This is a genomic window from Amorphoplanes friuliensis DSM 7358 (genome assembly GCF_000494755.1).
In the GTDB taxonomy this organism is placed as follows: Bacteria; Actinomycetota; Actinomycetes; order Mycobacteriales; family Micromonosporaceae; genus Actinoplanes; species Actinoplanes friuliensis.
Genome location: NC_022657.1, coordinates 1650001 through 1880686, shown reverse-complemented (window position 1 = coordinate 1880686; position 230686 = coordinate 1650001). Strand labels below are relative to the sequence as shown.

The following is a 230686-nucleotide window of genomic DNA, read 5'->3' as shown; positions in this document are numbered from 1 at the left end:
AGACCCACCACCTCCGGACCGACTCGGACGCCTTCGTCGAGGAGATCCGCACCCTCGCCGCCGCCGGCCACGGTGCCAAGATCCGGGCCGAGATCGCCGGGCTCGACCAGTCGTTCCCGCAGGACGGCTGGGGCACGACCGAGAAGCGTCTCGTGGACGCGGGCGTCTTCGAGAGCTGAGCACCACCTCTGCGCACAAGGCGCTCCCCGGGCGATGATCGTCCCGGGGAGCGCCTTTGTGCAGCTGATGAAGATCACGACAACTTGATCAGGTGGAGCGGACGGGCTCAGGTGAGCAGCTCGACCAGACCGGTGTCGAGGTCGTAGACGGCGCCGGCCACGGCGACCTCACCGGAGGCCACGGCCGCGGGGACACCCGTCACGTCACGCATCCGCCGCACCGTCCGCGCCACGTGCGCGCGCATGGCCTTGGCGTTGACCTCCGGGTCGTCCAGACCGACGGAGTTGACGGCGGGGGCGATCTCGTCGACCAGGTAGCCCACGTCACCCTCGGGGCGCTCCCCGTCGCGCAGCGCCTTGACGGTCGCGTCGACCGCGCCGCAGCGCACGTGCCCCAGCACCATGATCAGCGGCACCCGGAGCGCCTCGACGGCAAAACCCACCGATCCGAGCACTGCACGGTCGACGACGTGCCCACCCGAGCGGACCACGCAGATCGAGCCGAAGGTCTGGTCGAAGATCGCCTCGAGCGGCACACGGGAGTCGATGCAGCCCAGCACCACGGCGTGCGGCACCTGGCCGCCCGACGCCGCGGCGGCCGCCGAGACCTCGTGACCGTGCTCGGGAAGGCCGCTGACAAAGCGGCGGTTGCCCGCGATCAATTCCGCCAGCGCGTCGGCCGGCCGCGCGATCCGGGCCGGAGCCGTCGTCGTTCCGGCCTGGTCAGCAGGTGAAGAGCCCGTCATGAGACTGATTCTCTACGAGCGGCGGGACCTGAACAGAGGGTGCGAGCTACATCACCTCGGCCGTCCGTCGGCGCTGAACGACCGTTCAGCGCAAGATCGGTGTGACGGATGGCATATTCGGCCGGTACGCGTGATGCTTATTACCCGTGGGTACAACGGGGGCCGTGCGACTCACGGAGGTGCCCATGTCCGACCGTTCGGAGGTCACGCTTCCCGACGGCGTCCGGCTGCACGTCGAGACCAGCGGGCCGGCGGACGCGCCGGTGACCGTGGTGCTCCTGCACGGCTGGTGCCTCGACCGCCGCACCTGGCACTACCAGCGGCAGGCGCTCGAGGGCGCCGATGCGCGGGTGATCGCGTACGACGCCCGGGGTCACGGGCGCTCGTCGGCGACACGGCTGCGCTCGGCCACGCTGGGCCAGCTCGGCGACGACCTGGCCGAAGTCATCCGCGAGTGCGCCCCCGCGGGCCCGGTCGTGCTGGTCGGCCACTCCCTGGGCGGCATGACGATCATGGAGTACGCCGACTCGCACCCAGAGGAGTTCGCCGACCGCGTCGCCGGCCTGGTCTTCGTGTCGACGACGGCCGAGGGCGCCTCGCACACCTGTTACGGGCTGCCCAGCGCGCTCACCCCGATCCTGCGGACGGCCGAGCAGGCGGGTGCCGGCCTGCTCGCCCGGCTCGGAGCGTGGCGCCCGCACGCGGCCCTGCTGCCCGCCTTGCGCCCGACCGTGCGCTGGCTGCTCTTCGGTGACTCGTACCGCGCCGGTGACCTCGAGACGACGATGTCGGCGTTCGGCCGCGCGTCGCTGCGCTCGATCGGTGGCTTCCGCGCCTCGGTCGGCGCCCAGCAGCGGCTGGAGACGCTGGCCGCGCTGGGTGACGTGCCGGCCGCCGCCCTGGTCGGTGACCGGGACAGGCTGACACCGCCGCCGTGCGCGGAGTCGATCGCCGACGCTCTTCCGGGCACCAAGCTGACGATCTTCGAGGACGCCGGTCACATGCTGATGATGGAACGCGCCGACGAGGTCTCCGCCGCGGTGCTGGCCGTGACGGAACGTGCCGTGCAGGACATGTCCGGCCGCCGGCGGGCCCGCGCGCGTCGCACCGGTTACGACCAGGCCGCCTGAAACCGCTGGTCGGGCCGCTCCGGGCGTGCCGACGTCGACGGGGACACCGGAACAGGAGTAGGTTCGATTGCCCCCTGGCGACGGTGCCGGGGCGGCGTCAGCAGTGACAGCACCAGCGGGGAGCACACCGGACTTGAGCGACGCCACCGTCCTGCAGCAGGAGATCGCGGTCGAGCAGGAGCACGTCGACCGGGTCTACGCCCGGCTCGCCGACCTCCGCCAGGACGCGTCCCGGGCCGAGAAGGAGGGCTACCAGCTGGCCGGGGTGGGCACCTTCGGTGCCCTCGTCGAGCGTGACGCGATGGTCTACCACCGCGCCCGGCGCCGCCATGCCCTCGACGCCGAATACGAGGGCCTGGTCTTCGGCCGCCTCGACCTGAACACCGGCGCGGTCCACTACGTCGGCCGCATGGGCATCCGGGACGAGAATTCCCAGTCGCTCGTCGTGGACTGGCGGGCGCCCGCCGCGGCCGCGTTCTACCGGGCGACCCCGGCCGACCCGCTGGGGGTGATCCGGCGCCGGATGATCCAGTCGGCCCGTGAGCGGGTCACCAACATCGAGGACGACCTGCTCGACCCCGAGGCCGCGCCCGACGACATGCGGGTGGTCGGCGACGGTGCGCTGCTGGCCAGCCTGTCCAAGGCCACCGGCACCGGCATGCGCGACATCGTGGCGACCATCCAGCGCGAGCAGGACGACGCGATCCGCTCCCCCGCCTCGGGCGTGACGATCGTGACCGGCGGTCCCGGCACCGGCAAGACCGCGGTGGCGCTGCACCGGGCGGCGTACCTGCTCTATGCCGACCGCAGCCGGTTCGCCGGTGGCGGCATCCTGGTGGTCGGCCCGTCGGGGGTGTTCGTCAACTACATCGCGACGGTGCTGCCGTCGCTGGGCGAGGACACCGCGACGCTGCGCTCCCTCGGCTCGCTGGTCGTGGGCTACGACGCCGTCCGGACCGACCCGACCGACGTGGCGGCGCTCAAGGGCTCGCTGCGGATCCGCCGGGTGCTCGAGCGGGCCTCGCACGACGCCGTGCCGGGCGGCCCGACCGAGCTGAAGCTGCTCTACCGCGGTGCCCTGCTGCGCCTGGACAACAACGAGCTCGAGCGGGTCCGGCGCAAGGCCCTGCAGCGCGGCGCCCGGCGCAACGAGGTCCGCGGTGTCGGCTTCGACCGGCTCTTCGACGCGCTCTGGGCCCAGGCCAAGGGCTCGGTCCGCAACCTGCCCGAGAAGCGCGAGTTCGAGGCCGAGCTGGCCGACCGCACCGACTTCCGCGACTTCCTGCGCGCCTGGTGGCCCCGGCTCACCCCGATGCGGGTGCTGCGCTGGATGGCCGAGCCGGCACGGCTGCGGGCGTACGCGAACGGTCTGCTCTCGCGCGACGAGATCGCGCTGTTGCAGGGGTCTTTCGACGACCTGGCCGAGCACGGCCCGACGATCGCCGACGTGGCGCTGCTCGACGAGCTGGACGAGCTGCTGGGCCGGCCCCGGCAGGCGCAGAAGAAGTCGGGCAACCCGTTCCACGTCCGCGACGGGGTGCAGGAGGTCAGCACCTTCTCCGACCGGCAGGCCGCGACGCGCGCGCAGGTCGTCCGCGAGGAGGACTACCGCGACTACGCCCACGTGGTCGTCGACGAGGCGCAGGACGTGACACCCATGCAGTGGCGGATGATCGGCCGCCGCGGGCAGTACGCGTCCTGGACCGTGGTCGGTGACCCGGCACAGACGGCCTGGTCCGGGGACGTGGACGAGCTGGACCGCTCGCGGGACCGCGCGCTGGGCTCGCGGCGCCGCAACACCTATTCGCTGACCACCAACTACCGGAACTCGTCGGAGATCTTCGCGGTGGCCGCGCGGGTCATCCGGACGATCATGCCGGACCTGCCGCTGCCGTCGGCCGTGCGCAGCACCGGTGTCGAGCCGGTCGACCTGGTCGTCGGCGCCGCGCAGCTGCCCGACGCGGTGCGCGAGTCCGCCGAGAAGCACCTCTCCGACGTCGACGGCACGATCGGTGTGATCACGCCGGTGGAACGCCGCGACGAGATGGCGCAGTGGGTGGCCGGGCTCCCCGAGCGGGTCCAGGTCGTCACCGCGCTGCAGGCCAAGGGCATGGAGTACGACGCGGTCGTCCTGGTCGAGCCGGCCGAGATCGCGACGGACGCCAGCGGCACCCGCACGCTGTACGTGGCCCTGTCGCGGGCCACCCAGCGCCTCACGACGGTGGGGACCCGCGACTGGACCAACCGCTAGGGCCGCGCCACGGCGACTGCCGTGTAGGGCGTGGTCGGGGTCGGCGTCGTGGTGAAGCGGGCGTTCGGCAGGTAGAAACGCTTGCCGTACTCCGCGATGGTGGTCGGCACGTCGAAACGCGGGTCGGTCGTCCGGCTGACGACCGTGCCCTTGGTGGCGTGCTTGTCGAGCTGGATCCGGGCGATCACGTTGAGGCGGTTCTGCACGACGTAGAGGGTGCTGCCGCGCAGCCACAGGCCGTCGCCGTTGAGCACGTTCTCGCCGCCGAGGTCGATCTCGGTGGTCACGCCGGAGTAGGAGCTCTTGAAGAGCTTGCCGGTGTTGGACTGCACGATGATCAGGCCTCGGCCGTCGGGCGTGGCCGTGATGCCGTTGGCGTTGTTGCCGGTCTGGTAGGTGATGGCGCCGGTCAGCGGCACCCGGGTCGCCTCGGCGGGCAGCTTGCCGTGGCGGCCCAGCGGCAGCTTGAAGAGCACCGGGTTCGCCGAGTCGGTGTACCAGGCGGCGCCGCCGGTGAGGATCACGTCGTTGATGAACGCCGTACCGGTCTGCAGGGTGTAGGACTTCAGCACCTTGCCGCTGCCGGCGTCGAGCACCCGGGCGTCGCCGCCGTTGCCACCGGCGACGAAGAGCCGGCCGCGGTTGTCGAGCTTGAGGCCCAGCGACGGGGTGCCGGGGCCCTGGCTGATCACCTTGCCGCGGCCGCTGCCGAGGCTGACGCGGTAGATGTCACCGTCGACGCGGGAGCCGAAGTACGCGTACGGGGCCTTGCCGATCGCGATGCCCTCGGGCTGGAAGCCGTCGGGCAGCTGGATCGTGGTCGGTGCGGGAGCGCGGTGCGAGGCCTCGGCCGGGGCCGCACCCACGACGACCGCAAGAGCGGTCGCGGTGACGATCGCGAGAGTACGTCTGGACACAGGTGTTTCCTTCCAGGCGGGTTCGGTTGTCGCCTCTCTGTACCCCGGTAATGGCATTCGAGTTCAAGTTGCATACATAGCGATGTGAACATACATTGGCCAAGGCTTGGCGCGGCGACGGAAGGTAGGGCTCATGGGAGCCGGGCACGACCACGGAGGCCAGGCGCTGCGCGCGGGCGAGCGACACCGGTCCCGCCTCTGGTGGGCACTGGGGCTGCTGGCCGCGTTCATGCTGGTCGAGGCGGTCGCCGCCCTCATGACCGGGTCGCTGGCGCTGCTCTCCGACGCGGGGCACATGTTCACCGACGTGCTGGGCATCGGGATGGCCCTCGCCGCGATCACCGCGGCCGGGCGGGCCGCCACCGACTCGCAGCGCACCTTCGGGCTCTACCGCCTCGAAGTGCTCGCAGCGCTCGGCAACGCCCTGCTTCTCACCGGTGTCGCGATCTACGTGCTCATCGAGGCGCTGCGCCGCTTCTCCGATCCCCCGGACGTCCCGGCCGGCGCGATGCTGGTCGTCGCCGTCGGTGGCCTGATCGTCAACATCGTCGCGTTCCTGATGCTGCGCTCGGGCGCCAAGGAGAGCATCAACGTGCGCGGCGCGTACCTCGAAGTGGTCGGTGACCTGCTCGGCTCGGTCGGCGTCATCATCGCGGCGGGCATCATCGCGGTCACCGGCTGGTCGTACGCCGACCCGATCGTCGCCGTGATCGTGGCGCTGATGATCCTGCCGCGCACCTTCGCCCTCGGGCGTTCGGCGGTGCGGATCCTGGTCCAGGCCGCCCCGAAGCACCTCGACGTGGCGGTGGTGCGCGACCGGCTCGCCGCCGTGCCGGGTGTCTGCGACGTCCACGACCTGCACGTCTGGACGCTCACCTCGGGCATGGACGTCGCCTCGGCGCACCTGAGCCTGGAGCCCGCCGCCGAGCTCGGCGCGGTGCTGGCCACGGCCCGCGAGACCCTGCACGAGGAGTTCGACATCGACCACGCGACACTCCAGGTCGAACCCGTCACAGCCGGCGGATCCTGCACCCCGGCAGGCTGGTAGCAACCCGCGCGAAGCCCCACGGGCACGGCTTTGAGCTGCCTAGACTCGCGTTCATGGCAGCCGTCATCCATCAGCCCAAGATCGCCTTCGACGGGGCGCGCGCCTTTGTCCGCGCCGCCGGCACCCCGGCCTACGACGCCCTCGCCACCCAGATGCTCAGCCGGCTCGGCACCGACTGGTACGGCGAACTCGCGAACACCCGTCAGCGCCTGCTCACCGCCTCGGTCGAGAGCAGCGACAACGACCGGTTCACGGCCGACACCGAGACGAGCAAGTGGCGCGTACGCCTCGAGGACCTCCTGCGCCGCCGCCCGGACCTGGCGACGGCCGTCCGGGAGCTGACCGAGGCGGTTTCCGCCCGGTAGGTCCATTTGCGAAGATCGACGGATGTTGACGCCGACGCCCCTCATGGATCTTGTCACCGGCTTCTGGAGCTTCAAGACGTTCGCCGCGGCGGTCGAGCTGGATCTCTTCAGCCGGCTCGCGGACGGCCGCGCGTTGACCGTTGCCGAGGCCGAACAGGAGCTGGGACTTCCGGAACGACCCGCCGACCTGTTGCTGACCGCCTGCGCATCACTGGGGCTCCTGGAACGCGCCGGTGACGGCTACCGCAACTCCGCCCTGGCCGAGGAGTTCCTGGTCCGGGGGCGGCCCTACTACTTCGGCGGCCAGGTCAGCTACTGCGACCAGCGCACCTACCTGCCGTGGCACCGCGTCGGCGAGGCGCTGCGCACCGACCGGCCACTGACCTGGGACCCGGCGACCCAGGAGTCCATGTTCACCACCGCGGACCCGCAACTGCTGGCGACGTTCTGGGAGGCGATGTACTCCACGTCGATCTTCACCGCGCGGGCGCTGGCGGGTGCGGTCGACCTGGGCGCACACCGGCGACTGCTCGACGTGGGTGGCGGCTCAGGGGCGTACCCGATCGAACTCTGCCGGTTGAACCCCGGCCTGACGGCGACGGTCCTGGATCTCCCCCACGTCTGCGAGATCGCCGCAGGCAAGATCGAGCTGGCCGGGCTCGGCGACCGGATCACGGCAACACCGGGGAACTTCCTCACCGACGCGGCCCTGCCCGGGGGTCACGACGTGCTGCTGTTCAGCATGATCCTGCACGACTGGGACGAACCGACCAACCGCGAGCTGCTGGCCAAGGCTTACGCGGCTCTGCCGGCCGGCGGCCTGGTGATCATCTCGGAGCTGCTGCTCGACGCCGACCGCACCGGACCGGCGCCGGCCGCCCTGATGGGCATGAACATGCTGGTGGAGACGGTCGGCGGCCGCAACTACTCCGACGCGGAATACGCCGGCTGGCTCACCGGCGCCGGCTTCACGCAGATCCGGACGGTCCGCTTCGACGCACCCGGCGCCAACGGCGTGGTGCTGGGCATCAAGCAGTAAGGATCGTCTCGAAGACGAGGGCGAAGAACGCCTCGACGGACTCCCCCGACCGGCTCGCGCGGGCGCCGAGCAACGTCCCCTCCCAGGCGTTCAGGATGAACCGCGCGGTCCGGCCGGGGTCCAGCCCGGCCCGGACGGTGCCGTCGCGCTGGGCCTCGGTGATCGCCGCCGCGAGCCCCGCCGCCCACCGGTCGAAACCCGTGTCCACCTCGGCCCGGACCAGCTCGCTGTGGTCGGCGATCTCGGCGGCGAAGTTGCCGTAGAGGCAGCCCCGCGTGAAACCCCGTGCCGTCTGCTGCGTGGCGACGAACTCGAAGTGCGCCCGCACCCGGGCCACCGGCGGCACGGAGGTGTCCGCGAGCAGTTCGAAGCCCTGCGTCGCGGCATAACGGTGGAGGGCCTCGACCGCCATGGCCTCCTTGCTGGGGAAATGATTGTAAAAAGACCCCTTCGGTACGCCCGCAGCGTCGGTGATGTCCTTGACCCCGGCCGCGCTGTAACCCCGGGTGTGGAAGCGCTCGAGTGCCGCGTCGCCGATCTCTTCCCGCATGCTCCGCCTACCCATACCCGGGAATATGGTCGGTCGTCTTGCCGTCGTCAACGTGACGTGGCCGACGTTGTCCGCGCTTGAGACGACCGGTCATATTCAACGCATGACGACGTACCGAGCCATCGAAGTCACCGGAGCACGCCGGTTTGCCCTCGTCGACCGGGAGCTCCGCGAACCCGGCCCCGGCCACGTCCGGATCCGAGCCGAAGCGTGCGGGGTCTGCCACACCGACGTCCTCGCCGTCGAGGGCCTGCGCGCCGACCCGTCCACCCCGATCGTGCCGGGCCACGAGGTCGTCGGCGTGATCGACGCTGTCGGCCCCGGCGTCACCCACTGGCGGCCCGGCGAGCGCGTCGGTGTGGGCTTCCTCGGCGGCCAGTGCGGCGAGTGCGACCGCTGCCGGCGCGGCGACTTCGTCAACTGCACGGATCAACCCCGGACCGGGACCACGGTCGACGGTGGTTACGCCGAGATCGTGTACGCCCGGACGAGCGGCCTGGTCCGCGTACCGGAGGGGTTGACGTCCACGGAGGCCGCGCCGCTGCTCTGCGCCGGACTGACCACCCTGCAGGCGCTGCGCCGGATCGACGCCCGCCCGGGTGCCCGCGTGGCGATCCAGGGCATCGGCGGGCTCGGCCACCTGGCGCTGCAGTACGCGGCACGGCTCGGCTACCGCGTCGTGGCCGTCGCCCGCGGCACGGAGAAGGAAGCGCTCGCCCGCCGGCTCGGTGCCGACGAGTACGTGGACAGCTCGGCGCAGGACGTGGCGGCGGCGCTGCAGGCGCTCGGCGGGGCGGACGCGATCGTCGCCACCGCGGCGAACGGCGCGTCGATGAGCGCGCTGGTCCCCGGGCTGGCACCACGCGGAGTCATGGTCGTGGTCGGCGCGGCCACCGACCCGATCGAGATCGACACCAACGACCTGATCTTCGGCACGCGGACGGTGACGGGCAGCCTGACCGGCTCGTCGATCGACAACGAGGACACCCTGGCGTTCAGCGTGCGGCAGGGTGTCCGGCCGATGATCGAGGTGCTGCCGCTGGGCGAGGCGGCCAGGGCCTACGAGCGAATGATGGCGGGCGCCGCCCGCTTCCGCCTGGTCCTCGACCTGACCGCCTGACCCGCTCGGACGCCCTCCCGGACCCGGCCGCCCGACCTGGATGCGCCGCGCGGACCCCCTCCTGGACTCAGCTGTCCGACCCGGATACGCCGCGCGGACCCCCTCCTGGACCCAGCTGTCCGACCTGGATACGCCGCGCGGACCCCCTCCTGGACTCAGCCGTCCGACCCGGATACGCCGCGCGGACCCCCTCCTGGACCCAGCCGCCCGACCCGGATACGCCGCGCGGACCCCCTCCTGGACCCAGCCGTCCGACCCGGATACGCCGCTTGGCCGCCTTTTCCTCAACCCGGCCGGGCGATCCGGATGCGCCGGACCGGGCCGGATCCGGCGCGGTCCGGTCCGGCCGACCTGGCCGCACCCGACGCGGCCGGGTTCGGCGGCTACGACGTCCGTAGTGGTGGTCGAGCCGCGGTGATGCCGTCCACCACGGTGGTCAGGTTGTGCTCGAAGGTCTCCCCGGCGTCGAGGTGGGCGCCTTCGAGGACCAGACGGGCGACGGTCGGATAGCGGCCGGTCTCCAGCATGCGGGTGAGGTAGGGGCCGAGGCCGGCCTGCCAGGCGGCCTCGTCCGTGCCGGTCGAGCGTGCGGTGCGCCGCTCGGTGATCTCCCGGCGGACCGCGCCGACGATAAAGGCGTTGAGGGCGCCCAGGGCCCGCTGGAGGTCCTCGAGGTCGCGCACACCGGAGGCCTGGCTCAACGCCGCCGCGGTTGTCTCACCGACGGCGAGCGCGTGGGGTCCCAGGTGCGGCCGCCCCCCGAGCACGTCGGCGAACCATTCATGATCGAGGGCGGCTTCCCGGGTGGCATGGGCGACGGCCAGCACCGTGGCCCGCCAGTCCGGGTGCCGGTCCGCCTCGGCGATCCGGGCGTAGACGACGTCGACCATCAGGTCGAGCAGCTCGGACCGGTTGCCCACGTAGTCGTAGAGCCGCATCGGGCCGACACCCAGCTCCTTGGCGATCTTGCGGATCGACAGGCCGTCGAGGCCGTGCGCGTCGGCCAGTCGGATCGCCGCGGCGGCTATCTTCTCGCGGCTCAACGGCACGGGTGCCGCCCGCGGCTGTGGCTCGGGTCGCTCCCAGACGTTACCGTACGGTGTATCCACCAATACATCGTACGGTAAGGAGCCGGGGAATGAGAATCGCGATCGTGGGTGGCGGTCTCGGCGGGCTGACGCTGGCCCGGGTCCTGCACCGGCACGGCCTCGAGGCGATGGTCTACGAGCGGGAGGCGAGCCGGTCCGCGCGGTCGCAGGGAGGCACGCTGGACCTGCATCCGGAGTCCGGGCAGCACGCCCTGGCCGAGGCGGGTCTCACGGCCCGGTTCCGGTCGCAGGCCCGTCCCGAGGGCGAGGAACATCGCATCCTCGATCCCGCCGGGCGGATGCTGGTGCACCACCGGCCGGAGCCCGGCACCTTCACCGGACGTCCGGAGATCGATCGCAGCGCTCTGCGTGACCTTCTGCTCGACGCGCTGCCCGGCGGCGCGGTGGCCTGGGGACACCAGGTCGTGGCGGCGACACCCCGGGCCAGCGGAGGCTGGGAGCTGACGTTCGAAGGGGGCCGCCGAGCCGGTTGCGACCTGCTCGTCGGGGCGGACGGCGCGCGTTCGGTCGTCCGGTCGCTGCTGACCGGCACGGCGCCGTCCCCCGTGGCCACCCTCGTCGAGCTGATCGTCAGCGACGTCGACCGGCGGCACCCCGAGCTGGCGCGGCTGGTCGGGCCCGGGAACCTGTGGTGTGTCGGCGTGAACCAGATCCTGGCTGCTCAGCGGGCCGGCGACGGCAGCCTCCGGGTCGGGATCTCCCTGCCCGCAGAGGACCACCGCGAGCTCTCCGAGCTGTTCGAGGGCTGGGACCCGGGCGTCACCGCACTCGTCACCGCCGCGGACGGCCCGGCGACCGTCCGCCGGATCGAAGCGCTGCCCATCGGCGCACGCTGGGACCACCGGCCGGGCATCACCCTCGTCGGGGATGCCGCGCACCTGATGCCACCGGTCGGCGAGGGTGCCAACCAGGCCATGCTCGACGGTGCCGAACTCGCCAACCACCTCGCCGCCGGGATCGCGGACCCGGATGCGGCGGTCCGGGCGTACGAGGAGGGGATGTTTGCCCGGATCGGTCCGGTCGCCGAGATGTCCGCGCGGGTCCAGGCGATGATGCTGTCGCCGACCGCGGCCGAGGACATCGTCCGCTTCTTCACACCGGCCACCACTTGATCCGGATCTCGCGGATCCGGCCCGGGGGCGGCGAAGCGTCCGTAAGACTGTGATCATGAGCCACAAAGGCGTCATGGTGTTCGTGCCCGCGCCCCAGCTGACCGTGACGATCGAGCAGCAGAACGACAAGGCCGAACTGCACGTGCACCCCGGCGGCCAGGGCGTCTGGCAGGCCCGGATGATCACGCTGCTGGGCGCGCAGGTCACCCTCTGCGCGGCGGCCGGCGGCGAGGTCGGGCGGGTCCTGGAGCCGCTGCTGAAGTTCCACGGCGTGACGCTGAAGACGATAAAGCGCGAGTCCGGGACCGGCTGGTACGTCCACGACCGGCGCAGCGGTAAACGCGAGGAGCTCGCCGAGGACCCCGGCCAGCCGCTCTCCCGGCACGAGATGGACGAGCTCTACAGCCTCGCCCTGGCCGAAGGGCTGCGCGCCGGGATCGCCGTGCTCAGCGGGCCCGCGCACCCGTCGGTGGTGCCGGCCGAGGTGTACAGGCGGCTCGCCACCGACCTCGGCGCCAACGGCTGCCGGGTCATCGTCGACCTGTCCGCCGCACACCTGGCGGCCGCGCTCGAGGCGCGCCCGCACGTGGTCAAGGTCAGCCACGAGGAGCTGATCCGGGACGGCATGGTGCCCGACGGGTCCACCGAGGCGCTCACCCGGGCCCTCTACAAGCTGCACGAGGACGGCGCCCAGATGGCCCTGGTGTCACGGGCCGACGAGGGTGCGCTCGCCCTGATCGAGGACCAGGTCTACGAGGTCGAGATGCCGAAGATGGTCGCCGCCGAGTCGCGGGGGGCGGGTGACTCGATGACCGCGGGAGTGGCAGCGGTCTTGGCCCAGGGCGGCACGCTGTGTGACGCTGTGCGTACGGGTGCTGCGGCCGGCGCCCTCAACGTGACCCGCCACGGGCTCGGCACCGGACGGATCGACGCCGTCCAGGTGCTGACTGAGCGGGTGAAACTGACGCCCGTCGACACGAAGGTGCCGGTATGACGCCACGGATCCTGATCACCAATGACGACGGCATCGACGCGCCCGGGATCCGGCATCTGACCCGGGCCGCCGCACGCCAGGGCCTCGACGTGGTGGTCGCCGCGCCGCTGACCGAGGCCAGCGGCACCAGCGCCGCCATGACGGCCGTGGAGAAGAACGGCAAGATCGTCGTCCAGCAGCGGGAGCTGGCGGGTGCCCGGAACGTCCCCGCGTACGGGGTGGCGGCCTCTCCCGCCTTCATCGTGCTGCTGGCGTTGCGTGAGGCGTTCGGCCCGCCGCCAACGATCGTGCTGTCGGGCATCAACCGCGGTGCGAACGCCGGTGCGGCCGTCGTGCACTCGGGCACCGTCGGCGCCACGCTGACGGCCTCGCACGCCGGCCTGCACGGGCTCGCGGTCTCCCTGGACGTGCTCTCCCCCGCCAACGGCACCGCGTCCAGCGGCGGCCAGGCCATCGCCGATCTGGACAAGGCCGACGACGAGAAACGCCACTGGGACAGCGCGGCCGGTCTGGCGATGAAACTGCTGCCCACGCTGACCCACACCCCGCCGGGCACGGTGCTCAACCTCAACGTGCCCGACCTGCACGTCGACGGCATCCGTGGGCTGCGGCGGGGCAGCCTCGCCAAGTTCGGCCAGGTGCAGATGAGCATCGCCGAGGCCGGTGAGGGTTTTGTGCGTACGGCGGTGCAGGCCGCCGACGAGGCGCTGGAGCCCGGCACGGACCTGGCCTATCTCGCCGAGGGGTTTGCGGTCGTGACACCGATCCGGTCACCGGGTGAGGCGACGGACGTGCAGTTCAACATCGAGTCGATCGTGGTGCAGACGCCCGCGATCTAGTTGACGCTGGGCACCGGGAAGCGGCGGCTGTCCAGGGTCTTCCACAGGGACAGCGCGACGTCGGCGCTGCGGGGACGGTCCTCGGGGCGCTTGGCCATGCAGGCGCGGACCAGGTCCCGGAGTTCCGCAGGCAGGCCCGGGACAGTCAGCACCGGTGTCGGCGCCAGGTGGGCGACCCGGCCGGCGGCGACGATCATGGCCGCGACGGCCGGCGGGTACGGCGACCGCCCGGTCAGCATCTCGTAGAGCAGCACACCCAGCGTGTACACGTCGTCGGACGGTCGGGCGAAGGCCGTCTTGGGATGCGAGGGCAGCTTGCGGTTGTCGCCGCGGACGATGATCGGGTGCGCGCCCGACTCGGCGGTGCGCAGGGCGGCCGTCGCCAGGCCGAAGTCGATGATCTTGACGTCGGCCGCGCTGACCATCACGTTGCGGGCGGTCAGATCGCGGTGGACCACACCCCGGCGGTGGGCCACGGCCAGCACGTCCGCGGCGGTGGCGGCGATCCTCACGGCCTCGGGCCAGTCGAGGCGGCCGCCGGCCAGTCGCTCGGTCAGCGGCACACCGGCGAGCAGCTCGAAGACGACATACGGGACTACTGTGCCGTCCGGGAGGGGCGCCTCGCCGTACTCGAAGACCCGGGGCACGCTCGGGTGCCGGAGCCGGTCGGTGATGAGAGCCTCGCGCCGGACGTTCTCACGGGCCTGCGGGTCGTCCGCCAGGCTCGGGGCCAGCACCTTGATGGCAAGTTTGCGGCCGCGACGGGCGTCGACGGCGGAATAGACGGTCGAAACACCGCCCTGGCCGATCGCGCCGATCAGCACATATCGCCGGAGGATGGCGGTGCCCATCGGAAGTCGCGCCACGAACGGGCACTATTCCCTACTTCCGAGGGCACCGACAAGCTGTCCCGGCCGGTCGCCGGGCGCTGATCACTCCCGGTCAGGGACGCGACACGAGGGGCTCACGGGACGGCTCCGGACAGTCCGTGCACGGCTCCGGAGCGCCGAACAGACCCAGCAGGCCCGTCACCCACAGCTGACGATGGGCAAAACGGCTGGGACGGGTGACAACCAGCTTCACACCGCTGACACTCGCGAGCTGGAAGGCCGCGACCAGGGCACTGATGCCCACGGAGTCGATGAAAGCCACGGCGTGCATGTCGAGCTCGATGCGCTGGGGGCGACCGTTGGCGAGTTTTTCCGCCACGGCCTCCTTGATCTCGTACGCGTTCTCGACGTCGATCTCACCCATCGGTGAGATCTCCACCACCCCACCGGGCAGTGTCGACGTCGTTATCGACAGCGTCACGCCTAAACCTCCACCCACCCGGGGTGCCCCGGGCGTCTTCTCCTCGATACGGGGGTGGAAACCACACCCGTCGGGTCCGGTGAAACTGCTCCGAACCGTAGTGCTCGAACCTGGCAACCGGCTGTGTGCGCCGTGTGAACCGCAGCAAGCGTACCCAGCGAAGTCCACCGTTTTATGCGACGTGATGCTGTCCACATCCGACTGTCCCGCTGTGTTGGCGGCACGTTTGTTTTTCGGACGGGTGGGGGAAGGATGACTGCGATACCCACCGCCGGACCGGCGATCGCAGGAGGTAACGAGAAGATGTTCTCTCGAAAGAACACTGCCGAGCGCACTGCCGCCCAGGCCTGGGACTACCTGTCGTCAGCGATGACGACCGCGGCCGAGAGCACCAAGGACGCCGGCAAGCACACCGCCGACCTGGCGAGCGCCAAGGCCGCGGTGGCCAGTTCCAAGGCCGCGAAGCTCGCCGACGAGGCGAGCCGGCGCAGTTCGAAGCTGGCCACGCAGGCCGGCAAGCGGGGCTCGAAGTTCGCCGACCGGGCGAGCAAGCGCAGCAGCAAGCTCGCGGACCGGGCCGGCAAGAAGAGCGGGAAGCTCGCCGACAAGGCGACCACCAAGCTCAACGCCGCCAGCGACGAGGCCTGGGCGCGGGCCAACCTGGCCGCGAACGCCCTGGCCGGGCGCAAGCCGGGCCTGCCGTGGGGCCTGATCGTCGGCGCGACCCTGGTCGGGGTGGCGCTGGGCTGGGCCGCCGCGTCGACGGCGCGGGCCGCGCTCGAGCGCCAGGCCGAGAACGAGGAGCTGGAGCTGGCGGAGACGGCCATCGTCGTCACGCCGACCTACGACAACTGACGATCGGGCAGCAGCGACCGCCGGACGGCGCCCTTCACCGCCCGGCGGTCGCTGTTGCGTGTCGTACCCCCCACCTAGGCTGCGTCGGCAGGCGACCATCGCGCCCGATCCGCAACCGACCGACCTCGCCGGGGAGCCTCGTGAATCTGTACAGTTGTGCCCGGCTCCTGATCCGTCCGTCGTGTCACCCGAGTAGATAGGTCCAGCTGGTGCTCAGTTCGGGAAGTCTCCTGGACAACCGCTACCGGTTGGACGAGCGCATCGCCACCGGTGGCATGGGTGACGTGTGGCGGGGCACCGACGTGGTGCTCGGCCGGACGATCGCCGTCAAGGTGCTGCGCACCGCGATGCTCTCCGACCCGGAGTTCGCCGCCCGCTTCTACGGCGAGGCGCGGATGATGGCCGCCTTCCGGCACCCCGGTGTCGTCGAGGTCTACGACTACAGCGCCGGTGACGCCAACGACGAGGACAACTGCGCCTATCTCGTCATGGCGTTCGTCGACGGCGAGCCGCTCTCCGCCCGGCTCAAGGACCAGGGCCGTCTCGGTGTCGCCGAGACCATGTCGATCGTGGCGCAGGCGGCCGACGCCCTGCACGCCGCCCACGAGAACGGCACGGTGCACCGCGACGTCAAGCCCGGCAACCTGATCGTCAAGCCCAACGGCACGGTGATCCTGGTCGACTTCGGCGTGGCCCGCTCGGCCGCCGTGACCAGCGTGACCGGCCTCAACGCGATCGTCGGCACCGCCCTCTACATGGCGCCCGAGCAGGTCGCGAAGGGCAACGTCACCCCGGCCACCGACGTCTACGCCCTCGGCGCGGTCGCCTACCACTGCATCGCCGGTCACCCGCCGTTCGACGGTGACAACGCCCTGCAGGTGGCGCTGCGCCACCTCGAGGACGACCCCGAACCGCTGCCGGCCAACACCGTGCCGCCCGCCGTCCACGAGCTGATCAGCCGTGCGATGGCCAAGAACCCCGACGACCGGTTCGCCAACGCCGCCGAGTTCGCCGAGGCCGCGCTGGCCGCGTCCGGCGCCCTCGACTGGCGGTCACAGACCGGCACGTCCATGACCGGGACGGCCCTGCGCCGCCCCACGATGACCGGCACCACGCTGGGCGCCTCGACCCTGGGTGGCGCCGCCACCAGCGGCACGTCGCTGAGCGGAACGTCGCTGACCCGGCCGATGAGCCCGGCCGGCCCCAACCGCGTTCTCCCCGGTCAGCGCAACCTGCTCGAGGCCGCACCGGCCGCGAGGCCGCTGCCCGCCAGGAAGGGTCGCACCCGCAACGAGCTGGTGGTCCTCTTCACGGTCATCGGGCTGTTCGTGCTGGCCGGCGGTCTGGCCCTGGCGATCGCGATGCGGGGCAACGAAGCCGACGCCGGTCAGAACAACGAGCCCGGCGTCGCACCGGCGGCGTCGAGTGCGGCTCCCGAGGAGTCCGACGAGCCCGTCGAGCCGACCGAGACGCCGACGCGCACCAGTCGTCCCAACCAGCCCAACGGCACGGCCCCGAGCAAGTCCGCCTCGGCCAGCCCGAGCAAGTCCGCCTCGGCGTCGGCCTCCGCCTCGAAGTCCCCCACTCCCACGGCGACCACGACGACACCGCCGGCGACCGAGCCGACCACCACGCCGACCGAGGACCCGCCGACCACCGAGCCGACCGACCCGGGCGAGGAAGGCGGCGGCAACGGGGGGACAGGCGCCGGCAACTGAACGCTTGACTCTCACACGGTGTCAGACCCGACGGTGAGGGGACCATGTTCAGTATCGGAGACTTCGCCGCCCTGGGCCGCGTGTCGGTGCGCATGCTGCGCCATTACGACTCGATCGGCCTGATCCGCCCCGCCCGTGTCGACCAGTTCAGCGGCTACCGGTTCTACACCGCCGCGCAGCTGACCCTGCTCAACCGGGTGCTCGCGCTCAAGGACCTCGGCTTCACGCTGCAGCAGGTCCAGACGCTGATCGACGAGAAGGTCGACGTCGGTGAGCTGCGCGGCATGCTGCGCCTGCGCCGGGCCCAGCTCGCCGAGGAGATGGCCGCCGGCACCGCACGGCTGGCCCTGGTCGACGCGCGTCTCCGCATGATCGAGACAGAGGGACACATGAACACCGGAGACGTCATCCTCAAGACCGTCCCGCCGGTCCGCGTCGCGGAGCTGTCGGCGCCCGCCTCCAGTTACGACGGGCCGGACATCAGCGAGGCGCTGACCCCGCTCTACCCGCAGCTGATCGAGCGGATGGAGAGCCAGGGCGTGACGATGACCGGGCCGCCGATGGCGTACTACCTGCCCGCGCCGAAGGGTCCGGGCGACGAGTCGATCACCGTGCACGCCGCGTTCCCGATCACCGGCGAGGTGCCGGCCGACCCGGGCTTCGCCGTGGTCGACCTGCCAGGGATCGAACGGGCCGCCACCCTGCTGCACCACGGCCCGATGTCGGAGGCGTTCCGCACCGGGCAGGCGATCGCCCGCTGGATCGACGACAGCGGCTACCAGACGGTCGGCACCGGGTTCGCCCGCGAGATCTACCTGGACTGCCCCATGGACGACCTCAGCAAGTGGATCACCGAGATGCAGGTGGCGGTGACGCCCGGCACCTGACGTTTTCCTGATCTCGTCCCCGGTCCGGCCGACAGTAGGCCGCAGCCGGCCGGACCAGGGGAGATCTTCGTGGCGTCGTTCGCCAACGGTCTCGGCCCGTGGAACGCGACGGTGAACGCATCGCTGACGTACCGCTTCAGTGTCACGGTGCAGAACGTCGCCGGTGCGCAGAACGGGACCGCGTCGGCGGTGTTCAACTGGGAGGCCCAGGCGTCGTGACCGGCTGGGCCACGGTGTCCCGCACGCTGATCGTCGCGGCCCTGACCACGGTGCTGACCCTGACGGCCTGGGTGCTGCTGCCGTTGTCGTGGGGCTGGGACGCGTACACGGTGACCTCGGGCTCGATGGCGCCGCTCGTGCGTCCCGGAGACGTGGTGATCGCGTCTCCCGGCGCCGGGAGCGGGCCGCGGCCCGGCACCGTGGTGGTCCTGGCGCCGGCGGTCAGCGGCGGCGAGCCGGTCACCCACCGGGTGGTCGAGCGGCTGCCGGACGGCCGCTACCGCACTCAGGGTGACGCTAACGCGCAGCCCGACTCCCGCCTGGTCACCAAGGCGCAGCTGCTGGGCGTCGGCCGGATCGTGGTCCCGCTCGCCGGCACGGTCCGGCTGCACGCCGGCCGGGCCGCACCCGTCGCCGGCCTCGTCCTGATCGCGCTCAGCCTGGCGATCCCCCAGGTCCGGCGCCGTTTCCGGTACGCGGGCAGACACCGTCTCGTGGCCGTCGCCGCCACCGGGGTCCTCGCCGCAGCCGCAGCCCTGCCGGGCACGGGCGCGGTTTACACGGCCACGTCAGCGACCGCCACGAACAGCTGGAAGGCCTCGTACTTCTACACCGCGGCGGTGAAGGCTTCCGGCCCGGTGAGCTACTGGCGGATGGGCGGGACGAGCCCGTCGCCCGTCGCCGACGAGACGGGTACCACCCCGCTCACCCTCTACAACAGCCCCACGACCGGGGTGGCCGGGGCGGTCCGTGCCGACCCGAACACCGCCACGCGGTTCAAGAACGGGACCGGCCCGTCGTACGCGGCGGTGACCGCACCGGCGCACTCGATCACCGGCCCGCTGACGGTCGCCGCCTGGACCGACGCCGTGGCCACCACGAACTGGCGGCTCGTCTTCAAGGGCAGCCCGAACGCCGGAATGATCAATTACCTGCTGTCCTGGAGCAGCGACGGCAGGGACATGCGGTTCATCGTCGACTTCGGCACCACGCGGCAGACCGCCCTCGGCCGCTGGCCCACCGGTGGCGGATACCACTTCGCGGTCGGCGTTTACGACGGCTCGGCGCTGCGGCTCTACCTCGACGGTGTGCAGGTGGCGGCCCAGCCGGTTACCGGGACGATCACCGGGTACCCGGCGCTTCCCCTGACCGTCTCGGAGAACAGCGCCACGACGGGCCTGACCGGGTCCGTGGACGAGGTCGCGATCTGGAACAAAGCCCTGACCGCAACCCAGATCAGCACCCTGTACGCGCTGGCCAGACAGTAGTTCTCAACTCACGCAGGGGCAGGCCGATGGGGTTGACCTCTGGCACGGCAATGCTCCCGAGCCGCCACCGGAAAGGCCCCCGCATGAGCACGGAGTACCCCCAGTTCGCCACCGGATACGCGCAGTACCCGCCGGCCCAGGACCAGTACGCGGCGCCGGTGTCGGCTCCACCCGTGACCGATCAGGGTGAGGCGTTCCCGCCTGTGGCGTACCCGCAGGAGGGTGCGGCCGACTATCCCGAGCCGGTGGCTTATCCGCAGCTCACCGTGCCGGCGGGCTACCCCGGGGAGGTCCCGGAGGCCAGCGGGCTGCCGCAGGCCGGTGCCTACCCGCCGCCGTCGGCCTATCCGACGGCACCACCGTGGGCGGCGGCATCCCCGGAGCCGGAACCGGCCCCGTCGTACCCGGGCCAGGCGGTGACCGGGCACGGTGGGCTGCTGGTGCCGTTCCCCGACGAGATGCAGCACGCCTCGCGGGCCCAGCCGCCGGCGGTGTGGCCGGTCGCGATCTTCACGCTCTTCTTCGGGATCCTCGGGGCGTTCTCGGCGAGCCGCCGGGCCGGAGCCGCCCGCCGCGGCCGCAACAGCACCGCGCCCTACTGGATCACGTACCTGGTCACCCTGGCCGCGGCCGGTTTTGTGTGGTTCGTGATGTCCGCTGTCGTCATCCTCCCGCTGGTCGACAGCATCCAGGAGAGCTCACGACTGTCCGCGGTGCAGGACGCCGTCGTCAACGACGGGCAGCTCAAGGGAGCCAACATCGACGTGACCTCGGCCCAGTGCCGGGCCATCTCCGACCGCAACGCCGCCGGGATGCGGGAGTACCTGTGCCGCCTCACTCTCGGTGACGGGCACACCGGCTCGCTCATGCTGACGGCGGACACGGACGGCCACTGGACGTCACCGCCGGGCGCCTAGACCTACTGGGGTGGGCGGGTGGCCGTCGTGGTGCTCCGCGGAGCACCACGACGGCACCTGCCGTTGATCAGAAGACCGGGACGCCCGCCCGGACCAGCTGCCAGTTCGGGACGAAGAAGTCCGCCGGGTTGATCTCACCCTCGGCCTGCGCCCAGTCGATCAGGAGCTGCCGGATCTCCTGCTGCGCGTTGTAGACCTGCGTCTTCACGATGCCCGGGAAGTTGCCACCACCACTGCGCCGGTAGTTGTTGACCGCGACGACGAACCGCGCGTCCGCCGCGACCGCCACACCCGCGATCTCCAGGCGGGTGATCCGGTCACCGACCGGGCGGCTGATGTCGATGTCGTAATCGACACCCGAGAACACGTCGTAGTTGTAGTCCGGCACGGCCGGGTCGCTGATCGTCGCCGGGTCCGGCGTCGCCCCCACCGGCAGGGTCACGAAGAACTTCGCCGAGAACTCCAGGTACGCCTTCACCTCGGCGCCGGTCAGCACGACCGCCTCGAGCGTGTTGTCGTAGATGTAGAGCCCGGCCACGTCCTTGATCTTGACGTCACCCTGCGGGAACACCGCCGTACGGCTGAACGGCGCCGCGATCGACAGGACGGGCAGCGACGCGTACTCGGTGCCGGCCAGGGCCGCGGTGACCGTGTCCGTCTGCACCTTGTTGATGTAGTCCAGGATCGGCGTGTCCTTGTACCGGGACTCCGCCGCGGACAGCTCCTCGGTGGACGTCGCCACGACCTGGTTGACGTACGCGACCGTCTTGGCGTGCTGCGACCGCACCGCCGCCAGCACCTTCGGGTCCTCGGCCACCGTGTTGGTGTTCAGCAGGTCCGACTTCTTCGCGGTGATCGTCCACCGGCCACGGTCGCGGGTGAGCGTGAAGTCCATCCGCGCGAGCCGCTGTCCCCACTTCGACGGCTCCGACAGCAGCACCTGCGCACCGGTCTTCGTGTTGGTCACGAACCGCTGCGGCACGTTGGCGTGCGCGTGCCCGAAGAGAATGGCGTCGATCCCGGGCACCTGCTCGGCGATGAGCGCGCTCGGGTTCTCGTTCGGCAGCTCCGGCCCGTAACTCGACGTGCCGCTGTCACCACCGTGCGCGGAGATCAGCACGATGTCCGCGCCCCGCGCCCGCATGACGGGCACCCACTTGGCCGCGGTCGCCACCATGTCCTCGAAGTCGAGCTTGCCCTCGACATTGGCCCTGTCCCAGATGGCCACACCCGGGTTGGTCAGACCCAGGATCCCGACCCGCAGCGTCGGTGCGCCGTGACCGAGCGAGACCTTCTTGATCACGTACGGGGTGAAGGCCGGCCGCCCCGACTTCGCATCGACGGCGTTGGCCGCCAGCGCGGGGAAACCCAGCTGCCGGATCCACAGGTTGAGCAGCGGCAGCCCGTAGTTGAACTCGTGGTTCCCCAGCGTGATCGCGTCGTAGTGCAACACGTTCATCGCCCGTGCCATCGGGTGCTTCTCACCGGTCGTGGTGATCGGCTCCTGCTTGGCGTAGTAGGTCGCCAGCGGCGTCCCCTGGATCGTGTCACCGGCGTCGAGCACCAGCGTGGCCTTGCCCCGCCGCTCCGCCCGGATCTGGTTGACCAGCGCCGCCAGCTTCGCCACCCCGACATCGTTGTGCGCGCTGTCGTCGTACTCGAGATCCTTGTAGTAATCCCAGTTGTACACATTGCCGTGCGTGTCCGACGTACCGAGCACCGTCAGGTCATAGGTCTTGGGAGCGTGCCCATGCCCGTGGCCGTGCGAGGGCGCAGCCTGCGCCGCCTCGCCGAGCACCAGGGGAACGGCAACACCGGCAGCGGCGGCACCGAGCACACCACGCCGCGAAACGCCTGCAGGAAGGGTCATCACGAACCTCTCGAAGAAAAACCACCAGGACACCTCGTGAGCGCCCACGAGGCACCATAACCGCCGATGCATCGACAGGCGAGACGATGGACGCGGCGGGCATCTCGTAGGATCGCCGCCATGCCTGCGCAGGCGGATCTGCCGCTGCGTCCGATGACGCTCGGTGAGTTGCTGGATGCCGCCATGGCGTTGTTGCGGGCGCGGGCCGTGCCGCTCATCGGGACCGCCGCTGTGCTGGCGCTGCTGGAGCAGGCGCTGCTGGTCCCGTTGCGGACCGCTGCTTTTGCGACGCCGCCCTACTACGGACCGGCGCGGACGCATTTCGGGGTCTGGTGGAGTGTCACGTCGGTCGGGTTCGCCACCGAGGCGTTTGTTCTCACCCTGGTCGGGGCGCTGGCCGCGGCGGCCGCCGGGCCGGCGTTGATCGGGCGGGCCGTGCCGCACCGGGAGTTGTGGTTGCGGACGCGTCCGCTCGCGACGATCTGCATCGCCGTGCTGCTCGGGGTGGCCGGCGGGGCCGGGTTCTTCTTCGGGGTCGTGCCCTGGCTGATCTGCTACGGGCTGTTCGGGCTGACCGCGGCGGTGCTGATCATCGACCGGTCCGCGAACCCGTTCACCGCGCTGGTCCGGTCGGCGAAGCTGGCCGCGCGTGGGGGGCTGCGGGGGTTCTGGACGTTGCTGGCGGCGTACATCACCTGGTTTGCGATCCGGTTTGCGCTGGGCAGTGGGTGGGTGTCGTTGCTGAAGCTGATCAGCGGCGGGGATCCGCGGTGGCTGGCCTGGATCACACCGGCGGCGTACACGCTGGCGAACGCCGTTGCCTACGCCGCGCTGGCATGTGTGGCCGCCGTGCTGCTGCTCGAGACGCGGATCCGGACCGAGGGGCTCGACCTGGCGATCAGCCGGGCGCGGGCGCGCGGTGAGGACGACGCCGACCCGCTGGTGTACGCACGATGACCCGCGTCTGGGACGAGTTCGTGGCGACGGTCTTCGACGTGATCGCCCCGCAGACGCTGCTGCTTCTGCTCCTGCTGCTGGCCGGGATCAGTGGCGCGCTCTGGTACTGGTTCCCCGCCTGGGTGCCACGGCGCTGGCCGCGACTTCCCCGCCTGCGGATGCCTAAGTTGAGGTGGCCGCGCTTCCGGCGTACCAGGAAACCGAAGGCCGCCAGGAAGGGGAGGAAGTCGAAGCCGGAGCCGGTCTTCGCGCCGACCGTCGTGCTTGCCGACGGCACCCTGCTGGCCGACCGGCTGGCCGCCGAGGGGCGTTATGCCGAGGCCGTCCGGCAGCGCCTGCGGGACGTGGTGGGTGACCTGGCCGCCGCCGGGGTCGTCACGCCGCTGCCGGGCACGACCGCCGCCGAGGTCGCGGCCGTCGTCGCGACGAACCGCCCGGCGATGGCCGGTTCGCTGGGCCGGGCCACCGATCTGTTCTCCGAGATCTGGTACGGCAACCGCCCCGCCCAGCACACCCACGACGAACGCATGCGCGCGCTGACCGGCGACGTCCGCAACCGGATGCGGGAGGGTACGCCGTGAAGTCGCGCCGCTGGATGAGGTTCGCGCTGCCGTTCGTGGTCGTCGCCGGTCTGGCCACGCTGACCGGGATCGTGCACGCGGTGGAGCAGAGCGACCCGACCGACGCCTCGTTCCTCTCCCCCACCAGTGACGAGGGGGAAGGTGCCCGGCGGCTGGCCGACAGCCTGGCCCGTGACGGTGTCGACATCGATGTCCGCAGCAGCACCGCCGATGCGCTGACCGCTGCGGGTGCGGGCGGGCCGGCGACCGTCTTCGTGACGACGCCGGGCCTGGTCAATCCGTCCTACCTGGACCAGTTCCAGTCGCTGCCGCCGGAGGTTCGTGTGGTCCTCGTGGCGCCCGGCGCGGAGCAGGTGCGTCGGGCGGGCCTCACCATCCCGGTCGGCGGCCCGCGGTGGACCGCCGCGGCGCCGCAGCCCGGGTGCTCGACGGACTACGCGACCGCGGCCGGGCCCGCCGCGGCGCTGCGCCTGGCCTACGATCCGGGCGGCTACCGGGCGGTGCGGTGCTACCAGGACGGGCTGGTCGAGATCCAGACACCGCGGGCCCGGATGACGCTGATCGGGGCTTCCGACCCGTTCCGGAACGACCGGGCGGACGAGCACGGCAACCACACGCTGGCCGTCGGTCTGCTGGGCCGGGCACCCCGGGTGATCTGGCTCGACCTGCACGAGCGGGAGTCCGATCCGGCGCCCACCGCCACGCCGCCGCCTGCTCCGACCCGGGACGACCAGTCCGGCACGGACGAGTCCGAGCCGCGGGAAGGCGAGGAGGACGAGGCGGGCGAGCCCACCGACGGACCGTCCGGGGAGCCGGAGGACGGCCAGGCGGCGGAGAACGGCGGCGGCAACGCGGTCACCGGAAGCCCCCTGGCCCAGGCCTTCCCGCCGGCTGTCTGGGCCACCCTGGCGCTGCTCGCCCTGGCCGCCCTGGCCCTGGCCGCCGCGTCGGCCCGGCGCCTGGGCGCGCCGGTCGCCGAGCCGCTGCCCGTGCGGGTCCGGGCCGCTGAGACGGTACGCGGCCTGGGCGGCCTGTACCGGCGGGCCGGCGCACGCAGCACCTCGCTGGCCACCGTGCAGAACGCCGCCCGCCTGCGGCTCACCGAGCATTTCGGGATGCCGCCGGACTCACCGGTGGACGAGGTGGCCGAGCGGGTGGCCGCCGTGACCCGGCAGCCGGTCGCCGAGGTACGCCACGTGCTCGGCGCCGGGGTCGAGGACAGCGACGAGGAGCTGGCGCGGGCCGCGACTACCGTGCAGAACCTGGTCCGCTACGTGACCGGGCAGCAGAACTGGCAGCAGGGACCTGACGAGGGGAAAGTGACGTGACGTCTTCCGTATCCGTGGAGGCCATCGCGGCCCGGGACGCGCTCCAGCGTCTGCGGAACGAGGTCGCCAAGGCGGTCATCGGCCAGGACGCGGTGGTCGGCGGTGTGGTCATCGCGCTGCTCTGCGGCGGCCACGTGCTGCTCGAGGGTGTGCCCGGTGTGGCCAAGACGCTGCTGGTCCGCGCCCTGGCGGCGGCGCTGGACGTCGACACCAAACGGGTGCAGTTCACCCCCGACCTGATGCCCGGCGACGTGACCGGCTCGCTGGTCTACGACGCCCGCAGCGCCGCCTTCAACTTCCGGCCCGGGCCCATCTTCACCAACCTCCTGCTCGCCGACGAGATCAACCGGACGCCGCCGAAGACCCAGGCGGCGCTGCTGGAGGCCATGGAGGAACGCACGGTCAGCACCGACGGCGACACCCGCCGCCTGCCCGAGCCGTTCATCGTGGTCGCCACCCAGAACCCCATCGAGTACGAGGGCACCTATCCGCTGCCCGAGGCTCAGCTGGACCGGTTCCTGCTCAAACTCACCGTGCCGCTGCCGCAGCGCGAGGAGGAGCTGGGTGTCCTCCGGGCGCACCACAACGGCTTCGACCCGCGGGACCTCAAGGCCGCCGGTGTCGGACCCGTCGCCACCGCCGCCGACCTGGCCGCGGGACGCCAGGCCGCCCGCCGCGTCGCGGTCGCCGAACCCGTCCTCGAGTACGTCGTCGACCTGTGCCGGGCCACCCGGGTCTCGCCGGCGCTGGAGCTGGGTGCGTCCCCGCGGGGCACCACCGCCCTGCTCGCCGTGGCCAAGGCGCGGGCCTGGCTCAGCGGCCGCGACTACGTGCTGCCCGACGACGTGAAGGCGTTTGCGATCCCCGTGCTGAGGCACCGCGTACGCCTGCGGGCCGAGGCGGAACTCGACGGCATCTCGACCGACTCGGTGCTGCGGACCGTGCTGGGCGCCGTGCCCGCGCCCCGCTGAGCCGACCGTGGTCACCAGGCGCTTCGCGCTGCTGCTGGCGCTGGGCGTACCCCTGCCGGCGCTGCTCCCGTCACCGTGGCTGCTGACGCTGGCCGTGCTCGGCCTGGCCGCCGTGGCGGCGCTGCTGGATGTGCTGGTCGCGGCGCCGCTGACCGGTGTGACACTGCGCCGCGAAGCCGACGCGACGGTGTGGCTGGGTGAGACGGCTACCGCCGTGCTCACCGTCGGCAACGCGGCGCGGCGGCCGATGTGGCTGCGGCTGCGCGACCGCTGGGTGCCGTCGGCCGGCGCGGACAACACCGAGCACCGGCTCAACCTGCTGCCCGGCGAACAGCAGGAGATCATCACCACCCTCACCCCGACACGGCACGGCGACCGGCCCGCGGTCCGGGTGACACTGCGCTCGTACGGGCCGCTCGGGCTCGCGTACCGGCAGCGGCGCCAGCGGTGGAACGACGCCGTCACGCCGGGGTCGACGCTGCGGGTCCTGCCGCGCTTCCCGTCGCGGCGGCTGCTCCCGGAAAAGCTGGCCAAGCTGCGGATCTTCGACGGCGCCGTGGTCACCCGCGGACGCGGCCAGGGCACCGAGTTCGACGTCCTCCGCGAGTACGTCATCGGCGACGACGTCCGCTCGATCGACTGGCGGGCCAGCGCGCGTACGCACGACGTGGTGGTCCGGACCTGGCGCCCCGAGCGCGACCGCCGGGTGATCTGCGTGCTGGACACCGGCCGTACGTCGGCGGCGCGGATCGGCGACGAACCCCGCCTGGACGCCGCGATCGACGCCGCGCTGCTCCTGGCGGTCCTCGCCTCCAAGGCTGACGACCGGGTGGACCTGCTGGCGGTCGACACCGCCGTCCGCGCCAAGGTGGAGGGCGGCGGCCACCGCACCAAACTCCCCCGCCTGATCAGCTCGATGGCCTCCCTGGAACCCGCCCTCGTCGAGACGGACTTCGGCCTGGCCGTCGCCGACCTGCTCCGCCGCGACCACAAACGCTCCCTCGTGGTCATCTTCTCGGCGCTCGACGCCGCGCCGATCGTCGAGGGCCTGCTGCCGATGCTCACGCGGCTGACAACCCGGCACCGCGTGGTCCTGGCCAGCGTCCGCGACCCGGAGACCGCCCAGCTGGCCCAGCTCCCGGTCCAGGGCGCCACCGCCGACGACGTCCACGTGGCCGCAGCCGCCGAACTCGCCCTGGCCGAACGTGGCCGCGTCCGCACCATCCTCGAACAACAGGGCGTGATGGTCGTCGACGAACTCCGCGACAACTTCGCCTCGAAGGTCGCCGACGTCTACCTGAAGCTCAAAGCAGCAGGCCGGCTCTGAGGCCTCAGACCCAGCGGATGATCTCGTCCGGAGCGGGCCGCCCGGCCGGGCGGAAATCCGTGCCCTTCGTGTACGCCACCGGCGTGAGCACCGCCTGCGCGAGCGTCTCGTAGTCGAGCCCCAGGATCTCGGCCACGTCCCGCTCGCGGGCGAGGTGCATCGACGTCCACGCGGTGCCGAGCCCGCGGGCCCGGGCGGCCAGCATGAAGCTCCACGTGGCCGGGATGACGTTGCCCATGCCGGCCACCGCCCACTGCCGGTTGGGGCCCTCGTTGCAGGCCAGGACCAGCACCGGCGCATCGCCCATGTGCTCGCCCAGGTAGTCGGCGGAGCTCGCCACCCGTCGCTGCACCGCGTCGCGGGCGTCGTCACCGGTGGGCTTGCCGGCGTACCCGGGTGAGGCCTTGTAGCCGGCGTACACCTCGCGGTAGATGTCGCCGACCGCCCGGCGCTTCGCCTCGTCGCGGACCACGACGAACCGCATGGTCACGTTGTTCGACCCCGACGGTGCCTGCAGGGCCATCGCCACGCACTCGCGGATCGTGTCGTCGGGCACCGGCCGGGTGAAGTCGAGGCGTTTGCGGACCGCCCGCGTGGTGGAGAGCAACTGGTCCGGGTCGAGATCAAGCAGAGTCATTCCCCTGACCCTAGGACAGGTTCTAAGCGGTCGGGACCGGGGTCTCGGTGTGTTCGGGGGCGAGGTCGCCGGTTTCGCCGCGGTGGTGGGCCGCCGCGCCGAGCACCAGGGCGTACGCCAGGAAGAGCAGCCAGACCGCGGCGCCGATGCCGATGCGGATCGAGGTGGGCAAGGCGGACGGTGTCACGTAGGCCTCGAGGACGCCGGAGACGGCGAGCATGGCGACCAGGCCGAGGGCGACCAGCATGCCGCCGCGGGCGTGGGCGGTGAGGGCCTGGCCGCGGGTGCGGTGCGGGCCGGGGGCGATCCAGGCCCAGCCGATGCGGAGGCCGACGCCGGCGGCGACGAAGATCGAGGTCAGCTCGAGGAAGCCGTGCGGGAGGATGAAGCTGAAGAACGTGTCGCCGTGGCCGGCGTAGATCATCACGCCGCCGATCATGCCGATGGCGAAGAGGTTCTGGCCGAGGATGTAGAGGACCGGCAGGATCAGGACGCCCGAGGCCAGGCACTGGGCGGCGATCAGGGCGTTGTGCGACCAGACGCTGGCGGCGAAGTTCTGGGCCTGGAACTCGCTGTAGTAGCCGACGAAGTCCTTCTCGACGTACTGCTGGAGCTCCTGGCCGGTGCCGAAGCTGCTGATGATGTCGGGATTGGTCGAGAAATACCACATCAGGGCCCAGCCGAGGAGCACGTTGATCACCATGACGCCGAGCCACCAGTGGCGGGTGCGGTAGAGCTCGGCCGGGAACGACGAGGTGAAAAACCGGCCCACGGGACGCCAGGAGAAACGCCGCCCGCCGGTGACCGCCGACCGGCCCGCGATCACCAGCTGCGACAGCGAGGCGAGCAGGATCGGGTCGGGCGAGTGGCTGCGGACCACCGACAGGTGGGTGGCCGCACGCTGGTAGAGCAGGACCAGCTCGTCGGCCTCGTCCGGTGACAGCCGGCGGCGGCGGGCCAGCACCTCGAGCCTGTTCCACTCCCCGCGGCGCTCGGCGACGTACGCGTCCAGGTCCACCGGCGCAGCGTAGCCAACGCCGATCGGGTTAACTACCCGCATGACTGTGGCGGTGACGACCCCCGGTGGCCGCGACGAGCCGCTCGTCAACGGCGAGGCTGTCCAGGTCGACGTGCGCCCGGCCCGGGTCGGCTCGCGCGGGCTGGCCCTGATCATCGACATCGCCGTGCAGCTGCTCTTCGCGTTGCTGCTGATCATGGTGATCGGGATCGTGTCGCAGGCGCTGCCGCCGGGCGTGGCCGACCAGGCGTTCATCCAGGCGTCGACCACCATCGCGACGATCGTCGTGTTCATCGCGTACCCGACGATCGCCGAGACCATGACCAACGGCCGCAGCCCCGGCAAGCGCGCCATGGGGCTGCGGGTGGTGCGGGCCGACGGCGGGCCGATCCGGTTGCGGCACGCGCTCACCCGTACGCTGGTCGGCGCGGCCGTGGAGTGGCCCGGGCTGCTCTTCCCCCCGCTGACCTGGGCGGTTGCGCTGACCACGATGCTCGCCTCGCCGCAGGGCCGGCGCCTCGGCGACCAGGCCGCGGGCACCTTTGTCATCCACGAACGCTCGCCCGCACCGTGGGGCTGGGTGCCGTCGATGCCGCCGCAGCTGGCCGGCTGGGCGGCGGCGCTGGACCTGAGCGGGCTCGACGACCAGCTCGCCCTGGCCGCCCGGCACTACCTGGCCCGGTCGGCCGAGATCCGGCAGCCGCAGAACGGCCGGTTCGCGCGCGAGCTGGCGCAGGAGATCGCGGAGAAGATCGCCCAGCAGCCGCCGCCCGGCACACCGGACTGGGCGTTCCTCAGCGCCGTCCTCGCCGAACGCCGCCGCCGGGCCGGCGACCGGGTGCACACCACCCGGGCGCTGACCCAGCGGATCTGGCCCGGCTTCGGGCGGCTCTCCTGGGCGCAGCCGGTCACCGCCGACCCGACGTGGGATCCGGCCGGCAGCAACCGGCCGATCCTCGGTGTTGTCATGGAGGAGGGCGTCACATCCGCGCAGGCGTGGCAATCCCCAGCAGGTCAAGACCACGCCGGAGGGTCCGGGCGGTGAGAGCACACAGGGCGAGACGGCTTTCGCGTACGCCCGCAGGGGCTTTGAGCACCGGGCACTGCTGGTAGAAGACGCTGAACGCCTGAGCCACGGCGTACAGGTGACCGGTGAGCCGGTGGAACTCCAGCGAGCGGCCGACCCCGGTCACCACCGGCGCGAAGGCGAGCAGCTCCAGGACCAGCGCCCGTTCGGCGGGCTCGACGACGTCGATGCGCCCCTCGAACGGTCCCGCCCGGTCGAAGATCGCCTGGATCCGGGCGTACGCGTACTGCTGGTACGGCCCGGTGCTGCCGGTGAGCGCCAGCATCCTGTCCCAGTCGAAGGTGTAGTCGGAGAGCCGGTCGCCGGACAGGTCGGCGTACTTGAGGGCACCGATGCCGGTGGCCCGGGCGACCTCCGGGTTGGCGGCCAGTTCGGCGGCGCGGCTGATCGCCTCGTCGATGACCGCGGCCAGCTTCACCGACTCACCGGTCCGGCTCCGGAACATCTTGCCGTCGGTGCCGAGGATCGAGCCGAAGCCGACGTGCTCCGCCACGACCCCGTCGGGCAGCCAGCCCGCGGCGGCGCCCACGGCGAAGACCATCTGGAAGTGGACACGCTGGGGCGTACCCACGAAGTAGAGCAGCCGGGTCGCACCCAGTTCCTCCACCCTGTACCTGAGTGCGGCGAGATCCGTTGCGGCGTACCCGAAACCGCCGTCGCTCTTGCGGACGATCAGCGGGAGCGGCTCGCCGTCACGGCCGGTGAAACCGGGCGGGAACGCGCAGAGCGCACCGCCGCTCTCGACCAGCAGATCCTTCGCGGCGAGGTCGTCCACGACGGATTCCAGCCGGTCGTTGTAGAAGCTCTCGCCGAGGAAGTCGTCCGGCCCGAGCGTGACACCGAGCCGTTCGTACGCGGCCAGCAGGTACCGCTTCGACCTCTCGACCAGCTGCCGCCACTGCGCGAGGGTCGCCTCGTCGCCGGCCTGCAGCGCGACCACCCGTAGCCGGGACCGTGTCCTGAACTCCTCGTCGGTGTCGAACCGCACCCGGGCCGCCTGGTAGAACGCCGTCAGGTCGTCGATCCCGGCCGCGTCGTCCGCGCCCAGGTGCTCGATCAGCAGGCCGAACGCCGTGCCCCAGTCGCCGAGGTGGTTGGCCCGCACGACGTCGTGGCCGAGCCACTCGAGAACCCGCACCGCGGCGTCACCGATCACCGTGGACCGCAGGTGCCCGATCGTCAGCTCCTTGGCCACGTTCGGCGAGGAGTAGTCGACGACGACACGTTCCGGGTGGCCGGCCAGGGGCACACCGAGGCGCGGGTCGGCGGCGACGTCGTTCGCGGCGGTGGTGACGAAGGTGTCGTCCAGCCGCAGGTTGAGGAACCCGGGGCCGGAGATCTCACCGGTCGCGACGCCGGTGAGGTCGGCCGCCGCGAGCACGTCGGCCGCGATGTCGCGCGGCGCACGGCCGAGCTCCCGGGCCAGCGGCAGGGCCGCGCCGGACTGGAAGTCGGCGTGTTGCGAGCGCCGCACGGCCGGATCGACGGTCACACCGGCGACCTGGGAGAACGCGGCGGCGAGCCGCGCGGAGAGCAGAGCTTCGAGATTCATGGGTCACCCATCGACAAGGCAGGTCGATCGGGGCCGTCAGGGGCGCCGGCGGGATCGACCCGCCGGCTGAAGGCACGTGCTAGCTCAACCGGAAGGTGATGATCCGGCGTCGCAGGCTGCTGATGCTGTGCACGACGACGATGATAGCGGGCCGAAGAGCGTCGGGGGGAGGAGAATGATCCGCGTGAAGAAGCTCATCAATGCCGCTGATGATGTTGTCGCCGAGGCCCTGGACGGACTCACTCTCACCTCCGCGGGCATCGCCCGCCTGGCCGGTTCGACCACCGCACTGCGGGCGGACCTCGACGCCGTCCGCGAGGCCGGGCACGTCACCCTGCTCTCCGGTGGCGGCGCGGGACACGAACCCGCCCACGCCGGTTATGTCGGCGCGGGCCTGCTGAGCGGCGCGGTCGCGGGTGAGGTGTTCACCTCGCCGTCCGTCGACGCCGTGCTGGAAGCGATCCGGGCCGTCGCCTCCCCCGCCGGTGTGCTCCTGATCGTGAAGAACTACACCGGTGACCGGCTCAACTTCGGGCTGGCCGCGGAGCTGGCGCGGGCCGAGGGCATCGAGGTGGCCACCGTGGTGGTCGCGGACGACGTCGCGCTGGCCGCCGACGCGGGTGCCGGCCGGCGCGGCCTCGCCGGCACCGTGCTCGTGCACAAGGTCGCCGGCGCGGCGGCCGCGGCGGGACTGCCGCTGGCCGAGGTCGTCCGGCGGGCCCAGCGGGTGGCCGACACGGTCGGGACGATGGGTCTCGCGCTCAGCGCGTGCACCGTGCCCGCCGCCGGGCAGCCCGGCTTCCTGCTCGATCAGGACGAGGCCGAGTGGGGTCTGGGCATCCACGGCGAGCCCGGTGTCGAACGTGCGGCCCTGCCGCCGGCCCGCGACGTGGCCCAGCGGCTGGTCGCGGCCATCGCCGACGACCGCGCGATCACCTCGGGTCAGCGGGTCGTGGTGCTGGTCAACGGTCTCGGAGCGACCCCGCCGATGGAGCTCTCCATCATGGCGGACGCGACAGCCCGGGAGCTGCGCAAACGCGGCATCACCGTGGAGCGGCTGTGGGCGGGCAGCTTTCTCACCGCCCTCGACATGGCGGGTGTCTCGCTGAGCCTGCTGCCGGTCGACGACGAGCTGCTCGCCGGCCTGGACGCGCCCACCACGGCCCCGGCCTGGCCGCAGACGGTCACCGCCCCGGAAGGCGCCATCGTCCCGGCCCCCGCCCCTGCCGCGAGCGGCACCGGCACCCTCACCGCCGATGATCCGGTACGCCGGGCGCTGGAGGCGGTCGCCGAGACACTCATCTCGCACCGTGACGAGCTCACCGAGCTGGACCGTGAGGTCGGCGACGGCGACCTGGGGATCAGCCTGGCCAGGGGCGCCGCGGCGGTCCTCGCGGAGTCCCCGGACTATCCCGGCGAGGACGGCCCGGCCGCAGTGCTGCGGGCGGTGTCGGCCAGTGTCCGGCGCAGCGTGGGCGGCACGTCCGGCCCGCTGTACGCGATCCTGCTGCTGCGGGCCGCCTCCGCACTGGAGGCGGCCGGCCCGGACGATCCGGGCCGGGGCTGGGCGGCGGCACTGCGGGCGGGCGCCGACGGCATCCGCGAGGTCGGCGGCGCGGAGGTCGGTGACCGCACGATGATCGACGCCCTGGTCCCGGCCGCGGAGACCCTGCAGACGCAGCTCGCGAGCGGTGCGCCGGCCTCCACAGCGCTGGCCGCGGCGATCGAGGCCGCTCGTGCCGGCGTCGAGAGCACGATGTCGATCACGGCGCGTCGCGGCCGGTCGAGCTACCTCGGCGACCGGGTCATCGGCCACCCGGACCCCGGCGCGTACGCCGTGGTGCTCTGGCTCTCGTCGATCGCCTCCACCCTCGCGCCGGCATGACCTGGCCGGCCGACGGACCGGGTGTGGTCACGCTGCCGTCCGGACGCCTGGTGCGGGGGCGAGGGCTGCGGCGGCCGCTGCCGTCCGGACCCGAACCGGAGCTGGGCGTCTACCTGCTCGGCTCCGAACCGGCCCCGACGACGTGGGAGGCAAGGTGGGTGCGCTGGCCGGACTTCCGCCTGCCGTCCGACCGTGCGCAGGCGGCCGCGGTGCTGGGCGAGGCCTGGCGTCGCGCCGCCACCGAGCGGGTCGAGGTCGCCTGCTGGGGCGGGCGCGGGCGTACGGGCACGGCGCTGGCCTGCCTGGCCGTGCTGGACGGTGTCGACCCGGCCGACGCGGTGGAGTGGGTCCGCGAGCACTACCACCGGGGTGCGGTCGAGACGCCGTGGCAGCGCCGCTTCGTCCGCCGGTTCCTATGAGACCTCGACGGAGGCGTCGGCGACCAGGTTGCTGACGTAGCGGTCGACCCGTTCGGCCGTACCGTTGTCAGCGATCATGAATTGCAGGCCCGCCTCGTCGTGCTCTTCTCCCGTGCCGAGGCTGACCACCCGGGCCTGGACCCGGATCGGGTCGCCGGCCGGGCCGAGGTCGTCGATCTCGACGGCGTCGCCGACGTTGAGCCGTGTGCCGGGTTGCAGCTGGACGCGGACACCGCCGCGGCTGAGGTTGATCAGCGTGGGCGTGAGCACTTCGTTGCCGCGGCGTACCCGGATCGAGCCGGTCACCGTGACGCGGTCGGCCTCGCGTCGTTCGAGCTGCGCGGAGAGGCCGGACATCTCCTCGACCCGGCCGATGGTCTGGCCCATCTGGTCGGCGAGCCGGCCCACCACCGTGCCCTGGTCGGCGGCGACCGCACGCAGTGACGTGGCAGCCTCGCCCACGCCGGCGATCCCGGAGACCATCTCGGCGATCGTGGCGGCCATCTGGGCGGTGTCCCGCTCCAGCTCCGCGATCGTGGCGGCGATCTGCTCGGTGGACGTCGACGTGCTGGTCGCCAGCTCCTTGACCTCGTCGGCGACCACGGTGAAGCCCAGGCCCAGCTCACCCGCGCGGGCGGCCTCGATGGTGGCGTTCAGGGCCAGCAGCCGGGTCTGACCGGCGATGCCCTTGACCAGGGTGGCCGTGTCGGCGACCCGGCGCAGGCTCTGCTCGAGCGAAGTGATCACGTTCTCCGCCCGGCGGGCGTGCGCAACGACGGCCTCGGTGGCGGCGTCGGTGGCCGAGATGCCGCTGTCGATGGTGTCGGCGGCTTCCCGGACGTCGCCGACCTGCGAGGTGACCAGGCGCAACTCCTCGGCGATCACCGAGGTCGACTCGTCGATGATCGTCTGGGCGCGGTCGCGGAGGCGCATCTCGGCCTGACGCTGGTGCTGGAAGCTGACCCGCAGCTGCTCCTCGCGGACCGCCTGCGACTTGGCGATCTCCTCCTCCTGGGCCAGGATCCGGGACCGGGTGCTGGTCAGTGCCTGACCGAGATCACCGAGCTCGTCCCGGCCGGCGGGCAGCGGCCGGGGTTCCAGGTCGCCGTCCGCGATGGCGGTCACGCCCTGCACGGCCAGCGCGACGTCGTGCCGCGTCCGCCACAGCACACCCGCCGCGAACCAGGCCGCGAGCACAAACCCGCCGATGGTGACGAGCAGGACGATCAGTCGTTCGTTGGCAAAACCGGTCACGCGGATCTCGAGGAGGTCGTCGAGCACCTCCACCAGCGGGCCGACCGCCGCGGCCAGAGCGGTGGCGAGCGGGCCGACGTCGGCCGGACCGGGCCGTTCCAGGGACCTGGTGAGCTGCGCGGCCAGCCCGGAGGCGGCGTCCGCAGCACGGCCGACGGGTTCCAGCCGGGCGGCGAGCCCGGCCAGCTTCGTGTTGGCGTCCGCCGTGTCCACGTCGTAGGTCAGGCTCGAGGCCGCCCCGGCCAGCTCACCGGCCCGCACCGCCTGCTCCGCAACCGCGCTGTTGCCGCTGGTCACCTCGGCCGCGGCAATCTTGGCCGCGGCCAGCAGCGCCTTCGGCAACTGCACGATCTGGGCGTCCATCACGTAGAAGGAGTCCAGGTCCGGGTCGAGGATGAGGTTCGAGTTGTTGCCGGCGTCGGTGATGAGCCCGGCCAGAGCGGTCGCGAGCGCAAACCGCTGGACCGGCGTGGACGGGAGACCCTGCGGCACAGCCCGCAGCGAGTCCTCCAGCCGCAGCTCCGGGTTCCGGCCGACAGCGTCACGAACCGCCGCCAGATCCGGCTCCTTCGCGGCGACGGTGCTCGCCATGGCCAGCAGGGCCGGGCGGACCACCTCGAGACCGTCCCGCTCGGCCGCGCTGAACGCGATCTTGGAGCGGGCCTGAAGGACATAACCGCAGGTGGCGACGATGCCCGGAATCATCAGCACCAGGATCAGGACACCCAGGCGCATGCTGGTACGCATCCGGTCAGCCAGCGGCAGGACCGGGCGCAGCAACGCCGGCGGCGCGGCGGAGGTGAGCGACATCGACGCCTACAGCCGGCCCGCGCCGGCCGGACCGGTCCGGGCGCCCAGAGTCATCCGCATCTCCCGATTGCATCACGCATCTGGGCTTTCATCAGGCGAAACAGCCGCAGAGCGCGGTCCCGCCGCGAGCGACCAGAACTGACCGATCGACGGAGGTTCCCTGTCCAAACCGGACTGACGGGACCGGTTGTGACCTGTTTCACTGAGGGTGCCGGTATCGGCTCGGGGAACGGGGACTCCGCAGATGACCAGCACCAGAACACGCCCGGCGACGGTCACCGTCGCCACCGCCCTCATGGCCTTCACCGCCACCGGATATCTCATCACCGCGATCGCACTCTTCGGCCAGGTCGGCCACACCCGGACCTGGGCCGGCGACAAGTTCCGGGACTTCGGCGGCGACACCGGGACAGCGCTCGTTTTTGCCGAATCCACCACCGTGATCGTCGCGGTGCTGACCATCGTCGCGGCGCTGACCCTGCTGGCCTCGGCCGCCTCGGTGCGGGCCGGGAGTCAGCCCGGCCGGATCTTCGCCTTCACCATGATGGCGATCCTGCTGCTCTGCGGCATCAGCGCCGCCACCCGCGGCGGCACGCCGGATTTCGGCAACAACGTCACGATGAGCACGTCACGGTCGAACGGAACCGTCACCAGGACGACCGTCAGCGCGCTGCCCGAGTCCTACGGCTCGGCGTACCGGATCGGCAGCGGGGTGTTCGCGGGCCTGGCGATGCTCGCCATGATCGCCGCCATCATCCTGCTCACCCGCCCCTCGGCGAACCGCTGGTTCCGGCCCGAGCCCCTGCCCGCCGGGCCGCCGGCCGGTTACCGCCCGTACGCCGCACAGCCGTCCCCGCCTCCGGGGCATTTCGGCGCACCGCCGCCACCCGCGCAGTTTGCGGGGCCGCCGCCCGCGGGGACGTTCGCCGGACCGCCGCCGCCGGGCGCTTACGGAGGACCGCCGCCGCCGGAGACGTTCGTGCCCGTGGCCGTGCCGCCGCAGCCCCCGCAGTGGCACGCCGGACCCGCCCCGGCGGCCGACTCCGAGATCGCCGTCCTCACCCGGCGGCACCAGCGCGGTGAGCTCACCGACGCCGAATACGCCGCCGGGCTCAACCGCCTGCGAGGTCGCTGACCGGGGCGGCCGGAGAAAGAGGGGCGGCGGAGATCATCGGCGATTAGGGTGGAAGCGCTCTGCCGGACCCTCGAGGGGAAGCCGATGATCACGATCTCCCGCACGTTCACCGTTGCCGCGCCGGCCGACGCCGTGCTCGCGTACCTGAAGGATTTCGGCAACACCAACGAGTGGGACCCGGCCACGCAGAAGACCGTCCGGACCGGCAACGGCCCGCTCGACGTCGGCGCGACCTGGCACAACACTTCGAAGGTCCTCGGCGTCACGACCGAGATGACCTACACGCTGCAGGCCGTCGAGAGCGATCGGCTTGTTTTTGCCGGTCGCAACGAGGGTGCCACCTCGACCGACACGATCACCGTGCGCCCGGCCGCGGGTGGCAGCGAGGTCAGCTACCACCTCGAGCTCGAAATGCACGGCCTGGCCAAGCTGGCCACCCCGGTCATGAAGTTCGAGTTCGAAAAACTGGGCACCGAGACCGCGGCCCGGCTGACCGACGTCCTGAACCGCCTGACGTCGGCCGCCTGACCGCCTGACTCACACCCGCGTGGCCAGCACCTCGACGTACGCGGACGGGATCTTCGCGGTCCCGTCCGTCGCCACGTTGTAGCGGGTGGCCAGGTCGACCAGGTCCGCGTGGAGCAGCTTGCCGTTGTCGTCGTCGAGCGCCTCGAAGGCCTTCAGTGTCGGCCCGTAGTGGACCCGGAAGTAGTCGGCGAAGTCGTCCGGGGACCCGAACCGGAAGACGAAGTCGCGGCGGGTCACCCGCAGGTCGCGGACGCGGTCGCCGAACAGCTCCCGCAGGCGCGGTTCGCTGCCCCACTCCACGGGCGCACGGACACCGGGCGGGGGCGGCACGCGGCGGCCCACCGTACGGAAAAGCTCGCCGATGAAACCGTCCGGTGCCCAGTTGGCCATCCCGATCGTCCCGCCGGAGCGGACCACACGGGTCAGCTCGGCGGCGGATTTCTCCTGGTCGGGGGCGAACATGATGCCGACGACCGAGAACGCCGCGTCGTACTCGCCGTCGCGGCAGGGCAGGGCCTCCGCGTCACCCTCCACGAAGGTGACCGGCAGGTGTTCGGCCTGCGCCCGTGCCCGGCCTCGTTCGAGCAGCTCGGGCACGTAGTCCACACCTGTCACGTCGCACAGGCACCGGGCCGCGGCGATCGCGGCGTTGCCCGTACCGGTGGCGATGTCGACGACGCGCGACCCCGCGGTGAGATCGGCGGCCTGCACGAGGCTCTCCGACATCGGGTGGATGAGCGCGGCCACCGCGCCGTAGTCGCCGCTGGCCCAGGTCTTCTGCTGACGTGCCTTGATGCCGTCCAGTCCCAGTGAGCTTGTCATGGGAAGGACGCTAGGAGCGGGGACCGGGTGTGCGCGTGGGGAGTTCTCCCCATGTTGGCGGCAGCCGGCGGGCCGCCGCGGCGGCCTGGCCCCGGGACGGCACACCGAGCTTGCCGAGCACCGCCGACACGTGGTGATCGACGGTCTTGGCGGACAGCGTGAGCCGTCCGGCGATCTCGGCGTTGCTCAGCCCTTCCACCAGCAGGGTCAGCACCTCGCGCTGCCGGGCGGTCAGGCCGTGGGGATGCGCCGCGGTCGACGGACGTGGCCCGCGCGGCACCCGGGCGCCACGATCACGCAGCTCGGCGCGCACACGCCGGGCCGCGGCGGCCGCACCGAGCCCGTCCAGGATGTGCAGGGCCTCCGCCGTCGCCTCGTTGTCACCGCAGGCCAGCACCTCGGCCCGCGCGTAGGAACAGCCCCTCCGGGCCCACTCCGCGGCGGCGGCCCGCCAGTCACCCTCGATGACCAGCCGGTACGGCAGACCGATCAGCTCCGGCACCGCCACCGGTTCACCGCCGCGCCATTGCCAGTACGCCAGCTGGCCGATGAACCACGGCTGACCGACCTCCAGCGCCAGCGCGTAGCCCCGCCGTGCCTCGGCCGCCGCCCGCCCGGGCTCACCCGCGATCCAGTAGTGCTCGGCGAGCCCGGCAGCGACCGGGCCGACGAACTGCAACTCGTTCGCGGCGTACGCCTCCTCGGCGGCCTCGTGCAGGATCTCGGCGGCACCGGGCTCGCCGAGCCGCGACCGCAGCCGCCCCAGCGAGACGTGCGCCGGGCCCCGGCACGGTCCCGGCATCCGCGGCCCGGCGATCGCCGCCTCAGCGTCGGCGCGTGCCCCGGCCCAGTCACCCCGGGCCAGCAGTGTCGTCGCCCGGTAGCCCAGCAGATGCCGCACGTAGCCGCTGAGATCACGGGCCTCGGCGAAGGTCACCGCCGGGTCGAGGATCTCCGCGGCGACGTCGAAGTCGCACCACTCGACCGCGTGACTGGCCAGGTTGACCAGGGCCCGGGTGGCGTGGTCGTCCAGCCCGGCCGCGGCGGCCAGCACGTGGGCGCGTTCCAGCTCGTGGCCACCGGCGTCGATGCCCAGCTCGAGCCGCGCCGACGCGACGTTGACCATGGCGTGCAGCTCGATGTCGAGGTCACCGAACCGGCGCGCGAGGGTGATCGCCCGCTCACCCCACTCGATGGCGGTCGCCTCGCCGGCCAGCATGTGCAGCTGGGACAGATTGCTGTAGGCCATCGCGAGCGCCGGGCCGGGCGCGACGGACTCCAGCACCCGGACCGCCTGCTCCCCGGCGACCCGCGCCTCCCTGGTGTGGCCGTTCCACCAGCTGAGGCGGGACAGCCAGCGCAGATTTTCGCCGACACCGACCGTGTCACCCCCGGCCTCCCGCAGAGCGAGGGCCTGCCGGCGCGCGTCGAGGGCCTCGGCAGTGCCCCCGGACAGGTACGCCGCGGTCGCGTACGCCTCCAGCAGCGTCGCCCGCTCGCCCACGGACGCACCGGCAACGTGCCGCAACGCCAGGGCGTAGTGCGCGGTGGCCTGCTTGTTGGCCCCCACCTCGGCCGCACGACGGGCCGCAACCGGCGCCCATCGCAGCACAGCACCGGCATCACCGGCGTGGTGTGCATGGTGCACCAGCCGGGCCGGGTCGACACCCGGCCGCTCGGCCAGCGCGGCGAGAACGTCGGCATGCAGGGCGGCCCGGCGCACCGGCGACAGCGACTCCTCGACCGCACGCCGCAACAACTCGTGCCGGAACGCGACACCCTCGGCGGAAGCGCTCAGCACACCCCCGGCCAGGCACTCCTCGACACCGGCGGCGCGCGGGCCGAGGAGCGCCGGTTCGGCCTGCGACGGCACGACCGACACGAACCCGGCCGCGTCCCTGGCCGCCGGGGTGAGCGCGGCCAGCCGGGACAGCACCAGATCACTGACGGTGGCCGGAACACCCTCGTCCGCCGCGGCCAGCACTTCGGTCACGAGCAGGGGGTTGCCGCCTGTCACGGCGTACACGGAGGAGGAAGCCCGCCCCGCACGGCGGGCGAGCTCACCGACGGCCTCGGCCGACAGCGGGGCCAGCGGGAACCGCCGCACCAGAGGCCGCGGCAGTCCGGCCAGGACGGTCCGCAACTGATGCTCGGGCCCGACCTCGTCATCACGGTAGGTGAGCACGAGCAGCACCCGGCACAGCGCGAGACGCCGCCCCAGGAACGCCACGAGGTCGAGCGTCGCCTCGTCGGCCCAGTGCAGATCCTCCATGACCACCACCGGCCGGCGCAGCTGCCGCGGCCCGTCGAGCGCATCGAGCAGCGCGTCGAAGACCGCACCCCGCTCCCCCGCCGCGATCTGCTCCCGCAACGCCCCACCGACCTGCCGCGCAATGTCGTGCAACGGCCCGAGCGCCCGCGGCGTCAGCAGCGGATCACAGGCGCCCCAGAGAACGCGGGCGGTGCCGCCGGCGGCTTCGGCAAAAGCGGTGGCAAGACTGGACTTCCCGGCCCCGGCCTCCCCGGAGATGACCGCGATCCGCCCGCCCCCGGCCGTGTCGGCCAGCAGCCTGCCCAGATCGCCCAGCGCACCCCCGCGCTCCAAAAGCTCCATCCCGACCGAGCCTAGTGACGCCAACCCCCTCCGCACTGACGACAACCGGACAGTTTCCCCAGGTCAATCAGGCAATCTGTCGCAGATCGTTGCCGTAGTCGAAGATGATGCGCATCCGCTCTCCGGCCTCCAGATCACCGTTCTCGATCTGGCTGACCCGGCCGGGGTCACGCCCATCAGATCGGCGACCTCACGCTGAGTGAGGCCAGACGCTTGCGCTCCTCGGCAAGGTGGAAACCGGAAACCCAGGCTTCCGTTCGAGCCCACTCCACAACAAGGGCTTCATCGTCACCGTCATGCAGCTCGGCACGGACGTCATCCCAATCGTGAAAGTCGGTCATCACGCCCCCTCCGTTCCTCCGCTTCGCTCACCGCGACCAAGTGCCATATGTGCTCCAGGCCGCGACCGCGTCAAGTTTTTTCGCGCCTGGGCCCGGTCGGGAAAGCACGGACCTGGCAGGGTGCGGTCGCCCGGTCATGAGCCGCCAGGCGATTGGGTGGCCGCGCCCGGTCTCGGCGTGAGCGACGGTCAGAGCCATGCAACCAGGCACGACATGCCCTGGATCTTGGTCTACTTATGCGGGATCGCGAGGCACGCCCTGGATCTTGGTCTACTTATGCCGGATCGCGAGGCACGCCCTGGATCTTGGTTTATCTGAGCCGGGTCGCGGAGGTTCGGAGGGCGACGAGGTTGTCTTCGACCCAGCCTTCGGTGAGGGATTCGGTGCCGCGGATGGCCGGTTTGGCGTAGAGGTGGAAGTGCAGGTAGTCGACGCGGAGCAGGACGTCGAGCCACGGCAGAACCGCGACGTCGGAGTCCAGGAACGGGCGGACCGTGCGGTACCCGGCCAGGAACGCGGGCCATTGCGGGGTGGCCGAGACCGGGCTCAGGTCCGTGGCGCGGATGCCGTGAGCCGCGCGGTCGAGGTCGTAGAAAACGAGGTCGTCGCCGTCGAGGTGGATGTTGTCGAGGGTGACGTCGCCGTGGCAGATGCCGCGTTCGAGGTTGGGGTCGGCGGCGCGGCGGCCGGCTTCGGTGGCCAGGCCGGCGATCAGGGCGCGGTCCGAGGCGGCGGGGATGCGGGCCAGGACGTCGTCGAGCAGTGTGAGCACGTCGAGGGCCGGTGGGCCCGGGAAACCCGTGCTGGCCTCGTGGAACGCTGCCGTCGCCGCACCGAAGCGGTGGTAGAGCTCGTCGGTGCGGGGGCGGCCCGGTTTGGCGCCGGGCGCCCATTCCCACAGCGTGAAGGCTCGCGGCCCCTCGGCTGCCTGCACCGCTCCGGCCATGCGGCCGTCCTGCAGGGCGACACCCTGGGTCAACCCCGTCCCCACGTACGCGGCCAGCGACGTCTCCCACTCGGCTGAGTTGTGGCCCGTGCGGTAGAGCTTGAACGCGTACGGGCCGGACGGGGTGTCGATGCGGTAGACGTCGTTGACCAGGGAGCGCAGCAGGACGCAGCCGGTGACCTCGAGGGCGTACTCGCGGGCCACGAGGGCGGCGAGGTACTCAGGGTCCACTATGGAGCGCAGGGCCGGGGCGGTGTCCATGTCAGGCGAGGCGGCGCTGGCGGGCGGCTTCGTAGAGGGCGACGCTGCCGGCCGCGGCCGCGTTGAGGGAGCTCGCGGCGCCGGTGATCGGGATGCGGACCGTCTGGTCGCAGCTGTCGCGCCAGGCGTTGCTGAGGCCGTGGGTCTCGTTGCCGATCACGAGCAGGGTGGGGCCGGTGAGGTCCTGTTCGGCGATCTCCACCGGGCCGCGTTCGTCGGTGCCGACGACCTGCACGGCCACGCCGTCGTCGCGCACCTCGGCGACCCAGTCGAGGACCTCGGCGTGGCTCGGCACGCGGATCACCGGCAGGGCGAAGAGGGAGCCGGTGCTGGCGCGGACCGCCTTCGGGTCGTACGGGTCGGCGGCGTGACCGGTGACGATCACGGCGGCGGCGCCGAACGCGTCCGCCGAGCGGATCAGGGTGCCGACGTTGCCCGGTGTGGTGGGCCGGTCGAAGACCACCGCGAGCAGGGACGGGCCGGTGGCGACGCGGGCGAGGTCGTCGCCGGGCATGGCCACGACGGCCAGCAGCTCGGGGGCGTCCTCGTCCTTGCCGCCGAGCTCACGCATCAGCTCGGCGGCGACGACCGCCCGTGGCGCGTCCGCGGTGTCGACGATGTCGCGGCCCCAGCGGGACAGGCCCGGGCCGTCGGTGACGAGCATCGCCCGGATCTCCCAGCCGCGTTCGACGGCCAGGGAGATCGGGCGGACGCCCTGGACCAGGAACTCACCGGCGCGCTGCCGTTTGGTCCGGTTGGTGAGCAGCGCCTGCCACTGCTGGAAGGTCGCGTTGCGGGTGCTGATCCTCAGGGTCCTGGCCACGGGACCCAGTCTGGTGCATCCGCGGCACTCACATCCCGGGCGGGTAGCTGCTGTAGTCGGGGAAGTTGCCGTAGAGCCGTTCGCCTGGCTCGCCGATCGTGACCGCGTGCACGAGCAGGTCGCCGCCGACAAAGGCGCCCTTCCACGAGGCGCCGCGGCCGCCGAAACACTCGTCGCGGTCGCCGCGGGAGCGCGGGCGGTTGATGCCGACCTTGAACGCGTGCACGTCCTGGGCCAGCTTCGCCCCGAGTTCCTCGTCGTCGACGGCGAGACTCGCGACCAGGGCGCCGTTGCTGGCGTTCATCGCGGACAGCAGCTCGTCCTGGGTGTCGACCACGATGATCGTGTCGACCGGTCCGAACGGCTCGGCGTGCATCAGCCGCGACCGTCCGGGTGGGGCGAGGAGCGCGGTCGGTGCCACGTACGCGCTGGTGTCCTGACCCTCCAGGAACCGGCCCGCCGAGCCGGACCCGCGGTGCAACGGGATCGCTCCGCCGCGGACCGCCTCGTCGACCTTGCGGCGCAGCTCGCCGGCCTTGGCCGCGCTGATCAGCGGCCCGAGGTCGAGCTCCGGCAACGGGTCCCCAGCTGTTTCGACGGCGAGCGGATGCCCGAAGCGGACCGCCTTGACCACCGGCAGGTAGACGTCGAGGAACGCGTCGACCAGGTCCCGCTGGACCACAAAACGCGGGTACGCGGTGCAGCGCTGCTTGCCGTACTCGAAGCCTTTGCGCAGGTGGCCCGCGAGCAGGTCCCATTGCGAGAAGTCCCAGATGCCCCAGGCATTGAGGCCTTCCTGCTCGATGAAGTGCCGCTTGTCGGAGTCGAGCAGCGCGGCGGCGACCTTGCCGCCGTTGGAGCGCCCGCCGACAAACGCGACCGCGCCGATCTCGGGTGCGCGGACGAGCACCTCGGACAGTTCCTCACCGCTGCCGGAGAGCAGCGTGACGGGCAGACCGGCCCGGGCCATCAGGGCGTGCGCGAGGGTGAGGCAGACCGCGCCACCCTGCGACGGCGTCTTCGCGATGACGGCGTTGCCGGCCAGCAGCTGCACCAGCTCGGCGTGCACGAGGACGCTCATCGGGTAGTTCCAGGAGGCGATGTTGCTGACCGGTCCCGGCAGCGGCTCCCGCCCGGCGGTCTGACGGTCGATCTGCTCGGCGTACCAGCGGACACCGTCGAGGGCGCGGTCGACGTCGGCGCAGGCGAGCCGCCAGGGCTTGCCGATCTCCCACACCAGCGTCAGGGCGAGCAGATCGCGGTGCAGCGTCAGGGCTTCGACGGCCGCGGCGACCCGGGCCTTGCGGTCGGCCAGCGGGGTGCCGGCCCAGAGGAGGTGCGCGGCCGTCGCGGCCCGGACGGCTTCGGCGGCGGTGGACGCGTCGACCTTGGCCAGGCTGGTGAGCAGCGTGCCGTCGACCGGCGTCCGCAGGGGTGCGGGTGTGCCGCCGTCGTGCCAGCGTCCGGCGTACAGATTGCGCAGCCGGTCGGCCGCTACGGCCTCGGGCGCGGCGGCCGCGACCCGGGCGAGGACATCGTTCCAGGCGGTTCCAGGGGCGAGGGTCAGGCTCATGCCCCACTGTGCGAAGCCGCGGCTCATGAGCACCAGCAGGGTGTGACGTCGCGAGCGGCGCTTCTTGCGGCCCGCGGAAATACGGCGGAACTTCCCGCCCGCCGGCGTACCGGCGGGCGGGAATCTTTCAGTCCTGCAGCGCCTCGGGGAGCTCGGTCTCCTCCGGCAGCGAGTTGTCCCGCAGGTGGCGGTTGTGCCGCGGCTCCTGCTTGGTCTTCGCGTCGTTGAGCTTGCGGCGCAGGTCGTCACGGACGTCGTTGAGCGCCGCGTGCAGATCGTCCTCCAGCGAGGTCGTGACGACCTTCTGCCGGCCCGCGATCCAGCACTCGAGCGTGACCTTCTGACCCCGCGCGGCGCGGTCCTTCACCGAGACCTCGAGCTCGGTCGTGTCCGCGTGGAAAGCGGCCAGCCGGGCGTCCAGGGTGGCGAACTGCTCGGCGATCCAGTTCCGGTCACCCTGGGTGAACCCGGCACCGACCCGCAGGCAGTCCTCGACGGTGGCGGGGTTCGCAACCGCGCTCATCGCTGCACCTCCCGCTCGTCGGCAACAGACCAGGCGTTACGCAGAGTTACGGTCACCATCAGCGCTGACCCTTCGGCTCGTGGGATGTTCCTGATCAACCCCTACCCACGAGGAAGGGCTCGGGAAACGGACTTCAGCTCCCGTACCGGAAAAGGACCTCCGAGCCGTCGGCGCTGCGGATGGTGACCGGCAGGCGGCCACGGGCCGCCGTCCGCCCGGTGAGCACGTCGGCGAGGGCCGTCACCGAGGGCGGCTGATACCCGTACGCGGCCAGATACGTCGTCACCCCCGGGAGGTACGCGATGTCGTAGGGCCCGCCCGCCGCCGCCACCACCACCGGCTTCCCCGTGGTGAGCAACGCGGCGACCAACGCCTGCTGCGTCCCGTCCCCCCACGCGTTGTACGTGGTCACCACCGTCACGTCCGCCTCCCGCGCCGCCGCGACGGCCTGTGCGATGACCGCCGCACTCGGAGACCCGGTGTAGAAGCGTGTGGTGTCCATCCCCCGCGCCACGAGCCCGGCCGTCAGGTTGGTGGTTGTGCTCGCACCCCACCCCGTCACGAGCACTTTCCGCCCGGCGCTCAGCGGAAGCTCGGTGTTCCGCAGCTGCGTGATCGACCGTCCGGCCACGTCGGCCATGACGCTGAGATGTTCCGGGGTCCCGACCACCGGCGCGGGCACGTACGGGTCGCGGAACAGCCCGAGGCCGCTCTTCATCCGCAGGATCCGCCGCACGGACCGGTCGATGCGGGCCTCGCTGATCGTCCCGTCGGCCACCGCGTCCAGCAGCGTCCGGACGGCGCCCTGCACGTCCCGTGGCATCAGCAACTGGTCGACACCGGCGTCGACGGCGTCGAGCACGATCTGCTCGTCGGGAATGTCCGCGAGGGCTGCCGCGTCGAGCGCGTCGGTGATCACCACACCGTCGAAGTGCAGCCGGTCGCGCAGCAGTCCGGTCACGACAGGCTTCGACAGACTCGCGGGCCGCCCGGACGGGTCCAGCGCCGGCGCGACGATGTGCGCCGCCATGACACTCTGCGCACCGGCGGCGAGCGCGGCCCGGAACGGCGGCACGTGCGTGGCCAGGATCTGCTCCCGCGTCTCGTCGGTCACCGCCACCCCGTTGTCGGTGTTGACGGTCGTGTCCCCCAGCCCCGGGAAATGCTTGGCCTGGGTGCCGATGCCGGCGGCACGATAACCCGCGACCGCGGAGGCCCCGAAGACCGAGACCTGACGCGTACGGTCGCCGAACGCCCGCGGACCGTCGGCACTGTTGCGCGGGTTGGTGTTGACGTCCACGACCGGTGCGTCGACCACGTTGATGCCGAGCGCCCGCAACTCGGTCCCGCTGACCCGCGCCGCCCGGAACGCGTCGCCGGGCCGGAAGGTCGCCCCGATGGCCATGTTGCCCGGCGAGATCGCCAGCGGCGTACCGATCCGGTTGACCACGCCGCCCTCCTGGTCGGTGCTGACCTGCAGAGGGATGCCGGAGTCAGCCGCCGCGGCCCGCTGGAGACCGTTCGACAGGCCCGCGATCTGCGCCGGATCGACGAGGTTGCCGCTCCAGGTGAAGTAGATGACCCCGCCGAGGTGGAACTTGGCGACGGCTTCCGCGCCCGTTCGCACCCCGGCGCCGAACATCGTCTCGTTCGCCGCGGACGGCGTGGTGGCATCCGCGCCGTACACGTAGGAGACGACCATCTGGCCGACCTTCTCGGGCAGGGTCAGGCCCGCCATGATCTCGGCGATCGGATCCCGGGCCCGGGCCGGACCGGCCGGCAGGACGGCGAGGAGCAACACGGACCCGATCGTCACGATGCGGCGCAGCATCACCCCATCAGAGTCCTACCGATCGACGACTGTCAAACCCCGGGGCGCGGCACGCGGCGAATCGAGCTGACCTTGGACGTGGGCTCCTCGGTGGTGGCCACGCGCAGGCCGTTGAGGTAACCGTCGGTCTCGCGCTGCTCGCCGTACTCGGTGGTCAGCTCGGTGATGCGCTCCTCGAGCAGCTGCCGTTCGCGGTCGCGGTCCGCGGCGAGCTGGGACCGGAACTCGGCGAACATGTCATCCAGCTCGTGGACCGGGGCCGGCTCGTGCCTGACCTCGCGGAGGCGTTCGAGGATCTGGTCACGCGAGAAGACCACGAGGACCGCGAGCCAGGACAGTACGAACAGCCCGGTCACGATGGAGACCGCAGCGAGGCCCGACAGGTTCGGCGGGGGCGGCGGCATGCCGTTGGGGCCGGGTGGCGGAGGCGGTGGGTGGGGAATCCCGACGGCGATCGTGATGATGAGAGCGCCGGTTGCCGCCGTGGCCGCCACGAGGGCGATCAGCAGCAACTTGCTCATCTGGATGTGTAGTCCGCCCACGATGGACCCATGATCGGCGCGGGCCCGCTCAGTCATGGTCCGAGATTACGTAACTTTCGGTCGTGGCGCGACATCGGTCAGGCCGATCTGCGCCGCCGCACCACTTTCCGGTACGGCTCGAACATCCGGTCGAGCACGGTCTCCAGCGCGGCGCGGTCGGCTGCGGAGATCGGCGAGTCCTCGCCGAGGATCCGGCCGAGCTCGCTGACCAGCGGATGGACGGCCGGGGTGACCGGCGCCGGGCCACCGAGCCGGTCCGGGTACGCCGCGACGACCAGCTCGTTGATCGTCCGTCCGAGCACCGGGGCGATCCGCTCGATCGATCTGATGGTGGGCCGCTGTTCCTCGCTGAGCCACCGCAGCACGACGGACGGGTCTGTCCCGACGGTCCGCGCGAAGTGCGTCGGCGTCGGGAATCCCGCGGCGTGGATCGCCTCCCGCAGGTAATCACCGAAGCCGGCCGGCGGCGGGGAAGGGCTCATGCGCACCAGGATAGGCGTTCCCCGACCGCCCGGGCGATTGGTTGAAGGTCTGCGTACTGCTACCGTCATTGGCTAGATAACCAATGGCTCGGGCGTGGAGCGAGAGGTCGTGGCGACGTGGTGCAAACGACGGTTGTGGTCAGCATCCTGTTGATCTGCTTCGGCGCAGTTGCGTATGTCCACTTCCGGCCCCGTACGGCCGGCCGGCCCGACGACCTGGGCGGCGCTCCGGCGACGGTCATTGCCCCGGCCCCGGCTCCGGCCCCGCAGTCGCTCGTGGTCCCTCCGCCGGCCCCGGCACCCGTGATCGTGCGGCCCGAGGCGGCGCGGACCGTGCCGCAGGAACGACCCGCCGAGGTCGTCCGGACGCGGGTGGCACCGCCGGCGCCGGTGGCGGCCGCGCCGGCGGTGCGGCGCGGCCGGGCCAACAGCGGCTTCAACCGTTTTGCGGGCGCACCGGCTCAGGCGCGGGTCAGCGCGTCGAGGTCCCGCTCGGCGTAGAGGCGGTGCTGCCACTCCTCGTTGAGGACGGTCAGCAGGCATTCCCGGACGGGATAACGGTCGGCTTCGGGCCAGCCGGGACCGTCGACGGGTTCGGTGCGGGAGTCGAGCTGTTCCTCGGTGAGACCGTCGAGGACCTGACGCACCGTTTCCCACCGGTCCGCACGCAGGGCGAGCACCACGTCGAGCGACGGTCGTGCCGTCCGGTCACGCGGCACACCCGGCGCGTCCGGGATCTGGTCGAAGGGCAGGTCGAGCGGGTCGAACGGGCTGGGGTCACCGAGCATCACCCGCCGGATCCAGATGTCGGTGGCATAAACGAGATGACGCAGCGTCTCGGTGAACGACCACTCACCGTCGACCGACGCGTGCAGCAGTCCGGGGTCCAGTCCCCGGGCCCGGGTCACCGTCCCGTCCCACAGCCGTTCCAGGATCTGCCAGGCCTCCCGGAAACCCTCGGGGCCGTCCGGCCGCATCTTCGCCCGGTCGGGATGACGCCGGTCGAGCTCCGCCTCGACCAGGGGGCCGATGGAGACGCCGTTGACGGTGACGTTCTCGAGCTCCCCGCTGATGTCGACGTTGCTCATCCAGACGCCGCGCATGACCACGTCCTTCATGAACACATGGTCGAACCGTGCACCGGTCAGGTCGGACTGGTCGAAGGTCTTTCCCCGGAGGTCGTCGCGTGGTTCTGCCATGCCGCCACGATAGGTGAGCCCGATCGAGGACGGATGCCCCGGAGCAGCAGGTAGCCGACCATCCAGAACTCCCCCACGGACGCGGGCACGGTGAGGAGGTCGGCCACGACGCCGGCCTGCGGGACGAGGTAACCGACCAGCGGGCTCAGCACATATCCGGCGCCGCCTCCGATGAGGAGCAGGCCGAGCGGCCGGGGCATCCAGCCCGAACGCAGCACACACCAGCCCATCGGGATCAGCCACAACCCGAAGAAGAGCGCCCCGCCCGTCCACAGGTGCCCGCTGATCAGATAGAGGAGCTGGACGGTCGCGGCCGAGTCCCCGAGCGGGTGCAGGGCGATCTCGCTCGCGGTGGCCAGCAGGGCGGCGCTGCTCAGGATCGCGACGCCGTTGACCAGCCCGAAAGCCGCGATGCACCCGGCGGCGAAGGCGTCGACCGTCCGGAACAGCCGGTAGAACCAGACCGCCGTGAGCGCCTGGGTCAGAACCACCAGGAGCTCGAGGGCGACCCCGGCCCGCGCCAGCCCGTCCCGCTCGATCAGGTGGGCGAGTGTCGCACCCGGGTCGCCGGCCACGAAGAGCTGCGACCGGATCAGCAGAAAACCGAGCCCTCCGGTGAGGGCCAGGCCGAGGTAGAGCAGTCCGGTGACACGAGCAGTACGGATCATCGACGAGCCCTCCGTGGCGAGTTACCTTACAACGTAAGGTAACCATACGCCGTACTGTAAAGGCCATGGAAGCGAAGGCCGTCCGCGAGCCGCTGAGCCGCGAACGCGCACTGGCAGCCGCGGTCACCCTGGTCGACGCGGAAGGCCTGAAGGCCCTCACCATGCGCCGCCTCGCCGCCGACCTGGGCGTGGAAGCCATGTCGCTCTACTACCACCTGCCGGGCAAGAACGGCCTGCTCGACGGGCTGGCCGACACCGTCATCGACGAGATCACCACTGCGGTCGCTGCCACCGCGGTGCCGGACGCGGACTGGCGCACCAGCCTGCGGCAGCGTTTCCTGGCCGCCCGCGAGGTCATGCTCCGCCACCCGTGGGCGCCCGGACTCCTCGGCTCCCGGCCGACGATCCCGTCCGGCCTGTTCGCCTACTACGACGCCATCCTCGCGACCCTGGTCGGCGGCGGACTCTCCTACCGCCTGGCCCATCGGGCGCTGCACGCGTTCGGGAGCCTGGCCCTGGGGTTTGCCCAGGAGGTCTTCAGCCCCGCACCGGCGGGAGGCAGCATGGACGTCGGCGCCACCGAGGCGGACCTGTCCGCGCTGGCCGCGACCCTCCCGCACCTGACCGCGATGGTGGAGGCCGAGGTCCACGCCGTCGAGGACCCGACGCTCGGCTGGTGCGACAGCCAGGTCGAGTTCACCTTCACCGTCGACCTGCTCCTCGACGGTCTGGCCCGCGCCCAGGAAAGGCAACCATGACCACCATTCCCCGCTTCCACCTGGCCGTCCCCGTCGACGACCTGGCCGCCGCCCGCCACTTCTACGGCGAGGTGCTCGGCCTGTCCCAGGGCCGCAGCTCGGACACCTGGGTCGACTGGAACCTCCACGGCCACCAGTTCGTCACGCACCTGGCGCCGGCCCGCCCGCAGCAGATCCACAACCCGGTGGACGGTCACGACGTCCCGGTCCCCCACTTCGGCCTGATCCTCGACGTCGCGGTCTTCCACGAGCTCGCCGGCCGTCTCCGCGCGGCCGGTACGCCTTTTGTGATCGAGCCCTACGTCCGTTTCGAGGGCCTGCCCGGCGAACAATGGACGATGTTCCTGCTCGACCCGGCCGGGAACGCCCTCGAATTCAAGGCGTTCGCCGACGACTCCCAGGTTTTTGCCACCTGACCGTCCTTATTGATCATTGGCCGGGAGGGTGAATCCACCGAACGGGCAGGATTGCATTGCCATTCCGCGGTGGCATCCGCGAACGCCTCTTCCGTAGTCTGTTCCGGTTACGTCCGGAGACGGCTTCAGGAGGGTTGATAACGCTGGCTGTCGCATCCCGGTCGGATTGTGCGAAAACCATTCGCCCTCCCGGTGATCCCGGGCAAGAGCTCGACAAATGACCTTGGGCAGTCAACTGGCCCGCCTCGCGAGCGACCGGGCCATCGCCATTCAGGGGGCCGAGCTCGGCACCATCGCCCTCACCCTGGCCGAGGACACCACCGCGCCGGCCGCGGTCGTGGCCCGCGCCGAGGCGCCGAGTGCAACGCCGCGTGACTTCGTTGCCGGCGCGCTGGAGGATCTCGAACGCGTCGCCGTCGAGCTGCTGCCCGCCTGGCTGCCGGATTCCTCGGCGATCGGCCGGCCGGACGTGGGCGGGGTGGCGGCGATCCGGATGGCCGCGACGGCCCACGCCCGGCACGCCCACTACTCCCCGGCCTTCCTGGCCGACCTCGCGGTCCTGGCCGTGACCGGCCACCGGAACAGGCAGCCCGGGCTGCCCGTCGGTGTCCGTGCTGCTCAGCTCGCCCGGCTGATCGCCGCCGCCTTCGGCCGTCCCCGGGCCGCTCTCCTGGTTCCGGTCGCCGCCGGCCTCAGCCCCCGCGACCAGGACGTGATCGTCGCCGGCGCCGGCTGGCTCGTCCACAACGCCAGGATGGCGGTCTGGCTGATCGGCACCCTCCCGGCCGGCGGAGAGCAGATCCCCTCGGTACGCGTGACAGAAGCGCCCGCCCGGCGCCTCGCGACGATCGGCCGGCCCCACCCGAACAGTGCCGTCGAGAGCGCCCTCGAGGCTGCCCTGGCCGCGGAGACGTGGGCGGACGGACGGCAGTGGAACCAGCCGTACAGGTCGACGCCGCTGAGCACCCCGGTGCGGCTGGACCTGCTCTGGCCGGCGGAAAGGTGTGTCGTGGAGATCGACGGTCCCGAACACTGCCACCCGGTGCATTTCGAGGAAGACCGCCGGCGCGACGTGCAGTTGCAACTCGACGGTTATGCGGTCCTGCGATTCACCAATGCACGAATCATTCACGACGTCGGCGCGGTGGTGCACCAGATCGGCACCTACCTCCGCCGCCGGCGTGGCGACACAGCGGAAGGAAACACCCCATGGCCGGCGACGACCTGACCCCCTCCGAGAACGCGACCTTGATCGTGCTGATGGCCGAGGCCCGCGAGGTGCTCAATACCGATCTCAAAAAACTGTACGGCCTCGACGTCACCAAGAAGAGCCGTGACAAGTTCGCCCGCAGACGGTACGTGAGCAGCCGCAAGAGCGGGCCGACCTTTGCACTCCAGCTCGACGACGACGGCTGGGCGCAGGTGCAGAACGAGCTGGAGTTCAGGTCCCGGGGCGCCACCGCGCACGCCGCCGCTCTCACCGCGCTGCTGGCGAGCCTGCGCGACCGCGTGCTGGACCGCAGCGGCTGCAAGTCGTACGCCGAGTTGTTCGCTCTCAACGACCTGCGGGGTCCCCACTCGGCCGGCGACCAGGAGCAGATCCTGCGGACCCGGATCGTCAACGCGTACGAGGCGCTGGCGGCGGAGCCGGGCGGATGGGTCAGCCTGACGCGCTTGCGGCTCTTCTTCGGCGACGTGCCGCGGGCCGCCGTCGACGAGGCGTTGCGCAAGCTCAGCCGTGAGCCGGGCGTCAACATCGTGCCCGCGTCCAACCAGAAGATGCTGACCGAGGCGGATGCCGCGGCGGCCCTGCACCTCGGCGGCCAGGAGAAGCACTCCCTCGCGATCGGTGTGTGATGAACGAGTCGGAGCGTGCCGCGCTGGCGGCCCTGAGGTTCAACTGGGCTCCCGTCCCGGACGACGTGTGGCGGCCCTTGCCGTTCCACGTCGACGGTCTGCATCCGACCGTGGTCCGGGAGGTGCTCGACGGTGTGGCCGATGCCCGGGCCAGCACCGGCGGCAGCCCGATCGGCCTCGTGCTGCAGGGGCAGCGCGGCTCCGGCAAGACCCACCTGCTCGGCTGGACCCGCAAACAGGTGCAGGAGCAGGGCGGCTACTTCTTCCTGGTCGGCCTGCTCGACGCGGCGGGCTTCTGGGACAGCGTCCTGGCCGCCATGCTCGACGGACTCTCCCGTCCGGTCCCCGGCAGCGACGAGACACAGCTGGTCGTGCTGTTACGACGGCTGTCGGCGATGGTCGGCGCCCCGCGGACAGCCCGGCGGGCCGTCATGGGCGAGAAGACCCTGACCCGGCCCGCCCTGGACGCGTTCATCGAGGGTCTCGGTGAGTTCGACCGCCACGTGGCACGGGCCAGTCAGGAGACCGCCCGGGCACTCGCGCTGAGCGCGTCCGACGACGTCGCGCATCGTGACCTGGCCGAGAACTACTTCATCTCCGGTGAGGAGTCCGAGCCCGGCGAACGCCATGCCTGGGGCATGCGCCGGGCACCGCGGCACGCCCAGCAGATCGTGCAGGACCTGTCGTGGCTGCTCGCGCTCACCGGTCCCTCGGTCATCGCCATCGATCAGGTCGACACGCTCATCGCACAGTCGGCCCTGCAGGACGATCCGCAGCTCCCGAGGACGGCTCTGGTCGATCCGGAGCAGGCGCTCATGCTGGCCCGGATAGCCGAGGGCCTGATGTCGCTGCGCCAGGTGACCCGCCGGACGCTGACCGTCGTGGCGTGCATCCCGACGTCCTGGACGATCATCAAAACGTCGGCGGCCGACACCGTCAGCGACCGGTTCCGGCTGGCGCCCCAACTGGTCAAGATCAATGACGACGACCTCGGCCGGGCCATCATCGAGAAGCGTTTTGCCGTGCGCTACCAGGAGATCGGCTTCACCCCGCCGTACCCGTCGTGGCCCGTTCTGCCGCAAGCCTTCGCCGCCGCCGGGGACTTCACCCCGCGGCAACTCCTCATCGAGATCGACAAGCACATCCGGACCTGCATCGCCGACGACGAGGTTCGCGAGCTCGACCACCTGGGCGAGCCACCCGCCACCGAACCGCGGGCACCGCGCCCGGCCGTCGTTCCGGTGCCGGTCGCCGAGTTCGATCGGCTCGACGCCCGGTTCGCCGAGCTCAGGAAGAACGCCGACGTCACCGCACCACTCGACCGGGCGTCGGAGGATGCGATGGTGCCGCCGCTGCTCACGGCCGGTCTGACCGCGTGGATCGTCGAGCGCGGCGACGGTGGTGAGGCGTTCAGTGTCGACCCGCCGCCCAGCACCAACCCGCCGCTGCACGGCGGGCTGCGCCTCACCCTGAACGAGCACAACGAGGACCAGCTGCACTGGTTCTTCCGGGCGATCAGCGACGGGCACCACGGTGTCGCGGCGCTGTCCCGGCTCCGGAAGGCGTGCATGGCCGCCGGCCTCGATCAGCGGGTGGCCAAACGCCGGTTGTTCCTGCTCCGCAACGGCCAGTGGTCCGGCAAGAAGACCCTGGAGGCCGTGGCGGCGTTCGAGGCGGCCGGTGGCCGGACCCTGCCGTTCGAGGCCGAGGATCTGCGGGTGCTGTCCGCGCTGCAGATCATGCTGGCCGAGGAGACCATCGACCTGCAGAGCTGGCTGGCCGAACGCCGGCCGGCCCACGGTCTGGCCCTGCTCCAGCAGGCCCTGTCCGACGTCAGCGAGCCGGCCCCCGAGGCCACGCCGAGCGAGCCGCTCCCGATGGCCGAAGGTTCGGAGCCGGCCTTCACCATCGGCTACGGGTACGACAGCGGCACACCCGCGCGCCTTCCACTGGAGGCGCTGCGGAAGCACACGACGATCTTCGCGGGCTCCGGCTCCGGCAAGACCGTGCTGATCCGCCGCATCGTCGAGGAATGCGCCCTGCAGGGGGTGTCCGCGATCGTCCTCGACCCCAACAACGACCTCGCGCGGCTCGGCGAGGCCTGGCCGGAAGCACCCTCGTCCTGGCGACCGGGTGACGAGGTCCAGGCCGCGGACTACCTGGCGAACACCGACGTTGTCGTGTGGACACCACGCCGGGCCTCGGGGCGGCCGCTCAGTTTCCAGCCGCTCCCGGACTTCCGCAGCGTGCGCGACGACCCCGACGAGTTCAACGAGGCCGTCGAGGCCGCCGTGGCCTCACTCGCACCCCGGGCGATGGTGGCCGGTCGCGCCGTCAAGGCCCACCTCGGTCTGGCCGTGCTGCGCAAAGCGGTCGAGCACTACGGCCGGCGTGGGGGTACACGACTGAAGGGTTTGATCGACACCCTCGCCGGCCTCCCCGACGGCATCATCGACCTCGACGGCGCGGACAAGATCGGGCTGAGTCTCGCCCAGACCCTCACCGCGGCCATGGTCAACGACCCACTGTTCGGCGGCGACGGCACCCCGATGGACCCCGGCATGCTGCTCACACCCGCTCCCGGCAAACGCGCCCGGGTGTCGGTCATCAGCCTGGTCGGGCTGCCCTCGGACGACGTCCGGCAGAGCTTCGTCAACCAGTTGCAGATGGCCCTCTTCGCCTGGATCAAGAAGAACCCGGCCGGTGACCGGCCGTTGCTGGGCCTGCTCATCATGGACGAGGCGCAGACCTTCGCCCCCTCGGGCGCGATGACCGCCTGCACCCAGAGCACCCTGGCGCTGGCGGCGCAGGCCCGCAAGTACGGACTCGGTCTGATCTTCGCCACCCAGTCCCCCAAGGGCCTGCACAACCGGATCCCCGGCAACGCCGCCACCCAGCTCTACGGCCTGCTGAACAGCCCCATCCAGATCGAGGCCGCCCGCGAGATGGCCCGCGCCAAGGGCGGCGACGTCCCGGACATCTCCCGCCTGACCGTCGGCGAGTTCTACCTCGCCGCTGAGGGCGCCGCTCCGCAGAAGATCCGCACACCCCTGTCCCTCACCAACCACCCCCGCAGCCCCCTCACCGTCGAGCAGGTCCTGCACATCGCCGGCGCCCACCACGCCGTGCCAGACTGACCCCGCCCAGGTCAGGGGGTTGGGATGCCGCTGGAGAACGAGGATCGGGCGTCGGACTCGCCCTATGTGCACCGTGTGTGGCGGAGCCGGGCGTCCGGGGTTGCCCGCATGACGTCGATCGCCACGTCGACGTGGGAGCTCGTGTTCTGGGAGCACTGCGGGGAGACCCATGTCGCCGCGCTCGGGCCGGAGACCGCTGCTTCGAGTGCCGAGGTGCCGGACGGGTCGCGGTCCTTCGGGATCACCTTTGCGCACGGGGCGTCGATGGTGCACCTGCCGACCGCCCGGCTCGTGAACACCGCGGTCAAAAGCCCGTGGGCCGGTGACAGGTCGTTTGTGCTGGCCGGGCACGAGTGGGCGATGCCCGGCTTCGACAGTGCGGAACAGTTTGTCGCCCGGCTCGTCCGGGAGGGGATCGTCGTTCGTGATCCGCTCGTCGACGAGGTGGTCGCCGGCGGGGCGGCCGAGGTCGGGACGCGGTCCGTGCAGCGCCGGGTGGCCGCGGCGACCGGGCTGACCCAGGGCGCCATCCGGCAGATCGAGCGGGCGCGGCAGGCAGCGGTCCTGCTCGGTGAGGACGTCCCGCCGGGTGAGGTCGTCCACCGGCTCGGCTATTACGACCAGCCGCATCTGGCGCGGTCCCTCGCGCGGTTCATCGGCCGCACGGCGACCGAGCTGCGGCAGCCGGAGGCGGACGCACAGCCCCTGTCGCTTCTGTACAAGACCGGTGAGCTGGGCGATTCCTAGCCTAGTGGCGCAGCGGCGCACCGCCGCTCGTGACCTGGAGGGTGGTCCCGATGACCGGGGACATCAGCGCGACGGCCGTCTCGGCCGACGGCACAATGATCGCTTTCAGCGCCCGGGGCGCCGGCGAGCCGATCATCATCATCGACGGCGCGACCGCCTATCCCGCGCTCAACCTTGCCGACGAGGAGCTCGGGCGCCTGCTCGGCGAGACCTTCCGGACCTACGCGTACGACCGGCGTGGACGCGGCGGGAGTACGGACACCGCCCCGTACACGATCGGCCGGGAGCTGGAGGATCTTGCCGCCCTGATCGGGGTCGCGGGCGGGCCGGTGACGGTTTTCGGCTGGTCGTCCGGTGCGGTCCTGGCGCTGGACGCCGCGGCGGCCGGGCTGCCGATCAAACGGCTCGTGCTGTTCGAGCCGCCGTTTGTCGTCGACGACAGCCGCCTGCCGCTTCCCGCGGACTACGTGCAGCGCCTCGACGCCGCCGTGGCGGACGGCCGGCCCGGTGATGCCGTGGAGCTGTTCCTGACCGCCGCGGCCGGTCTGCCCGCGGAGGCGGTCGGCGGCATGCGGCAGAGCGACTTCTGGCCGGTGCTGGAGGCGGTCGCGCCGACGATCGCCTACGACGGCCGGATCATGGGCACGACCATGTCGGGCCGCCCGCTCCCCCGCGACCGCTGGGCGGCGATCTCCGTGCCCACGCTGGTGCTGCACGGCACCGGAACGTTCCCGTTCCTGGTCTCAGCCGCCCAGGCCCTCGCCGACCTGCTGCCGACCGCGACGCTCGAGCCCGTCAAGGGTGAGCAGCACAGCGCCCCGGCCGACGTGCTCGCCGGCGCACTCCGCGAGTTTGCCCGGACCGGTCAGCCGACGGCGTAGCGCGTACGGATCACACTGGCCGGCCAGGTCTCGGTTTCCAACAGGCGAAGCTTCGGGATGGCCGGCAGCGGTGTCCCGCCGCCCAGGGCGATCGGCGCGACCAGGAGTTCGACCTCGTCGACCTGGCCCGCGGCGAGCAGGGCACCCATCAGGGCGACACTTCCCCACACGATGGCCGTGCCCTGCAGCTCGCGGACGTGCGCAACAGCGTCGGGCACGATCCGGGCGGGTGCGTGGGTGCCCCAGGGTGCCTCGGTGAGGGTGGTCGTGCAGACAGTCTTGGGGAGGGTGTTGACCAGCTGCGCCATGGGTTCGTCGTGGGCCCCGGGCCAGAACTCCCGGAACGCCTCGTAGGTGCGGCGGCCCAGCAGGACCTCGTCGACGGAGGCCAGCAGGGTGGTGTTGTGGGCTTCCGAGGCCGAGAAGTCGGCGACGGCGGCGAACACATCACCTTCACCGCCGGGTCCCGCGAGGAACCCGTCCACGGACATCCACTGCTGCACGACAACGCGACCCACGATTGTCCCCTTCGAAAACGGCCCGGTCGATGCACCATATCGGTGCACCGGCCGGGCCGGGGAGGATCAGAAGTTGACGTCGACCCCGGTCGTCTTGCAGGCGGCGGTGAGGGCCGCGCCGGACTTCTCGAAGTCGGGGTTGGAGGCGGCTTCAGCCGGGTCGGCAGCCTTGGCGGCCTTGGCCGCCTGCGCGCCGAACTCCTTCAGCGCGGCGACGACCTTGCTGTCGCCGCCGGACTCCGCGAGCGAGCTGACCTCGTTGTTCATGTCGGTGAGGATCTTCTTGAAGACGGCGGGCGACGGCTCCTCACCGGACGAGAGGGCGGTGATGAGACCGGCCTTCATGTCCTCGCCGGCCTTTTTCACCGACTCGCAAATCTCCTTGTCGCCCTTGGAGGCGCCGTCGGCAGCGACCGGCGCGGAGGGCGCCGCGGAGGCGGGTGCGGCCGTCGTGGCCGCGGCGGAAGGGGCGGACCCGGCGGTGGTCGCGGTGTCGTCCCCGCTCCCGCACGCGGCGAGAGTCAGGAGGGAGGCACAGAGCAGGCCGGCAGAGGTGACACCAAAACGCTTCACGGGCGCGCACACTAGTTGATCCAGACCTCCTGGACAAACCGTGTACGCGCCCGCGCCGGTCAGCAGTTCGCCGTCAGCTCCGTGGCCGCGGTGGCGAAGTCGCCGGCCTGGCCGCCGCAGTCACCGGAGTCGGAGCCGGGCTGGCCGTCCAGGCCGTCGGCACCGTTCCCGCCCGACAGGGTGTCGTCGCCGATGCCACCGCTGACGGTGTCACCGCCGTCGTTGCCGTTGACCTCGTCGTTGCCGTCGCCGCCGCTGAGCACGTCGCCGCCGGCTCCGCCGTTCACGAGGTCGTTCTGGGAGCCGCCGGTTGCGATGTCGGCCCCGTCACCACCGCGTACGGTGTCGGCGCACTCGTCACCGTTCAGGGTGTCGTCGTTCTCCTGACCGTTGACCTGGTCCTTGCCGGGCAGCTGGCCCGGGATGCCGTCACCGCGGAGCTGGTCGTTGCCCTGGCCGCCGTTGATGATGTCGTGGCCGCCACCGCCCCGGATCACGTCGGCGAACGGCGTTCCGGTGATGATGTCGTCACCGGGTGTCCCGTTGATGACCAGGCCGGCACCCGCGCCGCTGAAGTCCCAGACGACACCCGGTCCCCCGGATCCGCAGGGAACTTCGTCGGCGTGGGCCGGCGTGGTCAGGGCCGCGCTCGCGGCCAGGGCCAGGACCACGGTGGCCAGCAGTCGGCGGCTCATCAGTTCAGCTCCTCGATCGCCAGGCCCGCGTCCGAGTAGCTGCCGCCGGCGTTCTGCACCTGGAGGATGACGTGGACGTGGGTCGTGTCCGCGGTGCCGGGTGCGGCGAAGTTCACCGACCACGAGTGCAGCGCCCCGTTGGGCGCGCAGACCGTCCCGCCGTTGCGGCTGTTGATGAACGCGTGGTTCGCGTCGTACGACTCGAGGCGCATGCGCGCGCACGTCCCGGCGGCGTTGTTGATGTAGAGGCTGCCGTCGAGCCGTGGTGTGGTCACCCCACCCGCGACGTCCCAGTTGAGGTGGCCGCCGTTGAGCGGTGCTCCGCCGGCCCAGTTCAGGCCGAAGTCCAGCTCCTGGAGGGAGATCTTGGGACGGTCGGTGTCGACCACCACGGCGTGCGCGGGCAGCGCCGTGGCGGCGACGAGCGCTGCCGAGGTGACTAGTCCGGCGGCGACGGTGGTGCCCCAGTTCCTGATCATGTGCTTTTTCCTTCCGGGTACCCGCCGACTGGCTCGGCGGTCACCCCCATGACCCAGGATCGCCGGTACGGATACAGCAGAACGGAGCCGACTTCAGGCCGGCTCCGTTCGGGAAAGCGTGGTTCAGCATTCGGCGGGCAGACCCCGATCGGCCGGCGTGGTGGACCGGCTGTCCATGCTGGACAGAGCCACGGCGACGCCGGAGCCGACCTCGGCCGAGCACGGGCGTCCGGCGTCACGGACCGCCCGCCACGCCTCCAGCGGAGACCCGCTGTGGCGGGCCAGCTCCTCGGCGATCTCCGCTCCTACGAAAGGTGCGGCGAAGGACGTGCCGCTGACTTTTGCGTACCCGTCGATGAGCTCGCCGCCGGGCTCGAAGCGCAGGCCGACGGCGTGGTAGGTCGCCAGATCCACACCCGGTGCCCAGGCGGTGACCCAGTCCCCGTAGTTGGAGAACGACGCGGGCTTCGCCGTGCGCGACTTCGACGTCCACGCATTTCCGTCGTTGTCGGCGGTGGCATCGAGCGCCCCGACGCTGATCACCGACTCGACACCACCCTGAAACGCGGCCGGATAGAACGGCTTGTCGGTACCCCGGTTGCCGGCCGCGGCGACCACCACCGCCTCCTGGTGCCGGTCGACCGCCTCGGCGACCAGTTGCAGCCCCAGCGGGATCAGGTCGACACCCGGGTTCGGGCCACCCTCGTGGCAGACGGCCGTGCCGAACGAGTTGACGATGACCTGCGGCCAGGCGCCCGCCCGGTGCGCCGCCCGCAGGGTCGTGACCATGCGTTTGGCGGCGGAGAACTCGGTGGCCACGCCGTTCGGGCCGGTCACCCGGACGCCCACGACGTCGGCCTCGGGCACGATCGTGGCGAAGATCCCGGCGATGGCCGTGAGATGGACCGCGTAGTACACGTCGGCCAGGTCGTCATCGTTGCGGTCGGGGTCCTCCGCGTCGCCGGCGGTCAGTGCGGACAGCCGCGGCGGCAGCTTGGCCTCGATCGAGGCCGGCACACCGCTGTCGAACAGGGCGACCGTGGTGCCGGCGCCCAGACCGGGTCGCGGAACACCCGGGCTGCCGGTCTTCTCGGGACCGCCGTCGGGCCACACGCCGAGCGGCCCGTTGCTCGGCCCCACCAGATAGTCGGGTGCGGCGGGCAGGTGATCGAGGCGTACCAGCCGGCGGGCGACCCGCAGCACCGGCACGTCCTCCGCGGACACCGACCCGACCGGCACCGAGATCACCTTGCGGAGCGGGGAGTCGTCCAGCCGGGCGGCCGCCGGCTCGTTCCATTCGAGCACTTCGGGCGTACCGATGGTGAAAGTGCCCGCACCCATCTCGGCCTGCAGCGCTGCGGCGAGCCGGGCCAGCGCGGTGGGGGTGGTCATCGTGGCCGGAGGCCGCAGAATGATCCGGTCGGTGCGGTAGGCCACCGGCATCGCCGGGGCGCTCTGACAGTGGGTGTCCTGACTGTCGTCGACAACGGCATCGGACCCGAACGCGGCGACCAGCGCCTGCGAGACAGCCAAAGCTGTCGGCTCCGGGGCCGGCGGACCGGCGAACAGCGTGGGCACCAGAGTCAGCACCGCGGCGGTCCGGACGAGTAGGTCAAGGGTCATGGGTGCTCCTCACAGAAGGAACCAGTCGGTGGCGATCGGACCGGCAGTGGTGCCGATCAACCGCAGCCGGCCGGGTCCGGAACCGGAGTGCTCCAAGGAGAAACGGCCGAGATCGTCGACGGCGCCGGTGGCCACGGTGCCCGCCGGACGTTCCAGGGCCACCTCGGTCAGGTCGCCGAGCAGGACCTGGCCGACGAGCCGCCCGGTCTCCGCCACGACTTCCAGCGCCACCGACCCGTCCGCCGACTCGAACTGCAGCCGCCCGTCGTTGATGCCGCCGCGCATGCCCGCGGGCTCGGCGACCGGGCGGTCGAGCAACTCGGCGACGGCCGCGTCGAGGTCCCGCAGAACGATGAGCTCCTCGACGCGGCCGAGCAGACCGGCGGGGAGCGGATCGGGGCCCAGTGCCCGGCCGAGTGCGTCGAGCAGCCGCGCCTCATCCGCGGGCACCGACTCGTCATCACGCTGGCCGTTCACCTGACGTCCTCCTCTTCACACTGTGCGTACCCATGACCCGCGAACGCCGCGGCAGATACGGCGTTCACGACTCGTATCCCGGTGGAAGCTGATCGCGGAGGCGTTGCAGGCACCGGCGCCGGCTCGGACCCAGCGACCCCCGCGGGCGGTCCAGCGCGGCGGCGATCTCGTCGTAGCTCAGCGGCGGATCGGCCAGCAGCAGTTGCAGCAGCTGACGGCACTCCGGGCCGAGACGGCTGAAGGCGAGCCGCACCGCCCGGTCACGTTCCGCGCGCAGCAGCCGCGCGTCGGGTGCGTCGACCACCGCGGGTCGGTGCTCGATCGGCGCCTCGGCCGGGATCTCGCGGCGGCGTGTGGTCAGCCGGCGGGCCTCGTTGCGCACGATCATGCACAGCCAGGGGCCGACCGCTTGCGGGTCACGCAGCTGATCGGCGCGGCTCAGCAGCCGCAACCAGGCCGTCTGCACCAGGTCCTCGGCCGTCTGGGCGTCGATGGCGAACGAGCGGGCAACGGCCCACATCTTGGGGGAATGCCGCGGGACCAGCATCGACCAGGCCTGCCGGGCGACGTCGCCGCCCGCGCCGAGGGCGGCGATCAGATCCCCGTCGGTCACGCTCTCCGGCACGCCTACTCCCCGAAACAGCCGAGGGACGCGGCGACGAGCGCGGTCGGCTCGCCCCGATCCCAGCCGGCCGACAGCTCGGACAGGGCCTTCCCGGGCAGCACACCTTTGGCGAGCAACCCGTGCAGGTCCGCCATCGTCGCGCCGGTCACCGGCGAGTCGGGGATGGCGCAGCGCGCCGCGATCAGCGACCGGGTTCCGTGTTGAAGCAGCACTGTGGACAGTCCGATCAGTTGGTCGCCGACCCGCACCCCGGCCCCGGTGTCGCAGCCGGACAGCACCACGAGCGACGGCAGGCGGCCGTGGCGCTCCAGGTCGTACAGGTAGAGAGGACCATCAAACAGCTCCAGCGACGACCAGAGGGCATTGTCGTCGCGTATGCGACCGTGACAGGCGATGTGCGCGACACTCGCGCCCGCCATCCCGGCCAGCACCGCGGTGGTCGTCGCGTCCGCGCCGGTCAGCAGGACCGCGTTGTCGTGACGGTCGGCCACCGCCGCGGCTTCGTCGGCAGCTGCCGTCAGCCTCGGTCCCGCGACAACCACAACACGACCCGGCTGCTCTTCCGCCGGCCCCGCTGACAGCCACCAGCCCGCTGACGGTGTCACCGTGACCGGGCGTCCCGACAGCGACGGCAGGAGTTGCCAGGCGGCGCCGTGCAGCGCCGCCGGAACGACCAGCACCACCGGTCCGTCCCCGTCGACCAGCCGCGCGACCAGGGCGTCGAGCGCACCGACCGCCCGCCGCAGCAACGCGAGCCGGGCGTCGCGCCCCCGGCCGGCCGGGCGGGTGAGCAGCGCCCGCAACGCGGCCGACCCCGCCGCCACCGCATCCCGGGGGGCACCGCACGGTCCGAGATCCTTCACCCGGGTACGCCGTGAAGGCCCCACCGTGACACCGATGAGCCGATCGTCGACCTCGGCCAGCGCGATGAGACACCCACCGGCCAACGCCGCGCGCAGCCCTGCGATCGGCACCCGGCTGCTCGCGCGGAACCCGGTGCTCTCCCCCGTCGTTCGCAGCCGGTGCCGGTGGATCAGGTGCTCGAGCTGCCGCTGCCGGCGTACCAGGTCGGCGGTGTCCCGGGCCTCGCCCTCGGCCGTCCGCATCTGCGCCACCACAGCCCGCAGCTCACTCAGCCGCGCGGCCAGGGCAGCGTCATCCGGTGGCAGCGGCGCGGGGCGGGCCGGGCCGGCGTCACGAACCCGTTCCAGACAGTCCAGCACCGCAGCGGCTGAACCACTGCGTACCGCCAGACGCAGGCCGAGGTTGGCGAGCTGCCCGGCGTGGATCGCCACCGCGGTCTGCGCGTCCGTCGCCGCCACCGAGGCGCGGTGCCTGCGCAGATCGGCCAGCCCGATGCGGACCTGACGACGGGCCGACGGGTCGTCGCCCCGGGCCGCCGCGCAGACCGCTGTTGCGTAGCGCGCCTGCATGCGTACCTCAAAAAGGCCGAGCCGGACCGCCCGGCGCAGGCAATCGGCGGACAGGGCGCTCGCCAGCTCGAGATCACCGGCGTCGGCGGCGGCCGCCCCGGCCAGCGCCAGCGCGCTCGCCGCAACCCGGGCGTTGCCGGCCTCGTCCAGCCGGGCGGCAAGTTCGCGCAGCTCAGCGATGTCCGGCGGCTGCACCGCAGACCGGATGACCTCCAGCCGCGCCGCCTGCTCCCACGCCGCCGAACCGTGCTCGGCGAAGATCGTCCGGGCCCGCTCGGCATAACCAGCGGCCGCAACCCGATCACCGTCGAGCAGGTGCGCGCGGGCACACAGCAGCCACGCCTGCGCCACCTGCCAGTTGTTGCCCGCCGCCGCCTGACGCCGCGCGGCCTCGAGCGCGGTCTGCGCGGCCAGCCCGCACAACCCGGCCGCGAGCAGCACCTCACCCCGGTCCACCTCGACCTCCGGCGCCGCGTGGCCCAGCTCGTGGAACCGGTCGGCCGCCCGATCGAGATACCGCAGGGCCGCGGCCAGATCACCCTTCCCCGCGTACGCCCAGCCGAGCCCGTGCCAGGTCTGCGCTGTCGCGTACGTGTTCCCGTCCTCACTGAACAGCCGCTCGGCCTCGCTCAGGTCGGCCACCGCGGCGTCACACTCGCCGAGCTGCGTCCGCAGCACACCACGGTTCATCAGCACCATCGCGATGTCGACCCGGGCGTCGAGCTGCCGCAGCATGGGCAAGGCCTTCTCGTACCCGGCCAGAGCCTCGCGCGGGCGCCCGATCCGCTGCTCCAGGGCGGCACGTTGCAGGTTCGCGTACGCCCGGATCTTCTGCGACCCCAGCCTGTGCACCTGGTCCAGCTCGGACAGTGCCTCGGTCGAACGGCCCGTGAACGCGTACACGCCGGCCGTACCCAGATGCGCGTCGGCGGCCAGCTCGTCATCCCCGGCCTCGCGGGCCGCGGCCAGCGACGCCACGAGGTCGGCCTCGGCCAGCTCCATCGCCCCGAGCGCCCGCCGCGCCCGGCCCAGCACGGCCAGAATGCGGCTCAGCGTGGCCGGATCACGCTCGTCGCGCGCCAGCTTCGACGCCGTCTCAGCGACCCGCTGAGGATCACTGTGCACAGCCGCACGCAACTCGTCGATCCGGTCAGCCTCACCCACAACCGGAGCGTAGTGCCGCCACCACCCCCCGAACTGTCGACAAGTAGCCACCCGCCGCCTTTAGCGGTTCTTCAGGGCGGGCTGCTGCACTGCTCGCATGAGTCTTCGACGGGTTCTGGTGGGTGTGGCCGCGGTTGTCGCGCTCGGATCAGCAGGGTGTTCGGCCTCGGGCACCGACGGGAGTGGGGACGTCAAGGCTGCGGCACCCGCGGCGGCAGCGGCCGACGACTCCGGCGACGGCAAGGACGTTTGTGCGCACCTGAAGAAGGAGCTGCCCCGGATCAAGGCGGTTGGGTCCGAGGTCGGTGCGATGGCGCAGCTGGCCATGAGCCTGGCCGGCTTCTACGAGAATCACGAGAAGCTGGCCGACGGCGAGGCGCTCGACGCGCAGACCGAGAAGGCCTGTCCGGAGGTCCGGGCGGAGATTCTCGAGGCGGCCGGCATCAAGAGCTTCGCCGACCTCTGAGGCCGGTCAGCCGAGCTCGGCGAGCAGCTTCTCGACCCGGGACCTGATCTCGTCGCGGATCGGGCGCACCGACTCGACACCCTTGCCGGCCGGATCCTCGAGTTTCCAGTCCTCGTACCGTTTGCCGGGGAAGATCGGGCAGGCGTCGCCGCAGCCCATGGTGATGATCACGTCGCTGCTCTCGGCGGTTTCCCACTCGAGCTTCTTCGGGGTCTGGCCGGTGATGTCGATACCGACCTCGGCCATGGCCTCGACCGCCGCGGGGTTGATCCGGTCGCCGGGTTCGGAGCCGGCCGAGCGCACCTCGACCCGGTCGCCGGCCAGGTGGCGCAACCACCCGGCCGCCATCTGCGAACGACCGGCGTTGTGCACGCACACGAACAGCACGCTGGGCTTACTCATCGGACGGGACTCCTGTCGGACGACGGGTACAGGACGAGCAGCAACCCGGCGCCGACGACGAGGCCGACGAGTTGCGCGACGATGAAGCCGGGCACCGAGCCGGGCGCGATCCCGGCGAAGGTGTCGGTGAACGCCCGGCCGATCGTCACGGCCGGGTTGGCAAAACTCGTCGAGGACGTGAACCAGTACGCGGCCCCGATGTACGCTCCGACCGCCGCCGGGGCGACCGCGGAACGCCCGGAGCGCGCGAGGGCGAAGATCAGCAGGATCAGTCCGGCGGTGGCGACGACCTCACCCAGCCACAGGTGCCCGGCGGACCGGTCCTTGCCCGAGAAGTCCACTGCGGCCAGATCGAACATCAGGTTGGCCAGCACCGAACCGGCGATCGCCCCGGTGGTCTGGGCCACGGCGTAACCACCGAGCTGGGCGGCGCTCAGACCCGTACCGTCGCGCCGGCCGAGGAACCAGTCGGCCGCGGAGACCACGGGGTTGAAGTGGGCGCCGGAAACCGGTCCGAAGACCAGAATCAGCGCTCCGAGAGCAAACGCCGTGGCGACGGAATTCTCCAGCAGCTGCAGCCCGACGTCGTCCGGCGACAGCGTGGCCGCCATGATCCCGGACCCGACAACGGCGGCCACCAGCAGCGCCGTACCGAGGAATTCGGAAAGCAGTCGCCGCCAGGCGGAGATCCGGGTGTCTATGGGCTGACCGTTTCGTCGATGGCGAGCAGGGTGGCCAGCCGCCGCATCATCTCCGGCCGCGGGCGGTAGTAGACCCAGCTCGCGCGGCGTTCGGCGTCGACCAGCCCGGCCTCACGCAGGACCTTGAGGTGGTGCGAGATCGTCGGCCCGGAGATCTCGAACGCGGGGGTGAGATCACAGACGCAGATCTCGCCACCCTCGGCGGAGGCGATCATCGACATCAGCTGCAGCCTGATCGGGTCGCCGAGCGCCTTGAAGGCCTGCGACAGCGGGACGGCAGACTCCGCCGGAATACGGCTCGTGGCCATCGGCGGGCAGCACGCCACCACCCCTGGTTTTGACATCCTTCGAGGTTGACAGATATCGAATCCACGTGCAACCGTCGGATTCGACAATCATCGAGTTCGACAGCAATCAAAGCGAGGGCAGCATGGTCACTGTTCGCGCCATGAGCGCCGACGACGCCGAACAGGTCATCTCGATCTACCAGGCCGGCCTCGACGCCGGCGACGCCAGCTTCGAAGACACCGCCCCCGGCTGGGAGCGGTTCGATGCCGGCAAACTGCCAGGTCACCGCTTTGTTGCTGTAGACAGCACGGTCCTCGGCTGGATCGCGGCCTCGGCGGTCTCCGCCCGGCCCGTCTACGCCGGTGTCGTCGAGCATTCCGTCTACGTCGACCCGGCAGCACAGCGGCGAGGCGTCGGGCGCGCCCTGCTGGATGCCTTGATCACCTCTACCGAGGCGGCCGGCGTCTGGACCCTCCAAACGGGGATCTTCCCCGAGAACACCGCCAGCCTGGCCCTGCACCACGCCGCCGGCTTCCGCACCGTCGGCGTCCGTGAACGCCTCGGCCGCCACGCGGCCCACAACAACCGCTGGCGCGACGTCATGTTCCTCGAACGCCGCAGCCCGTACGTCATCTGAAAGGAATTTGCGTGAGCACTTCCCTCGACGGCCTGCCCGTTGTTGTCATCGGCGCCGGCCCGGTCGGTCTGGCCGCCGCCGCTCACCTCGCCGAACGCGGCATCACGTTCACGGTCCTGGAAGCCGGCGACACTGCCGCGGCCGCCGTCCGCCAGTGGGCCCACGTGCGGATCTTCTCCCCCTGGCGCTACAACATCGACTCCGCCGCGGCCCGGCTGCTGACCGACGCCGGCTGGGTGCGTCCCGACGACGACAAACTGCCGACCGGGGGTCAACTGGCCACCGACTATCTGCAGCCCTTGGCCGACCTGGCCGCCCTCAAATCCAGCGTGCGGTACAACGCCCGCGTCACCGCCGTGACCCGTCTCGGCCTCGACCGCCTCCGTACCGCCGGTCGCGACACCATGCCGTTCCTGATCCGTCTGGCCGACGGCGAGGAAGTCCTGGCCCGGGCCGTCATCGACGCCTCCGGCACCTGGGACACCCCGAACGTGCTCGGCGCCTCCGGCATCCCCGCCCACGGCGAGACGGCGTCGTCGTCGTTCCTCGAGCACGCCCTGCCCGACGTGCTCGGCGCCGACCGCGACCGCTTCGCGGGCAAGCGCGTACTTGTCATCGGCGCCGGCTACTCCGCCGCCAACACCCTGCTGCTGCTTGCCCAGTCACCCGGCACCGACGTGACCTGGGCGATCCGGGCGGACACCCCGGCGCGGACCTACGGCGGCGGAAGCGCCGACGCCCTGCCCGCCCGCGGCGCTCTGGGGACCGTGCTGCGCGAGCACGTCGAGGCCGGCCGGATCAACCTCGTCACCGGCTTCGCCGTCCAAACCCTGAGCCCACTGCCTGGCGGTGGCGTCGAGGTCTCCGACGGCACCCGTACGATCGCCGCCGACCGCATCGTGTCAGCGACCGGCTTCCGGCCCGACCACACCATCACCACCGAGCTACGCCTCGACCTCGACCCCATCATGGGTGCCGCCCGCACCCTCGCCCCACTCATCGACCCGAACGAGCACTCCTGCGGCACCGTCCCACCCCACGGCGCCGCCGAGCTCACCCACCCCGAGCCGGACTACTACGCCATCGGCGCCAAGTCCTACGGCCGGGCGCCCACGTTCCTGCTCGCCACCGGTTACGAGCAGGCCCGTTCGGTCGTCGCCGCCCTCGCCGGCGACTGGGAAGCAGCCCGCGACGTCCAACTCGACCTCCCGGAAACGGGCGTCTGCAACAGCAACGTCCCGGTGGAAAGCGACAGCATCGACGGCGGCTGCTGCGGGACACCGGCCGCTGTGGAACCTGCCGGGCGCGGCCTGGCGACCGGCGTCGCCGGCGGGCTGTTGTCCACACCGCTGACCCTGGTCAGCGTCTCGACCCCGGCCGAGGGTGAGCAGGCCGGCGGCTGCTGCAGCTGATGCCGCACGGCCGGCGCATCGTCGCGGTCTTCGCCATCACCCAGACCATCGGCTACGGCACCCTGTACTGATGACCTGCGGTTCGCTCGGCGGAGCGGCCATGCTGGTCGCCTGGTCCCAGGTCCACACCACCTGGCAGCTCTACGCCGTCTTCGTCGGCCTCGGCGCCGCCATGGCGATGGCTCTCTACGAACCGGCCACCGCGGTCATCGTCAGCTGGTTCGACGCCACCCGCCGCCCGCGGGCGGTCCTGGCGATGATCGTCGTTGCCGGCTTCGCCAGCACCATCTTCATGCCCCTGACCGGCCTCCTCACCGACCGGTACGGCTGGCGCACCACGCTCCTCCTCTTCGCCACCCTGTACGCCGGGATCGCCGTGCCGCTGCACGCTTTTGTCATCCGCAGACCGCCCCACACGCCCACCGCGAATCCACAAGCGACGTCAACCGGCCGGCGGCTGGCGTTGCGCGACGCCCGGTTCTGGTTCCTGGCCGTCGCTTTTGTCGCCCACGGCGCCGCCATGAGCGCGATGACCGTCCACCTGGTCGGCTTCCTCACCGAGCAGGGACATCCGGCCACCTTCGCCGCCACGATCGCCGGCCTCCTCGGCGTCCCCTCGGTCACCGGTCGCCTCGCGCTGACCGTCGCAAACCACCGCGTACGCCTGCACCGAGTTGTCGCGGCGGTCTTCACCCTCCAGGCCGCGGCCGCCTTGACCATGCCGTTGCTGGCCGGCAGCCGCACCGGTGCGGTCCTGACCGTCACGGCGTTCGGGCTCGGCTTCGGCATTGCAAGCCTCGCCACCCCGCAGCTACTGACCGACCGCTACGGCAGCAACGCGGCACCCTGGCCGCACCCGTCACCCTCGCCGCCCCCGTGCCACCCGCCACGCGTTCATGCCTATCCGAAGTCGACAAACGCATCATGGACCACCACTGATAGTAACCAATGGCGCACGGCACCGTTGTGGTCGGCTTCGCACTAGCCGGCGGTGACAACCGCGCATGATCGACCGACGCCGCTGGAGAGTTGGCACACTTTCTATGCTTACAGAAAGTGATCCCTCCTGACTAACGGCAATACCTCGTTCTACACTGTCGTCCCGCACCATCGGGAGGTTGTGACGTGCCGCTCGATCCTAACCAGACAATTAGCTCTTTCCAGGCGCGCGAGTCGAAGAGCGAAAACAACTGGCGCTGCAGCTCAGCGCCGGACTGGAGGCGGCGGCTGTCACGGTACGGACGGCGGCGGCGGCGGCGGCGGCGGCATGACGATCCGCGTCGACTCCGTAGTGGACTGGCAGATCTGCAAATTAACTCGGCGTCCGACGACCTGTCCCGGGACGAACTGGCGCGGCTTGTACTGGCGACCTCGGAGCATGCTCAGGCGCGACTCGCCGAACAAGTCAGCACCATCATGCCTGGTATGTACAGCGCAAGTTCTAGCACCGCGGTGTTCATCACGGATGCCTATTCGACTCGCTACCCGGCATTGGACGACGGCGAGGAGCAACGCTAATGGGCATCGTCATCCCCACTGACGAGGTACGCAAGCATGCGCGAGAGGTCGACGAGGTGTCCCGGATGCTCGACGAGGCCCGAGGCGCGGTGTCCTTCATCAGGGCATCGAGCAACGCGTACGGGTATCCAGTCGGGCCCTTGTTCACGAGTGCTTACTTGAATCCGCATAGGGACGAAGCGATCGCCTCCTACCGCAGGGCCGTAGTCGGTATGCGACCCCTCGCGGACCTGCTCCGTGCTATGGCCAACGACTTCGACCACAGCGATGAATGCCCTGCCGAGCGGCTACGAGGCACTCGGTGAGTGACGCAGCGGCGATTTCACGACCAAGTCTTATCACCCCGGAAGCCGACACGAAGGGTTACGAGAGCGCCGGCATCCTAGAAGCCGCAATGAGCGTCAAGGACGGCTTCACTGATGGCAACAGCCTGAGCACCCTCCGCAACGGCGCAGTGGTGGGCTCCACGGGCTCGGCGCCATCTTGGACCCATTCCAGGCGATCTTCGGGGCTGGAGTGGGGTGGCTGATGAAACACGTGGACTTTTCGCGTGAGCTGTTGGACTGGCTCGCCGGTGATCCAAAAGAAATCGAGGACACGCGGCGACATGGCGCAACCTGCAAACGGGCTCGTACGAAGCGACCGAGTACTTCGCCGGTCAGGTCGAATCGACCACGTCGCACTGGGGCTCGGACGCGGCCACGGCGTACCGGGGGAAGGCCGCTCAAATGGCCGACGGCGCTCTCGTGTTGGGCGAGGTGGTCGACGCCATGGCCGAGGCGTCGTTGATCGCCGGCAGCATCGTCGGCGTCGTTCGCAACACTGTGCGCGACCTTTTAGCCGAGGTAGTCGGTACGGCCATCTCCAAAGCCCTCCAAGCCCTGTTGGTGGTGGCTATCCCGAAGGTTCTTGCCGAAGTGGCGCTGCTGGTCGCCGAGTGCACGGCGAAGATAGCGAAGGTTCTTGAGCGCCTAAATGATGCCATCCGGCGCTGGGCAGCAAATTCCCCGCTTTTGCGGCGATCTCGGCCCGCGTCGGTAGTTCCATGGACGAAACCATCTCAGAACGACGTAAGGATCGCTCTTCCTGAACTCCATCAAGTGCATCAGGCGGACCACTACCTGGCGGACAGCGAGGGCGTCTCGGGGGCGTACAAGTCCGCGTACCGTGCCTTGGAGCAACCGACGAGGTCGTCTACGGCACGAAGGCCAAGGTTGCAGTCGATGCTCTCTCAAGATGAGAGCTTGCAGAACGGTGGAGCCACCGGAGACGGCCTGCTGAACGATGAGCCGCATCCGCCGGGCGATCGGCCTGCCGATGTGATGCGAACTATCAACGTGAGGTAAGCGATGACCGAGGAGAACCACGCGGCCTACCGCAAGCGTCGCAGGGCCGAACTGCTCGCCGAAGCGGAGGCGGACGTCACCCGGACTCGGGCCGCCAAGCAGGAGCCTGCCGTTGAGGTCAGTCCGGTCGTCGATGCGAGGCGCAACAAGTGGCTGACCAACTTGTTCGGCATCGTCATCCTGCTGGCCTTGTCATTCGTTTTGATTGCCACCGCCACGACGGTCGGACGGTTCACCGGCCACGACTTCGCCGACGCCCGGCGCACCGGCACCACCGCCACCGTCGAAGATTGCGAACGCCGAGGCCCGATCAGTCTCTTCGGTTTCGGATACTACGACCAATGCACGGTGACGATCGCCTGGAACGGTAGCCCTTCCTTGCGCGCGCTTATCGATAAGCCGGGTTTCTTCAACGGCGAAGCCCCAGGCATCACCTTTTGCCACTATTAGCTATCCTCTGCTACCCAAGAGAGAGTCAGAGGAGTTCTTCGCCGCCAGACCAGTATGCAAGTACAAGGATTATCCGATTAGCGAGTGCACGAAATATGACCCACGAGTAACGACACGCCCAGCTCCGCATACCGTTGAGAGGCCACAGTTGACACAGCTATTCATAAGCCACAGCAGCGACGACGGTGCCGCCACGCAAGCGCTGGCCGATAGACTCTCAGCGAACGGGTACCAAAGCATATTTCTTGACTTCGATCCACGGCGGGGCTTAGTCGCTGGCAGATCATGGGAGAACGAGCTGTATACACACCTGCAAAGGTGTGACGCAGTAATCTTCGCCATGACTGAGGCATCCTGCTCATCGAAGTGGTGCTTCGCGGAGCTGGCCCTCGCCCGATCACTACGCAAATCGATCATACCAATAAGACTTGAACCCGGCGTTAAGCACTCTCTATTGGCGGACACCCAACAGGTGGATTTATCTGGCGGGACAGAGAAGGGCTGGGAACATCTGTGGCAATCATTAATGCGGCTCGGGCTCGATCCGCTCGATGATTTCCCCTGGGACCCGCAACGTCCGCCGTATCCTGGCCTATCCGCATTTCAAGAATCTGACAGCGCAGTGTTCTTCGGCCGTACGACAGAAGTCGACAACCTTCTAAACTGCTTCCAGCAGAGGTTATCTCCGAGCCGTCAAGGTGTTGCAATCATCGGCCCATCGGGAAGCGGAAAGTCGTCACTTCTCCGCGCCGGCCTTCTACCGCGGCTTAGGAAAATGTCGACAGAATGGATCATTGTGCCGCCATTCCGGCCCACGGATGGCGAAACACCCCTCTCCGCACTGGCGAGGCGCATCAACGGCCTTGTGCCACCGTCTGACCAGCAAGGCTGGCGAGCAACATCGGATTTGCTTAATGCCGAGCCAACCGCTTTGTTGGAGATCAGCCGCGATCTAATTGACTACAACGGCAAGGCGGATGCCTGCGTCGTAATAGTCATCGATCAGCTGGAGGAGCTGATCACAAGAGCATCGCCGGACCAACGAACCCGATTTGGTGAAGCCATCTTGGCCGCCACATACAGTGGTAGCCCGGTATGGGTGGTGACAACACTACGTTCCGAATTCTTAAGTCGGTTCTTAGAGACGCCCCGCTTTGCCGAAGTCGTGCAACGGCAGATTCTGGTAGGCCCCATGACGAGCGGTCGACTCCAAGAGGTGATCGAAGAGCCGGCACGCAAAACAGGGCTGACGTTCGATGAGGGCCTAAAGGAAAGAATGGTTGAGGACACGACCGGTGGGGATGCGTTGCCCCTGCTCGCGTATACCTTACGTCGGCTCTACGACCAGGTTCAAGGGCGTCAAGTGCGCAGGATCACCGACGCCGACTACATGGCCATCGGGGGGAGGTACGCTCAGGCTGGCGGAGTCATTGGGGTTCTCATGACTTATGCAGACCAGATCGTCGAATCCTTAGGACCTGATGGAACGTTAGTCGTTCCCACCCTTCTGAAGATGGTCAACCTGGATGCTCACAATCAGCCTACTAAGCGAAGAGTGTCTCGCACCGAGTTCCGAAATGGCGAAGAAAGAATCGTTGAGGCCTTCGTCCAACAGCGCTTGCTAACGACTGACAGGGCAGACAACGGCGAAGTGATGGTGGAGGTTGCCCACGAGGCCCTCCTACGTGTGTGGTCGCCGTTGGAAACGGCGATCAATGCTGCTCGCTCCGATCTGCTTGCGCGAAGCGAGCTAGAGCGCGCTGCTCGCGACTGGCATGTCAACAAACGTCGACCTTCTTACGGTCTCCAGGGCGAGCGGCTCGTGGTCGCGGACAGGCTTGTCAGTCGCGGATTGGTAAACCTCGACCACGAAAATCTCCTTGCTGACTTCCTTCGGGCTTCCAGACGCGCAGACGCCGCAACAAGGCAGAGAAATTCTGAGCAACTAGCTGAGCGCGTCCAAGGAAACCTCAATGAAGACCCAGAACTATCAATACTCCTTGCCCTAGCAGCAATCGAGGACTACGGGCCAACCGCGCGCGCAATCCTCGCGCTAAACTCGGCAGTCGACAAGTCTCGCCTTCGCCACTCAATTCACGGCCACGACGGGCCTATGCTCAGTGCACGCTACTCTCCTGATGGAAGTCGGATTGTTACTAGCGGTGAAGACGGGAAGGCGCGGGTCTGGCTATTAGCCGACACATCGGAGCCGGAGACGGTATTTGGCGCTCACACGGGCATCGTTGGCAGCGCGGATTTCTCACCTGACGGCAGAACCGTCGTCAGTGGATCCGAGGACTGCACTGCGCGTGTCTGGTCAGTGGGTACAGGAGCCGAAATATTGCGGCTCACCGGCCACAGTGGTCGTGTGCGTCACGTTGCGTTCTGCCCTTGTTCTGAGCACGTAATTACAGCCTCCGAGGATCACACGGCCAAGGTCTGGAATATGTCCGGCTCTGTCCTAAGTACCTTCGAAGGCCATACAGGAATCGTGCTCGCTACAGACGTCTCTCCGGACGAATCCCTTCTTGTGACCGCCTCATCTGATCACTCTGCACGCGTTTGGGACCTCTGGACCGGGGAACAATTGCGAACCCTGATTGGGCATGAAGACTGGTTGCGCAGCCCACACTTTTCACCGGACGGTGTACGTATCGCAACCGCGTCCGAAGACGGCACAGCCAGGGTTTGGAACGCGAGTGATGGGTCATGTACAGAGGTTCTTAACGGGCACTCAGGACGGGTACGGGCATCGGTATGGTCACCGACCGGCGACAGGCTCCTGACGGGCTCGGGTGACGGAACTGCACGAGTTTGGGACAGCAAAGATTTCTCAGAAAAGGTAGCACTTCGCGGACACAAAAATAGGGTGCGCGACGCCGACTTCTCCCCGGACGGCATCCACGTCGTTACGGCGTCCGAAGATGGCATCGCCCGCGTATGGACTGTAGAAGAAAATCCTGACCAGTTCGTGGTTGCCAGGTACCGGACAAGAGTGCGAAGCGCCTGCTGGTCTCCGTCTGGTTCCTCCCTCGCAATTGCTAAGGAAGACGGATCGGCGGAGGTTGTTGTGCTGGGTGAGCTGGCGCGAAGAATTAAATTGGAGGGACACCGGACTCGCGTTGCAAAATCGATCTTTTCGCCGGACGGTACGACTGTCTTAACGGGCTCGTCCGATGGGACGGCCCGAGTGTGGGACACGGCCAGCGGAGAGTGCCTTATGACTATTGAGGCGCACGCTGATTGGATCAGGGATATCGCGCTATCACACGATGGCGAGCGGCTGGCGACAGCATCCTCTGATAAATCGGTTTCTATGTGGAGTCTCACGACAGGCGAGAAGATTGCTGAGCTGATCGGGCATCAAGCTCCAGTGCTTTCAGTGACTTTCTCACCGGACGGCCTTCACATTCTGACCGCTTCCGCGGATCGAACCGCGAAGATCTGGTCTATAGCTTCATCGATAGAGGTACTGTCGTTGGACGGTCACGGTGACTGGGTGCGATCCGCCAATTACTCGCCTCTTGGTGATCAAGTCGTCACAGCCTCGGAGGATGCGACGGCGCGAGTGTGGGACCCGAGCACCGGCGATTCAATCCTCGTAATGGATGCTCACGAGGACTGGGTGCGATCGGCATCCTTTGCTCCTGACGGAATCCGCATCGTCAGCGCTTCGGGTGACCGCACTGTGCGAGTATGGCGAGCAACAAATGGCGAGCAGTTGCATATATTCCGACAGCACACCGAAATGGTGGGGTCCGCAACGTATGACGCTAGCGGTACAAGAATTGTCACGGCCTCACACGACGGCACCGTGCGAATATTTGAAGACCTATCGCTCGATGGCCTTCTGTCGAAGGCACGTCGGCGAACGTTCCGTAACCTTACACCTGAAGAGCGAGCCGGGTATGGTTTGGAGATAGCGTAGCGTATCCGTTCAGCACGCATTGAATACGTCGTTTGTCTTTTTTCTATGGCTGCCTTTTACTAGGTGAGGTTGTTGTCGAACGACTGCCCCAAGTCACATTAATCCAGCCTTGCACGACGCGGGGTAGAATGAATTGACCGGAAGCAGGCGAAAGTGGCTCTAGTCTTCAGTAGCGACACCACTCTCGGCGGTGGGAGCATCGGTCCGTCTGCTGAGGTGCTTGCTGATACCGCCTGCGTCGAAAGTTGAGCTCTACGCGGCGACCCGCCGGGATGCTCGCGGGCTCGTCCGGCCGGGCGATCAAGATCAAGTATTGGGTGTCGCGGCGGCCGGTCGCCAAGGCGTCGGCGTGGCGGCAGCCGCATAAGCCGCAGCCGGCTCGGCTGTCGAAACTCGACCATTCAAGCCAGTGACCGACGGGATCATCCGCGCGGGCTTGGACCCGCCACGCAAGCAACGACACACGAGCAAACGGATCTTCGACCGGTTGATCACCGGGCACGCGGTGGCCGACGTTCCTATCCGGTAGTGCGCCGCTACGTCCGAGAGCGCACGGCACAGACCAGGGTTAAGACCGGCCGGCCGCCGGTGGAAGCGTTCGTTCCGCAGGCGGACGGCCCCGGCGCCGAGGCAGAAGTCGATTTCGGTGAGGTCGCGGTTCATCTCCGGCGAGCCGGTGACCTGCATGTTTTTCTCCTTCCGGATGTCCTACTCCGGCAAGGCAGTGCACCGGATCTCGACCTCCGGCGGCGAGGAGGCGTGTCTGAAGGCCTCGTGTACGCCCTCGCCGTGCTCGGCGGAGTACCGACCGGCCAAGTCCTGCACGACAGCCTGCGCTCGGCCGTCGCCCGGGTCATGGGTTTCTCACTCCAGCGGGTGGTGACCGCACACTGGACGGCGTTTCGTTCTCACGTCAGCCTGGAGGCTTTCTATTCCCAGACCGGGCCGCGCGGGGCTCACGAGAAAGGCGGCGTGGAAGGCCAGTTCGATTGGTTCCGCCGCAACCACCTGGTTCCGTTTTCCAAACTCGATTCGTTCGAACAGTTCAACGCAGTGGTCGACCCCTGGGACCAGGCCGACCACGCTCGGCGCCTGCTGCGTCACGTTACCTCACCGGACTCGGTGACAAATTGGCAGAGAACGCCTTAGTACTTGACTACGAGCGAATCATCGCTTTGCAGAATGATGCGTGGATGGCGGAGGTCGCGTCGGCAAACGAGGAGGGCAGGCAATAGTTAGAAGTTCGATCTAACAAAATGACACCTTGACACTTAGCTACGTTCGACAACCCCCGACCACACCGTCATGCTTTAGTTAAGTCGCGAAGGCGACCACGACAATAATTAATGCGCTCAAGCGTGCTGTCCATGGCCTCAATGCCCGCGGCAATTGAATTGGCAGCCAAGCTGCTTTTCGCTGCTTCAGCGAGGTACGTCGCTGCATACACCGTACAGGCGAGGTACAGCCTCACGGCAGTCAGCCTGTCATCGGCAGACTCTGCGGAAGATGCTCGCGCTAACGCAATCTCTGATGCCTTGTCGTAATTGCCCGCCGCCAAGGAAAATTGCTGTGCTTGCTCGGCAAGCCTGTCTTTCATCTCGTCGTCGTCGGCGTGTTGAGAGGCCAACAAGAACGCGTAGGTTGCTCCACCAGGGTCAGTGTCCGACATCGCTTGGCCGGCCTGCACATAGTGGTTGACCGCTGCGGATCGGTCGCCGGAGGCGGCTGCCTGGACCGCAGCGGCCAACGATGCATCACTGCTCATTCGTTGTTCCTTCCTATACAGAGCCGTGGTTGCGCCTGGATAAAGGGCGTCGGCGAGGTCGGTAAGTACAACTGGTCGATTGCCGCTATGCGACACCACGCTGACTGTGACGACGACCCTTACTCGGTTCCGTCCCGGAGCCGAGGTAAGGGCATGCGTGCGCAGAAATTGATGGCGTCTGCTTCATCTAAGCGCCGCCGCCACGCCGTCTAGGGCGAGGTCAATAATGCTGCGTACATTTCGGCTTTCGCTTCCCATCTCGACCGCGTACGCAAAGCCCAGTGCAGATATTTCCGGCGAAAACCTTGTACCGTCGGTGAGATTCATGGTTAGTAGCGGGCAGCACATCAGCGCCGCTTTCAGCAAATCCCGCCAGCCCTCGTCAAGCCAGCCACGGCGCTTCAGCTCGACAAGAATAGGAATGAGAACATCCTCTACCTTACTCTCGAAGAACATGCGACGGACTGCAGAGAGTCGGTGGTTATGGTCTACGCTGATGAGCCCATCCCCGATCTTGCACGTTATCTCTAGTCGTTCGCGGATCTCTCGCGGGTAGTACATCCACATAGCGAAAACATTGTGAAATAGCGGCTTTGCAAGGTCAAGCAGCGGGTCGTGGCGCCCGGCAAAGGCGGGATCGAAGTAGACGAGACTAGCTGGCTGCGCACGAAGAAAGACATTACCGTTGTGCGCGTCACCATGACCCACGACAGAGGGACCACTTTTCCCAGGACGCAAAAGAGCGACACTGCGTGACACTATGCCGCTCAAGGTTTCGGTGTAGTCCTGGCCGTTGATCTGCCAACGCATCGAAAATAGATCCGACTTCTGGATGGTTCCACCTGGAAGTATTACTTCGCCGGCATCCGGATAGAACTGCCGGTACCGCTGTCCGTTCAACCGGTGGTAGAAGAGCTGATGGATCGGAGCAACGTTCGATTCCTCGGCATCGATTTCCAGCGTACCGGAATAGATCCGGAGAAGATCGCGGTCGGCTTGACGTTGTGCGACCGCAAGTGGAGCAAGAAGATCCACGTTGCCATTATCGATCTCCCACGCAACGTCAAATACGGTTGGGTCATCAACTACCTCGTAGATCAGTAACTGTCGGCCCGCCTCGGTCGAACTATAAAGCGGCTGGATAACGGGGTATCCAGCCGCCGCCAAGGAACTACTGTTGTAGTACTCGTCGATAGCGGAGTCTTGTTCGATGTGCGTCTTGAAGAAAAGGCGACGCCCATCTGCTAGCCCGACGAAGCCGTTGAAGGAATTGAGGGAGACAGCCAATGGCCGCAGCTCTACCGAAACCACATCGAGTGGAAAGATCCTCCTCAAAAAGCCTAGGAGCATGCTTTCCGCACGCGCTTTGTCTTTGAACTGCTCCTGCTGCACAACGGACAAGAGAGTGGCGTCCACTCGGATCCTTCCAGCTATCGTCGAGAGTTCGAGCGTCTTCCCTACCGGTTGATCCGGTCGAGTACGTATTGAGCCGCCGCGGCGTGCGCCGGAAAGTCTTCGTATTCGGCGAGTGTCACAGCTACTGGCGCGATCGCGGCCGCTCCTTCGTCCGTGACGTATGCGAACCCCGATCGCTTCATGAAGTCGAGGACCCCCACACAGGACTGACTTCTTGCCATCCCAGCGGTTGGCAGGATGGCGTTGACACCAATCACGAAGTTTCCCAGTGGGATTGAAGCGTTACTACCCAGAAGTACCTCGCCAGCGTGCTGGATACGGGGAAGTAGCTCGAACGGACTTTCCGTTATTACCCGGAGGTGCTCCGGAGCCCATTCGTTGACGAAGGCGAGTGATTCTCTCAGCGAAGATGTGTGGACGATACCGCCGTACCCGGCCATTACGCTCTCAACGAAGCCACGCCGCTTCGGTGGCAGCTTGGCGATAAGGCTCGGAATAATCTTCACAACTGCAGCGGCGACTTCATCAGCATGGGTCACCAGCAAGGCGGCAGAGTCCGGGCCGTGTTCCGCCTCGACGATCAATTCCCGCGCGGTCAGCTCGGGATCAGCCGAGCCATCACAAAGGATGATCGATTCACTGGGTCCAGCAGGTGTGCCTGGATCAATCGCACCATACAACAGCCGCTTCGCCGCGGACACGTACTGGTTGCCAGGACCAACGATCTTCTCCACAGGCGTCACGCTTTGCGTCCCGTACGTTAGTGCCGCCACCGCCTGCGCCCCTCCCATCTTGTAGACGGTCTTGACGCCGCACATGCGTGCAGCCACCAATGAAGCGGCGTCAACTGTGCCGTCCGGCCCAGGGGGTGTGCACACAGCAATTTCCGGCACGCCGGCAAGGACCGCCGGCGTACAGAGCATGGCCACGACAGAGGGAAATGATCCCTTACCTCGTGGCACATACAGGCCAACAGACGCGATGGGCGTCCACCGCTCGCCGGCAATGACGCCCGGCCGTACTTCGTGCATCCATGATTCTTGCGGTACTTGGGCGCTGTGGTGCTTTCGGATGTTGGCGATTGCAGTCTCTAGCGCGGCGGCGAGCTTGGGATCAAGTTTCTCTTGTGCCGCGGCAAACTCCTCTTCGGAGACGCGAATACCATTGGCGGTCAGCGCTGCGCCGTCCAACCGTAGCGTGTGCTCAAGCAACGCTTCATCGCCACGTTGTTGAACATCGTCGATGATACCGCGAACCACGCCTTCCACGTTACTGTTATTGGCACGCACGCGACGAATTAATTGTCGCCGCTTTTCGGGTGGCAGCTCTGACAGTACATAGCTGTTGATTTTTAGCTCGGACACGATTTACGCCTCCGCCTTTCTCAAGAATGATAGGCCGTCGAGAACATCAAACACTCGGGTCATTTCTTCTTGCGTTCCCATGCTCATTCGAAACGTTCCCGCGAGCGGCGTTGCCGTTATCGGCCGTACCAGGATACCTGCCGCCTTAAGTTCCACTACGACCGCCTGACAGTTCGAAGGACGAACCAGAACGAAATTGGCCGCCCCTGGCCAAAACGCAACCCCGCGCTCGGAGAAGAAGTTGACGGCAGAGGGCTTGATAGCAAGCATGACCTCATCGACGTAAGCGCGGATTTCGTCCACGTGGGCAAGCTGCGCCTTCGCGGCCACCATAGCAAGCGAATTTACGTCGAACGGATTGCGCATCTTCGCCAATTGTGTGATGACTCCGGGGTGCGCAACAACGTATCCCAACCGCATACCGGCCATTGCAAAGGCTTTCGAGAAGGTCCGGATGACAAGAAGGTTGTCGTATTTCGCAGTCAAAGGCGCGACAGTTCTGCCGGTGAATTCGAAGTACGCTTCGTCCACGATCACTGGAACATCTGGGTGGGTTCGCACTACCTGTTCGATGAAGGCCAAGTCGATGTGCGTACCGGTAGGATTGTTTGGGTTGATAAGCACGATGAGTTTCGGAGTGCGCTCCAGCGCCCTCTCGAAGCGCTCGTATGGGAAGGTAAGGTCATCATTGTAGGGGACTCCCCGCACGACTGCTTCCGCGAGTGCGGCGACATGACCGAAAACTGGAAACTCCGGACGCGCCATTACAACCGTGTCGCCCGGGCCTAGAAATGCGCGCAGGCAAAGGTCAATGGCTTGATCGGAGCCATTCGTCGCGAGTATGTGACCACCCGGGACACCACAATATTGGCCAATTGCGTCCGTCAACCCCTCTCCGTCAGGGTAAGAATGCATGCCACGATCGTGGAGATGGTTTGTGACCGCCTCTATGGCGTGGGGCGACAGAGGGCGAGTGGCCTCATTTCGGTCGAGCCGAACATAGTTGTGTCGATCGAGCCCAAGCCAGTCGGGAACGTAAGGCGCGGCTTCCCTCACGCCTGAACGAATTTTCAAGGGCGCTGCCGCAGCGGTCATCCCAACCTCTTGATTCGCAAGATGCGATGTCGATCGCATTGGTCTATCGCCGTACCGTGAAGTCGTTGTAGCACTGGGTCGCGAAGCCGCTGGCCGCCAGCTCCTCTACAGTATTCGCGCCCGTGCCCACTCCAATCGTATAGCAACCTGCGCTGTGGGCTGATTCGAGTCCGATAATCGAGTCCTCCACCGCCACACAATCGGAGGTGGCAACGCCAAGCCCGTTAGCCGCAGAAACGTATGGGTCTGGCGCAGGCTTGCGTCTCTGCCCAAGTTCATCGTTTCCCGTAACTTGAGTTACGTACCTCAAGAGTTCAGCTGCTTCCAGCATATTTTCGATTTCGCTTCTGGGATTGTTGGACACGACTGCGCACGCTAAGTCAGCACGGCGTGCCGCATCAAGGATTTCTAACACTCCGTCGTGGACGATGGGCTTAGCTTGTCGGCGGACCAGCTCATGCTTGGCAACTAGAAGCTCCACATCTTCATCCGTCAGTACAAGGTTAAGCTCGCCCCCGAGAACTCTCCAAAAGTCGTCAAGCGCTAAAGCGAAGTAGCGCCGGATCAGCGTCCGTGGCACCTGGTCGTGCGATCCGCAGAATGGCGCTAACAACTCGCCGACTACCTCGCAGTCTTGGCTAAGACTGTCGATCAGCACGCCGTCCATATCGAAGAGGATGGCCCGCGTGGCGGCAGGGATGGAAAATCTGTCCGCTAACCACAACGGATCAGACTTTCTCGCGCGAGACGTCATGCGTAGATATCCTTCGGCTTTATGCGGTGGCCGCATCGGCTTCATAACTCGTGTTATCTCGTATGGTCGCTTGCTTAGACGGGAGTAATCTCGTGCTTTTTATGCCGGTCTTCGGACGGTTCGCTCGAATCGGAAGTCGCATCGGTTCGCGTTGGGCTTCTTGCTGGCGTCGTATATGGGAAGCGTCCCGCCCGCTTCCCCAGCACGGTCCAAAGCGGCTTGTGCTGCACAGACCCCATCGGACACCGAGGCAGGACGGTGTGAACGAGCTGGCTGAACCTGGACCACGGAGCTGGCGGCTATCCGAGTGGTTTCGTCCGGAGTCGTACTGATAGTGGCCAACTCTTTTCACGCCGTCGGGTTGAAGACTTGTCACAACCACCTCAAGGCCGCAGAAGTGGCACCGATTGGCGTGCAGGAAACCTGTTGGCATGCAACACGAACTAAAGATCGGCAGGGACAGCGCTGTCACATGGTCGACTTGAGACGCAACACGCCTGGACGCGCATCCGCACGGCATGACTAGGTGCCGGTGCTATGGCTCTCCGCGCCAGACACGGCAAAATGACCGCATCGGCGCGAGATATGGCCGACAACTCGGAAGGCTTGGCTCCGGCCCTGGCTTACTCTAGTCATGACGAGGAAGACAGTAACAAGGGCCAGAGGGAGCGTCAACCGCGTACTTCGCCCTGAATGTCCTGGCCAGCGGCCCGATAGGGCTGGCAGCTACTCGTCGGTAAACGTCCTTACAGCATGGGCGTTCGAGTTGCTGCCTGCTGGCTGGCATACGTCTAGCAAAGCCGGCTACGCGACACAGACCCAGTACGGCGCGCTGCGGTCGCACGCCAGGGCATCCTGCTCGCGAGCTAAGGTCAGCCGGGCCAGCAGCTTGACCTCGCCATCCTCACCCTGACTTTCGAAACCCTCACACATGACGAACTGCGAGCTGCCGCCGACGGTCTGCTGGAACTCGGCCTGGTCGAGCAGATGGCGACCCTGACGGCGAAGCAACCGACTGCATCTGACTAGAGCGGGGATCGATTGCGTCGAACAATTCGATGGCCAGGTTGCCGACTACCGCCGCGTCAGGTGCGCAGCTTCCGGTCCGATCACACATTTCTACGGGCCGTTCACCGGAAATGCTGTCATCGACTCTGCCGGTCCTGTCCACCAGCCTGTGGGTACGGCGCCTGGTACAGCAGAGGCCGCCATTCTTGTGGACGCAGTGATGCAGGCAATTGACGTACTCGGTCTGGACGATCCCGACAATGCGCGTACCCGCCTACACCTGGAATCGACGATCCTTCAGTCCGCCACGCCGAGCCAGGACCGAGCCCGCATGGTGCTCAGGCTCGCGACCGAAGTGCTCGCCACGGCCGAGCCCACAACGCTTCAGATGATCCTGGACGCTGCGGTTAGAGAGATGGCCCAGCGCACCGGCGAAAACTAACCGGACCATTGCGTCGCTGATGTGGCGACTGAGGGTCCGCGCCTGGATCCGCCCGATTATACGGGATCGATCACGTCCACCCCAGCACACGCCCATAGCACTCCTTAGTCGGCACGCGGTTACTCCTTGTCAAGGGCAACCACGCTTACGAACCACTGCGGGGTGGACGAACGGCCGGGATCGGATCACCTGACCAGCCATTTGTCGCCGAAATGTCCCCGCACGGTCCGTGGTAAAGACCTGCATGGATGGAATTTTAACTGCTTAGACATGGTGGGGCGGGCGGGACTCGAACCCGCGACCGAGGGATTATGAGTCCCCTGCTCTAACCCACTGAGCTACCGCCCCCGTACCGGCGGCGATCCTATCCCGCCCCGTCGAGGGCGGGCCAGTGATCTACAGGCCGGCGCCGGTCAGGGCGCCGAGGGAGGACAGGGCCTCGCCTGCTGTGCGCCAGCCGCCGGCCAGGGCGCCCTGGATGGAGGGGCTGTCGCGGTGATCGCCTGCTACGAAGAGACCGTCTCCCAGGGAGACCTGCTTGCGCAAGCGGGATTGGGGGACGTTCGCCGCGGGGAGGGCCTCGGGTATGGAGACGACGCTGAGGAGTTCCCAGTCGTCGGCCGGGGTGCCGTAGATGCGGCTGAGCTCGACGCGGATGACCGCCTCCGAGGCTCCGGAGGGGGCGGAGACGCCCACCGAGGATGCGGCGATGAGGGATTTTCCGGCCGGGGCGTATTCGGGGGCCGCGTTCGACATGACGATGGTGTTCGCGACGATTTCGCGGCGGTCGCCGTCCAGCAGGAGGGTCGGTTCGTCGATGGGGGCCTGGTCGGCGCCGAAGTAGTACGTCGTGAGGCCGCGCATGTCCGGCTTGGGGAGGCGGGGCAGGAGATGAGCCGCCGTGGACGGGTCGGTGGCGACGATGACGGCACGGCAGGTGATCTCGCCGGCGTCGGTGATCACCGTACGGGGTCCGACCTCGAGGGTGCGGCAGCCGATGAGCAGTTGGGGGTACGGGAGAGGGCCGGCGATCGCGGCGGGGAGGGCAGCCATGCCGGCGGCCGGGACGCCGATGCGGCCGCGGGCGAACGAGCGCAGCACCATCGCGAGGACGTGGCTGGAGGTGTCGAGGGCGCGGTCGGCGAAGACGCCGGACAGGAACGGCCGCAGCACTTCCTCGATCATGCGGTGGGAGAGGCCGGCTCGGCGCAGTGCTTCCTGAGTGGTCACCTCGGGGGCGTCCAGGAGGCGGCTCGGGGCGTACGTGGCGCAGCGGGTGGCCAGGGCGGCGAACTTGAGACGGTCGGAGAGTGAGCCGACACCGGAGGTGAGGGTCTGCGCCGCCGTCTTCGGGTCGCGAAGCGGGTTTTCGAGCCGGTGCAGTGACGAGCCGCGGCGGACGAGGACACCCGGGGTGAAGTAGCGCATGTCCAGCGCGTCGATGTCGACGAGGGCGGGGACGCGGGGGTACGCGGTGTTGAGGACCTGGAAGCCGCGGTCCAGCCGCCAGCCGTCGACGACGTCGGTGGCGACGCGGCCGCCGATGCGGTCGGATGCCTCCACCAGCAGCCAGTTGACGCCGGCCCGGTCGAGGCGGCGGGCAGCAGCGAGCCCGGCGAGACCGCCGCCGATGATGACGACGTCCACCGACACGGGATGCGACACGGGCACCTCACAGGGGGACAAACAACGCAGGCCTCAGCCTAACGGTGGACAGCGCCAACGGCAGGAGAAAGAAGGAAGGAGAGAGGGACGGACGGAGGGACAAGCCAAGCCGACCTGCAGGACCGCGCCCACCGCAGAACCGCACCCACCGCAGAACCGCACCCACCGCAGGACCACGCCCACCGCAGACCCGCGCCCACCGCGCGACCGCGCCCACCGCACCGCGGGGTTTCAGGGGGCTCGGCCCCCTGAGCTGGAATGCAAGAAAGGGCCCCGGTCCGCGCATTCCGCGGACATGAGCCCTCAACCGTCTCGCTCCCCCGATTGGACTCGAACCAATAACCTGCCGGTTAACAGCCGGCTGCTCTGCCAATTGAGCTACAGGGGATCGTGCTGCGCCCCGATTTCCCGCTTCCGCGAGTTGTCGTGGCGACCGGAACGACAATACATGACGCGGGGGCCCACGCTCCAGGAGGGTGACCTGACGCGCCGCGGGCGCCGCAACAGGGATGAAACAGGCTTGGGGGGTATGAGCGCGCGGCAGGATGGGTAAGAAGCTCTCAGACGCACAAGCGTCGACGATCGGAAGGAGCCGCCATGCGCGGAAAGCTCATGTTCATCACGGGTCTCGCGGCGGGCTTCGTCCTGGGCAGCCGGGCCGGCCGGGAGAAGTACGAGGAGATCAGCGCCAACGCCAAGAAGGTGTGGGAGCACCCGACGGTGCAGGAGGCCGCGGGCGTCGCCCAGGCGCAGGCCAACAAGCTCTACACCGAGGGCAAGGACAAGCTCAACCAGTCCAAGCTCGGTGAGAAGCTGCACTCCGCGAGCACCAGCTCTTCGGACAGCACCCTGTCGAGCACCGGCGCTTCGACGTCGTCCTCGAACGGGACCGGCACCACGTACTGATCTGCCGCAAGCTCAAGGCCCGGCCCACGATCGTGGGCCGGGCCTTTGCTTGTCCGAAGGGGTCAGGAGGACGAGGAGAAGGCCGCGTCGAAGGCCGCCGAGGGTGCGTCGAACGCCAGCCGGCGGACGAACTGCAGGGCTTCGGGGGCGCCGACCAGGCGGTCCATGCCGGCGTCCTCCCACTCGATCGAGAGCGGGCCGGTGTAGTTGATGGCGTTCAGTGCCCGGAAGCAGTCCTCCCAGGGCACGTCGCCGTGCCCCGTCGAGACGAAGTCCCAGCCCCGGCGCAGGTCGGCCCAGGGCAGGTGGGAGGACATGCGGCCGCGGCGGCCGTCACCGGTACGGACCTTCGCGTCCTTGCAGTCGACGTGGTAGATCCGGTCGGCGAACTCGAGGATGAAGTTGACCGGGTCGAGGTCCTGCCACACGAAGTGCGACGGGTCCCAGTTGAGCCCGAACGCGGGGCGGTTGCCGATGGCCTCGAGGGTGCGGCGGGTCGTCCAATAGTCGTACGCGATCTCGCTGGGGTGGACCTCGTGCGCGAAGCGGACGCCGACCTCGTCGAAGACGTCGAGGATGGGGTTCCAGCGGTCGGCGAAGTCCTGGTAGCCGCGTTCGATCATGGCCGGGGGCACGGGCGGGAACATGGCCACCGTGTGCCAGATCGAGGAGCCGGTGAAGCCGACGACCGTGTCGACGCCGAGTTTGGCGGCGGCGCGGGCGGTGTCCTTCATCCGCTCGGCGGCCCGTCCCCGGACACCTTCGGCGTCACCGTCGCCCCAGATCGAGGGCGGCAGGATGTCCTGGTGCCGCTCGTCGATCGGGTGGTCGCAGACGGCCTGACCGACCAGGTGGTTGGAGATCGCGAAGACCTGCAGGTTGTGCTTGGCGAGCTGCTCGCGCTTGCGGTCGACGTAGTCGTCCTCGGCCAGCGCCCGGTCGACCTCGAAGTGGTCGCCCCAGCAGGCGATCTCCAGGCCGTCGTAGCCCCACTCGGAGGCCAGGCGGCAGACCTCCTCGAAGGGCAGGTCGGCCCACTGGCCGGTGAAGAGCGTGATGGGTCGTGCCATGTCATCTCCCTGTTCGCACTGCTCACGAAAAGGGTTCCGGTGGCCCGGGTGAGGTCCGGACCGGTAGGCACGGTCGCGGGGACGTCACGGCCCGGCCGGGTTTGCGCCTCCCGGCCCGGCCTGCCCGTCGCGGCAGTGCCTGCTCCGACTCTAGAGCCGTGGCCGCGGCCACGGAAGACCCCTGGTCAGTGCACGGCGCAGGCTTCGGCGGGGGGCGACAGGCCGAGCTCACCCAGGGCGCTCTTCGCGTACGCGAGCTGTGCGGCCGCCTCGGTCCCGTGCGCGACGTGGACGTCGACGTAGTCGGTGCCGGGGTGCTCCCCCGCCATCAGATGCCGCAGCGCCGCCCGCCAGACCTCGGTGGTCGCCGTCAGCGGCTCCGGGGGTGAGGTGTGCACCGGTACGGCGTACCGGACGCGCCACGGGCCCGGCAAGGGGTTCTCGAGCGCCTGGGCGAGGTCGTCGGCGTACCCGCCCGCGGGGTTGGTGACGGGATGCCGCCGCCCGGGCCGGACGTACGAGCGGAGGGTCTCGGCGGCCGCGGCCGGATCAGCGGCCTCGAGCGCCGCGGCGACCTTGACGCCGATGACCGAGATGCCGGCGGCGGCGAGGCGGTCGAGGGCGTCGGCGGGGTCCTCCCAGGTGCAGGCGAGGGCGTCGAGGTCGAGCCAGACACCGAGGCGTTCGCGGTCGAGCCGGGCGAAGGCCTCGATGATCGAGGCGGCGTCGTCGAGCAGGAAGCCGGGCTCGGGGGTGAAGCCGACGCGGACCGCGCGGCCGCGGTGCCAGGCGACCTCGGCGAGGCCGGCGGAGAGCCGCGACAGCACCCGGGAGGCCGCTTTCTGGCGGGCGTCGTCCCAGCCTTCGCGGGGGCCGAGACCGGTCGTGGTGACCACACCGCGGACGGCGTCCTCGGGGAGGAGATCGGTGAGCACACGGGCGAGGTCGAGGGTGTATTCGAGCCGCGCCGGGCTGCTCCAGTCGGGAACCTCGGGGTCCTCGTCGCCGCCCTCGGCGTAGGGCGCTCCGCTCAACGTGACGATCTCGAGCCCGCGGGCGTCGAGTTCGGCGCGCAGCCGGGTGCGGGAGCGCCCGTCGATCGCGAGGGCGGCGGCGAGGGTGGGCGGGAGCCACAGGCTCACCCCGAGGGTGTCCACGGCGAGCCGCTCGCGGACGGCGGCGTACGCGTCGAGGTGCTCGACGACACCCGGGAGGTCCCGGGCGGGCCGCTCGTCGGCGCCGTGGCTCAAGTGGACGACCCGGCCCGAGTGGTGGCGCAGACGCATCAGAATCCCTCCTGGAGCGGGGCGTCACCGGTGCATTCGCACGTGCATCGGCGTGTGCAGCGTCCAGTATGGACCACTTGGCCGCGGGCTTCCGACGCTGTCGTGGCGGACCGACGGGATGCCATGACGCCTCCATCCGTGGGTTGTCTGCCCTCGGATACGAGACTCAACCGCCCGACGGATCAGCGCCGTACGCGCCGTGCGACGCCGTGACCGGCGCAGACATGATCCACAAAGGGCGGTCGTATCGGCTCGTACCGATGCGACCGCCCATCATGAGCTGCCCATGTATCCCCTTGACGGCAAGTCGACACACCATCGAAGAGAGCGTTATCTGTGCACTAAATGCACACTTGGACACGCACGGAACGATCACACGTGCGGATGTCCCGCGGCTGCCCGGCACCGATCGGGAACCCGGTCGGTCGATGCCGGACAGCCGCTCCGTCGTACGCCCGCCGGCACGGGGCGCAACCGTGCCGGCCCTCACGACGTACGGCGGAGGTTCTGCTCTAGACCGGTGCCAGCACCGCCTCCACGTCGACCCACGCCGACGCCGCAGCCGAACGCTCGACGGCGTCGAGGACCAACTGCACCTGCAGCGCGTCCGCGAACGACGGCGTCGGGTCCTCCCCGGCCGCGATCGCCGCGATCAGGTCCCGCATCTCGTGGGTGAACGAGTGCTCGTACCCGATCGGGTGGCCCGGCGGCCACCACGCCGCGAGGTACGGGTGCTCCGGCTCGGTCACCAGGATCCGGCTGAAGCCCTGCTCGGTCGTCGGCAGGGTGGCGTCGTAGAACTCGAGCTCGTTCATCCGCTCGAAGTCGAACGCCACCGAGCCGAGCTCGCCGTTCAGCTCCACCCGCAGACCGTTCTTGCGGCCGGTGGCAAAACGGGTCGCCTCGTAGGTGGCGACCGCTCCCCCGTCCAGGCGCGCCAGGAACAGCGCGGCGTCGTCGACCGTGACCTGGCCGAAGCCGGCACTGCCGTTCCCCGCGGCCGACAGTCCGGCGGCCTCGGTGGGCAGAGGCCGCTGACGGACGAACGTCTCGGTCAGCGCGCTGACCTTGGTGATCGACTGGCCGGTGACGAACTGCGTGAGGTCGACGATGTGCGCGCCGATGTCACCCAGGGCCCCCGAGCCGGCCACGTCCTTGCGCAGCCGCCAGACCAGCGGGAAGTTCGGATCGACGATCCAGTCCTGCAGGTACACCGCCCGGACGTGCCGGATCTTGCCGATCCGTCCCGCCGCCACCAGCTGACGCATCAGGGCGACGGCCGGCACCCGGCGATAGTTGAAGCCGCACATCGCGCGTACGCCGTTGGCCTGGGCCTCCGCCGCGGCCGCGGCCATCTCGCGGGCCTCGGCCACCGAGTTGGCCAGGGGTTTCTCGCACAGCACGTGCTTGCCCGCGGCGAGCGCGGCCAGCGCGATCTCCCGGTGGGTGTCACCCGGCGTGCAGATGTCCACCAGGTCGATGTCGTCCCGCTCGACCAGGGCACGCCAGTCGGTGGTGTGCCCCTCCCAGCCGAGCTTTGCCGCCGCGGCCGCGACCTTGTCCTCGTCGCGGCCGCAGACCACCGACATCCGTGCCGACAGCGGCAGGTCGAAAGCGTGGTTGACGGTGCGCCAGGCCTGTGAGTGCGCGGCGCCCATGAACGCGTAGCCGACCATGCCGACCCGCAGCTGCCCCATCTGTTCTCCTTACAACGAAGTGGACGGACCGCTCTAGAAGCCGAGCTTGGCGTACTGGGCCGCGTTCTCCTTGGTGATCGTCTCGGAGGCGAGGGTGATCTCCTTGGGGACCTGCAGCTCGACCAGGTCGGTCATGCCCTTGTTCTGACCGATCAGGCGGGCCAGCGAGATCGCCGACGACGCCATCGACGGGCTGTAGGTGACGGTCGCCTTCAGCACGCTGTTGTCGGCGATGATCGCGTCGATGGCGGCCTTCGAGCCGGCGCCGCCGACCATGAAGAACTCCTTGCGGCCGGCCTGGTTGACCGCCGCGAGAACGCCGATGCCCTGGTCGTCGTCGTGGTTCCAGAGCGCGTCCATCTTCGGGACCGCCTGCAGGAGCTCGGTCGCGGCCCGCTGGCCGGTGTCCGCCGTGAACTCCGCCGGGCGGCGGTTCGCGACCTTGAAACCGAACGTCGCCAGCGCCTCACGGAAGCCCGCGGAACGCTCCTGGGTCAGCTCGAGCGAGTCGATGCCCGGGATCTCACCGATCTGCGGGTTGCTGACGCCCTTGGCCTTGAGCTGCTCGCCGATGTAGTTGCCGGCGGCCAGGCCCATGCCGAAGTTGTCACCCTTGATCTGCAGGCGGTACGCGCCCCGGTCGGGGAACGCCCGGTCCAGGTTGATGACCGGGATGCCGGCCTTCATGGCCTCGAGACCGGCCGAGTTGAGCTCCTTGCCGTCGTGCGGCAGCAGGACGATCACGTTCGGCTTCTGCGCGATCAGGGTGGAGAGCGCGGCGCGCTGGGCAGCCGCGTCGGCGCCGGCCTCGACGCTGCGGAACTCCACGTCGGGGTACGCCTGAGCCTGCGCCTTGGCGTTGTTGGTGATGGCGGCGACCCAGCCGTGGTCCGCGGCCGGAGCCGAGAAACCGATGATCACCTTCGTACCGGGGGCGGCGTTGGCGTTGGAGCCGGAGGCATCGGTCTTGATCTGCGTGTTCTCACCCGGGTCGTTGCTGGTGCACGCGGTGAGCAGGGCGCCGGCGCCGAGGGCGGCGCCGCCGAAGAGGATGCGGCGACGGGACATGTCGTTCATCGGATTTCTCCCAGGAGTGACCGGGCGGCCGTTGCCGGTCGCCTGTATGAGGGGGGCTTGCTCAGGAGGTGGGCTTGCGCCCGAGGAGTTGGGTCAGTGAGCGGTAACGGAACTGCTGGATGAGCACGGCGGCGACGATGATGCCGCCCTTGACCATGTTCTGAACCTCGGTGGAGAGGTTGTTGATCGCAAAGAGGTTGGTGATCGTGGAGAAGACCAGCACCCCGAACAGGGCGCCGATGATGGTGCCGCGGCCGCCGCTGAGCAGCGTGCCACCGATGATCGCCGCGGCGATCGCGTCGAGCTCGTAGAGGTTCGCCATCGCCGCCTGCGCACTGGTCGCCTGCGACGTGAGCATGATCGCGGCGATGCCGCAGCACAGGCCCGAGAGCGCGTAGAGCAGGACGGTGTGCCAGCGGACGTTGATGCCGGCCAGCCGGGCCGCCTCGGGGTTGCCGCCGACCGCGACGGTGCGGCGCCCGAACGTGGTGCGGTTGAGCAGGACCCAGCCCGCCGCGACCACCACCGCCAGGATGATGACGAGCATCGGGATGCCGAGGATCTTCGTACTCGCGATGCTGTTGATCGTCGAGTTCGCGGAGACCTGCGTCTGCTTGCCGGAGATCTGCGCCGCCAGACCGCGGGCCGCGACCATCATGGCCAGCGTCGCGATGAAGGGCACCAGCCGGCCGTACGAGATCAGCGCGCCGTTGACCAGCCCGACCACCACGCCGACGACGATCGCGGTGAAGATCATGCCGAAGGTGCCGTAGCTCTGGGTGGAGAGCGTGGTCGACCAGACACCGGCGATCGCGATGATCGCGCCGACCGACAGGTCGATGCCACCGCCGATGATCACAAAGGTCATGCCGACGGTCACGACACCGATGGCCGAGGCCTGCGTCAGGATCGTGAAGACGTTGTTCTTGACCCAGGTGGCGTCGCCGTAGAGCTCCGGCCGGGTCGCGATCCCGATGATCACCAGGATGACGAGGACACCGACCAGGCCGAGGTTGCGCCGCAACGACTCCGCGCCGTCACCCTTGAGCCAGTTGGCCCGGGACTTGTCCTTGCTGACCGCGGGCGCGACCGGCGGACTCTGCGCCGGCAGGCTCGGCTTCGTGCTCTGATCCGTCACGCCGGCTCTCCTTCCATCAAGGACCCCGCCATCACGAGGTCAAGAACAGTGGCTTCATCGATCTTGTCGGCGAGGGCCTCGTGGATCAGGTGTCCCTCGCGCATGACCAGCACCCGGTCGGCGAGGCCGAGGACCTCGGGAACCTCGCTGGAGACCAGCAGCACGCCCACACCGCGGGCGGCGAGGTCGTGGATGACCTGGTAGAGCTCGGCCCGCGCGCCCACGTCCACGCCCCGGGTCGGCTCGTCGAGCAGGAGCAGCTTCGTGCCGCCGAGCAGCCACCGGCCGACGACGACCTTCTGCTGGTTGCCGCCGGAGAGGGTGCGCACCGCGCGACTCACGTCCCGGGGGCGCAACTCCAGCAGGTCGGCGGTCTGCATGGCCGCGGTCCGCTCCTTGCCGGTGTCCGTGAAACCACCGTGCGCGTACCCGGAGAAGGACGCGAGTGTCATGTTGCGGTAGATCGGCTCGTCGAGCAGCAGGGCCTGGCTCTTGCGTTCCTCGGGAGCCATGCCCATGCCGTGCTTGACCGCGGCGCCGATCGTGGTGATCTTCTTGCCGTTGAGGGTGACGGTGCCGCTGTCGGCCCGCCGCGCCCCGAAGATCGTCTCCAGCAGCTCGGAGCGGCCGGACCCGACCAGCCCGGCGATCCCGACGATCTCGCCGGCGCCGACGGTGAGCGAGGCGTCCGCGAACTCACCCTCGCGGGTGAGCCGGTCGACCACGAGCAGCGGCTCCCGGACCTTCGGCTCGACCCGCGGCGGGAAGACGTACTCGATGGTGCGGCCCGTCATCCGGCTGACCAGCTCGCGGGTCGGTGTTTCGCGTGCGGGGAGGTTCGCGGCCGTGGTGCGGCCGTCCTTGAGCACGGTGACCCGGTCACCGATGTCGCGGATCTCCTCGAGCCGGTGCGAGATGTAGATGACCGCGATGCCCTGAGCGGTCAGCTCGCGGATGATGCGGAAAAGGTTCTCCACCTCGTCATGGGCAAGCACGGCGCTGGGCTCGTCCATGACGATCAGCCGGGCGTCGTGCGAGAGCGCACGCGCCATGCTGACGATCTGCTTGCCGGCCGCGGGCAACGACCGGACCAGGCTGCGCGGCGAGATCTGGGCGTGGCCGAGCCGGCTCAGGATCCCGCGCGTCCGCTGGGCCGTCGAGCGCCGCCGCAGGAATCCGCCGCGGCTCTCCTCGTGACCGAGGAACGCGTTCTCCGCGACCGACAGGTCGTCGACGAGGTCGAGCTCCTGGTAGATCGTGGCGATGCCGGCGCGCATGGCGGCCTGGGGGCTGGCCGGGGCGAACGACTCGCCGAGCCAGGTGACACTGCCCTCGTCCGCGTGGTGCACACCGGCGAGGACCTTGATCAGAGTGGACTTGCCGGCGCCGTTCTGGCCGAGGAGACAGTGGACCTCACCGGCCCGGACCTCGAGCTCGACACCGTCGAGGGCCCGCACACCGGGGAACGTCTTGACGACGCCCTCGAGCTTGAGCACAACCTCGCCGGCCGGCTCGGGCGTCTGGTTCACGGGAGTGGTCATGATGCCTGCTCAAAGGCCGTGTCGCTGGCCAGGACCGCGGCGCCGCTCACTCCGGCGCGCGCGCCGAGCTCGCTCAGCACGACCGGCAGATTGCCGGTCGCGAGCGGGAGCGACCTGCGGTAGACCACGCTGCGGATCTCGGCCAGGAGGATGTGACCGAGCTGGGCGAGCCCGCCCCCGATGACGATCATCGACGGGTTCGCAAAACTCACCAGGGTGGCCAGTGTCGCGCCGACGCGGCGGCCACCGTCACGGATCAGGCGGATGCAGGTCACGTCGCCCTCCGCGGCGCCCTCGGCGACGTCACGGGCGCCGAGCTCGCCGTTGAGGGTGAGGCGTTCCGCCAGGGCGGGCGACTCACCGCTGCGGGCGGCGGCCTGAGCGTCGCGGGCCAGGGCGGCCCCGCTGAAGAGGGCTTCCAGACAGCCGGCGTTGCCGCACGAGCACATCGGACCGTGGGCGTCGACCTGGATGTGGCCGATGTCGCCGGCGCACCCGTCGACTCCCCGGTAGACGTAGCCGGCCAGGTGGATGCCGCAGCCGATACCCGTACCGATCTTGACGAAGAGGAAGTCGTCGACGGAGTGGGCGACACCGCCGTGCCGCTCGCCGATCGCCATGATGTTGACGTCGTTGTCGACCACGGCCGGGCAGCCGTGCTCGCGCGCCAGCAGCTCGCGGACGGGATAACGGTCCCAGCCCGGCATGATCGGCGGCGAGACCGGGACACCGTCGCGGAAGCTGACCGGGCCGGGGACGCCGATGCCGACAGCATCGAGTTTCTCGAAGGCGCCGTCGGTGCGGGCCTTGGCCAGCAGCTCGTTGACCCGGTGGAGGATGGCCTTGGGACCGGACCGGATGTCGGCCGCCTCCCGGTAGTTCGCGACGGGCTCCAGGCGCCCGTTGGTGACCTCGATGTCGATGGAACTCGCGCCGAGATCGACGGCGGCGAAGCGCAACCGCGGCTGCAGCTCGACCAGCGTGGAGCGCCGGCCACCGCGCGAGGCGGCCATGCCGGCCTCCGCTATGTAGCCCGCGGCGACGAGCCTCTCGACCTCGGCGAGCAGTCGGGGACGGGTCAGGTCGAGCCGATCACCCAGCTCGGCGCGGGAGATCGGCCCTTCGTCGCGCAGCAGACGGAGCAGGCGAAGATGGGGCGGATCGACGACTTGCACGGGCACCTCCGGCCGTTCACACCGCCGAAACGGGACGGTGTCACGACCGTCACACTAGGGCCCTTCCGGCAGGCTCGTCCATACCTTCTCGATGATCCCCGCAAACTTTTGTCGACTTATTCAAAAGTCAATACGCCAGGTGGCTACTCGCTCACGAACTTGCTGCCCCGGACAGGCCGACGGCCGCGAACCCTGATCGGGTCCGCGGCCGTCGGTGGCGGGCGGGAGAGCTAGTTGGTGCTCAAGCCCTTCTCGCTGCCCTTCTTGAGCTTGCGGTCGTCCCTGAGCTGCAGGAACGGCTCGTCGGTCGGGTCGTGGCCGGCCGCGATGGCCCGGCCGCGCTCCAGCTCCGCGTCGAGCTCGGCACCGATCATGATCGCGATGTTGGAGATCCAGAGCCAGACCAGGAACGCGATGACACCACCGAGCGTGCCGTACGTCTTGTTGTAGTTGGCGAAGCTGGCCAGGTAGAGCGCAAAGGCGCCGGAAGCGATCAGCCAGAGCACCACGGCGAAGATGCCGCCGGGGCTGACCCAGCGGAAACCACCGGTCTTCGCGTTCGGGGAGGCCCAGTACAGGATGGCGAACATCAGGCTGACGATGATCACCAGGACGGGCCACTTGGCGATGCTCCACGTCGTCACCGCGGCGGAACCGAGGCCGATGGTGTCACCGACCGCCTGCGCGAGATCACCGGTGAAGACGACGATGAAGACCGAGACGATGAGCATCAGGCCGATGACCGCGGTGACGCCGAGCCGGATCGGCAGCGTCTTCCAGATGGGCCGGCCCTCGGGCACGTCGTAGATGGCGTTCGAGGCGCGCATGAAGGCGCCGATGTAACCGGAGGCCGACCAGAAGGCCGCGAGAATACCGACGATCGCGGCGAGCCCGGCCGTGCCGGGGTCGGAGACCTGTGTGAGCACCTGGTCGAGCAGCGTCTGGATCTGGCTCGGGGCGATCTCGGAGACCGTCTGCTGCACCGTCTCCTGGCCGTTGTCGCTGAGCATGCCGAGGATCGACACGAGCACCAGCACACCGGGGAAGATCGACAGCACGCCGTAGTAGGTCAGCGCCGCGGCCCAGTCGGTGACGTTGTCCTCGGAGAACTGCTTGAACGTGCGCTTGAGCGCGCCCATGATGCCCTTGCCCTTGAGCTTCGCCGGGCTCTCCGGTCCGGCGTCGGGGCTGGGCGCGTCGAGATCGGCGGCCTTGTCCTCGGCGGTGCGCGAGGTCGCGGCGGCGTCGAGGTTCTTGTCCTCCCCGGTCCGCGCATCCTTCGCGTGACCCGAGGCGGGTGCCTTTGTGTCATCGGCCGAGTGATCGGCGTTGCGGAGAAGCTTCATTGCGGGGTACCTCCAGGCGCAGCGCGTCTTGGTCATCGCCGCTCCCCGCGCGCCGGCCACCCCCGCAGGCGGCCCGCGTGAAGTGCGGCCTAGCAGGAGGGATGCCCCCTGGCGGGGTGTCCTAACCTTTCGAACCCAGGCGCCTCACAGTCTGCCTTCAGTAACTATTTGCAGAGCAGCTTTTCCATGCGGCGGCCCGCGACGGCCAGACCGAGCGCGAGCAGAGCGAGCAGGTAGACCACGTCGACCAGCTGGATCCAGCCGACCGAGCCCGTGGTGACGGCCCGGATCAGGTCGACCGAGCGGTACAGCGGGGTCACCTCGACCACCCAGCGCAGCACCGCCGGATAGGCCTGAGCGGGGACGAAGGTGCCCGAGAAGAGGAAGAGCGCGAACTGCGCCGAGGACATCAGGTCGAAGTCCTGCCAGCTGCGCATGAAGGTCGACAGCGCCATGCCCACCCCGCCGAAGGCGAAGCCGACCAGGATCGCCGCCCCGAACGCGCCGAGAGCCCGGCCCGGCGTGGTCAGATCCATCACGACCATGATCACGAGGAAGGCAGCGGCGTAGATGTTGCCGCGGATCATCGCCCAGGCGAGCTCACCGGCGGCGATCTCGATCGGCCGCACCGGGGTCGCGAGGATCCCGTCGTACAGCTTCATGAACTTCATCTTCCCGAAGAAGTTGAAGGTGGTCTCCGAGAGCGCACCCGTCATCGCGGACGACGCGAGCATCGCCGGGGCGACGAACGCCGCGTAGTCGATCACCCGGCCGTCGGGCAGCGTCAGATCGCCGACCAGCGCACCGACCCCCACCCCGATCGAGAAGAGGTACAGGACCGGCTCCAGGAAGCCGGACGCCATGACCAGCCAGTACGCCGAGCGCAGGGTGGCGACGTTGCGCTCGACCATCGAGGTGGACCGGCGGGCGGAGCCCTCGAACGAGACGAGGCGGGGCAGGACCAGGGTCAGCATGTCGGGAGTCCTCTCACACCACGAGCCGGCGGGTGAACTGGCGGTGGGCCAGGAGCCAGCCGGCCGCGGCCCACAGGGCCAGGTAGACCACGTGCCCGGTGGCCGACCACGCCGGGGCGACACCCAGCGTGGCGGCCCGGCTGAGGTCGACGGCGTGCCAGAGCGGCAGGACGTAGGCGATCCCGCGGAGCAGGCCCGGCAGCGACTCGATCGGGAAGAAGACGCCGGAGAAGAGCGACATCGGGATCATGCCGAGCCGGAAGAGGATCGCCAGGTAACTGTCGGTGCGGATGGTCGACGCGTACGCGAAGGTCGGGGTGGCCACCGCGAGACCGGCCAGCGCCGCGATCGGCAGGGTGGCGAGGGCCCACCACGAGTGCATGGTGCCGAAGGCGCTCGCGACCAGCAGGAACGCCCCGGCACTGGTGACCGTGCGGAAGACGATGAAGGCCAGGTGGCCGTCGAGGATGTCGGACACCCGCAGCGGCGCGGCCGACTGGCCGTAGTAGATGCGCTGCCACTCGAAGCCACCGAGCACGGGCCAGCTGGAGTCAGCCATCGCGACCTGCACGGCGGTGGAGGCGATCAGCCCCGGCACCAGCCAGTCCAGATAGGGCACTCCCTCGACGCCACCCGTGACGTAGGCACCGACACCGACACCAAAACCGAGCATGGTCAGCAGCGGCAGGACGAACGACGACAGCACACTGCCGCGCCAGACGCGCCGATAGCTGACCAGGTGGTACTCCAGGACATATCGCGTCATCAGTCGACCAGCGTCCGGCCGGTGAGGTGCAGGAACACGTCCTCGAGGCTGCTGCGGCGCACCAGCACACTGGCCGGGCTCAGCAACCGGCGCTGCACCTCGGCCACCGCGGAGTCCCCGTCGGCGACGTAGAGCAGGATGCGGTCGGGCAGCACCTCGAGCCGCTCCCCCACACCGTCGAGCTTGCCGGCGAAGGCGTCCTGCGACTCCGCGTTGAAGCGCAGCTCGACCACCTCGCGTGTCGAATATTGCTCGATCAGGGCGCGTGGCGACCCCTCCGCGACGATCTTGCCGGCGTCCATGACGACGAGGCGGTCGCAGAGCTGCTCGGCCTCGTCCATGTAGTGGGTGGTGAGCACCAGCGTCACACCGCGCTGCTTGAGCCGGAACAACCGCTCCCAGACCAGGTGCCGCGCCTGCGGATCGAGACCGGTGGTCGGCTCGTCGAGCAGCACGATCTCGGGCTCGTTGACCAGGGCGCGGGCGATCGTGAGCCGGCGTTTCATGCCGCCGGAGAGCGGCTCGACCTTGCTGTCGGCCCGCTCGGTCAGCTGCACGAAGTCGAGCAGCTCGGCGGCACGCTCACGGGCCACCTTGCGCGGGATGCCGAAGAAGCGCGCATAGGTGGTGAGATTTTCCCGGACGGTCAGCTCGAGGTCGAGATTGTCGAGCTGCGGGCAGACGCCGAGCTTGGCCCGGATCTTCGGGCCGTCGCGGCGCGGGTCCAGCCCGAGGATGCTCAGCGTGCCGTCGGTCGGCGGGGACACACAGCCGATCATCCGCATCGTCGAGCTCTTGCCGGCGCCGTTGGGACCGAGGAACCCGAACGCCTCACCACGCTGCACGTCGACGTCGATGCCGTCGACCGCGGTGAAGTCGGCGAAGCGTTTGACCAGCCCCCGGGCGTGGATGAGTGTCACCCGGCCGACCCTAGTGACAGGGTCCGACAAAAATCAGGCGGGCGGGGTGGTGGCCTCCCGCGCCGAGGCGACCAGCTGGTCGGTGACCTCGACGACGGGCTCGGCGTCGACGGCGGTCTTCGCGTCGTACCGGACGGCCCAGCTCAGCCCGTCGACACCGCTCACCCGGCGGCCGACCACCCGGACACCGCCGTTGGGCGGCAGCGGGTGGTGCGACGTGTACGCCACCGACCGCGTCACGCGGGTGCGTACCTGGTCGGGCAGCTCCCCCGGCTCGAGCAGCAGGGCACCGAGCACCGGCCCGTCGATCTGCACGGTGTAGCCCTCGCGTTCCTGGGCGACCTCGGCCGGTGTGATCAGCAGCTCGCGGCCCGACCAGGCGACCTTGTGGATCTCGTGCCAGCCGAGCCGCTTGCCGTCCGGCAGCCACAGGCCGCGGTTGGTCGCCACGAGCACGTGCTCACCCGGCTCACCGACGTACGCCCAGGCCAGGACGCGTTCCTCGGCCTCCAGGGCCGGGCTCAGCTGTGCGGGAAGCTTGGGACGCCGACGAAAGAGACTCACAATCCACCTGCCGCCTGGTCGCGCAGTGCGCGAGCGTGCTGTTCGAGAGAGAAGAGCTCCCCGGCCAGGGCCAGGTACTCGTCCTTGTGCGCCACGGGGTTGATCCGCTGCACCTTGGACTTCAGCTCCTTGATCCGGGTGGTGACCGCGCCGACCTGGAGCCGGGCCAGTGTCACCTGGACGTACCGCAGGTCGGCCTCGCCGTCGACGTGCAGCGGCACGACCGCCAGCTCGCCGACCAGCGCCTTGCCGCCGAGATCGTCACACGCGTCGCGGACGGACTCGATCCAGCCGGCGCCGCCCGTCGCCGTGGTGGTGCCCCCGGCGACGGCGATCGCCTTGCGGATGCCCTGGAAGACCTCGTCGCCGTAGGTCTCCGGGCCGAGCGCGTCGAACATCGGACCGGCCAGCACCGGGTGCTGCAGGGCGAGTTTCAGCGCCTCCCGCTCGACCAGCCGCTGCGGGCTGTCGACGGGCCGGCGCGGCGCGGGCGCACCGGACGATTCCGGCGACGACGCGGACGCCACGGCCCGCTGCACGGGTTCGAGATCCATGCCCAGGTCACCGGCGAGCTTGCGGGCGTACTCGGGGCGCTTCTCGCGGTCCTTGATCTTGGCGACCAGGGGCGCGGCGCGGCGCATGGCCTCGACCCGGCCCTCGACGGTGTCCAGATCGAAGCGCGCGAGGGTCTGCCGGAGGGCGAAGTCGACCAGGGGCTCCCGGCTCGCGATCATGTCGCGGACCGCCAGGTCACCCCTGGCCAGCCGCAGCTCGCACGGGTCCATGTTGTCCGGGCTGACCGCGATGAAGGTCCGCCCGACAAAACGCTGGTCCTCCTCGAACGCCCGCAGCGCGGCCTTCTGGCCCGCCGCGTCACCGTCGAAGGTGTAGATGATCTCGCCGGTGAAGCTGTCGCTGTCCATCAGCAGCCGCCGCAGCACGCCGATGTGGTCGATGCCGAACGAGGTGCCGCAGGTCGCGACGGCCGTCGGCTCGCCGGCCTCGTGACAGGCCATCACGTCGGTGTAACCCTCGACGATGACCGCCCGGCCCTGCTTGGCCATCTCCCGCTTGGCGTGGTCGATGCCGTAGAGCACGTGCGACTTCTTGTAGAGCGGCGACTCGGGGGTGTTCAGATATTTCGGGCCGTCGTCGTCGTCGAACAGCTTGCGCGCGCCGAACCCGATGACGTCACCGGTCAGGTCGCGGATCGGCCAGAGCAGCCGGCGCCGGAAACGGTCGATCAGCGAGCCCGACCGCGCCGGTTTGGCCAGGCCACCGGCCGTCAGCTCCTCGGCGGTGAAGCCACGCTGCCGCAGGTGTTTGGTGAGCAGGTCCCAGCCGTCGGGGGCGAACCCGCAGGCGTACCGCTCGGCGGCGTCGCGGCCGAAACCCCGCTGCGCGAGGAACTCGCGAGCCTTGCGCGCACCCGGCGTGGTCAGCTGCTCCTGGTAGAACTCCGCCGCCGCCGCGTGCGCCGCGATGAGCCGCTGCTTCTGACCCGGCTGCTGACGCGGCCCGTCGTTCTTGAAGCCCGACTCGTCGTACCGCAGCTGGATGCCGGCCCGCCCGGCCAGCCGCTCGACCGACTCGATGAACGTCAGGTGCTCGGCGTCCATCAGGAACTTGATGGCATCCCCACCGGCCCCGCACCCGTGGCAGAAGTAGACATTTCGGGCGGGTGACACGGTGAACGACGGGGTCTTCTCGTCGTGGAACGGGCACAGCCCCTTGAGGTTGCCACCACCTGCCGACCGCAGTGTCACGGTCTCGTTGATGATGTCCGCGATCGACGTCCGGTCGCGGACCAGCGCGATGTCCTCGTCCTTGACCCTGCCCGCCACGGCTACATACTGCCTCGCGTCAGTGATCGGCTGCCATCAGGGTCCGGTGCCAGGCCACCGCGGCGGGATCGGTCAGCGAAGCGACCTGGTCGATCACCACGCGCAACCGTGCGGTGTCGGTGCCCGCGGCCTTCCACATCTCCGCGAACATCGGGTCGAGATGGTCCGGTGCCCGCTCGCTGAGCACGCTGACCAGGTCGGTGAGGATCGCGCGCTGCTGTTCGTACCACTGCTCGGCGGCGCGGGCCCGCATGACGTAGCGCAACGCCATGCCCTTCAGCAGCGCGCACTGGTTACGGACCGTACGCGGGACGATGAGGTCGACGTCGTACCGGCGGACCGGCTCGGAGCCGTGGCGGCTGTTGGTCGCGCCGACCGCCGAGGAGACGAAGCGGCCGGTCAGCACGCTGGTCATGCGTTTGAGGGCGACCTGCGAGCGGTGACCGCCGTCGTAGTCCGCTGTGGCGATCACCACGTCGTCGGCCAGGAGCAGGCGCAGGGCCTCGCCGAGCGCCTCCGGGGTCTCCGAGGAGTAGGTGTTCGCCACGTCGGTGCAGAGTTCGGCACGTTCGCCGGCGTCGAGAAGCAGCGGCTTCAGCGACAGGTAACCGCCGTGGATGCCGTCCTCGACGTCGTGCACGGAGTAGGCCACGTCGTCGGCCCAGTCCATGACCTGCGCCTCGAGGCACTGGCGTTCGCCGTCCGGAGCCGTCGCGCGGATCCAGTCGAAGACCGGGCGGTCGTCGTCGTACACGCCGAACTTGCGGACGCCGTCCCGTCGCGGCCACGGATATTTGCAGCTCGCGTCGAGGGAGGCACGGGTCAGGTTGAGGCCGGCGCCGTCGACCTTGGCCTCCAGCCGGGTCAGCACCCGCAGGGTCTGCGCGTTGCCCTCGAAACCGCCGCACGCCTCGGCCGCCAGGTGCAGGGCGGCCTCGCCGTTGTGACCGAAGGGCGGGTGACCGATGTCGTGGGCCAGCCCGGCCACGTCGACGACGTCCGGGTCACACCCGAGCCGGGCGCCCATCTCCCGCGAGATCTGGGCGACCTCGAGCGAGTGCGTCAGACGCGTACGCAGGAAGTCGTCGGACCCGGCGGTGTGCACCTGCGTCTTGGCCGCGAGGCGGCGGAACCCGGCCGAGTGCAGGACACGGGCACGGTCCCGTTCGAACTGCGTGCGGCCGTACCCGCTGTCCTTGACGGGCTCACGCACCCAGCGCGATGCATCGCCGTCCACCATGCCCCCACACTAAGGCGTCGATCGGGGTTGCCGATGCGAATGGTGTGGAGTCCCAGCAGCACGTCCGGTCCCGTCTCACGATCGTCGCCCGCCTGGTGCTGATGGCGGCCATCGGTGTCGCCTCGGTGGCCCTGGTCGGCGCGGCCTCGTCGTGGGCGTCGGAGAACCAGTCCGACGCGACCGACCGGATCGCCGCGATCAGCGACGGCATGAGCAGTCAGTGGAACGCCGACATGATGCACGACGGCCTGCGCGCCGACGTGATGTCGGCTCTCTTCGCCACCACCGCGGCCCAGCGGGAGGCCCTGGCCGTGTCGGAGGTGACCGAGCACGCCACGACGCTGGTGACCAAGTACGACGCCGCTGCGACGGCCGCTCCCACCGCCCTCGGCGACGACTACACACGCGTACGGCCGGCCGTGGTCGCGTACGGGAAGACGGCTGAAGGTCTGGTCGCACTGGCCGCGACGGACCACGCGGCCGCGGAGGCTGAGCTGCCGAATTTTCTGAAGGCCTTCGGCACGCTGGAGGAGGAACTGGGCGCGATCGACGACGCGATGCTGACCGCGGTGCAGGACGCCGGGCGTGAAGGCACCGAGACGGGCCGGACCAGCGGCTGGCTGATCCTCGTGGCCGGGCTGGCCGGGGCGCTGCTGACCGCCGCGGCGGCACTCTTCACCGTCCGGGCGGTCCGCCGCCCGCTGCGCCAGATGGTCGCCGCGCTGCGGGCCGCCGCCGGCCGGGACCTCACCGTCGAGGTGGAGGTGGTCCGCCCCGACGAGCTGGGCGAGATGGCCGTGGCGCTCAACGAGGCGCTCTCCGCGATCCGGACGACCGTGGCGGCCACCGCGGCCAGCGTCGGCACCCTGACGGCCGCCAGCAGCGACCTGCGCGACCTCGCCGGCCGGCTCGACTCGTCGGCCGAGCAGACGTCCGCGCAGGCCCGCAGTGCGGACACGGCGGCGCAGCAGGTGTCGCACTCCGTGACCGACATGATGACCGCGACCGAGGAGCTGTCCGCGTCCATCCGCGAGATCTCCCAGCAGACCACCACCGCCGCGACCACCACGGCCGCGGCGGGTGAGAACGCGGCCGCCACCACCGCGCTGGTGGCCACGCTGAGCGAGGCGAGCCGGGAGATCGGCACGATCGTCCAGCTGATCACGTCCATCGCCGAGCAGACCAACCTGCTCGCCCTGAACGCCACCATCGAGGCCGCCCGCGCCGGTGACGCCGGCAAGGGCTTCGCGGTGGTCGCCTCCGAGGTCAAGGACCTGGCTCAGGAGACCGCGCAGGCGACGAGCGACATCACCGGCCGGATCGCCGCGATCCAGGACATGACCTCACGGACGGCCACCGCGATCGACGCCATCGCCGAGGTCATCACCCGCATCGACGACGGCCAGCGCACGATCGCCGCGGCCGTCGAGGAGCAGTCCACGACAACGGAGCTGATGGCCCGCAACGTCGGTGACATGTCGATCGCCGCCACCGAGATCAGCGGCACTGTCACGCACATCACCACGTCGACCGGTGCGACCGCCGACGGCGCCAACACCACCCGCCGGTCGGCCGAACGGGTCAGCACGGCCGCCGGCGAGATCCAGGTGCTGATCGGTCAGTTCACCTACTGAGCGGGCTTCTTCCGCGAGGACAGCACACAGAACTCGTTGCCCTCGGGATCGGCCAGGACCACCCAGCTCACGTCGTGCTGACCGATGTCGACCGGGCGGGCGCCCATGTCGACGAGCCGCTCGACCTCGGACTCCTGGTCCTCCGGGCGCAGATCGATGTGCAGGCGGTTCTTCACCGTCTTGGGATCCGGCGACATCCCGAACAGCAGGCCGGGCAGGGTCTCCGGGGTACGCCGGATCTCCACCTCGTCCGGCTCCTCGTGCACGATCTGGTAGCCGAGCGCCTCCGCCCACCAGCGGGCCAGCCGGGCCGGATCCTCCGCGTCGACGACGACCTGCTCCCACTGGCTCGGCATGGGCACAACCTCCACGAGACGCCGACGAAAGTGGCGATCATGTTACGCGTACGAGGCGTACGCGCCACGGGAGAAACAACGCACCGCTCGTGCGTCCCCCTCCGCAACGGCGACCGAGACTCAACTGAAAGGTCGATGCCCGTTCCGCCGAGGAGTCGCCATGAACTCACTTCGCCGCCTGCTCAGCAACCTCGCCGAGTCCGGGCGTACCGGGGCGCTGCACATCGACGGCACGCCCGGCGGGGTGGTCTACCTGGTCGCCGGGCGCATCACCCACGCTGAGTCGCCGGACTGCCCCGGCATCGGTGAACGGCTGGTCGCCTGCGGGCGGCTGTCGGAGGGTGCGTGGCTCTCCGCGTACCGGAGGGGGGTCGGTGACCGGGCGGTCGGCCGGATGCTGGTCCGGGACGGCCACCTCGGCCATCACGAACTGGCCTGCCGGGTCGTCGCTACCATCACCGCCGCCACCCATGCGCTGCTGCAGAGCGGCGACGCACCGGCACGCTTCGTCCCCGGCGAACGGCACTGGTTCGGCACGGTCGCACAGGTCGAACTCGGCGGCCTCGGTCACGAGACCGCCAAACGGCTCCTGAACCGTCCGGCGGCGCATCGACCGCGGGCGACGTCGCGGCCCCGCAAGCTCGCCGCCACACCGGGATGAGCATCGAGAACGATGACGCACACCGGGTGCGACCCGGGCCCGCAGCGTGGCCGCAGGATGGCCCATTGTGACGGCGCGCAAGACAAGATCCTTGCGGGCCGGCCAGTGTCACATCCCGGCCGACCGTGGCAACGAAGCCCGGCCGTCCCGCCAGCGGCCGGGCTCGGCGAACGGCGGGAGCATCACTCGGCTGAGGAGAGATGTGCCCGGGGTTGAGAACTGTCTGCAGGAGGCCATGGCGATTCCTGGCGCGGTGGGAGCCAGCATCGTCGACTACACCACCGGTTTCCCGGTCGCCACGTCCGGAGCCGCACCCAACGAGGACCACGAAGCCGCGGCGGCGGGCACGGCCGACGTCGTGCAGGCCGCGCAGAGCCGGTCGCTGTTCGTCTCGGCAGTGCCCCACGACCTGCTCGAGGACCTGATCATCACGACCGCGGGGGGCTACCACCTGCTGCGGCTCGTCCAGACCGATTTTGACAGCCGGCTGGTGCTCTACGTCTGGCTGGACCGGATCCACGGCAACCTCGCCGTGGCCCGGCGCCGCATGCAGACCCTCGCCGACGAACTCGTGGCGAACTGACCCGACGATCCGGTGAGGAGTCAAGGTGAAGCCCTCGAAGACCGCTGCGCCCGGGCGCCTGCTGACGCAGGTCGCCGGCGAGCGGCAGACGGGCGCGCTGGTCGTCGGTGGCCAGCCGGGCGGCACGGTCTATCTGATCGAGGGTCAGGTGACGTACGCGGAATCGGCCGCCGCCCCCGGCGTGGGCGAGCTGCTGACCGCATCCGGCCGGCTGGCACCCCGCACGTGGCAGGCGGCGCTCGACGCCGGCACCTCCCGCGCCCAGGTCGGGCAGCTGCTGCTGGACCAGGGCCACCTCACCCAGGGCGAGCTGGAGTTGTGCGTCCTCGGCGCCACCTACGACGCCGCGTACTTCGCGCTCGCACCGGCCACCGCACCGGTCGACTTCCTGGAGGGCGCGACCCACTGGCTCGGCCCGATCGTCCGCGCCGACCCCGCCGCGGTCACCCGCGAGGCCCGCCGCCGGGCCCGGATCCTGGACGAGATCTACCCGTACCCGGAGATCGACACCGCCGCTGTCATCCCGGTGCCCCGGCCCCCGACCGAACGCGTCACGCTGACGGCCCTGCAGTGGGAGCTCCTGGTCAGCGCCGACGGCCAGCGCACCCCGGCGGACCTGGCGCAGCTGCTCGGCCGCGCCGGTTTCGCGACGATCCAGGAACTGCGCAAGCTCGCGGCCCTCGGCCTCGTCGAACGGCCCCGCCCGCCGGCCGACAACCCCGACTTCGTCCGCCTGCCGCGCGCGCGAGGGACCGCTGTGGACGTACGCCGGCCGCAGGTGGCCGCACCCGCCGTCACCGGGGACCGGCCGGCACCGGCGTCCGGCGATCCACCGGCGGCTCCGGAACCCGGCGTGGTCACCACCAACGGCACGGATCACCACCCCGCCCAGCCCTTCCAGCTGGCCCGGCGCAAACCCGGCGCCAAACTCCCGAAGGACGTCGCGGCCGACACCGGACAGATCCACCCCGGCACCGACGATGTCCTGCTCAAACGCATCCGCACCGCCCTGAGGGCTCTGCGGTGACCCGCGCCCCACCCACCCGCAGACCGGCCCGACCAGGAAGGAGAACTCGAGGATGACGGTGGATCCGGCGGTACTGACGGAACTCGGCAACCTCCGCAACAGGGTGCCCGAACTCTCCGGCAGTGTCCTCGCCACCGCCGACGGCATGGTGGTCGCCCACGACGCCCACGGCATCGAGCCGGACAGTCTCGCCGCCCTCGCCGCCGCCCACCTCGCCCTGGCCCGGCGGTTCGCCCACGCCGTCAACCACGGCGAACTGCGCGAATCGGTGGTCGAGTGCGACGGCGGGTACATCACCTCGTACACCGCCGGCCCCAACGCCCTGCTGACCCTCGTCACCTCCGGCAACGCCAACCTCGCCATGGTCCACCTCGAGGCCCGGCGTGCCGTCCGGCGGCTGGTGAAGATCCTCATCCTCGAGGCCCCGGCGCCGGTCCGCCCGGAGATCCCGACGCAGATGGGCCCGAGCACACCGCTGGCCCGGCGTACGCCGATGGCGACCCTGCAAAGCACGTTCCGCGGCCGGCAAGCCGGCTGAGCCCCACACCCACCATCCCGAAAAATACGGAGGAACCATCCATGACCGACATGGACACCGCGCTCAAAGAGATCATGGACATCGACGGCGCCGTCGGCGTCGCCCTGGTCGACCACACGAGCGGCATGGCCCTCGGCACCGCCGGCGGCGGCAAGGATCTGGACCTGACGGTCGCGGCCGCGGGCAACACCGACGTGATCCGCGCCAAGCTCCGCGCGATGGAAATGCTCAACATCACCGAGAAGATCGAGGACATCCTCATCACCCTCGACACCCAGTACCACCTGATCCGCCCCCTGGCGAGCCGCTCCGGCAAGGGCCTCTTCCTGTACGTCGCCCTCCGCCGCGACCGCTCCAACCTCGCCATGGCCCGCCACCAGCTCAAGCGCATCGAGAACGACCTCGACGTCTGAGCCGTCCGCAGGGCGGGAATCCGGCGGGGAGGGCTACGGCCTTCCCCGCCGGTCGGCTTCAACGAAGCCGGGAGCGGTCGGTCGGGGCGAGGACCAGGTGGGTTTCCGCCGGCGCATCAGCAAGGTGCTCGTCCAGGGCGGCCTGGTCGTCGAAGCGGGTGAAGGTCACGAGGACGTGTTCGTTCTCGCGGACGGGCAGGGCCGGGAAGGTGTTCTGCTCGTACGCGGTCGTGAACGTCGCCGGCGCCGGCTCGGGGTCGAACGGCTGGTCGGCGAAGTGCAGTGTGGCCAGGAAACGCGATGAGGCCGGCTCGGTCGGGCGGGTCGCCGGCAGGACGAAGCCCGGGCCGGCGGGCCGCAGGAGCAGGACGTCGTCGAAGGTGATCATCGTGGCGTTGGCCTGGTCGCTGTGCTCGGCCCAGACCGGGCCGCCGTAGAACGCTTCCAGGGCGGAAGCGCGGGTCTTCATGTCGGGGAAGGCGCGGAGCCAGACGAAGCGGTCCGGGTTGTTCAGGTCGCGGAACTGCCCGAGGACCGTCATGCCGGTCTCTTCCTGGGTCTCCACGAACTCGCGGTCGAAGAGCTCGATCAGCTCGTCGCGCCGGCCCGGGTGGAGGGTGTACTGGCGCAGTTCGACGATCATCCGCCGCTGTTCTCCATCTCCGCACCCTCAGGGACGGTGTCGTCGTCGCGGCTGTCGAGCCAGCCGTACGGGAGGGAGACCTTGCCCGGTGCGTTGATGCGGCCCCGGGGCTGGCCCAGGGACTCGCGGGGGAAGGGCTCGGACGGGTCGAGCTGGGCGAGGAGGTCGTCGAGCTCGGCCAGGGACTTGACCATGGCCAGGGAGCGACGCAGGTCGCCGCCGACCGGGAAGCCCTTCAGGTACCACGCGACGTGCTTGCGGAAGTCGGCGCAGCCGTGGCGTTCGTCGCCGAGCGCGTCGACCAGCAGGTGCGCGTGCCGGGACATGATCTTCACGACCTCGCCCAGGGTGGGCAGCTCCTGGGTGGGCTCCCCCGCGAAGGCGGCCTGCAGGTCCTTGAAGAGCCAGGGCCGGCCGAGGCAACCGCGGCCGACCACGACACCGTCGACACCGGTGTGCTCGACCATGCGGATCGCGTCCGAGGCCTCCCAGATGTCGCCGTTGCCGAGGACCGGGACGTCGAGGGCCTGCTTCAGGCCGGCGATCGCGTCCCAGTCCGCGGTGCCGGAGTAGCGCTGCTCGGCCGTCCGCGCGTGCAGGGCGACGGCCGCGACACCGGCCTCCTGGGCGATCAGACCGGCCTCGATGTACGTCAGGTGGTCGTCGTCGATGCCCTTGCGCATCTTGATCGTCAGCGGGATGCCCGCCGGCGCGGCCGCCTCGACGGCCTGCTTGACGATGCGGCCGAAGAGCTTGCGGCGCCACGGGAGCGCACTGCCGCCGCCGCGACGGGTGACCTTGGGCACCGGGCAGCCGAAGTTCAGGTCGATGTGGTCGGCCCAGCCCTCCTCGGCGACCATCCGCACGGCCCGCGCGGTCACGTCCGGGTCGACGCCGTAGAGCTGCAGGCTGCGGAACTTCTCGTCCGGGCCGAACTCGATCATCTTCAGCGTCTTGGGGATCCGCTCGACCAGCGCCCGCGTCGTGATCATCTCGCAGACGTAGACACCACCACCCTGCTCACGGCAGAGGTTGCGGAAAGCGACGTTGGTGATGCCGGCCATCGGCGCGAGCACGACGGGCGGCCACACCTCGTGCGTGCCCAGAGTCAGCGGAGCGTAGTTCACGCCGTCGAGCATTACACATCTCCGTCTGGCAGAGTCAAAACGTGAACCCCCGCAGGCTGGTTGCCGTGTTTGCTTCGCCCGTGTCCGAGGTTTTGTTGAGGCTGGGGGTGGAGCTCGGGTTCCAGTCGGTGCTGGTCGAGCCGGATCCGACCAAGCTGCTGGGGCCGCCGCGGCCGCACGGCGACACGTTCGTCAGCGATCTCGCGGCGGCGGGTGTCGACGAACACACGGACGTGGTGGTGACCGATCATCACCGGCCGGAGATCGGGCCGCTGCTGAAGGAGGCCCTGGCCGCCGGCCCGCGCTGGGTCGGGATCATGGGCAACCCCCACCACGAGGGGCCACACCTCAAAGCCCTTCAGGACCTCGGTGTACCCGCTGACGAGATCGCCCGCGTGCACCGCCCGATCGGGTTGAACATCGGCAGCCGCACGCCCGCCGAGATCGCCGTGTCGACGCTGGCCGGTCTCCTGGCCGACCGCAACGGCCGGCCAGGAGGCTTCGACTTCTAACAGCCGGGCAGGCGCTCGATCAGGTAGCGCTCGATCTGGTCGAGCGACACGCGTTCCTGCTTCATGGTGTCGCGGTCGCGGACCGTCACCGCGTCGTCCGTCAGCGTGTCGAAGTCGACCGTGACGCAGAACGGTGTGCCGATCTCGTCCTGGCGGCGGTAGCGGCGGCCGATGGCTTGCGAGTCGTCGAACTCGACCATCCAGCGCTTGCGGAGCAGGTCGGCCAGGCCGCGGGCCTTGGGTGACAGCTCCGGGTTGCGCGAGAGGGGCAGCACGGCAACCTTGATCGGCGCGAGGCGCGGGTCGAAACGCATGACCGTGCGCTTGTCGACACCGCCCTTGGTGTTGGGGGCCTCGTCCTCGTCGTACGCCTCGAGGAGGAACGCCAGCACCGCGCGGGTCAGGCCGGCCGCGGGCTCGATGACGTACGGCACCCAGCGTTCCTGCTTCTCCTGGTCGAAGTACGACAGGTCGACGCCGGAGTGCTTCGAGTGGGTGGTCAGGTCGAAGTCCGTACGGTTCGCGATGCCCTCGAGCTCGGCGAAGTCGGTGCCGCCGAACTGGAAGCGGTACTCGATGTCGACGGTCCGCTTCGAGTAGTGCGAGAGCTTCTCCTTGGGGTGCTCGAAGAAGCGCAGGTTGCTCTCGGACAGACCGAGGTCGCGGTACCAGTTCCAGCGCTGCTGCAGCCAGTACTCGTGCCATTCCTCGTCGGAGCCCGGCGGGACGAAGAACTCCATCTCCATCTGCTCGAACTCGCGGGTCCGGAAGATGAAGTTGCCGGGGGTGATCTCGTTGCGGAACGACTTGCCGACCTGCGCGATGCCGAACGGCGGCTTCTTGCGGGAGGCGGTCGCCACGTTGTTGTAGTTGACGAAGATGCCCTGCGCGGTCTCGGGCCGCAGGTAGTGCAGGCCGTCGGCGCTCTCGGTCGGGCCGAGGTAGGTCTTCATCAGGCCGTTGAACATCTTCGGCTCGGTGAAGGTGCCCTTGTTGCCGCAGTTCGGGCAGTTCAGCTCGCTCAGCGAGGCCGGCGCGGAGCCGTGCTTGTGCTCCCACGCCTCCTCGAGGTGATCGGCGCGGAACCGCTTGTGGCACGACTGGCACTCGGTCAGCGGGTCGACGAACGCGTCGAGGTGACCGGAGGCGGCCCACACGTCACGGGCGAGGATGACGGCGGAGTCGAGGCCGACGATGTCGTCACGCTGCTGGACCATGGTGCGCCACCACTGGCGGCGCACGTTCTCCTTCAGCTCGACGCCCAGCGGACCGTAGTCCCACGCCGAGCGCGTCCCTCCGTAGATCTCGCTGGAGGGGAAAACGAGGCCTCGGCGCTTGGCCAGGCTGACGACGGCGTCAATACGATCGGCGGGCATGTTCCTCCTACGCCGGCTGGTTGTCGGCGGGGACACTGGAGTCGGACAAAATCAGGAGATTACTCCTCGACGCTGCACACCTCGAAGCCGCCCGTTTCCCGGTTCTGACCGAGGTACGCCCGGAGTTCGGCGGTGTCGCCGTTCGAGTAGGTGACGTCGACCGGCGCGGAGAGCTGCACGAGCTCGACCTGACCGACGTCGTAATCGGTGATGAGCTCCTCGGCGGAGACCCGGCTGACGAACTCGGCCTCGGTCTCGGAGGTCTTCGCGCGCTGGCAGAGCAGGTCGTAGGCCTGCGCCCACTCGCGGTCCTTCAGCGCGTCGAAGTAGTCACCGACGACCACCTCGGCCTGCTCGTTCAGGGCGCTGCTCATCACCCGGGTGAGACCCACGCCGAGGGCGGCGCCACCCCCGCAGACCAGCAGGAGCACGGCCGCCCCGATGCCGAGGCCGACACCGACACGCCGGCTGCGCCCCTCGACCGGCGGCGCGGGGAACGGCGGGAACACACCCGGCCCCTGCGGCGGTGGCGGAGGCGGCTGCTGCCCGAGGAGGGTCATGGGATCAAGCGTACGGCTCAGCGCCAGGGTTCGGCGGCCCGGTCGCTGGCCTCGACCACGACCTCACCGCCGGGCGACGCGCTGGCGAGGGTCTCGAAGGCGGACGGCTCGTCCAGCGATTCGGACAGCAGCGGAGTGGCATGGACCTTGACGTCGAATCCGCCGAGGGCGCGCCGGTAGGCTCCCACGGACTCCCATTCGGTGACGAGGGTCCAGTAGGCGGGGTCGTCCAGCGCACGCGTGAGCCGGCCCGAGAGGTACCCGGGTCGTTCGGCGAGGGCGGCGAGGGCGGCGTGTGCCCGCCCGGTGAACGAGTCCTGCGTGTCCGGCGGGACGACAAAGCGGTTGAGCACCAGCATGACGTGAGCGTACGCACACCCCGGGAAGGCCGACGTGACCACACCTCCGTCCGAGAACCTGCTGCGCCGGCTGGCGCGGGTGAACCCGACCACGGCGTTCCTGATCGCCCTGGCCCTGTTGCTGGCGGGTCTGTTCCTGCCCGGAATCATCGGCGCCGCGTTGCTGTTCGTGCTGGGTGCGGGGCTGGCCGCGCTCACGTTCACGACCTGGCCGGTGCAGTCGCCGGGGGTCCGGGCGATCCGGGTCACGCTGCTCGTCCTGCTGTTCGCGGCCGTGGTCGCGAAGGTGATCTGACACATGCGCTTTTGACAATCATTACCAATACGACGCAGAGTAGGTGGCATGATGCAGCCCCGCCGCCTGCTCGCGGCCACCGCCATTGCACTGCTGGTCGGTGCGAGCGCGGCCTGCGCTGACGAGGCGAGCGGTTTTGCGGCCGACGGCCGGCTCGACGTGGTGACCGCGTTCTACCCGCTGCAGTTCCTCAGCGAGCGCATCGGTGGTGACGCCGTGGCGGTGACCGAGCTGACCAAACCCGGCGCCGAGCCGCACGACGTCGAGCTCAACCCCCGCCAGGTCGGCGCGATCAGCGACGCGGGACTCGTCGTCTACCTCTCGGGTTTCCAGCCGGCGGTCGACGAGGCCGTCCAGCAGGAAGCGGCGAACAAGGCGTTCGACGCGGGGTCCGTGGTCGAGCTGCTCGCCGCAGCCGACGGCCACGAGCACGCGCCGGGCGAGGAGGAGCACGCCGAGGAGGGCAAGGACCCCCACGTCTGGCTGGACCCGGTGCGGTTCGCCACCATCACGGACAGGCTCGCCGAGCGTTTCGGCCAGGCCGATCCGGCCCGGGCCGCGACCTACACCGAACGCGCGAAGACGCTGCACACCGAGCTGGACGCGCTGAACACCGAGTTCGCGACCGCGCTGAAGACGTGCGAGCGCCGCGAGCTGGTGACCAGCCACACCGCCTTCCGTTATCTGGCCGACCGCTACGACCTGACCGAGGTCGGTATCACCGGCATCTCCCCCGAGTCCGAGCCGTCGCCGAAGCACCTGGCCCACGTGGCCGAGGAGGCGCGGGAGACCGGCACCACCACGATCTTCTTCGAGACGCTGGTGAGCCCGAAGGTCGCCGAGACCATCGCCCGCGAGGTCGGCGCCAAGACCGCCGTCCTCGATCCTCTGGAAGGGCTCACCGAGCCGGATGCGGACTACTTTTCAGTCATGCGCAGCAACCTGACCGCCCTGACCAGCGCCCTGGGGTGCACCTCGTGAGCGCCGTCGCGGTCCGGCACGCGGCCGTCTCGTACGGCGGCCGTGAGGTGCTGCAGGACATCACCCTCGACGTCGCCGCCGGTCAGGTCGTCGCGATCCTGGGCGCCAACGGGTCGGGCAAGTCCACGTTGATCCGCGCGATCCTGGGCCTGGTGCCGCTGCGCTCGGGCTCCATCGAGCTCTTCGGCACACCGCAGCGCCGCTTCCGCCAGTGGGCGCGCATCGGGTACGTGCCGCAGCGGATGGGTGCCGGCAGCGGCGTGCCCGCAACGGTCGGCGAGGTGGTCGCCTCCGGGCGGCTCGCGCGCCGCGGCATCTTCCGCCCGTCCGGTGCCGCCGACCGCGCCGCGGTGCAGGCCGCACTCGAAGACGTCGGTCTGCTCGACCGCATCGGTGACCCGGTGAGCACCCTCTCCGGTGGCCAGCAGCAGCGCACGCTGATCGCCCGCGCGCTGGCCGGTCAGCCCGAGCTGCTCATCCTCGACGAGCCCACGGCCGGTGTCGACGCCGCCAGCCAGGACGCCTTCGCCGGGGCACTGCGCCGCTTCGGCGCCGCCGGCGGCACGATCCTGCTGGTCGCGCACGAGCTGGGCCCGATCGAGCCGCTCATCGACAAGGCCGTCGTGGTCCATCACGGGCGGATCGCGTACGAGGGAGCCGTACCGGAACCGGCCGGGCACCACGGGGACCCGGGCCACGACCACGTCCACCCGCACGCGGAAGCCGAACGCCCGGCCATCTGCGTGGCCCCCACGGATCGGATGCCCACCCGCTGATGCCCATCCGACCACCCCGCCGCCGCCCCTGACAAGACTGAAGGCTCATGGACCTTTTCCAGTACGACTTCATGATCCGGGCGCTCACGGGTGCACTGATCATCGGTCTGGTCGCACCGGCGCTCGGCATCTATCTCGTGCAGCGGCGCTTGTCGCTCATCGGTGACGGCATCGGGCACGTGGCGCTGACCGGTGTCGGTGTCGGGCTGCTGCTGCACCAGTCCCCCGTGATCACCGCCGTCATCGTCTCGGTCATCGGCGCGATCGGTGTGGAGCTGGTCCGCGAGCGTGGCCGTACCTCCGGCGATCTGGCTCTGGCTCTGCTCTTCTACGGCGGGATCGCGGGCGGTGTAGTGCTGGTCGGCCTCTCCGACGACAGCAGCAACGCCAACCTGATGCAGTTCCTCTTCGGCTCGCTGACCACCACGTCACGCCAGGACCTGACGGTGATCGCCGTGCTCGGCGTGGCCGTGCTGGTGGCGATGCTCGGCCTGCGGCAGGCGCTCTTCGCGGTCTGCAACGACGAGGAGTACGCGCGGGTGTCCGGCCTTCCCGTGCGTACCCTCAATCTGCTGATGGCCGTGACCACGGCCGTGACCGTCACGATCGCCATGCGCACCGTCGGATTGTTGCTGGTCAGCGCGTTGATGGTGGTCCCGGTGGCGGCGGCTCAGCAGGTGACCCGCGGGTTCCGGAGCACGATGGTCGCGGCGATGCTGATCGGGGTCGGTGCGGCCGCGGCGGGGATCACCCTGGCCGGCGAGGTCAACACCGCACCGGGCGCGACGATCGTCATCCTGGCCATCGCCGTGTTCGTCGCGATCACCGTCGGTAGTGCGGTCTGGCGGATCCTGCGGCGGCGGGTCGCCGCGGCCCACGATCATTCCGAGCCGCCCGAAGTTGTCCTGCAGCAGGTCGGTTCCCGATGACCGCGGCCGGTTACGAGGCTTACGAGGCGGCCGGGGAGCTGCTGCGGGCGCTGTCGGCGCCGATCCGGGTGGCGATCGTCGCCGAGCTCGGTGGCGGCGAACGCTGCGTGCACGAGCTGGTGGAGACACTGGGTGCGCCTCAGCCGCTGGTCTCGCAGCACCTGCGGGTCCTGCGCGGCGCGGGTGTGGTCAGAGGTGCACGCCGAGGCCGCGAGATCGCATACTCACTCGTGGACGAACACGTAGCGCATATCGTTGCGGACGCCGTCAGCCATGCGAGGGAGGGGTCATGACCGACGAAACAACTGTTGTCAGGAACACGAAGCAGCGTTCGGCGGTGAGTGCGGCCCTCGCCGAGGCGGAGGGCTTCAACAGCGCCCAGGACCTGCACGCAATGCTGCGGGACCGGGGTGAGCGGGTCGGCCTGACCACGGTCTACCGCACCCTGCAGGGCCTTGCGGACGCCGGTGAGATCGACGTCATGCGCCCGCCCGGCGGCGAGCACCTCTACCGCCGGTGCAGCCAGGGCCACCACCACCATCTCGTCTGCCGTTCCTGCGGGCGGGCCGTCGAGGTCGAGGGCCCGGCCGTCGAGACCTGGGCCGAGAAGGTCGCCGGCAAGCACGGTTACGTCGACGTCTCACACACGATGGAGATCTTCGGTACCTGTCCGGAGTGCGCAGCGAAGCGTTCGTGACATTGGCGTGGGACGCTGACGCGCGTGAAGATGTACGCCGATCGGCTGCCCACCGCCGTACGCCAGTTGCTCACCGACCTGCTCGTCGTGTTCTGGGTCTACGCCTGGATCAGGGCGGGGATCTGGGTGAACGACATGGTGGAGAAACTCGGTGTGCCGGGTCAGAAGCTGCAGGAAGCCGGCAGCGGCATCGCCGGCAACATGAGCGACATCGGCGGCAAGGTCGGCCGGGTGCCGCTCGTCGGCGACGAGCTGACCGCGCCGTTCAACAGTGCCGCCGACGCCGCTAACCAGCTCGCCGAGGCCGGGCGTCAGCAGCAGGAGATCGTCGACAACCTGGCGCTGACCATGGCACTGCTGATCATCGCCGTCCCGCTCGGTCTGGTGCTCTTCCTCTGGCTGCCGCTGCGGCTGCGGTGGATGCGCCGCGCCGCCGTGGCCCGCAGGGTGTCGAGCGAGCCGGCCGGCCAGGACCTGCTGGCGTTGCGGGCGCTGGCCACCCGGCCGCTCAATGAACTGTCCAAGCTGGGCCCGGACATCGCCCAGTCGTGGCGCAACGGCGACGCGTCGGCGGTGCAGGCGCTGGCCGCGCTCGAGCTCAAGGACCTGGGGCTCAGGACCGCGAAGCAGCGCTAGCCGGCTCGGCCGCCTCCGCCTCGTACTCCTCGTCCTGCTCTTCCTCGTCCTCGTCCATCCAGTTGCGCCGGACGAACGGGATCGCTGCCCAGAACGTGAGGAACCAGCCGGCGGTGACCGCCGTCAGGATGATCGCCACCCAGATGTTGACCAGGTAGTCGGTGATCAGCAGAACGCTGCTGACCATCGCGATCAGCATGAACGCGAGTCCGCCGGTGGCCATGCGGTGGGCGTACCGGACCAGCTCGGGCTTGCGGCCCTGCCGGAACAGCGCCCGGTGGAAGGCGACCGGCGAAATGATCATCGCGGTGGCGAACGCGGCGGCGATGAGCGCGACGACGTAGGTGTCCTTCTGGAACTGCGTGGTGTCCGGGAATCCGCTGCTGAACGGCAGAGTCAGCAGGAACGCGAAGAGAATCTGCACGCCCGTCTGAGCTACGCGCAACTCCTGCAGCAGGTCCGCGAAGTTGCGGTCCCAGCGCTGCTTCTCCGTCTCGTGCTTCATCCGTCGTTTTTCGGCGGCCATCGAACCTCCCCATCGGTGGCGCTGAAGGTTCCCCGGCGGGGAGAGCGTCAAACGCCGATACGCGCCAGGGTCACGTCGGCCAGAGCCTGCGGCGCCTCCTCGGGCACCCAGTGGCCGATTCCCCGCAGGGTGACAAAGCGGTAGTCGGCCGTCACCCAGGTCGCGGTGGCCAGCGCCGCGGGTCGTCCGACGACCGGGTCACCGTCGCTCCACACGTACGTGGTGGGCACAGTGATCTTGCCGACTGTGCCCAGCTGGTGACCGGTCAGCGCGCGGTACCAGTTGAGGGCGCCGGTGAGCCGGCCCGGCTCGCGCATCGCGACGGCGTACTGGCCGGCGCGCGCACCGAGCGGGCGCAGCATCTGACGCAGCACGGTCTCGTTCCCCGCCAGCAGCAGCCGCTCGGCGACCCGCGACCGGAACACTCCCATGTACGCGAACCGCAGCTTCTGCGACGGCTGGTTGCGCAGCGCAACACCGAGCCCGCGCGGGTGCGGCACCGAGATCGCGGTCAGGGTGCTGACCCGGCCGGGGTGTTTGTCGGCGAGCAGCCACCCGACCTGCGCACCCCAATCGTGCCCGACGACGTGGGCCTTCTCGACGCCCAGGGCATCGAGCACGGCGATCGCGTCGGCCGTCGGCTCGTCCAGGCGGTAGTCCGCGACGGCGGCCGGGCGGGCGCCGCGCGAGTAGCCGCGCTGGTCCAGCGCGTACGTGCGCAGGCCGGCCGCGTGCAGCCGCGGGAGGATCAGATCGAACTCGCGGTGGTCCTGAGGGAAGCCGTGCAGCAGGAGCACCGGCGGGCCATCGGCCGGGCCACCCTCGTGAACATCGAAGGTGAGCCCTCTGGCCTGGATCTGCATGTGACGCCTCCAACGCTGTCCCGTACGCCTGTCCGGTGTTAGCGTCATCGAAACACATGCAATCCGACAGGGGAGCGCACAGCGCTGAGAGTGTGGGGTGACACCCGCAGACCCTCGAACCTGATCTGGGTAATGCCAGCGCAGGGAGCTCGGTCTCTCTTCAGCCGTGCCCTGTCCGGGAGACGTCCCCGGACGGGGCGCCGCGTCTCCTCCCGGTATGAGCTGGGAGGCACACATGACAAAGTACGGCTGGCGCACGATCGACATCGTGATCGCCTCGATCATCGCGGTCACCTTCGGCGTGATCTTCTGGGCTTGGAACATCGTCTGGGGAGCCACCGAGACCGCGTTCGCCTTTTTCCCGCCCGCGCAGACGCTGCTCTACGGCGTCTGGCTGATCCCGGCCGTGCTGGCCGGACTGATCATCCGGAAGCCGGGCGCCGCGCTGTTCACCGAGACGGTGGCGGCCGTGATCTCCGCGCTGCTCGGTGCCAAGTGGGGTGCCACCGTCATCCCGCAGGGCCTGGTGCAGGGGCTCGGCGCCGAGCTGGCGTTCGCGCTGCTGTTCTACCGGTCGTGGAAGCTGCCGGCGGCCCTGCTCGCCGGTCTGCTGACCGGTGTCAGCGCGGCCGTCTTCGACTTCTTCGCCTGGAACGCCGCCACCGACCTGTGGGACTACCGCATCCCGTACGCCCTGCTCACGATCGTCAGCAGCACGATCGTCGCGGGTGTCGGCAGCTGGGCGCTGACCCGGGCCCTGGCCCCGACCGGCGTCCTGGACCGCTTCGCCGCGGGCCGCGACCGAGCCCTGGTCTGACCCATGGCCGAGGTCGTGCTGCGGGGCTTCGGCTGGCGCCACGCCGGGCGCCGGGCCTGGGCCGTCCGCGGCGTCGACCTGACCGTCTCGCACGGTGAGCGGGTGCTCCTGCTGGGTCCTTCCGGGGCCGGCAAGAGCACCCTGCTCGCCGCGCTGGCCGGCCTGCTGCCCGAGGACTCCGGCGAGTCCGAGGGCACGGTCGAGATCGACGGGCTGGAGCCGGTCAAGGCCCGCGAACGGGTCGGCATCGTCTTCCAGGATCCGCAGACGCAGCTCGTGATGGCCCGCAGCGGCGACGACGTCGCGTTCGGGTTGGAGAACAGGGGCGTTCCGGCTGCGGAGATCTGGCCACGGGTGTCCGACGCGCTCGAGCGCGTCGGTTTCCCGTACCCGATCGGCCGGAAGACCGCCGCGCTCTCCGGCGGCGAGCAGCAGAGGCTGGCCCTGGCCGGGGTTCTGGCTCTGCGGCCCGGGCTGCTGCTGCTCGACGAGCCGACCGCCAACCTCGACCCGGCCGGCGGGACCCTGATCCGCGAGGCGGTCATCCGCGCGCACGACCCGGACAGGACGCTGATCCTGGTCGAGCACCGTGTCGCGGAGGCACTCCCCCTGGTCGACCGGGTGGTCGTCCTCGAGCCGGGCGGCGGTGTCCGTGCCGACGGCACGCCCGAGACCGTCTTCGCCGATCTGGGCGACCGGCTCGCGGCCGAGGGCGTCTGGGTGCCGGGCCGCCCCCTGCCCACCCACCGGGCCGTCTCGCCCCCGGCCGATCTCCTGGTACGCGCAGAGTCGATCACCGTCCAGCACCGTCTGTCCGCCGTCAGCCTGTCGGCCCGGGCCGGCGAGGCACTGGCGGTGACCGGCCCGAACGGCGCCGGGAAGTCGACCCTGGCCCTGGTGCTGGGCGGGCTGCTGGCCCCCACCTCCGGCACGGTCACCGCCTTCGACGAACCACGCCCACCGCACAGGTGGCGAGCGGCGGCGCTGACCCAGCGCATCGGCTCGGTCTTCCAGGCACCGGAACACCAGTTCGTGACGTCGCGGGTCAGCGACGAGCTGGCCCTCGGTCCCCGGCAACTCGGCCGCACCGACGTTGCCTCCATCGTGGACGAGCTGCTGGAGCGGCTGCGGTTGACGAAGCTGGCGGGAGCTAACCCGTACACGCTCTCCGGGGGTGAGGCCCGCCGGCTCAGCGTGGCGACGGCCCTGGCCACCGCGCCGCGGCTCCTCGTCCTGGACGAGCCGACCTTCGGCCAGGACCGGCGCACCTGGATCGAGCTGGTCGAGCTGCTGGCGCGGCTCCGCGACGACGGCCACGGCATCGTTGCGGTCACCCACGACGACGACTTCGTGACCGCGCTGGCCGACCGCGTCCAGCACCTGGAGCGATCGTGACCCTGGTCCTCGAACCGGTGGCGGACGCCACGGCCGCGCTGGCCCGGCGCAACCCGGTCGCCAAACTCGGCGCGGCACTGATCTTCTCGCTGCCGCTGGTCGCCACCCTCGACCCGCTGACCCCCGCGATCGCGCTGGTGATCGAGCTGGCGGTGCTGCCGTTCTTCGGGGTCCGATACGGCGTGCTGGCCCGCCGGGCGTGGCCGCTGTCGCTGGCCGCGGCGGGCATCCTGGTCACGATGGTGCTGTTCGCCGCCGATCGCAGCGGCAGCCTGCTGTTCTCCCTCGGCCCGTTCGCCATCACCACCGGCGTTGTCCTGAGCGCCCTCGGTCTGGTGCTGCGGGTCTTCGCGGTCGCGCTCCCCGGCATCATCGTCTTCGCCACGACCGACCCGACCGACCTCGCGGACGCGCTGGTGCAGAACGCCAAGGCGCCGGCCCGCTTCGCCATCGGGGCGCTCGCGGCGTTCCGGCTCATCCCGCTGCTCGGCGAGGAGTGGCAGATGCTCGGCCTGGCCCGCCGCGCCCGGGGCATCGACGCCGGGCGCAACCCGCTCGCCAAGCTCCGCCTCTTCGGCTCGACAGCCTTCGCCCTGCTCGTCGGGGCCCTCCGGCGCGGTGGCCGCCTGGCGGTGGCGATGGACGCGCGCGGCTTCGACTCGGACACCCCCCGCACGTACGCCCGTCGTCAGGTCTTCGGGGCCGCCGACTGGTTGCTGCTGGCCGGGGCCGCCCTGCTGTCGGCCGGTGCCCTGACGGCCAGTGTCCTGACCGGACTCTTCCGGCCGATCATCGGCTGAGCGGACCCGACCGGCCGACCGCCGCGGGGTGAAAAGGGTTTTCGGCCTCCCGCGGTGGCCAAAATCGGGGTGAACGCCGCGTAGCGTCCCCGATCATGACTGAACCCTGGGGCAATCCCGCGCCCCACCCGCCCGCAGTACCACCACCAGCTTCCGGCGCCCGCTCCGAGCGGCGACATCCAGCCGTACGCCGCACACATCCCCGTGCAGTTCGCCCCCCGGCCCGCCTACCTGACCGTCGGCGCCGGCGGGCGACTCGGGGCGGTGCTGCTCGACGGCCTGCTCATCATGGTCACGTTTGGCATCGGCTGGCTCCTCTGGATGCTGGTGACCTGGGCCAACGGTCAGACGCCGGCCAAACAGCTGCTCGGGCACGTGGTCGCCGACGCGAACACCGGCCAGGCGTTCACGTGGGGCGGGATGTTCCTGCGCGAGTTCGTGATCAAGGGCCTGCTGTTCGGTCTGGTCAACACGATCTCGTTCGGCGTCTTCTCCGTCGTCGACGCACTCTTCGTCTTCCGGGCGGACTGCCGCACTCTGCACGACCTGGTCGCCGGCTCGGTCGTCCGGCACCGGTAAGACCTCTGCCTGTTCGCCCGGAGGCCACCCCGCCGAAACCCCGTGTTGCCGCAGCTCCGAGACATTGACGCGGTCATCCTTGTCGATCTTCGGGAGCTACGGGACATGGGTCACGGCCATCACCACGATCACGACCACTCGCACGACGCCGCCGCCGGCACCGACGTACCCGCGGCCCTTGATCTGAACGTCCCCGACAGCGAGCTGTCACCGTCGGACGTCTCGCGCCGCGGCTTCCTGCGCAACGCGGGTCTCCTCGGTGCCGGTGCCGCCGCGTCGGTCCTCGCCACCCCCTCGGCCGCGGCCGCCGCCGGGCTGCCGCACTCGCACGGACCCGTCGGCGGTGGCACCGAGAAGGGTGGCTTCCGCTGGCTCGCCGGCGACCACCACATCCACACCCAGCACAGCTCCGACGGCCTCTACCGGGTCATCGACCAGGCCGGCCACGGACGCGCGTTCGGGCTCGACTGGGTTGTCATCACCGACCACGGCAGCAACGCCCACGCCAAGATCGGTGTGGACAAGGTCAACCCGGACATCCTGGCGACCCGCAAGCAGCTGCCGGACCTCCTGACCTTCCAGGGTCTCGAATGGAACATCCCGGCCGCCGAGCACGCCACCGTCTTCGTGCACCCGGGCCGCAACGAGGTCGCGGTGCTCAAGCAGTTCGAGCAGACCTTCGACGGCTCGCAGCTGCCCGCGACCAACACCGAGGCGCAGAACGAGGCCGCGGCGATCGCCGGCATCAAGTTCCTCGGCGAGCAGGTCAGGCAGCGCAAGGTCGACGGCGCGCTGTTCCTGGCCAACCACCCGTCACGACGCGGCATCGACTCGCCGCACGAGATCCGCAACTGGCGTGACGCCGACCCGACCGTCGCCATCGGCATGGAAGGCGCCCCCGGCCACCAGGCCGCCGGCATCAAGGCCCCGAACGGCCGCGGCGGCGCACGCGGCTACTACGACAACAACCCGTCGGCCGCGTCGTTCGCGGGCTTCCCCCTGGAGACGTACCGGTCCTGGGGCGGCTTCGACTGGATGACCTCGACCGTCGGCGGCCTCTGGGACAGCCTCCTCGCCGAAGGCCGCGCCTGGTGGGTCACGGTCAACTCCGACAGCCACGTCAACTACCTCGACCAGTCCGACCGCGGCCCGGGCAGCGACTTCGAAGCCAACGGCCGTTACAACGACCCCGTCTACACCGGCACGGTCAACACCGGCGCCGGCGACTTCTGGCCCGGCTTCTACGGCCGCACCAGCGTCGGCGCGACGTCGTTCTCGTACAAGGCGGTCATGGACGGCCTGCGCGCCGGCCGCGTCTGGGTCGACCACGGCCGGCTCATCAAAACCCTGGACGCCCGGGTCCGGGTCGCGGGCGACCGCCGCCCCTCCACCGGTACGCCCCTGGGCGGCGTCCTCCACGTGCGCCGCGGCACAGCCACCGAACTGACCCTCGAGATCGACCTCCAGGACATGCCGAACTGGGCCCAGTTCATCCCCGTCCTCTCCCGCGTCGACGTCATCGTCGGCCAGGTCACCGGCCCCGTCGCCGCCCGCGACACCTTCACGGCGCCGACGGCGAAGGTCGTCAAGTCGTACGAGGTCTCCCCCGGCGCCAAACGCCTCACGGTGACGTACTCCCTGGGCCGCCTCGACAAGCCGTTCTACCTCCGCCTCCGCGGCACCGACGGCAAACGCACCCAGCCCGGCCTGATGGGCGCGTCCGTCGACCCGTACGGCCCCCAGCTCGACGTGATCGGCGACGCCGACCCGTGGGGCGACCTGTGGTTCTACACCAACCCGATCTGGGTCCTCCCCAAGTGAACCCGGCTAGCGACCTCGGCAACCTCACGGTTGTCGAGGTCGCCCTCGGCCACCCCGACACAGTCACGGCGGAGCACTGGCTCGGGTCCCTGGCGGTCGCGCCGGTGCTCGCGTGCACCCACCTGGTCCGTACGCCGTCACCCCAGGTGGCACTGACCCTCGGCTTCGACGGCGAACTCCCCGACCTGCCCGGCTCCTCACCGGCAACGCTCTCGCGTTCGTCGGGCCGAGCGGTCCTCTATCCCGGCGTGGAAGCTCTGACCGGAACCCTCACGGTCGCCGACATCCTGACCCTCAGCATCATCGAACACGTCGAGGTCCTCGGCAGCGGTCCTGCTTCTCCCGAGTCGCTGGTCGACACCGACAACTTCGTCCGTCCACAGTGGTGGGCGGGCTCGCTGGTCTTGACCACAACGCCGGCTGCGGGCGGCCTGCTGGTCCCCTTCGAAACCCGCAACCCCACACCCTGCTGCGCCGCCCACTAGCCCGCGGCCCAATCGCTCAGCGCGGGCCGCGCCTCATGCCGGCCCGCCGCCGAACTGCCCGGTCATGCGCCGAGGCATGACCAACTGCCGCCGGCCCGCGTCACGACGCATCCAGCCGAGCAGGCGCACGGACATGCACCTCGACGGCGGGCTGGTGTGATGCCGGTCGTCAGTTGCGGTAGTTGCGTTTGTCCAGCAACTCGTCAAACGCGCCGGCCTCACCCAGAGCCGCAATCCGTTCAAGACCTTGCAAACGCCTCAACTCCGGCGCCGCCTCCCGCAACGCGCTGTCACCCACGTCGCCGGACACCGAATCGCCTTCCGCCATTCCTTCGCCGCCCGGAACGATCAAACCCTCAGCCATTCCTTCGCCCCCGGATCGACCAGACCCTCAGCCACCCCACCCCTCGCACGTCAACATCCTGGTCGATATGTCTCCTGATCGACCGGGTCGACGTCTCCGAAGCGCCCGGCTGTGGTTACGGCTCGCGGACTTTGGCCGCGGGTCGAGGGGTGGCACGCCGGTCGTGGCGCGCAAGCAGTGCCCGCGGATCGCGGGTCGCTGCCAGCCGGTCTCGATCGCCGTCACGAATCTGGGCCCCGAACACCGACCGCGGACTCCAGTCACGAATCGCAAATCCGGATCACTGGTCGCGCGGTCCCAGATCCCGGTCAGTCGTCGCAAGTCACGGGTTCTGGGCGTGGAGCACGCTCGCGGGTCATGGTCGGGTCCGGATCGCGGATCGCGGATCGCGGATCGCGGATCGCGGATCGCGGGGTCACACTCGCAGGTCCTGATCACGGGCTGCGGTCGCAAATGCGGGTCCCCGGTTGGGCCCGGGTCGCAAATCGCGGTCGCAGGTCACGCTCGCAAATCGCGGGGTCACACTCGCAGGTCCTGATCACGGGCCGCGGTCGCGAATTCGGGTCACGGTTGGGCCCGGTCGCAAATCGCGGCCGCAGGTCACGCTGACAAGTCGCGGGTCACACTCGCAGGTCCTGATCACGGACCGCGGTCGCGAACGCAGGCCGAGGTCGGGTCCGGGTCGCAGGGTCACGGTGGCAGGTGACGGCGCCGATCACGGGTCCCGGTCGGGTCTTGGTCGCAGGCCGCGGTCGGATCCGGGTCACAGGCCGCGAGCGCAGGTCAAAGCAGCAAGCCACGACAGCAGATCACGGCTCCACCAATCCCGATCGCGGTCGGAGGTCCCTGCCCAAACACTGACTGCGCATTCCAGTCACGGATCGCAAATTCGGGTCACGGGTCGTGCGGTCCCGGATCCCGGTCGCAGGTCACGGTCGCAGCTCCCGGGTCTGGGCCGGTTCGGGTCGCGGGTCCGGGTCACGGGTCCGGGTCACGGGTCCGGGTCACGGGTCCGGACCGCGAGTCCGGGTCACGGGTCCGGGTCACGGGTCCGGACCGCGAGTCCGGGTCACGGGTCCGGGTCACGGGTCCGGATCGCGAGTCGAGGGTTGTGGCTCGTCGGTGGGGATTGGGATTGAAGAGGGACCGGCGGGTCGCTGGTCGCGGGGTGGGCCCGCGGGGCACGGCCCGCGCGTTGAGGGCCGCGCGGGGGCGGTCGTGGGTCGAGGCTTGAGCCTCGTGGGGTTGGGGAGCACGGAGCTGGCAGGGTGCGGGTGACTGGTCATGAGCCGCCAGGCGATTGGTCGCCCGGGCCCGGTCTCGGCGGGAGCGACGATCAGCGACATGCAACCAGGCACGACATGACCTTGAACTTGATCTGCCGGAACAACAAACGCCGGCACCAAAGATCGGCGTTCTTGGTTCGGGGTCGGAGATCTCTGCCGCCACGGCCGTCGGCAGCAACAACGTGCTGTCAGGATGGGGGGATGTTGGTTGCGTTTTCTGTCACGCCGCTCGGGGCCGGGGATTCGGTCGGGGATCTGGTTGCTGAGGCTGTGCGGGTGGTGCGGGCTTCGGGGTTGCCGAATCGGACTGATGCCATGTTCACCACGATCGAGGGTGAGTGGGATGAGGTCATGGCGGTGGTGAAGCAGGCCGTTGATGTGGTGGCGGCGGGGGCGCCGCGGGTGAGTGTTTCTTTGAAGGCTGATGTCCGGCCTGGGGTTGTTGATGCGTTGCACGCCAAGGTTGAGCATGTCGAGCGGCGGTTGGCGGAGCAGTGAGACGGCTGGTCATGTGGGACATCGACTACACGTTGCTGCGTGGGGGTGGGGTGGCGGCGCAGGCTTGGCGGGCTGCGTTCACCGAGGTGACCGGGGTGGCTTGGCGGGCGATGCCGATTTTGGGTGGGCGGACGGATCTGGACATCTGTGCCGAGGTTTTTGCCACGCACGGGGTCACCGATTGCACGCCTGAGCGGTTCTTTGCCCGGTATGTCGAGGAGGTGCAGGGGTTGCGGCACCTTTTTGTGGAGCAGGGGGCGTTGATGCCGGGGGTGCGGGCCGTGCTCGACGAGCTGGGGCGTCGCGGGGATGTGGTGCAGACGTTGGTCACCGGGAACGTGCCGGAGGTGGCCGCGGCGAAGGTGGCTGCTTTTGAGCTCGATGATGTGTTCGATGCCGAGGTCGGCGGGTACGGCACCGACGACAGCGTGCGGGCGACGCTGGTGCGGCGGAGTTTGGAACGGGCCGAGGCGAAGTACGGTGAGCGTTTTCAGCCCGTGGTCATCGGGGACACGGCTTTTGATGTGACGGCGGCGCTGGCCAATCAGGCGTTGGCGGTCGCGGTGGCGACCGGGTCGACGAGCATGGCCGATCTGGCGCTGGCCGGGGCGCACGCCGTGCTGCCGGATCTTTCCGATGTGGACGCGGCGGTTGCGGTGATCACAGCCTGAGGTGGGGTGGGAAGCCTGTCCAGCGCAGGTCGGCGGGCAGGTGGGACATGTCGTTGAAGAGCATGAGCGTCGGTGGGCGCTCGTCCGTGTAACGGATCACGGTCAGGGCGGCGTTGCAGTTGTTGAGGCCCATCCAGCGGTCCTCGGGGGCGCCCAGCGCGGCGCGGACGAACCAGGCGACCAGGAAGCTGTGGGTGACGACCAGCTCGTGGGTCTCCTCCGGGGCGGGCACGGCGAAGCGGGACAGGGCCTCCTGCGCGAACTTCGGGCCGTCGCGGAGCTCGTCGGGTGTCCAGCCCTCGACCAGCGGTGTGAAGGTGGCCGGGGTGTGGGCCGGCAGGTACGGCGGGTAGTCGCCGACGATCTCCGAGGCGACCGCCGGCACGGGCAGCGCCGCGGCCGTTTCCGCAGCTCGGGGCAGCGGGCTGTGGGTGACCGTGGACAGGGGGACGTCGGCGAGCCGGGCGGCCAGGAGCTCCGCCTGCCGGCGACCGCGGGCGGAGAGATGACCGTTCTCGGCGTCGCCGTGGCGGGCCAGGTAGAGCAACCTCACTTCGGCGCCACCGGGTTGGGGATCGCACCGCCGAAGCGGCGGTCGCGCTGGGCGTAGAGCTCGCACGCATACCAGAGGTGGCGGCGGTCGAAGTCGGGCCAGAGGGTGTCGAGGAAGACCAGCTCGGCATACGCCGACTGCCAGAGCAGGAAGTTGGACGTGCGTTCCTCGCCGGACGGGCGCAGGAACATGTCCACCTCGGGGATCTCCGGGTGGTACAGGTATTTCTGGATCGTCTTCTCGGTGATCTTGTCGGCCTTGAGCTTGCCCGCGACCACGTCCCGGGCGATCGCCGCCGTCGCGTCCGCGATCTCCGCCTGGCCGCCGTAGTTGACGCAGAACTGCAGGGTCAGCGTCTTGTTGTCCTTGGACATCTCCTCGGCGGTCTGCAGCTCGGAGATCACGCTTTTCCACAGGCGCCCGGCGCGGCCCGACCACACGACACGGACGCCGAGGTCGACCAGCTGGTCGCGGCGGCGGCGGATGACGTCGCGGTTGAAGCCCATCAGGAAGCGGACCTCCTCGGGGGACCGCTTCCAGTTCTCCGTGGAGAACGCGTAGGCCGAGAGGTAGGGGATGCCGAGCTCGATGGCGCCCTCGATCGTGTCGAAGAGGGAGTGCTCACCCTGCTCGTGGCCCTTGGTGCGGGACAGGCCGCGCTCCTTGGCCCAGCGGCCGTTGCCGTCCATCACCACCGCGACGTGCTTCGGGATCGCGGCCGCGGGCAACGCGGGCGGCCGGGCACCGGAGATGTGCGGAATGGGTGGACGCGTCACGAAGTGCTCTCCCGTCGGTCGACCAGTGGCAGCGCGCGCAGGTTGCGCTCCATGTGCCACTGCAGATGTGCTGCCACGAGACCGCTGCACTCGCGGCGGGCGGATGGCTCGGTGGAGTCGGCGAGCTGCCAGTCGCCGCTGGTCAGGGCCTGCATCAGGCCGATCGTGGCCGGGGCCGGATGGGCCGCGCCGGGCGGGCGGCAGTCGGGGCAGACCGCGCCGCCGGCGGGCACCGAGAACGCGCCGTGCCGTCCGGGGTCGCCGCAGACCGCGCACTCGCCGAGGGCCGGGGCCCAGCCGGCGAAGTTCATGCCGCGCAGCAGGTAGGCGTCGAGGACCAGGCTGCTCGCGTGCTCCCCCGCCGCCAGGGCCTTGAAGGCGCCCAGGGTGAGCTGGAAGAGCCGCAGCGCCGGCTCGCGCTCGACCGGGGAGAGCCGCTCGGCGGTCTCCGCGATGGCGCTGGCCGCGGTGTATCGCGGGTAGTCCTCGAGGAACCTCTTGCCGAAGAGTGTGAGGGCCTCGACCTGGCTGACCGAGTGCAGGCTGCTGCCCACACCCTCGGGTGAGCCGGCCAGCTGAAGATCGATGTGGCCGAACGGCTCCAGCCGGGCACCGAAGCGTGAGGTCGTGCGGCGCACTCCCCGGGCCACCGCGCGCAGGCGGCCGTGGCGGCGGGTCAGCAGCGTGATGATGCGGTCGCTCTCGCCCAGTTTCTGGACGCGCAGGACCACCGCGTCGTCGCGGTAGAGGTGGCGTCGATATCCGGTGGGCACGGACGTCATTCTGCCCCCTGGGTACGACAGACCCTGACGCGGATCTCAGGGTCTTCTCGGGGATCGCTCAGTGGGAGGACTGATAGCGCCCGGGTACGAACGCCCCCTAGCGTCACAGGCATGACCCCGACTCTCGCCCGGCGCGCCGGCGCCGCCACCCTGATCGCCGCGACCGCCGCTGTCCTGGCCGGCTGCGGCGGCGGGATCGGCGCCCGGCTGACCTACGACGACACCGAGAAGGTGAAGGTCTCCGAGATCGTCCTGACCGGCGGCAGCGGCGACCTGACCGTACGGACGGCTGCGGTCTCGGAGACGCGGATCAAGCGGATCGTCCGCACCGACAGCGCCGCGGACCCGCAGGCCTCGTACCGCCTCGACGGGACGGTGCTGAACATCGACACCAGCTGCGGCGAGAGCTGCCGGGTGTCGTACGAGATCGAGGCACCGACCGGGGTGGCCGTGCGCGGCAAGCTCGGCTCGAGTGACGTCGCCCTCGCCGACGTGGCGACCGTGGACGTCACCGTCGGGTCCGGTGATGTGGTCATCACCGGGGCGACCGGCTCGGTGGCGATCAAGACCGGCTCGGGTGACATCACCGCCAACAACCTCAAGGGTGCGGTGCAGCTGGTCAGCGGCGCGGGTGACGTCAAGGCGGTCGACCTGTCCGGCGGTGCGGCCGTCCGCGCGCAGGCTTCCTCCGGTGACGTCGACGTGCAGATGACCGCGGTCGCCCCGGTGACCGCGCGGACCGGCAGCGGGGACATCACCCTGCTGGTGCCGGACGGCGCGTACCAGATCAAGACCCACACCGGGTCGGGTGACGAGGCCGTGGTCGGGCTGACCAACGACCCGGCGGCGAAGAACCTGCTCGACGTGCAGACCGGCAGCGGCGACGCGACGATCACGGCTCTGCCGGGGAAGTGACCGTCCGGGTGTCGGCCGGGGCACGCTCACGCCGCGAGAGCCAGACGAACGGCAGCGCGAGCGCGGAGAGCCCGGCCGACAGCACGAACGAGAACGGGTACCCCCAGATGTCGGCGGCCCGGCCCAGACCGGGCTGGGCCACGACACCGCCGGTGGAGGTCATCAGCGAGTCGAAGGACAGGATGGTCGCCCGCTGCCGCGACGGGATCATGCCGTTCAGGTACGCCTGACGCACCGGCTGCGCCGCCGACCCGAGCAGCCCCCAGGCGACGATCAGCACCAGCACCACCCAGAAGTTCCGGATCAGGCCGATCAGCAGCACCACCAGCACACTCAGGCCCAGGGTGGCCAGGAGCATCGACGTGCGCCGGATGAAAACCCTCCTCAGGTACGGCGTGACGAGCCCGCCGACGATCTGCGCAGCCGCAAGAAGTGCCGCCGACAGCCCCGCGATGCCGTACGCGGTCTTGTCGCCCCACAGGTCGAGCAGGTGCGGCTGCAACGCGTACCCGACGTAGATCGTGATCCCGCCCGTGAACGGCGCCGCGAGCATCAGCCAGCGCACCGGCCGCACCTTCAGCCCGAACTCCACCGAGTGGCCGGCGATCGTGCGGACCTCGGCGAGGTAGCTCGTCCCGCGGTCCGGGGTGAAGCCGAGGTCGCGCATCAGCACCGCCGCCAGGGCGAACATCAGCACGAGCACACCGGCGCGCAGCAGGTAGGGCGCGCCGAGACCGGCGAACTGGGCCAGGTAACCGCCGCCGCCCGCGCCGAGCAGCATGCCGACGCCCATGAACACCTGGCCCCGGGCGAACACCGTGTCGAGGCTGCCGGCGTACCCGGTGGCCTGCAGAGCGTCGACCAGCCAGGCCTCGGTCGCGCCGGAGAAGAAGGTGAAACCGAGGCCGATCAGCACCGACGACAGCGCCCAGGCCCAGAACGGCCCCTCGATCTGCCACAACCACAGGTAGAGGACCGTGGTCAGGGCCAGGGTCACCGTGCCGAGCAGGTACGACGCCCGGCGCCCCCACGAGTCCGCGACGATCCCGGTCGGCACCTCGAACAGCACCATGCCGGCGGTGAAGAACGCGTTCGCGGTGAAAGCCTCGAAGTTGCTCAGCCCCGCGTCCAGCAGGAACAGCGTGTTCACGCCCCAGATCAGCGACGCGGCCAGCGTGTTGCCGAGGTTGAGGACGTAGTACGTACGCCGGACCCGCGCGGCGGTGGAGGTCATGAGTGCACGGTCTCACCCACCGGTAGCCGGGCCACAGCAGGTGACACCGGCGCGTCGACCGGCCGGCGGGGGCGGCCTCCCGGCACCAGCACCGGACGGCGGCCCGCGGCGAAGTCCTCGACCCAGCCGACCAGCAGCACCGCCACGGCGACCAGGGCGACGATGACCACGAACCGCCACCCGATGCCCACGGCACCGCGGACGGGCAGGCCGTGCCTCTCCCCGATCGTGGTGACGGCCACGATGATCGGCACGTGCCACAGGTAGATCGTCAGCGCGCGGGCGTTGAGCACCGTGATGAGCCGCGAGGACCGCGCCGCGGTCGCCACGGGGGCGAACCCCAGGGCGACCAGGATGAACGCCGCGGACCACAGGGCGTTGCCGAGGGGGATGTCGTTGAGGTCGTACCCGCGGGGTCCGGGGTGGGTGAGGATCCACGCCGCGCCGAGGGTCCCCAGCGCCGCGGCGAGACCGACGAGGTGCCGGCGGGCCAGGCGGCGCAGCATCCCGTCGTGGTGGGCAAAACCGAGCAGCCAGGCCCCGCCGTAGAGGGCCATGTCCCGCACGATCGCGTGCGGTGTCAGCCCCAGGAAGGTGATCACGACCAGGGCCAGGTAGGGCACGGCGATCGACAGCCTGGGGAACCGGCGGAAGACCGGCAGGACGAGCGGGGACAGCAGGACGAACCACAGGAAGTCCCGCAGGTACCAGGTGGCGCTCAGCGCCATCGAACCCCACCCGTTCGCCGGCGGGTCCTGGATCGGGAACGCCCAGTAGAGGACCTTCCAGTCCCAGGCCAGGCCGGTGAGCAGCATCGCGGGCACGGCGATGACCGACATGGCCCACAGCGAGGGCAGCAGCCGGCGCAGGCGGCGCTCGACCGCCAGTGGTCCGCAGCGGTCGAGCGTGGCCGCCATCAGCGAGCCGGCCAGGGCGAACATCACCGACATGGCGGGAAACGCGATGGTCAGGGCGACCCAGCCGGTGGAATGGTAGACAACCACCCGGACGATCGCGATCGCGCGCAACAGGTCCAGGTACCGATTCCGCATAGCGTTAATGGCTATCGAAACAGACCCGACAAAGCAAATCGAAACGGGCATCCCGTGAGATGACCCACAAATCGATTAAAAACCCAATTTGCGTAACTGCTTCGGGTCCCGCTGCCATTCCTTGGCGATCCGCACGTGCAGATCCAAATAGATCTTGCGGCCCAGCAGCTGTTCGATCTCGGCGCGCGCCCGGGTGCCGACGTCCTTGAGCCGGGCGCCCTTGGTGCCGATCACGATCGACTTCTGACTGTCCCGCTCGACGAACAGGTTCGCATAGATCTTGGTGGTCCGGCCCTCGACGAGCATCTCCTCGACGAGCACCGCGATCGAGTGCGGCAACTCGTCCCGCACACCCTCGAGCGCGGCCTCCCGGATCAGCTCACCGATGAGCACCTGCTCGGGCTCCTCGGTCAGCACATCGTCCGGGTAGAGCGGCGGCGACTCGGGCAGATGCTTGACCAGCACGTCGACCAGCGTCTCGACCTGATGCCCGGAAACCGCGCTGACCGGCACGATGTCGGCAAAATCGTAGAGCTTGCTGACGTCCAGCAGCCGCTTGGTCAGCGTCGCCGGGTCGACCAGGTCGACCTTGGTCACGACGGCGATGACGGTGGCCTTGAGCTCGGCCATCTCCGCCGAGATGAACCGGTCACCGGCGCCGACCGGCTCGTCCGCCGGGAAGCAGATCCCGATCACGTCGACCTCGCTCCAGGTCTCCCGGACGAGGTCGTTGAGGCGCTCACCCAGCAACGTCCGCGGCCGGTGCAGACCAGGGGTGTCGACCAGAACGAGCTGCGAATTCTCCTGGTGCAGGATCCCGCGAATGACGTGCCGCGTCGTTTGCGGCTTGTTCGACGTGATCGCGATCTTCTGCCCGATGATCGCGTTTGTCAGCGTCGACTTGCCGGCATTCGGCCTTCCGACAAAACACGCAAATCCGGCACGGTAGGTGGTCGTATCAACCTCAACCGACCGGCTCGCGGCCTTGTGCCGGTGCTTCTTTCTTTCCGTACGGGCCGGAGCCGTAATGCCCGAAGGACGGGGATCTTGGCTCACCGGTGCTGCGGGGGCACTGGTGGCGGTCTGCTTCGGGGCGGGGCGCTTGGTGACGCCTTCGGCGGCACCGCGCTTCGCGGCACCCGGGTCGCTCTGCTCCCGCCGCGCCGCTCGCCGCTCCTGCCGTCGCAGCTCGTTCCGCTCCCCCGCGGTCAACCGCCGCTCACTCCCAGCCGCCTCGAGCGCGCCGACGCCTGCCTGACCCCGGCCGCCTGCGGTTGTTTGGCTCTTACCGCCGCGCGCTGCAGCCGCCCGACCCCGGCCGCCTGCAGCAGTCTCGCCGCCACCGCCTACGGCCGCCTCACGCTTGCCGCCACGCACGGCTACCTGAGCCGTGCCGCTGTCTGTCTGCCGCTCCGACCCCGCGGTCGCGCCGCCGGCCCGGCTGCTGCCCGCGCCCTGTGAGCGCGCGGCGCGCACGGAACGGCCTGCGGTGCTCTCGGCGACCTGCGGCCGGCCCTGACGGCCCTCACCGCTTGCGGCCTGGGAACGTCCGGACCGGGCTTCGCCACCAGCCAGACGTCCGACACGAACGTCACCGGCACCGGCCTCGGACCGCGCGGCCTTGGCCGCCCGTCCTCCGCTGCCCAGCTGTGACCGTCCCTTGCGCGGCGGCAGAGCCTCGCCGTTCTTCCCGACCCGAGCGGGCCGCAGATCAGCCACGGGAGCACGCCCGGCTCGCACCGGCCGACCCTCACCGCTACCGGCCACACTGCCGGCCGACTGCCGACCACCAGCCGCACCCGACCGACTCGCGCCACCAGCCGCACCCGACCGACTCGCGCCTCCGGCCGTCTGAGAACGACCGGTCCGACCTTCGCCGCCCGCCGCCTGCGACCCCGAGGATCGCCCCGCGGCGCCTGCCGCCTGCGAACGTGCAGGTCGGCCCTCCCCGCCGGCCGGAGAACGACCGGTTCCGGTCGAGCGATCGGTTCCGGTTGAGCGATCGGTTCCGGTTGAGCGATCGGTTCCGGTTGAGCGATCGGTGCGCGCCGGGCGTTCGGGCTGGTCCTTGGTGGGGGTCATGCTGTCACCGAGCCGAGCAGCGTGCCCGTCGGCGACGCGACGTGGATCGGGGCGTCGGCGGCCAGGTCGCGGACGGCCGCGTGGCCGGCCCCGTCCAGGGTCGAGGCCTCGGTGACCACCGCGGCGGCTTCGAGCTTGGTGGCGCCGGCGGCGACCGCGGAGGCCACCGCCAGCTGCAACGCGGTGATCGACATGCTGGGGAGGGTGACGTTCGCGGCGGCGTAGGTGCGGCCGTCCTGGTCGCGGACCGAGGCCCCTTCGGCCGCGTTCACGCGGGCCCGGGCGCCGCGGGCGAGGGTCACCAGCTTGGCGTCCTCGGCGGTGAGCTCGGCGTCCACGGATCCGGCGGGGATGGTCTGGTCAGGCATCGGCGTGCTGTCTTTCCTCGGTCTCGGGGGCGTTCTCGGTGTCCTCGGGGCGGTCCGAGGCGGGTTCGGCCCGGCGCACCAGCACCGAGTCGATCCGGTTGCGGCGGCCGGTGGTGCCTTCCGCGATGAGGTGCAGCCCGCCGACGTCGACCGAGGCGCCGGGGATCGGCACCCGGCCCAGGGTCTGGGCGAGCAGGCCGCCGACGGTTTCGACCTCGTCGGCGGGGAGTTCGACGCCGAAGATCTCGCCGAGGTCCTCGATCGGGAGCCGGGCGGTCACCCGCACCGCCCCGTCCTCGAGGTGGTCGACGGGCGGGCGTTCGACGTCGTACTCGTCGGTGATCTCGCCGACGATCTCCTCGAGGATGTCCTCGATGGTGACCAGGCCGGCGGTGCCGCCGTACTCGTCGACGACGATGACCAGGTGGGTGCGGGCCGCCTGCATCTCCGACAGGAGGTCGTCGACGGGCTTGGACTCGGGCACGAACGTGGCCGGGCGCATCAGCTCGGCGACCGGCATGGCGGAGGCCGCCGGGTCGCCGTTCTGGGTGCTGCGGACGACGTCCTTGAGGTAGACCACACCGAGGACGTCGTCGACGCTTTCGCCGATGACCGGGATGCGGGAGAAGCCGGAGCGCAGGAAGAGGTAGAGCGCCTGCTGCAGCGTCTTGGGTGCTTCTATCCACACCATCTCGGTGCGCGGCACCATGACCTCACGGGCGATGGTGTCACCGAGCGCGAAGACCGAGTGGATCATCTCGCGTTCGCCGTGCTCGACAACACCGCGCTGCTCGGCGAGGTCGACGAGCTCGCGCAGCTCGACCTGACTGCCGAACGGTCCCTCGGGGAAGCCCTTGCCGGGTGTGACGGCGTTGCCGATCAGGATCAGCAGGGACGCCAGGGGGTTCAGGGCGCGGCCGAGCCAGCGCACCAGCGGCGCGGTTGCCCGGCCCACGGCGTACGCGTGCTGGCGCCCGACCGTGCGGGGCGCGACACCGACGACCACGAAGCTGACCAGGGTCATCCCGCCGGCGGTGACCAGTGCGGCACGCCAGCCGACACCCCAGCTGTCCACCGCGACCAGCGCGACCAGGGTGGTCGCGGTCAGCTCGCAGAGCAGCCGGAGCAGCAGGAGGAGGTTGAGGTGCCGGACCACGTCACCGGCGACGGCGGCCATCGCGGCAGCACCCCGCTGACCTTCACGGGCCATCTCCGCGGCACGGGCCGTGGAGACGGTGGCGAGCGCGGCGTCGGTCATCGAGGCCAGGCCGGCCAGGAAGACCAGGATCACCGCGTAGATGATCAGTTGCAGGTCGGGCAGGCCGCTGGGCGGGCCTGCCGCGAGTAAGGACGGCTCCACGGAGATCAGCCGGCCCGCCGTCCGGAGCGCCAGCTCTGCAGGAGCCGGGCCTGCAGCGCGAACATCTCGCGCTCCTCCTCGGGCTCGGCGTGGTCGTAGCCGAGCAGGTGCAGCACCCCGTGCACGGTGAGCAGGTGCAGCTCGTCGGCGGGGGTGTGCCCGGCGGCCGCGGCCTGTTTCGCCGCGACCTCGGGGGCGAGCACGATGTCGCCGAGCAGGGCCGGCTCACCGGTCCCGGCCTCGCCGGGACCGTGGTCGACACTGCCCTCGTCCATGGGGAACGCGAGCACGTCGGTGGGGCCGTCGCTGCCCATCCACCGATGGTTGAGCTCGGTCATGTAGTCGATGTCGACCAGCAGGATCGACAGCTCGGCGAGGGGGTTGACCCCCATCTCCTCGAGCGCGTGCCGGGCCACCGCCAGGATCGCGTCGGTGTCGACCTCGACTCCCGACTCGTTGGCGATCTCGATGGACATTCGGTCCTTAACCCCTTATCAGCGCCGGCGGTTGGGTCGGCCACCGCTGGCGGCGCGACCCTGCACGGCATGGACGGACTGCGTGGCCTGCTGCTCCAGATCGGCGTCGTACCTCGCGTACGCGTCGACGATCTCGGCGACCAGCCGGTGCCGGACGACGTCGGAGCTGGTGAGCTCGGAGAAGTGCACGTCGTCGACGCCCTGCAGGATCTCACGGACGATGCGGAGGCCGCTGGTGGTGCCACCCGGCAGGTCGACCTGGGTGACGTCACCGGTCACCACGATCTTGGCTCCGAAGCCGAGCCGGGTGAGGAACATCTTCATCTGCTCGGGAGTCGTGTTCTGCGCCTCGTCGAGGATGATGAACGCGTCGTTGAGCGTGCGTCCCCGCATGTAGGCCAGCGGGGCGACCTCGATCGTGCCCGCCTGCATCAGCCGCGGGATCGACTCGGGGTCGAGCATGTCGTGCAGTGCGTCGTACAGCGGTCGCAGGTAGGGGTCGATCTTCTCGTTGAGCGTGCCGGGCAGGAAGCCCAGCCGCTCGCCGGCCTCGACGGCCGGACGGGTGAGGATGATCCGGTTGACCTGCTTGGCGGTCAGCGCCTGCACGGCCTTGGCCATGGCCAGGTACGTCTTACCCGTACCGGCGGGGCCGATGCCGAACACGATCGTGTTTTCGTCGATGGCGTCGACGTAACGCTTCTGGCCGAGCGTCTTGGGGCGGATGGTCTTGCCGCGCCGGGAGAGGATGTTGAGAGTGAGCACCTCGGCGGGACGCTCGGCAGTGTTTTGCTCGAGCATCGCGACGGTGCGGCGGACGGCGTCGACGCTGAGCGTCTCGCCCTTCTCGATCAGCTCGATGAGCTCCGAGAAGAGACGCTCGGCGGTCGCGTTGTCGGCCGGGGCGCCGGTGAGGGTGATCTCGTTGCCGCGGACGTGCACGTCGCTGGTGAGGGTCCGCTCGATCAGGCGCAGGATCTCGTCCTTGGCGCCGAGCAGGTTCACCATGATCTTCGGGTCGGAGACCGAGATCTTGGTCTGCACCCGAGCGGCAGCGTTGCTGGGGTCGGTGCCGGTCATAGGGGCGGCCGTGAGGCCTACGCCACCTGCTCTCTTTCTCGTCGCCGCATCGGGTGGCACCGCCGGTGGTCGGCGGCCCGCGTAAGGACCGTGCCATCGTATCCGGTCCGTGCCTGCCCCGCCGAGGGCATTATCGGCGGGTTCTTCACGGGCGGTAAGCGGGGTCAGCCGGTGGAGACCGGGATGCCGTCGAAGGTTTCCTGCACGCGGGTGAAGCGGTAGGTCGCCCAGTGCATCCGGACCACCGTTCCGTCGGCGTCGCGGGTCAGGCGGAGCAGCTCGCCGGCCTCGCGGCCCGAGACGGTCCGGAGCAGGTCGGGCTGGTCGGGCAGCGGCCGGAAGATCGACGGTGGCCGGTCCGCGGGCGCGTCGGCCCCGCGGGACTGCAGCGTGCCGTCGTGCCAGCTGAAGACGTGCGCGAAGCCCTCGCTCCACCACGGTCCGAGCACCGACCTGTACGCCTCGGGCGCGGCCCGGCCCGGCGTCCAGGGCCGGATGTCGGCGGGGTCGGCCTCGACCGCGAGCCCGAGCAGCTCGTGCACCAGCTCGTTGATCTCCGTGGCCGTTCCGGAGGAGGCCAGGACGGCCGCGCCGAGCGCGCCGGGGTTGCCTTCGCCGCCGCGGCGGCCGTAGACGCCGGCCAGGAAGCCTGGCATCGCGCCGTCGTGCCCCACGTGCATGATCCGCTTGCCCTGCGGCGCGAGGATCAGGCCGAGGCCGAAGCCGCCGGACCACAGGGTCTCGTCGGTGGTGGTCTGCGGCCAGCGCATCTCGTCGACCGTCTCGGGCGCGAGCACCAGCGCACCCGGGTCGACGATTTCCGGGCTGGCCAGGAACGCGGCCCAGCGGGCCATGTCGGCGGCGGTGCTCCAGATCTGCGCGGCGGGTGACGCGCCACCCATGTCGAGCTGCGGCTCGGGCCGGGCGGCGTCCGAGTAGGTGTCGACGAGGTATCCCACGACGGCGTCGCCGGTGGGCTCGACCGTGGTCGACGTCAGGCCGAGCGGCTCGAGGATCTGCTCGTGCAGGACGGACGCCCAGGTGCCGCCGCGGAGCTTGGCGACCAGCTGGCCGAGCACGGCCAGGCCGAGATTGGAGTAGTGGTAGCGGCGGTTGTTGGGCAGCACCCGCTCGGCCCGGGCCAGGTCGGCGAGCAGGGCGGCGTCGTCGGGTGCGACGAGCACGTCCCACACGTCGCCGTACGGCTCGCGCTGGAAACCGGCCGTGTGCGACAGCAGCCGCCGGATGGTCGCCGTGCCGTGCGCGGGCACGTCGAGGTGCTGGGCGATGGGGTCGTCGAGGTCGAGCAGGCCGTCGTCGCGCGCCTGCATGACCAGGACGGCGGTGAAGGTCTTGGTGACCGAGCCGATCCGGAACCGGCTGTCGGCGTCGAGCGGGTGACCGGGGTTGCCGGAGTCGCCCACGGTGCAGGTCCAGAGGCTGCGGTCGGCACGGTGCAGCGCCACGGAGAGGGCGGGCACCCGGGCGTCGGCCTGGACCCGGCGGACCGCGCGCTCGAGGCGCTCCTGCGCCGTCACCGGGCGACCATGGGGCCGAGGGGCTTGCCGCCGACGACGTGGGCGTGCACGTGGAAGACCTCCTGGCCACCGTTGACACCGCTGTTGAAGATCAGCCGGTAGCCGTCGGCGAGCAGCCCTTCCGCCTCGGCGACCGCTGCGACGGCAGCCAGCAGGTCGGCAGCGGCCTTCGGGTCGGCGGTGGCGATCGCGGCGACGTCCGGATGGTGCGCCTTGGGGATCACCAGGACGTGCACCGGGGCCTTGGGATCGATGTCGCGGAAGGCCAGCGTGGTGTCGGTCTCGTGCACGACGGCAGCGGGGATCTCCCCGGCGGCGATGCGGCAGAACAGGCAGTCGTTGTCCACGCCGAAGATCCTAGAGTGAGCCCATGACAGGACGGGCGATCCTCGTGACCGGTTCCTCCCGCGGCATCGGGCGGGCGATCGCCGCCCGCTTCGCCGCCGGCGGTGACCGCGTCGCCATCCACCATCGGGATTCCGCCGCTCTCGCGGAAAAACTTGCTTCCGAGCTTCCCGGTACGGGACACGTCGTGGTCCAGGGCGATCTCGCCGACCCTGCCGCCGTACGCGCGCTGGTCGACGACGCGGCGGCGCGGCTCGGTGGGCTGGACGTGCTGGTCAACAACGCGGGTGTCTTCGGCACCGTGGACCGGCCGCATCCGGTGTTCGAGACCAGCTACGACGAGTGGCAGGCGAAGTGGCGCGGCACCTTCGACGTGAACCTCTTCGGGGCGGCGAACGCGGCGTGGGCGGCGGCGCAGCACATGCGTGAGCGCGGCGGCCGCATCGTCAACGTCTCGTCGCGGGGCGCGTTCCGCGGTGAACCGGACCAGCCCGCGTACGGCGCGAGCAAGGCGGCGCTGAACTCGATGGCGCAGTCGCTGGCGGTGGCACTGGCCCCGTACGGGATCGGGGTGGCCTGTGTGGCTCCGGGGTTTGTTGAGACGGACATGACGAAGGAGCATCTCGAGGCCGAGCAGGGTGACGCGATCCGGGCGCAGAGCCCGTTCAACCGGGTGGCGCGGCCGGAGGAGATCGCGAGTGCGGTGCACTGGCTGGCGTCGGGCGAGGCGGAGTGGGCGTCGGGGACGATCGTCGACCTGAACGGGGCTTCCTACCTGCGCACGTAAGATCCACCGGAGCCGACTGAATGGGAGCGCTTCCATGGATGACCTGCTGGCCCGGTTGACCCTCGAGGAGAAGGTGTCGCTCTTGGGCGGCCAGGACTTCTGGTCCCTTCCCGCGATTCCGAGGATCGGGCTGCGCTCGCTGGTGATGTCCGACGGCCCGATCGGTGTCCGCGGCACTGGCTGGGCCCCCGAAGACCCGTCGATCGCCCTGCCCAGCCCCACCGCCCTGGCCGCGACCTGGGATCCGTCCCTGGCCCGCACGGCCGGCCGCCTGCTCGGCCAGGAGTCGCGCCGCAAGGGTGTGCACCTGCTGCTGGGTCCGACGGTCAACCTCCAGCGCACGCCGCTGGGTGGCCGGCACTTCGAGTGCTACTCGGAGGATCCCCTGCTCAGCGGGGAGATCGGCGTCGGTTTTGTCGAAGGTGTGCAGGACCACGGCGTCGGCACCACGGTCAAGCATCTGGTGGGCAACGACTTCGAGACCGAGCGGATGACCGTGGACGTCCGCATCGGCGAGCGGGCGCTGCGGGAGATCTATCTGGCGCCCTTCGAACGGGTCGTCGCCGCGGGCGGCTGGGGTGTGATGAGCGCCTACAACGGCGTGAACGGCTCGCCGATGGCCTCCAACGGGCGCCTGCAGTCGGACATCCTCAAGGACGAGTGGGGTTTCGACGGCATCGTGGTCTCGGACTGGCGCGCGGCCCGGTCGACGGTCGGTGCGGCGCTCGGCGGCCTGGACATCGCCATGCCGGCGCTGGAGAACCCGTGGGGCGACAAGCTGGTCGTGGCGGTCCGCGCCGGCGAGGTGCCCGAGGAGGTCGTCGACGACAAGGTACGCCGGGTGCTGCTCCTGGCTGCCCGGGCCGGCCTGCTCGACGGCGTACCGGGAGCGGTCCTGACACCTCCCGCGGACCTGGACGGGGACGCGGTGGCCCACGAGGTCGCGGCCCGGTCCTTCGTCCTGGCCCGCAACGAGAATTTCACGCTGCCGCTGGAGGCCGCGGCCCTGACCCGGCTGGCCCTGATCGGCGCGCTGGCGACCGACGCGCGGGTGCTCGGCGGTGGCAGCGCGCAGGTGACGCCGCCGCACGTGATCTCGCCGCTGGCGGGTCTCGGCCGGGCCCTGCCGGGAGTGGACGTGGCCTACGCCGTCGGCGCCGACCCGCGGCCGTTCCTGCCGGTGCTGCCGCTGCCGGCCTCGGTCGAGCTGCTCGGGGCGGACTTCGAGTTCAGTGTCGACACCGCCGCCGTGCGCTGGATCGGTGACCTGCCCGGCGCCGTCGACCCGGCCGTGGTGACCGGGCTGGAGCTGCGCACCACGTTCACGCCGGACGAGGACGGCGAGCACACGTTCGCGGTGTCCGGCTTCGGGACCTTCGACCTGCGGGTCGGCACCGTGGAGGTGCCGGTGGGCACCCTGCACCCGCCGACGGCCACCCGCGCCGACCTGCTGCTGTCGCCGCGGGAGCACCGGGCGGTCGTGCCGCTGACGGCCGGCGAGCCGGTCGAGATCGTGCTGCGCCAGACCATCAAGCCGGGCATGGCGCACACCGTCAGCGCGACCCTCGGTCACCACGCTCCGGGTGTCTCCGCGGAGAGCATGCTGGACGAGGCCGTCGCGCTGGCCGCCGAGTGTGACGTCGCGGTGGTGGTCGTCGGGACGACCGAGCAGACCGAGTCCGAGGGCTTCGACCGCAAGTCGCTGGCCCTGCCCGGCCGCCAGGACGAGCTGGTCGCCCGCGTGGCCGCGGCGAACCCCCGCACGATCGTGGTCGTCAACGCCGGCTCGCCGGTGCTGCTGCCCTGGGCGGACGACGTGGCCGCGGTGCTGCTGACCTGGTTCCCGGGTCAGGAGGCCGGTGCGGCGCTGGCCGACGTGCTGCTCGGCGTCCTCGAGCCGGGCGGCCGTCTGCCGACGACGTGGCCGCGCCGCGAGCAGGACTGCCCGATCCTCGAGGTGGTCCCGGAGGACGGTGTCGTCGAATACGACGAGGGCGTCTTCATCGGCTACCGCGCCTGGGAGCGGGCGGGCACCACTCCCCTGTACGCCTTCGGTCACGGCCTGGGCTACACGACGTGGGAGTACGAGACGCTGGCAGCCACGGCCACGGAAGCGGTGGTGACACTGACGAACACCGGCGCTCGCGAGGGCCGGGAGATCGTGCAGGTCTACGTGGCACCGCAGGACCCGCCGGCGGCAGCGGCGCTGGAGCGGCCGGCGCGGTGGCTGGCCGGGTTCGAGGCGGTGTCGGCCCGTGCGGGCGAGACGGTGACCGTCCGCATCCCGTTGCCGCCGCGCACCTGGCAGGTCTGGGACGAGGGCTGGCACACGGTCCCCGGCACGTACGCCGTGACCGCCGCCCACGCCCTCGACGACCCGCGGCTGACCGCCGGGCTGGAGCTGTAGACACACCGGCGGGCCCGACCGAGATGGTCGTGGCCCGCCGGTGGTGATCAGTTGCGGGTGACCGTGAGGTCGAGGCCCTTGTCCGTGTTGTGGGTCCAGGCCACGGAGAAGCCGGGCCAGTCGCCCTGCAGCTGCCCGTCGGCGGCGACCGTGGCGTACATCCGGGAGCTCAGTGCGCCGGGGACCTGCAGCGTGTCGAGCACGCAGGTCATCGCGCTCTCGGAGAGGCCGACCGGGAACTTGTCCCCGGCGCCGTTGATGACCAGTTGCCGGTTGCGGCTCTTGAGTTCGAGACCTTCCTTCTCGGGGTCGCACTTGCTGACCGCGACGAGCAGGGGGTCCTGCTCCGCGGCGGCGACGGGCTGCGCAGCGTCGGCGCTGTCGCTGTTCAGAAGCTTGGGCACGAACACGATGCCGGCGGCAACCAGGAGAACGGCAAAAATCAGCCACGGAAGCGGACTGCGCTTCCGGACGTGCGGTGGTGGTGAAGGATGGCGGGGCTGCGTCATGTGGGTTCCTTCGCGCCAGGGGAGGGGGCGGACGCGCGGTCGAAAGTGTGCGCTACCCCACGCAACAAGACAACGATCATCGGCCGATCTGACTAATCGGACGAGTCGACTTTGGAAATAAGTCTTACCAGACCCCTCAGGTTTCGTTACCCACAGTAATATCCGCCACGCTTGGAAATCATTCAGTCACGCTCAGCGATTCGATAGTGATAGCTGTGCGAGGAGGTGAAGCCGGCCCGGGCGTACAGGGAACGGGCCGCGCGGTTGCCCTCCTCGACCTGGAGGTAGAGCCCGGCAACGCCCTGGGCGACGGCCCAGCGGGCGCCCGCCCGGAGCACGGCCGAGGCCAGACCCTGACGGCGATGGCGCGGATCGGTGGCCATGCAGAAGACCCCGGCCCAGCCGCCGGTCGCGACGAACAGCCCGATCGCCCGGTCACCCACCCGGACGAAGGCCGCCGGCTCCGGAAGGTTCTCCAGCACCGCGATCGCGTCCCCGCTCAGCGTCCGGTAGGCGGCCAGCCATTCCGCAGTGGAATGATCCGTGACGTCAGTGGAGTGATCCGTGACGTCGGTGGCATGACGCGGCGGCTCGGCGACCGCCGGCGCGGTCAGGACAAGCGTGGGCGCCTCCCGGCGATAACCGCGCGCGGCCAGGTGCGCGTCGAGCTGCGCGTGATGCTCGGCCGGGCTGACCTGGATCGTGACCGGCAGCTCGCGGGCCCGGTAGAACGCCTCGACCTCGTCGAGCCCGGCAGGTGCGGGCGGCGGCAGCGCTGAGTTGGACCGCCGGCGCGGAACACCGGGCGTGTGCCGCAGCAGCCACCCACCGGACTTCTCAACCTCCGTGGCAGGCCAGGCCGCCGCGGCGGCAAGCTCGATCGCCCACGCGTCCACGGCCCGACCGCCCGGCTCGTACTCCGACCCGGTCAGCACCGCTCAGCCCTGCGGACCAGGCGCCCGGCCGTCACCGACCCGCGCCCCTGCCACTGCGGCACTTCCTCAACCCTCATGCCCATCCCAACAGCGTACGCATAAAGATACGTATAGCCGAATGGTTATTTCGAGGATCGACCGAGCACCGCCTCGCCCCGCGGCGAGAGGCGATAGCCGACCTCGAGACTCTCGGTCAGGCCCAGCTCCTTGAGCCGGCGCACGTCACGCTTGAACGACGCCAGCTCCGCATAACCGGCGTCCACGAACAGATCACCCGCGCGCACCGCGGGCCGCGACCCGATCAGGCGCAGCACCGGACGCGTCCACGCCCCGCGCCTGCTCCCCCGGTCGATCCGGTCGAGCGCCGCCAGCACCTCGTCCACACCCGCCTCGTCGGTACGCAGGGCGATGCGGGGGTCCTCTCCGGCGTACGCGACCTCGATGCGGAAAAGCGGATGGGCCGGATCCCCGGGCAGATCGGCTCGCAACGCCGCCACATCGGGGTAGCCGGCCGCGGTCGCGTCGGCGGGCTCGACGCCGGGCACCTCCGCGACCGACCGGACCTCGACCAGGCCGATCATCGTGCGCAAGCGGGTGCCCGCGCGGACGCGGGCCCGGCGCCAGTGGCGGAAGACCACTGACACCCGGCCCTCGCGGATGCGGTTCAGAGCTTCTTCGCGGAAGAGCACCCCATCAGGATCACACCGCGACGAGGGCGGGGGCGGTCTTGCGGGTGATGACGGAGTCGAGGATCTCGCCGACGCGGATCGCGGTGTTGGACAGCAGGGCCGAGGTGATGCCGTGGGTGTGCTCGGTGCCGCCCTGCAGGTAGATGCCGACGCGCAGCCGGGGGTCGGTCGCCGCGCGGTAGTCGCGTTCGACCTTCGGACGGCCCTGGTCGTCGCGGAGGCACAGGTCGCCGAGCTCGCCGAGGATCGCGTACGGGTCGGCCACGTGGTAACCCGTCGCGCACACGATGACGTCCGCGGTCAGGCTGGTCGTCTCGCCGGTGACCAGGGACCGGATGCCCGCGACGACCTGGTCGGGGCCGTCGGTCACGTGGGTCATGCGGGACACGTTCAGCATGCGCAGACGCTCGCGGCCCAGGACCTTCTCCTGGTACGCCCGGCGGTACAGGTCGTCGATGAGGTCGATGTCCACCACGGAGTAGTTCGTGTTGGCGTGGTAGCCCATCAGCTGCTGCTTCACGTCCTCGGGCGCCAGGTAGAAGTCGTCGACGGCGTCGGGGTCGAAGATGCGGTTCGCAAAACTGCTGTCGTCGGCGGGCGAGTAGCCGTACCGGGAGAAGACCGCGCAGATCTCGGTCTCGGGGAACTCGCGGTGCATCGTGGCGACGGCCTCCGCGGCGCTCTGCCCCGCGCCCACCACGATGATGCGCCGCGGCTGGGTGCCCTTGAGCTTGGGCATGTTGTGCAGCAGGTCGCTGGTGTGCCAGACGCGGTCCGACGCGGTGACACCCTCGGGCAGGCGCGGGCGCAGACCCGTACCGATGATGAGGTTGCGGGCCCGGTGGGTGCTCAGGCGGCCGCCGTTGCGGGACAGGACGTCGGCCGCGACCACGTCGCCGGCGGCGTCGGTCACGGGGGTCACCGAGAGCACCTCGGTGTCGTAGGTGACCTGGTCACCGACCTGTGCGGCCGCCCAGGAGAAGTAGTCGTGGAACTCCACCCGCAGCGGGAACAGGCTCTTGTGGTTGATGAAGTCGATGAGCCGGCCCTGGCTGTGGAGGTAGCGCAGGAAGCTGAACTCGCTCGTCGGGTTCCGCAGCGTCACCAGGTCCTTGAGGAAGGAGACCTGCATGGTGGCGTCGTCGAGCAACATGCCGCGATGCCACCCGAAACCGGCCTGGCGTTCGAGGAACCGCGTGGTGACCCGCGCGTCCGGACCGCCCGCGTCGTTGTGTTCCGACACGGCGATGGCCATGGCCAGATTGGACGGGCCGAAGCCGATCCCCACGACATCGAGTTCAGGTTCAGACATGTCCGTCCCCTCAATGGCGGGGCCGACCTGACCCCGGATTTCGGTTAGCCTAACCTAAGCCTGCGCGGGGTGGCCCGCAGTGTCGAGTGAGGGAGAGCTATTCATGCGCGTCGTCATGTTCGGTTTCCAGACCTGGGGTCATCGGACCCTGCAGGCCCTGCTGGACTCGGAGCACGACGTGGTCATGGTGGTGACCCATCCGGCCGGTGAGGGCGCCTACGAGAAGGTCTGGTCCGACTCGGTCGCCGAGCTGGCCGAATCCCACGGTGTGCCCGTGCTGCTGCGCGAACGCCCCGATGACGAAGAGCTGTACGAGGCCCTCAAGCAGGTGGCACCCGACGTCATCGTCGCTACCAACTGGCGGACGTGGATCCCGCCGCGCATCTTCACCCTGCCCGTCTTCGGAACGCTCAACGTGCACGATGCGCTGCTCCCGGCGTACGCGGGATTTTCGCCCCTGATCTGGGCTCTGCTCAACAACGAGCCCGAGGTCGGCGTCACCGCTCACATGATGGACGACACCCTGGACGCGGGTCCGATCGTGCTGCAGCGGGCCGTCCCGGTCGGTCCGGCCGACACCACGACGGATCTGTTCGACAAGACGCTGGAGCTCTTCGGGCCGATCACCGTCGATGGCCTCGCGGAGATCGCCTCCGGGCGTCGCGACTTCGTGCCGCAGGACCGGAGCAAGGCGAGCTTCTTCCACAAGCGGTCGGAGGAGGACATCCGGATCGACTGGACGTGGACCGCCGAGGAGCTCGAGCGGCTGGTCCGGGCCCAGTCGGCGCCCTATCCGCAGGCGTTCTGCTTCCACAAGGGACGACGCCTGGAGATCATCACCGCGGCCGTCTCCGAGGCGGTCTACGGCGGCACCCCCGGACGCATCTTCTACCGCGAGGGTGACGGCGTGGCGATCGTGGCCGGCGCGGAGGCCCGGCGCGGCCGCAGCAAGGCGCTGCTGATCCGTTCGGTACGCACCGACGAGGGTGTCGAGCTCCCCGCGCACGACTACTTCAGGACCATGGGCGGATATCTGACCAGCCACCCCGACCGCTGATCAGCGGTAGACCAGGCCGGCCCCGACCTCGACGACCTGGCCGGTCATCGCCGACGCGCCGTCGGAGACCAGGAAACGCACGGCGGCGACCAGGTCCTCCGGGACCAGCCGCCGCGGCACCGCCTGTCTGGCCAGGATCTCGGCATGCGGGTCACCACCCGCCAGCTCGACCTCCCGCTCGGTCAGGATCGCGCCCGGCGAGAGGGCGTTCACCGTCACCCCGGACGGGCCGAGCCCGTGGGCCAGGGAGCGGGTGAGGCCGACCAGTGCGGCCTTGCTGGCGACGTAGGACGGCCCGGACGGACCCCCGAGGCGGACGGTCGCCGAGGTGACGTTGACGATCCGGCCCCAGCCGCGTGCGGCCATCCCGGCGCTGAGCGCCTGCGCCAGCAGCATGGGCGCGGTGACGTTGACGGTGAACGTCTCCTGCCACTCGGCCAGCGACAGGTCACCGAGGTCGACGTTCGAGGCGCGGGAGGCGTTGTTGACGAGGATGTCGACCGGGCCGGCCTCCTCCGCGAGGCGCCGCACAGCATCGGGGTCGGCCAGGTCGGCGTCGAGAAGCTCGGCGTCGGCGCCGAGCTCGCGGCACTGCCGGGCGACCTCCGCGGCCTCGCCGGCCGCCGTCAGATGGTGCAGCAGCAGTGTCCGGCCCGGCTCGGCCAGCCCCACCGCCACGGCGGCCCCGATCCCCCGCCGCGCACCGGTGACAAGAATGCGTCTGCCCACGTCAGGAGCCTAGTCGGCGAACTGATCAATGAGGCGGACCCGCTCTGTCAGCCCGCGCCGGACGTTGACGGCCCGCTGGAGGTCCAGGGGCGGGACGCGGATGTCGTGGTCGCGCCAGCGCACCTTGTCCAGCCGCGCAGCGGCGTGCGGACCGAAATCGGTGATCTCCGGCTGATCCGCCGCCGGGCCGACACCACCGGCCCACTCCACGCGGGCGCCGAACATGGCCCGCCCGAACCAGTCGCAGAACCAGTCGACCGCGGCAACCGGCTCGACCAGCCCGTCGAGCAGCAGCTCCCCGGCCCGGTGGGAGTCTGCGCCGGACACGACCAGATCGAGGTCGCCGGGCGTGATCGCCATGCCTCGCGCGGCCAGGGCGGCACTACCGGTCAGCCACCAGTCGATGCCCTCCAGCCGCCGGCAGACCAGGTCGAGGGTCTCCTCCCAGAGCACCGGCTCGAGCCCCGCGAGCTGACGCAGCCACGGCTCGGCCAGCCGCTGAAAATTGACCCAGGCGTCGTCGACGTGCGGGGTGCCGGCCGGACAGCTCCTGACCCAGCAGCCGTCCCGCTCGGTGAAGGCGGACCGTTGCAGCGCCGGCACCAACTCGTCCGGTGCGGCGACGACCCGGAACTCGGTGACCTCGGCGTCGTCGTACCGCTCGTATCGCATCCCCATGCCGGTCATCCCAGCACGGGGATACGACAGTTCGTCAGTGGAATCCTCAGTGCACGAGCGCCCGGCCGGAGATCTGGTCGTCAGCGCCCGGCACCGGCGCCGACGGGTCCGAGCCGATCTCCACGAGTTCGTTGCGCTCGTTGACGTGTGCGACCCGGGGCGCGTAATCGGCGCGTTCACGCTCGTCGACCTGCTTGAACGACATGATGATGATCAGATCGCCGACCGCCACCAGCCGGGCGGCCGCGCCGTTGATGCCGATCACGCCGGAGCCCGCCGCGCCCTCGATGACGTAGGTCACGAGCCGGGCGCCGTTGGTGATGTCGACAACCTGGACCTGCTCGCCCTCGACGAGGTCGGCCGCGTCCATCAGCGTCTTGTCGATCGTGATCGAGCCCACGTAGTGCAGGTCTGCCTGGGTCACGGTGGCGCGATGGATCTTGCCGCCGAGCAGGGTCCGCTGCATGTGTGTCGTCCTCCTTGAAGTGCCACGACCAGGCCCTGGGCCCGCCGTCGAAGCAAAGGTAGCCTAACCTAACCTCTCACCGAGACACCTGATCCCGATCGAGGAGCCAGACAAATGTACCGACGCCCGCTCGGATGGCGCCGTGCGCTGACCGTCGTTGCCGCCGGCCTTCTTGCCGCCACCACCGTCACCGCCTGTGCAGCCGACGAGGACGAGGCGGCGGCCCCCGCGGCCTCCGGTTCGGCCGCGGCCGCGTTCCCGGTGAGCATCGAGCACAAGTTCGGCTCCACAACCATCGAGGAGCAGCCGGAACGGGTCGTCACCGTCGGCTGGAACGACCAGGACCCGGTGCTGGCGCTCGGCGTCGTCCCGGTCAGCACCCGCGAATGGTTCACCGAATACCCCGCCTACCCGTGGGTCAAGGACGCCCTGGGCGGCAAGCAGCTGACGACGTTCTCGGCGGAGCTCAACTTCGAGGCGATCATCAAGCAGCAGCCCGACCTGATCCTCGCGATCTACGAGACGATCAACAAGGAGACCTACGACAAGCTGTCGCAGATCGCCCCGACCGTCATCCAGTCCTCGGCGTACGCGGACGAGCAGACCCCGTGGGACGTGCAGACGCTGACGACGGGCAAGGCGCTGGGCAAGTCGGCCGAGGCGCAGGCGCTGGTCGACAAGGTCAACACGAAGATCACCGAGGCGAAGACGGCCAACCCGCAGTTCGCCGGCAAGACCCTCGTCGTCGACTTCGGCCCGGAGAAGGGTCAGCACTGGCTGATCCCGGCCAAGGACCCGCGCCGCGCCCTCTTCGACGCCCTGGGCTTCGCCGCCCAGAAGGAGTCCGAGGACGTCAGCGAGGAGCGGCTCGACCTGCTCGACGAGGATGTCCTCTTCGTGAACGGCGCCACGAAGAAGGACATGCTGACGTCACCGGCGTTCAACCGCCTGAAGGTGGTCACCGAGGACCGCGCGCTCTACACGTCGTTCTCCACCCCGCTGGGTGGCGCGCTGGCCTACAGCGGGCCGAACGCGCTGCTCTACGCGCTGGACATGCTGGTGCCCGAGCTGAAGAACGCCACGGACGGCGACAAGACGACAGCGGTCACCGACCTGTCCGACGCCGCCTGACGACCGCGGGGACGGTTCCGGCAGTCCCCGTGTCCGGTCGTTGCTTCCGGCTGGGACCATCACGCTTGTGACGGGTGACGCGGTGGTGCAGCAGGTCGGCGGACGGCCGAAGGTCTCGTGGTGGCAGGTGCTGCGGGTCGTGCTGGTGCTCGGCTGGGTCGCCTGGGCCGGCCTCACCTGGTGGACAGCCCCGCGCGAGGGGAGCGTCTCGCAGGCCCGCGCCGACCTGGACGCGGGGCGCGTCACGTCGTACGAGTGGGGTGACAGCTGGGAGAACACCGGCGGCCTGCTCAACCCGGCCGGCGCGGAACTCGACACCGCCGACGAGTACGGCCCGATCTTCCTCTGGAACACCCGCGACGACCGGACGCACTACACCTACACCAACAGCACGCTGGGCAGCGACGGCAAACCGGTCGACGCGGAGAGCAAGGCGCTCGGTGCCGCGATGGAGCACTGGTACGCCGGCGGGCCGTACGCCGGCACCGCCGTGCTGAAGACCGTCCTCTCCGGACTCGCGATCACCGGCGTCCTGCTCGTCCTCTGGGCGCTGACGTCGGCGCCGGACCCGGTGACCGGTACCAAATGGTTCTGGTTCTGGATCCTCTACTGGACGCCGCTCGGACTGGGTCTGCTCGTCTGGCTGCTCCGGGAACGCCCCTGGTCGTCACGGGCCGCACCGCGCGAGAAGCGCTACCGCTGGTACGCCGGCATGGGCTTCGCCTTCCTCGGCGGGCTCCTGCTCAGCGTTGTCGTCTGGGGCCTGCACAGCCTGTTCGGTGACCAGCTCGTCCCCTCGCTCGGCGCGTAGGCCCCGGGTTTCAGGCCACTCGTTCTTTTGTGGCCCGGGACTCCCACGCGGTCCACAGTTCGGCGTACCGGCCACCCGCGGCGACCAGGTCGGCGTGCGGTCCCGACTCGACCACCGCGCCGTGCTCGAGCACGACGACCCGGTCCGCCGACGCCGCCTGCGTCAGCCGGTGCGCCACGATCAGCACGGTCCGGCCCCTCGTCGCGGCTGCCGCGGCCTCCTCGAGGGCGCGGGCACCGGCGCTGCCCGCCTCGGCGGTGGCTTCATCCAGTACGGCCACAGCCGGGTCCAGCAGCACCAGGCGGGCCAGCGCCAGCTGCTGCGCCTGCGCCGGGGTGAGGTCGTGGCCGCCGTCGCCGACCAGCGTGTCGAGGCCCTCGGGCAGCGCCTGCGCCCACTGCAACGCGCCGACCGTCTCCAGGGCCGCCTCCACGGCGGCGACGGCTGTCCCCGGCCGGGCGAGACGCAGGTCCTCGATCAGCGGGCCCGCGAAGACGTGGGTCTCCTGACTGATGATCGCGACCGTCTCGGGTGGCAGCTCGTGCACGGGCACACCGCCGACACGGGCCGACCCCTCGTCGGGGCGCAGCAGACCCGCCGCGATCGAAGCGACCGTGGTCTTGCCGGCGCCGGTCGAGCCGACCAGGGCCACCCGCTCACCGGGCTCGAGACGCAGACTCACCCGCTGCAGCACCGGCGTACGACCGTCGTAGCTGAAACTGACGTCGTCCAGCGTCAGCGACGAGTCCGCCGGCCGGTGGCCCTCCGTACGCCGCTCGACCGGCATCGTCTCGACGCCGACCAGCCGGGACAGGCTCGCCCCGGCCGACTGGATCTCGTCGAAGGTGAACAGCAGCATCGACACCGGGTTGAACAGCCGGTGGAAGAGCAGGGCGGCCGCGGAGGCTTGACCGACCGAGACGGAACCGTTGCGGACCAGCCAGAAGCCGGTCGCGAGCAGCACCGCGAGCCCGACGAACTCGGCGCGGTTGATCCGGCCCACGAACCGCGTGAAGAGCGTGAAGACCCCGACGTCGATGTCCCGCGCCTTGGCCGACGCCCGGTCGATCGCGGCCAGATGCCGGTCCTCCAACCTGTACGCGTGGACGGTGCGCAGCCCCTGCATGCTCTCCACGAGCAGCTGGGACCGTTCGGCGACGGCCTTGCGCTCTTCGGCGTACCGGGGTGCGGAGCGGGGCAGATACCAGCGCAGGGCGATCGCGTAGAACGGGACCGTCACGGCACCGGCGAGGCCGAGCCGCCAGTCGATGCCGGCCATCGCCACCAGGCTCAGCACGCCCAGCAGCAGGGCCGAGATCACGTTGGGCAGCACGTCGGAGACGGCCTTGCCGATCGCGGCGATGTCGGCGCCGACCCGCGACAGCAGGTCACCGCGGCCCGCCCGGTCGAGCACCAGCGCGGGCAGGCGCAGCGCGGTCGCCACGGTGCTCTCGCGCAGATCCGCCAGCATCCGCGAGCCGAGCCGGCCGATCAGGTAGGTGGACAGCCCGATCGCAGCACCGCCGACCAGTGCGGCCGTGACGATGACGATCGAGATCGAGACGATCGCCGAGGTGCCGGCGTCGGCGCGGACACGGTCGACCAGCAGGCCGAGGGCGTACACGGGGACGATGGCCGCCGCGGCCGCGAGGATGCCGGCCAGCAGCGTCCCGGCCACCTCGCCGCGGCGGGTGCGCAGCTCCGACCAGAGCCAGGCCCGGGTCTGCCGGCCGGTCGCGATGGGCAGGATCTCGCTCATCGCAGCACCAGCCGGCGGTAGGTCTCGTCGTTCTCGCCCAGCACCGCGTGCTCCCCTTCGGCTGTCACGGCGCCGTCGCCGAGCACGATCACCCGGTCGGTGGCGGCGAGCAGGGCCGGGCTGCTGGTGATCACGACGGTGGCGAAGCCGGCGCCGGGGCCGTGCCGCAGCGCTCGGATGCCCTGCGCGATGGCGTGCTCGGTGACCGCGTCGACGGCGGTGGTCGGATCGTGCAAAACCAGCACGGGCGGCCGGGCGAGCAGGGCGCGGGCCAGCGCGATCCGCTGCCGCTGACCACCCGAGAGGCTCGCGCCGCGCTCGGCGACCACCGCATCGAGCCCGTCGGGCCGGGTGGCCAGCACCTCGTCGGCGGCCGCGGCGCTCAGCGCCTCGGCCAGGAGACCCTCCGCCGCTTCGGCGTGCACCGCCACGTTGGCCGCGATCGTGCCGGTGAACAGATCGGGATGGTGGGGCTCGACCAGCAGAAGCCGGCGGGCGTGCGAACGCTCGACCTCCTCGAGCGGCGATCCGCCCAGCAGCACGCGGCCCCGATGACCGGCCGGGACGGAGAGCAGCTTGACCAGCGCGTCGGCGTCACCGGACCGGCGGGCGACCACACCGACGAACTCACCCGGGCGGACGTGCAGGTCCAGCCCGTCGAGCGGACCGTGGCTCACCCCGGCCAGGCGCAGGTCGCACGGGTGCTCGGCCGGCTCGGCGACACCCTGGGGCAGGACCAGACCGGCGTCGGTGATCAGGGCGACCCGATCGGCGGACGCCCGCGCCTCGGCGATCCAGCTCGGCACGACCGCCAGCGTCCCGAACGGCTCGATCAGGAACTGCGCCAGACCGATGACCGTGATGAACTCGCCGACGCTGATCCGGCCGGTCAGCGCGAACCAGCCCGCCAGGATGGCGATGCCGCAGGCCAGCAGCGTGCTCAGCGTGGTCGACGCGGCCAGGTAACCACCCTGGGTCCGCGAGGCCCGCAGCGTGGCGCGCAGCGACCGGCGGCTGACCTCGCGGTAACGATCGGCGGCCGCGTCCTGGGCGCCGATGCCCCGCAGCGGGCGCAGCCCGGTGACCAGGTCGGTGGCGAGCGAGGTCGCCCGGCCGGCCTGTTCCTGCTGGTCGGCGACACGCTTGGTGATCAGTGGCGAGCTGATCTGCAGCAGCACCAGCACGACCGGTGTGGCGATCAGGACGACCAGGCCCAGCGGCACCGAGATCAGGAACAGCGCCACGGCACTGATCACGGTGGCGACGACGGCACCGGCGACCCGCGGGATGTAGTCCAGCAGGTACGACGTGTTGTCGGCATCACTCGTCGACACCGTCAGCAGGTCACCCGCCCGCAGGTCGGTGCGTACGCCCCGCGGGTGCAGGATCTTCGCCGACACCTCCAGCCGCAGCTGATGGCCCTCCTCGGCGATCGCGCTCATCAGCCGCCGCGCGCCGAACCTGTACGCCGTGGTCAGCACCGTGAACTGCACCGCCAGCACACCGATCCAGAGCAGCAGCTGGCCGCCGTCGCCGGGCATGACGGCCCGGTCCACGATGACGCCGATCATGATCGGGACGAACGTCTCACAGGCCTGGTGGACCGCGATGAGAGCCGTACCCGTCCAGAGCCGGCGGGCGTTCCGGGTGGTGCTGCGAAGCAGGATGCGAGCGCCGGAGCGGCTCACCGGGCCCTCACTGCGCTGAGCTTTCGCGCAGCGACCGGGGACGCAGATCCGTCCAGTTGGCGTCGACGTAGGCGACGGCCTCCGCGCGCGGTGCGGGCCCGAAGACGCTGCGCCAGCCCGCCGGGACGTCCTTGAACGACGGCCAGAGCGAGTGCTGCTCCTCGTCGTTCACCAGGACGTGGAAGGTGCCGTTCTCGTCATCGAACGGGTTGCTGGACACGACGTCTCCCCAGAGGTCTGCACACGAGTAAGGCCAGGCTAACTTACGCGCTGGGTCACCGAGGAGCGCGGGATGACCAGCGGGGTGTGCGTCTCCGGATCGTCGATGATGCGGCAGCCCAGCCCGAAGACGTCCTCGACCAGCGCGGCCGTCATGACCTTCCGCGGGTCACCCTGCGCGACGATGGCCCCGGCCTTCATCACCACCAGGTGGTCCGCGTACCGGGCGGCCTGGTTGAGGTCGTGCAGCACCGCGACCATCGTGGTGCCCTGCTCGCGGTTGAGGCGTACGCAGAGTTCGAGCAACTCGATCTGGTGGGCGATGTCGAGGAACGTGGTCGGCTCGTCGAGCAGCACGATCGGCGTCTGCTGGGCCAGCACCATCGCCACCCAGACCCGCTGCCGCTGCCCGCCGGAAAGGGTGTCGACCAGCTCACCCGAGAGTTCGGTCACACCGGTGGCGGCCAGGGCGGCGACCACCGCGGCCTCGTCGTCCGGCGACCACTGCCGGATCAGCTTCTGATGCGGGAACCGTCCCCGCGCCACCAGCTCGGCGACCGTGATCCCGTCGGGCGCGATCGACGACTGCGGCAGCAGCCCCAGCCGCCGCGCGACCTCCTTGGCCGGCCGCGAGTGGATGTCCCGCCCGTCCAGCAGCACCTCGCCCGCGGTCGGCTTGAGCAGCCGCGACAGCGCCCGCAGCAGCGTCGACTTGCCACAGGCGTTGGGGCCGATGATCGCGGTGAAGCGACTCTCGGGCACGTCGAGGTCGAGGCGCTCGCTGATCGTCTTCTTGTCGTACCCGATGGTGATGCCCTTGGCCGCCAGACTCATCGCACTCCCCTAGCGCCGGGCCTGGCGTGCGAGCAGCCAGACGAAGTAGATGCCGCCCACGGAGACGGTCACGATGCCGACCGGCAGCTGGGTCGGCGCGAACGCCCACTGCGCGAGCCAGTCGCTGAGCATCAGCAGGAACGCGCCCATCGCCGCCGAGGGCACCAGCGCGATGCCCGGCGTGCGGGTCAGCCGCTGGGCCAGCTGCGGTGCCGCGAGCGCCACGAAGGAGATCGGTCCGGCGGCCGCTGTCGCGACCGCGGTCAAGGCCGCCCCGATGATCAGGTACGCAAGCCGGGTCGCTTCCACGCGTACGCCCAGAGCGGCGGCCGCGTCCTCGCCCATCTCCAGCAGGGCGAGGCGGTGCCCGTACCCGAGGAGCGCCACGCAGAGCGCCCCGACGGTGACCGCGACCGGGGTCACCTGCGCCCAGCCGAGGCCGTTGAGCGTGCCCTGCTCCCAGATGGCGGCCTTGAACGCCGCCTGGAGGTCGACCTTGATGATGAACCACTGGTTGGCCGACGCCAGCATGGCGCTGATCGCGATACCCACGATGATCAGCCGGAAGCCCTGCACACCCCGCTTGAACGCGAACAGGTAGACGACCAGCGCGGTGACCAGCCCGCCGACCAGCGCCCCGCCCGCGATCAGGTAGTAACCGTTGCCGACGAACACGGTGACGACCAGCACACCGGTGTAGGCGCCGACGTTGAGGCCGATGATGTCCGGGCTGCCCAGCGGGTTGCGCGTCAGCGCCTGAAAGACCGCCCCGGCCAGCCCCAGCGCCGCCCCGATGATCAGCGCGAGCAGGACCCGCGGCAGCCGCCACTCGACCACCACGAGCCGGGCGGCCCGCGTCCCCTCACCGGCGAGCGCCTCGACCACCTGCGACGGACTCAGCGTGAACTCGCCCGTCCCCAGCGCAACCACCGCAACGGCCAGCGTGGTGATCGCTATCGTCGCGGTGACCAGGGCGGGCCGGAGGGCAAAACGCGCGGAGGCGCGGCGATGCGGTCGCAGCACCAGGACCTTCCGGCCGAAGTCGACGCTCACAGCCCGCTCACCCGGCTCCGGCGCACGAGCCAGATCAGCACGGGCGCACCCACGAACGCCGTGACCACACCCACCCGCAACTCACCCGGGCGGACGACCAGCCGCCCGGTGATGTCGGCCAGCAGCAACAGGATCGGCCCGCAGACGATCGTGTAGACGAAGATCCAGCGCTGGTCCGGGCCGACGAACCACCGCACGACATGCGGCACCATCAGCCCGACAAAACCGATCGGACCGACCGCGGCGGTCGCAGCCCCGGCCAGCACCATCACGGACACGGTCGCCAGCACCCGGGTACGCCCGATGTTCGCACCGAGCGTACGGGCCAGATCGTCACCCAGCGCCACGGCGTTGAGCGACCGCGCGACGATCAACGCCAGCACCACCCCCGCGGCGACAAAGGGCAGGATCGTCGTGGCGACATCGACCGGCCGCCCCGCCAGCGACCCGATGTCCCAGAACCGCAGATAGTCGAACGCCCGCGGCCGGACCAGCCGGATGCCACCGGAGATGCCGTCCATCACCGCGCCGAGAGCAACCCCGGCGAGCGTCAGGCGTACGGGGGTGGCGCCGGCCCGGCCCGCGGAACCCAGCGCGTAGACCAGCGTCAGGGCGACCGCAACACCGGCGAAGGCGAACCACATGTACTGCGACAGGCTGGTCAGGCCGAGCACACCGACCGCGAACACGACAAAAAGCCCGGCACCGGCGTTGATCCCGAGAATCTGCGTGTCGGCGAGCGGGTTCCGCGTGACCGCCTGAATGACCGCCCCGGAAAGTCCGAACGCGACACCCGCGAGCAACCCCAGAATCGTCCGCGGGACCCGCAGGTCGCGCACGATCGACTGATCGTCGGTGTCGGCGTAGTTCACAAACGCGTCCCAGACCGTCGAAAGGGCGACGTTCCGGGTGCCGAGGGCGATGCTGAGCACGCAGACCACTGCCAGCACACCGAGGCAGACGAGCAGACCTGTCGCTCTCCTGGCCTGAGACGCCGCCACACCAGCCTGAGCCCGCTCGGGCGCCGGCGTACGCGTCAGGACCATGCAGGGAAGCTTAGGTTACCCTTCCATCACCAACGTTCCAGCCTGGCTGACAGCACGGCCAGCGCGGCCATCCCGGCCGTCGAGGTGCGCAGCACCGAGTCGCCGAGCCGCACCGGATGGGCCCCGGCGGCGACAAAAGCACCGAGCTCCTGATCGCTGATCCCACCCTCGGGCCCGACCACCAGCATGATCTCCCCGGTCGCCGGCAACTTCGCACCGGTGAGCCGGTCAGTGGCCTCCTCGTGCAGCACAAACGCACCCGCCACCTCGGACAGCCGCGCGGCGACCTTCTTGGTGCTGACATCCGGACTCCCGGAAACCACCGGAAGCCACGAACGCCGGGCCTGCTTGGCCGCCTCCCTCGCCGTGGCCACCCACTTCTCGCGGGCCCGCTCCCCACGATCACCCCGCCACTGCGCCACCGACCGCGAAGCCGCCCACGGCACGATCTCGTCGACGCCGATCTCGGTCATGGCCTGGACCGCAAGCTCACCCCGGTCGCCCTTGGCGATCCCCTGCACGACCACCAGTCGCGGGTCGGGGGCGGCCTGAAACGCCCGATCCCGCACCTCAACATCAACACTGCCGCGCCCGACGCCGGTCACCTCGGCGGTCACGGTGCCCCCGCGGCCGTCCCCGAGCACGAGGACCTCACCGGCCTTCAAGCGCTGCACGGTGGCAGCGTGATGCCCCTCGGGGCCGGCCAGCGTAAAACGCTTCCCGCCAGGCAAGTCATCAACCAAGAACAAAGGAGCGGACACGACCACACGCTACCCAACCCCCGCCCCCACCCGGTCCGCCCTGTCCCGCCGCCGCCACAGCGAGCCAGACCCCACGGCCGCCGCCGGCAACGGGCCGCGCCCGGAAGGCACCACCTGCGCCGCAGCCGGGCCGACCAACTTGATAGGAGCCACCCCACGAAGCCCTCGGATAGCCCGCCTCCACGGAAGTTGGGCCTACGAGGCGCCAGTACCGGCCCAACTTCATGGAAGTTGGGCCTTCGAAGCGCCGATACAGGCCCAACTTCAAGGAAATTAGGCCAGAGCGCCGAGGCGTCCGAACTTCTTGGAAGTCGGCCCTTCAAAGCGCCCACATAGGCCCGACTTCATGAAAGTAGGGCCCACCAAACGCCAGGACAGCCCAACTTCACGGAAGTTGGGCCTACGAGCCACAAGGTTGGCCTGATTTCACAGAAGTTCGCCCGCAAGCGCCCGGGGCACGCCCAACCTCATGCAAGTCGGACCCACCAGACGCCAGGCCAGGCCCAACATCACGGAAGTTGGTCCTACGAGCGCGGGGGTAGGCCCAACTTCATGGAAGTCGGTCCTACAAACGCCGGGGTAAGCCCAACATCACGGAAGTCGGTCCTACGAGCGCCGGGGTAGGCCCAACATCACGGAAGTCGGTCCTACAAACGCCCGGGTAAGCCCAACATCACGGAAGTCGGCCCTACAAACGCCCGGGTAAGCCCAACATCACGGAAGTTGGGCCTACTAGACGTCGAGCCGAGCCCACTTCACGGAAGTTGGTCATCCGAGCCGCCTGGTTGGCCGGACTTCACGGAAGTTGGGCCTACGAGACGCCCGGGTAGGCCCGACTTCAAGGAAGTTGCGGTGACACCCGACGCGGCACGCCGCTGGGTGCGTGTGCTCGGGGTGGGGTTTGGGGAGCACGGAGCTGGCAGGGTGTGGGTGGCCGTTCATGAGCCGCCAGGCGATTGGTCACCCGCGCCCGGTCTCGGCGGGAGCGACGATCAGTGCCATGCAACCAGGCACGACATGCCCCAGATCTTGATCTCGGCCCCGCCCGTGATCCGACCAACCCGTGATCAGACCGACCCCCAATCCCTGACCGGTCGCCGACCCTGACCGACCCCTAACCCCGGACCGGCCGCTGACCCCCGACCGGCCGCTGACCCTGACCGACCCCTAACCCCGGACCGGCCTCTAACCCCTGACCGGTCGCTGACCCTGACCGGCTCCCATCGCAAACCCCGCTCAGTGGCCGTTGAATGCGTCTCTCATGCGGGAGAAGAATCCCCCCTGCTTGCTCAGCTCGGCGATGTCTTCGCCGCGGGTTTTGGCGAAGTCGCGGAGCATGCGTTCCTGGTCGGCGGTGAGTTTGGTCGGGGTTTTGACGTCGAGGTGGACGAAGAGCTCGCCGCGACCCTGGCCGCGCAGGTGCGGCACGCCCTTGCCGCGGATGCGCAAGGTCGAGGCCGGTTGGGTGCCCGGTTTGACCTCGATGTTCTCTTCGCTGTCCAGGGTTTTGATCGTGAGGCGGGTGCCGAGGGCCGCCGCGGTCATCGGGAGCGTGACGCGGCAGTGGAGGTCGTCGCCCTTGCGGGAGTAGACGTCGTGGGGGCGCTCGTGGATCTCCACGTAGAGGTCGCCGGCTGTGCCGCCGCCAGGACCGACTTCGCCCTGCTGGGCCAGGCGGATGCGCATGCCGTCCTCGACACCGGCCGGGATCTTGACCGTGAGGGAGCGGCGGGTGCGGATGCGGCCGTCGCCGGCGCAGGTGGGGCAGGGGGTGGGGATGATCGTGCCGTGGCCCTGGCAGACCTGGCAGGGGCGGGAGGAGACGACCTGGCCGAGGAAGGTGCGCTGGACCGACTGGACCTCGCCGCGGCCGCCGCAGGTTTCGCAGGTGGCGAGGTGGGTGCCGGGGGCGGTGCCCGCGCCGGAGCACTGGGTGCAGAGGACTGCGGTGTCGACGGTGATCGGGGCTTCGACGCCGAAGGCTGTTTCGACCAGGTCGAGTTCGAGGCGGAGGATCGCGTCGGCGCCCGGGCGGGTGCGGGGGCGCGGGCCGCGGGAGCCGCCGCCGGCCGCTGTGCCGAAGAAGGCGTCCATGATGTCCTGGAAGCCCACAAAGGGGCCGGCGCCGCCGGGTGCTCCGCCGCCACCGCCTCCGGGGGCGAGGGGGTCGCCGCCGAGGTCGACTATCTGGCGCTTCTGGTCGTCGGAGAGGACCTCGTACGCAGCGTTGATGTCCTTGAACTTCTCGTGCGCTTCGGGGTCCGGGTTGACGTCCGGGTGGAATTGACGGGCCAGCTTGCGGTAGGCGCGCTTGATCTCGTCGTCGGTGGCTTCGCGGCTGATGCCGAGAATTCCGTAGTAGTCCTTGGCCACAGGGTTTCGAGTCCTCATGTCTGCCCCGCGCTGAGCGCTGGAGACCTTCGTCGCGGTTGCGTCAGTTTTGTGCCAGCAAATCGCCAACGTAGCGTGCCACGGCACGCACGGTTGCGATCGTGCCGGGGTAGTCCATCCTTGTGGGTCCGAGGACGCCGAGCCCACCAACGATCGTCGTGCCCGGTCCGTAACCCGTGCTCACCACGGACGCCGCCCGCAGGTTGTCGATCTCGTTCTCGTCGCCGATGCGGACCCGGGTGGTGCTGGGCTCGACCTCGCCGATCAGTTTCAGGAGGATGACCTCCTCCTCGAGCGCTTCCAGAACCGGCCGGAGCGTCCCCTGGAAGTCCAGCACGCCGCCGCGGGTGAGGTTCGCGGTGCCCGCGAGGGCGAGGCGTTCCTCACTGCGTTCGACGAGCGTCTCGAGCAGTACCGATGCCACACAGGCCATCGTGGTGCGCTTCTCAGGGTCGCACTCGTCGACCAGTGCCTGCACCAGCGGCGGGGTGTCGGAGAGCTTCTCGCCGTTGAGCTTGGCGTTTATCTTGCGGCGCATGTCGAGCACGTCGTCGGTCGCGGTGACGCCGGGCAGCTCGACCAGACGCTGCTCGACCCGGCCGGTGTCGGCGATCATGACGAGCATCAGCCGGGTCGTGGAGATCGGCACGAGCTCGAGGTGGCGCACCGACGAGCGGGCCAGGCTCGGATATTGCACGACGGCGACCTGCCGGGTGAGCTGGGCGAGCAGGCGCACCGTGCGGTGCACCACGTCGTCCAGGTCGACCGCGCCGACCAGGAAACGCTCGATCGCGCGCCGCTCGGCCGGGCTGAGCGCCTTGACGCGGGACAGCCGGTCGACGAAGAGCCGGTAACCGGCGTCGGTGGGCACCCGGCCGGCACTGGTGTGCGGCTGCCGGATGTAGCCCTCCTCCTCCAGCACCGCCATGTCGTTGCGGACGGTCGCCGGGGAAACCCCCAGCTGGTGCCGCTCGACCAGCGACTTGCTGCCCACGGGCTCCTGGGTCGCCACGTAGTCCTCGACGATGGCGCGGAGCACTTCCAGCTTGCGGTCATCGAGACTCATGTCGACCCTCCCCGCTCTCTGGCACTCCTTGAAGTCGAGTGCCAGTCTACGTCGCCGCCGCCCCGCGCGCGATGATCGGCCGTGAGTGCCTGCGCCACTTAGCCGACTGTCTATTCTCCGACCTCACTCGGGTGTTGCTCTCGCCTCGGTCGACCTGCGGTCCTACCGTGTGCGACATGACTGAACCGCCGCGCCCGCCCGGTGAGGGGAACCCCTCGGACCCCACCGCGCCCCTCAACCCCTATCCGGGTAACGATCCGGCTCCCGGATCGGCCCCGCCGCCGCCCCCGGCCTACGGCTCGCCGCAGCCGCCGACCTACGGCACCCCTCCGCCCACGTACGGCTCACCGCCGCCCAGCTCGGGCGCTGGTGGCTACGGCCCGCCGCCGTCGTCCGGCGCCGGTGGCTACGGCCCGCCGCCGTCGTCCGGTGCGGGTGGCTACGGTCCCCCGCCGTCGTCCGGCGCGGGTGGCTACGGCCCGCCGCCATCGTCCGGTGCGGGCGGCTACGGTCCCCCGCCCGGCGGCACCCCGTACGGCGCTCCGGGCGCCTACGGTCAGCAGCCCGGTGGCTACCCGCCGCAGGGTTACGCGCCGACCAACGACGACAAGACCTGGATCCTCGTCGCGCACTTCGGCGGCGCGGCCGGCGCCTTCCTCGGTGGTGGCTGCTCGGGCTGGATCGCGCCGCTCGTGGCGCTGCTGGCCAAGGGCAACCAGTCGCCGGCCGTGCGTGCCGAGGCGGTCAAGGCGCTGAACTTCCAGATCCTGTGGTCGATCATCGCGATCGTCGGCTGGGTCCTGACCTGCGCCCTGGTCGGTTTCATCATCGGCCCGGCGGCCTGGGCGATCGGTACGATCTTCGGCATCGTGGCGGGCGTCAAGGCGAACAACAACGAGCCGTACAACTACCCGATGACAGTTTCGATGATCAAGTAAAGACTCTCGGTCATGACGCCGGGCCGGACGTGGCCCGGCGTCAAGGCCGGAAGATCACGGCAGCAGGTCCCGGATCACCGCGTCGGCGAGCAGACGACCCCGCAGGGTCAGCACGACCTGACCGGATTCGTAGGCCGCCGGGTCCAGCAGACCGTCCGCCAGTGCCTTCGCGGCGCCGGTCAGCCCGGTCGCGTCCAGCGTGGCCAGCGGCAGACCGTCCCGCAGACGCACCCGCAGCATCACGTCCTCGACGTGGCGGTCCTCGTCGGTCAGGATCTCCCGCTCCAGCCCGGGCGAGACCCCCTCTTCAACCCTTTTTGCGTACGCGGAAGGGTGCTTGACGTTCCACCACCGCACCCCGCCGACGTGGCTGTGCGCACCGGGGCCGAGCCCCCACCAGTCGCCGCCGGTCCAATAGAGCATGTTGTGCCGGCATCGGGCATCGGGTGTGGTCGCCCAGTTGGACACCTCGTACCAGGAGAAGCCCGCACCGCTCAGGGCCTGCTCCGCCGCCAGGTAGCGGTCTGCCGCGACGTCGTCCTCCGGGTACGGGAGTTCGCCGCGCCGCATCCGGGCGGCCATCCGCGTCCCGTCCTCGACGATCAGCGAGTACGCGCTGACGTGGTCCACTCCGGCGTCGATCACGGTCCGCAGCGAGGCGTCGAAGTCCTCGGGCCGCTCCCCCGGCGTTCCGTAGATCAGGTCGAGGTTGACGTGGTCGAAGCCCGCCTCACGCGCCTCGATCGCCGCCTGGGGTGCACGTCCGGCGGTGTGCTTGCGGTCGAGGATCGCCAGCACGGCCGGGGCGGCGGACTGCATGCCCAGCGAGATCCGCGTGAAGCCGGCCTTGCGCAACGCCTGCAGCGACCGCGGCGTGACCGATTCCGGGTTGGCTTCGGTGGTGACCTCGGCGTTCGCGGTCAGGCCCCAAGTCTTGTCGATGCCTTCGAGGATGCGGCCGAGGTCGTCCGGGTCGAGCAGCGTCGGTGTGCCGCCGCCGACAAAAACGGTGTCGACCGGCGCGCCCGTGACGGTGGCGGCCAGCTTCAGCTCGGCGAGGACCGCGTCGGCGTAACCCTCCCGGCTGGTGCCGCCGCCGAGCTCACTCGCCGTGTACGTGTTGAAGTCGCAGTACCCGCAGCGGCTCGCGCAGAACGGGACGTGGACATAAACCCCGAACCCTCGCCGGCCGACCGCACCCAGCGCGCTTTCGGGCAGGGAACCGTCGCTGGGGACGGGCTCACCGTCGGGCAGAGGACCAGGCATCCGTCAAGTGTGCACGTCCACCGTTAGGGTTCCGGCATGGAGCTGGTCCGCACCGCCACCGACGCCGGGGTGACCACCGTGACCCTGGACAGCCCGGCGAACCGTAATGCCCTTTCCACCCCGTTGATGCGCGAGCTGCTCGACGCGCTCGGCGCCGCGGTCACCAACACCTCGGTCCGCGCGGTGGTGATCTCGCACACGGGTCCGGTCTTCTGCTCGGGCGCCGATCTGAAGGAGACCGCCGAGGCCCGCGAGACCGGCCGCATACCGGCTGAGCTGCTCGGCGACGTGCTCGCCGCGATCTGGGAGTTCCCCAAACCCGTCCTGGCCCGGGTGGCCGGTCCCGCCCGTGCCGGCGGCCTCGGCCTCATCGCCGCCGCCGACCTCGCCCTCTGTACGCGGGAAGCCACGTTCGCCTTCTCGGAGGTGCGCCTCGGGGTGATCCCGGCTGTGATCAGTGCCACCGTCCTGCCCCGGCTGGCACCCCGCGCCGCGGCTGAGCTCTATCTCACCGGCAACGTCTTCGACGGCGTACGCGCGGCCGAGATCGGGCTCGTCACCGCGGCTGTGGAGGCCGGCGAGCTGGATGCGGCTGTCACGGCGTACACGGAAGCTCTGGTCCGTGGGGGTCCGCTGGCGCTGGCCGGCACCAAGCAGTTGCTGCGCCGGAGGCCGGCCGAGACGATCCGCGCCGACCTCGCCGAGCTGGCCGAACGCTCGGCCGGCTACTTCCGGTCGGCCGAGGGACGCGAGGGTGTGACGGCCTTCCGGGAGAAGCGCCCGGCATCGTGGGTGCCGGTCACGCCGGAGTAGAGCACTCGTTGTTTACGCTTGTCACCTGACGGAGGGAGTGTGCGTGCGGAGAAAGCCTGTTGTCCTGGTGGCTCTGCTCGCGCTCGTCGGCGCCCTCGGCGTGTTCGTGGCCGTCAACTCGGTCGGCGGGAAGCTGACCCTGCCGCACCTCGGCCCGGAGTGCACCGTGCGCGCCGACGGTGAGGTCACCCTCGACCTGGTGCAGATGGCCAACGCCGCGACCATCACCGCGGTCGGCGTGCGGCGCAAGATGCCCGAACGCGCCGTGGTGGTCGCGCTGGCCACCGCGTTCCAGGAGTCGAAGCTCGAGAACCTCGAGGACGGCGACCGGGACTCCCTCGGCCTCTTCCAGCAGCGGCCCAGCCAGGGGTGGGGCACCCCGGAGAAGATCCAGGACCCCCGGTACGCGGCGGGCAAGTTCTACTCGTCGCTCAAGAAGGTCAAGGGCTGGCAGAAGATGCGGGTCACCGACGCGGCGCAGAAGGTGCAGCGCTCGGCCTACCCGAACGCGTACGAGAAGTGGGCCGACGAGTCCGAGGTGCTCGCCAAGGCGCTGACCGGCGGCGCCACCAGCGCGGTCGAGTGCACGATCAGCGGCGAGCCCGTCCTGCGGGGCGCCGCCGCGGCGACCGCCCTCGCCGACGGCATGCGGCTCGACTGGGGCAAGAGCCTCGACTCGGTCGAGTCCGCGACCGACGGCGGCCTGTCCGTCCCGGTCAAGGACGTCAAGACCGGCTGGCGGTACGCACACTGGCTCGTCGCGCACGCCGGGACCACAGGTCTCGAACGGGTACGTTTCGCCAGTTCGGAGTGGACCGCCTCCGACGGCAGGTGGCAGCCCGTAACCGGCGACCAGCCCGCGGACAGCACCACCGTGGTGGCCGAAGTTTTCCGCTGACCAGCTCATCGATGGGCGTGAGCAGGTAAACCCGTGATTTGTTTTCGCATTCATCTTTATTCACGTTGCTCACTGTGGTGACGGAAATGTTCCCAGGTCATAGCGCTGCGTATACATCGACATGGACAGGCAAGACCACGACTGGTACTAGTTAGTCGTGCTCCAAGCCATCGAATGGATCCTTCTGGGAGCCGCGAGCATCACCGCCGTCGTTCTCGGGATCAGCCGTCACAGGCCCGCCCGGATCGGCCCGTGGTTGCTGCTCGCCGCCGCTGTCGCCTCGCTCGCCATCGGTGACGTCTTCTACGCCCTCGACCGCATGGCCGTCGCCGACGTCTCGTACCTGTCGATGTTCGGCTTTGTCGTGCTGGCCCTGCTGCAGCTCACTCGCGTCGGCGCGATCCTGATGAACCGCACCCGCCTCATCGACCTGAGCGCCCTGGCCTGCGCCACGCTGCTGGTCATCTGGGTCTTCGTGATCGGCGACAGCGGTCAGTTCGGCAACATCTCGGCGGCCGACGTCATCGGTGGTGTGCTCCTGGTCGGCGTGGCCGTGCGCCTGATCGTGGCGGCCTGGTTCAACTGGTCCGCGGTCCTGCTCGGCGTCGGCGCCCTCGGCATGCTGGCCAGCGACATCCTCTACCCGCTGGCGCCCGGCAGCGTGACCGAGGCCGGATACATCGTGCTCTACCTGGCCTGGGGCGGCGCGGCACTGCACCCGTCGATGGCGCGGCTCACGAGCCCCACGCCCGCGCAGCCGCCCCCGTGGCAGGGCCGCTGGGCGGCGCTGCTCGGCCTCTCCGTGGCGACACCACCGCTGGTCCTGCTGATCGAAGCCGTGTCCGGCCAGGTCCGCGACGGCGTGGTGATCGCCCTGGCCGGTGGTCTCACCCTGGTCCTGACGTTCACCCGCCTCGCCGACTCCGTCACCCAGACCAGTCAGGCCCTCACCCGCGAACGCGCCCTCCGCGAGGCCAGCGCCGTCCTGGTCGCCGCCACCGACGACGCCTCCGTCGACGAGGCCGTCCGCGCCGCAGTGGCCCAGCTCCTGCCACCCCACGAGGTGAAACGCGTCGTCTTCGCCACCGACGACCGCCAGCTCACCCTGGAAGCACTCCCCGCCGCCCCCACCGGCCCCCGCGCGCGAAGCTGGTGGCTGGACGAAAAAACCGCGTCCTCCGACGACGCCACCCTGGTCTGTCCCCTGTGGCTGGAACCCCTGGCGGTCGCCCGCCCGAACGGCGGCGCCCTGGTCCTCTCCGGCCGCAAAGACATGCTCACCGCCACCCGCGACGCCCTGGAGGTCCTCGCCGGCCAGGCCGCCCTGGCCCTGGACCGCATCTCCCTGGTCGAAGCCGTCGGCCGCCGCGACAGCGACCTCTACCTGCGCGCGGTCATCCGCAACACCGCCGACGTCATGCTGGTCATCGACGAGGACCAGCAGATCCGGTACGCCAGCCCCGCCCTCCGCGAACTCCTCGGCGTCGAAGAACTCCCCCCGTTCGCCACCCTCCACGATCTGGTTCACCCCGACGACCGCGGCCAGGTCCGCCGAGCCCTCCGCGACCAGGGCGACGGGGTGGTCTACTGCGCCCTCCAACGCCCGGACGAACGCCAGGTCCTGGTCGAAGCCACCTACCGCGACCTCCGCGAAGACCGCCTCGTCCAGGGCTACGTGGTGACAATGCGCGACGTGACCCGCTCCCACGACCCGGTCGAGCAGGTGCCCCACCTGGAGCACGTGGACGAACTCCCGGCCTGGGTCAACCGCCGCAGCGCCCAGCACAAATTCCGCTACTGACGGGACCGCAGCGTCCCTGGCGCTCGGGCCGGCTTGAGAGTTCCGGGTCCTAGTTCCCAGGCCTGACCCTCGGAGTTCGAGGCCTGACGTCGTCCGCGGGCGGAATGCCGACGGTCTCGTCCAGCGGCATGAGCGCCGCCCGTGCCGGAGATTCGAAGCCGCGAAGCTGGAGTTCGAGGCCCGAAGCTGGAGTCGAGATCGAGCCCCGAGGTTAGGTCCGAGATCGAGATCGAGATCCGAAGTCCGAGATCCAGGTTCGCGGTTCGCGGTTCGCGGTTCGGGGTTCGCGGTTCGCGGTTCGCGGTTCGCGGTTCGCGGTTCGCGGTTCGCGGTTCGCGGTTCGCGGTTCGCGGTTCGCGGTTCGCGGTTCGCGGTTCGCGGTTCGGACCCGGGTTCGGGTTCGGGCCGAGTCGAGGTCAGAGGCTTTATTCGAGGCCCAGGCCGGGGATCCGAGGGCCAGGGGTCCGAGGGCCGAGGTGTGACGCCGGGGCAGCGTGCACAAACTGGCCATCCACCGGCTGCGGCTTTGTCCGAGGCGAAAGCCTAGAGCCGGAGGCTCGGGGCCGGGGTCGGCGGCGCGGCCTGAGTCCGAATCGAGGCCAGATCTGAGACCCAAGCGGGGGCCGAGATCCCGAACGGCGGGGGAAAGGACCGTGCCCGCCACTGCGACCGCGACCGGCCTGAACCAAAGGCAGGAAGCTCGACCAAAGTTAGGCCTGACGCCCTAACGAGGCCGAGGTCCCGGCCCGACGCCCGGATCAGAGCTGTGAGGCCTCAGATCCACGACCCGGAGTCCTTAGCCGAGATTCGAGGCCCGAGAACTTGGCATGATCAACACAACATCAGCGATGTTGGGCCATCACGGGGTCCGAACCTGGAGAAAAGGTTCGGAGGCCAAAGCCGATTCGCGCGGGCTCGAGATCCGCGGTTCGGTTCGGTTCGGTTCGGTTCGGTTCGGTTCGGAGCCGAAGCCCGAGACCTGACGCCCAAGACCCAGGCCCAACACCCAGGCCCGAGACCCAAAGCTAAGCCCCAAGACCCAAAACCGAGGCCCGAGGCCCGAGTTCTTAGATCTGAAGTTGGGGTTCGGGTGTGGGAGCACGGAGCTGGCAGGGCCCGGGCTTCCGTTCATGAGCCGCCAGGCGATTGGATGCTCGGGCCCGTTCTCGGCGGGAGCGGCGGTCAGCACCATGCACGGACCTACGAAATCATTCGAAGTGCTACCTGTCGGCGTTACCTGGCGCTGCGTCTCGCCGGCCGCAGAGAATGTAATTGCACAGCAAAACCCCGGACCCTCTTGGCGAGGATCCGGGGTTCTGGGTGGTGCGAGTTAGCGGACGCTGCGACGACGACGGCCAGCCGTGCCGGCGACCAGGGCGACGCCGATGGCGGCGAGGACGACCTGGAAGGCCAGCTCGATCCAGTCGATGCCGCCGGTCTTGTCGACGCCGATGGCGCGGGCCAGGACCGTGCCGAGCAGGGCCGCTACGACGCCGATGACCATCGTGAGCCAGATCGGGATGTTCTGCTTGCCGGGCACGACCAGGCGGCCCAGGGCGCCGATGATCAGGCCGACGACGAGTGCGACGAGAATGCTGGTGACGGTCATGGGGAGTCTCCTCGGGGGTAGAACAGTTGTTGCGTTCGTCTGACCCCAGTGTTCCCGGACTCCCCGAAAACCAAACCGCCCTATTTTTTGGTTTTGTTGTCGCCTGAGTCGGACGTCGACAGTGCGGCGATGAAGGCCTCCTGCGGGACCTCCACACGGCCGACCATCTTCATGCGCTTCTTGCCTTCCTTCTGCTTCTCGAGCAGCTTGCGCTTCCGGCTGATGTCACCGCCGTAGCACTTGGCAAGGACGTCCTTGCGGATGGCGCGGATGGTTTCGCGGGCGATGATGCGGCTGCCGATGGCGGCCTGGATCGGCACCTCGAACTGCTGCCGCGGGATGAGTTTTTGCAGCTTGGAGGCGATGGTGACGCCGTAGTTGTACGCCTTGTCCTTGTGGACGATCGCGCTGAACGCGTCGACGGGCTCGCCGTGCAGCAGGATGTCGACCTTGACCAGGTCGGCGACCTGCTCGCCGGAGGGCTCGTAGTCCAGGGACGCGTAGCCCTTCGTCTTGCTCTTGAGCTGGTCGAAGAAGTCGAAGATGATCTCGCCGAGGGGTAGGGTGTAGCGGAGTTCCACCCGTTCGGTGGACAGGTACTCCATGCCGAGCAGCTGGCCGCGGCGGCTCTGGCACAGCTCCATGACCGCGCCGACGAACTCGTTCGGGACCAGGACGGTTGCCCGGACCACCGGTTCGTGGATCTCGGCGATCTTTCCGTCGGGGAACTCGCTCGGGTTGGTGACGACGTGCTCGGTGGCGTCCTCGGTGAAGAGCCGGTAGACGACGTTCGGCGCGGTGGAGATCAGGTCCAGGTTGAACTCGCGTTCGAGCCGCTCGCCGATGATCTCGAGGTGGAGCAGCCCCAGGAAGCCGCAGCGGAACCCGAAACCGAGTGCGGCGCTGGTCTCCGGCTCGTAGGTGAGCGAGGCGTCGTTGAGCTGCAGCTTGTCGAGCGCGTCACGCAGCGCAGGGTAGTCGGAGCCGTCGATCGGGTAGAGGCCGGAGTAGACCATCGGCCGCGGGTCGGAGTAACCGCCGAGGGCCTCCTTGGCCGGCCGCTGGTTGTTGGTGACCGTGTCGCCGACCCGGGACTGGCGGACGTCCTTCACACCGGTGATCAGGTAGCCGACCTCGCCGACACCGAGAGCGCCGGCCTTCTCCATCTCGGGAGAGACGACGCCGATCTCGAGCAGCTCGTGCACGGTGCCGTTGGACATCATCTTGATCTTGTCGCGGGCCTCGATGCGGCCGTCGATGACGCGGACGTAGGTGACCACGCCGCGGTAGACGTCGTACACCGAGTCGAAGATCATGGCGCGGGCCGGGGCGGTGGCGTCACCGACCGGCGGCTGGAACTGCCGGACAACCTCGTCGAGCAGGTGCGCGACACCCTCACCGGTCTTGCCGGAGACCCGCAGCACGTCGTCGGGCTCGCAGCCGATCAGCTTGGCGAGCTCCTCGGCGTACTTCTCGGGCTGCGCGGCCGGCAGGTCGATCTTGTTGAGCACCGGGATGATGTGGAGGTCGTTCTCCATCGCCAGGTACAGGTTGGCGAGAGTCTGCGCCTCGATGCCCTGCGCGGCGTCCACGAGCAGGACAGCGCCCTCACAGGCGGCCAGGCTCCGCGAGACCTCGTAGGTGAAGTCGACGTGGCCCGGCGTGTCGATCATGTTCAGAACGGCGGTGTCGCCCTGCCGGCCGCCCTCACGGACCACCCAGGGCATCCGCACGGCCTGGCTCTTGATCGTGATGCCACGCTCGCGCTCGATGTCCATCCGGTCGAGATACTGCGCACGCATCTGCCGCGGGTCGACCACCCCGGTGATCTGCAACATGCGGTCGGCCAGGGTCGACTTCCCGTGGTCGATGTGCGCGATGATGCAGAAGTTGCGGATGCGACGAGGATCGGTCGCTCCGATGATGTTCACGCCGGGGTCGAGCGGTCCAGGCACGATCGTCCGTTCTTCTCAAGCGGGCTGGTTCTCCACAGGCGGCCGGCCTTCTCAGCCTGACCACCACCGGCGAGGACGCCGGCCACGTCTATCGTCCCACGTCGCCGGCGAACGCTCGGATCACACCCGGTCGAGCGCCACGTGCGGGCCCGGAGGCAGGTCGACGGTGATCGCATCCCCGGGCCGGATGGTGCCTCCCCGCAGAACCACGGCCATGACGCCGGCCTTGCGCACGATGCGGCCGTCCGGGCTTCGTCCGAGCACCTGTTTGAGCAGGCCCGGCTGGTAGCGATCGATCTGCACACAGGGGTTCCGCAGCCCCGCGATGATCACCGCCGGTCCCTGGCTCTCGCCGTCGGCCCGGTCTCCGGGCTGTTCTTCGGTGGCCCCGCTCTGGTCGGCGGCTTCGATGCGGGCGGCCAGAATTGCCACCGCTGGGGCGATGTGGGGTTCGAGGGTGGCCTTTGCGGCGGCCTCGAGGACAACCGCCGCGCCTCCGGGCGGCCCTTCGACCTCGAACAGCCCGTCCGCGACGAATCGAGGGGCGGCCGGCGCTGCGGGAACGGAGGTGGTCACGGACCCCGCGGGTGGGTCGAAGTGCAGGATCGTGCCGACCGGGAGACCGAGGAGGTCGATCCCGGTGGTGGTGACGTTCTCACCCAGGCCACCCGCCGGCACCTCGTGACCCTCCGGCCGGACCTCGTCGTGCAGCTCCGCGTGGATGAGGTGAACCTGGCGCAGATTGGGCTGCTGCGGGTCCGTGGCGACCCGGCTCCGGTGGCGAACCGTCACCCCCGCGTGCACGTCGCCGACAACGCCGAGACCCGCGACCAGAGTGATCTCGCCACGCGTCGGCTTGGTGAACGAATAGACGTCGTTGCAGCTCACTGCTGCGACAGCACCCTGCATGCCCGGCTCTCCCTCGTGACCATCCATGCGCCCGATTCTGCTGACGCGCCGACGCCCGCTCGACCCGATTTCCCGCCAGGTGGCGGGGCGCTCAGTCCGGCGGCTCCAGAAAGAGTGCGGAGAGGCGGGGCAGGCGTTTCTGCATCTCCTCCTCGTTGTCGAAATCCCACAGCATCGCCGCGTCGGGGCGGTTGGGTGCCGTCTCCTTCGAGGGGAGCTCGGTGCCGGTGGCCTGCTGGTAAGCCTCGCCCGCGATGGTCAGGACCTCTTCGGCCTCAAAAACTGCACCGGTCGAGGCGGCGGCCTGGACTGCAGGGAGATCGGCCAGCGAGTCGGGGTCGGGAACCGCGCGCGCGACCACGTCCCGGCCGTTGGCGATCAGCCATCCGCGGAAGTTGTCGAAGCCCTCGTCCGACGCGCCGCCGTTGATCAGATAGGCCGCGGCCCAGAGGTCTTCCTTGCCCGAGGCGGCCATGACCTTGTCCAGGTGGCGGCCCCAGGCCTCGATCTCGTCGGGGTCGCGGGTGGCCAGCTCGGCGATGGCACGTTTGGCCACCTCGTCGGGCGAACCCGGCCGGTCGGCGGTCGCCCGGTCGATGACCGCCCAGAAGTCGTCCGTTCTCATGGGCACAGCCTGCCAGCCGGGTACGACAAAAACGGGGAGGCAGGATGGGGGCATGCGTGTGGTCTCCCTGCCCGACGTCGCTTACGGCGCTACGGCCGTACGCCCGGATTGGACCGATCTGCCCGCCGCCGTGCGGGATGCGGTGAGCTCGCGGCTCGGCGGGCCCGTCACGGCCTCGGCCAGCGCGGGCGGTGGCTTCACCAGGGCGTTCGCCGCGCTGGTGACGACGGCGGACGGCGCCCGGGCCTTCGTGAAGGCCGCGCCGCTCAGCGAACCGATCTCCGACTGGTACGCCCGTGAGGCGGCCATCACAGCCGCACTGCCCTCGGAGGTCCCGGCGGCGCGACCGCGGTGGACGCTGCAGGCCGGCGGCTACTACGTGCTGTGTCTCGAAGCCGTCGACGGCCACGTGCCCAACCTGCCGTGGACGCCCGCCGACCTGGCCGCGGCTCTCGAGGCCTGGCGGGTCTCGGCGGAGGCGCTGGCGCGGCCGTCGGCGGAGTTGCTGGGCCTGGGGCTGCCGCCGCTCGGCGCCATCGTGCGGGACGAGTTGTCGTGGTGGTCCGAGATCGCGGCCGGGCGTGCGCCGCTGCCGCCCGTACCGGATTGGGTGCCCGGAAGGCTCGGTGAGCTGGCCGCTCTGGAGCAAGGGCTCCCGGACCTGGTTGCCGGGCCCGGCATGCTGCACGGCGACCTGCGCGTGGACAACGTGCTCCTGGACGCGTACGGGAGAGCCAGGCTCTGTGACTGGACCTGGCCGTGTCTCGGTGCGCAGTGGTTCGACACGGTGACGCTGCTGGTCACGGCGTACGCGAGTGGCCTGGACACCGACGCCGCGCTGGCACCGTGGGACCCGCCGCCGGACGGGGTGGACGGGGCGCTGGCCGCGCTCGGCGGATACTGGCTGACGCGGGCGGCCGGCGGTCCGAGCAGTGCTTCGCCTCACAGTCGCCAGCATCAGCGCTTCAGCGGGAACCAGGCGCTGGCGTGGCTCGCCGAACGTCGCGGTTGGGCCGTCTAGCTGGGCTTTTGCCATCCGCCCGACCTAGCGATTTGGGCGGCGCCGAGCGGGCCTGATACATTGGTTCGTCGCGTGTGGTGACGTTGCTTCCTGCTGTGTCTCCACCGTCCGTGCACATCATCCGAACTAGTCAGGACAAGGCTGTCGCGTGGCGAACATCAAGTCCCAGATCAAGCGCAACCGGCAGAACGAGAAGGCCCGGCTGCGCAACAAGTCGGTCAAGTCGTCGCTGAAGACCGTGATCCGCAAGCTGAACGAGGCGAGCGAGGCCGGCAACAACGAGTCGGCTACCGCGCTGCTGCGTGACGCCTCGCGCCAGCTCGACAAGGCTGTTAGCAAGGGCGTCATTCACAAGAACCAGGCGGCGAACCGGAAGTCGGCCATCGCCAAGCGGGTCGCCTCGCTGTCTGCCTGACCGCAGGCTGGTCATCGACCACACCTCAAGGCACCGCAGGACCTTCGGGTCCAGCGGTGCCTGAGTTGTTTCCAGGGTCGGCCGGCTCGACGTCGCACCACGCGCGACCGAATCGCGGAGGCCGCAAATCCGAGGCCGGCGCAGGAACCGGCTGGTCGGTCGACAGGCCGAGGCTCAGTCAGCAGGCCACGGCTTGGTCACCAGGCGACTCGGTCACCAGGCCGCGGCTCAGTCAGCAGGCCGCGGCTCGGTTCGGCAGGCCGCGGCTCGGTTCGGCAGGCCGCGGCTCGGTTGGCAGCAGCCACCGACCCGGCTCACCGGTCGGTGGGCGCGGCTCGGGGCGTCACTCGTAGCGGCGGGCGGCCGACTGGCGGGCGCGTTGCTGCGGCTCGTCGAGCTGCTCCGCCCGCTGTCGCGCGACCGGCGGGCCGTTCAGTGCATTCGCGTCGATCGCGCCCATCGGCGGTGGTGTCCATTGATCACCGATCGGGCCGCCCGGCACCGCAGCCGTCTGCGGGCGCAGCGCCGCGGGGCGCAGAGCCGGTGCTTCAGCGCGCGCAGCCGCGATCACCGAAGCCGGCAGCCGGACGGTTTTCGACCCTCGAGGCTTGGCCTGGCGTTCGGCGGGCGGCGTGGCCGGGGTGCGGATCAGGGATCCCGCCACCACGTCGTTCAGCTTGACCATGACCGCGACCGTCAGCGGCAGGACGAGCACACCCCACCAGCTGACCAGTTCGGCCAGGGCCAGCAGGATGCCCAGGGCGACGGCCCCCTCGAGGAACACGAAGCAGAGGAAACCACCGGGCGCCAGGTATTGCAGCCCGAGCATGCGGGCGTAGAGCGGCTGCTGACGGGCCTCGTCGCGGGACAGACCGGCGCGGCGGGACCGGGTCATCGGGCACCTCCGGAGTGGCGCGCGGCGGCGACGGCAAAAACGGCCTGCTCCAGGGCGTAGCCGCGGTCCTCGGCGCCACCCTTGACCGCGGCGTTGCAGTCGGCGGCTGCGCGCATCGCGTCGACCAGGGCCTCCGGGGTCCAGCCGCGGCTGCGTTCCTGGGCCTTCTGGATCTTCCAGGCGGGCATGCCGAGGGAGCTGGCCATCTGGTACGGGTTGCCGCGGCCCGCCGAAGCCACCCGCGCCACCGTGCGGACACCGTCGGCGATGGCGTCGGCGATCGGCACCGGGTCGACGCCGACGTGCAGGGCCCAGCGCAACGCTTCGAGGGCGCCGGGCAAGTCGCCGACCATGGCCGCGTCGGCCACGGCGAAACCGCTGACCTCGGCGCGGCCCTTGTAGTAACGCGCGACCACCGCCGGGCTGATCTTGCCGTCGGTGTCGGCGAGCAGCTGTGAGCAGGCCGCCGCGATCTCGCGGAGGTCGGTGCCCACCGCCGCGAGCAGCGCCGCCGCCGACTGCTCGTCGCAGCGGCCTCCGTTGCGCCGGAACTCGTCACGGACAAAGGCGATCCGCTCGCGGTCACCCTTGAGCTTGGCCACGGGCACGACGGTGGCGCCGGCGGTGCGGAGACCGTCCGCAAAGGCCTTGCCCTTGGCACCGCCCGGGTGCGCGACGATCAGCGTGACATCGGGATCGGGATTTTTCGCATAGGCCAGCAGGGCGGCGGCGAGGTCCTTGCGCGCGTCCTGCCCGCTACGGATCACCAGCACCCGCCGGCCGCCGAACAGCGACGGGCTGAGCATCTCGGCGACCTCACCGGCGCTGAGGGCACCCGCCTCGTACTCACGGACGTCGGCGCCGGGCTCCTCCGCCCGCGCCGCGTCGACCGCCGCGGTGATCGCCCGGGCGGCCAGCAGCTCCTCGTCGCCTTGGACGAGCAGTAAGGAGGCGGGAGGCGCGGTGTTCACGTCCGAAATCTTCGCACGAAGGTCTGACGCTTTCGCACGGCTCACTCCTTAGCGCCGGGCTCGAAGCACACAACGCGAAACCCGACATATCGGTGAACCACCATGCGCTCCGGACCGTAATGGTTCTCGATCAGGCTGAATGTCTGCCTTGCGCCGCCGGCCCGCGCCGACGCAGATCCGAACCGATCGCCCGGGGTCGAATCGCACGCTCGGACTAATCCGGGCGTGTCGTCCTACCCACCTTCGGATTGCCACGGTCACTGCATGTCACCAACCGTCGCTCCCGCGGACACCGGGCCCGGGTGTCCAATCGCCTGGCGGCTCATGAACGGACACCCGGACCCTGCCAGGTCCGTGCTCAGAAATCCCGGGGCAGGTCGGACGGCGCGGTCGCCCAGGTCTTGTTCGCGGTGGGGCCGAGCTTGAAGGTCACCGTGCCGCCACGCTGCAGGTAGGACTCCGGCAGCCACGACCGCCGCAGCGCCGACCCGTTGAGCTGGACGCTCTGCACGTACTTGTCGGTGGTGCCGGCGTTGATCGTTAGCTTGACGCCGTTGCTGCGGCCGATCACCACACGGGTGAAGACCGGGCTGCCGAGGAGCAGCTCCGCACGCCCCGGCACCTGCGGGAACATGCCGATCGCCGCGAACACGTACCAGGCGCTCATCGTGCCCAGGTCGTCGTTGCCGGGCAGGCCGCCGGGCCCTGTCCCGTACGCGGTGTCGACGATCTGCCGCACTGTCTCCTGGGTCTTCCAGGGTTGTCCGAGACCGTTGTAGAGCCAGGGCGCGTGGATGCCGGGCTCGTTGGTCGGGTCGTAGCGCAGGGCGTTGCCGCCGAGGACCGCCCAGTTGCCGTTCTCGTCGTGGAAGAAGCCGTCGAGCCGTGTTGCCGCCGCCGGACGGCCGCCCATGAGCGTGGCCAGCCCGGACACGTCCTGCGGCACCATCCACGTGTACGTCGCACTGGAGCCCTGCGCGAAGCCGACGTCCGTGGCCGGGGTGAAGCCGCTCTGCCAGCTCCCGTCCGCCCGCCGCGCCGCCTGGTACCCGACCGCAGGGTTGAACGTGTTCTTCCAGTAGTCACCGCGCGGCAGCAGCTGGCGGTACAGGTCGTTGCGCCCGGTCCGCTGCGCCCACATCGCCAGCGAGAAGTCGGCGAGGGAGTTCTCCAGCGTCTCCGCCGCACCGCCCCAGCAGTGGCAGATGTCGTTCGCCGCGTACTTCAGCGCCAGGTACGTGTTCAGGGTCGGCCGCTGCCCCAGGCACTGTCCCGGGCAGCCAGCGTCGGAGAGCGCGTCCGGGTTCTGCACCGTCGCCTGCTTGACCAGCGACGTGAGCGCGCCGTCGACGTCGAAGTTGCGCGCACCCATCGCGTAGTACGTGGCCAGCGTCGGCGCGGCCGGGTCACCCGTCATGACGTGCGTGGGGGCGCCGAGGTGCAGCCACCGGTCCCAGATGCCGTTGTTCTGCGCGGCGAAGTCGAGCATCGACTGCGCCATGTCACCGGCGACGTCGGGCCGCAGCAGGGCCAGCAGCTGGATCTGCGCACGGTACTGGTCCCAGCCCGAGAAGGTCCCGTACGCCGCTCGCTGCCCGGCCCGGATGCTGTGCACCTGCAGGTCAGCACCGAGGTAGCGGCCGTCGAGGTCGTTCATGGTCTGCGGCTGCATCAGCGAGTGGTAGACCGCGGTGTAGAAGGCACTCGTGCGGGCCTCCGTGCCACCACCGACCTGGATGCGCTTCAGTTCGGTGTTCCACGCGTCCCGGGTGGCAGCCGCGACGGAGTCGACGGTCGCGGCGACAGGCACTTCCGCGTCACGGTTGGCCGCGGCGCCGGCCGCGCTCACGTACGAGATCCCGACCCGCATCCGCACGTCGCCGCCGGTGGCGGTGTCAAAACCGACCCAGCCGCCCGAGCCCTTGCCGGCCCGGTCGGCGCCGGTGAGATAACCCTCTCCCCCGGTCGTGGTGGTCCCGCCCGGCGTGACGGTCGCGTTCTGCCACGTCCCGGTACGCGCGAAGTCGCGATCGAACGCAGCACTGAAGTACAGCCGGTAGTACGACCGCCGGTTCGGGTTGGTGGCCCCGCCACCGTTGCCGCGCCGCCCGCAGAAGCCTCCGGTCAGCACCGACCCGGTCACCGTACGGGTGGCGGCGTCGATGGTGATCTGCGCGTCCTCGCTGCCGTTGAGCGAGTTCGAGGTGCGGAACAACAGATTCGCCGCCGAGCCCGCGGGGAACGCGAAGTTCCCGATGCCCGCCCGCGTGCTCACGGCCAGATCGGTGCGTACGCCGTTGTCCAGCCCGACGGTGTACCGGCCGGGGCTCGCCGACTCGTTGGCGTGCGAGAACGTCGACGCGTACTGCTGGTCGCGGGTGTCCGCGGTCGGCGAGGTCGTCACGTCTCCCACGTACGGCATGATCGGCACGTCGCCGGCCGCTCCCGGGCTGCAGCCGGCGCCGTTGACGTGGGTGAGGCTGAAGCCGCGCAGCTTGGTCACGTTGTAGTCGTAACCGTTCGACGCCGGCGCGGTGGTCTGGTCGCCGGTGGTGTTCGTCGGGCTCCACGCGATCATGCCGAACGGCCGTGTCGCACCGGGCCAGGTGTTGCCGCCGCGTGTGGTCCCGACAAACGGGTCCACATAGCTCGCCGGGTCACCGACCAGCGGCACCGGAGCGGGTGCGGCCACGACCGGCAGCGCGGGGGCGAGCGTCACGACCAGGACCGCCCCCACGGTCCCGGCCAGCACGGCACGTACACGGGACATCGACATGCGTCAGCCTTTCCGAGGTTACGCAGACATTACGACGACCTTGATGATCACCGATACAGCTCAGTCCGGCCACGGCGTGAACGCTGCGCGAACCGTCATCGGCGCCCCTCGCCGAGCCACTGCTCGAAGGTCAGCACGCCCCGGGATCCGGGTCCGGTGGGCAGCAGGCCACCGGAGGCCATCGGTCCCGGCAACCACAGCGGAACGACCGGACGCCGCCGGCTGCCACCGGCCCGGATGAGCCGCCGCGCCATGTCGACCAGCGACTCGACCTGCGGCCCGGCCAGGTCGGGCGCGGCCTTCTGCGGCTCGCCGGCCACGATCTCGACGAGCGCCTCGGCGACCTCCCGGACGGCGATCGGCTGCACGGTCATCCGCGGCACCACCGCCAGCGGGCCACGCACCCGCTCCAGCAACTGCCCGGCGAACTCGTGGAACTGTGTCGCCCGCAGCACCGTCCACGGCACAGGTCCCTCCCGGACGACCTGCTCCTGGTGCAGCTTCCCCTGGTAATAGCCCGTCTTGACCCGGTCGACGCCGACGATCGACAGGGCGACGTGGTGCCGCACCCCGGCGCGGGCGGCGGCGTCGAGCAGGTTGCGCCCGGCCGTGCCGAAGAACCGCATCGCGACGTCACGGTTCATCGTCGTCACGTTGCTCACGTCGATCGTCGCGTCCACCCCGTCGAGCGCGGCGTCCAGCCCCGCGCCGGTCATCAGGTCCGCACCCGCCGACCGGGCCAGCACCACGGGCTCGTGTCCGGCGGCCGTCAGCACCTCGATGACGTGCCGTCCCGTCAGCCCGGTGCCGCCTGCCACTGCGACCTTCATCGCTGCCTCCTTCGTTCATCGTGCTTCCGAGAGCAAGGACGAGCCGCCCCACGACGATGTGACAGCGCAGGTCAGGGCGCCGGCGGGTCCCCCCGGGCGACAACCGCCAGCCCGTCACCCACGCTGACCGCGGCCAGGTCACCCCCTTCATCGGTACGCAGCACACGCGCCCCACCCCGGCTGAGCCGCGCGAGCAGCCCGGCGTTCGGGTGCCCGTAGTCGTTGCCGAGCCCCACGGAGACGAGCGCCACCGCGGGATCGACGGCGTCGACAAACTCCGGCAGCTGGTACGCGCTGCCGTGGTGCGCGACTTTCAGCACGTCGGCGCGTACGGCGGCGGGTCCGAGGTGGTCGAGGAGTTCCTGCTGCTCCTCGGTCTCGGCGTCACCGGGCAGCAGCACCGTCCGCCCACCGACCCGCGCCCGGAGCACCAGCGAGTTGTTGTTCGGGTCCGAGTTAGTGCCCCGCAACGGCTCGTACGGCCCGACCACGGTCACCTCGAGGCCACCCACCGCGTACGACCAGCCGGGCTTGACCGCCAGCACCGGCGTACGCGCACCGGCGGCCTGCGCGGCGACCAGCGCGCGCCCACCGGGCGGCTCGGGCCAGTCGGGTGTGATGACGGCCGACACGGTCCTGTTCCGGAAGACGCCGGCCACCCCACCGATGTGGTCCACATGAAAGTGACTGACCACAAAGAGCACAACGTGCCGCACCCCGAGCCGCCGCAGACAGTGGTCGACCGGTGTCGGCTCCGGCCCGGCGTCCACGACCACAGCCCGTCCCGCCCCCGCAGGCAACACCACGGCGTCCCCCTGCCCCACCGCACAAGCGACGACCAGCCAGCGCGGCGGCGGCCAGCCCGACGCCAGCACGCGTACGGGCAGAGTCCCGAGCATCGCCCCCACCGCCAGCACGGCAACCAGCCGCCGCACCACGGGCCGCCGCGCGGCGAGGAGCAACGCCACCGTGACCACACCCAGCAGCACCGCCCCCAGCACCCCACCGGGCCACGGCAGCGCACCGGCAGGCACCCGCGCGCCGTAGGTCGCAACAACAACCAGCCAGCGGGCGGGCCACTGCCCGACCCACGCGGTGAACTCGGCTCCCGCCGGCCAGATCGGCGACAGCACGGCGGCGGAAACCCCGAGCAGCGTCGCGGGCGCGATCGCCGGAACCACCAGCAGGTTCGCCGGCACCGCGACCAGACTCACCGATCCCGAGATCCCGGCCACGACGGGGCCGCACGCAACCTGCGCGGCGGCGGGCACGGCCAGGGCTTCGGCCGCACCGGGCGGCCATCCACGACTCCGCAACGCGTCGCGCCACTTAGGAGCGAGCAGCAGCAACCCGCTCGTGGCCAGCACGGACAAGGCAAAACCCACATCACCGGCCAGCTCAGGGTCGACAACAATCAGTACGGCGACACCGGCGGCCAGCGCGGGCAATGCCGCCCGAGGACGCCCCGCCGCCAGCCCGAGCAGCCCGATCGCGCCCATCGCCGCAGCCCGCACCACACTCGGCGACGGCCGCGCCAGAATCACAAAGCCGACCAGCGCCACCGCACAGACGACCGCGATGACAACGGGCCCGGCCCGCGTCCACCGCACGGCGAAGAGCACTACACCCAGGATGATTGCCACATTTGCCCCACTTACGGCGTTCAAATGGGTCATCCCGGTCTCGCGAAAGTCTTCCTCCAACGCCGGATCGAGTCGGCTGGTGTCCCCGACGACAAGCCCGGGAAGCAGCCCGCCGACATCGTCGGGCAGCGGCGCGCACGCCCGTTGCAACCCGGCCCGCAGCACACCGGCCGCCCGCTGCGCCCACGACGAACGCCCCTGCAACTCCGGCGGGTCCTTGACCGACAGCACCGCGGCCTTCAGGTCACCACCGCGCGGTGCCATCAACCGGCCCGTGGCCAAAACCCGCTGCCCCGGCAGCAGCACCTTCCAACCAGGATCGGACCCGAGCACCAGCCCACGCGCCTCGAGCCGCACCCGCGGCGCGCCGTCCGGATGCACCGCGGTGAGATCAACCGAAACCAGATAGGTGGGCGGCAACCCCGGCGACCCCCGCAAAGCCCGCGGATCATCCCGCACCACAAGCTCCACCCGTACGCGCGCCTCCTCCTCCACAAGCGCCACCAAAGGCCCCGCCTCCCGCACACTCACCCGCGCCGCGGTCGCAACAGCCCCGCACCCACACCCGAGCAGAGCGGCCACGACCACCCACCTCACCGCCCCCACATCGAGACCAGTGCGCTCGCGGGGTGACTGACCCGGGCCACGACGAAGTCCAGCCAGGACCGTCCCGCCTGCCGCTGCAAGAGCTACGCCGCCGATGACAAGTCCCATGCGGGCGGACAGATACAGCGAGGCAAGCGAAGCAAGCCAGAGAGCAACCGCAAACCCAGCCAGCCGAAGGTCCGGCGGCCGGCGATCCGGCGCACTGAGTTCCGGTGAACGGGGACGGGTGGTCACACCGTCACCAGGTCTTTGAGCTGGTCGAAGCGGCTGGTGCCGATGCCCTGCACCTTGCGGAGATCCGCGACGGCCTTGAAACCACCCTGGGCGTCCCGGGCGTCGAGGATGCGCTGGGCCAGGACGGGGCCGACGCCGGGGAGGGTGTCGAGGTCGGCCAGGGTGGCGGTGTTGAGGTTGACCGGGCCCGCCCCCGGCTGACCGGGTCCGGCCGGGGCGGCCGGTCCGGCGGCACCGGGCGGGAGGGGGACGCCGACCATGATGAGTTCGCCGTCGGTTACTTTGCGGGCCAGGTTCAGGGGTGCGACGTCCACGCCGGGGTTGGCGCCGCCCGCGGCCTTGAGGGCGTCCGCGACGCGGGCTCCGGGCGGTAGCTGCACGAGGCCGGGCTTGCGGACCTTTCCGCCGACGGCCACCACCACCTCGACCGGCCCGGAAGCAGCTGTGGACCCGCTGATGTCGGCAAACGGCGCGTCCGTGGCCACGGAGTCGACCACCGGCGGCACGACTGGGTCGACACGCGGTCGCGCACGCCAGGCCAGGAACGCAGCGACCAGCACCACGATCACCGCAACGGCGGCCAGTGCCCGCGCGCCGCGTTTGCCCGGATCGAAGGCGCCCAGCCGTGATCGCGGCGCAGCGTCGAACGCTCCGGCCCCGGTGAGCGGATCTTCGAAAGCGTCGGAGTCGAGGTCGTCGACGCCGAGAGAAGGTCGGCCGGTCAGAGAGGGGCCGGCGGGAGAAACGCCGGGCGGTGAAAGGTCCGAGGGCTCGCTTCCGTAGGGAGACGGCGGACGGATCTGGCGGCGTGCGCTCGTCTCGGCCGCCGCCCACGCCGGGCGGTAGGCGAGCTCCTCGGGAGTCATCGCACGCGGCGCTGGTGCCGGCGGCTCGTCCGGCCGGCCGGGATCGTCGGGCTCGAGCGTCACGTCGTCGGGCCATCCCGGCAGCAGGTCGTTCCAGGTCAGCGGTGGTCCTCCCGGCTGCGGCCACCCGGAACCAGCAGGCCCTTCGGAAGCAAGCGAAACAGGCGGCACCGAACCGACGGACGCCGCCGACAGCGTTCCCGGCCGCGCCACCGCAGTGGGTGCAGGAAGGCCGGACGAAGCGGAAGGCGCAGGAGCCGCGCGAACAACTCCGGCTTCACGATCAGGTATCGAGCCCGGCGCCCCGGCCCAGGGCGAGCCCGCCGGGTACGACGAGGCGGCACTCTCGCGTACCGGGGAAGGGACCAGGAGGGTCCGCAGTCTGGCGCTCGCATCGGGGTTTCGCACCGGCCGAAGTTAGGACTTCCGGCCTCTCCCCCGCCCACCTCGCTGTGGATAACCCGGCCTTGTGGATAACCGCTGTCCCGCCCGCCTTCCGTGCTATGAGATGGGTCCGTGACTGCTTCCGATCTGACCGATGCCGTCCGGCGGCTCCGGGCCGCCGGCTGTGTTTTTGCCGAGGATGAGGCCGCCGTGCTCGCAGCCGCCGCGCAGGACGCCACGCACCTCGATGCCTTGATCGAGAGGCGGGCGCAGGGTGAGCCTTTGGAGCAGGTTGTCGGCTTCGCGGATTTCTGCGGTGTGCGCGTGAAGCTGCGTCCCGGCGTTTTTGTCCCGCGGGTCCGCAGCGGGCTCCTCGTGCGCACCGCCGCCGCCGAGGCCGGGAAGACCGTTGTCGACCTTTGTTGCGGTTCCGGGGCGCTCGGCCTGGCCTTGCGGCACCAACGACCGGACATCACCCTCTACGCCGCGGACAACGACGAGGCCGCCGTCGAGTGCGCTCGCGACAACCTCGTCGGTGACGTCTTCCTGGGTGACCTTTTCGAGGCGCTGCCGGCAGCGCTCAGGGGGCACGTCGACATCCTGCTGGCCAACGTCCCCTACGTCGCGACCAGGCACATTCCGCTGCTACCGGCCGAGGCGCGGGATCACGAGCCGCACAACGCCCTGGACGGGGGAAACGACGGGCTCGACGTCTTCCGGGCTGTGGTCGCCGGAGCGGCCGCGTGGCTGGCGCCCGGCGGCCTGCTGCTCTCGGAGATCACCGAGGCGCAGATCACCACGGCCGTCGATGTCGTACGGGCGGCCGGGTTGCATCCGGCTCTGGTCGAGGACGATGACCTGGATGCGCGGGCGGTCACCGGCCGGCGGACCGAGGTTCCGGAGGGCGCTGCGCTGCGATAAGGTCGGCCGCCGGTGAGAGGGGGACGGGGCGTGGGCCTGTTCCAGAGAGTCGCCCGGGCACGTCTGGCCAGCCAGGTCATCAGGCGTCTGCGCCGTGCCGGGGTCGCCGACGCCCGCTATCACTCGGCCACGTTCTCCGTGCGGTTCACTCCGGAGGGCGACCCGGTGCCGACCGTGTTGCGGCTCGACGGTCTGCTGGCCCAGCGGGGCCGGGGACGGCGGGCGCGGGTCGACCGTTTTGTCGGCGGTTTCCTGCGGCATCCGGGTCTGCCGGCGACGTGGGAAGAGGCGAAGCCGCTGCTGCGCCCCGTGCTGCGGGGTGCCACCACACCGGCGGACGTCAGTGCGCCGCTGAGCCGGCCCGCCCTGCCGTTTCTCTCCGAGTTCGTGGTGGTGGACCACCCGGACACGATGACCTACGTCGCGGCCGATCACGGCTGGGGTGTGGAGCCCGGTGAGGTGTTCGCGGCGGCCCGGGCCAATCTGTCCGCGGCGACGCTGGTCGGGTCGGCCACCGAGCCGATGGTGGTGCAGTTCGTCGACGACGGGGATGCCTACTGGACGTCGCATCTGCTGCTGGACGGGTGGCTGGCCGGGCTGGCCGGTCAGGTCGGGGGGCGCCCGGTTGCTTTTGCGCCCGAACGCGGTTCGTTGCTGGTCACCGCGGATGGCAGCGACCACCTGCCACGGCTGTTCGCGCAGGCGGAGGCCGCTTACCTGGACTCACCGCGGGCGATCACCCCGATGGCCTACGTCAGCGACGACACCGGCCGCACGGTGCCCTACCAGGCCGGGCGGGGCTCCCCGTACGAGATCTGTGTACGCCGCGCCGAAGCCGTCCTCGCCGCCAAGGAGTACGCCCGGCAGGCCGAGCAGTTGCCCCTGGCCGCCGAGCTGCTGATCGCCGACGACGGCCGCACCCGCGCGCTGTGGCCCAAGGACGAGCCGGCCCTGCTCCCCAAGGCCGACGAGGTGCAGTTCGGCGACACGATCCGTCCGTGGTCGGAGGTCGAGCCCCATCTGACACCGACCCCGCTGACACCACGACGCTGGCACGGGGAAGCCTGGCCGGGTTAAGGGACCCGTCGGTGCACGACCACACCTGCGACGCCGGGGCCGACGTGGGCGGCCACGACCGCCCCGATCTCGGTGATGTAGCAGTCGCGGAGCCGGTCGCCGAGGCGCATCGTCACGGCGTCGGCCAGCGCTCCGGCGCGGTCGTGGGCGCCGAGGTGGTGCACCGCGATGTCGACGTCGCCGTCACCGGACGCTTCGACAGCCAGATCGACGAGCCGGGCGAGGGCACGGCCGGCCGTGCGGACCTTGTCGCGGACGACGATCGAGCCGTCCACCACGTGCAGGATCGGCTTGACGGAAAGTGCGGTGCCGAGCAGGGCCGAGGCCGCGCCGATCCGGCCGCCGCGCCGCAGGAACTCCAGCGTGTCCACGTAGAACAGCGTGCTGACCTGGGCGGAGTGGTCGGCCGCGGCCCGGCGTACCGTGTCGAGGTCCGACCCGCCGCGGGCCGCTGTGGCGGCAGCGAGCGCGGCAAATCCCAGGCCCATGCCGGTTGTCCCGCTGTCGACGACCTGGACCTGCGGTCCGATCTCGGCCGCCGCCAGGGTCGCGGCGTCGAACGTGCCGGAGAGCTGGGACGACAGGTGCACGGAGACGATGCCGTCCGCGCCGGCCTCCAGTAGTTTCCTGTACGCCGCGACGAACTGCGACGGCGCGGGCCGGGAGGTGCTGACGGCGACCCGTCGCTGACCGAGCGCACGGGCGACCTCGGCCGGCGAGATCTCGAGGCCTTCGAGGCCCTCGGCGCCGTTGATGACAACGGTGAGCGGGACGACGGTGAGGTCGTACGTCCCGCTCAGCTCGGACGGCAGGTACGCGGTGGAGTCGGTGACGACCGCGACGGGCATGCGGGCACCGTAGCCGATGAACCTTTAATTCGCGCGGATGGAGCTCACGACGAACGGCGTGCCCTGCTGGCAGGTGGTCATCATGCCCTGGGCGGCACGGCCGGTGACCGTGACGGAGGCGCCGTCCTTGGCGACCGACTTGAGCGCCGCGTCGTCGAAGATCAGCAGGTGGTCGTCGAGGAGGAGGCAGTTGGGCTCGACCCCGGCGGTGATCGTGCCGGAGAGGGTCTTGCTGCCGGTCTCGGTGGGCTTGCCGGCGCTGGGCTCTTCCGTGGGGACGGCGGAAGAGGGGACGGCGGAGGCGGGGGCGGGAGCGCCGGCGGGCTCGGCGGAGTCCGCGGAGCCGTTGGCGCACCCTGCTAGGGCCAGGATCACCAGCAGAGGCAGAGTGAGGCGTCGAATAGTCATGGTGGCTTGGACGCTACCCACCCGCTGGGTCGTTCCCCGCGAGGGGGATCAAACTGGCGGAGGGACCGGGCGGTCGGAGAACGGCCCGACGTTGTAGGTCGCGATCTGCCAGCCCCGCGCGGTGTCGTGGGTGAGCTCCACCCAGTGACAATTCTGCAGGGCGCGCAGGGTGCGCAGCTGCTCCCGCGGCCAGCCGAGCAGGTGACCGACGCCGGAACGCGCGGCCGCACCGTGCGTGGCGACGATGACCGTGCCGTCGGGCCCGACCCCGTCGGCGGCGGCCTGGAGCGCGTCGGCGACCCGTTTGCCCAGGTCTTCGAGCGTCTCCACCTCGCCGCCGATGACGTCGGCGCCGGCGGCCCAGCGGGCGTGCTCCTCCGGCCGGGTCTCGGCGACCTCGGCCATGGTGAGGCCTTGCCAGAGGCCGAAGGAACGCTCGCGGAGCCGCTCGTCGTGGGTCACCGACAGGCCGGTCAGCGCGGCCAGCGCGGCCGCGGTGTCGGCGGCACGGCGCAGGTCGCTCGAGACCAGCGCGTCGGGTCGCATGCGGACGAGAAGCTCGGCGGCGTCGACGGCCTGCTGGCGGCCGAGATCGTTCAGCGGCACGTCGGTCTGGCCCTGGACGCGGTTGCCCGCGTTCCAGTCCGTGTTGCCGTGCCGCCAGACGATGAGCCGAGTGGTCATGCCGCGCCGGTGGAGGCGTCCGCCTCGGCCAGGTCGCGGTCGACGAACTCGATGGTCGGGCAGTCCTTCCAGAGCTTGTCGAGGGCGTAGAACTCGCGCTCCTCGGCATGCTGGATGTGGATCACGATGTCGACGTAGTCGAGGAGCACCCAGCGACCCTGCCGCTCGCCCTCACGGCGCATCGGCTTGGCCTTTTCGGGCAGGCCCAGGAGGGCTTCCTCGATGGCGTCGACGATCGAACCGACCTGCCGCTCGTTGGCCGCCGAGGCGATGACAAACGCATCGGTGATGTAGAGCTGGTCGGCGACGTCGATCAGGACGATGTCCTGCGCCTTTTTGTCGGCCGCGGCCTGCGCGGCGGTCAGCGCGAGCTCGCGGGCGCGTTCGGTGACGGGCACCGGTCTCCCCTCGTTCGGTTTCAGAGTTACCAGCCTCTCATACGGGTATGACATCTCTACCCGGATGATTAGCTCAAAACGGGAGCTTCGGGGCGATAAAGTCCGCGCTTTGCGATGTACTGCACCACACCATCGGGTACGAGATACCAGACCGGCTGCCCTTCGGCGACCCGCGCGCGGCAGGCGCTCGACGAGATGGCCATCGCGGGCACCTCGACGAGCGTGACGGAGTCCGCCGGCAGGTGCTCGTCGGAGAGCTCGAAACCCGGCCGCGTGACCCCGACGAAGTGCGCCAGCGAGAGCATCTCCAGGGCGTCCTTCCACGACAGGATCTTCGCGAGCGCGTCCGCACCGGTGATGAAGAACAGGTCGGTGGCGGGGCCGAAGATCGCGTGCAGGTCGCGCAGGGTGTCGACGGTGTAGGTCGGGCCGTCGCGGTCGACGTCGGCCCGGCTGACCTGGAAACGCGGGTTCGACGCGGTCGCGATCACCGTCATCAGGTACCGGTCCTCGGCCGGGCTGACCGGCCCTTTCTGATAGGGCTGACCGGTCGGGACAAAAACCACCTCGTCCAGGTCGAAGCGGCTCTGCACCTCGCTCGCCGCCACCAGGTGACCGTGGTGGATCGGGTCGAAGGTGCCGCCCATGATGCCGATCCGGCGCCTTTTCTGCACCGGCGAATCCTAGATCAGCCGTCGAGACGCCGCCGGACGGCGCTGAGCAGATCCGCCGCGGTGAACGGCTTCTCCAGCAGGGCCACCCCCGGCTCCAGCGTGCCCTGCGAGGCCAGTACGGGCTGGGCGTACCCGGACATGTAGAGCACCCGGGTGTCCGGGCGCACCACGGTGAGGCGCTCGGCGAGCTCCTTGCCCAGCATCCCGGGCATCACCACGTCACTGACCAGCAGGTCGATCGTGCCCTCGTGCAGGGCGGCCAGTTCGAGAGCCTGGCTGCCACCGTCGGCCGCCAGCACGCGGTAGCCCGCACCGGAGAGGATCCGGCCGGCGACGTCCCGCAGGGCGGCCTCGTCCTCGACCACCAGCAGCGTCTCGCCGTGGCCCGCGGTCAGCACCGGCGCGGGGACGGGTGCCGCCTCCTGCTCGATGGCACCCGCGGGCAGCAGCACGGTCACCGTGGTGCCGAGTCCGGGCTCCGAGGTCAGGCTGACACTGCCACCGGCCTGCGTGACGATGCCGTACACGGTGGCCAGGCCCAGACCGGTGCCCTCGCCGTTCGCCTTGGTGGTGAAGAACGGCTCGAAGGCTCGTTCGACGACGTCGGGCGGCATGCCCTGGCCGGAGTCGGAGATGCGCAGCCGCACGTAGTCGCCGGGTGCAAGATCGGTGTGCTCGCCGGCCTCGAGCCGCGAGCAGGCGGTGTCGATCACCAGGTTGCCGCCCGAGGGCATCGCGTCGCGGGCGTTGACCGCCAGGTTGACCAGCAGCTGTTCGATCTGACCGGGGTCGCAGGTCACCGGGGGCAGCACCTCGGCCGGCCGGGTGATCAGCGTGATGTGCTCGCCGATCGAGTGGCGCAGCAGCTCCTCGACGTCGGTGATGACGCTGTTGAGGTCGAGCACCACGGGCCGGACGACCTCCCGGCGGGCGAACTTCAGCAGCTGGTGCGTCAGGTCCGTGCCACGCTCGCCGGCCCGGATGACCTGGCGGGCGTCGGCGGCGATGGTCTTGAGGTCCGGCTCGGGCGACTCGGCTTCCTCGATCACGAAGTTGGCGTAATTGACGATCACGCCGAGCATGTTGTTGAAGTCGTGCGCGATGCCACCGGCGAGCTGGCCGAGCGCCTCGAGCCGCTGGTTGCGGTGTTCCTGCACCTCACTGCGCTGGAGGTCGGCCTCCGCCTGCAGCTGCTGGCGCTCGGTCATGTCCCGCACGACCGCCACCGCCAGCCGTCCCTGCGGGGTCTGCACCCGCGCCAGGGACGCCTCGGCCGGAAACTCCGTGTTGTCGCGGCGCCGCACCACCACGGAGATGGTGCCCATCAGACCGGGCTCGGGCTCCGGACCGGCCGGATCGCGCCGCATGGAGTCCGGGTAGGAAGCACGTCCCGCCTCGGTGAGCAGCACCTGGGCGTGCTGACCCAGCAGCTCGGCCCGCGGCCAGCCGAACAGCTCGACGGCACGATCGTTGACCAGGACGATGCGTCCCTCGTCCATCACCAGGATCGCGTCCGGTGCGGCTTGCAGCAGACCACTGGACAGTTCCTCGGACCACTCCACCGGCTCACCCCCGTATGCCGAGGCTAACGGCTCCATCGGGGGATAAAGGGCAAAATCATCTATCCTCGGGCACGCAGTGCGCGCCGGACGTCATCGTCACCATCCGTGACCACCCGGCGCAGGATCGACGAAAGGTCCGGCGTGGCCAGCAGCTCGGCGGCGTGCCGCCGCGTTTCCGGCGTCACGACCAGCGACGGATAGGCCTGCGCGGCGATCCGCTCCCCGCTCATCCCGGTCCGTCGGCGCAGCATCCCGGGCATCTCCGCGAAGTACCGCTCGACGTACGGGGTGACCAGGGCGAGCTGCTCCGGCTGCCAGAAGCCGTGCGCGGTGGCCTCCAGGATCCGGTTCGACGAGGTGGTGTCGTTGATGATCAGATCCCAGGCGCGCGCCTTCGCCTCCGGGTCGGGCAGCGCCGCGCGACACCGGGCCGCCTGCTGCTCCCCCGCCGCACTGCGGTCGGCCGCCAGCGTCGCCTCGATGTCCTCCGGACCGGCGGCACCCAGCACCACCAGGCGGTAGAGGATCAGCCAGCGCAGGTCGTCGTCGACGAGCACACCCTCGGGCACACCCTCACCGTCGAGCCAGCCACGCAGGCGTGCGGTGTCGACGCTCGTGCCGACCAGTCCGCGGACACCGGCCAGCCGGCGGGAGCTGCCGGGCTCGGACGCGGCCACCAGCCGGTCGCTGGCCTGCGCCAGGAGCTCCAGTGCGGCGGGCCGGGTCTCGGGTGTGGGGTAACGGTCGACGAGCACGCGGGTCATCCGCAGGACGTCCTCGACCAGGACCACCTCACGCTCGACCGGCAGCGCCGCCAGAACCAGCGTGACCAGCTCGGCGACCGGGCGCTCGCCGTCCTCGACGGCGTCCAGCGTCGCGCTCCAGACCAGCGCCCGGGCCAGCGAGTCGTCCAGCAGGGGCAGGATCATCGGTACGGCGGCAGCCGAGGCCTCGTCGAGCCGCACCTTCGCGTACGTGAGGTCGCCGTCGTTGATCAGCAGCAGGTCCGCCGCGGGCTCGCCGGTCAGCTCGGGCAACGGGGTGCGCCCGCCGTCCACGGCCGGGTCGATGTCGACGTCGAGCCGGCGGCGGCGCACCACGACGCCGTCGGGGCCGCGGTCGTAGAGCCCGACGCCGATGCGGTGCGGGCGCAGGGTCGGGTACTGCTCGGGGGCGGTCTGCACGATCGTGACGTCCGCGTACCGGTCGTCGGCGTCGCGCTGGACCTCGGCCCGCAGGGTGTTGACCTGGGCGCGGCGCAGCCACAGGTCGGCCCAGGCGCTCAGGTCCCGGCCGCTGGCCTTGGAGACGGCTGCGAGCAGGTCGGCCAGGGTGGCGTTCGCGTACGCGTGGGCCGCGAAGTGCTCGTTGAGGCCCGCGAGGAAGGCCTCGTCACCGACCCAGGCGACCAGCTGGCGCAGGACCGCCGCGCCCTTGGCGTAGGAGATGCCGTCGAAGTTGAGCAGGGCCAGGGCGGTGTCGTCGACGTCGCTGGGCGCCACCGGGTGGGTGGACTGCCGCTGGTCGGCGCGCATGCCCCACGCCTTGCGGTGCATCGCGAAAGTCGTCCAGGTCTCGGTGAAGCGGGTGGCCTCGGCGGTGATGCGGGTGCCCAGATATTCGGCGAAGGACTCGTTGAGCCAGAGGTCGTCCCACCAGGCCATGGTGACCAGGTCGCCGAACCACTGATGGGCCATCTCGTGCGCGATGACCATGGCCCGCTGCTCGCGTTCGCCGTCGGTGACCGCCGAGCGGTGGATGAACTCGTCCCGGAAGACGACCAGGCCCGGATTTTCCATGGCGCCGAAGTTGAACTCGGGCACGAACGCCTGCTGGTAGTGACCGAACGGATAGCGCACGTCGAAGATCTGGTGATAGCGGTCGAGGCACTGCTTCGTGATCGTGAAGATCTCGTCGGCCTGCTCGTCGAGGTGCTCGGCCAGCGCCTGGCGGCAGTAGAGCGCCAGCGGGATGCCGTCGTGCTCGTCGGTGCGCGCGTGATAGGGCCCGGCGATCAGCGAGACGAAGTAGGTCGACAGCGGCTTGGTCGGCGCGAACTGCCAGCTGCCACCTGCGGGCTCGGTCGCGGGCTCGCCGTTGGCGGCCACCAGCCAGCCGTCCGGGGCCGTCACGTGCAGCGTGAAGGGCGCCTTGAGGTCGGGCTGGTCGAAGCACGGGAAGATCCGCCGCGCACCGTCCAGGAACATGTGGGCGTAGAGGTAGACGCGGTCGTCGGCGGGGTCGGTGAAACGGTGCAGACCCTCGCCGGTGTTCGAGTAGGTCATCAGAGCTTCGACGACCAGCTCGTTGCTCTGAGCCAGCCCGGTCAGGGCCAGCCGCTCCTCGGCCAGGGCGGAAGCGTCGACCGGCGTGCCGTTGAGCGTCGCCGAGATCAGCTCGGCCGGCTCCAGCTCGACGAACGTCGTCTCGCCGGCCTTCGCGTCGAAACGCAGAACGGTCCGGGACCGGAAGGTGTCACCGGCCGCCGTCAGATCAAGATCGATCTCGTACGCGGTGACGGCAACGGTGGCGGCCCGGGCGATCGCCTCGGCGCGGGTCAGGCTCGGCATCCGCCCATCATGCCGCCCCGGCCCCCGGTACGCAGTCCCGACGCCCGGGCCCGGGAGAAACTCGTCACTGCTCCTCAACGAGGGCTTCCCCGAGCCGACTGGTAGATCGTGCGGGAGAGGAAGGACGACGGCTTCACGATGATCGAGGTCATCGTGTCGTTGGCGTTGATCAGCATGCTGATGGCCTCACTGGGCACCTACTTCGTGTCGTCCCTGCGTACCAGCCGGTATCAGGCCCAGATCCAGACCGCGACGCGCCTCGCGCAGACCGGGATGGAGCAGGCTCGCGGGTTCGGCGGGCCGGCGCTGCTGGTCGGCCGCAAGCAGTGCGGCACCTGCGTGAACGTCAGCGGTTTCGACACCCTCGGTTATCTCGGTGCAACCACCCGCTGGGACGCCAAGGTGACCGGTGCCGCACCCACCGTGCCGATCCCCGAGACCGTCTCGACCGACACCTTCAAGGTCAACGACGTCACCTACTCGCGCTACTGGTTCGTCGGGAAGTGCTGGCAGGCCGCCGCCGGTGGGGCCTGCGGGACCAACAGCGGGCTGCCCGTGGCCATGGTCCGGCTGGTCGTCGGTGTGACGTGGTTGTCGCCCGACTGCAAGTTCACGATCTGCATCCGCGCGTCCTCGTCGCTGTTCAGCGCGAGCGCCGCCGACCCGGTGTTCCCGCAGTGAGGACCCGCTGGTGGCGGCGTCCCTCCGACGACCGCGGCTCGCTGCCCATGGCCATCCTGCTGATCACGATCGGGATGGGTCTGAGCGCGCTGCTCGCGACCACCGTGAACTCCCAGATCGCAGCCACCCGCTCGACGATCCACAGCTCGGAGGCGCTCGACGCCGCCCAGAGCGGTCTCGACAGCGCGCTGGGCCGCATCCGGCTCGCCACCGCCGCCAACGGCACCGGCGACTTCCGCAAGCTGCCCTGCGGGCCGTTCAGCGGCACGGTCAACGGCGGCACCGACCAGACCTACAGCGTCGGCGTCTACTACCTGGCGACCGAGCCACCCGCCGGCGACGTGACGTGGGCGCAGGCCAACAAACTGCCCTGCACCAGCACCTATCTCGCCGCGGGCTCACCCGTCTACGTGCTGCTCTCCTCCACCGGCAAAGCCCTCAACAGCGGCTCCCCGCGTACGGTCACAGCCACGTACACGCTGCACAGCAAGACGCGGGAGAACATCGCCGGCGGGCTGATCCACCTGTACGGGCCGCACAACCCCGATCTCTGCTTCGCCGCACCGGGCACCCGGCCGGTCGCCGGTGATCCCGTCACGATGCAGGTCTGCGACAGCACGTCGGATGCTCAGCTGTTCGCGTACGAGTCGAGCTTGAACCTGGTCCTGGTCTCCTCGCGGGCGGACGGGACGACGGGCATGTGCCTGGACGCCGCGCCCGTCAACCTGGAGCAGGTGGTGTTCAAGGCGTGCTCGGCGACGCCGATCGCCCGCCAGCAGTGGAGCCTCAACGACCGGGCCAACTTCGAGGGCACCACGAACGGCACCGACCTCAACGCGCAGTGCTTCCACCTGGCCACGCCCGGCACGGTGGGCAGCACGATCGTGCTGCATGCCGAGGCCAGTGACCCGGCCGGCGTCTCGCAGTACGACCGCGCCTGTTACAGCGACTACACCGACAGCCGCAGCTTCGCGCCGGACGCCGCAGCGGGCACCGGGCGGGCCGGGCCGGGCACCAACCAGCTGGTCAACTTCCAGCAGTTCGGGCGCTGCCTCGACGTGGCCGGCGACAATGTCGCCGCGGGTTTCCTGGTCATCTGGCCGTGCAAGCAGAAGCCCAGCGGCGCGATCCAGTGGAACCAGGTCTGGCACCTGCCGGACATCGCGACGGGCGCCACCAGCGCCACCGGGCGGATCTGGCTGCACAACGACCGCGACAACCAGGACTACTGCCTGACCAGCCCCGGCTCGACCGCCGCCCGGCAGTACGTGTCCGTGCAGCTGTGCCCGGCCACGATCGGCGCGTCGATGACCTGGACGCGGTACGCCGCCACCGGGGTGTTCGGCACGGCGTACCGGATCGAGTCGGCGTTCCAGGCGCCCGCCGGGACGACCTGGTGCCTGACCGGCACGGACAGCACCGACTTCTGGGCGGGGCACGGTGACGTCAGCAAGGCCGTCATGGCCCCCTGCAGCGGCTCGACCCTCCAGAAGTGGAACGCCAGCCCGATGGTCCTGCAGTCGGCGATGACCAACGTCAGCGAGAAGTGACCGCCACCAGCGACTTCTCGAAGCAGACGCTGAACGGGTTGCCGACGTACTCCCCGAAGACCGGGATCGGCGTGTACCCGGCCGACCGGTACAGGCTGATCGCCGCCGGCAGGTAGGTGCCCGTCTCGAGCCGCAGCACCGGCCGGCCGGCGGCCAGCGCCTCCTCCTCGAGCGCGACGACCAGCTGACGGGCGATGCCGCGGCCACGGAACGCCGGGCGCACGTACATGCGCTTCAGCTCGGCCACACCCGGCCCCAGGGCCTGCCAGGCACCGCACGCGACGGCTCTCCCCTGCACGACGACCACCAGGTAGGCCGCGTCGTCGTGCGTCAGGTAGACCTCGCCGTCCAGCCCTCCGTCGGCCTCGCTCAGCTCCTTTTGCTGCGCGATCAGGAGGGCGGCCAGCTCGGCATCGGACGAGGGTCGCGATTCGATCAGCACGCCCCAGACCCTAAACAACGTCCGTTTCCGCCGGGTTGCCGGGATCTGGACGGCCGGCCTACTTCTTGTCCGTGTCGTCCTCGTCCTCGTCGTGGTCGTCCTCGATGAGGACCGGCCTGGAGGCCATCGAGATCGTGCTGACCGTGCCGTCCTCGGCCATGTGCAGCAGCTCGTCGTCGCCGCGGACACGGCGGGCCTTGCGGGCCGCCAGACGGGACGCCGCGCTGGGCCGGGTGTCGACCTCCTCGAGGCGGATGTCGGTGCCGCGGGGGCCGGAGATGTACTCGCCGGTGTTGGGCTGCCAGTCGAACTCGCGGTCGCCGATGCGGACCGGGTCGCCGGCCTCGGCGCCCTTCTTGGCCAGCGCGGCCTCGACACCGAGACGGTCCAGCCGGTCACCGAGATAACCGATGGCCTCGTCGTTGTCGAAGTTTGTCTGGCGGACCCAGCGCTCGACCTGCGGGCCGCGGACGACAAACACGCCGTCGACGTCGCGCTCGATGGTGAAGCCCTTCTCGTCGACCGCGCGGGGGCGGACGACGGTCCGGGTCGACTCGGGGGCGGGTGCGGCGAGCCGGTTGGCGGCCACGGCGTCGCCCAGGGCGTACATGAGCTCCTTGAGGCCCTCGCGGGTGATCGCGCTGACCTCGAAGACCGGCAGGCCCCGCGCCTCGAGCTCGGGCCGGACCATCTCGGCCAGGTCCTTGCCGTCCGGGATGTCGATCTTGTTGAGCACCACCAGCCGCGGCCGCTCCTCGAGCCCGCCGTACGCGGCCAGCTCGGCCTCGATGGCGTCCAGGTCGGCCAGCGGGTCACGCTCGATCTCGGGCGCCGCCGCGTCCAGCACGTGCACGAGCACCGAGGTGCGCTCGATGTGCCGCAGGAACTCCAGGCCGAGCCCCTTGCCGGTGGCGGCGCCGGGGATCAGGCCGGGCACGTCGGCGACGGTGAAGGTGTGGTCACCGGCCTGCACCACACCGAGGTTCGGGACCAGGGTGGTGAACGGGTAGTCGGCGATCTTCGGCTTCGCGGCCGACATGACCGAGATGAGCGACGACTTGCCGGCCGACGGGAAACCCACCAGGCCGACGTCGGCGACACTCTTGAGCTCGAGCACGACGTCGAGCGCGTCGCCGGGCTCACCCAGCTCGGCAAAGCCGGGAACCTTGCGCCGGGCGTTCGCCAGCGACGCGTTGCCGCGCCCGCCACGACCACCACGGGCCACCTCGAAGGTGGTGCCGGCGCCGATCAGGTCGGCGATGACCTCACCGTCGGGCGTCTGCACGACCGTGCCGTCCGGCACCGACAGGACCAGGTCGCCACCGTTGGCGCCGTCCCTGTTCGCGCCGGCGCCACCCGTGCCGTTCTGAGCCTTGACGTGGGGACGGAAGTGGAAGTCCAGCAGGGTGTGCTGCTGCGGGTCGACCACGAGCGTGATGCCACCGCCGTGACCACCGTTGCCGCCGTCGGGGCCACCGAGGGGCTTGAACTTCTCTCTGCGGACGGAGGCACAGCCGTGCCCGCCGTCACCTGCCTGCAGGTGCAGCACTACCCGGTCGACGAACGTTGCCACTTCTGAACTCCTACCTCAAAAACCAAACAGCGGGCCGCGGACCCGAGAGGTCCGCGGCCCGCTGTGACGTGGATCTACTCCGCGACCGGCACGATGCTGATGGTCTTGCGACCCCGCGTGTGACCGAAGAGCACATTGCCCTTGGCCAGCGCGAACAGCGTGTCGTCGCCACCGCGGCCGACGAGGTCACCCGGGTGGAACTTCGTGCCCCGCTGGCGGATGATGATCTCGCCGGCGTTGACCAGCTGGCCGCCGAACCGCTTGACGCCCAGCCGCTGGGCGGCGGAGTCGCGGCCGTTGCGGGAGCTGGACGCACCCTTTTTGTGAGCCATGGCTGCCCCTACTTCCCGCTCTTGATGCCGGTCACCTTGACCAGAGTCAGCGGCTGGCGGTGCCCCTGGCGCTTGTGGTAGCCGGTCTTGTTCTTGAACTTGTGGATCCGGATCTTCGGACCCTTGGTGTGCTCGGCGATCTCGCCGGACACCGTCACGCTGGCAAGCTTGGCCGCATCGGTCACCAGGTTGTCACCGTCGACGAGGAGCACCGCGGCGAGCGTCAGGGAGTCGCCGGGCACACCCGCGAGCTTCTCGACCTCGATCACGTCGCCCTCGGCAACCTTGTACTGCTTGCCGCCGGTCTTGACGATCGCGTACATCGACGCGGACTCCCTGAGACTTACGCAGCCGGAAGCTGCTTGGCGGATGAAACTGGATCCGGCAGGCGCCCCGGATGGAGCGCGCACGGAACAGGCGCGTGAAAATGCGCCGTCAGAAAGACTACTTCATGAGCGCGGCGGAACCCAAACCGGGGACGGCTCAGTTCTTGCCGCAGGCCTTGCCGAGGGTGTCGTTCAGCTTGGTGAGCTGCGCCGAGTCGAGCTTGGTGACGTCACCCTTCAGGGCCGCGACCTGCTTGCTCATGTCCGCGAGCGTCGCCTTGAGCTTCTTGTCGGTGGTCAGCTCCGACATGTCCTTCAGCGCGAACGAGTAGTTCTCCACGTCGCGGGTGGCCTTCTCCTTGGCCTTGGCCACCTGGTCCTTGTCCTTCGACGACTTGGCGGCCTTCAGGAGCTTCCGGTCCTCGGCGAAGTTCTTGGCGGAGTCACCACCGGTCTTCGCGGCCTGCTGGCAGATCGCGTCGGTGTTGCCCGACAGCGCCGCGTCACCGGCGCCCGCCTGACCCGCACCGGCCGAGGCGGTGACGGCGCCCTCAGCGGGCCCGGCAGCGGCGGAGGCGGCGGACGTGGGGGCCACGGTTGTGGTCTCGGCCGACTTGTCGGTCGAGCAACCGGCGCCGAGCAGAAGGGCGCCACTCACGGCGGTCGCGCACAACAGGCGTCGCATGGGGTTTCGGTACTCCTCGCGGGGGATGTGACTGGGGGATCACGAGGGTAGCCGACATAGATCAGCGGACATGAAACGGGCGGCCCCAGCAGGAACAACCCTGCCGGAACCGCCCGATCGACACACTTACGGGCGGGTACGCCGCCGGGTGCCGCCGCGCCGCGAACGACGCCGGCCACCCGCACCCGCGCCCACGGGCTCGTCGTCGTCGCCCTCGCCGTCCTCGTCGTCCTCGGCCGCGTCCGGATCGTCCGAGCCGGTCAGCTGCAGCGGCTCGGCCGAAGGCCCGGTGCCGTTCGTGCCGTTGGACTCGTACCGGGACAGGTCGTAACCACTGATGTCGTAGTCGTCGTCGGAGGTGCTGCTGGTGGCCGTCGGCGCGGTGCGCGCCACGATCCCCGAACCGGCCGCCGCGACGATGCCCGAACCCTGCGGCGGCAGACCGGCGGTCTCCGCGACCGGGTCCTCGGTGACCCGCTCACGCGGAGCCTCCACGACCTCCGGCGCCTCCGTGACCTCGGCCACGGCGACCTCGGACTCGGCCGGCTGCTCGGCGCCACCGCCGCCACGGCGACGCCGCGACTTGGTGGTGGCCGGCTGCTGCACGGGCGCCTCGGTGCGGGCCGCCGCAGCGACCGCCTTCACCTGGGTGACTGCGGCACCGCCGCCGGCACCGTTACCGCCGACGCGCTTCTCCGGCACCGGCTCGGTGTGGATGATCAGGCCGCGGCCCTTGCAGTGGTCACAGGTCTCGGTGAACGCCTCGAGCAGGCCCGCACCGATCCGCTTACGGGTCATCTGCACCAGGCCGAGCGAGGTGATCTCGGTGACCTGGTGCTTGGTCCGGTCCCGGCCCAGGCACTCGGTCAGCCGGCGCAGCACCAGCTCGCGGTTGCTCTCCAGCACCATGTCGATGAAGTCGATCACGACGATGCCGCCGATGTCGCGCAGCCGGAGCTGCCGCACGATCTCCTCGGCCGCCTCGAGGTTGTTCCGGGTGACGGTCTCCTCGAGGTTACCGCCCGCACCGGTGTACTTACCGGTGTTGACGTCGACAACCGTCATCGCCTCGGTGCGGTCGATGACCAGGTGGCCACCCGAGGGCAGGAAGACCTTGCGGTCCAGGCCCTTGAGGATCTGCTCGTCGATGCGCTTCTCGGCGAAGATGTCGGCGGCGCCGACGTGCCGGTGCAGCCGGTCGAGCAGCTCGGGAGAGACCGACTCGAGATAACTCTCGACCTCGCCGAACGCCTGCTCGCCCTGGATGACCACCTCGCGGAAGTCCTCGTTGAAGAGGTCCCGGACCACGCGGATGACCAGGTCGGGCTCCTCGGAGAGCGCCGCCGGGGCGTGCCCCTCGGCCGCCTTCGCCTGGATGTCCTCCCACTGCGCCTGCAGCCGCTTGACGTCGCGGGCCAGCTCGTCCTCGCTGGCGCCCTCGGCGGCGGTCCGCACGATGACACCGGCGCCGTCCGGCACCAGCTTCTTGAGCACGTCCCGCAGGCGCTTGCGCTCGTTGTCGGGCAGCTTGCGGCTGATCCCGGAGGCGTTGCCGTTGGGGACGTAGACCAGGTGACGGCCGGAGAGCGCGATGTGGCTGCTCAGCCGGGCGCCCTTGTGCCCGATCGGGTCCTTGGTCACCTGGACCAGCACCGAGTCGCCGGAGCGCAGCGCCTGCTCGATCGAGCGGGCCCGGCCCTCGAGCCCGGTGGCGTCCCAGTTGACCTCACCGGCGTAGAGCACGGCGTTGCGGCCCCGGCCGACGTCGACGAACGCCGCCTCCATGCTCGGCAGGACGTTCTGCACCTTGCCCAGGTAGACGTTGCCGACCATGGTGCCGGAGGTCGTGCGCGACACGTAGTGCTCCACGAGGACGCCGTCCTCGAGCACCGCGATCTGGGTGCGGTCGGGCTTCTGCCGGACGACCATCACGCGGTCGACCGCCTCGCGGCGGGCCAGGAACTCCGACTCGCTCAGGATCGGCGGGCGGGTGCGGCGCTGCTCGCGGCCGTCCCGCCGGCGCTGACGCTTGGCCTCGAGACGGGTGGAGCCGGAAACGCCCTGCACCTCGTCGGAACGCTCACGGGTCCGCGGCTCACGGACGCGGACGACGGTGTGCACGCCGTCCTCGATGCCACCGGCCTCGGTGTCACCGGAGCCCTTGCGACGCCGGCGGCGCCGGCGGCGGGTGACCCCGTCACCGTCCTCGGCGTCCTCCTCGTCCTCGCTCTCGGCGTCCGCGGAACCCTCCGCGGAGGCCTCGGGCTCGTCGTCGCCCTCGTCGGACGGGCCCTTGCCGCGGCCACGGCCACGGCGTCCCCGGCGGCGGCGACGGCGGCTGTTGCCGTCCTCGTCCAGCTCGTCCTCGTCCTCGATGTCGTCGGCGGTCTCGTCGGCCTCCTCGAGCACGGGCTGCTCGACGACCTCGGCGACCTCGGCGACCTCCACCGGCTCCTCGGCGGCCGCACCCCGGCGACGCCGGCTGCGGGCCGGGCGCCGGGTGCCCTCGGCGGGCTCCTCCTCGGCGGCAGGCTCCTCCGAGACGGCCTCGACCGGCTCGGTGGCAAAAAGATCGGTGACCGCAGGCTCGGCGGCGACGGGCTCCGTCACCACGGGTGCGGCTGCCGCACCCCGGCGGGTGCGACGGGTGGGTGCCGGCTCCGTCTCGGGCTCCGGCGGCATGAAGAGCACAGCCGGGGGCAGAGCGGCGGCCTTACGGCTCCGCGTCCGCGGTGCCGGCGCCTCCTCGACCAGGTCGTTGTCCAGCGGGAGAACACCGATCAGCGGCGTCTCCACGACTGCGGGCGGCACTTCCTCCGCGACGGCCTCGGGCTCGTCCTCGGCGACAGGCTCCTCCGCCACCGGCTCCGGCGGCGCGGCCGGCGGGACAGCCTTCTTCCGGCGGGCCCGGGTGGCCTTCACCGGCGCGACGGGCTCACCATCGCTGAGCAGGCTCTCCGCGACAGCGGCAGGATCCTCCGCGACAGCGGCGGGCGCGGCGGGCTCCTCCACGGGTGCGGCAGGAGCCGCGGCCTTACGACGCCGGCGTACCGGTGCCGCGGGGGCCTCGGCCGCAGCGGCATCAACGGCGCTCGCCGTCTCGTCCGCGGCGCCCGGCTCGGTGCCGGGTGCGTCCGCTGCCGTGGCGGCAGCGGGCGTTGCCTTGCGCCGGGGCGCACGGGTCCGACGCACGGGCGTCGTGCTTTCGGCGGCATCGACGGGAGGAGTGGTAGCTCCGTCCCGTTCACCGCCCTGTGGCTCGTTATCGAGCATGGGGCGCTCTCCAGTTCTGGCGGCCCCGGGCGCGGGTGAGCGCTGCCACGCAGGGTCGCCGCAAGTTTTTCGGCCCCGACCGAAGCGACGGGCTGCCGAAGTCTGCCAACGCGGACGCCGACCGAACCGGTCAGAGCCCTCCGATGGTGGCGCCCTCGCGATCCGCTTCCAACGGATCGACGATCTCCCCCTGCGGCGTGAGAGTGCCCTGCGCCAGCCGGGTGACCCGTGCGGGCACCGGCGGCTCCAGGCCAGCCACCACACGCAGGCCGGAAAGGACGTCATCGGGTCGGACGGCGGGAGTGACCTGCCGCACGACAAGGTCGATTATCGCACACGGTGCGGCCGTGGCCCCGGAAGGTGCGTCAGACTCGTTCGTCACAGCGAAGACGGTCACTGCCGACCGGGCGTCGAACGACCGCCGGCCCTGCTTCGTCATGCGCTCGACCAGCACTTCCTCGCTCGCCAGGAACGTCTCGACGGCCCTGGCCGCGACCGCCGGCTCGACCTCGGGCAGCTCGATCAGCCACCGCGAGGCGTTGATCCGGTCGGCCAGGCTGCCCTCGCGGGCCACCACGGCGTCGAGGATGTCCAGGCCCGGCGAGAGCGCGGCGTCCAGCGCCACGATCAGTTCCGCCGGGTCGACCTCCGCCTGCAGGCCGATCTCCAGGTATTCCGCCTCGCTGCCGACACCCGTGGGCGCCGCGCTCGCGTACGAGATCTTGGGGTGCGGGCTGAAGCCCTGGGAGAAGGCGATCGGTACGGCGGCGCGGCGCAGGGCGCGCTCGAAGGCCCGGGCGAAGTCCCGGTGCGAGGTGAAGCGCAGCGGTCCGCGCTTCGAGTACCGAAGGCGGATCCGCTGCACGATCGGGGCCTGGCCGCCGACCGGTTGGTTCCTGGCGATGGCTGTATCTCCTGGTCAGTGGTTGTGTGCCGGGACGCGCAGACCGGTGGTCGGTGTCAGCGGCAGCAGCTTCTTGCCGGTGGGGCCGATCTGGATCTCGGTGTCCTGGGACGGGCACACACCGCAGTCGAAGCACGGGGTCCACCGGCAGTCGTCCTGCTCGAACTCGGTCGTCGAGTCCTGCCAGTCCTGCCAGAGCCAGTCCTTGTCGAGGCCGGAGTCCAGGTGGTCCCAGGGCAGGACCTCGAGCTGCTCGCGCTCCCGGGTGGTGAACCAGTCGAGGTCGACACCGAAGGCGGGCAGGATCTCGGCCGCGGACTCGACCCAGCGGGAGTATGAGAAGTGCTCGCTCCAGCCGTCGAAACGCTGGCCTTTGTCCCAGGCGCGCCGGATTACCGCCCCGACCCGCCGGTCACCCCGCGAGAGCAGGCCCTCGATCAGCGACGGCTCGCCGTCGTGATAGCGGTACCCGATGGCCCGGCCGAGCGACCGGTCGCTGTTGATCTCCTGCTTGAGCATCCGCAGACGGTTGTCGATCACCTCGGGACGCTCCATCGCGGCCCACTGGAACGGTGTGTGCGGCTTGGGCACAAACGCGCCGATCGAGACCGTGCACTTGACGTCCTTGGTGCCGGTCGCGATCCGGCCGGCCTTGATGACCTCGTGCGCCATCCGGCCGATCTGCAGCACGTCGTCGTCGGTCTCGGTGGGCAGACCGCACATGAAGTACAGCTTCACGCTGCGCCAGCCGTTCGAATACGCCGTGACGACCGTGTTGATCAGATCCTGCTCGGTCACCATCTTGTTGATGACCTTGCGGATGCGCTCGGAGCCGCCCTCGGGGGCGAAGGTCAGCCCGGTCCGCCGCCCGTTGCGGGACAGCTCCTGGGCCAGGTCGATGTTGAACGCGTCCACCCGGGTCGACGGCAGCGACAGGGAGACGTTGGTGTCGGCGTACTGCTCGGCGAGGCCGGAGCACATGTCGCCGATCTCCGAGTGGTCCGCGCTCGACAGCGAGAGCAGGCCGACCTCGGAGAAGCCGGAGAACTCCAGGCCTTCCTTGACCATCTGCCCGACGGTGGTGATCGACCGCTCCCGGACCGGACGGGTGATCATGCCCGCCTGGCAGAACCGGCAGCCGCGGGTGCAGCCGCGGAAGATCTCGACGGCGTAGCGCTCGTGCACGGTCTCGGCCAGCGGGACCAGCGGCTTCTTCGGGTACGGCCAGGCGTCGAGGTCCATGGTCGTGCGCTTGTGCACGCGGAACGGCACGTCCGGACGGTTCGGCACGACACGCTGGATGCGGCCGTCCGGCAGGTAGTCGACGTCGTAGAAGCGCGGCACGTAGATGCTCTCGGTGCGCGCGAGGCGCAGCAGCATCTCGTCGCGGCCACCGGGACAGCCCTCGGCCTTCCACTGCCGGATGATGCCGGTGATCTCGAGGACGGCCTCCTCGCCGTCACCGAGCACGGCGGCGTCGATGAAGTCGGCGATCGGCTCCGGGTTGAAGCTGGCGTGGCCGCCGGCGAGCACCACCGGGTGGCTCTCGTCGCGGTCCGCGCTGTTCAGCGGGATCTGCGCGAGGTCGAGCGCGGAAAGCATGTTGGTGTAGCCGAGCTCGGTCGCGAACGAGATGCCCAGCACGTCGAAGGCCTTGACGGGGCGGTGCGCGTCGACCGTGAACTGCGGGACGCCGTTCTCCTTCATCAGCGCCTCGAGGTCCGGCCAGACGGCGTACGTCCGCTCGGCGAGCACGTCACTCTGCTCGTTCAGCACCTCGTACAGGATCTGGACGCCCTGGTTGGGCAGCCCCACCTCGTAGGCGTCGGGATACATCAGGGCCCAGCGGACGGTCGTGGCGTCCCAGTCCTTGACGACGGCGCCGAGCTCGCCGCCCACGTACTGGATCGGCTTGCTGACCCGGGGCAGCAGCTGCTCGAGCTGGGGGAAGACGGACTTCACGCTCATGGGGCCTCAGGGTACGCGGGTCAGCGCCCGATATCCTCCGCGGCCCGGTCCAGGTCCGTCGCCAGGAGATCATCTCGGAACGCGCACAGCTGCAGTGTCATCCGTGCCGGACCCGTCTCTCCCACGACCAGCCGGATCGGCGTCCCTTGATCGTCCAGGTCGCCGACGAGGGCGTCGAGGAGGCGCACACCCGCGCTGTCCAGGAACGAGACCGCGGTCAGGTCGATCACCACGGCGCCGGCGCGACCGGTGTGCCGGACGATCTCACGGCCGATCTCGGGGGCGTTGGCCAGATCGATCTCACCGGCCAGGCGGACCAGGTCGGCCGTTCCGATCTTGGCGAAGGTCACCCATTGATCCGTCATCGCGCCTCCCGGCGGGTTCGCCGCATCGTCACCGTGGTTCCCTCGCCCCGATCGAACTCGACGTGATCCATGACCTGGCGGATGAGCTGCATCCCGCGGCCACGGGACACGTCGGCCGCGGTGGCCGGCCAGTTGCCCTGGTCGCGGACGCACACCTCGATGCTCTCCGGCAGGACCCGGGCGACCACCTCGACGATCCCGAACGGGTTGTCGCGGTACCCGTGCTCGATCGCGTTGGCAACCGCCTCCGAGCAGGCCAGCAGGACCGCCTGGGTGCTCTCGTCGTCGATCCCGTGCGAGACCAGCCAGCCGCGGAGGTCCTTGCGCAGCAGGGCGATCTGCACCGGGTCGGCGCCGATCGCGCGTTCCAGTTTCTCCTCGGTGCCGAGCGAGAGGCAGAGCAGGCACACGTCGTCGGCGTGGTCCCGGCCGACGAGGAAGTCCGCCAGGCCCGCGGTCAGACCGGGCAGCGGCGCGTCGCGACGGCCGGCGTACGCCCGGGCCAGCACCTCGAAGCCCGCGTCGATCCGGCGGGTGCGCCGCTCGATGAGGCCGTCGGTGTAGAGCAGCAGGCGGCTGCCGGCCGAGAGCCGAATGCGGTGTTCGAGCCGTGCGTTGCGCCCGGCCCGGGAGCCCAGTGCACCGGAGCGGGCGTCCAGCAGGTAGCGCGGTGAACCACCCGGCTCGGTGAGCAGCGGCGGCAGGTGCCCGGCGCAGGCGTACGTCATCTCGTTGGTGGCCAGGTCGACCTCGGCGTACGCCACGGTCGCCATCCGGGCCGACTCGACCCGCTCGACGAACCGGTCCAGGCGTTCGAGCAGGCGCGCCGGTCCGGCCTCCGCCGTGGCCAGGGCGCGGATGGCGCTGCGCAGCTGCCCCATGGTGGTGGCCGCGTCGATGCCCCGGCCGACCACGTCACCGACCACCACGGCGAGCTTGTCCGGGGTGATCATGAAGGCGTCGAACCAGTCACCGCCGACCTCGAGATCGTGCGCCGCGGCCTGGTAGTGCGTCTCGACCGCGAACCGGGGGTCCGAGGGCATGTCGGCCGCGAGCAGGCTGCGCTGCAGGGTGCGGGCGATGGCCCGTTCCTGCTCGTAGAGGCGGGCGTTCTCGAGGGCGAGCCCGGCCCGGTCGGCCAGATCGGTGAGGAAGACGGTCTCGGCGGACGCCGTGCGCCGCCCCGGAGCCATGCGCAGCGACAGGGTGCCGAGCACCTTGCCGTTCGCGACCAGCGGCAGCACCGCACAGTCGGAGTCGGGACCCTTGTCGGTCAGCTGCGCCTCGCCGCTCGCCACCACCTCGGTGATCCGCTCGGTCAGGCGTTCCGGGTCGGGCGCGGGACCACCGGCGTCGGCGAGCAGCCCGGCCGGGCCGACCTGCAGGCGTACCGAGGCCCACTCGGCGATCTCCGGCACCATCCGCTCGATCAGCCGGCGGGCGCGGGGCGTGAGCCGGGGCAGCACCTCGAGCGACCGGGTCGTCTCGGCCAGGAAGGTCGCCCGGATCTCGCGCCGCCGGGCGTCGTCGTAGAGCCGGGCCCGGTCCAGCGCCTGACCGGCCTGGTGGCCCAGGAGCCGGACGACCCGCAACTCGCTGTCGCTGAGCTCGCGCTGCTCGGTGAAGTCGAACCCGAGGACGCCGAGCACCTCGACGACGGACGGTTCGTCGGCGGACGCCGAGGTCAGCGGGAGCAGCACCATGGTGCCGCGCCGGCTGCGCAGCATCGTCGCCGCCAGCTCCGGGAAGTGTTCCTCGGCCTCCTCGACCGAGCCGATCACGTGCAGGTCACCGCGCCGGGCCACCTCGGCGATCGCCCGGGACGAGTCGCGCGGGATGTCGTCGCGCGTCAGACCCGCGGACTCGGTGCCCGCGATCGCCGTCAGCTGGTCACGGTCCGGGTCCACCAGCCAGACGGTCGCGCTGCTGGCGCCGAAGGCCGGTCCGGGCGCCCGCACGACCGCGTCGGCGACCTCCGCCTCGGTCGGCGCCGCGGCCAGGTCGGCGACTATCTGCTGCAGCACCCGGACACGCCGCTCGGAAGCCTCGGCCGCGCGCCGGGCGGCGAGCAGCTCCTTCTCGTACCCGCGACGCTCGGTGGCGTTGAAGATCGTGGTGCGGATGACTCGCGGCAGGCCGTTCTGGTCCCGCCCGAGGACCGAGTTGACCAGGATGGGCAGACGCCGGCCGTCGGCGCACTCCAGGTCGAAGGCGACCTCGTGCACCTCGTCCTGCATGCTCAGCAGCGGCGCGTAATGGGTCTCGTGGTAGATCTTGTCGCCGGGACCGAGCAGGTCGCGGAACCGCCGGTGACCGACCAGTGAGGTGCGCTCGTACCCGGTCCAGGTCAGGAACGTCGCGTTGACCTTCACGATCGTGCCGTCGGGCAGCGTCGTCAGATAACCGCAGGGCGCGTTCTCGTAGAGGTCACCGGGGTCTTCCTCCCAGGGCACCTTCAGATCCTGCGTCACGTCGGGCCTACCGTCGTTGCTGTCTGTCATCGCTTACAAGAAGGCCCTGATGGCGGCGACTGTCTCGGCGGGTGCACTGAGGTTGGGGCAATGACCGGTCGCGTTCATGGCGACCAGTGTGCTCCCCGCAAGGTGCTCGTGAACATAGTCACCGACCACTGCGGGCGCGATGACGTCGTCGGTGCACTGGAGGATCAGCGAGGGCGTCCGCAGTTTGGGGAGGTCGTCCCGGTTGTCCGCCAGGAACGTCACGCGCGCGAACCTTCGGGCGATCTCCGGATCGGTGGCGCAGAAGCTGTTCTTCAGCTCGGCACCGAGCTCGGGCCGCTCCGGATTGCCCATGATGACCGGCGCCATGGCGCTCGACCAGCCCAGGTAGTTGCTGTCGAGCGAGTCCAGCATCCCGTCGAGGTCGCTCTTGCTGAAGCCGCCCACGTAGTCGCCGTCGTCGATGTATCGCGGGGACGGTCCGATCAGGACCAGCTTGGCAAAACGCCCGGGCTCCCGGATCGCGGCCAAAATCCCGATCATGGCGCTGACCGAGTGGCCGACGAACACGATGTCGTGCAGGTCGAACTCGCGCGCGATCTCCAGCACGTCCGTCGCGTAGCCGTCGAGTGTGGAGTAGCGGTCCTCGTCGTAGGCAGCGAGGTCGGAGCGGCCCGAACCGACGTGGTCGAAGAGCACCACCCGGTGGGTGTCCAGGAACTCGGGCGCGACGAAGCGCCACATGTTCTGATCGCAGCCGTACCCGTGCGCGAACATCATCGGCTGACCGCTCGCCTGTCCCGTCACGGTCACCGCGTTGCGTTGCATCGTGCTCATGTCCGGATCACCACCGGGTCACCATACGACTCCGGACGGTTTCGCACATCGCCCGCGGTGTCCGTCTTTCGCGAACGATCTTCACTGAAGTCCGGTGTCACGCCGTCCGCCCGATCGGTTCGATCACGGCCGGTGAGGGTGGCGCACCGCTTCTAACCTGGCGGAAGGCGTTCGAACCACGACGCGACGCGAGACGGGGAAACCCGTACGGGAGGAGATCGACGGATGGCCGACCAGCAGCCGGAAAATTCGGCGGCCGGGGCACCCGACGAGAGTCCCGCCGCCGGACCGCCCACGCGGCCGGACCCGACCCGCGTCGAGAGCACCCGGCAGACCCCCGACCCGACCCGCATCGAGGGCGGCTCACCGGCGGCCGACGGCACGGCTTCTCAGGCCGACCCCACGGCCGCCGAGACGCCCGGCCGGTGGAGCGGTTCCGCCGTCGTGCCGGCGCACGTCCCCAAGCGAACCTGGTGGGCCCGCCGCCGCGCCGAGGAGGAGGCTCTGCCGGCCGCCGCCGACCCGTGGGCGGACAGCGAGGACTGGTCGGCCACACCTGCCGTGGACCCGTGGGCCGAGCAGGACACCCCGTGGCAGGCCGAGATCCCGTTCCCGGAGGCCATGCCCCCGACCCGCATCGACGCGCCCTCGAGCACGACCCGGCCGGAGACGCAGCTGCCGCAGACCCGGGACGAAGCGCAGCTGCCGCCCACCCGCCACGAAGCGCAGCTGCCGCCGACGCGGCACGAAGCGCAGCTGGCGCCGACCCGCCTCGATCCGCCGTCGCCGCCGGTCACCGCGCCGCAGAGCCGCCCGGCCGCGCCCCTCCCCCAGGCCTACCAGCCACCGGCCGCCCCAAAGCCGGCCGCACCGGCACCGGCACCGGCACCGGCGCAAAAAGCGACACAGCCCGCCACCGGGGAAGTGCCACCCAGGCGCTGGTGGACCCGCAAGGACCGCGTCACCCAGACCCCGGCCAACCGCCTCCCGGTCCAGACCCGCCCGTCCGCCCCTCAGCCACCGGCCCGACCCGCGCCCGCGCCGGCCCAGCCCGCCCGGCCCGTGCCCGCCCGGCCGGCGCCTCCGCCGTGGAAGCCGCCCGCACAGACCCGCCCACCGGCCGGTCAGCGGCCCCTGCCCCCGCCGCGCCGCAAGCGCCGCTGGCCCCGCCGCCTCTTCCTCTTCACCCTCTTCAGCCTGGTGTGCTGCTGCGGCGTACCCGGCTATTTCCTCTGGCCGGCGGCCCAGCAGTACCCGGTCTCGGCCGTCCTGCCGCAGTCGGTCTCCGATCTGAACCTGCGCGACGACGGCGCCAGCCGGCGGGCCGTCGAACGCCTCACCGAGGACCTGCGCAACACCAGCCTGGCCCAGGGTGACGTCTTCGCCGGGGTCTACACCGACGGCAACGGCAAGAAGGTCACCGTCTTCGGGACGACCGGGCTGCGGATGACACCCCAGGACGATGTCGAGGCCGAGATCGCCCATCTGGCCACCGAATACAAGATCAAGGAAGTGCAGACGTACGACCTGGGCGAGACGGGTGTGCACGAGCGCTGCGGTGTCGGGCGGTCCGGGGGCAACGCGGTGGTCGTGTGCGCCTGGGCCGATCACGGCAGCCTGGCCACAGTGATGCTGACCAGGCGTTCCGTCAGTGAAAGTGCGGAACTCACCGGCGTTTTGCGGAGTGTGGTGCTCACGCGCGGGTAGAACTGCGGCATGACCCGGCGGTGGCTCTTCGCGGACCAGCTCGGCCCGCACTTCCTCGACGATCCGGCCCAGCCGGTCCTGCTGATCGAGTCGAAGGCGGTGTTCCGGCGCCGGGTCTTCCACCGGCAGAAGGCGCATCTGGTCCTGTCGGCGCTCCGGCACCGGGCCGCCGAACTGGGCGATCAGGCGGTTTTTGTCCGCGCGGACACCTACGGCGAGGTCGTCCGCGCGCAGGCCGACGATCTCAGCGTCTGCCACCCGACGTCCCGGGGCGCCCGCGAGCTGGTCCAGCGGCTGGGGGTCGAGCTGCTGCCGCCGCGGGGGTTCGTGACCGCGCCGCAGGACTTCACCACCTGGGCGAACGGCCGGCGCGGGCTGCGGATGGAGGACTTCTACCGCGACGCCCGGCAACGGCACGGTGTGCTCATGGACGGCGCCGAACCGGCCGGTGGCCGCTGGAACCTCGACGCCGAGAACCGCCTGCCCCCGCCGCGCGGGGTGACCCGGCTCGACGTCCCCGATCCGCCGGAGATCCACGAGGACGACATCGACGCGGCCGTCCGCGAGGACCTGGACCGCTGGGAACGCGACGACGGTATCAAGTTCCTCGGCCACGACGGCCCCCGGCTCTTCCCCGCGACCCGTGACGAGGCGCTGGCCCGGCTGCGGCACTTCGTCGAGCACCGGCTCCCGCTCTTCGGCCCGTACGAGGACGCGATGCTGGCCGGTGACCCGTTCCTCGCGCACAGCCTGCTCAGCGCCGCGTTCAACCTGGGCCTGCTCGATCCGCTCGAGGCGGTGGAGCTGACCGAGGCGGCGTACCGGGCCGGCGACGTCGAGCTGCCCGGGGCCGAGGGCTTCATCCGGCAGCTGATCGGCTGGCGGGACTTCGTGTGGCACCTGTACTGGTATTTCGAGCCCGGGTACCGCCGCTCCAACGAGCTGCACGCGACCAGGCCCGTACCCAAATGGTTTGCCGAGCTGGACGCCGACGCGGTGGAGGCGCGCTGCCTGTCCGACGTGCTGGCCGGGGTCCGTGACCGGGGCTGGGTGCATCACATCCCGCGGCTGATGGTGCTCGGCAACTACGCGATGCAGCGCGGCTGGCGGCCCGGGGCGATGTCGGACTGGTTCCACCGGGCGTTCGTCGACGGTTACGAGTGGGTCATGACGGCCAACGTCGTGGGCATGAGCCAGTACGCCGACGCCGGCCGGATGAGCACCAAGCCGTACGCGTCGGGCGGCGCCTACATCAACCGGATGAGCGATTACTGCGGCGGCTGCCGGTACGACCCGAAGGTGCGTGTGGGTGACGACGCTTGCCCGTACACGGCGGGGTACTGGGCTTTTCTGGAGCGCAACGAGGAGCACCTGCGCGCCAACCATCGGATGCGTCAGCCGATGCAGGGACTGCATCGGCTGACGGACCTCGACGCCCTGGTGGAGCAGGAGACGGCCCGCGGCTCGCGCGCTCCCTAAGCCTCCGCGGGAGGCGTGGTGCCGCGCGGCGGTGCGTAGCGGGGCACGTACTCCTGGCCGGTGAGTTTCTGGATCTCGGCCATGACCTCGTCGGTGAGCTCGCGCAGCGCGGTCCGGTCCTCGCTGCGGCCCTCGGTCGGGATCGGGGCGCCGAACTTGATCGTGACCTTGCCCTGGCCGAGGCGCGGGAAGCGCTGGCCGATGGGCTGGACCTTCTCGGTGCCGAGCATGCCGACGGGGATGATCGGGACGCCGGCGGCGACGGCGAGCCGGGCCACACCGGTGCGGCCACGGTAGAGCCGGCCGTCCGGCGAGCGGGTGCCCTCGGGGTAGACCGCAACCATGTCACCGGCCTTGAGCACCGGGATCGCACCGTCGAACGCGGCCAGCGCCGCGCGGCCACCACCACGCTCGACCTTGATCGCGCCGAGGCCCTCGAGCACGAACTTGGTGATCGTGCCGCCGAAACCGCCGCCGCGGAAATACTCGGCCTTGGCCCAGAAGGCGATGTGCCGCGGCACGACGGAGCCGAGGAACAGCTCGTCGGCGACGGAGAGGTGGTTGCCGGCGAAGATCGCGCCGCCGGAGGCAGGGATGTGCTCCAGACCTTCGACGTGCGGCCGCCAGCCGAGGTTCATCGCATTACCGACAGTGATTTTGCCGATCGAGTAGAGCAGCGGCAACGTGTTCCTCCGGCGGGGGACTTCCAGAAAATGTGGGGGGCGATGTGAGGTTATCGGAAACCCCCCGGAAAACTCCCGCCGGTCGGCTCGGCATTTGCCGCGTGACGTGGCAAATGCCGAGCCGAGAGGCAAGATTCACACCGCGCGGGTGACCGCCACGGTGACCGTCTCGCCGTCGCCGACCTCACCGCTGAAGCCGGTCGCCGCCGCGTCGAGGCTCAGCGACGTCGCCAGGGTCTCCGCCGCGACGAAGTCCCGGTGCGTCTCGACCGCGGCGGAAACGCCCGGCGCGGCCGCGACCAGCAGCGAGATCCGGTCCGAGACGTCGAGATCGGCGTCGCGGCGGGCCTGCTGCACCACCCGGATCACGTCGCGGGCCAGGCCCTCGGCGGCCAGTTCGGGCGTGACCTCGGTGTCGAGCAGGACCACACCGCGGCCCGCCGGCAGCGGCGCGGAGTTCTCCGCGTCGGCGGCGACGAGCTTCAGCTCGTACTCACCCTCCTGCAGGGTCACGCCGGCCGCGACGGGCAGGCCGTCGACCAGCTCCCAGTCACCGGCCTTGACGGCCTTGATGACCACCTGGACCTGCTTGCCCAGCCGCGGGCCGAGAGCCCGCGGGACCACGGTCAGGACCTGCTGCGAGTACGCCGTGAGATCCGCACTCAACTCGACCGCCTTCACGTTGACCTCGTCGGCCAGCAGATCGGCGAACGGGCGCAGCGCCTCGGCGGCGGGACTGGCCACGGTCAGCTTGGCCAGCGGCAGGCGTACCCGGAGAGCCTTGGCCTTGCGCAGGGAGAGCGCCGCCGACGCGACCTCGCGGATGGCGTCCATGGACGCGACCAGCTCGGGGTCCGCGGGGAACGCGGTCACCTCCGGCCAGTCCGTGAGGTGCACCGACCGCTCACCGGTCAGGCCCCGCCAGATCTCCTCGGCGGTCAGCGGCGCGAGCGGCGCCACCACCCGGCAGAGCGTCTCGAGCACGGTCGCCAGGGTGTCGAACGCGTCCGCGTCGCCGGCCCAGAAGCGGTCCCGGGAGCGGCGCACGTACCAGTTGGTCAGCGCGTCGAGGTAGGCCCGCACCGATCCGGCAGCACCCGAGATGTCGTACTCGTCGAGCTGCCGGGTGGTGTCCGCGACAAGCTCGCTGGTCTTGGCGAGGATGTACCGGTCGAGCAGGTGCGTCGAGTCGGTACGCAGCTTCGCGTCGTGACCGGCGGCGTTGGCGTAGAGGCTGAAGAAGTACCAGACGTTCCACAGCGGCAGCAGCACCTGGCGCACCGAGTCGCGGATCGCCGTCTCGGTGACCGGCATGTCACCGCCGCGCAGGACCGGTGAGGACATGAGCATCCAGCGCATCGCGTCCGAGCCGTACTGGTCGAACACCTCGTAGACGTCCGGGTAGTTGCGCAGGCTCTTGGACATCTTGCGGCCGTCGGCGCCCTGGAGGATGCCGTGGCTCAGGCAGTTGCGGAACGCGGGCCGGTCGAACAGCGCCGTGGCCAGCACGTGCATCGTGTAGAACCAGCCGCGGGTCTGCCCGATGTACTCGACGATGAAGTCACCCGGGTAGTGGTGCTCGAACCAGTCCTTGTTCTCGAACGGGTAGTGCACCTGCGCGAACGGCATCGACCCGGACTCGAACCAGCAGTCGAGCACCTCGGGCACCCGGCGCATGGTCGACTGCCCGGTCGGGTCGTCCGGGTTGGGGCGGGTCAGGTCGTCCACGTAGGGGCGGTGCAGGTCGGTCACGGCCACGCCGAAGTCACGCTCGAGCTCCGCGAGGGAGCCGTACACGTCGACACGCGGGTAGGTCGGGTCGTCGGACTTCCACACCGGGATCGGCGAACCCCAGAAACGGTTCCGCGAGATCGACCAGTCGCGGGCGTTGGCCAGCCACTTGCCGAACGACCCGTCCTTGATGTGCGCGGGCGTCCAGGTGATCTCCTGGTTCAGCTCGACCATCCGGTCCCGGAACTGCGTGACGGCCACGAACCACGACGACACCGCCTTGTAGACAAGCGGGGTGTCGCACCGCCAGCAGTGCGGGTACGAGTGCGTGTAACCCTCGTGCCGCAGCACCACACCGCGGCCCTTGAGCTCCGCGATGATCGGCTTGTTCGCGTCGAAGACCTGCAGCCCCTGGTACGCGGGCACCAGCGCCGTGAAACGCGTGTGCTCGTCCACGGTCACGATCGTCGGGATGCCGGCCGCGTTGCAGACGTTCTGGTCGTCCTCACCGAACGCGGGCGCCTGGTGCACGACACCCGTACCGTCCTCGTCACTGACGTAGTCGGCGGCGAGCACCTGGAACGCGTTCGGGCCGGCCTGCTCGACCAGGAAGTCGAACATCGGGGTGTACCGGCGCCCGGCCAGCTCCCGGCCCAGCACCGTCCCGACCTGCTCGTACCCGTCGAGGTCCTTGGCGTAGGCGGCCACCCGCGACGCCCCGACGATCAACTTCTCGCCGTCCTTCTCGAGGATCGCGTACTCGATGTCCGGCCCGACGGCGAGCGCGAGGTTCGACGGCAGCGTCCACGGCGTGGTCGTCCACACCGCGATCTTCTCGCCGGTCTCGAGCTGGAACGTCACGGTCAGCGCCGGGTCGGTCCGGTCCCGGTAGACGTCGTCCATCCGCGTCTCGGTGTTGGACAGCGGCGTCTCGCACCGGAAGCAGTACGCGAGCACCCGGAAACCCTCGTAGACCAGGCCCTTCTCGTGCAGGGTCTTGAACGCCCACAGCACGGACTCCATGTAGTCCGGGTCGAGGGTCTTGTAGTCGTTGCCGAAGTCGACCCACCGGGCCTGACGCGTGACGTACCGCTCCCAGTCCTTGGTGTAGGCCAGCACGGACGTCCGGCAGGCCTCGTTGAACTTGTCGACACCCAGCTCGAGGATCTGCGCCTTGGTGGTGATCCCGAGCTGCTTCTCCGCCTCGACCTCGGCGGGCAACCCGTGCGTGTCCCACCCGAACCGCCGCTCGACGTGCTTGCCCCGCATCGTCTGATAGCGCGGCACCAGGTCCTTCACGTACCCGGTGAAGAGGTGCCCGTAATGCGGCAGCCCGTTGGCGAACGGCGGCCCGTCGTAGAAGACGTACTCGTTGCTGCCGTCCTGCCCCGCCGGTCGCTGATCGACACTGGCCTCGAACGTCTTGTCGGCGGTCCAGTGCTCCAGCACGGCCCGCTCGACGGCCGGCAGATCAGGACTCGCCGGGACGCCGGTGGCCTCGGTGTGCTTGGGATAGGCCATGGGTGGTCGCTCTCCTCGTGCAGCTCACTCGTCGTGGACTGCGAGGACGAGCCGGAGCCCGCGGTACCACCTCGCTTGGCGACGGTGGTGGTCCGTCGCCCGCTCGTTCAGCGGCTGTTACGGGCCGCGACCGTCCGGTTCTACTGAGACATATGTCTGTTCTTCCGGAAGCTCCCCGGTGATGGCCGGATCAACGCCTGACCGGTCAACAATACCGGCGGCGGTTTCCTTCCTCCGCCGGCCTTCCAAGATCAAGCTCATGTCGTGCCCGGGTGGGTGGCACCGACCGTCGCTCCCGCCGAGAAAAGGCTGCGTGAGCCAAGACCTCAGTTCGGAAAACCCACAGGGTGTGTCCACCTCGGTGACGTGCCCGCTTCATGTCGCGCCGAAAGCCTCCGGACATGACCTTCATCGATCGACGCAGCCTGCTGCGGGCCGGCCTGGCCGGTGGCGTGCTCGGCGCACTGCCGGCCGGCTCTGCTCTGGCCGGTCCCGCTCCCGTCGCGCCCGCTCTGGGCGGCCGGGCGCGCCACCGCCCGGTTCTCACCCACGGGGTTCAGTCCGGGGATGCGACCGCGCACTCCGCCGTTGTCTGGGCACGGGCGGACCGGCCCGGCCGGATGTGGGTCGAGGCGAGCCGCCGCCCCGACCTGCGTGGCGCCCGCCGGGTGCGCGGCCCGATCCTGACCCCCGGCACCGACTTCACGGGCAAGGTACGGCTGCGCGGCCTCCCCGCCGGCGAGAAGATCTACTACCGCGTCCACGTGGAGGGCCTCGACCACCACGCGGGCGAGCCGCTCACCGGGTCGCTCAGCACCGCCCCCGACCGGCGGCAGGACATCTCGTTCGTGTGGACCGGCGACGTCGTCGGGCAGGGCTGGGGCATCGACCCCGCGTACGGCGGCCTCAAGCTTTTCGAGTCCATGCGCGCCCGCCGCCCCGACTTCCTGCTGCACAGCGGCGACACCGTGTACGCCGACGGGCCGCTCGTGCCGTCGGTGACGCTGCCGGACGGCCGGATCTACCGCAACCTGGTGACGGAGGAGAAGTCCAAGGTCGCCGAGACGCTCACCGAGTACCGCGGCCAGTACGCGTACAACCTGCTCGACGACGCGTACCGGGCGTTCGCCGCCGAGGTGCCGCAGATCAACCAGTGGGACGACCACGAGGTGACCAACAACTGGTACCCGGGCGAGATCCTCGACGACGCGCGTTACACCGAGAAGCGCGTCGACGTGCTGGCCGCGCGGGCGCACCGGGCGTACCACGAGTGGGTGCCGATCCCGTCGCAGTCCGGACCGGTCCACCGCAAGATCTCGTACGGCCCGCTGCTGGACGTGTTCGTGCTGGACATGCGCACGTTCAAGGACGTCAACGACGGCAACACGTACGCCGACCCGAACCGTGGCCTCCTCGGCACCGAGCAGCGCGAGTGGCTGATCCGCGGCCTGAAGAACTCGAAGGCCACCTGGAAGGTCATCGCCAACGACCTGCCGCTGGGCATCGTCGTCCCGGACGGCCCGACCGCGCAGGAAGGTGTCGCCCAGGGTGACCCGGGTGCACCCAAGGGCCGCGAGCTGGAGTTCGCACAGGTCCTGCAGTCGGCGCACCGGGCCGGCGTGACCGGCATCGTCTTCCTGACGGCCGACGTGCACTACACGGCGGCACACCACTACGACCCGGCCCGCGCCGCCGTGCAGGACTTCACACCGTTCTGGGAGTTCGTGTCGGGCCCGGCCCACGCCGGCGCCTTCGGCCCGAACGCCCTCGACGCGACCTTCGGCCCGAACACCGCCTTCGTGCACGCGCCACCGGTCGCCAACACGTCCCCGGCCGACGGCTACCAGCACTTCGGCGAGGTCCGCATCGACGGCCGCACCGGCGCCTTCCACGTGGACCTCCGCGACCGCGAAGGCAAGTCCCTCTGGAGCACAACGTTGCCGGCCCCGCACCACGGGTGAGCTGCAATCAGCCGGCAGGGTGCGGAGGGCCGCTCATGAGCCGCCAGGCGATTGGCCGTCCGTGCCCGGTCTCGGCGTGAGCGACGGTCAGCACCCTGCAACCAGGCACGACATGGTCTTGATCCGGGTTCTGTCACGTCCCGGAGCGCGGCGTCGTCCTATGGGCAACCACCCTAGGAGGAGAAATGCCCCGCTTGACCATCGACCGGGTCGCACCCGGCGCCTACCGCGCGGTCTACGGCATGGAGAAGTACTGCCGCGAGAACGTCGACCCCACGCTCTACGAGCTGGTCAAACTCCGTGCCTCGATCGTGAACGGGTGCTCGTTCTGCACCGACATGCACAGCCGCGAGGCGCTGGCGCAGGGTGAGTCGAGCCGCCGGCTCTTTGCGGTCGCGGCCTGGCACGACGCGCCGTTCTTCAGTGAGAAGGAGCGTGCCGCGCTGGCGCTGACCGATGCCGTGACGCGCCTCGGCGAGCACGGCGTCCCGGACGAGGTCTGGGAGCCGGCCGCCAAGGCGTTCACGGAGGAGGAGCTGGGGAACCTGCTCATGGCCATCGCCACGATCAACGTCTGGAACCGGCTGTCGATCGCGACCCGCAACGAGCCGCCCCTGGAGGTCTAGAGCTCCGGGAACCAGAGGGCGAGCTCCCGCTTGGCACTGTCGGCCGAGTCGGAGGCGTGGACCAGGTTTTCCCGGTTCGACAGGGAGAGGTCGCCGCGGATCGTGCCCGCGGCGGCCTTGCGCCCGTCGGTGGCGCCGACGAGGGCGCGGACGACGGCGATGACCTCGTCGCCGGAGAGGACCACGGCGGCGAGCGGCCCGCTGGTCATGAAGTCCTTGAGCGGCGGGTAGAACGCCTTGTCGACGTGCTCGGCGTAGTGCTGGTCGGCGAGCTCCGCATCCATGGTGCGCACGACCAGCGCGTCGATCGTGAGGCCCTTGCGCTCGAACCGTCCGAGGATCTCCCCGAGGAGTCCGCGGCGCAGCGCATCGGGCTTGACGAGCATGAGCGTGCGCTCGGTGGGGGTGGCGGTGGACACCGGAAACTCCTCCTGGTCGGGCATGAGCAAGTCGACACGCCGGTGTTGTCACACCGGGACGTCAGACTATCGGTACCGCCTGCGGCGCGAGCGGCAACCGCCCGGTAGCGCACTTTCCACGGGCCGTGGCGCTACGTAACCTGACGGGTAACCCGGGAGGTCCACAGTGGCGAACCAGAACGGCCGGCCGATCGCGCCTGCCCGAAAACTCGTGGCGGCGGTCGTGGGCACCATCGCGGTGTTCGTGATGCTGTTCGGCCTCGGCATGTCCAGCTGGGCGATCGTCGCCCTGGGCGTGGCCATGCTCGCCCTGGCCATCGGCATCGGCATGGTCAACGTCGTCCGCCGCGGCGCCCGCGCCTGGGTCTCCGGCTCGGCCGAGGTCAGAGCCATCTCGGACCCCCCGGCAACCGCCATCTACGGCCGCGCCGAGCTCCAGATCGTGATCGTCGCCCCGGGCCTCCCGACCTCCGAGGTGACCGTCCGCGACCCCCGCGTCCCCGTCGCGAAGTGGCCCCGCGTGGGTGACACCCTCCCGGTCACGGTCGACGTCGACGACATGCGCCGCGTCCGCATCATCTGGGACGAGGCCGAAACCTACGGCGCGACCACCCAGAACGTCCCGCCGACGTTCTACGAGGAAGACCTCCCCGACGACGACCTCCTGGGCGGCGAACCCGAACCACCCCCGTGGGCCACCCGCGACCGCCAGTGGGGCCGCGGCCCCGACGAACCACCACCCCCGCCCCCGCCGGCCCCCCGCCTGGGCGACCTCGACGACACCATCCCCCCGCCTCCGCCACCCCCGCGCCAGACGGAGCCCGAAGAGGTCATCGTCCGCGACTCCCCCGGCGGCCCCATCCTCGAAGGCCAGCTCGTCGAACCCGACTACGAATACAGCACCCCCCTCCCCCAGCGCGCCCGCACCGCAACAGCAACAACCCCCAGACCCCGACCCAGACCCCACCCCTCCGGTACGCCCGAGACGCCGACAGAAGCAGCACCACCCACTCCGCAAGCGGCTGACGCAGGCAGCGACACGCTCGACCCCCCACTGGCAGAGCAGGCCCCACCCCCACAGCAAGCCCCCGGCTTCCGCTTCACCCCGAACAACCCCGCCCCCCGTTCGCCGGCATCCGACGTCGGACCGACCTCGACGTCCGACGCTGGACCCACCTCGACGTCCTACACAGCGCCCACCTCGACGTTCGATGCTGCGCCAACCTCGACGTCTGAGGCTGGGGCCACCTCGACGGCCTACGCAGCGTCCACCTCGGCGTCCGACGCTGGGCCGACCTCGGCGTCCGACGCTGCGCCCACCTCGGCATCCAGCGCTGAACGCACGTCAGGGTCCGGTGCTGGACCGACCTCGGCGACCTACGCAGCGCCCACCTCGACGTCCGACGCTGGACCGACCTCGACGTTCGATGCTGGGGCCACCTCGACGGCATACGCCGGACGCATTGGGGAGACCGACTCTCGACCCACGGCCGAGACCTATGCCGCGTCGACCACGGCATCCGACACCCGGTCCACGTCAGCGACCCACGCCGAGCCGACGTCGAAGGACGGCACCCGGTCAGCGGCCGACGATCCGCAGATCGACCTGGCCCTGGACGGCGACCCGGAACCACCCCCGGAGTTCCAGCCGCAGGCCCGAGCCGCCATGGCCGATGACGTGATGGCACCGCCGGTCGACGCCGACCCTCCCCGCGCCTCTTCCACCGGGTCCGCACCCGAAAGCTCCGGTGACCGCGCGGGCCGCCTCCTCGACGCCGAAACGCAGGCTCCCAGATCCCGATCCGCCGACGACGACCTGCTGGGCGACCTGGAACCGCCCCCGTGGCAGGTCCGCGAACAGCAATCCGCCCCTGGCGAAGCTGTCCGACCCGAGCCCACCCCGGCCCGGACCGCCGCTGCTGCCGGCACCCGCCCGTCGGACGACGACACCCCGCCCGAAGTTCACCAGCCCGCCCCGCCCGCTCCCGAGAGGCGATCACACCCACGCCCCCGCCCCGCGGCAGACGAGGCCCCACCCCGACCGGCAACCACGGAGCAGCCCCCCGGCGACGACCGGCCGAAGCACCCCGCCGCGTCAGCCGGCCTGGCAGCAGCCGCAGGCGCAGTGGTAGCCGCAGGTGTAACCGCAATTGGCAACGCTTTCCGAGGCCGCAAGCGCGAAGAGCCCGGCAGGTCCCCCGAACCCGCCCAGCGATCCCCGCGCCCCTCCCCGGACCAGACCCGGCGACCGGCAGCCCCCAACCCGGTCCCGCCGCAGTCCGAGCACCGCGCAGCCGCCACCCCGAGCCCGTACGCCAGGCCGGCCCCGACCCCGACCGCCTCAGCCCCGACACCCACACCGACGTCGGCCCCACCCACGGCTCCCGAGCCCACCTCCGGCCCGGTCCCCACCCCGGTCCCCTCCGGCCCGGCCACCCGCCCAACTCCACCCGCCGCCGTACCGGCACCCGCCGACACCGCCGCTCGATCAGCCTCAGGCTCCGCCGCCCCGGCACCGGCGGAAACCGGCACCCGAGCAACTCCAGCCGGAGCCGTCCCCGCACCCACCAAAACCGACTCCCGATCAGCGGCCGGCTCCACCACCGCGGCACACCCCGAAGCCGGGACCCAGGCGGCTTCAGTCGCCGCCTTCCCGGCGCCCACCGAGCCTGGCAATCGACCGAAACCCGACGGCGACGTGCCACCGCAGGCCGGGCCCGGTCGCAACACGGTCGCGGCCTCTCGCGCCACGACATCCGGCGAGACCCGACCGAACCCCGGCCCGAACAGCTCAGCGGCGTCCGAGGACAGCCCCAGGCCCAGCTCGGGACCTGGCCGTCAGTCACCTGCCGCAACCGGCACCGGGTCGGCCTCCGGTCCGACCGCCTCCGATCCGACCGCGTCCAGCTCGGCCGCGTTCAGTTCGGCCGCTCGCGGAACCAGCGAAGAACGGGTGACCGCCGCCGGGTCCGGTGCCGTTCCCGAGGCCGGCGCCGGGCGCTCTGGCTCGTCCACTTCTTCCGGTCCCGCGGACCGTCCCAGCTCGTCAGAATCGTCCGCTGCCGCGAATCCCGCCGGTTCCTCCAACCCACCGGCCGGCCCGGCCCGTGGGAGCGCGAAGGGTCCGGGAACGACCTATGGCACAGCCCGCAGCCCTGAGGCAGCGGACCAGGTCAGGTCCACCCGCAGCGGCCGGAGCCCGTGGTCCGATCTCGAGGGTGGTTTTGAGCCGGACGAGCGGGCCGACGATCTGATCACCGCTTATCCGAGTGCACGACCGGGCCCGGCCGGGGCGATCCACGGTGTCGGGGTCACCGCCCTGGTCACCAACTTGGAGCGTTCGGTGGCGTTCTACCGGGAGATGCTCGGCTTCTACGAGATCGACATGGGGTCGGGCAGCGCCGTGCTCGCTTCGGGGGACATGCGGCTGGTTCTGCGTACCGTGCGGGATCTGTCCTCGGGGGCCGGGCGGCAGATCTATCTGAATCTCGAGGTCGGTGACGTGGAAGCGGTCTACGAGGAGCTCAAGCGCAAGGGCGTGAAGTTCGTCCATGGTCCGCGGCCGGTGAACCGTGGCGACAAGCTGGAGCTCTGGGCGGCGTCGTTCCACGACCCGGACGATCACAACATCGCCATCACGCAGTGGCGGGCCATCCGCTGACCTGTCGTCGAAGGCCCCGCACCGTGACCGGTGCGGGGCCTTCGACGTTCGAGCGGTTCAGCCCAGGATTTTGCGGCGTACCGAGGTTGCGTAGAGCCAAGCCGTACCGAAGATGAGGCCGAGCGCCGCCAGGGACCAGTGCAGCAGGCCCGAGGCGAGCAGGAGGACCTGGAGCACCGAGCCCGCGTGCCAGGCCCACGGGCGGCGCATGCTGCCGGCGAGGGCGGCCGCCAGCACGGCCAGGGCCACCACCGCGCCGACGCCCCAGCCGCTGAGGTTCCCGGCGAAGATCCGGATCGGCTGGATCGCGAGGAGGAGCACGATCGCTTCGAGGGCGAGCGTGCCCGCACCCAGACCTCGCACCGCGGCGGCGGGGTTCCGCAGCCCCGACGGCTTCGGCTCCGGTGGTGGAGTGGTCACTTCTTCAGCAGCTTCCTTGCGTCGGCGACGGTGACGATCGAGCCGGTGACCAGCACCGCGACGCCGCTGTGCTCGCCGTCGGTGTTTTCCTCCGCGAGGACGACCGCTTCCTCGATGGCGTCCGGCATCGTCTGGGTCACGGTCACGCGGTCCTCACCGAAGATCTCGATGGCTTCCTGCGCCAGTTCGTCGACCGGCATGGAACGCGGTGAGCTGTTCTGTGTCACCACGAGCTGGGCCGTGACCGGCTCGAGCAGCTCGAGCAGCCCGGACGCGTCCTTGTCCGCCATGACCGCCAAGATCACGACCAGGTGGCGGAACGCGAACTCTTCCTCGAGCGCGGTCACGGTCGCTGCCATGCCGTGCGGGTTGTGCGCGCCGTCGAGCAAAATCGTCGGCGCGCTGCGGACGCGTTCGAGCCGGCCCGGGGAGTCGACGCCGCTGAGGCCTTCCCGGACGATCTCCGGGTCGAGCTGCTTCTCCGGTCCGGCACCGAGGAACGCCTCGACCGCGGCCAGGGCCATGGCGGCGTTCTGCGCCTGGTGGGCGCCGAAGAGCGGCAGGAACACCTCGTCGTACACGCCGCCGAGGCCCTGCAGGGTCAGGTACTGACCGCCGACAGCCTGGTCGCGCCGGATCACGCCGAACTCGCTGCCCTCACGAGCCACGGTCGCGCCCATCGAGGCGGAACGCTCCAGCAGCGGCCGCATGGCCTCTTCGGTCTGGAGCGCGCTGATCACGGTGGCGCCGTGGTGGATGATGCCGGCCTTGGCCCAGGCGATGTCCTCGATCGTGTCGCCGAGCCACTCGGTGTGGTCGAGCCCGATCGGGGTGATCACGCAGACGCCGGCCTCGAGGACGTTGGTGGCGTCCTCCTCGCCGCCGAGCCCGACCTCGACCACGGCGATGTCGACCGGCGCGTCGGCGAACGTCGCGTAGGCCATTGCCGTGGTCATGTCGAAGTAGGTCAGCGGCTCGGCCGAGCGCTTGTCGATCAGGTCGGCCAGGGGTGCGATCTCGTCGTAGACCGCGGCCAGCCGTTCCTCGGAAATCGGCTCGCCGTCGAGGCTGATGCGTTCCCGCACCGTCTCGAGGTGCGGGCTGGTGTAGCGGCCGGTGTGCAGGCCGTGCGCGCGCAGCAGACTGTCGATCATCCGGGCCGTCGACGTCTTGCCGTTGGTCCCGGTCAGGTGGATCGACGGGTACGCCCGCTGCGGACTGCCGAGCACGTCCATGAGGTCACGGATCTTCTGCATGTCGAAGGCCATGCGGGTGAAGCCGCGCCCGTCGAGCGCGGCAATCACCTCTTGGTAAGTGCTCATGACGTTGGCAACGCTTTCAGGGCCGCAGCAATTCTCGCCAGGTCCGTCTCGGCGGTGGTCAGCCGATCCTTGATCTTCGTGACCACCTGTTCGGGGGCTTTACCGACAAATGCTTCGTTGCCGAGCTTGGCACGGCATTGCGCCGCTTCCTTCTCGGCCGCGGCGCGGTCCTTCTCGAGCCGGGCCCGTTCGGCGGCGACGTCGATGGTGCCGCGGGTGTCGAGGTCGACCGTGATGGCGCCGGTCACCGCGAGGGTGGCGGTGGCGGTGAAGTCCTCACCGGGGGCGTTGAGCCGGGCGAGCGACCGGATCAGCGGCTCGTGGGTGTCGATGCCGACGTTGCCCAGGCCGGTGAGGGCCGCGCTGACCCGCTGGCTCGGCTTGAGCCCCTGGTCGGAGCGGAACCGCCGGACCTCGGTGACGACCTTCTGCAGGGCGGCGAGCTCTTCCTCGGCCGCGTCGTCGATCCACGCCTGATCCGCGACGGGCCAGGTCGCCCGCATGACGGTCTCGCCGCCGGTGAGGGCGATCCACAGCTCCTCGGTGACAAACGGGATCACCGGGTGCAGCAGCCGCAGGAGCTGGTCGAGCACGTGCCCGAGGACCCGCTGGGTCTTCGCGGTCTCGGCGTCACCGGCCGCGAACACCGGCTTGCTGAGCTCGACGTACCAGTCGCAGACGTCGTCCCAGGCGAAGTGGTAGAGCGCGTCGCACACCTTGGCGAACTCGTAGTTCTCGAAGTGCTCGTCGACCTCGGCGGTGACGTGCTGGAGCCGCGACAGGATCCACTTGTCGATGGTCGAGAGCTCGGAGGCCGGCGGCAGGTCACCGGTGACAGTTGCGCCGTTCATCATGGCGAACCGGGTGGCATTCCAGAGCTTGTTGCAGAAGTTGCGCGAGCCCTGGCACCACTCCTCACTGACCGGCACGTCGGAGCCCGGGTTGGCCCCGCGGGCCAGGGTGAAGCGGGTGGCGTCGGCGCCGAACCGTTCGATCCAGTCCAGCGGGTCGACGACGTTGCCGAACGACTTCGACATCTTCTTGCCGTGCTGGTCACGCACCATGCCGTGCAGGGCGACAACGTCGAACGGCTGCTTGCCGTCCATCGCGTACAGCCCGAACATCATCATCCGGGCGACCCAGAAGAAGAGGATGTCGTACCCGGTGACCAGCACGCTGGTCGGGTAGAACTTGGCCAGGTCGACCGTCTTCTCCGGCCAGCCCAGCGTGGAGAACGGCCACAGTCCGGAGGAGAACCAGGTGTCGAGAACATCCTCGTCCTGGTGCCAGCCTTCACCGGTCGGCGGTTCCTCGTCGGGGCCGACGCAGACAACTTCGCCGTCGGGCCCGTACCAGATCGGGATCCGATGGCCCCACCACAGCTGGCGGGAGATGCACCAGTCGTGCATGTTGTCGACCCAGGCGAAGTAGCGCTTGGCCAGCTCGGCCGGCTCGATCGCCACCCGGCCGTCGCGCACCGCGTCACCGGCGGCCTGCGCCAGCGGCTTCGTGTTGACGAACCACTGCAGCGACAGCCGCGGCTCGACCGTCGTCTTGCAGCGCGCACAGTGCCCGACCGAGTGCACGTACGGGCGCTTCTCGGCGACGATGCGGCCGTCCTCACGCAGCGCGGCGACCACGGCGGGACGCGCCTCGTAGCGGTCGAGCCCCTCGAACGGCCCGGGCACGGTGACCACGGCACGCTCGTCCATCATGGTGATGCTGGGCAGGTTGTGCCGCTGGCCGATCTCGAAGTCGTTCGGGTCGTGCGCCGGCGTGACCTTGACTGCGCCCGTACCGAAGCTGGGGTCGACGTGCTCGTCAGCCACGATCGGAATGCGGCGGCCGGTCAGCGGCAGCTCGACCTCGGTGCCGATCAGGTGCTTGTAGCGCTCGTCGTCGGGGTGCACGGCCACCGCGGTGTCACCGAGCATCGTCTCGGCGCGGGTGGTGGCGACCACGATCGCGTTGTCACCCTCGCCGTAGCGGATCGACACGAGCTCGCCGTCGTCGTCGGAGTGCTCCACCTCGATGTCGCTCAGGGCGGTCAGGCAGCGCGGGCACCAGTTGATGATGCGGTTGGCCCGGTAGATCAGGTCGTCCTCGTACAGCCGCTTGAAGATCGTCTGCACGGCGCGGGACAGGCCCTCGTCCATGGTGAACCGCTCACGGCTCCAGGCGACGGAGTCACCGAGCCGCTTCATCTGCCCGAGGATGGCGCCGCCGGACTCGGCCTTCCACTGCCAGACGCGCTCGATGAACTTCTCCCGGCCGAGGTCGTGGCGGGACAGTCCCTGGGCGGCGAGCTGACGTTCGACGACGTTCTGCGTGGCGATGCCCGCGTGGTCCATGCCCGGCAGCCACAACGCCTCGTATCCCTGCATGCGCCGGCGGCGGCTCAGGGAGTCCATCAGGGTGTGCTCGAAGGCGTGGCCCATGTGCAGGGAGCCGGTGACGTTCGGCGGCGGGATGACGATGGTGAACGGCGGCTTGTCACTGGAGGCGTCGGCCTCGAAGTAGCCCTCCGATACCCACTTCTCGTACCGCCGCTGCTCTACCTCGCCCGGCTGGTATTGGGCGGAGAGGCCACCGGTGGGCCGGGTGTCGGGGGTACGGGTGTCGGTTGCTTCGCTCACCCGACAAGTCTACGGAGCCCGCTCGGGTGGGTTGCTATCGCACCGGCCGGGCTGTGGATAACTGTTGTTAGGCTCGCACGATGTCCGAACGCCCTGGCAACCTGCCGCAGACCGAGGCAGCGCCGGTAGAGATCGCCCCCGAACCGTTCGCCCTGACCGAGCCGGCCGAGGAGGAGACCCCCGAGCCGCGACCGCAGTCGCGAACAAAGATCATCATCCTGGGCTCCCTGCTCGCGGTCGGCCTGGCGGGTGCTTCCGTCATCGGGTACGCCGGTTGGCGCATCGCCTCGCAGAAGGACGCCACGCTCACCATTCCAGCCACGGTCGCCGGCCTCTCGATCGACACCAGTGAAGAGGGCCGCACCACCGGCGAATATCTGCAGACCGCTCTGTCAGCTGACGTCGCGCTGGACAAAGCAGTCGGCGCAGTGCTGACCGACGGTTCCGACAAAGACGTGCTGTTCTTCGGCGGTACGACACTGATCTGGACCCCGGAGGCCGACCTCGAGACTGCTTTCGGTCTGGTCTCCGACGACCAGGGCTCCGTGACCGGGCTGCACGACGTGCCGGCCGGCCCTCTGGGCGGAACGATGAAGTGCGGAACCACAAAGTCGGACGGTGCTGACATGCCCGTCTGCGGCTGGGCCGATCACGGCAGCCTGGCGCTGGGAATGTTCCCGGGCCGGTCCGAGTCCGATGCTGCGACTCTTTTCAAGACCATTCGCTCCGCGGCGCAGACCCGTAACTGACCAACAGAAAAAGCCCACCCGAACCCGGGTGGGCTTTCTTTTTGTCGTGTGCACCCCAAAAAGAAAAGGCCCACCCCTCGCGGAGTGGGCCTTTCCTTACGTTGAGTCCGGCGGCGTCCTACTCTCCCACACCCTCCCGAGTGCAGTACCATCGGCGCTGGAGGGCTTAGCTTCCGGGTTCGGAATGAGACCGGGCGTTTCCCCTCCGCTATAACCACCGAAACAGCTATCAGCGACACAACCATCCAACCCAAAACATCTGGGGTGGTTGTTTGCTGTGAATCACACAGTGGACGCGTAGCACAAAGTTTAGGGTAGTTAAGCCCTCGGCCTATTAGTACCGGTCGACTGAACCTATTACTAGGCTTACATCTCCGGCCTATCAACCCAGTAGTCTAGCTGGGAGCCTTACCCACTCAAGGTGGTGGGATACCTCATCTCGAAGCGAGCTTCCCGCTTAGATGCTTTCAGCGGTTATCCCTTCCGAACGTAGCCAACCAGCCGTGCCCCTGGCGGGACAACTGGCACACCAGAGGTTCGTCCGTCCCGGTCCTCTCGTACTAGGGACAGCCCTTCTCAAGTATCCAACGCGCACGGCGGATAGGGACCGAACTGTCTCACGACGTTCTAAACCCAGCTCGCGTACCGCTTTAATGGGCGAACAGCCCAACCCTTGGGACCTGCTACAGCCCCAGGATGCGACGAGCCGACATCGAGGTGCCAAACCATCCCGTCGATATGGACTCTTGGGGAAGATCAGCCTGTTATCCCCGGGGTACCTTTTATCCGTTGAGCGACACCGCTTCCACACGCAAGTGCCGGATCACTAGTCCCGACTTTCGTCCCTGCTCGACCTGTCAGTCTCACAGTCAAGCTCCCTTGTGTACTTACACTCAACACCTGATTGCCAACCAGGCTGAGGGAACCTTTGGGCGCCTCCGTTACCTTTTAGGAGGCAACCGCCCCAGTTAAACTACCCACCAGACACTGTCCCTCGACCCGATCAGGGCCGCAAGTTAGATACCCAAATCCAACAGAGTGGTATTTCAAGATTGCCTCCACCCGAACTGGCGTCCGGACTTCACAGGCTCCCACCTATCCTACACAATTACATTCGGATACCAATGTCAAGCTATAGTAAAGGTCCCGGGGTCTTTCCGTCCTGCCGCGCGTAACGAGCATCTTTACTCGTACTGCAATTTCGCCGGGCCTGTGGTTGAGACAGTGGGGAAGTCGTTACGCCATTCGTGCAGGTCGGAACTTACCCGACAAGGAATTTCGCTACCTTAGGATGGTTATAGTTACCACCGCCGTTTACTGGCGCTTAAGTTCTCCGCCTCGCCGTTGCCGGCTAACAGGTCCCCTTAACGTTCCAGCACCGGGCAGGCGTCAGTCCATATACATCGTCTTACGACTTGGCATGGACCTGTGTTTTTAGTAAACAGTCGCTTCCCCCTGCTCTCTGCGGCCATACCACGCTCCACCCGCAAGGGGCTTCACGCGTCCGGCCCCCCTTCTCCCTAAGTTACGGGGGCAATTTGCCGAGTTCCTTAACCACAGTTCGCCCGTCGCCTCGGTATTCTCTACCTGACCACCTGTGTCGGTTTGGGGTACGGGCCGCTCGGAACATCGCTAGAGGCTTTTCTCGGCAGCATAGGATCACTGACTTCACCTGAATCGGCTCGGCATCACGTCTCAGCCTTAATGCACCACGGATTTGCCTATGGCACGGCCTACACGCTTACCCCGGCACAACCACCGGCCGGGATCAGCTACCTTCCTGCGTCACCCCATCGCTAAACTACTACCAACCAGGGTCCCGGTCTCCTCACCATTGACCCGAAGGCCGCCGGCAAATCAAGCGGTTAGCATGGAAAGGTTCGTCTTGGGCGCTCCTTTGCGGGTACGGGAATATCAACCCGTTATCCATCGACTACGCCTCTCGGCCTCGCCTTAGGCCCCGACTCACCCAGGGCGGATTAGCCTGGCCCTGGAACCCTTGGTCATCCGGCGGAAGGGTTTCTCACCCTTCATTCGCTACTCATGCCTGCATTCTCACTCGTGTAGCGTCCACGGCTGGATCACTCCGCCGCTTCACCCGCCACACGACGCTCCCCTACCGATCCACACACCTGAACAACAACCTCAAGGATTGAAGCTAAGTTAATATGTGAATCCCACAGCTTCGGCGGTGTGCTTGAGCCCCGCTACATTGTCGGCGCGGAACCACTTGACCAGTGAGCTATTACGCACTCTTTAAAGGATGGCTGCTTCTAAGCCAACCTCCTGGTTGTCTGTGCGACCCCACATCCTTTTCCACTTAGCACACGCTTAGGGGCCTTAGCTGGTGATCTGGGCTGTTTCCCTCTCGACTACGAAGCTTATCCCCCGCAGTCTCACTGCCACGCTCTCACTTACCGGCATTCGGAGTTTGGCTGATTTCGGTAAGCTTGTGGGCCCCCTAGACCATCCAGTGCTCTACCTCCGGCAAGAAACACGCGACGCTGCACCTAAATGCATTTCGGGGAGAACCAGCTATC

The 230686-nt window shown here is 70.0% G+C and carries 216 protein-coding genes, 2 tRNA genes, 2 rRNA genes and 1 riboswitch (2 of these 221 running past the window's edge); of the genes, 89 read left to right on the top strand and 131 right to left on the bottom strand.

Annotation, left to right across the window (positions count from 1 at the left end):
- Positions 1-179, top strand: the 3' portion of a protein-coding gene (locus tag AFR_RS08750) for a hypothetical protein (RefSeq protein ID WP_023359552.1). Its footprint begins 151 nt before the window's first position; the window shows 179 of its 330 coding nt (coding positions 152-330); its start codon lies off the left edge, out of view; its stop codon occupies positions 177-179.
- Positions 180-286: 107 nt separating this feature from the next.
- Here the strand turns inward: AFR_RS08750 and AFR_RS08745 are convergent, their stop codons facing one another.
- The gene (locus AFR_RS08745; RefSeq protein WP_023359551.1) at positions 287-925 is read right to left on the bottom strand and encodes a carbonic anhydrase; all 639 of its coding nucleotides are present in this window, start codon (positions 923-925) and stop codon (positions 287-289) included.
- Between the two features lie 185 nt (positions 926-1110).
- Between AFR_RS08745 and AFR_RS08740 the strand changes: the two genes are divergently transcribed.
- Together AFR_RS08740 and AFR_RS08735 are read left to right on the top strand one after the other, a co-directional pair.
- Positions 1111-2055, top strand: coding sequence for an alpha/beta fold hydrolase (locus AFR_RS08740; RefSeq protein ID WP_023359550.1), 945 nt, complete (start codon positions 1111-1113; stop codon positions 2053-2055).
- Between the two features lie 133 nt (positions 2056-2188).
- The gene (locus tag AFR_RS08735) at positions 2189-4306 is read left to right on the top strand and encodes a HelD family protein (protein WP_023359549.1); all 2118 of its coding nucleotides are present in this window, start codon (positions 2189-2191) and stop codon (positions 4304-4306) included.
- Here AFR_RS08735 and AFR_RS08730 read toward each other — a convergent pair.
- Positions 4303-5223 carry an SMP-30/gluconolactonase/LRE family protein gene (locus AFR_RS08730; RefSeq protein WP_023359548.1) on the bottom strand — a complete coding sequence of 307 codons (921 nt, stop codon included), beginning with the start codon at positions 5221-5223 and terminating at the stop codon, positions 4303-4305. The two genes, AFR_RS08735 and AFR_RS08730, sit on opposite strands and share 4 nt — an antisense overlap.
- A 133-nt stretch (positions 5224-5356) precedes the next feature.
- On the opposite strand from AFR_RS08730, the gene AFR_RS08725 reads away from it, so the two are divergent.
- The 3 genes from AFR_RS08725 to AFR_RS08715 are packed head-to-tail and all read left to right on the top strand — an operon-like array spanning position 5357 to position 7675.
- Entirely contained in the window at positions 5357-6271 is a 915-nt protein-coding gene (locus AFR_RS08725; protein WP_023359547.1) for a cation diffusion facilitator family transporter, read from the top strand.
- A 53-nt stretch (positions 6272-6324) separates the two neighbouring features.
- On the top strand, positions 6325-6636 hold the full coding sequence (locus AFR_RS08720) for a hypothetical protein (protein WP_023359546.1): 312 nt from the start codon (positions 6325-6327) through the stop codon (positions 6634-6636).
- Between the two features lie 22 nt (positions 6637-6658).
- The gene (locus AFR_RS08715; protein WP_041840711.1) at positions 6659-7675 is read left to right on the top strand and encodes a methyltransferase; all 1017 of its coding nucleotides are present in this window, start codon (positions 6659-6661) and stop codon (positions 7673-7675) included.
- On the opposite strand, the gene AFR_RS08710 is transcribed toward AFR_RS08715, so the two are convergent.
- Positions 7665-8240 carry a TetR/AcrR family transcriptional regulator gene (locus tag AFR_RS08710; protein ID WP_041840710.1) on the bottom strand — a complete coding sequence of 192 codons (576 nt, stop codon included), beginning with the start codon at positions 8238-8240 and terminating at the stop codon, positions 7665-7667. The genes AFR_RS08715 and AFR_RS08710 overlap by 11 nt on opposite strands.
- An 88-nt stretch (positions 8241-8328) precedes the next feature.
- Here AFR_RS08710 and AFR_RS08705 point away from each other — a divergent pair, with 88 nt between their 5' ends.
- On the top strand, positions 8329-9345 hold the full coding sequence (locus AFR_RS08705; RefSeq protein WP_023359543.1) for an alcohol dehydrogenase catalytic domain-containing protein: 1017 nt from the start codon (positions 8329-8331) through the stop codon (positions 9343-9345).
- Between the two features lie 383 nt (positions 9346-9728).
- Here AFR_RS08705 and AFR_RS08700 read toward each other — a convergent pair whose 3' ends face one another.
- Entirely contained in the window at positions 9729-10454 is a 726-nt protein-coding gene (locus AFR_RS08700) for a TetR/AcrR family transcriptional regulator C-terminal domain-containing protein (protein WP_238547251.1), read from the bottom strand.
- A 29-nt stretch (positions 10455-10483) separates the two neighbouring features.
- On the opposite strand from AFR_RS08700, the gene AFR_RS08695 reads away from it, so the two are divergent.
- From AFR_RS08695 to surE, 3 genes are read left to right on the top strand one after another with little or no spacing between them, the layout of a single operon-like run.
- Positions 10484-11566, top strand: coding sequence for an FAD-dependent oxidoreductase (locus AFR_RS08695; protein WP_023359541.1), 1083 nt, complete (start codon positions 10484-10486; stop codon positions 11564-11566).
- A 55-nt stretch (positions 11567-11621) separates the two neighbouring features.
- Entirely contained in the window at positions 11622-12560 is a 939-nt protein-coding gene (locus tag AFR_RS08690) for a 1-phosphofructokinase family hexose kinase (protein WP_238547250.1), read from the top strand.
- A complete protein-coding gene (surE, locus tag AFR_RS08685) occupies positions 12557-13399 on the top strand; it encodes a 5'/3'-nucleotidase SurE (protein ID WP_023359539.1) in 843 nt (280 codons plus the stop codon). Before AFR_RS08690 ends, surE begins: the two co-directional genes overlap by 4 nt.
- Here the strand turns inward: surE and AFR_RS08680 are convergent.
- Both AFR_RS08680 and AFR_RS08675 read right to left on the bottom strand, forming a co-directional pair.
- A complete protein-coding gene (locus AFR_RS08680; protein ID WP_148307908.1) occupies positions 13396-14265 on the bottom strand; it encodes a serine/threonine-protein kinase in 870 nt (289 codons plus the stop codon). The two genes, surE and AFR_RS08680, sit on opposite strands and share 4 nt — an antisense overlap.
- A gap of 76 nt (positions 14266-14341) precedes the next feature.
- On the bottom strand, positions 14342-14710 hold the full coding sequence (locus AFR_RS08675) for an STAS domain-containing protein (RefSeq protein ID WP_041840708.1): 369 nt from the start codon (positions 14708-14710) through the stop codon (positions 14342-14344).
- Positions 14711-15013: 303 nt separating this feature from the next.
- Between AFR_RS08675 and AFR_RS43465 the strand changes: the two genes are divergently transcribed.
- From AFR_RS43465 to AFR_RS43460, 6 genes are all read left to right on the top strand, one after another.
- Positions 15014-15565 carry a hypothetical protein gene (locus tag AFR_RS43465; protein ID WP_023359536.1) on the top strand — a complete coding sequence of 184 codons (552 nt, stop codon included), beginning with the start codon at positions 15014-15016 and terminating at the stop codon, positions 15563-15565.
- A 209-nt stretch (positions 15566-15774) separates the two neighbouring features.
- Positions 15775-17283, top strand: a complete 1509-nt coding sequence (locus tag AFR_RS08665; RefSeq protein WP_023359535.1) for a serine/threonine-protein kinase — start codon at positions 15775-15777, stop codon at positions 17281-17283.
- A 44-nt stretch (positions 17284-17327) separates the two neighbouring features.
- Positions 17328-18170 carry a MerR family transcriptional regulator gene (locus AFR_RS08660; RefSeq protein ID WP_023359534.1) on the top strand — a complete coding sequence of 281 codons (843 nt, stop codon included), beginning with the start codon at positions 17328-17330 and terminating at the stop codon, positions 18168-18170.
- A gap of 69 nt (positions 18171-18239) precedes the next feature.
- Complete coding sequence (locus AFR_RS46700; RefSeq protein ID WP_158510520.1) at positions 18240-18389, top strand: hypothetical protein; 150 nt, start codon at positions 18240-18242, stop codon at positions 18387-18389.
- A complete protein-coding gene (locus AFR_RS08655) occupies positions 18386-19657 on the top strand; it encodes a signal peptidase I (protein ID WP_023359533.1) in 1272 nt (423 codons plus the stop codon). The genes AFR_RS46700 and AFR_RS08655 overlap by 4 nt, the downstream gene beginning before the upstream one ends.
- 83 nt (positions 19658-19740) lie before the next feature.
- Complete coding sequence (locus tag AFR_RS43460; protein ID WP_023359532.1) at positions 19741-20574, top strand: hypothetical protein; 834 nt, start codon at positions 19741-19743, stop codon at positions 20572-20574.
- A 67-nt stretch (positions 20575-20641) separates the two neighbouring features.
- Here the strand turns inward: AFR_RS43460 and AFR_RS08645 are convergent, their stop codons facing one another.
- The gene (locus tag AFR_RS08645; RefSeq protein ID WP_041841923.1) at positions 20642-22444 is read right to left on the bottom strand and encodes a bifunctional metallophosphatase/5'-nucleotidase; all 1803 of its coding nucleotides are present in this window, start codon (positions 22442-22444) and stop codon (positions 20642-20644) included.
- 120 nt (positions 22445-22564) lie between these two features.
- Here AFR_RS08645 and AFR_RS08640 point away from each other — a divergent pair, with 120 nt between their 5' ends.
- Genes AFR_RS08640 through AFR_RS08620 form a run of 5 tightly spaced genes read left to right on the top strand, consistent with a single transcriptional unit; the run spans position 22565 to position 27608 of the window.
- Entirely contained in the window at positions 22565-23401 is an 837-nt protein-coding gene (locus AFR_RS08640) for a hypothetical protein (RefSeq protein ID WP_023359530.1), read from the top strand.
- Positions 23398-23982 carry a DUF4129 domain-containing protein gene (locus AFR_RS08635; protein WP_023359529.1) on the top strand — a complete coding sequence of 195 codons (585 nt, stop codon included), beginning with the start codon at positions 23398-23400 and terminating at the stop codon, positions 23980-23982. The genes AFR_RS08640 and AFR_RS08635 overlap by 4 nt, the downstream gene beginning before the upstream one ends.
- Positions 23979-25310, top strand: a complete 1332-nt coding sequence (locus AFR_RS08630; RefSeq protein WP_023359528.1) for a DUF4350 domain-containing protein — start codon at positions 23979-23981, stop codon at positions 25308-25310. Before AFR_RS08635 ends, AFR_RS08630 begins: the two co-directional genes overlap by 4 nt.
- The gene (locus AFR_RS08625) at positions 25307-26281 is read left to right on the top strand and encodes an AAA family ATPase (RefSeq protein ID WP_041840707.1); all 975 of its coding nucleotides are present in this window, start codon (positions 25307-25309) and stop codon (positions 26279-26281) included. Before AFR_RS08630 ends, AFR_RS08625 begins: the two co-directional genes overlap by 4 nt.
- Positions 26282-26288: 7 nt before the next feature.
- Complete coding sequence (locus AFR_RS08620) at positions 26289-27608, top strand: DUF58 domain-containing protein (protein ID WP_023359526.1); 1320 nt, start codon at positions 26289-26291, stop codon at positions 27606-27608.
- Positions 27609-27612: 4 nt separating this feature from the next.
- Here the strand turns inward: AFR_RS08620 and AFR_RS08615 are convergent, their stop codons facing one another.
- Both AFR_RS08615 and AFR_RS08610 read right to left on the bottom strand, forming a co-directional pair.
- Positions 27613-28245, bottom strand: coding sequence for a nitroreductase family protein (locus AFR_RS08615; RefSeq protein WP_023359525.1), 633 nt, complete (start codon positions 28243-28245; stop codon positions 27613-27615).
- Between the two features lie 22 nt (positions 28246-28267).
- Positions 28268-29263 carry a stage II sporulation protein M gene (locus AFR_RS08610; RefSeq protein WP_023359524.1) on the bottom strand — a complete coding sequence of 332 codons (996 nt, stop codon included), beginning with the start codon at positions 29261-29263 and terminating at the stop codon, positions 28268-28270.
- Positions 29264-29303: 40 nt separating this feature from the next.
- On the opposite strand from AFR_RS08610, the gene AFR_RS08605 reads away from it, so the two are divergent.
- Entirely contained in the window at positions 29304-30308 is a 1005-nt protein-coding gene (locus tag AFR_RS08605) for an RDD family protein (RefSeq protein ID WP_063749528.1), read from the top strand.
- On the opposite strand, the gene argS is transcribed toward AFR_RS08605, so the two are convergent.
- Entirely contained in the window at positions 30244-31902 is a 1659-nt protein-coding gene (argS, locus tag AFR_RS08600; RefSeq protein WP_023359522.1) for an arginine--tRNA ligase, read from the bottom strand. The genes AFR_RS08605 and argS overlap by 65 nt on opposite strands.
- Before the next feature lie 184 nt (positions 31903-32086).
- Between argS and dhaL the strand changes: the two genes are divergently transcribed.
- Complete coding sequence (gene dhaL / locus AFR_RS08595; RefSeq protein WP_041841920.1) at positions 32087-33787, top strand: dihydroxyacetone kinase subunit DhaL; 1701 nt, start codon at positions 32087-32089, stop codon at positions 33785-33787.
- On the top strand, positions 33784-34206 hold the full coding sequence (locus AFR_RS08590) for a protein-tyrosine phosphatase family protein (RefSeq protein WP_023359520.1): 423 nt from the start codon (positions 33784-33786) through the stop codon (positions 34204-34206). Before dhaL ends, AFR_RS08590 begins: the two co-directional genes overlap by 4 nt.
- Here AFR_RS08590 and AFR_RS46695 read toward each other — a convergent pair.
- Positions 34201-36270: a methyl-accepting chemotaxis protein gene (locus tag AFR_RS46695; protein WP_023359519.1), complete on the bottom strand. Its 2070-nt coding sequence runs from the start codon at positions 36268-36270 to the stop codon at positions 34201-34203. The two genes, AFR_RS08590 and AFR_RS46695, sit on opposite strands and share 6 nt — an antisense overlap.
- Before the next feature lie 244 nt (positions 36271-36514).
- Here AFR_RS46695 and AFR_RS46690 point away from each other — a divergent pair, with 244 nt between their 5' ends.
- A complete protein-coding gene (locus tag AFR_RS46690) occupies positions 36515-37405 on the top strand; it encodes a hypothetical protein (protein ID WP_023359518.1) in 891 nt (296 codons plus the stop codon).
- Positions 37406-37489: 84 nt separating this feature from the next.
- Positions 37490-37933 (top strand): SRPBCC family protein, encoded by a 444-nt coding sequence (locus tag AFR_RS08575; protein WP_041841918.1) that lies wholly within the window; start codon positions 37490-37492, stop codon positions 37931-37933.
- 9 nt (positions 37934-37942) lie between these two features.
- Here AFR_RS08575 and AFR_RS08570 read toward each other — a convergent pair whose 3' ends face one another.
- From AFR_RS08570 to AFR_RS08525, 10 genes are all read right to left on the bottom strand, one after another.
- Positions 37943-38755, bottom strand: a complete 813-nt coding sequence (locus AFR_RS08570) for a class I SAM-dependent methyltransferase (protein WP_023359516.1) — start codon at positions 38753-38755, stop codon at positions 37943-37945.
- Between the two features lie 10 nt (positions 38756-38765).
- Positions 38766-41369 (bottom strand): ATP-binding protein, encoded by a 2604-nt coding sequence (locus AFR_RS08565; protein ID WP_052359345.1) that lies wholly within the window; start codon positions 41367-41369, stop codon positions 38766-38768.
- A 176-nt stretch (positions 41370-41545) separates the two neighbouring features.
- Positions 41546-41710, bottom strand: a complete 165-nt coding sequence (locus AFR_RS47690; protein WP_238547249.1) for a hypothetical protein — start codon at positions 41708-41710, stop codon at positions 41546-41548.
- A gap of 310 nt (positions 41711-42020) precedes the next feature.
- Positions 42021-42917 (bottom strand): phosphotransferase enzyme family protein, encoded by an 897-nt coding sequence (locus AFR_RS08555; RefSeq protein ID WP_041840706.1) that lies wholly within the window; start codon positions 42915-42917, stop codon positions 42021-42023.
- Between the two features lies 1 nt (position 42918).
- Complete coding sequence (locus AFR_RS08550; protein WP_023359512.1) at positions 42919-43740, bottom strand: TrmH family RNA methyltransferase; 822 nt, start codon at positions 43738-43740, stop codon at positions 42919-42921.
- 28 nt (positions 43741-43768) lie between these two features.
- Positions 43769-45313, bottom strand: a complete 1545-nt coding sequence (locus tag AFR_RS08545; RefSeq protein ID WP_041841916.1) for an aldehyde dehydrogenase family protein — start codon at positions 45311-45313, stop codon at positions 43769-43771.
- A gap of 127 nt (positions 45314-45440) precedes the next feature.
- Positions 45441-45836 (bottom strand): HPF/RaiA family ribosome-associated protein, encoded by a 396-nt coding sequence (locus tag AFR_RS08540; RefSeq protein WP_023359510.1) that lies wholly within the window; start codon positions 45834-45836, stop codon positions 45441-45443.
- A gap of 133 nt (positions 45837-45969) precedes the next feature.
- Positions 45970-47667 (bottom strand): glycoside hydrolase family 3 protein, encoded by a 1698-nt coding sequence (locus AFR_RS08535; RefSeq protein ID WP_023359509.1) that lies wholly within the window; start codon positions 47665-47667, stop codon positions 45970-45972.
- A gap of 32 nt (positions 47668-47699) precedes the next feature.
- Positions 47700-48245, bottom strand: a complete 546-nt coding sequence (locus AFR_RS08530; RefSeq protein WP_148307905.1) for a hypothetical protein — start codon at positions 48243-48245, stop codon at positions 47700-47702.
- Between the two features lie 41 nt (positions 48246-48286).
- Complete coding sequence (locus tag AFR_RS08525; protein ID WP_023359507.1) at positions 48287-48691, bottom strand: helix-turn-helix domain-containing protein; 405 nt, start codon at positions 48689-48691, stop codon at positions 48287-48289.
- A gap of 117 nt (positions 48692-48808) precedes the next feature.
- On the opposite strand from AFR_RS08525, the gene AFR_RS08520 reads away from it, so the two are divergent.
- Positions 48809-49192: a hypothetical protein gene (locus tag AFR_RS08520; RefSeq protein ID WP_148307904.1), complete on the top strand. Its 384-nt coding sequence runs from the start codon at positions 48809-48811 to the stop codon at positions 49190-49192.
- Here AFR_RS08520 and AFR_RS08515 read toward each other — a convergent pair.
- Positions 49153-49890: a DinB family protein gene (locus AFR_RS08515; protein WP_023359505.1), complete on the bottom strand. Its 738-nt coding sequence runs from the start codon at positions 49888-49890 to the stop codon at positions 49153-49155. The genes AFR_RS08520 and AFR_RS08515 overlap by 40 nt on opposite strands.
- Positions 49836-50558 carry a DUF4386 domain-containing protein gene (locus tag AFR_RS08510; RefSeq protein ID WP_023359504.1) on the bottom strand — a complete coding sequence of 241 codons (723 nt, stop codon included), beginning with the start codon at positions 50556-50558 and terminating at the stop codon, positions 49836-49838. Before AFR_RS08510 ends, AFR_RS08515 begins: the two co-directional genes overlap by 55 nt.
- A 65-nt stretch (positions 50559-50623) precedes the next feature.
- Here AFR_RS08510 and AFR_RS08505 point away from each other — a divergent pair, with 65 nt between their 5' ends.
- From AFR_RS08505 to AFR_RS08475, 7 genes are all read left to right on the top strand, one after another.
- Positions 50624-51316: a TetR/AcrR family transcriptional regulator C-terminal domain-containing protein gene (locus tag AFR_RS08505; RefSeq protein ID WP_023359503.1), complete on the top strand. Its 693-nt coding sequence runs from the start codon at positions 50624-50626 to the stop codon at positions 51314-51316.
- Entirely contained in the window at positions 51313-51732 is a 420-nt protein-coding gene (locus tag AFR_RS08500; protein ID WP_023359502.1) for a VOC family protein, read from the top strand. Before AFR_RS08505 ends, AFR_RS08500 begins: the two co-directional genes overlap by 4 nt.
- A gap of 217 nt (positions 51733-51949) precedes the next feature.
- Positions 51950-52960 carry an endonuclease domain-containing protein gene (locus AFR_RS08495; RefSeq protein ID WP_023359501.1) on the top strand — a complete coding sequence of 337 codons (1011 nt, stop codon included), beginning with the start codon at positions 51950-51952 and terminating at the stop codon, positions 52958-52960.
- The gene (locus AFR_RS08490) at positions 52942-53589 is read left to right on the top strand and encodes a hypothetical protein (RefSeq protein ID WP_023359500.1); all 648 of its coding nucleotides are present in this window, start codon (positions 52942-52944) and stop codon (positions 53587-53589) included. Before AFR_RS08495 ends, AFR_RS08490 begins: the two co-directional genes overlap by 19 nt.
- Complete coding sequence (locus tag AFR_RS08485) at positions 53589-56726, top strand: ATP-binding protein (protein ID WP_041840705.1); 3138 nt, start codon at positions 53589-53591, stop codon at positions 56724-56726. The genes AFR_RS08490 and AFR_RS08485 overlap by 1 nt, the downstream gene beginning before the upstream one ends.
- 108 nt (positions 56727-56834) lie before the next feature.
- The gene (locus AFR_RS08480) at positions 56835-57473 is read left to right on the top strand and encodes a helix-turn-helix domain-containing protein (RefSeq protein ID WP_238547248.1); all 639 of its coding nucleotides are present in this window, start codon (positions 56835-56837) and stop codon (positions 57471-57473) included.
- A 50-nt stretch (positions 57474-57523) separates the two neighbouring features.
- Positions 57524-58354, top strand: a complete 831-nt coding sequence (locus AFR_RS08475) for an alpha/beta fold hydrolase (RefSeq protein WP_023359497.1) — start codon at positions 57524-57526, stop codon at positions 58352-58354.
- Here AFR_RS08475 and AFR_RS08470 read toward each other — a convergent pair.
- The 8 genes from AFR_RS08470 to AFR_RS08435 all read right to left on the bottom strand — a co-directional run bounded on the left by AFR_RS08470 (position 58339) and on the right by AFR_RS08435 (position 65941).
- The gene (locus tag AFR_RS08470; protein WP_041840704.1) at positions 58339-58872 is read right to left on the bottom strand and encodes a dihydrofolate reductase family protein; all 534 of its coding nucleotides are present in this window, start codon (positions 58870-58872) and stop codon (positions 58339-58341) included. The genes AFR_RS08475 and AFR_RS08470 overlap by 16 nt on opposite strands.
- Before the next feature lie 66 nt (positions 58873-58938).
- On the bottom strand, positions 58939-59445 hold the full coding sequence (locus AFR_RS08465; RefSeq protein WP_023359495.1) for a hypothetical protein: 507 nt from the start codon (positions 59443-59445) through the stop codon (positions 58939-58941).
- A gap of 59 nt (positions 59446-59504) precedes the next feature.
- Positions 59505-60140: a calcium-binding protein gene (locus AFR_RS08460; RefSeq protein WP_023359494.1), complete on the bottom strand. Its 636-nt coding sequence runs from the start codon at positions 60138-60140 to the stop codon at positions 59505-59507.
- Complete coding sequence (locus AFR_RS08455) at positions 60140-60619, bottom strand: hypothetical protein (protein ID WP_023359493.1); 480 nt, start codon at positions 60617-60619, stop codon at positions 60140-60142. Before AFR_RS08455 ends, AFR_RS08460 begins: the two co-directional genes overlap by 1 nt.
- Positions 60620-60742: 123 nt before the next feature.
- A complete protein-coding gene (locus AFR_RS08450; RefSeq protein ID WP_023359492.1) occupies positions 60743-62242 on the bottom strand; it encodes a S8 family peptidase in 1500 nt (499 codons plus the stop codon).
- A 9-nt stretch (positions 62243-62251) separates the two neighbouring features.
- Complete coding sequence (locus AFR_RS08445; RefSeq protein ID WP_023359491.1) at positions 62252-62719, bottom strand: hypothetical protein; 468 nt, start codon at positions 62717-62719, stop codon at positions 62252-62254.
- A 64-nt stretch (positions 62720-62783) separates the two neighbouring features.
- On the bottom strand, positions 62784-63344 hold the full coding sequence (locus AFR_RS08440) for an RNA polymerase sigma factor (RefSeq protein ID WP_023359490.1): 561 nt from the start codon (positions 63342-63344) through the stop codon (positions 62784-62786).
- Between the two features lie 2 nt (positions 63345-63346).
- Positions 63347-65941: a CHAT domain-containing protein gene (locus AFR_RS08435; protein WP_023359489.1), complete on the bottom strand. Its 2595-nt coding sequence runs from the start codon at positions 65939-65941 to the stop codon at positions 63347-63349.
- Positions 65942-66038: 97 nt separating this feature from the next.
- Here AFR_RS08435 and AFR_RS08430 point away from each other — a divergent pair, with 97 nt between their 5' ends.
- Positions 66039-66407, top strand: a complete 369-nt coding sequence (locus AFR_RS08430; protein ID WP_148307903.1) for a hypothetical protein — start codon at positions 66039-66041, stop codon at positions 66405-66407.
- Between the two features lie 6 nt (positions 66408-66413).
- Here the strand turns inward: AFR_RS08430 and AFR_RS08425 are convergent, their stop codons facing one another.
- The 3 genes from AFR_RS08425 to AFR_RS08415 are packed head-to-tail and all read right to left on the bottom strand — an operon-like array spanning position 66414 to position 67854.
- Positions 66414-66809 carry an arsenate reductase ArsC gene (locus AFR_RS08425; protein ID WP_041840703.1) on the bottom strand — a complete coding sequence of 132 codons (396 nt, stop codon included), beginning with the start codon at positions 66807-66809 and terminating at the stop codon, positions 66414-66416.
- Positions 66806-67447, bottom strand: coding sequence for an aquaporin (locus AFR_RS08420; RefSeq protein WP_023359486.1), 642 nt, complete (start codon positions 67445-67447; stop codon positions 66806-66808). The genes AFR_RS08425 and AFR_RS08420 overlap by 4 nt, the downstream gene beginning before the upstream one ends.
- A gap of 59 nt (positions 67448-67506) precedes the next feature.
- Positions 67507-67854: an ArsR/SmtB family transcription factor gene (locus AFR_RS08415; RefSeq protein ID WP_041840701.1), complete on the bottom strand. Its 348-nt coding sequence runs from the start codon at positions 67852-67854 to the stop codon at positions 67507-67509.
- 86 nt (positions 67855-67940) lie between these two features.
- On the opposite strand from AFR_RS08415, the gene AFR_RS08410 reads away from it, so the two are divergent.
- The 8 genes from AFR_RS08410 (at position 67941) to AFR_RS08380 (ending at position 78238) form a co-directional block, all read left to right on the top strand.
- On the top strand, positions 67941-68435 hold the full coding sequence (locus AFR_RS08410) for a GNAT family N-acetyltransferase (RefSeq protein WP_041841913.1): 495 nt from the start codon (positions 67941-67943) through the stop codon (positions 68433-68435).
- Between the two features lie 11 nt (positions 68436-68446).
- A complete protein-coding gene (locus AFR_RS08405; protein WP_023359483.1) occupies positions 68447-69847 on the top strand; it encodes an FAD-dependent oxidoreductase in 1401 nt (466 codons plus the stop codon).
- Positions 69848-69917: 70 nt separating this feature from the next.
- Complete coding sequence (locus AFR_RS08400) at positions 69918-70832, top strand: MFS transporter (RefSeq protein ID WP_023359482.1); 915 nt, start codon at positions 69918-69920, stop codon at positions 70830-70832.
- A 140-nt stretch (positions 70833-70972) separates the two neighbouring features.
- A complete protein-coding gene (locus tag AFR_RS45930; RefSeq protein WP_023359481.1) occupies positions 70973-71365 on the top strand; it encodes a hypothetical protein in 393 nt (130 codons plus the stop codon).
- A gap of 728 nt (positions 71366-72093) precedes the next feature.
- Entirely contained in the window at positions 72094-72711 is a 618-nt protein-coding gene (locus AFR_RS08390; RefSeq protein ID WP_023359479.1) for a hypothetical protein, read from the top strand.
- 3 nt (positions 72712-72714) lie between these two features.
- A complete protein-coding gene (locus AFR_RS08385) occupies positions 72715-73161 on the top strand; it encodes a DUF6346 domain-containing protein (RefSeq protein WP_023359478.1) in 447 nt (148 codons plus the stop codon).
- Positions 73162-73309: 148 nt separating this feature from the next.
- A complete protein-coding gene (locus AFR_RS45925) occupies positions 73310-77089 on the top strand; it encodes an nSTAND1 domain-containing NTPase (RefSeq protein WP_158510519.1) in 3780 nt (1259 codons plus the stop codon).
- A gap of 528 nt (positions 77090-77617) precedes the next feature.
- Complete coding sequence (locus tag AFR_RS08380; RefSeq protein ID WP_052359343.1) at positions 77618-78238, top strand: hypothetical protein; 621 nt, start codon at positions 77618-77620, stop codon at positions 78236-78238.
- Between the two features lie 154 nt (positions 78239-78392).
- Here the strand turns inward: AFR_RS08380 and AFR_RS45920 are convergent, their stop codons facing one another.
- From AFR_RS45920 to AFR_RS08360, 6 genes are all read right to left on the bottom strand, one after another.
- On the bottom strand, positions 78393-78854 hold the full coding sequence (locus tag AFR_RS45920) for a hypothetical protein (protein WP_148307901.1): 462 nt from the start codon (positions 78852-78854) through the stop codon (positions 78393-78395).
- A 183-nt stretch (positions 78855-79037) separates the two neighbouring features.
- Positions 79038-80270, bottom strand: a complete 1233-nt coding sequence (locus AFR_RS44890) for an aminoglycoside phosphotransferase family protein (protein WP_084297942.1) — start codon at positions 80268-80270, stop codon at positions 79038-79040.
- A gap of 41 nt (positions 80271-80311) precedes the next feature.
- Positions 80312-81634 (bottom strand): histidinol dehydrogenase, encoded by a 1323-nt coding sequence (hisD, locus tag AFR_RS08370; protein ID WP_202963979.1) that lies wholly within the window; start codon positions 81632-81634, stop codon positions 80312-80314.
- 3 nt (positions 81635-81637) lie between these two features.
- Positions 81638-82729, bottom strand: a complete 1092-nt coding sequence (locus AFR_RS44885; protein WP_158510518.1) for a pyridoxal phosphate-dependent aminotransferase — start codon at positions 82727-82729, stop codon at positions 81638-81640.
- Positions 82730-82772: 43 nt separating this feature from the next.
- Positions 82773-83483: an HAD family hydrolase gene (locus tag AFR_RS44880; RefSeq protein WP_238547247.1), complete on the bottom strand. Its 711-nt coding sequence runs from the start codon at positions 83481-83483 to the stop codon at positions 82773-82775.
- 804 nt (positions 83484-84287) lie between these two features.
- Positions 84288-84494 (bottom strand): hypothetical protein, encoded by a 207-nt coding sequence (locus AFR_RS08360; RefSeq protein WP_023359470.1) that lies wholly within the window; start codon positions 84492-84494, stop codon positions 84288-84290.
- Between the two features lie 217 nt (positions 84495-84711).
- Here AFR_RS08360 and AFR_RS08355 point away from each other — a divergent pair, with 217 nt between their 5' ends.
- Positions 84712-84933, top strand: a complete 222-nt coding sequence (locus tag AFR_RS08355; RefSeq protein WP_148307900.1) for a hypothetical protein — start codon at positions 84712-84714, stop codon at positions 84931-84933.
- A gap of 271 nt (positions 84934-85204) precedes the next feature.
- Here AFR_RS08355 and AFR_RS08350 read toward each other — a convergent pair.
- From AFR_RS08350 to AFR_RS08340, 3 genes are all read right to left on the bottom strand, one after another.
- Positions 85205-85281: transfer RNA gene (locus AFR_RS08350), tRNA-Ile, on the bottom strand.
- A 48-nt stretch (positions 85282-85329) separates the two neighbouring features.
- Positions 85330-86598 carry an FAD-dependent oxidoreductase gene (locus AFR_RS08345; protein WP_023359468.1) on the bottom strand — a complete coding sequence of 423 codons (1269 nt, stop codon included), beginning with the start codon at positions 86596-86598 and terminating at the stop codon, positions 85330-85332.
- Between the two features lie 315 nt (positions 86599-86913).
- Positions 86914-86986: transfer RNA gene (locus AFR_RS08340), tRNA-Asn, on the bottom strand.
- Positions 86987-87195: 209 nt separating this feature from the next.
- Between AFR_RS08340 and AFR_RS08335 the strand changes: the two genes are divergently transcribed.
- Complete coding sequence (locus AFR_RS08335) at positions 87196-87504, top strand: hypothetical protein (RefSeq protein WP_023359467.1); 309 nt, start codon at positions 87196-87198, stop codon at positions 87502-87504.
- A 62-nt stretch (positions 87505-87566) separates the two neighbouring features.
- Here the strand turns inward: AFR_RS08335 and AFR_RS08330 are convergent, their stop codons facing one another.
- From AFR_RS08330 to AFR_RS08265, 14 genes are all read right to left on the bottom strand, one after another.
- Positions 87567-88574, bottom strand: coding sequence for a sugar phosphate isomerase/epimerase family protein (locus tag AFR_RS08330; protein ID WP_023359466.1), 1008 nt, complete (start codon positions 88572-88574; stop codon positions 87567-87569).
- A gap of 185 nt (positions 88575-88759) precedes the next feature.
- Entirely contained in the window at positions 88760-89860 is a 1101-nt protein-coding gene (locus AFR_RS08325; RefSeq protein ID WP_023359465.1) for an apurinic/apyrimidinic endonuclease family protein, read from the bottom strand.
- 512 nt (positions 89861-90372) lie between these two features.
- Positions 90373-91557, bottom strand: a complete 1185-nt coding sequence (locus AFR_RS08320) for a Gfo/Idh/MocA family protein (RefSeq protein WP_023359464.1) — start codon at positions 91555-91557, stop codon at positions 90373-90375.
- A 33-nt stretch (positions 91558-91590) separates the two neighbouring features.
- A complete protein-coding gene (locus AFR_RS08315) occupies positions 91591-92634 on the bottom strand; it encodes a substrate-binding domain-containing protein (protein ID WP_023359463.1) in 1044 nt (347 codons plus the stop codon).
- 61 nt (positions 92635-92695) lie between these two features.
- Entirely contained in the window at positions 92696-93772 is a 1077-nt protein-coding gene (locus AFR_RS08310; protein WP_023359462.1) for an ABC transporter permease, read from the bottom strand.
- Positions 93769-95313, bottom strand: a complete 1545-nt coding sequence (locus tag AFR_RS08305) for a sugar ABC transporter ATP-binding protein (protein WP_023359461.1) — start codon at positions 95311-95313, stop codon at positions 93769-93771. Before AFR_RS08305 ends, AFR_RS08310 begins: the two co-directional genes overlap by 4 nt.
- Positions 95310-96488 carry an ROK family transcriptional regulator gene (locus AFR_RS08300; RefSeq protein WP_023359460.1) on the bottom strand — a complete coding sequence of 393 codons (1179 nt, stop codon included), beginning with the start codon at positions 96486-96488 and terminating at the stop codon, positions 95310-95312. The genes AFR_RS08305 and AFR_RS08300 overlap by 4 nt, the downstream gene beginning before the upstream one ends.
- 230 nt (positions 96489-96718) lie before the next feature.
- The gene (locus AFR_RS08295; RefSeq protein ID WP_023359459.1) at positions 96719-97834 is read right to left on the bottom strand and encodes a YihY/virulence factor BrkB family protein; all 1116 of its coding nucleotides are present in this window, start codon (positions 97832-97834) and stop codon (positions 96719-96721) included.
- A 164-nt stretch (positions 97835-97998) separates the two neighbouring features.
- Positions 97999-98808: an ABC transporter permease gene (locus tag AFR_RS08290; RefSeq protein ID WP_023359458.1), complete on the bottom strand. Its 810-nt coding sequence runs from the start codon at positions 98806-98808 to the stop codon at positions 97999-98001.
- 13 nt (positions 98809-98821) lie between these two features.
- Complete coding sequence (locus tag AFR_RS08285) at positions 98822-99574, bottom strand: ABC transporter permease (RefSeq protein ID WP_023359457.1); 753 nt, start codon at positions 99572-99574, stop codon at positions 98822-98824.
- Positions 99574-100494 carry an ABC transporter ATP-binding protein gene (locus tag AFR_RS08280; RefSeq protein WP_023359456.1) on the bottom strand — a complete coding sequence of 307 codons (921 nt, stop codon included), beginning with the start codon at positions 100492-100494 and terminating at the stop codon, positions 99574-99576. The genes AFR_RS08285 and AFR_RS08280 overlap by 1 nt, the downstream gene beginning before the upstream one ends.
- A 33-nt stretch (positions 100495-100527) precedes the next feature.
- Entirely contained in the window at positions 100528-101058 is a 531-nt protein-coding gene (locus AFR_RS08275) for a hypothetical protein (protein ID WP_023359455.1), read from the bottom strand.
- Positions 101055-102902, bottom strand: a complete 1848-nt coding sequence (dnaG, locus tag AFR_RS08270; protein WP_023359454.1) for a DNA primase — start codon at positions 102900-102902, stop codon at positions 101055-101057. The genes AFR_RS08275 and dnaG overlap by 4 nt, the downstream gene beginning before the upstream one ends.
- A gap of 19 nt (positions 102903-102921) precedes the next feature.
- Positions 102922-104142 carry a deoxyguanosinetriphosphate triphosphohydrolase gene (locus AFR_RS08265; RefSeq protein ID WP_023359453.1) on the bottom strand — a complete coding sequence of 407 codons (1221 nt, stop codon included), beginning with the start codon at positions 104140-104142 and terminating at the stop codon, positions 102922-102924.
- A 44-nt stretch (positions 104143-104186) separates the two neighbouring features.
- On the opposite strand from AFR_RS08265, the gene AFR_RS08260 reads away from it, so the two are divergent.
- Complete coding sequence (locus tag AFR_RS08260; RefSeq protein WP_023359452.1) at positions 104187-105776, top strand: methyl-accepting chemotaxis protein; 1590 nt, start codon at positions 104187-104189, stop codon at positions 105774-105776.
- Here AFR_RS08260 and AFR_RS08255 read toward each other — a convergent pair.
- Positions 105770-106132: a VOC family protein gene (locus AFR_RS08255; protein WP_023359451.1), complete on the bottom strand. Its 363-nt coding sequence runs from the start codon at positions 106130-106132 to the stop codon at positions 105770-105772. The genes AFR_RS08260 and AFR_RS08255 overlap by 7 nt on opposite strands.
- 160 nt (positions 106133-106292) lie before the next feature.
- Between AFR_RS08255 and AFR_RS08250 the strand changes: the two genes are divergently transcribed.
- The 5 genes from AFR_RS08250 to AFR_RS08230 all read left to right on the top strand — a co-directional run bounded on the left by AFR_RS08250 (position 106293) and on the right by AFR_RS08230 (position 109354).
- The gene (locus tag AFR_RS08250; protein ID WP_023359450.1) at positions 106293-106793 is read left to right on the top strand and encodes a DUF4388 domain-containing protein; all 501 of its coding nucleotides are present in this window, start codon (positions 106293-106295) and stop codon (positions 106791-106793) included.
- 235 nt (positions 106794-107028) lie between these two features.
- Positions 107029-107376, top strand: a complete 348-nt coding sequence (locus tag AFR_RS08245; protein WP_238547246.1) for a roadblock/LC7 domain-containing protein — start codon at positions 107029-107031, stop codon at positions 107374-107376.
- A gap of 25 nt (positions 107377-107401) precedes the next feature.
- Complete coding sequence (locus AFR_RS08240; protein WP_023359448.1) at positions 107402-108403, top strand: DUF4388 domain-containing protein; 1002 nt, start codon at positions 107402-107404, stop codon at positions 108401-108403.
- A 52-nt stretch (positions 108404-108455) separates the two neighbouring features.
- Positions 108456-108941 carry a roadblock/LC7 domain-containing protein gene (locus AFR_RS08235; protein WP_023359447.1) on the top strand — a complete coding sequence of 162 codons (486 nt, stop codon included), beginning with the start codon at positions 108456-108458 and terminating at the stop codon, positions 108939-108941.
- Between the two features lie 41 nt (positions 108942-108982).
- Positions 108983-109354 carry a hypothetical protein gene (locus tag AFR_RS08230; protein WP_023359446.1) on the top strand — a complete coding sequence of 124 codons (372 nt, stop codon included), beginning with the start codon at positions 108983-108985 and terminating at the stop codon, positions 109352-109354.
- 58 nt (positions 109355-109412) lie between these two features.
- On the opposite strand, the gene AFR_RS08225 is transcribed toward AFR_RS08230, so the two are convergent.
- Positions 109413-109997 (bottom strand): NIPSNAP family protein, encoded by a 585-nt coding sequence (locus AFR_RS08225; RefSeq protein WP_023359445.1) that lies wholly within the window; start codon positions 109995-109997, stop codon positions 109413-109415.
- Positions 109994-111136, bottom strand: a complete 1143-nt coding sequence (gene dusB / locus AFR_RS08220) for a tRNA dihydrouridine synthase DusB (protein ID WP_023359444.1) — start codon at positions 111134-111136, stop codon at positions 109994-109996. Before dusB ends, AFR_RS08225 begins: the two co-directional genes overlap by 4 nt.
- Positions 111137-111204: 68 nt before the next feature.
- Between dusB and AFR_RS08215 the strand changes: the two genes are divergently transcribed.
- Complete coding sequence (locus tag AFR_RS08215) at positions 111205-111636, top strand: XdhC family protein (protein WP_238547245.1); 432 nt, start codon at positions 111205-111207, stop codon at positions 111634-111636.
- Here the strand turns inward: AFR_RS08215 and AFR_RS08210 are convergent.
- Genes AFR_RS08210 through AFR_RS08200 form a run of 3 tightly spaced genes read right to left on the bottom strand, consistent with a single transcriptional unit; the run spans position 111633 to position 113931 of the window.
- Positions 111633-113012, bottom strand: coding sequence for a glycine--tRNA ligase (locus AFR_RS08210; RefSeq protein ID WP_023359442.1), 1380 nt, complete (start codon positions 113010-113012; stop codon positions 111633-111635). The two genes, AFR_RS08215 and AFR_RS08210, sit on opposite strands and share 4 nt — an antisense overlap.
- Before the next feature lie 59 nt (positions 113013-113071).
- Positions 113072-113572: a hypothetical protein gene (locus AFR_RS08205; RefSeq protein ID WP_041840696.1), complete on the bottom strand. Its 501-nt coding sequence runs from the start codon at positions 113570-113572 to the stop codon at positions 113072-113074.
- Between the two features lie 17 nt (positions 113573-113589).
- A complete protein-coding gene (locus AFR_RS08200; protein ID WP_023359440.1) occupies positions 113590-113931 on the bottom strand; it encodes an antibiotic biosynthesis monooxygenase family protein in 342 nt (113 codons plus the stop codon).
- Between the two features lie 34 nt (positions 113932-113965).
- Here AFR_RS08200 and AFR_RS08195 point away from each other — a divergent pair, with 34 nt between their 5' ends.
- Genes AFR_RS08195 through AFR_RS08165 form a run of 7 tightly spaced genes read left to right on the top strand, consistent with a single transcriptional unit; the run spans position 113966 to position 118245 of the window.
- Positions 113966-114226, top strand: coding sequence for a DUF6703 family protein (locus AFR_RS08195; protein ID WP_023359439.1), 261 nt, complete (start codon positions 113966-113968; stop codon positions 114224-114226).
- A gap of 48 nt (positions 114227-114274) precedes the next feature.
- Complete coding sequence (locus tag AFR_RS08190; RefSeq protein WP_023359438.1) at positions 114275-115207, top strand: metal ABC transporter substrate-binding protein; 933 nt, start codon at positions 114275-114277, stop codon at positions 115205-115207.
- A complete protein-coding gene (locus AFR_RS08185) occupies positions 115204-115983 on the top strand; it encodes a metal ABC transporter ATP-binding protein (RefSeq protein WP_023359437.1) in 780 nt (259 codons plus the stop codon). The genes AFR_RS08190 and AFR_RS08185 overlap by 4 nt, the downstream gene beginning before the upstream one ends.
- A gap of 47 nt (positions 115984-116030) precedes the next feature.
- Entirely contained in the window at positions 116031-116912 is an 882-nt protein-coding gene (locus tag AFR_RS08180) for a metal ABC transporter permease (protein ID WP_023359436.1), read from the top strand.
- Positions 116909-117205: an ArsR/SmtB family transcription factor gene (locus tag AFR_RS08175; protein ID WP_023359435.1), complete on the top strand. Its 297-nt coding sequence runs from the start codon at positions 116909-116911 to the stop codon at positions 117203-117205. Before AFR_RS08180 ends, AFR_RS08175 begins: the two co-directional genes overlap by 4 nt.
- Positions 117202-117609, top strand: coding sequence for a Fur family transcriptional regulator (locus AFR_RS08170; RefSeq protein ID WP_023359434.1), 408 nt, complete (start codon positions 117202-117204; stop codon positions 117607-117609). The genes AFR_RS08175 and AFR_RS08170 overlap by 4 nt, the downstream gene beginning before the upstream one ends.
- A 30-nt stretch (positions 117610-117639) precedes the next feature.
- Positions 117640-118245: a hypothetical protein gene (locus AFR_RS08165; RefSeq protein WP_238547343.1), complete on the top strand. Its 606-nt coding sequence runs from the start codon at positions 117640-117642 to the stop codon at positions 118243-118245.
- Here the strand turns inward: AFR_RS08165 and AFR_RS08160 are convergent.
- Entirely contained in the window at positions 118223-118750 is a 528-nt protein-coding gene (locus AFR_RS08160) for a DUF6328 family protein (protein WP_023359432.1), read from the bottom strand. The two genes, AFR_RS08165 and AFR_RS08160, sit on opposite strands and share 23 nt — an antisense overlap.
- Positions 118751-118818: 68 nt before the next feature.
- Positions 118819-119634, bottom strand: coding sequence for an alpha/beta fold hydrolase (locus AFR_RS08155; protein WP_023359431.1), 816 nt, complete (start codon positions 119632-119634; stop codon positions 118819-118821).
- Positions 119635-119692: 58 nt separating this feature from the next.
- Positions 119693-119799, top strand: a riboswitch (TPP riboswitch).
- Between the two features lie 70 nt (positions 119800-119869).
- On the opposite strand from AFR_RS08155, the gene AFR_RS08150 reads away from it, so the two are divergent.
- The 6 genes from AFR_RS08150 to AFR_RS08125 all read left to right on the top strand — a co-directional run bounded on the left by AFR_RS08150 (position 119870) and on the right by AFR_RS08125 (position 125531).
- Positions 119870-120451: an ECF transporter S component gene (locus AFR_RS08150; protein ID WP_023359430.1), complete on the top strand. Its 582-nt coding sequence runs from the start codon at positions 119870-119872 to the stop codon at positions 120449-120451.
- 3 nt (positions 120452-120454) lie between these two features.
- Entirely contained in the window at positions 120455-121846 is a 1392-nt protein-coding gene (locus tag AFR_RS08145; RefSeq protein ID WP_023359429.1) for an ABC transporter ATP-binding protein, read from the top strand.
- Positions 121843-122646 carry an energy-coupling factor transporter transmembrane component T family protein gene (locus AFR_RS08140; RefSeq protein WP_023359428.1) on the top strand — a complete coding sequence of 268 codons (804 nt, stop codon included), beginning with the start codon at positions 121843-121845 and terminating at the stop codon, positions 122644-122646. Before AFR_RS08145 ends, AFR_RS08140 begins: the two co-directional genes overlap by 4 nt.
- Positions 122647-122850: 204 nt before the next feature.
- On the top strand, positions 122851-123225 hold the full coding sequence (locus AFR_RS08135) for an RDD family protein (RefSeq protein ID WP_023359427.1): 375 nt from the start codon (positions 122851-122853) through the stop codon (positions 123223-123225).
- Positions 123226-123330: 105 nt separating this feature from the next.
- Positions 123331-125046, top strand: a complete 1716-nt coding sequence (locus AFR_RS08130) for a CehA/McbA family metallohydrolase domain-containing protein (protein WP_023359426.1) — start codon at positions 123331-123333, stop codon at positions 125044-125046.
- Positions 125043-125531 carry a hypothetical protein gene (locus AFR_RS08125; protein ID WP_023359425.1) on the top strand — a complete coding sequence of 163 codons (489 nt, stop codon included), beginning with the start codon at positions 125043-125045 and terminating at the stop codon, positions 125529-125531. The genes AFR_RS08130 and AFR_RS08125 overlap by 4 nt, the downstream gene beginning before the upstream one ends.
- A gap of 169 nt (positions 125532-125700) precedes the next feature.
- Here the strand turns inward: AFR_RS08125 and AFR_RS45915 are convergent, their stop codons facing one another.
- Positions 125701-125895 (bottom strand): DUF2191 domain-containing protein, encoded by a 195-nt coding sequence (locus AFR_RS45915; protein WP_148307899.1) that lies wholly within the window; start codon positions 125893-125895, stop codon positions 125701-125703.
- A gap of 1487 nt (positions 125896-127382) precedes the next feature.
- Between AFR_RS45915 and AFR_RS08120 the strand changes: the two genes are divergently transcribed.
- A complete protein-coding gene (locus AFR_RS08120; protein WP_023359423.1) occupies positions 127383-127679 on the top strand; it encodes an MTH1187 family thiamine-binding protein in 297 nt (98 codons plus the stop codon).
- A gap of 11 nt (positions 127680-127690) precedes the next feature.
- Complete coding sequence (locus tag AFR_RS08115) at positions 127691-128350, top strand: haloacid dehalogenase-like hydrolase (RefSeq protein WP_023359422.1); 660 nt, start codon at positions 127691-127693, stop codon at positions 128348-128350.
- Here the strand turns inward: AFR_RS08115 and AFR_RS08110 are convergent.
- From AFR_RS08110 to recO, 3 genes are read right to left on the bottom strand one after another with little or no spacing between them, the layout of a single operon-like run.
- Positions 128340-128903, bottom strand: a complete 564-nt coding sequence (locus AFR_RS08110; protein WP_041840693.1) for a histidine phosphatase family protein — start codon at positions 128901-128903, stop codon at positions 128340-128342. The genes AFR_RS08115 and AFR_RS08110 overlap by 11 nt on opposite strands.
- Positions 128900-129679: an isoprenyl transferase gene (locus AFR_RS08105; RefSeq protein WP_023359420.1), complete on the bottom strand. Its 780-nt coding sequence runs from the start codon at positions 129677-129679 to the stop codon at positions 128900-128902. Before AFR_RS08105 ends, AFR_RS08110 begins: the two co-directional genes overlap by 4 nt.
- The gene (gene recO, locus AFR_RS08100; RefSeq protein ID WP_023359419.1) at positions 129676-130461 is read right to left on the bottom strand and encodes a DNA repair protein RecO; all 786 of its coding nucleotides are present in this window, start codon (positions 130459-130461) and stop codon (positions 129676-129678) included. Before recO ends, AFR_RS08105 begins: the two co-directional genes overlap by 4 nt.
- 111 nt (positions 130462-130572) lie before the next feature.
- Between recO and AFR_RS08095 the strand changes: the two genes are divergently transcribed.
- A complete protein-coding gene (locus AFR_RS08095) occupies positions 130573-131376 on the top strand; it encodes a DUF4097 family beta strand repeat-containing protein (RefSeq protein ID WP_023359418.1) in 804 nt (267 codons plus the stop codon).
- On the opposite strand, the gene AFR_RS08090 is transcribed toward AFR_RS08095, so the two are convergent.
- The 9 genes from AFR_RS08090 to AFR_RS08050 form a co-directional block, all read right to left on the bottom strand.
- On the bottom strand, positions 131354-132610 hold the full coding sequence (locus AFR_RS08090; protein WP_023359417.1) for an MFS transporter: 1257 nt from the start codon (positions 132608-132610) through the stop codon (positions 131354-131356). The two genes, AFR_RS08095 and AFR_RS08090, sit on opposite strands and share 23 nt — an antisense overlap.
- Positions 132607-133662, bottom strand: a complete 1056-nt coding sequence (locus AFR_RS08085) for an acyltransferase family protein (protein ID WP_023359416.1) — start codon at positions 133660-133662, stop codon at positions 132607-132609. Before AFR_RS08085 ends, AFR_RS08090 begins: the two co-directional genes overlap by 4 nt.
- 75 nt (positions 133663-133737) lie before the next feature.
- Positions 133738-134556 (bottom strand): GTPase Era, encoded by an 819-nt coding sequence (era, locus tag AFR_RS08080; protein ID WP_238547342.1) that lies wholly within the window; start codon positions 134554-134556, stop codon positions 133738-133740.
- 1184 nt (positions 134557-135740) lie between these two features.
- Positions 135741-136112, bottom strand: a complete 372-nt coding sequence (locus AFR_RS08075; RefSeq protein ID WP_023359414.1) for a cytidine deaminase-like protein — start codon at positions 136110-136112, stop codon at positions 135741-135743.
- The gene (locus AFR_RS08070; protein ID WP_023359413.1) at positions 136105-137472 is read right to left on the bottom strand and encodes a hemolysin family protein; all 1368 of its coding nucleotides are present in this window, start codon (positions 137470-137472) and stop codon (positions 136105-136107) included. Before AFR_RS08070 ends, AFR_RS08075 begins: the two co-directional genes overlap by 8 nt.
- A gap of 5 nt (positions 137473-137477) precedes the next feature.
- On the bottom strand, positions 137478-137948 hold the full coding sequence (gene ybeY / locus AFR_RS08065) for an rRNA maturation RNase YbeY (RefSeq protein ID WP_023359412.1): 471 nt from the start codon (positions 137946-137948) through the stop codon (positions 137478-137480).
- A gap of 18 nt (positions 137949-137966) precedes the next feature.
- A complete protein-coding gene (locus tag AFR_RS08060; RefSeq protein WP_023359411.1) occupies positions 137967-139028 on the bottom strand; it encodes a PhoH family protein in 1062 nt (353 codons plus the stop codon).
- A 164-nt stretch (positions 139029-139192) separates the two neighbouring features.
- Entirely contained in the window at positions 139193-140566 is a 1374-nt protein-coding gene (locus AFR_RS08055) for a serine hydrolase domain-containing protein (protein ID WP_023359410.1), read from the bottom strand.
- Positions 140563-140913, bottom strand: a complete 351-nt coding sequence (locus AFR_RS08050; protein WP_023359409.1) for an HIT domain-containing protein — start codon at positions 140911-140913, stop codon at positions 140563-140565. Before AFR_RS08050 ends, AFR_RS08055 begins: the two co-directional genes overlap by 4 nt.
- Positions 140914-140936: 23 nt before the next feature.
- Here AFR_RS08050 and AFR_RS08045 point away from each other — a divergent pair, with 23 nt between their 5' ends.
- The gene (locus AFR_RS08045; protein WP_023359408.1) at positions 140937-141698 is read left to right on the top strand and encodes an SDR family NAD(P)-dependent oxidoreductase; all 762 of its coding nucleotides are present in this window, start codon (positions 140937-140939) and stop codon (positions 141696-141698) included.
- Positions 141699-141732: 34 nt separating this feature from the next.
- Positions 141733-144105, top strand: a complete 2373-nt coding sequence (locus AFR_RS08040) for a beta-glucosidase family protein (RefSeq protein WP_023359407.1) — start codon at positions 141733-141735, stop codon at positions 144103-144105.
- A 47-nt stretch (positions 144106-144152) separates the two neighbouring features.
- Here AFR_RS08040 and AFR_RS08035 read toward each other — a convergent pair whose 3' ends face one another.
- From AFR_RS08035 to AFR_RS08020, 4 genes are all read right to left on the bottom strand, one after another.
- The gene (locus AFR_RS08035; protein WP_023359406.1) at positions 144153-144614 is read right to left on the bottom strand and encodes a hypothetical protein; all 462 of its coding nucleotides are present in this window, start codon (positions 144612-144614) and stop codon (positions 144153-144155) included.
- Positions 144615-144796: 182 nt separating this feature from the next.
- Positions 144797-145549, bottom strand: coding sequence for a GNAT family N-acetyltransferase (locus AFR_RS08030; protein ID WP_023359405.1), 753 nt, complete (start codon positions 145547-145549; stop codon positions 144797-144799).
- A gap of 122 nt (positions 145550-145671) precedes the next feature.
- Positions 145672-146238: a hypothetical protein gene (locus tag AFR_RS08025; RefSeq protein ID WP_023359404.1), complete on the bottom strand. Its 567-nt coding sequence runs from the start codon at positions 146236-146238 to the stop codon at positions 145672-145674.
- A gap of 10 nt (positions 146239-146248) precedes the next feature.
- Positions 146249-147550, bottom strand: coding sequence for a lysine N(6)-hydroxylase/L-ornithine N(5)-oxygenase family protein (locus AFR_RS08020; RefSeq protein ID WP_023359403.1), 1302 nt, complete (start codon positions 147548-147550; stop codon positions 146249-146251).
- Positions 147551-147653: 103 nt separating this feature from the next.
- Between AFR_RS08020 and AFR_RS08015 the strand changes: the two genes are divergently transcribed.
- Positions 147654-148607 carry a methionyl-tRNA formyltransferase gene (locus AFR_RS08015; protein WP_023359402.1) on the top strand — a complete coding sequence of 318 codons (954 nt, stop codon included), beginning with the start codon at positions 147654-147656 and terminating at the stop codon, positions 148605-148607.
- Here the strand turns inward: AFR_RS08015 and AFR_RS08010 are convergent, their stop codons facing one another.
- The 3 genes from AFR_RS08010 to panD are packed head-to-tail and all read right to left on the bottom strand — an operon-like array spanning position 148608 to position 150480.
- The gene (locus tag AFR_RS08010) at positions 148608-149336 is read right to left on the bottom strand and encodes an SDR family NAD(P)-dependent oxidoreductase (protein WP_041840692.1); all 729 of its coding nucleotides are present in this window, start codon (positions 149334-149336) and stop codon (positions 148608-148610) included.
- A gap of 9 nt (positions 149337-149345) precedes the next feature.
- A complete protein-coding gene (locus AFR_RS08005; protein WP_148307898.1) occupies positions 149346-150014 on the bottom strand; it encodes a hypothetical protein in 669 nt (222 codons plus the stop codon).
- 46 nt (positions 150015-150060) lie between these two features.
- Positions 150061-150480: an aspartate 1-decarboxylase gene (gene panD, locus AFR_RS08000; protein WP_023359399.1), complete on the bottom strand. Its 420-nt coding sequence runs from the start codon at positions 150478-150480 to the stop codon at positions 150061-150063.
- 114 nt (positions 150481-150594) lie between these two features.
- On the opposite strand from panD, the gene AFR_RS07995 reads away from it, so the two are divergent.
- Entirely contained in the window at positions 150595-151611 is a 1017-nt protein-coding gene (locus AFR_RS07995) for an ABC transporter substrate-binding protein (protein WP_023359398.1), read from the top strand.
- 67 nt (positions 151612-151678) lie between these two features.
- A complete protein-coding gene (locus tag AFR_RS07990) occupies positions 151679-152422 on the top strand; it encodes a hypothetical protein (protein ID WP_023359397.1) in 744 nt (247 codons plus the stop codon).
- A 10-nt stretch (positions 152423-152432) separates the two neighbouring features.
- On the opposite strand, the gene AFR_RS07985 is transcribed toward AFR_RS07990, so the two are convergent.
- The 9 genes from AFR_RS07985 to hrcA form a co-directional block, all read right to left on the bottom strand.
- Entirely contained in the window at positions 152433-154181 is a 1749-nt protein-coding gene (locus AFR_RS07985) for an ABC transporter ATP-binding protein (protein WP_023359396.1), read from the bottom strand.
- Positions 154178-155869 carry an ABC transporter ATP-binding protein gene (locus AFR_RS07980; RefSeq protein ID WP_023359395.1) on the bottom strand — a complete coding sequence of 564 codons (1692 nt, stop codon included), beginning with the start codon at positions 155867-155869 and terminating at the stop codon, positions 154178-154180. The genes AFR_RS07985 and AFR_RS07980 overlap by 4 nt, the downstream gene beginning before the upstream one ends.
- A 7-nt stretch (positions 155870-155876) precedes the next feature.
- A complete protein-coding gene (locus tag AFR_RS07975; protein WP_023359394.1) occupies positions 155877-156089 on the bottom strand; it encodes an MbtH family protein in 213 nt (70 codons plus the stop codon).
- Positions 156090-156127: 38 nt separating this feature from the next.
- Positions 156128-156922 (bottom strand): ABC transporter ATP-binding protein, encoded by a 795-nt coding sequence (locus tag AFR_RS07970; protein ID WP_023359393.1) that lies wholly within the window; start codon positions 156920-156922, stop codon positions 156128-156130.
- Between the two features lie 9 nt (positions 156923-156931).
- On the bottom strand, positions 156932-157975 hold the full coding sequence (locus tag AFR_RS07965) for a FecCD family ABC transporter permease (RefSeq protein ID WP_023359392.1): 1044 nt from the start codon (positions 157973-157975) through the stop codon (positions 156932-156934).
- A complete protein-coding gene (locus AFR_RS07960; protein WP_041840691.1) occupies positions 157972-159021 on the bottom strand; it encodes an iron chelate uptake ABC transporter family permease subunit in 1050 nt (349 codons plus the stop codon). Before AFR_RS07960 ends, AFR_RS07965 begins: the two co-directional genes overlap by 4 nt.
- Before the next feature lie 26 nt (positions 159022-159047).
- Positions 159048-159782 (bottom strand): 16S rRNA (uracil(1498)-N(3))-methyltransferase, encoded by a 735-nt coding sequence (locus tag AFR_RS07955; protein ID WP_023359390.1) that lies wholly within the window; start codon positions 159780-159782, stop codon positions 159048-159050.
- Positions 159783-161018: 1236 nt separating this feature from the next.
- Positions 161019-162155, bottom strand: coding sequence for a molecular chaperone DnaJ (gene dnaJ, locus AFR_RS07950; RefSeq protein ID WP_023359389.1), 1137 nt, complete (start codon positions 162153-162155; stop codon positions 161019-161021).
- A 61-nt stretch (positions 162156-162216) separates the two neighbouring features.
- On the bottom strand, positions 162217-163239 hold the full coding sequence (gene hrcA / locus AFR_RS07945) for a heat-inducible transcriptional repressor HrcA (protein ID WP_023359388.1): 1023 nt from the start codon (positions 163237-163239) through the stop codon (positions 162217-162219).
- 176 nt (positions 163240-163415) lie between these two features.
- On the opposite strand from hrcA, the gene AFR_RS07940 reads away from it, so the two are divergent.
- Positions 163416-164177: a DUF4870 domain-containing protein gene (locus tag AFR_RS07940; protein WP_023359387.1), complete on the top strand. Its 762-nt coding sequence runs from the start codon at positions 163416-163418 to the stop codon at positions 164175-164177.
- Between the two features lie 54 nt (positions 164178-164231).
- Here the strand turns inward: AFR_RS07940 and hemW are convergent, their stop codons facing one another.
- A complete protein-coding gene (hemW, locus tag AFR_RS07935; RefSeq protein WP_023359386.1) occupies positions 164232-165443 on the bottom strand; it encodes a radical SAM family heme chaperone HemW in 1212 nt (403 codons plus the stop codon).
- A 36-nt stretch (positions 165444-165479) separates the two neighbouring features.
- Here hemW and AFR_RS07930 point away from each other — a divergent pair, with 36 nt between their 5' ends.
- From AFR_RS07930 to AFR_RS48350, 3 genes are all read left to right on the top strand, one after another.
- Positions 165480-166256, top strand: coding sequence for an enoyl-CoA hydratase-related protein (locus AFR_RS07930; RefSeq protein ID WP_023359385.1), 777 nt, complete (start codon positions 165480-165482; stop codon positions 166254-166256).
- A gap of 37 nt (positions 166257-166293) precedes the next feature.
- The gene (locus AFR_RS07925; RefSeq protein ID WP_063749527.1) at positions 166294-167154 is read left to right on the top strand and encodes a hypothetical protein; all 861 of its coding nucleotides are present in this window, start codon (positions 166294-166296) and stop codon (positions 167152-167154) included.
- A 157-nt stretch (positions 167155-167311) separates the two neighbouring features.
- Positions 167312-168955: a PAS domain-containing protein gene (locus AFR_RS48350; protein WP_023359383.1), complete on the top strand. Its 1644-nt coding sequence runs from the start codon at positions 167312-167314 to the stop codon at positions 168953-168955.
- A gap of 1330 nt (positions 168956-170285) precedes the next feature.
- On the opposite strand, the gene AFR_RS07915 is transcribed toward AFR_RS48350, so the two are convergent.
- The 4 genes from AFR_RS07915 to AFR_RS07900 form a co-directional block, all read right to left on the bottom strand.
- Positions 170286-170564, bottom strand: a complete 279-nt coding sequence (locus AFR_RS07915) for a GlsB/YeaQ/YmgE family stress response membrane protein (protein ID WP_023359382.1) — start codon at positions 170562-170564, stop codon at positions 170286-170288.
- An 80-nt stretch (positions 170565-170644) separates the two neighbouring features.
- Positions 170645-172519, bottom strand: a complete 1875-nt coding sequence (gene lepA, locus AFR_RS07910) for a translation elongation factor 4 (RefSeq protein WP_023359381.1) — start codon at positions 172517-172519, stop codon at positions 170645-170647.
- A gap of 120 nt (positions 172520-172639) precedes the next feature.
- Positions 172640-173455, bottom strand: a complete 816-nt coding sequence (locus tag AFR_RS43445; protein WP_202963978.1) for an MOSC domain-containing protein — start codon at positions 173453-173455, stop codon at positions 172640-172642.
- A gap of 64 nt (positions 173456-173519) precedes the next feature.
- Positions 173520-174053: a DUF4240 domain-containing protein gene (locus tag AFR_RS07900; protein WP_023359379.1), complete on the bottom strand. Its 534-nt coding sequence runs from the start codon at positions 174051-174053 to the stop codon at positions 173520-173522.
- Positions 174054-174105: 52 nt separating this feature from the next.
- On the opposite strand from AFR_RS07900, the gene AFR_RS07895 reads away from it, so the two are divergent.
- Together AFR_RS07895 and rpsT are read left to right on the top strand one after the other, a co-directional pair.
- Positions 174106-175074, top strand: a complete 969-nt coding sequence (locus tag AFR_RS07895) for a phosphotransferase family protein (protein WP_023359378.1) — start codon at positions 174106-174108, stop codon at positions 175072-175074.
- Positions 175075-175222: 148 nt separating this feature from the next.
- Complete coding sequence (gene rpsT, locus AFR_RS07890; RefSeq protein WP_023359377.1) at positions 175223-175489, top strand: 30S ribosomal protein S20; 267 nt, start codon at positions 175223-175225, stop codon at positions 175487-175489.
- Between the two features lie 343 nt (positions 175490-175832).
- On the opposite strand, the gene AFR_RS07885 is transcribed toward rpsT, so the two are convergent.
- From AFR_RS07885 to AFR_RS47680, 6 genes are all read right to left on the bottom strand, one after another.
- On the bottom strand, positions 175833-176384 hold the full coding sequence (locus tag AFR_RS07885) for a hypothetical protein (protein WP_023359376.1): 552 nt from the start codon (positions 176382-176384) through the stop codon (positions 175833-175835).
- A complete protein-coding gene (gene holA / locus AFR_RS07880; RefSeq protein ID WP_041841901.1) occupies positions 176381-177364 on the bottom strand; it encodes a DNA polymerase III subunit delta in 984 nt (327 codons plus the stop codon). Before holA ends, AFR_RS07885 begins: the two co-directional genes overlap by 4 nt.
- 349 nt (positions 177365-177713) lie before the next feature.
- Complete coding sequence (locus AFR_RS07875) at positions 177714-180125, bottom strand: GH92 family glycosyl hydrolase (protein WP_041841900.1); 2412 nt, start codon at positions 180123-180125, stop codon at positions 177714-177716.
- Between the two features lie 101 nt (positions 180126-180226).
- Positions 180227-180961 (bottom strand): SDR family oxidoreductase, encoded by a 735-nt coding sequence (locus tag AFR_RS07870; protein WP_023359373.1) that lies wholly within the window; start codon positions 180959-180961, stop codon positions 180227-180229.
- Between the two features lie 71 nt (positions 180962-181032).
- Positions 181033-183108: a ComEC/Rec2 family competence protein gene (locus AFR_RS07865; RefSeq protein WP_438829924.1), complete on the bottom strand. Its 2076-nt coding sequence runs from the start codon at positions 183106-183108 to the stop codon at positions 181033-181035.
- Positions 183109-183440: 332 nt separating this feature from the next.
- Positions 183441-184310 carry a ComEA family DNA-binding protein gene (locus AFR_RS47680; protein ID WP_438829937.1) on the bottom strand — a complete coding sequence of 290 codons (870 nt, stop codon included), beginning with the start codon at positions 184308-184310 and terminating at the stop codon, positions 183441-183443.
- Between the two features lie 516 nt (positions 184311-184826).
- On the opposite strand from AFR_RS47680, the gene AFR_RS07855 reads away from it, so the two are divergent.
- Together AFR_RS07855 and AFR_RS07850 are read left to right on the top strand one after the other, a co-directional pair.
- The gene (locus AFR_RS07855; RefSeq protein ID WP_023359370.1) at positions 184827-185615 is read left to right on the top strand and encodes a putative protein N(5)-glutamine methyltransferase; all 789 of its coding nucleotides are present in this window, start codon (positions 184827-184829) and stop codon (positions 185613-185615) included.
- Between the two features lie 30 nt (positions 185616-185645).
- Entirely contained in the window at positions 185646-186692 is a 1047-nt protein-coding gene (locus AFR_RS07850; protein WP_023359369.1) for a DUF1444 domain-containing protein, read from the top strand.
- Here AFR_RS07850 and AFR_RS07845 read toward each other — a convergent pair.
- The 7 genes from AFR_RS07845 to pepN all read right to left on the bottom strand — a co-directional run bounded on the left by AFR_RS07845 (position 186689) and on the right by pepN (position 193836).
- Entirely contained in the window at positions 186689-187540 is an 852-nt protein-coding gene (locus AFR_RS07845; RefSeq protein WP_023359368.1) for a DegV family protein, read from the bottom strand. The two genes, AFR_RS07850 and AFR_RS07845, sit on opposite strands and share 4 nt — an antisense overlap.
- 24 nt (positions 187541-187564) lie before the next feature.
- Positions 187565-187948, bottom strand: a complete 384-nt coding sequence (locus AFR_RS07840) for a hypothetical protein (protein ID WP_041840688.1) — start codon at positions 187946-187948, stop codon at positions 187565-187567.
- 48 nt (positions 187949-187996) lie between these two features.
- Positions 187997-188632 carry a histidine phosphatase family protein gene (locus tag AFR_RS07835; protein ID WP_023359366.1) on the bottom strand — a complete coding sequence of 212 codons (636 nt, stop codon included), beginning with the start codon at positions 188630-188632 and terminating at the stop codon, positions 187997-187999.
- Positions 188629-189030 carry a ribosome silencing factor gene (gene rsfS / locus AFR_RS07830; RefSeq protein ID WP_023359365.1) on the bottom strand — a complete coding sequence of 134 codons (402 nt, stop codon included), beginning with the start codon at positions 189028-189030 and terminating at the stop codon, positions 188629-188631. The genes AFR_RS07835 and rsfS overlap by 4 nt, the downstream gene beginning before the upstream one ends.
- 68 nt (positions 189031-189098) lie before the next feature.
- Positions 189099-189677, bottom strand: coding sequence for a nicotinate-nucleotide adenylyltransferase (gene nadD, locus AFR_RS07825; protein ID WP_041841897.1), 579 nt, complete (start codon positions 189675-189677; stop codon positions 189099-189101).
- A gap of 41 nt (positions 189678-189718) precedes the next feature.
- A complete protein-coding gene (locus AFR_RS07820) occupies positions 189719-191266 on the bottom strand; it encodes a hybrid sensor histidine kinase/response regulator (RefSeq protein WP_023359363.1) in 1548 nt (515 codons plus the stop codon).
- Between the two features lie 59 nt (positions 191267-191325).
- Positions 191326-193836 carry an aminopeptidase N gene (pepN, locus tag AFR_RS07815; RefSeq protein WP_023359362.1) on the bottom strand — a complete coding sequence of 837 codons (2511 nt, stop codon included), beginning with the start codon at positions 193834-193836 and terminating at the stop codon, positions 191326-191328.
- 108 nt (positions 193837-193944) lie between these two features.
- Here pepN and AFR_RS07810 point away from each other — a divergent pair, with 108 nt between their 5' ends.
- Together AFR_RS07810 and AFR_RS07805 are read left to right on the top strand one after the other, a co-directional pair.
- Entirely contained in the window at positions 193945-194517 is a 573-nt protein-coding gene (locus AFR_RS07810; RefSeq protein ID WP_041840687.1) for a type IV pilus modification PilV family protein, read from the top strand.
- Positions 194514-196067: an RICIN domain-containing protein gene (locus tag AFR_RS07805; RefSeq protein WP_023359360.1), complete on the top strand. Its 1554-nt coding sequence runs from the start codon at positions 194514-194516 to the stop codon at positions 196065-196067. The genes AFR_RS07810 and AFR_RS07805 overlap by 4 nt, the downstream gene beginning before the upstream one ends.
- On the opposite strand, the gene AFR_RS07800 is transcribed toward AFR_RS07805, so the two are convergent.
- The 11 genes from AFR_RS07800 to AFR_RS07750 all read right to left on the bottom strand — a co-directional run bounded on the left by AFR_RS07800 (position 196054) and on the right by AFR_RS07750 (position 209231).
- Positions 196054-196509 (bottom strand): GNAT family N-acetyltransferase, encoded by a 456-nt coding sequence (locus tag AFR_RS07800; RefSeq protein ID WP_023359359.1) that lies wholly within the window; start codon positions 196507-196509, stop codon positions 196054-196056. The two genes, AFR_RS07805 and AFR_RS07800, sit on opposite strands and share 14 nt — an antisense overlap.
- Before the next feature lie 58 nt (positions 196510-196567).
- Complete coding sequence (gene obgE, locus AFR_RS07795; RefSeq protein ID WP_023359358.1) at positions 196568-198082, bottom strand: GTPase ObgE; 1515 nt, start codon at positions 198080-198082, stop codon at positions 196568-196570.
- A gap of 74 nt (positions 198083-198156) precedes the next feature.
- Positions 198157-198414: a 50S ribosomal protein L27 gene (gene rpmA / locus AFR_RS07790; RefSeq protein WP_023359357.1), complete on the bottom strand. Its 258-nt coding sequence runs from the start codon at positions 198412-198414 to the stop codon at positions 198157-198159.
- 8 nt (positions 198415-198422) lie between these two features.
- Positions 198423-198737 (bottom strand): 50S ribosomal protein L21, encoded by a 315-nt coding sequence (gene rplU, locus AFR_RS07785; protein ID WP_023359356.1) that lies wholly within the window; start codon positions 198735-198737, stop codon positions 198423-198425.
- 160 nt (positions 198738-198897) lie between these two features.
- Positions 198898-199425 carry a hypothetical protein gene (locus AFR_RS07780; protein ID WP_023359355.1) on the bottom strand — a complete coding sequence of 176 codons (528 nt, stop codon included), beginning with the start codon at positions 199423-199425 and terminating at the stop codon, positions 198898-198900.
- A gap of 126 nt (positions 199426-199551) precedes the next feature.
- A complete protein-coding gene (locus AFR_RS07775) occupies positions 199552-202698 on the bottom strand; it encodes an Rne/Rng family ribonuclease (RefSeq protein WP_041840686.1) in 3147 nt (1048 codons plus the stop codon).
- 130 nt (positions 202699-202828) lie between these two features.
- Positions 202829-203563 carry a TIGR03936 family radical SAM-associated protein gene (locus tag AFR_RS07770; protein ID WP_023359353.1) on the bottom strand — a complete coding sequence of 245 codons (735 nt, stop codon included), beginning with the start codon at positions 203561-203563 and terminating at the stop codon, positions 202829-202831.
- Positions 203564-203617: 54 nt separating this feature from the next.
- Positions 203618-205570: a TIGR03960 family B12-binding radical SAM protein gene (locus AFR_RS07765; RefSeq protein ID WP_023359352.1), complete on the bottom strand. Its 1953-nt coding sequence runs from the start codon at positions 205568-205570 to the stop codon at positions 203618-203620.
- Positions 205571-205590: 20 nt separating this feature from the next.
- Positions 205591-205935, bottom strand: a complete 345-nt coding sequence (locus AFR_RS07760; RefSeq protein ID WP_023359351.1) for an STAS domain-containing protein — start codon at positions 205933-205935, stop codon at positions 205591-205593.
- Complete coding sequence (locus AFR_RS07755) at positions 205932-208406, bottom strand: SpoIIE family protein phosphatase (protein ID WP_023359350.1); 2475 nt, start codon at positions 208404-208406, stop codon at positions 205932-205934. The genes AFR_RS07760 and AFR_RS07755 overlap by 4 nt, the downstream gene beginning before the upstream one ends.
- A 33-nt stretch (positions 208407-208439) precedes the next feature.
- Positions 208440-209231 (bottom strand): alpha/beta fold hydrolase, encoded by a 792-nt coding sequence (locus AFR_RS07750; RefSeq protein WP_023359349.1) that lies wholly within the window; start codon positions 209229-209231, stop codon positions 208440-208442.
- Between the two features lie 225 nt (positions 209232-209456).
- Here AFR_RS07750 and AFR_RS44870 point away from each other — a divergent pair, with 225 nt between their 5' ends.
- Positions 209457-210938, top strand: coding sequence for a hypothetical protein (locus AFR_RS44870; protein WP_023359348.1), 1482 nt, complete (start codon positions 209457-209459; stop codon positions 210936-210938).
- Positions 210939-210947: 9 nt separating this feature from the next.
- Positions 210948-212417, top strand: coding sequence for a cryptochrome/photolyase family protein (locus tag AFR_RS07740; RefSeq protein WP_023359347.1), 1470 nt, complete (start codon positions 210948-210950; stop codon positions 212415-212417).
- On the opposite strand, the gene AFR_RS07735 is transcribed toward AFR_RS07740, so the two are convergent.
- Both AFR_RS07735 and ileS read right to left on the bottom strand, forming a co-directional pair.
- On the bottom strand, positions 212414-213100 hold the full coding sequence (locus AFR_RS07735; protein ID WP_023359346.1) for a lysophospholipid acyltransferase family protein: 687 nt from the start codon (positions 213098-213100) through the stop codon (positions 212414-212416). The genes AFR_RS07740 and AFR_RS07735 overlap by 4 nt on opposite strands.
- A 135-nt stretch (positions 213101-213235) precedes the next feature.
- Positions 213236-216352, bottom strand: a complete 3117-nt coding sequence (gene ileS, locus AFR_RS07730) for an isoleucine--tRNA ligase (RefSeq protein ID WP_023359345.1) — start codon at positions 216350-216352, stop codon at positions 213236-213238.
- Between the two features lie 401 nt (positions 216353-216753).
- Between ileS and AFR_RS07725 the strand changes: the two genes are divergently transcribed.
- Both AFR_RS07725 and AFR_RS07720 read left to right on the top strand, forming a co-directional pair.
- Complete coding sequence (locus tag AFR_RS07725) at positions 216754-218313, top strand: alkaline phosphatase D family protein (RefSeq protein ID WP_023359344.1); 1560 nt, start codon at positions 216754-216756, stop codon at positions 218311-218313.
- 185 nt (positions 218314-218498) lie between these two features.
- Positions 218499-218939, top strand: a complete 441-nt coding sequence (locus AFR_RS07720; RefSeq protein ID WP_023359343.1) for a carboxymuconolactone decarboxylase family protein — start codon at positions 218499-218501, stop codon at positions 218937-218939.
- Here the strand turns inward: AFR_RS07720 and ndk are convergent.
- A complete protein-coding gene (gene ndk, locus AFR_RS07715; protein ID WP_023359342.1) occupies positions 218936-219358 on the bottom strand; it encodes a nucleoside-diphosphate kinase in 423 nt (140 codons plus the stop codon). The two genes, AFR_RS07720 and ndk, sit on opposite strands and share 4 nt — an antisense overlap.
- Before the next feature lie 166 nt (positions 219359-219524).
- Here ndk and AFR_RS45910 point away from each other — a divergent pair, with 166 nt between their 5' ends.
- Positions 219525-223019 (top strand): VOC family protein, encoded by a 3495-nt coding sequence (locus tag AFR_RS45910; RefSeq protein WP_148307897.1) that lies wholly within the window; start codon positions 219525-219527, stop codon positions 223017-223019.
- A 57-nt stretch (positions 223020-223076) separates the two neighbouring features.
- Here AFR_RS45910 and AFR_RS07695 read toward each other — a convergent pair whose 3' ends face one another.
- Genes AFR_RS07695 through AFR_RS07685 form a run of 3 tightly spaced genes read right to left on the bottom strand, consistent with a single transcriptional unit; the run spans position 223077 to position 227397 of the window.
- Positions 223077-223439, bottom strand: coding sequence for a DUF4233 domain-containing protein (locus AFR_RS07695; protein ID WP_023359338.1), 363 nt, complete (start codon positions 223437-223439; stop codon positions 223077-223079).
- A complete protein-coding gene (locus AFR_RS07690) occupies positions 223436-224761 on the bottom strand; it encodes a bifunctional folylpolyglutamate synthase/dihydrofolate synthase (protein WP_041840684.1) in 1326 nt (441 codons plus the stop codon). Before AFR_RS07690 ends, AFR_RS07695 begins: the two co-directional genes overlap by 4 nt.
- A complete protein-coding gene (locus tag AFR_RS07685; RefSeq protein WP_023359336.1) occupies positions 224758-227397 on the bottom strand; it encodes a valine--tRNA ligase in 2640 nt (879 codons plus the stop codon). The genes AFR_RS07690 and AFR_RS07685 overlap by 4 nt, the downstream gene beginning before the upstream one ends.
- An 80-nt stretch (positions 227398-227477) precedes the next feature.
- Between AFR_RS07685 and AFR_RS07680 the strand changes: the two genes are divergently transcribed.
- Positions 227478-228146 (top strand): hypothetical protein, encoded by a 669-nt coding sequence (locus AFR_RS07680; protein ID WP_023359335.1) that lies wholly within the window; start codon positions 227478-227480, stop codon positions 228144-228146.
- A 105-nt stretch (positions 228147-228251) separates the two neighbouring features.
- On the opposite strand, the gene rrf is transcribed toward AFR_RS07680, so the two are convergent.
- A 5S ribosomal RNA gene (gene rrf / locus AFR_RS07675) occupies positions 228252-228368 on the bottom strand.
- Positions 228369-228460: 92 nt separating this feature from the next.
- Positions 228461-230686: ribosomal RNA gene (locus AFR_RS07670) — 23S ribosomal RNA — on the bottom strand (it continues 885 nt past the right edge of the window).

Excerpts from the sequence above, each read along its gene's own strand:
- AFR_RS08745 (WP_023359551.1), bottom strand. The coding sequence starts at position 925 with ATGACGGGCTCTTCACCTGCTGACCAGGCCGGAACGACGACGGCTCCG.
- AFR_RS08740 (WP_023359550.1), top strand. The coding sequence starts at position 1,111 with ATGTCCGACCGTTCGGAGGTCACGCTTCCCGACGGCGTCCGGCTGCAC.
- AFR_RS08725 (WP_023359547.1), top strand. The coding sequence starts at position 5,357 with ATGGGAGCCGGGCACGACCACGGAGGCCAGGCGCTGCGCGCGGGCGAG.
- AFR_RS08720 (WP_023359546.1), top strand. The coding sequence starts at position 6,325 with ATGGCAGCCGTCATCCATCAGCCCAAGATCGCCTTCGACGGGGCGCGC.
- AFR_RS08715 (WP_041840711.1), top strand. The coding sequence starts at position 6,659 with ATGTTGACGCCGACGCCCCTCATGGATCTTGTCACCGGCTTCTGGAGC.
- AFR_RS08710 (WP_041840710.1), bottom strand. The coding sequence starts at position 8,240 with ATGGGTAGGCGGAGCATGCGGGAAGAGATCGGCGACGCGGCACTCGAG.
- AFR_RS08705 (WP_023359543.1), top strand. The coding sequence starts at position 8,329 with ATGACGACGTACCGAGCCATCGAAGTCACCGGAGCACGCCGGTTTGCC.
- AFR_RS08695 (WP_023359541.1), top strand. The coding sequence starts at position 10,484 with ATGAGAATCGCGATCGTGGGTGGCGGTCTCGGCGGGCTGACGCTGGCC.
- AFR_RS08690 (WP_238547250.1), top strand. The coding sequence starts at position 11,622 with ATGAGCCACAAAGGCGTCATGGTGTTCGTGCCCGCGCCCCAGCTGACC.
- surE (WP_023359539.1), top strand. The coding sequence starts at position 12,557 with ATGACGCCACGGATCCTGATCACCAATGACGACGGCATCGACGCGCCC.
- AFR_RS43465 (WP_023359536.1), top strand. The coding sequence starts at position 15,014 with ATGTTCTCTCGAAAGAACACTGCCGAGCGCACTGCCGCCCAGGCCTGG.
- AFR_RS08660 (WP_023359534.1), top strand. The coding sequence starts at position 17,328 with ATGTTCAGTATCGGAGACTTCGCCGCCCTGGGCCGCGTGTCGGTGCGC.
- AFR_RS43460 (WP_023359532.1), top strand. The coding sequence starts at position 19,741 with ATGAGCACGGAGTACCCCCAGTTCGCCACCGGATACGCGCAGTACCCG.
- AFR_RS08645 (WP_041841923.1), bottom strand. The coding sequence starts at position 22,444 with ATGACCCTTCCTGCAGGCGTTTCGCGGCGTGGTGTGCTCGGTGCCGCC.
- AFR_RS08640 (WP_023359530.1), top strand. The coding sequence starts at position 22,565 with ATGCCTGCGCAGGCGGATCTGCCGCTGCGTCCGATGACGCTCGGTGAG.
- AFR_RS08635 (WP_023359529.1), top strand. The coding sequence starts at position 23,398 with ATGACCCGCGTCTGGGACGAGTTCGTGGCGACGGTCTTCGACGTGATC.
- AFR_RS08615 (WP_023359525.1), bottom strand. The coding sequence starts at position 28,245 with ATGACTCTGCTTGATCTCGACCCGGACCAGTTGCTCTCCACCACGCGG.
- AFR_RS08605 (WP_063749528.1), top strand. The coding sequence starts at position 29,304 with ATGACTGTGGCGGTGACGACCCCCGGTGGCCGCGACGAGCCGCTCGTC.
- argS (WP_023359522.1), bottom strand. The coding sequence starts at position 31,902 with ATGAATCTCGAAGCTCTGCTCTCCGCGCGGCTCGCCGCCGCGTTCTCC.
- AFR_RS08590 (WP_023359520.1), top strand. The coding sequence starts at position 33,784 with ATGACCTGGCCGGCCGACGGACCGGGTGTGGTCACGCTGCCGTCCGGA.
- AFR_RS46695 (WP_023359519.1), bottom strand. The coding sequence starts at position 36,270 with ATGTCGCTCACCTCCGCCGCGCCGCCGGCGTTGCTGCGCCCGGTCCTG.
- AFR_RS46690 (WP_023359518.1), top strand. The coding sequence starts at position 36,515 with ATGACCAGCACCAGAACACGCCCGGCGACGGTCACCGTCGCCACCGCC.
- AFR_RS08575 (WP_041841918.1), top strand. The coding sequence starts at position 37,490 with ATGATCACGATCTCCCGCACGTTCACCGTTGCCGCGCCGGCCGACGCC.
- AFR_RS08570 (WP_023359516.1), bottom strand. The coding sequence starts at position 38,755 with ATGACAAGCTCACTGGGACTGGACGGCATCAAGGCACGTCAGCAGAAG.
- AFR_RS08565 (WP_052359345.1), bottom strand. The coding sequence starts at position 41,369 with ATGGAGCTTTTGGAGCGCGGGGGTGCGCTGGGCGATCTGGGCAGGCTG.
- AFR_RS47690 (WP_238547249.1), bottom strand. The coding sequence starts at position 41,710 with ATGACCGACTTTCACGATTGGGATGACGTCCGTGCCGAGCTGCATGAC.
- AFR_RS08555 (WP_041840706.1), bottom strand. The coding sequence starts at position 42,917 with ATGGACACCGCCCCGGCCCTGCGCTCCATAGTGGACCCTGAGTACCTC.
- AFR_RS08545 (WP_041841916.1), bottom strand. The coding sequence starts at position 45,313 with ATGAGCCTGACCCTCGCCCCTGGAACCGCCTGGAACGATGTCCTCGCC.
- AFR_RS08540 (WP_023359510.1), bottom strand. The coding sequence starts at position 45,836 with ATGAGCGCGGTTGCGAACCCCGCCACCGTCGAGGACTGCCTGCGGGTC.
- AFR_RS08535 (WP_023359509.1), bottom strand. The coding sequence starts at position 47,667 with ATGCTGCGCCGCATCGTGACGATCGGGTCCGTGTTGCTCCTCGCCGTC.
- AFR_RS08530 (WP_148307905.1), bottom strand. The coding sequence starts at position 48,245 with ATGACTGAGCGGGCCCGCGCCGATCATGGGTCCATCGTGGGCGGACTA.
- AFR_RS08525 (WP_023359507.1), bottom strand. The coding sequence starts at position 48,691 with ATGAGCCCTTCCCCGCCGCCGGCCGGCTTCGGTGATTACCTGCGGGAG.
- AFR_RS08515 (WP_023359505.1), bottom strand. The coding sequence starts at position 49,890 with ATGGCAGAACCACGCGACGACCTCCGGGGAAAGACCTTCGACCAGTCC.
- AFR_RS08510 (WP_023359504.1), bottom strand. The coding sequence starts at position 50,558 with ATGATCCGTACTGCTCGTGTCACCGGACTGCTCTACCTCGGCCTGGCC.
- AFR_RS08505 (WP_023359503.1), top strand. The coding sequence starts at position 50,624 with ATGGAAGCGAAGGCCGTCCGCGAGCCGCTGAGCCGCGAACGCGCACTG.
- AFR_RS08500 (WP_023359502.1), top strand. The coding sequence starts at position 51,313 with ATGACCACCATTCCCCGCTTCCACCTGGCCGTCCCCGTCGACGACCTG.
- AFR_RS08495 (WP_023359501.1), top strand. The coding sequence starts at position 51,950 with ATGACCTTGGGCAGTCAACTGGCCCGCCTCGCGAGCGACCGGGCCATC.
- AFR_RS08490 (WP_023359500.1), top strand. The coding sequence starts at position 52,942 with ATGGCCGGCGACGACCTGACCCCCTCCGAGAACGCGACCTTGATCGTG.
- AFR_RS08485 (WP_041840705.1), top strand. The coding sequence starts at position 53,589 with ATGAACGAGTCGGAGCGTGCCGCGCTGGCGGCCCTGAGGTTCAACTGG.
- AFR_RS08480 (WP_238547248.1), top strand. The coding sequence starts at position 56,835 with ATGACGTCGATCGCCACGTCGACGTGGGAGCTCGTGTTCTGGGAGCAC.
- AFR_RS08475 (WP_023359497.1), top strand. The coding sequence starts at position 57,524 with ATGACCGGGGACATCAGCGCGACGGCCGTCTCGGCCGACGGCACAATG.
- AFR_RS08460 (WP_023359494.1), bottom strand. The coding sequence starts at position 60,140 with ATGAGCCGCCGACTGCTGGCCACCGTGGTCCTGGCCCTGGCCGCGAGC.
- AFR_RS08455 (WP_023359493.1), bottom strand. The coding sequence starts at position 60,619 with ATGATCAGGAACTGGGGCACCACCGTCGCCGCCGGACTAGTCACCTCG.
- AFR_RS08450 (WP_023359492.1), bottom strand. The coding sequence starts at position 62,242 with ATGACCCTTGACCTACTCGTCCGGACCGCCGCGGTGCTGACTCTGGTG.
- AFR_RS08430 (WP_148307903.1), top strand. The coding sequence starts at position 66,039 with ATGAGTCTTCGACGGGTTCTGGTGGGTGTGGCCGCGGTTGTCGCGCTC.
- AFR_RS08425 (WP_041840703.1), bottom strand. The coding sequence starts at position 66,809 with ATGAGTAAGCCCAGCGTGCTGTTCGTGTGCGTGCACAACGCCGGTCGT.
- AFR_RS08415 (WP_041840701.1), bottom strand. The coding sequence starts at position 67,854 with ATGTCAAAACCAGGGGTGGTGGCGTGCTGCCCGCCGATGGCCACGAGC.
- AFR_RS08410 (WP_041841913.1), top strand. The coding sequence starts at position 67,941 with ATGGTCACTGTTCGCGCCATGAGCGCCGACGACGCCGAACAGGTCATC.
- AFR_RS08400 (WP_023359482.1), top strand. The coding sequence starts at position 69,918 with ATGACCTGCGGTTCGCTCGGCGGAGCGGCCATGCTGGTCGCCTGGTCC.
- AFR_RS08390 (WP_023359479.1), top strand. The coding sequence starts at position 72,094 with ATGGCCGACGGCGCTCTCGTGTTGGGCGAGGTGGTCGACGCCATGGCC.
- AFR_RS08385 (WP_023359478.1), top strand. The coding sequence starts at position 72,715 with ATGACCGAGGAGAACCACGCGGCCTACCGCAAGCGTCGCAGGGCCGAA.
- AFR_RS45920 (WP_148307901.1), bottom strand. The coding sequence starts at position 78,854 with ATGAGCAGTGATGCATCGTTGGCCGCTGCGGTCCAGGCAGCCGCCTCC.
- AFR_RS44885 (WP_158510518.1), bottom strand. The coding sequence starts at position 82,729 with ATGACCGCTGCGGCAGCGCCCTTGAAAATTCGTTCAGGCGTGAGGGAA.
- AFR_RS44880 (WP_238547247.1), bottom strand. The coding sequence starts at position 83,483 with ATGACGTCTCGCGCGAGAAAGTCTGATCCGTTGTGGTTAGCGGACAGA.
- AFR_RS08355 (WP_148307900.1), top strand. The coding sequence starts at position 84,712 with ATGCAGGCAATTGACGTACTCGGTCTGGACGATCCCGACAATGCGCGT.
- AFR_RS08335 (WP_023359467.1), top strand. The coding sequence starts at position 87,196 with ATGCGCGGAAAGCTCATGTTCATCACGGGTCTCGCGGCGGGCTTCGTC.
- AFR_RS08330 (WP_023359466.1), bottom strand. The coding sequence starts at position 88,574 with ATGGCACGACCCATCACGCTCTTCACCGGCCAGTGGGCCGACCTGCCC.
- AFR_RS08325 (WP_023359465.1), bottom strand. The coding sequence starts at position 89,860 with ATGCGTCTGCGCCACCACTCGGGCCGGGTCGTCCACTTGAGCCACGGC.
- AFR_RS08320 (WP_023359464.1), bottom strand. The coding sequence starts at position 91,557 with ATGGGGCAGCTGCGGGTCGGCATGGTCGGCTACGCGTTCATGGGCGCC.
- AFR_RS08315 (WP_023359463.1), bottom strand. The coding sequence starts at position 92,634 with ATGAACGACATGTCCCGTCGCCGCATCCTCTTCGGCGGCGCCGCCCTC.
- AFR_RS08305 (WP_023359461.1), bottom strand. The coding sequence starts at position 95,313 with ATGACCACTCCCGTGAACCAGACGCCCGAGCCGGCCGGCGAGGTTGTG.
- AFR_RS08295 (WP_023359459.1), bottom strand. The coding sequence starts at position 97,834 with ATGAAGCTTCTCCGCAACGCCGATCACTCGGCCGATGACACAAAGGCA.
- AFR_RS08290 (WP_023359458.1), bottom strand. The coding sequence starts at position 98,808 with ATGCTGACCCTGGTCCTGCCCCGCCTCGTCTCGTTCGAGGGCTCCGCC.
- AFR_RS08285 (WP_023359457.1), bottom strand. The coding sequence starts at position 99,574 with ATGACGCGATATGTCCTGGAGTACCACCTGGTCAGCTATCGGCGCGTC.
- AFR_RS08265 (WP_023359453.1), bottom strand. The coding sequence starts at position 104,142 with ATGGTGGACGGCGATGCATCGCGCTGGGTGCGTGAGCCCGTCAAGGAC.
- AFR_RS08255 (WP_023359451.1), bottom strand. The coding sequence starts at position 106,132 with ATGCCGAGCCAGTGGGAGCAGGTCGTCGTCGACGCGGAGGATCCGGCC.
- AFR_RS08250 (WP_023359450.1), top strand. The coding sequence starts at position 106,293 with ATGAACTCACTTCGCCGCCTGCTCAGCAACCTCGCCGAGTCCGGGCGT.
- AFR_RS08245 (WP_238547246.1), top strand. The coding sequence starts at position 107,029 with ATGGCGATTCCTGGCGCGGTGGGAGCCAGCATCGTCGACTACACCACC.
- AFR_RS08235 (WP_023359447.1), top strand. The coding sequence starts at position 108,456 with ATGACGGTGGATCCGGCGGTACTGACGGAACTCGGCAACCTCCGCAAC.
- AFR_RS08230 (WP_023359446.1), top strand. The coding sequence starts at position 108,983 with ATGACCGACATGGACACCGCGCTCAAAGAGATCATGGACATCGACGGC.
- AFR_RS08225 (WP_023359445.1), bottom strand. The coding sequence starts at position 109,997 with ATGATCGTCGAACTGCGCCAGTACACCCTCCACCCGGGCCGGCGCGAC.
- dusB (WP_023359444.1), bottom strand. The coding sequence starts at position 111,136 with ATGCTCGACGGCGTGAACTACGCTCCGCTGACTCTGGGCACGCACGAG.
- AFR_RS08210 (WP_023359442.1), bottom strand. The coding sequence starts at position 113,012 with ATGCCCGCCGATCGTATTGACGCCGTCGTCAGCCTGGCCAAGCGCCGA.
- AFR_RS08205 (WP_041840696.1), bottom strand. The coding sequence starts at position 113,572 with ATGACCCTCCTCGGGCAGCAGCCGCCTCCGCCACCGCCGCAGGGGCCG.
- AFR_RS08200 (WP_023359440.1), bottom strand. The coding sequence starts at position 113,931 with ATGCTGGTGCTCAACCGCTTTGTCGTCCCGCCGGACACGCAGGACTCG.
- AFR_RS08190 (WP_023359438.1), top strand. The coding sequence starts at position 114,275 with ATGATGCAGCCCCGCCGCCTGCTCGCGGCCACCGCCATTGCACTGCTG.
- AFR_RS08180 (WP_023359436.1), top strand. The coding sequence starts at position 116,031 with ATGGACCTTTTCCAGTACGACTTCATGATCCGGGCGCTCACGGGTGCA.
- AFR_RS08175 (WP_023359435.1), top strand. The coding sequence starts at position 116,909 with ATGACCGCGGCCGGTTACGAGGCTTACGAGGCGGCCGGGGAGCTGCTG.
- AFR_RS08170 (WP_023359434.1), top strand. The coding sequence starts at position 117,202 with ATGACCGACGAAACAACTGTTGTCAGGAACACGAAGCAGCGTTCGGCG.
- AFR_RS08165 (WP_238547343.1), top strand. The coding sequence starts at position 117,640 with ATGTACGCCGATCGGCTGCCCACCGCCGTACGCCAGTTGCTCACCGAC.
- AFR_RS08160 (WP_023359432.1), bottom strand. The coding sequence starts at position 118,750 with ATGAAGCACGAGACGGAGAAGCAGCGCTGGGACCGCAACTTCGCGGAC.
- AFR_RS08155 (WP_023359431.1), bottom strand. The coding sequence starts at position 119,634 with ATGCAGATCCAGGCCAGAGGGCTCACCTTCGATGTTCACGAGGGTGGC.
- AFR_RS08150 (WP_023359430.1), top strand. The coding sequence starts at position 119,870 with ATGACAAAGTACGGCTGGCGCACGATCGACATCGTGATCGCCTCGATC.
- AFR_RS08145 (WP_023359429.1), top strand. The coding sequence starts at position 120,455 with ATGGCCGAGGTCGTGCTGCGGGGCTTCGGCTGGCGCCACGCCGGGCGC.
- AFR_RS08130 (WP_023359426.1), top strand. The coding sequence starts at position 123,331 with ATGGGTCACGGCCATCACCACGATCACGACCACTCGCACGACGCCGCC.
- AFR_RS45915 (WP_148307899.1), bottom strand. The coding sequence starts at position 125,895 with ATGGCTGAGGGTTTGATCGTTCCGGGCGGCGAAGGAATGGCGGAAGGC.
- AFR_RS08120 (WP_023359423.1), top strand. The coding sequence starts at position 127,383 with ATGTTGGTTGCGTTTTCTGTCACGCCGCTCGGGGCCGGGGATTCGGTC.
- AFR_RS08115 (WP_023359422.1), top strand. The coding sequence starts at position 127,691 with ATGTGGGACATCGACTACACGTTGCTGCGTGGGGGTGGGGTGGCGGCG.
- recO (WP_023359419.1), bottom strand. The coding sequence starts at position 130,461 with ATGACGTCCGTGCCCACCGGATATCGACGCCACCTCTACCGCGACGAC.
- AFR_RS08095 (WP_023359418.1), top strand. The coding sequence starts at position 130,573 with ATGACCCCGACTCTCGCCCGGCGCGCCGGCGCCGCCACCCTGATCGCC.
- AFR_RS08090 (WP_023359417.1), bottom strand. The coding sequence starts at position 132,610 with ATGACCTCCACCGCCGCGCGGGTCCGGCGTACGTACTACGTCCTCAAC.
- AFR_RS08085 (WP_023359416.1), bottom strand. The coding sequence starts at position 133,662 with ATGCGGAATCGGTACCTGGACCTGTTGCGCGCGATCGCGATCGTCCGG.
- AFR_RS08075 (WP_023359414.1), bottom strand. The coding sequence starts at position 136,112 with ATGCCTGACCAGACCATCCCCGCCGGATCCGTGGACGCCGAGCTCACC.
- ybeY (WP_023359412.1), bottom strand. The coding sequence starts at position 137,948 with ATGTCCATCGAGATCGCCAACGAGTCGGGAGTCGAGGTCGACACCGAC.
- AFR_RS08060 (WP_023359411.1), bottom strand. The coding sequence starts at position 139,028 with ATGACCGGCACCGACCCCAGCAACGCTGCCGCTCGGGTGCAGACCAAG.
- AFR_RS08045 (WP_023359408.1), top strand. The coding sequence starts at position 140,937 with ATGACAGGACGGGCGATCCTCGTGACCGGTTCCTCCCGCGGCATCGGG.
- AFR_RS08040 (WP_023359407.1), top strand. The coding sequence starts at position 141,733 with ATGGATGACCTGCTGGCCCGGTTGACCCTCGAGGAGAAGGTGTCGCTC.
- AFR_RS08035 (WP_023359406.1), bottom strand. The coding sequence starts at position 144,614 with ATGACGCAGCCCCGCCATCCTTCACCACCACCGCACGTCCGGAAGCGC.
- AFR_RS08020 (WP_023359403.1), bottom strand. The coding sequence starts at position 147,550 with ATGTCTGAACCTGAACTCGATGTCGTGGGGATCGGCTTCGGCCCGTCC.
- AFR_RS08015 (WP_023359402.1), top strand. The coding sequence starts at position 147,654 with ATGCGCGTCGTCATGTTCGGTTTCCAGACCTGGGGTCATCGGACCCTG.
- AFR_RS08005 (WP_148307898.1), bottom strand. The coding sequence starts at position 150,014 with ATGGGGATGCGATACGAGCGGTACGACGACGCCGAGGTCACCGAGTTC.
- panD (WP_023359399.1), bottom strand. The coding sequence starts at position 150,480 with ATGCAGCGGACCCTGCTCGGCGGCAAGATCCATCGCGCCACCGTGACC.
- AFR_RS07995 (WP_023359398.1), top strand. The coding sequence starts at position 150,595 with ATGTACCGACGCCCGCTCGGATGGCGCCGTGCGCTGACCGTCGTTGCC.
- AFR_RS07985 (WP_023359396.1), bottom strand. The coding sequence starts at position 154,181 with ATGAGCGAGATCCTGCCCATCGCGACCGGCCGGCAGACCCGGGCCTGG.
- AFR_RS07970 (WP_023359393.1), bottom strand. The coding sequence starts at position 156,922 with ATGAGTCTGGCGGCCAAGGGCATCACCATCGGGTACGACAAGAAGACG.
- AFR_RS07960 (WP_041840691.1), bottom strand. The coding sequence starts at position 159,021 with ATGGTCCTGACGCGTACGCCGGCGCCCGAGCGGGCTCAGGCTGGTGTG.
- hrcA (WP_023359388.1), bottom strand. The coding sequence starts at position 163,239 with ATGAGTCTCGATGACCGCAAGCTGGAAGTGCTCCGCGCCATCGTCGAG.
- AFR_RS07940 (WP_023359387.1), top strand. The coding sequence starts at position 163,416 with ATGACTGAACCGCCGCGCCCGCCCGGTGAGGGGAACCCCTCGGACCCC.
- hemW (WP_023359386.1), bottom strand. The coding sequence starts at position 165,443 with ATGCCTGGTCCTCTGCCCGACGGTGAGCCCGTCCCCAGCGACGGTTCC.
- AFR_RS07930 (WP_023359385.1), top strand. The coding sequence starts at position 165,480 with ATGGAGCTGGTCCGCACCGCCACCGACGCCGGGGTGACCACCGTGACC.
- AFR_RS07915 (WP_023359382.1), bottom strand. The coding sequence starts at position 170,564 with ATGACCGTCACCAGCATTCTCGTCGCACTCGTCGTCGGCCTGATCATC.
- AFR_RS43445 (WP_202963978.1), bottom strand. The coding sequence starts at position 173,455 with ATGGATGGTCACGAGGGAGAGCCGGGCATGCAGGGTGCTGTCGCAGCA.
- AFR_RS07900 (WP_023359379.1), bottom strand. The coding sequence starts at position 174,053 with ATGAGAACGGACGACTTCTGGGCGGTCATCGACCGGGCGACCGCCGAC.
- AFR_RS07895 (WP_023359378.1), top strand. The coding sequence starts at position 174,106 with ATGCGTGTGGTCTCCCTGCCCGACGTCGCTTACGGCGCTACGGCCGTA.
- AFR_RS07885 (WP_023359376.1), bottom strand. The coding sequence starts at position 176,384 with ATGACCCGGTCCCGCCGCGCCGGTCTGTCCCGCGACGAGGCCCGTCAG.
- AFR_RS07875 (WP_041841900.1), bottom strand. The coding sequence starts at position 180,125 with ATGTCCCGTGTACGTGCCGTGCTGGCCGGGACCGTGGGGGCGGTCCTG.
- AFR_RS07870 (WP_023359373.1), bottom strand. The coding sequence starts at position 180,961 with ATGAAGGTCGCAGTGGCAGGCGGCACCGGGCTGACGGGACGGCACGTC.
- AFR_RS47680 (WP_438829937.1), bottom strand. The coding sequence starts at position 184,310 with ATGACTCCCGAGGAGCTCGCCTACCGCCCGGCGTGGGCGGCGGCCGAG.
- AFR_RS07845 (WP_023359368.1), bottom strand. The coding sequence starts at position 187,540 with ATGCCCGTCGCGGTCGTCACCGACTCCACCGCGTACCTGCCGTCCGAG.
- AFR_RS07840 (WP_041840688.1), bottom strand. The coding sequence starts at position 187,948 with ATGACTATTCGACGCCTCACTCTGCCTCTGCTGGTGATCCTGGCCCTA.
- AFR_RS07835 (WP_023359366.1), bottom strand. The coding sequence starts at position 188,632 with ATGACCACTCGGCTCATCGTCTGGCGGCACGGCAACACGGACTGGAAC.
- nadD (WP_041841897.1), bottom strand. The coding sequence starts at position 189,677 with ATGGGCGGCACCTTCGACCCGATCCACCACGGTCACCTGGTGGCGGCG.
- pepN (WP_023359362.1), bottom strand. The coding sequence starts at position 193,836 with ATGCCGAGCCTGACCCGCGCCGAGGCGATCGCCCGGGCCGCCACCGTT.
- rpmA (WP_023359357.1), bottom strand. The coding sequence starts at position 198,414 with ATGGCTCACAAAAAGGGTGCGTCCAGCTCCCGCAACGGCCGCGACTCC.
- rplU (WP_023359356.1), bottom strand. The coding sequence starts at position 198,737 with ATGTACGCGATCGTCAAGACCGGCGGCAAGCAGTACAAGGTTGCCGAG.
- AFR_RS07780 (WP_023359355.1), bottom strand. The coding sequence starts at position 199,425 with ATGCGACGCCTGTTGTGCGCGACCGCCGTGAGTGGCGCCCTTCTGCTC.
- AFR_RS07775 (WP_041840686.1), bottom strand. The coding sequence starts at position 202,698 with ATGCTCGATAACGAGCCACAGGGCGGTGAACGGGACGGAGCTACCACT.
- AFR_RS07765 (WP_023359352.1), bottom strand. The coding sequence starts at position 205,570 with ATGAGCGTGAAGTCCGTCTTCCCCCAGCTCGAGCAGCTGCTGCCCCGG.
- AFR_RS07760 (WP_023359351.1), bottom strand. The coding sequence starts at position 205,935 with ATGACGGATCAATGGGTGACCTTCGCCAAGATCGGAACGGCCGACCTG.
- AFR_RS07750 (WP_023359349.1), bottom strand. The coding sequence starts at position 209,231 with ATGAGCACGATGCAACGCAACGCGGTGACCGTGACGGGACAGGCGAGC.
- AFR_RS44870 (WP_023359348.1), top strand. The coding sequence starts at position 209,457 with ATGGCCGACCAGCAGCCGGAAAATTCGGCGGCCGGGGCACCCGACGAG.
- AFR_RS07740 (WP_023359347.1), top strand. The coding sequence starts at position 210,948 with ATGACCCGGCGGTGGCTCTTCGCGGACCAGCTCGGCCCGCACTTCCTC.
- ileS (WP_023359345.1), bottom strand. The coding sequence starts at position 216,352 with ATGGCCTATCCCAAGCACACCGAGGCCACCGGCGTCCCGGCGAGTCCT.
- AFR_RS07725 (WP_023359344.1), top strand. The coding sequence starts at position 216,754 with ATGACCTTCATCGATCGACGCAGCCTGCTGCGGGCCGGCCTGGCCGGT.
- AFR_RS07720 (WP_023359343.1), top strand. The coding sequence starts at position 218,499 with ATGCCCCGCTTGACCATCGACCGGGTCGCACCCGGCGCCTACCGCGCG.
- AFR_RS07690 (WP_041840684.1), bottom strand. The coding sequence starts at position 224,761 with ATGAGCACTTACCAAGAGGTGATTGCCGCGCTCGACGGGCGCGGCTTC.
- AFR_RS07680 (WP_023359335.1), top strand. The coding sequence starts at position 227,478 with ATGTCCGAACGCCCTGGCAACCTGCCGCAGACCGAGGCAGCGCCGGTA.